The sequence below is a fragment of the Paraglaciecola aquimarina genome (assembly GCF_032464635.1).
Taxonomy (GTDB): domain Bacteria; phylum Pseudomonadota; class Gammaproteobacteria; order Enterobacterales; family Alteromonadaceae; genus Paraglaciecola; species Paraglaciecola aquimarina.
On record NZ_JAWDIO010000002.1, the window covers coordinates 2941244 to 3171929 of the forward strand.

A 230686-nucleotide genomic window follows, 5' to 3' on the forward strand; every position below is an offset into this window, starting at 1 on the left:
GTAATCTAAGTGTCATTGCTTATCTCAAATCTATGCGTATAATTGCGCCCGATTTTCACTGGCTCAGGAGAGCTCATGCATATAGAACCTGTCATTACAATCGATGGACCAAGCGGCGCAGGTAAAGGGACCGCTAGTACGTTACTCGCTAAAAAGCTCGGTTGGCATTTTTAGACAGCGGCAGTATATATCGTGTTTTAGCGATAGCCTCAATTCATCATCAAATTCCAGTTGATGATGAAGCTGGGTTAATGCCTTTAGCATCAGGCTTGGATGTAAATTTTGAAACCACAGACAGTGGCGTAAAAGTCATTTTAGAAGGTGAAGACGTCAGCGATACGATCCGTACGGAAGAAGTCGGTTCGGTTGCTTCGCAAATTGCCTCTTTACCAATGATTAGAGAAGCCTTACTAAGGCGACAAAGAGGATTTAAGCAAGCCCCCGGATTAGTTGCAGATGGTCGAGATATGGGCACTGTGGTTTTTCCAGAAGCGCAAGCTAAGATCTTTTTAACCGCCAGCGCCGAAGAACGAGCGAATAGGCGCTACAAACAGTTGAAAGATAAGGGCCATGATGTTAGTATTCGCCGCCTTTTAGCAGACATAGAAGCCCGTGACGAGCGAGATGCAAATCGAGTTGTTGCGCCTTTAATACCTGCTGAAGATGCACTGGTTCTAGATTCAACAGCCTTGAATGTAACCCAAGTGCTTGAAAAAATTGAGTTATTTATTACTGAAAAATTAAATAATATTTCGGTTAAGTAAATATCTTTATATTAAAACTACACCAAGTTATGGATGATTTGGTCATGAATAACAACCCCACGCTAACTGGATTGTAACGTGGATGTCAAAAAGAAATTTATTAAACACTATGATTGAAAATTTTGCTGATCTATTTGAAGAAAGTTTAAAAGAACTTGAAACCCGTCCTGGCTCTATTGTTAAAGGTACTATCGTTTCTATCGATAAAGATATAGTCCTTGTAGATGCTGGACTTAAATCTGAAAGTGCTATTCCGGTTGAACAATTCAGAAACGCTGACGGTGAATTAGAAGTTGCTGTTGGTGATAAAATTGATGTGGCCTTGGATGCAGTTGAAGATGGCTTCGGTGAAACAATTTTATCTCGCGAAAAAGCGAAACGTCACGAAGCTTGGGTCGAATTAGAGAAAGCTTACACTGAAAAAGAAACGATCATTGGTGTGATCAACGGTAAAGTTAAAGGTGGCTTTACGGTTGAAGTGAACACTGTTCGTGCTTTCTTACCTAGTTCATTGGTTGATGTACGTCCTGTTCGTGACACGGCTCACCTTGAAGGTAAAGAGTTAGAATTTAAAGTTATTAAACTTGACGCTAAGCGTAACAACGTTGTTGTTTCTCGTCGTGCTGTTATCGAAGCAGAAAGCAGTGCAGAGCGTGATACTTTGCTTGCTAACCTTGAAGAAGGTCATGAAGTTAAAGGTATCGTTAAGAACCTTACAGACTACGGTGCTTTCGTAGATTTAGGTGGTGTAGATGGTCTTCTACATATCACTGATATGGCTTGGAAGCGTGTTAAGCACCCAAGTGAAATTGTTAATGTTGGTGACGAAATCAACGTTAAAGTGTTGAAGTTCGATAAAGAAAAATCTCGTGTTTCTTTGGGCATGAAGCAAATGGGCAACGATCCTTGGCAAGAAATTGCAAACCGTTACCCTGAAGGCGCTAAATTAAGCGGTGCTGTAACTAACCTGACTGACTACGGTTGTTTCGTTGAAATCGAAGACGGTGTTGAAGGTCTAGTACACGTATCTGAAATGGATTGGACTAATAAAAATATTCACCCATCTAAAGTCGTTAACTTAGGTGACGTATGTGAAGTTATGGTTCTTGAAATTGACGAAGAGCGTCGTCGTATTTCTCTTGGTCTTAAGCAATGTATCCCTAACCCATGGGAAGAGTTCGCTAAAGCACAAAGTAAAGGCGATAAAGTTTCTGGTAAGATTAAATCTATCACAGACTTTGGTATCTTCATCGGTCTTGATGGCGGCATAGACGGTCTAGTTCACTTGTCTGATATCTCTTGGAACAAAACTGGCGAAGAAGCCGTTCGTGACTTTAAGAAAGGCGACGAAATCTCTGCTGTTGTTCTTCAAGTTGACCCAGAGCGTGAGCGTATCTCTCTTGGCGTTAAGCAAATTGAAGAAGACCCTTTCAATCAGTACATCACTGATACTAAGAAAGGTACAATCGTTGTTGGTACAATCACAGCTGTTGATGCTAAAGGCGTAACTGTTAAACTTGCTGATGAAGTTGAAGGTTATATCCGTGTAGCTGACTTAGCGCGTGAACGTATTGAAGATGCTAATGAAGTTGCTACAGTTGATACTGAAATCGAAGCCAAATTTATGGGTGTAGATCGTAAGAATCGCGTAGTTAACTTGTCTGTTAAAGCGAAAGATCAAGCAGACGAGAAAGAAGCGTTAGATAAAGTCAATCAACAAGAAGAAGTTGGTTTCAGTAACGCTTTTGCTGATGCATTTAAAGCAGCTAAAAACGACTAATAAAGTCTATGGCAAGCGCGTTAACTATTTTTAAAATAGGATTATTTTTGACAAATAGGCTAACGCGTTTATTATCGGTAGTAATAGCTTTTTGATTGATGGAGTATTTTAAATGACAAAGTCAGAACTTATTGAAAGACTAGCCGATAAAGCACGTCGGGTTCCTGCTAAAGATGTAGAGTCTGCGATAAAAGAAATGTTGGAGCAAATGGCGCAAACCTTACAAAAAGGTGAGCGAATCGAAATTAGAGGTTTCGGTAGTTTTTCTCTACATTATCGTGCTCCACGTGTTGGGCGTAATCCTAAAACAGGTGAAACAGTAAAATTGGAAGGTAAGTACGTTCCTCACTTTAAACCTGGAAAAGAATTGCGTGAGCGGGTTAACGAAAGCTTAGCTAATTGATTTTTATAAAAAATTTTAAAACGGCACTCCAATATGGGTGCCGTTTTTGTTAGAGTAGCATTATAATCTTTTCAATGTTTATTCGTCAGTTGAATATCCTACAGAAGTTATATTTCCATTATCGTGTAAAACTAACGTATTCACAGGAGAGCATCGTTGAAAATTAAAGGGTTATTACTGCTAATTTTTGTTTTGTTTGTATTAGTGATCGCGGGTTTTATTGGTTCACAGAATGGTCATTTTGTTGCGGTGAATTATTTAATTAATGATTTTTCCGAGCAAGTTAAAATGTCAACCCTATTAGGTGTGACATTCGTCCTAGGTTTTGGTTTTTGTTTTATTTTAATGACTGCATATGTGCTACGATTAAAATGGAAAATAACCAGTCTAGAGAGAAAGAATAAGAAACTCTCACAGGCATCGCATACTCTCTAATGTTAGAAACTCTTTTTTATTACTTCCCGTTGCAGCCTTGGTATGGCTGGATCATGGGCCGCAACAGCGTTCGTCAAGCGCAACGCAAACAGTCTAGTATTTTAGCTAAACACTATTATCGAGGACTCAACTTTTTACTGTCTGATGAGCCTGATAAAGCGGTCGATACGCTTATTAAAATGATTGATCTAGATAGTGATACGGTAGAGACTCATATCGCTATGGGGAAGTTTTTCAGACATAGAGGGAGTTAGACCGAGCAATACGGGTGCATCAAAATTTAGTCAGTAAAGATGAAATCTCAGCTACCTTGCGAGAAACGGCACTATACGAACTAGGTAGAGATTATATTTTGGCTGGATTTCTTGAAAGAGCCGAAAACGCATTTTTGCAATTAATGAATAGCCAAAAGCACTTTCTTAACGCCCAAATCCAACTGTTTAATATCTATCAGTCGACTAAAGACTGGCCCAAAGCAATAGAGTTAGCAGAGCAAATGATGGGTGCTGGCGGTGACAGCGATGAACTCTGTGCACGGGTTGCACATTTTTATTGTGAGCAAGCCTCGATTGACATCAGAAATAATCAATTTGAACAAGCTGAAAACAATCTTAATAAAGCCTGTTTAGCAGATGATAATGCCGTTCGTCCTTGGCTTATGTTAGGGCAAATGCACATGCAACTAGCGAAATACGACACAGCAATAGAGCATTTAGAACAAGTGCCCGTTCGGGATGTGAATTGGCTAAGTGAGGCAATCCCACTCATCGCCGAATGTTCAGATAAACTAGCCAATAGTGATAAATTCAATCAAATACTAGAAAAGTATTGGCAGCTTTGTGCAACCGCCTATTTAGCCAAAGTAAAGCAATTGGCTAAAACAGGTGAGAATGCTAAGGCGGCAGAGGTATTGCTGGAACAATTAAAGAAACACCCCACTATGAAAGGGTTTAAGACTTTAATGGGGTTGTATATTGATTTACAAGGGCAGGACGTACAGGGTAATGGAATCAGTCAACCAGTAGTCTTGTTTTGTTGAAAGAATTAGTAGAAGAGCAAATTAAACAAAGGCCTAAATACAGATGCCATAGTTGTGGTTTTTCTGGTGGGCAAATTCATTGGTTATGCCCATCATGTAAAAAGTGGGGAACGGTTAAACCTATTAAAGGCCTTGATGGAGAGTAAAGTGCAAGATCCAAAAGTCGTCGTTGCGTTAGATTTTGATAAACAACAAAAGGCCGAAGCGTTTATCGATCGCCTAAATCCAGAGCTATAGTCGTTTAAAGATAGGCAAAGAAATGTTCACCCATTTTGGCCCTAGCTTTGTGAAAAGGTTGGTTGCTGATAAATATGATGTGTTTTTAGACTTAAAATTTCATGATATTCCCAATACAGTTGCCAAAGCCTGTCAAGCGGCGGCTGATTTAGGTGTATGGATGGTTAACGTGCATGCATCTGGGGGGCCGAAAATGATGGAGCATGCTCAAGTAGCCCTTGAAGCTTACGGTAATGACAAACCACTACTAATCGCGGTGACTGTTTTAACTAGTATGGATCAGCAACAATTATCAGCAATTGGAATACAAGCAACCCCGAAGAACAAGTGCTTAGGCTTGCTAAATTAACCCAGCAGAGTGGTCTGGATGGGGTCGTCTGTTCAGCACAAGAAGCACTTTTGTTAAGGCAAAATCTAGGAAAAGAATTCTTATTGGTAACGCCGGGAATTCGGCCTACCGGTGCAGATATCGGTGATCAAAAACGCATTATGACACCCGAGCAAGCGATCACGGCAGGAGTAGATTATATGGTTATTGGGCGACCTATTACCCAAGCCGATGACCCGTTAGCCGCACTTATTGCGATTAATCATTCAGTTCAATTATAACTAGGTATTATTAAACGTAGTTAGTGCAGTAACAGTTTACGTCCTAATTCACTGACCTTCAGCAGACTTGGTGATTGGGACGCATGAGCGAAGTTTTTGCCTATATATAGCAAATGAAGCATTGTTAATGCTTCATTAAATTCGTCAATATGTCCATACCAGTGACCACTCCTTTTAAAATGCCTTTGTCGGTAACAAACAATCTGTGAACATGGTTTTTTTCGATTAAGTTGTAGGCCTCGTAAACACTTGTGTTTTCTGTTACTGAAAATACGCTGTGAGTCATTAATCGAATTAACCGCACAATAATCATTGGCTTTGTCTTGGATCCGCTTTATTTCAGACTTATCAATTGTTCCACCAAAAGGGCCACAAAATTGAGTGACAAGCTTTTCTATTTCACTCTCACTAGGTTCATGGCTTTCAAACCTTATGATGTCTGATTGCGTCACTACACCAACAAGTTCGTCATCAGCCGCAATTACCGGAGCGCCAGAAATGTTGTGTTTAATAAAGAACTTTGAAAGTCGCCGGATAGACCACCCTTCGTAAACGGTTAGCACACCGTCAGACATAATTTGAGAAACCGTCATTTGACGTAAATTGTGCTTGATATTCTCACTTACATTTTGCTCAGTAACCATAGGATACACCTTTATTTTTAGTCAAAATAAAACAATGTATATTGAGTGTAACCTAAAATTCATGGGTGTAAAGTGAGTGAAACATCACCAACAGTGCTCATTGGCCCGTTAAGGTTGTCGAGAAGCAATTAAATGAATTGAAGTTAGCAGCAAGGAATAATTAAGGATGGTGAATGCCACTTTCATACATGTAAAATTTATAACAGCACAAATAGGATAGGAGGCCAACGCCTCTTCTAGTCAGAATATATCAGATATTCAGCGCCTGTCTCGCATCTAAATAATCGAGGTTAAGTTGGGTGGCAACTGCTTTATAAGTGACATTGCCAGCATGCACATTTAAGCCGTTAAGTAAATGGCTGTCATCGGCCAGTGCTTGCTGAAGACCTTTGTTGGCTATATCTAAACCATGTTTTAGCGTGGCATTATTTAAAGCGATAGTGGCAGTCCGGGCTACTCCCACCAGCGGCATATTTGCCACACCGGTAATGGACAACGCCATCAATTATGTAGGTAGGGTCTTGATGTGTCGTGGCTTTAGAGGTTTCAAAGCATCCACCTTGATCTATTGCTACGTCCACAACTACCGAACCTTCTTTCATATTTGCAATGTGCTTCTTGGTTAACAATTTAGGCGCTGATGCACCTGGAATGAGTACAGCTCCCACCACTAAATCTGCCTCGGCTGAGTATTTATCAATAGCTTCAGTGGTTGAATAAACGGTTTTCAGCCGTCCGGAAAAAATGTCGTCCAGCTGTCTTAATCTGGCAAGTGATTTATCTAGAATGGTTACCTCTGCACCTAATCCCAAGGCCATTTTTGCAGAATTAGTGCCTACTACACCGGCCCCAATTATCAGTACCTTGCCTGAGTGCAACCACCATGGAACGCCTCCCAATAGTGTGCCACTACCGCCATGTGACTTTTCTAAATAGTGGGCGCCCGCCCGTACTGCCATTCTACCGGCAACTTCACTCATTGGTGCTAAAAGTGGCAAAGTGTTTTGATTGTCAGTAATTGTCTCGTAGGCAATGCAACTTGCTGCAGATTGCAACAATAAGTGGGTTTGTTTTGGATCAGGCGCTAAGTGTAAGTAAGTGTATAAAATTTGACCCTTACGTAACATTTTGCATTCACTTTCTTGTGGCTCTTTTACTTTAATTATCATCTCTGCATTGGCGAAGATGTCTTTAACATCGACCACTATTTTAGCGCCGGCATCGATATAGTCTTGGTCAGAAAACCCTATGGCACTGCCCGCATCTTTTTGTACCCACACTTGATGATGGCAACGGATAAATTCGATAACGGATGCAGGCGTTAGCCCAACGCGGTATTCATGATTCTTAATTTCTTTCCGGGACGCCTATTAACATGTGGATTTCCTAGTGAAGTGAGTGAAAATATTTGGCGAATTATAAAATAAGTTATCCGGTTAATTGTTGGTTTATTTTTGTTTATGCAGTATATAATACCGTTAAAATCAAATTTATCGGTATTTAATATGCTAATAAAAACCCCTAAACATATAGACCGTATTGATAGAAATATCCTTATTGCCTTGCAAAAAAACAGTAAAATTACGAATTCAGAATTGGCTATGCAAGTTGGGTTAAGCGCAAGTCCTTGTTTAGAAAGAGTTAAACGATTAGAAACCCAAGGCTATATTACCGGTTATCATGCTAGAGTCGATCCTGCCAAACTAGGCGCAGCCATGTTGGTGTTTGTTGAAATTACCCTAAGCAAAACATCGGTCGATATTTTTGAAAGAGTTCTCGGCGGCCATTCGTACTCATGATGATATTCAAGAGTGTCATTTGGTATCAGGTAGTTTTGATTTTTTATTGAAGGCTCGCGTGGCTGATATGTCTCAGTTATAGAAAGCTATTAGGGGACACATTATTGCGTTTACTTCGGGGTTAGCGAATCTCGAACTTACGTTGTTATGGAAGAAATCAAAGAGTCAACCCAAGTGAAAATAAGCGTAAAGTAAAAAATCTCTTCAGGATTGTTTAATTACCGAGCGATAGACAGTAGTGCGCTAGGATTTTATCCTGTCGGCTGGTATCTTATAGCTATTCAATTTTAACGGGCTTTTTAGTCTAAAAACTCAGAACGAATACTAAATTATGGCAAGACTCACAGGCATACAAAGAATTATGGAAGTAGGCATGATTATCAGTGCTGCATTTGCATTTTTCTTGCTGTCTGGCTATTGGCGTCATTTCATCCAGCAGATCCGGGTTGGAGTCAGGCTGGGCTGCAAACTAATGTCACCAACTGGGTCAGGGCCAATTGGTGCTTGGTTTGCGGATATTCTGTTTTTTACTTTAGGTACATTTGCTTATACCTTGCCATTTTGTAGCGCGTTTTTAGGTTGGTTTTTGTTCCAGCAAACCAAAAATCTACTGGAGGTCGATTATTTAAATATTGGCCTAAGAATAATCGGTGGCTTGTTGTTTATCTTAGGTGCAACTGGCTTATTGAGCCTCAACGCCAGTGACATTCACAATTATTCGCCCGGTGGGGTAGTGGGGGATATTCTGAGTTCTTCGCTAGTGCCATATTTTAGTTTAGTGGGCACAACATTGTTATTACTCAGCTTTTTTTTGCGCTGGGGTAACATTGTTAAGTGGTCTTTCTTGGCTCACTATCGTTGATAAGTTGGGAGAGTTTGCTATTTGGATTGGGATGGCACTTTACCGTGCACCGACCAAGTTAAAAGAATCATCCACTCCTTTGCTTAATCTTAAAAAGCCGAAAGAAGAGGCGCAAGCCACCGCTAAGCCTGTTGTAACTGAAGATAACTTTTGGAACAGTGAACTGCAAGATAATATGGAGGACATAGATAATAGGGATACACCTTTTATTGCAGAGCCGGTGGTCCCGCAAGAGATTTTGGACGATCCGGAAACTACTCCACCTTCAAAAAGCCCTATTTCTGTTAGTGAACTTAAGAAAAAAATTAGTCTATCTCGCAACAAGCCGAAAACTGAAACAGCGGCTAAAAAAGAGCCTGTCGTTGAGTCAACGCCAGAAACATCGATAGATGAAGATATCGAACAAGGGCCTATGCCTTCATTTGAATTATTAGAACGCCCAGATAAGATTAAGAATCCAATCACTCCTGAAGAATTGGAAATTGTCTCTCGTTTGTTAGAAGCGAAGCTAGCGGACTTCAACATCGAAGCTAAAGTGGTAGGAGTCTATCCAGGGCCCGTTATCACGCGTTTTGAAATGGATTTAGCGCCGATGCGTGAAGGTTAGTAAAATTACAACCTTATCAAAAGATCTCGCTCGCTCTATGTCGGCTATTTCAGTACGAGTAGTTGAAGTCATGCCCGGTAAATCAGTGATTGGATTAGAATTACCTAACAAAAAGCGCGACATGGTAAGGTTGAGCGAAGTCATAGTTGACGATCGCTTTCAGTCGTCAGAGTCACCGTTGACTATGGTGCTTGGCGCAGATATTTCTGGTAAACCAGTGTTTGTTGATTTGGCTAAAATGCCACATTTACTCGTGGCAGGGACCACCGGATCGGGTAAATCGGTCGGCGTAAACGTGATGATTTTAAGCTTGTTGTATAAGTCTACGCCTGAAGATGTGCGAATGATTATGATCGATCCCAAAATGCTGGAACTATCCGTTTATGAAGGGATACCGCATTTGTTGGCGGAAGTGGTCACCGACATGAAGGAGGCTGCCAATGCCTTGCGTTGGTGCGTGGGCGAAATGGAACGCCGTTACAAATTAATGTCAGCTCTGGGCGTGCGAAATCTAAAAGGCTTTAATACAAAAGTGTTAGCGGCGATAGAGGCAGGAGAGCCTATTCGTGATCCCTTGTGGAAATCGGAAGAGAGTATGGAAACCGAAGCCCCATTTTTGGAAAAATTGCCAGCTATTGTGGTTATAGTGGATGAATTTGCCGACATGATGATGATTGTTGGTAAAAAAGTAGAAGAGCTTCCATTGCCCGAATTGCGCAAAAGGCTCGAGCAGCTGGAATTCCTACTTAGTAGCTTGCCACGCAAAGGCCATCAGTAGATGTGATTACCGGGTTAATTAAGGCCAATATCCCCACTCGAATTGCATTCCAAGTTTCTTCCAAGATTGACTCAAGAACAATACTCTGATCAACAAGGTGCAGAAGCATTGTTAGGGGCAGGTGATATGCTGTACTTACCACCTGCAATCTGGAGTTCCCACCTCGTGTTCACGGTGCATTTGTTGATGATCATGAAGTTCATGCAGTGGTAGCTGATTGGAAAAAACGTGGGGCACCGCAATATATAGACGAAATTTTAAACGGCGACGCTAATGCCGAGATCTTACTTCCATGAACAGCCAGAAGGCGAAGACCAAGAATTTGATGTCTTTTATGATGAAGCGGTGGCATTTGTTACCGAGACAAGACGTGCCTCCGTGTCTAGCGTGCAGCGTAAATTCAGAATTGGTTACAATCGTGCCGCCCGTTTAGTGGAACAAATGGAGTCTAGTGGCGTCGTAAGTTCACAAGGCCACAATGGCAACTGCGAAGTGCTTGCCGCGCCAGCGCCAAGAGACTAACTATTTTATGACAGAGATATGATTTTTTATGCATAGATTTTTTTCGGTAAAGTTATCAAAAATACTGCTTATCGGCACGTTACTTGGGGTTAACGCCTATGTTGCCGCAGAGCAAAGCGAGCCAGCCATCAAGCCTTCGGCTGCTAAACTGGCGTTGCAGTCAACACTGGTGCAACTAAAAAGTTATCAAGCCGCCTTTAGTCAAAAGGTGGTTGATATAGAAAACACAGTCTTGCAAGAAGCACATGGTACTATTTCATTGTTGCAACCGAATAAGCTTTATTGGGAGCTATTGCCGCCGAATGACAATATTTTACTGGCCGATGGTCAAACTTTATGGAATATCGATTCATTTATGGAGCAGGTGGTTGCCTATAATCAAACATCTGCTATCGAGAATAATCCGTTAATATTGTTAACCGATCCCCATAGTGATAAGTGGTTAGAGTTTACTGTTACTCGTAAAAATAATGACTACACCATCAAGCCCATTGCCCAAACGGGTAACGTGGAAACATTACGTTTACGATTTGACAGCAATAATCAGTTGATCCAGTTAGAAACCACAGACGCAAAAGCAAGTGAGTACATTATCGTTTTCTGATATTTCTCAAAATCAGCCTTTGTCCGCAGATAAGTTTATTTTTACCATGCCAGAAGGTTATGAACTGGATGATCAGCGGCGCTATGACCGAGGCCTTTGATTTTAACTCTGAGTACTCAGATGGTTTAGCTGATGAATTTATTCCGCTAGCAGCTAGGAATGCGGCCAAGTGCAATTGACCAATACTTTGGACAACAGCACATAGTGGGTGAAGGTAAGCCTTTGCGAGCCGCCTTATTGCGAGGCCAATGTCATTCCATGATCCTTTGGGGACCACCAGGTACAGGTAAAACGACGTTAGCTGAGTTAGTGGCTAACCACTGCAATGCTCATATCGAGCGCCTTTCTGCGGTCAGTAGTGGCGTCAAAGATATTCGCCAAGCTATTGAAAATGCCAAAATATTCGCTCAGCAACAGCAACGAACAATTTTATTTGTTGACGAAGTACATCGATTTAACAAAAGCCAACAAGATGCTTTTTGCCTTATATTGAAGATGGCACGGTGACATTTATTGGCGCCACTACAGAAAACCCGTCATTTGAATTAAATAATGCACTCTTGTCTAGGGCCAGAGTCTATGTGCTGAAAAGTCTTGATAGCGCGGATCTATGCTTGGTTTTAAATCAAGCCCTAACGGACGAAAAGCGAGGTTTAGGAAAGTTGGGGTTAGCCATCAATTCAGATGCCAAATCTATCTTGTTAGACTTAGCGAGTGGTGATGCCAGACGATTACTCAATTATCTTGAACTTACCGCCGACTTTTTGCCCGTCGATGCCAAGGATAAAGTATTGACCGCGGACATGGTTAAGCAGGCGGTAGGCGAAAAAGTGGCACAATATGATAAAGGCGGTGATTCTATTTTATGACCTCATTTCGGCCTTTCATAAATCTGTTCGGGGGTCAGCTCCTAACGCGGCCCTGTATTGGTATGCTCGGATGTTAGTGGCCGGTTGTGATCCCTTATATGTGGCAAGGGTTTACTAGCCATTGCTACTGAAGACATTGGCACCGCAGACCCTCGGGCCATGCAAGTTTGTCTAAATGCCTGGGATATATTTCATCGAGTAGGGCCATCGGAAGGCGAGCGAGCCATAGCCCAGGCTTACGCTGTATTGTGCTAGCGCAGCCAAGAGCAATGCCGTATATGATGCCTTTAAATCGGCAGTGCGATCAGCAAAAGATACCTCTGACTTGCCCGTGCCCGAACACCTTCGTAATGCACCAACCAGTTTAATGAAAGGGTTAGGCTACGGAGAAGAGTACAGATATGCGCATAATGAGGACTATGCCTATGCCGCCGGAGAATGTTATTTTCCCGAGCAATTGATGAATACTGAATATTACCAACCTAGCGAACGAGGGTTGGAAAAAAGCTTGGCGAGAAACTGGCTTTTTGGAAGAGTTAGATAAACGTAGTCAAAACAAAAGGTATACATAAAATGCAGAGTTTGACTGTTTATCTTTTCATTGCCATAGGTGGGGCTTGTGGGGCTTGTCTGCGTTATTTTATTTCGCAACTGATGCTTCAGTGGTTTGGAAAAGGGTTTCCTTTTGGTACACTTCTGGTCAATGTGATAGGGTCCTTTTTATTAGGGTTTTTATACGCTTTATTAGAGCACGGTCAACTTGAAGCTGCATTATGGCGTACCACCGCTGGTGTAGGATTTTTAGGGGCACTTACCACGTTTTCAACATTTTCAGTTGACACAATAATGTTGTTTCAACAAGGTTTATGGATAAAAGCAGGGCTCAATATATTTTTAAACATAACCTGCTGTTTGTGCGCGGCATGGTTAGCCACTCAATTAGTTAAAGGTTAGATAAAACAAGATGTTAGATCCAAAATGTTTACGTAGCGATATTCAACAAACCGCAGAAATATTAAAAAGAAGAGGGTTTGGCCTAGACGTAAATTCCTTTACCCAACTGGAAGAAAAACGCAAGGCTTTACAGATAAAAACCCAAGAATTACAGAATGAACGCAATGTGCGCTCAAAGTCTATCGGCAAAGCTAAGGCGGCAGGAGAAGATATTCAACCTCTACTAGCCGAAGTCGGAAAATTGGGAGAAGAATTAGACGCAGGCAAAATCGCATTAGCTGAGTTACTTGAAGAGATTGCTGTGGCATCGCAAAATATTCCGAATTTACCTGATGTTTCTGTTCCAGCGGGTGAAAATGAAGATGATAACGTTGAAATATTGCGTTGGGGTACGCCTCGTCGTTTTGACTTTGAAGTAAAAGATCACGTGGATTTAGGCTTAGCGATTAGCAATGGTTTAGACTTTGAAACGGCAACAAAATTGACCGGCTCTCGCTTCGTTGTTTTACGAGGACAGATCGCTAAGTTACACAGAGCATTGGCGCAGTTCATGTTAGATTTACACACAGAAGAGCATGGTTATACAGAAATGTACGTACCTTTATTAGTAAATGAAGCAAGCATGACAGGTACAGGCCAATTTCCGAAGTTCGTCGGAGACGCTTTTCATGCTAAGCCTGCTACTGAAGAAGGCCAAGGATTGTCACTGATTCTCAACGTCGGAAGTGCCGTTAACGAATATTGCTCGTGATGAAATTTTTTCAGCCAAAGAACTGCCGATTAAAATGACAGCTCATACTCCATGTTTTAGGAGTGAAGCGGGGTCTTATGGCCGTGATACACGAGGACTAATTAGACAGCATCAATTCGATAAAGTGGAAATGGTACAGTTAGTTCATCCGGATAAGTCATTTGAAGCACTGGAAGAGCTAACCGGCCACGCAGAAAAAGTACTTCAACTGCTAGAGTTACCTTATCGTAAAGTTCTGTTGTGTACAGGTGATATGGGCTTTGGCGCATGCAAGACATATGATTTAGAAGTGTGGTTGCCAGCGCAAGATACATATCGTGAGATATCTTCATGTTCTAACATGTTAGATTTCCAAGCCCGTAGAATGCAAGCTCGATTCCCGTAGTCCTGAAACAAACAAGCCTGAACTATTACACACGCTAAATGGTTCGGGGTTAGCTGTTGGCCGTACTTTAGTTGCCATATTGGAAAACAATCAGCAGGCTGACGGCTCAATTACCATTCCTAAAGCGTTACAGGCTTATATGAACGGTCTTGAAGCAATAGGCAAATAGACTGGGTAGATAATGAGAAGCCGGTATACCTTAAGGTATACCGGCTTTTTTTATTCATAATTCAGTACTCGGCTGAAATGAACGTCCCAGCGGCTTTTGCTCGGCAATCTCTGTACTTGAAAGGGAGCGACCATTCCTGTTTTCCGTCCCCTTGTGCAAAAAACGCTGGATCGTTCTGAGCGCATAGTTAATGTTGATCTTGGATAAACCAGAATCTCTGGATAACGCTCTTTTTGTGTTTAGCTTAAACGATACTTCATATCCAGAACTAGGGTTAGTTAATGAATAGAGTTGGTATAAACCACTCGCTGAGTGGCTGTATATCAATATGAATTGCTCGACGTTTAGTCTTCAACGATAGTCACCGAGCCCTTAGTCCATTTTTCAATCAAGGCTTGCCAATAAGATACATCCCAATTGAACCTTTCTCCAAGGTCGATTGCCTGTTCAACGTAGTTAATGACGTTGCTAAAGTTTCGGCTAGGTTTGTTTTTCTCGGCAATCGCCAGTAAAAAATAATACTCAGGGTTTTCTCTTTGCGACTCTTTCAACTGTGCTAACAGTTCATTCGCTGCGTCAAAATCGTGTAGCGACGTATCACTGGCTAACATTTTGAGTTCAGCTGCTCTTAATTTAGCAGCGGGGTAGTCTTTTTCTAGTGCTGACTGATACCAAAACAGGGCTTTCTTCTCATCATTTATCACCCAAGGGCTAGACTGAAGAATACTGGCTAACCGATATTCAGCTTTAGGTAAGCCATACTTGCTGGCTTCTGAGATCCAATAAATGCCTTGTTCAATATCTGTTTGCTCTCGATACAACTTAGAGCCGTACTCAAATTGCGCCAATGGATGCCCAGCTTTAGCCACTTCTTTTAGCAATGCTATCGCTTCTCCATCTTCTTGGTTTAACCACGTAAAGGTTAATAACATCATGGCATATTGATATTTGTCTTCGCGTTTATTGCTAACCTTTAGTCGTTTCACCATTCTACGTAGTTTGTCGTACAACCTTTCGTATTCTTCTTTCATTTGAAACTTGCTATAAGTCGCAGATCCCATATAACTACGGTTGAGAAAATTCACTCGAGTACCTTTAAAGTTAGGTGCAGGGAAGGTACTCATAACAAATCGCTCTTGTAACGTACGGGAGTAACCTATTTTTTGTACTGGTGTGAGATTACGAACTGAGCCATCGGGACCGACATCATAATCGACTATTAAAAAGGGGTTCTTTGAATGAATTGTGCTGGTACTCGGACGACACCGGTTTGTGCTTCTTGCGCGTCAGAAGAGAATCCGTCGCCATCTTCATTAGGGTCGCCAAACAAACTAACATCATCATAAAAAGAGTCGTCTGCGAAACTAGTAGAAAAATCGTCAAGAATAAGATCGGCGTCCTGATAAACTATATCCAAATTTCCATCACCACCAAAGGTAACTTTCTCCTTTAGGTTCTCTTGACTGAGCTGAGGAAAATACTGTAGCTGGACACTTTCTTTACTTAATTTTTGTTTTATAGACGACAAAATTATTTCAGCGTTTTGTTGTTGTTTGCTAGATAATAGGTCAAACACCTCCTTTGCTGCTTTTTTCGAATCAGAAAAGTTGTATTCTGCGGCCAAAGACAACCAAATAAACGCGCTTATACTGTCTTGTGGTACGTCGTATCCTTTGAGATAAATGGTGCCTAATTGATAAAAAGCATGAGGACTACCTACCTGTGCTGCCTTTGAATATTCAATTTGTGCTTGTTTATATTGCTCATTTTTGTATAGACGATCGGCTTCAAATACGTCAATGGCTAAAGCCGAAAAGCTATAGAGTGAGCTGACCACTAGTGAAGTTGATAAGCCAAGTAACCACTTTTTCATTCGTTCATTCCTATATTCTTAAGCTCTCTAAAGAAATTATAGACCCGCTTTCATTTTTTAACTAAATAAAAGAATCGGCTCTACCGTTATTTTTTAAGCGAGCGTCGGTGCCGGTAATTTAATATTCTTAGCTAAGCGTGCGAGATCGTTTGCAGCCGTCTGGTCGTCTTTATTTTTAGGAAAACACTCTGCGCCAATATAGCCCTTATAGCCTAACTCTCGAAGACGAGTGAGCACTCTTCCATAGGCGACTTCACCGGTACTCGGTTGATGTCGGTCGGGAAATCAGCTAGTTGTACGTAACCAACTTGCTCAAAACCGTTTTCCAAATGGGTGATCAAGTTACCATTGGTACGCTGCATATGGAAAAAATCCCAGTTTAATTTGATACTGGAAGAATTTATTTCTTGGCAAATGGACAAACCAGAGTTCAACCCCATAGATAAAATGACCTTTGTGATCGAATGGGTTGTAAGGTTCAATTGTGGCAACCTTCTTGGCTTTTTCAAATTTAGGTGCAACCTGCTTAATCCCATGGGTGTAAGTGTCTATCATTTGTTCGACGGACTTACCTTCTATATTTTTGTGGCCGGTAAGATTAAAGTTTGGCACATCAAATAAATCTGCTAATTCTATAGCTAAATCAGCCCATTCAATGAACTTCGCTAGATTTTTAGAGTCAGCGAGCGAGGGAGCGCCAGGAGAAAAGCTGGTAATACGGATCCCTTCGTCCTTAGCCCGTTTGGCAATTAAATCCGGAGTCTTGGCCTTTTTTACCGACATTGGGTTCCAAAATTCCACTGCAGTAAAGCCCATTTTTTTGGCAGCACTAATACGATCTAAAAAGGGGAGATGTTTAAACCACATTTCTATGTTGCAAGAAAATGAGCTTAACCACTTGGTTCTTTGTGTTCTAGAAATAAGCTCTGTAGTTGAGATCTTGGACTGAGTTGTTGCGTTACATGCTGACAAACTGGCACCTGCTATACTGGCAGCTGCAGTGGTTAAAATGAATTTTCGTCTGTCCATTACAGTTTTCCTTGTTGCATTAGTTTTGCTGCATAGTCGGCTGAACGAGCGGTAATTGCCATATAAGTTAGAGACGGGTTTTGTGTCGAGCAGGAAGGCATGCAAGCTCCATCGGTAACAAACAAATTGTCTACATCATGTGATTGCGCCCACTTATTGAGAACAGCTTGCTTGGGATCGTCACCCATACAGGCTCCGCCCATTTCGTGAGTACGTGCCCCAACCATAATGTATTTGTCGGCTGGAGTTTCAGATACTCTAATATTGGTACAGCCGCCGGCCTTGAGCATTTCTTTTAGATCTTTCGCTGCTTGCACAATCATTTTGCGTTCGTTATCGCGGATCTGCGCATCGATATGTAAAAGCGGGATCCCCCATTTGTCTTTCTTAGTTGGATGTAAACTTGCGTAGTTTTCATAGTAAGGCAACATTTCACCAAACATAGCTGTAAAAAAGCGCCATGGTGCGGGTTGTTGTGCTTTTCTTTTACTTTCGCCCCTATGCCTACACGTTTAGCAGTGTTACCTGTATTAGGTCGAGTGGCGGCTCCTCCTTGAAAGCCATAACCACGCACAAAGTCAACGTCGTCAGACTTATCTTGTCTAAAATTAGGAATATATGTACCTATAGGTCTGCGGCCATATGAATATTTGTCTTCGAATCATAGGACCGTTCCTCCGCCCATCGTGCCGGTAAAATGGTCCATTATGTAGTGACCTAAGGCTCCACTAGAGTTGGCTAGTCCATTAGGGAAGGTGTTTGACTTGGAGTTAAGTAGTATTTGTACCGAGCCTAACGCTGAGGCACATAGAAATACCACCCTAGCTCGATAACTGCGTTTTTCTTTGGTATGGGCATCGACTATGGTCACGCCTGAGGCCTTACCTGTGGTCTCGTCGTAATCTACTGTTGACGCTATGGCATCTGTAACTATGGTTAAATTGCCAGTGTTTCGCGCTGCGGGTAAAGTGGCAGATAAAGCACTGAAATAGCCACCAAATGTACAGCCTCTCTCACAATAAGAACGTGCTTGGCATTTAGTTCTCCCTAAACTGGTTTGAATTTCTGTTGGTTCCGTCATATTGGCTGTTCTACCAATGATCATGCGACGGTTAGGTAGATTCTTTTTGAGATTATCAGCAATGAACTCTTCGGCACAACTCATATTCCATGGCTTTTGATACACGCCCTCTGGTTGGTCAGGTAGGCCATCTTTGTTCCCCGATATTCCAGCAAAGGTTTCTACGTAATCGTACCAAGGTGCAATGTCGTCATAGCCTATTGGCCAAGGGATTCCATGCCCATCTTTTGCGTTTGCTTCAAAATCTTTTGGCCCAAAACGTAGGGAAACCCTCGCCCAAGTTAAGGAGCGGCCACCTAAGTGATAGCCTCTTGTCCACATAAAAGGGCGATCTTCTGGGTAAGAGTAAGGGTATTCTTTTTCGTCAGCAAAAAATTGAATAGACTCCGTTTTGAGCTTACCTTTTTTTGTTTTTAACATACGATAACGGCCTTCTTCATCGTATATTTCTGATGCCATTCCTCTGTTTTCCAGTTGCCAAGGGGCCTGCATATCTTTGTATTCAGTACTGGGATGGTCTAAGTGCCGCCCTCGCTCAATTACTAGCGTTTTGAAGCCTTTTTCACAAAATTCTTTTGCCGCCCACCCACCTGTCATTCCTGAGCCAACTACTATTACGTCATAATCTTGTTTCATAGTCTGATCCCGCTATTAACTTTAGCAAGCTGCTGTTTTGTTAAGTTGCCGTAATATTCTCCTGGAATGAGTATAAAGTCGGGGTTAGCTTGTTCTGAGGTGTAAAAAATATGGAAAACCATTTCTTTAAGTCTGCGATAGTTAGATGATAATTGTGTTTTTTTATTAGCAAATGCGCTGATGTCGAGCTGCTCAATTAGCTGCTGTCTTAAGTGGAGTGGCAATGCTAAATAGCCTTGACCGTGGGTATCTTTGGCTAGAGCGCCTATTTGTTGAATACAGGTTTTAAATTGCTGCTTGGTTTTGCTGCCTGCCCAAGTCATCATTAACCCGTCTAGGACTGAGATCACTTGCGCGTCAGTAGCGCCGATTGTGTCGGTCTTGGGGATCATAATTTCAGCAATGTCTGTTAGCACAGTGAGCTCATGCGCTGAATAAAACTGACCGTCTACCTTTATTTCAGCTAACTTTGTTTGTTTGTTCAGAGTACTTGCTAATATTGGAGCGGTAACAATATACATAGCCGCACCAATAAACACTCGCCTGCTTATGGAGATATGTTGCATCTATATTTAGCTTTGTAAGTTAACAGTTAAGTGTATGTTAACAGTATACAAAATTATAGAGAAGTAATTGTTTTATATGTAAAGTAAATTTTGCGTAAATAAAACGTGTTTTTCGCAAGTCATTATAAAGTAGGTGGTATTTTTACTATAAGCACTTTGCTGGCTTCGGTAAACCTGCTATTTTTGTCGCTTGCTTAGCAGGGCCTTTAGGAAAGAGTTTGAATAGGTAACGACTATTGCCTTTTTCAGGACCAAATTCTTTAGCCATGGCTTTTACGAGTGCGCGCATGGCGGGGCTAGTATCGTACTGTAGATAAAATGCTCGAACAAATTTCACTACTTCCCAATGATTATCTGATAATTCAATGTTTTCTTGTGCGGCCAAAATTGCTGCCATTTCTACTTGCCAGTCATTTGTGTTAAGTAAATACCCAGCTTTATCGACCGGTATTTGTCTATCGGAAAACGTCAGAAAATATTCCATATTACCAACTTATCATCTGTTTGCAGGTTAGAGTGAGTTCTACAAATTCTGCATAGTCAATGGCTTTGAATTTGGGATTGTTCAATGTGATGCCACGAGCAATTAAATCGTCTGCTATACAGTAAACAGGTGAAAAATTTGCCAATCTTTCATTTAGTTCTGCATGTTGGTATGCGTATACGGCATCTTGAGTAAGTAGTATTTTGTCTGTTTTAGCCACGCGCTGTAAACAATGGTTCAGACTATGTTCTGAAAAGGGGCTAGCGGATAATTTATGTAAGATCATTAGAACACGACCACTTGATTATGAAAGGATAATAATTGCTGACATTGCTCATCAGTGACTAAGGTGACGGGGATACAAAGTTCTGCTTCAGATATGCCGCGGGATAATAAACTGTCGTGGCATACATAAATTTTATCAATGTCGTAAAACTCCAATGCGGCGAAGGTCTTAAAATAGGCTTTACGATTAAGCTGTGCTGGGTTTTGTTGGCGTAATAATTGCCACACTCCATCCTCAATGAAAAATAGACTCACTGCTTGACCAAAGTTACTCAAGGCTAATGCTAGCTCTACACTTTCTTGGCCTTTAACTGAGTCATATGAGGCCGTTTTGTTAACTATTGCTAAGCCGCTAGTTTGATTGTCAGTATTCATTAGAATTGTACCAACCTATCGCTTTGACTAATTAAGGTGGCTAATTCGCCAAGTCCAACTGACTCAAAATGTGTAGACAAACTATAATGTTGTTGATCTGATTCTTGGGCGTCTTGTTGACTAGTAATGCCTCTTTTCGACGCAGCCGTTACGCAAACCATTAGAGGCACAGCGTATTCTATGGCCAACTCAACCCAAGCTTGATGTAAGTTAAACTCTGCAGCAGATATAACTTGTAAGGCGCTACCATTTAATGTGCCGTTTCCATAAAAAAAGATCCCATTTACTTGATGTTTAGCAGCGAGTGCAGCTTTTGTAAAACGATAAGCCGTATAGGCATTTTGTTGGGAGTGTGGGGCACTAGTAACTAAAATTGTAAACAACGCCATAGTATTAAATAGGGTGATCTTAAGTGAAATTGATAAGGCAAATGTACCATAAAAAAACACCCCAGCAAGCTGAGGCGTTTTTTATTTATAAACGGACTAATTGTTACTAGTCATCACTATTAAATACACCTAATAGGTGAAGGATAGAGGTGAATAAGTTGTAAAGGTTCAAATACATAGAAACAGTTGCTCGAATATAGTTGGTTTCACCACCATTAATAATGCGGCTTGTATCATATAAAATGAAGCCAGACATAATAAATACGATAGCAGCGCTAACCGCTAAACTAAGGGCCGGAATACCTAAAAAGATATTTGCGATAGAGGCTACCACGGCTACGATTAAACCAACTAGCAAGAAACCACCCATAAATGAGAAGTCTTTCTTAGTCGTTAACACATAACCAGATAAACCAAAAAACACTAGGGCTGTGGTGCCTAATGCTTGCATGATCAGTTCGGTTCCACCAGGAAAGCCTGCGTAGTGATTGAGCATTGGTCCTAATGAACCGCCCAATAGACCGGTAAACGCAAACACAAACCAAATGCCTTTTGAGCTTTCAGCGGCTTTGTTTAAAAAGAAAATCATCACTAGTGCGGCCAAACTCATAACCAAAGCAGCGCCTTGACCTAAACCCATTGACATGGCAACGCCAGCACATACCGCACTAAAGGTTAAGGTCATAGCTAACAACATATAAGTGTTGCGCAAAACCTTGTTTGTTTGAAGTGCAGAAGCTTGACCTGCACTAGTATAGGTAGATCTTTGTTCCATTTTTTTCTCCAAAACTTAAGTTAAAATTAGTTTTATATTTATATAGTGTATTTGTATGGGGTTTGGTTCAATAATTCAAGTAATACCGTATTAAATATTTGTGAGAAAGTGTGATTTGCTGCAAATCTAAACAAAACGAATAAACAAACAGCAGTTAGCGTGTATTTTACATTTATTGCTTTACAACAATTCAAAACGCCTCTAATATGCGCATCCTCAATTAGCGGAGCTAGAAATAACTGGCTTTTATAACGGTAATTGAAAAGTTAAAAATCAAAGGATAGCTGGCAGAGCTCGGTTTAATGCACCTGACTTGAAATCAGACGTACGGTCAAACGTACCGGGGGTTCGAATCCCTCGCTATCCGCCATATACGAAGAACCCGCACCTGTTGCGGGTTTTTTATTACCTTGAATTTAGTTACTTAATTTAACTAGCGAGGGTGAGAAGCCCCGCGGTTCGACTAATCGTCTGGAACGATTAGCACAGCCGCAGGCTGCCCGCAGGGCGAGTATCAGGGATGATACGAGTGAATCCCGTCAAGTAGATGATTAAGTATCAAAGATTACAATCTTTACATTGAGTGTTTGTACTCAACGTTGTTCGTTGGGCTTTTTTTGTGCCCAGTCGCGCCTAGGTGAGAAGCCCCGCGGTTCGACTAATCGTCTGGAACGATTAGCACAGCCGCAGGCTGCCCGAAGGGCGAGTATCAGGGATGATACGAGTGAATCCCGTCAAGTAAATGATTAAGTATCAAAGATTACAATCTTTACATTGAGTGTTTGTAGTCAACGTTGTTCGTTGGGCTTTTTTTGTGCCCAGTCGCGCTAGGGTGAGAAGCCCCGCGGTTCGACTAATCGTCTGGAACGATTAGCACAGCCGCAGGCTGCCCGTAGGGCGAGTATCAGGATACTTTTGGAAATGCCATTACGACTATTTCATTCTGAACATGGTGGAATAATCTACATTCACCGCTTTTGTTTGCTATTTGCATCAAAATTCACTCGCTTCGCGGGTTAATATTGTTTACCTTGAGCCAGTGCACTTATGTGGAGTTTTATTTGCATAAATGATCCATTGCTCTATCAGCTAATAGTGTATTCCCTTCACACTAAATAAAGGTAGTGTCATATGTTTAATGTAAAGGGAGACTGAGTAAAAGTCTTTAGGTTTACTGTGGTTTTTACTAAAAATTGACCATAACATCGCGTTACTTTGGAGATGCAGACCGCTAATGAAATTGCATAATTGTGTATGTTTTCTTTTGACTTATTAGGATCCAAACAAAGGGCTCTTGGCATAATACAACATTCCGCCATAGTAAGAGTGGTGTTATTGTTAGCTGGATGGTTAGGGGTCTGGCTTATTGCGGGCTTTGTTGAATACACTCATCATGCAAGTGTTTGGTTCCCTCCTGCTGGCTTAACCTTCGCCACATTATTTGTGGTTGGAATACGGGCGGCGCCTGTTTTAATGCTAGCCGCTGTTTTGGTGACAATATTTACAGGTAATGACTATCATCTTCAGTTGCAAAACACTGAGTTGATCAAAAGCGGTGTGATGTTTGGTATTGCCCATATCACCCCTTATTATCTGGGAAGCAAAGTGTTTCGGTGGTTAACTGACGCTAAAAGCTAAGCTTGCCTACGGTGATAATTAGTTTTTTATTGATAGTGGCAACTGCTGCTTTGGCGGCCACCTTCTTAGTTATTACCTCCTTGAGCCTATCTGGAATGATGTCCTTTGCTGACGTTTCAGCCACTTGGTTACCTTTTTGGATAGGAGACATGGCCGGGATCATCATTCTTAGTCCCTTGTTTTTCTCTTGTATTCAACTCGCCTATCCGCATAAATGTTTCACAATACTCAAGCATATAGAAGGGCAGTCAAACCAACCGACCGCCCAGTTCAAATATAAAATTTTACTTTCTTCCTGTTTAATTATAGTCACTATGTTGTTGACCAAATTTACTCAGTCAATGGATAGCTCATTCGCAATTTTCTTTTTGGTCTTGCCACATATGTGGATTGCTTGTACCGAGACTGCTTTCCCTAATATTCTGAGTTTGGCATTGAGTAGTATATTCATAGTATTTTTGATTGATCTATTGGCGCTGATGGACTTTGTAATGGTTTATCAATATACAATTAATGTGGTGGCGGCCAACGCCATGTTTGCTATGGCAATACCTGCGCTAATTGCCCATAATCATCAATTGGTTACTAGGGTGTCTACAGATAGCTTGACGCAAGCGGCATCTAGAGAGCATTTGATTGAGCAAGGTAAGTTTGAGCTTCAGCAAGCAATACAACATAATCGAGATTTTAGCATATTGGTATATGACATTGATTACTTTAAAAACATTAATGACACATACGGACATGATGTTGGAGATGCAGCGTTAAAAATGTTAAGTGAAATCGCTAAAGCATTATTGCGACCGACCGATTTATTAGGGCGTTTGGGCGGCGATGAATTTGTAGTGCTGTTACCGAATACAGACAAAGCAACCGCATGCAATATCGCCAATAGATTGTTAGAGCATGTCAACGGAACTGAATTTGTCAGTGGTGAGGCTTTTTCGGCCAGTATTGGTATTACTCAAATGCGAGAAGGTGATGATTTTAACAGCATTTTTAAACGTGCTGATAACGCATTGTATGCTGCTAAAAAAGCTGGACGCAATTGTATTCGCCTAAATTAATCGTAAAAGAACTATATTAACTTGAAGGAATGAAAGTGAGAAAAATCGTTATATTTTGTGCCTTAACGCTTAGCGCATGTGCTAGCAATCAGGTCATCGACTCGCAGATAGAGAACGCAGCCCAAAAGCAAGCCAAGGAATCCACTTTAACGCCGCAGCAAATGATAACCCGGGCAAGGGCCCAATTAGCTAAGGCTTCCAAGGCCGAGTTAACTTTCTATACTCCATTACACTTTAAAGAGGCACAACAAACCCTTGAGAGGATCGAGAATTTACAAAAACAACAGGCCGTAAAAGAGCAAGCTGAACATGATTTGTTGATCATTACCGAAGCCTTCAAAGCCGAAAAAATAATTAACAAAGCTTTTTCTATTCAACAAATCATAACCTCGACTCTCGAGAATTCATTAGCTCACAAAGCGGTATTAGAAGACTTGGGAAGTGATAGAGAGTATCCATCTACCTATAATAACATCGTAGAAGACTTAGTTGATTTGTTTAAACTCATTGAACAAAACGAAGTCGAAAAGGCAAGAAATGAGCAAGCAGATGTGTTGGTTGATATGACCGCTTTGGAAGTAAAAACACTTATTAAGCGACATGTTGCGCCTGCTATTAATATTTTAGATAAAGCTGAAGACAATGATGCAGATGACTATGCTGAAATAACCTACGAGCAAGCAGAAAAAGTGATCAGACGAGCAAAGAGTTTTATAACCGATAATTACCGAGACAGACAAGGGGTCAAGGATGTGGGTATTGAAGCTGTAGTTGCGGCAAATAGAGCGCTAACAATAGGTAGCGAATCTCAGTCAATGATGGATTTAGATGAAGAAGAAGCAGAGCAGAAAGCCCTTGAATTTGAACGTTTGCTAGCGCAAGTAGCGAACAGCTTAGGGGTAAAAGAGGTCACTGGTTTATCTTTTAGAGAACAAGCCCTTGAGATGGTTGAGTTTGCTACTCAAAAAGGCATGCAATTCAATAAAACCGTGTCTGAGCAGGAGATGACACCTGCTGCAGGTCAAACAATCCCTCAATCTCGGCTTATATTTGAAACTGAAACTGAAACTGAAACTGAAACTGTACAGTTGGGTACTCCGCAAAGTGTTGAGGCTGAATAAGTTGGCTGTTATCGCTCGACTGTATATGTAACCTGCGTCCTGGATAAGCCGAACCTCTCGCTAACGCTCTTTTTGTGTCTAGCGGCGTTGGATTGTTTAACAATAACACATTATTAGGTACAACAATCCGCCTTGCTATACACGAAAAATTTCGTTACCGAGTAACATTTAGCTGAGGTTATGTAGATTAAACCATTGAATTATATTGATATTTCTTGACTTAACTAGTGTTTAGCTTAAACGATACTTCTTATCCAGAACTCAGGTTATGTAGATATGCTAAGTTATTAACCTCTATATACCCATACCACTTTGACATAACAGATACAGAGGGTAATCTGCGTCTTATTGTATGGGTCATTATGAGCTGAGCAGATTGGGCAAAGGGCAGTATTTGCTGCTTTTGAAGCTTGATTGATATACCATATGCGGTTTATACCGTAGCCTAAGCTATTCATATGTTGGTGCTAATCTAGTACTCACTTCTACATTCTTCTAAAATGATAAAAATACATGACAAACAAAACGATAGTGACCCATGACGGCAATTTCCATGCTGACGATGTTTTTAGCGTTGCCGCTGTTAAATACATATTTCCTTCTTTTGAATTAATTCGAACTCGTAACCAAGATATTATGGCCGACGCTGACATTGTGATTGACGTAGGCGGAGAATATAACCCAGAACTCGATAGGTTTGATCATCATCAGCGTGGTGGGGCAGGTGAACGCGAGAATGGTATTCCTTATTCTTCTTTTGGCTTGATATGGAAAAAATACGGATTGCAAATATGTCAGGGTAATCAACCAGTAACTGATGCAGTAGATGCTGGCTTAGTGTCAACCATTGATGCTATTGATTGCGGGTATTTGGTAGGGGTGGCAGAGGGGATTAGTCTTAGCCAAACCATTTCAATGTTTAATCCCACTTGGCAAGAAAATAGCAGTTTTGACAAATGTTTTGAGCAGGCGGTTGAATTTGCATATCACATTCTAAAACGCTTTATCGCATCGGCTAAAGGTGGAATTGATGCAACAGATATAGTGGTAAAAGCGATAGATACTGCTATAGATGAAAGGATCATAGTGTTGGAAAAATACGTGCCTTGGAAACGCACTGTTCATACGCTATCGAATACGGCTTTATATATGGTTTACCCATCTCACACAGGTGAGTGGAGAATTCAAACTGTACCGGTTGAACCTTAGTTCTTTTGAAGATCGCAAATCATTGCCACAAGCGTGGGCGGGCTTATCTGGTGAAAAATTACAGCAAACGACCGGCATTGAAGATGCCATGTTTTGTCATAATGGATTATTCATAGCGGGTGCTGAGTCTTTTGAAGGCATTAAAAAAATGGCTGATATTGCGTTAAGTGCCTAGCGCCAGCTAGCATGATTCTTGTTCTATTATGTAAAACTAGCGCTAGCAAAGTTGGCGTTTTGTCATCGTAATAATTACTGGTCTGATGAGGTGTTTTCTACTAAGATGAGCAGCTATCAATGTACAAATTGTACAAAATTTGGAGAGGTTATGAAAAAATTTCTAGCTTTATTGTTGTTATCTGGATTCATTAGCAACGCGGCTTTAGCTGCTGATATTGAGGGGCTTTGGTTTACTGAAAATCAAGCGGCTCAAGTAAAAGTATATCAATGTGAAGATCGTTTTTGTGGTGAAATTGTGTGGTTAGAAGAGCCGACTTGGGATCAAGACGACGTTGATAACAATAAAGATGCCGTTTTAGGTGCGCCTAAAATTGACTTGAAAAATGACGTTGAAAGTCTTCGCAGTCGTCCCATTTTAGGTATGCATATGTTAAATGGCCTTAAAAAGGTCGAAAACAATCAGTACGAAGACGGTAAAATTTACGACGCTGAATCTGGCAATACCTATAGCTGTGAAGCTAAGCTGGCTGACGCTGGCGACAAGCTAGAAATGACAGGATACATTGGCGTTAGCTGGTTTGGCAGAACAACCACATGGACCCGTGTTCAATAACAAACAGTCATATCGATAGGATAATATTTAACTTGGATCCTGGATAAGCCGAATTTCTGAATAACGCTCTTTTGGTGTCTAGCAACGTTGGATTGTTTAGCAATAACATGTTATGACGTACAACAATTAGTATTGCTATACACGAAAAATTTCGTTACCGAGTAACATTTAGCTGAGGTTATGTAGACAAAACATATTAAATCATTGAATGATATTGCTTAGCGTAAACTAGTGTTTGGCTTAAACGATACTTGTTATCCAGAACTAAAAAACGGCCTTTGTATAAAGGCCGTTTTTCGTTGTGCTTAATGGTTACTTAACCTGAGTTCCGCACTAAGATCCAGATTACTTATCATAACGGATTGGGATTAGCTCAGGATATTATCCCCTTTGTTTTCTTGTTGATGTATAGTCACCGGCCAGCCAGGGTATTGATTGCTGGCATTGCCATCCGCGACGTCTACTAAGAATTTATAAGCATCCATTGTGTAAGTGCGTTTTTCGGTATCAAAGGTGATAAAGCCAAAGCCGCTGCCTTTTTCATGAGCTTTTACATATCGATTACCAGACTTGCCAACCACTGGGTTGCCCACCGCATAGATATACATTTTATTGCCAAAAGTATCGTTAAACTCCCCCGTATCGGCCAAACCATGGACTGGACGATTTTGATGGGGCATATCTATTGAGTCTGGTTTCCACCATCTTGGCCATCCGGCTGAAATAGCGGGGGTGCAAAAAGCCCAGTTACTGTCTCGTTGCTTAGCGACGCCATATTGAGATAAAGATCCCAAATGTGTATCCCCACAAATATGCAAGGCCATGGAGTCACGCATGGCATCTACTGCGCGATCGCGCGCTTTTGCTGGCCAGCCACTGGAGTCAAAGTCATATTTCATAAACCTGTCTGGTGTGGGCTGGTGCGTGCAGATCCCTGCAAACACGGTTTGGCTGAGCACGGCTTTTAAGGTGTGTCCACGCCAGTCTTTGCCCCATTTCTTGAGAAAGTCCTCTTGGCGTTTGCCTAATAACTCTAAGCCATCTGGGTTAAATTTAGGATTGTAGCTAAATTTATCTTCATCTTGGCCGGTCACGCCTACTTCTATATCAATTCGTTCTGGACCACTTTTCCATTGTCTGTCTGCAATAATGGCAAAGTTCACGCCACCATAGAGCATATCGCCGTAATAAGAGCTAATGCCGTTAGTGGGGGTAGGGTCGTAGGGATCGGGGTGATGGTTAAGCGTGGTTCTGTGTACCATGTTTACCACACGAGGAGATTGAATATATCCCCCTAAAATAGCCGCAGAAGGATCTTTCTCTATATTTTGCATAGTGGCGCCACCTTCTCCCCACAAGTTGCCTTGCAGCACATCGTGATCGTCAGGTAAGCATACTGTTGGTTGATTTCGCATGACTTCTTTAAAGGACCAACCAAATTGGTAGAACTTACGTAAATAGTTAAGAATAGCTAGGTTGTCGGGAGTACGTACAATGCCGAAGCCACCGTGACTTTCATATATTTGGTCACCAGAGAAAAACACTATATCAGGGTTAAGTTTCTCGACATTTTGTGCCACTGGCTCGTAGGGAAAGCCATAATCATTTTGACAAGTAAGGGCAGCCATACGCAATTTATTGCTTGCCGGGTTGGCTTTTATAGTGCCAGCGTAAATATCCGGTGTTTCACTACCATCTGTGTGTTTTTCAACATAAATTACTCTAAATGGGGTGTCTAGTTTTTCATTCCAATTCGCAATCCTAAAAGTAGCTAGCCAACCATCATGGTTAATAGTTTGTTTGCCAAGGCTCAGCCATTGATTGTTTCGCTGAACTTGCAACTCTACTTGCTGATTATCTTGCGCGCCGATAGGTCCAGTATAGGCACTGAGCTTCATCACAAAACCTTCATCATTTCGAGAATCACTCAATGTGTACATGGTCCACAAAATAGGGCCAAACTTTTGTTCTTCGATAACTGAGAAAGCTTCACCCTGCATAGTCCAATTACTGAAGCGATACCGAGCCCCCAACTTATCTTCTGGCACTTTCTCTTGTGAGACGGAATGAATTGAAAAGTTACTGACTAAGGCAACATTACCTGATAGCTCTGATGCAGGGACTAAATGACTTAATTGACCAATCACTTTGCCTGAGCTTGCTAATTTAGCGGTTAACGCTAACGCCATAGCTCCGGATTGCGGTGCCCCCGTTAATACTAGTGTCACTTCTTGATTATCAATTTTGCTGGTTAGAGGTGCGGTGTTATTGCCAAGGATGAGTTCATTATTTTTTATACCTAAGTCATAACCCCCTTGCACAAAACAGTTACTGCGATACTCATTTAACTCGCTTTTGGCACCGAGTCTAATACCTGCACCGCCATCTCTTTGGTATTTTTCTAAACGGGCCAGTGTTACCGACATAGTAAAGCTTTGATCCAGATGGGTTAATTGATGAGTTAATGAATGGATACTGCGGTTGCCACCTCTAGTTAAACATTCCGCGCCGCCATCAACGACGCGCCAATCTTCCATTGGATTGGCCCAATATTCTCCACCTAGCCACACTCTATCATGGGTTTTATGCCATTTGTCGCGGCTAGGGTTGGTGCCCGTTTTGGCCGGAGGCGAGGCAATAACACTTGATGTACTATTACAACTTGATACACCTGTAGCGACAACACCTGCAGCGAACATTTTTAGAGCAGAACGACGAGAGATATTTTTATCCATGTTTAACCTATCTAGTATTTTGAAAATTGTTAACAATGTTGGGTGGTGGTTACTATAATCATTTTTTAGCAAAACGTCATATTTTTGTTATCAATAAGCTAAATAAACTTTATCGCTAATGACTTTGCAACTTAGTATAAAGGAACAAACAGTTTATCTATTAGCTAGCGAGGCCCACAGAGGGTAGGGGATAATGCCATTTTCTGTTTAAAAATTCAGCGGTTAGTTTACTAGATGTTGATTGGGACTTTACATCCAATAAAAACGTCTTTAGAATGCGCCCCTCAGTTCGGATAGCTGGCAGAGCTCGGTTTAATGCACCTGACTTGAAATCAGACGTACGGTCAAACGTACCGGGGGTTCGAATCCCTCGCTATCCGCCATATACGAAGAACCCGCACCTGTTGCGGGTTTTTTATTACCTTGAATTTAATTACTTAATTCAACTAGCGAGGGTGAGAAGCCCCGCGGTTCGACTAATCGTCTGGAACGATTAGCACGGCCGCAGGCTGCCCGTAGGGCGAGTATCAGGGATGATACGAGTGAATCCCGTCAAGTAAATGATTAAGTATCAAAGATTACAATCTTTACATTGAGTGTTTGTACTCAAGGTTGTTCGTTGGGCTTTTTTTGTGCCCAGTCGCGCTAGGGTGAGAAGCCCCGCGGTTCGACTAATCGTCTGGAACGATTAGCACAGCCGCAGGGCGATTATCAGCATGATTATCAATATCCGTGAGTGCGTATCCAGCCAATTAGATAGTTTCAAAATCTAATCTACCCATTAAAACTCTAACTTTAAGTCGCTCAATTGTTCATTTGGCATAGTAAAGAAATTGTAAATGGGCTAGTGATTTGGATTAATTTAAATGAATATATAAATTCATGTGTTTATATATGAAGCTTAAAGGCTGCTATGATTGGTTTGCTATTGATATAGCGAGTTAGCGTAGAGATTAAAGGCTGACCAATATCAATAGAACGTGTGAATATCTGATCTGAATAGTTACACCTTGTGCATGACTATTAACCTAATTAATTAGACCTCGACAAAAGTGATTGAATAAATGAACAAATTTACCTTAAGTTCTTTGTCTGCAGCATGCTTAGTACTGTTTGCTTGTAGTGCTAGTTCCGATAATGATAAGCAGACCGCTCCCAGCATTAATCAACAAATGACTCAAGCCTCTCAGCAGAAACCTAACGTTGTGGTCTTATACGCTGACGATATAAGTGCTAGAGAGTTAGCTATTTACGGTTCATCTAAGTGGTCGGGTTATCGTGGTAAGTCAGTTAGTGACAGGCGGAAATTAGCTGACATCCCAGTGATCGAAAAAATGGCTAACCAAGGAGCGTTTATCGAAAATGCATGGGCATCAACTGTCTGTTCGCCAAGTCGAGCCATGATGATGACAGGTCGATACGCTAGCATTCATAAATGGTGGCACAATGGTGATGTTGGAGTGGTGTTAAAACCAGGACAAAAGCAAACTTATACGCCAAAAGAGAATATTAGCAAAGAAGAGCGAACCAGCAGAGCTGTTAATGGGCCAAGAGTCACTTTGTTTGAATCGTCACCTTTACAAATTGGACATCTAGCACAAAAAGCTGGGTACGCCACGATGTGGAGTGGTAAAACACAAATGCCTAGTTGGGATAAATATGGCTTTGATGAAGGGGCATTGACTCCTGGAGAAAGACCGAGAAGCAAACAGAAAAATCCTTATACAGATTTTAATTTAATTACTAAAAAAGTGCAGGGCAAACGTGTGTTAGTGAATGAAGACACGGGTAAGGTGTTAACTCGCAAGTCTTATGCACAAAATGGCTGGTATTGGCAGCCGAGTGTGACGCTGATGAATCATCCTAGCAACAAGGAGCAATTTGAGTTTTGGCCAAACACAGCTGCAAGTAAAAAAGAATACGGCGTCAACACCTTTGGGCCTGATGTTGAGGTAGACTTTATCTTCGACTTTATGGAGCGTCAGCATGCTAAAAATAAACCTTTCTTTGTTTATCATACGAGTCATTTAGGACACGATGCCTTTGACTGGTTACACCCGGATTCAGAAGAAAAATGGCCCGGTACCCCTGTTGTTAAATGGGATGGCGAGAAATACACCAGAATTACCCCTAATATTACCGGTGATAATGGTGTTTACGATACTCATGGTACGGTGACTGAGCCAAGTATGGCAGCTCATGTTAAATATCTAGATTACCAAGTTTGGTTATATCTGCAGAAATTTAAGCAAATGGGTATTGAAAACGACACTATTTTCATTTTTGCGGCCGACAACGGTACCAGTGGTTACGGCAAAGCCAGCCATAATAAGCAAGAAGGCACTCATGTACCGCTAATTATTTATGCGCCGGGAGCAAATATGACCAAACACGGTAAACAACCGGTGTTGGCATCCATGGCGGATATCTTGCCTACCTTGGCTGATATCATGGGCGAGCCTATTCCAGCAGATTACCAAGTACATGGTGAAAGTTTGTGGCCGTTTTTAACGACTAATAAAAAAGAGCATAGAGCGTGGAATTACGCCTATAAGAATTATCGTCAATTGATACGTGGTAAATTAGTCATGAAAGATGGGGCAGACAAATGGTGGGATGTATCTGTGCAACCAGATGATCTAACCAGTTTTCCTATGATAAAAGATTGGAGCAAAGTATCCCAAGCTCATCGTGATGAACGTGACAAATTGAAAGCCGTGCTACCGCGCTTTGATAATTATGAATTAGAACATGATTTTATTGCTGAGTAATTGTATCTCAGTGATCAGCAACCGCGCTTTTATCGTAAACCCGCAAAGTGGGCGTCATTTTTAAGTAACAATCAAGGCCTGATGTCGATACGTTATCGGACCCAGGCCTGTTGATGTCAGTTTAGTTGAGGCAACAGAGAATAGTCGTTGTACCTTGACCAATGAACATGTAGGACAAGGCCGCTGGATGCGTTCGAACAAGCACTTAGTCATTTGCCTGGAGTTCCCCCATCTTTCACTCGCGATGATTGGTCTTGTTTATACTCTTGCTACGTGCACAAATACAGCCCGTTTAAAAATACGAAAGGAGGTAAAGCATATTTGTTTCACTCATTATGGCTAGTAGTCAAGGGGCTAGCGTTAGGCATATACCCTTGTAGCAGAAAAGCAAAAAATTGATGTTCAGCAACCAGATGTTATGTATTCAATGGTAGGTAGCTCCCCCTTGTTTTTTGCTCTGTTATATATCAGATAGCAATTGGTGGCCTCTATAGGTTTTTTATTGACATACGCTCCCGATGTCCAAGTAAACGAAGCTTTAGTCAGATAGAATATTGAATGGCTATTGTTTGTAGACCAAATCCAATCTGTGTCAAAACTATCACTCATAGCTTTGGATAGGCCATTAGTTCTTGAGCCGCTGGGGTAGCCATATCTTGTCTCAATATCAGTGGCGCCGTCACCATCAAGGTCAACATAGGCAAGTTCGGCGTTACTTTTTCCTTGCAATACAGACTTGGCATAGACAAGTTTACTCGCTGAAGTGATTGCTCCACCAACAGATTTTAAAACGGACACATTTGCATCGCCGCTTAAATCTATGAACTTTGGCGCTGCTGTCACAGCAAGAATTCCTAGAATCACGATGACAATTATGAGTTCAACCAGTGTAAAGCCGGATTGAAGGTTCGATTTTTCGTAGACGGGACTGTTCATTTTTATTTCTCATTTTTTAGCCCAAATATCCCTCTTTAGACAAAACACTTACAACATGGACTTTTAGTGTATTACCTTGCATGTACAAATGTTATGGGCTAGCCGATACGTAGGTATGCAAAATGATAAGCTTATTAATACGCCTCGCAAAAAGTACAAATACGTTAAGGAGCGCTTCTTGACTAAGCGCATATGAGCTATATATAGGCTACATAACCTGAATTGTAGATAAGCCGAACCTCTTGATAACGCTCTTTTGGTGTCTAGCGGCGTTGGATTGTATAGCAATAACACGCACCAAAAATTTCGCTACCGAGTAACAGTTAGCTGAGGTTATGTAGACAAAAATATATTAAATCATTGAATTAAATTGATAATGCTTAGCGTAAACTAGTGTTTAGCTTAAACGATACTTCTTATCCAGAACTCAGGTTACATAGGCTCGTTGCCAGAGTGTACTGACTTCATTTGCTTAGCATAGCTGATAATCTTTTTACAGAAAAACAGCAGTACCATTGAAAAGTGCACCGTTCTTTAAATTAAAGTATTGTATTACAAATTGATTTTTGTCATCATTATTTTACATTAATTTTACATGCCCTAGGTTATAAATAAAATGAAACGTTTACTAGTAAGTTGCACTCAAGCTTTATTACTCACGTTATTATCAAACAGTGGTATCGCTCAACAGAGCAAGGCTGTTATCGATGCCAACGTATTAATGCTAGAGGGTAGCGGCTTTTATAAGCGTGAAGGCATGATAGGTTTTAGAGTTGAAGACGGTAAAACGAGAGGTGAAGTAACGTCTACAGTGCCCATGGGGAATGGCCGATTTGATATTAGTTTACACACAGCAGGCGATAAAAATGGCCAATCTACTTACACAGTTAAAGTCGGGGACAGTGTCATAGGAAAATTCATTGCGCCTAAAACAGAGCAAAATATAGACACCTCCTCATCTTTTGTTGCCCATTTCAAAAGAGTTGAAGTGAACGAAGGTGAAAAATTCTCGGTGATAGTCGAAAACGCTAGTCATAATGGCAAAGACTTTAGCCGTGGTTTGTGGTCAAAGTTGGTATTTTCCGCTATCGACTATGATCCTAGCAAAGCTAAGTCGAACGTTTCTGCGCTTAGGTTACAAGAAGAAATTGAGGCGGGTCCTGCTTTAGTTACGCCAAGACAACAAGACGGTGACGGGGCTGTGGTTATTAGTGGCGAACAAAAGCAATGGCACGATGTGGTGTTAACAATGGATGGTCCTTTTGCTTACGAACAAGATGTGGAGCCTAACCCTTTTTTAGATTATCGCATGTCGGTGACGTTTGCTCATGAGTCTGGCGTTCCCACCTATACGGTACCCGGTTATTTTGCGACAGATGGCAATGCTGCAGAAAGCTCTGCTGAGTCTGGTATTAAGTGGCGTGCTCACCTATCACCTGACAAGGCAGGACTTTGGAGTTATCGCATCTCTTTTGTAAAAGGCGAAAATGCATCTGTGACGCCTTCGGTTGGCGAATATGTTTACCCTTATCAAGGAAAATATGGCACCTTTAAAGTGGCAAAGACAGATAAGAAAGGCAAGGATTTCAGGGCAAAAGGCCGCTTAGAATATGTGGGTGGACATTACTTACGTCATGCCGGAAGTGGCGAGTATTTCTTAAAAGCCGGTCCTGATGCCCCAGAAACCATGCTGGCATATGCAGACATTGACAATACTTTTGGAGTCAAACCTAATTTAGCGATAAAAACATGGCAACCCCATGCACAAGACGCTAAAAGTGGTGATCCAACGTGGCAAGGGGGCAAAGGCAAAAACTTGCTAGGCGCGTTTAATTATTTGGCCAGCAAGGGGTTAAATGCATTTTCATTTTTGACCTACAATGCTGCTGGAGATGGCGACAATATATGGCCTTACGTTGAACGAAATGGCAAATTCCACTTTGATACCTCTAAACTTGACCAATGGGGAAGATTGTTTAGTCATGCACAAGAACTAGGTTTGTATCTGCATTTCAAATTGCAAGAAAATGAAAGCGATGACAACCGTAAAGGAAAGGGTGTGACCCTCATTAAAGAATCGTTGGACGGCGGGTTGTTGGGTATTGAAAGAAAACTCTATTTACGCGAACTCATCGCCCGTTATGCACATCATTTGGCTCTTAACTGGAATATTGGCGAAGAAAATACGCAGAGTTATGAAGAGCAAAGAGATATGGCTGAATATATTTTGAACCTTGACCCATATGATCATCATACCGTTATTCACTCTTTTCCTAATCAACAAGAAAAAGTGTATTTATCGTTGTTAGGCCCACAATCTGTCCTAACTGGAGCGTCATTACAAAACAGTTGGAAATATGCACACCAAAAAACCTTACTTTGGGTAGAACAATCCCGAGCAGCGGGTAAACCTTGGGTAGTGGCTAACGATGAACAAAACCCAGCAGGTATGGGCGTGCCACCTGATCCTGGCTACAAAGGCTTCGATGGTTGGGCTGAAGATCGTGAAATGAAATATAACCTACATGATATTCGTAAGAAAACGTTATGGGGCAATTTAATGGCCGGTGGAGCAGGGGTTGAATACTACTTTGGTTATCGCTTGTTAGAAAATGATTTAGTCGCCGAAGACTTTAGAAGTCGCGATAAATCTTGGGATTACGCGGGCATTGCGGTGAAGTTCTTTGCTGAACATGATATTCCTTTTCATCGCATGCGCAATATGGATCAGTTAGCCAGTGTCACCGATAAAGCTAACCAACCTTATGTGTTTGCTAACGAAGGTGAAGTGTACTTAGTGTATTTACATGCGGCTCATAGCACTACCTTAGATCTGTCTCTAGACAAAGGAACATTTGGTGTAAAGTGGTTTAATCCTCGTACCGGTGGAATGATGGAAAAGGGCACTGTTGATAGCGTAACTGCTGGGGGGATGGTGGACTTGGGTCAACCAAAAACGGAACGTAAGGAAGATTGGTTAGCGGTGCTGCGCAAGGATTAATTGGTATGACAGTTTGCCCACTATAAAAAATAGTTGGCAAACGATATTTCAGTTCTTCTATTTTAAGGTAAGTTTTCTCCTGTAATTTTTTTGCTGCGTAAGGTTAACGTTTAGCTAATTTTTTGCACGTTACGCCCGTACGAAAGATTCAATTAAGGGTCGTATTACTAGTTTCATGCATTCTACCGTGCTATTTAGTCTGTTTTGTTGTACTTTACTTTTTAAGGTAAACTCATAATTTAATAATATAATTGACAGAACTAAGTAAGCGGAAAATTGAATGTCTAATTTTGCAAGCAGTAAAAATTTATCACAAAGAATGACCAGTGAATTAGGTAGGGCCATAGTTTGTGGTGAATACCCTCGAGACAAAAGTTTACCTACAGAAGCCGCTTTATGTGATAAATTTGGCGTAAGCAGAACCGCTGTGCGTGAAGCCATTAAAATGCTGACCGCCAAAGGACTCATATCTAGCAAACCTAAACAAGGTATTCGGATTTTACCTGAAGAGCATTGGAATATTCTTGATGCAGAAATGTTAAGTTGGTCTTTGCAGGCCAAGCCGTCTTTGCATGTTCTCAAAGAGTTTACCCAAATGCGTATGGCGGTTGAGCCTGAAGCTTGTGCTTTGGCGGCAAGACATGCTTCTCAGGAACGCTTAGCTGAGATTGAACATGCCTTAAAGCGTATGGAACTATCGGTTGAAAATAACGACCAAGCGGCCGAGTTGCAGGCAGACATCGACTTTCATGTGGCTATTTTATATGCCACAGAAAATCGCTTTTACATTCGTATGCGAGATTTTACCACTACCGCATTGAATGTCAGTATTCAGCACACTAATCCAGCTATTGCTAATCCAAAAGGTGTGGTGGAAGAACACGCACGTATTTTTAATGCGATTAAGACAGGCAATGCTGAACGAGCGAGAAACAGCATGTTTTTGCTTATCGATGAGGCACTAAGCATTATCGAACAAAAGTTAGACCAAGCATAATCCGCGTTACAGGGAATCCGTTATATCTTGAATTGATATAGCCCACGTCACTCTTTGTTAAAGCCAGTTAATTTATTAACCTATTTGTATCATTAGTGTTAAATGATTAGTAATTTTGTATTACAATTGGCCGGGGCATTGTTCTACTCACAATGGCCTACGGTTTGTTGAAAATAAAATGTGAAGCGTTAGCTAATAGTGAGAATAACTACATGAAATTAACATCCTTGAGTTTGATTGGCTTAAGTGTTTTGGCTTCTAGTTGTGCCAATACTGTCAACACTAGTGATACTGCTACATCATTAGTACATAGCCACCCAGTCGTGAAGCGTCAGAATTACATCGAAAAAGATGGGCTTGTGGTGATAGAAGCAGAGAACTTTGCCACACAAGTACTATCAGACAAGCGCCGCTGGTTGGTTTTTAATGATAGTGATGGGGTGAATGCTAAAGGAGTGTTTGCCGATCCCGACTTGCCTCATACTCATGGTGCAAGCGGCAATAGTTATATTGAAATATTGCCAGATAATCGTACGAATCATGATGAAGAATTGATCCATGGTGAAAACTTTTCTCCAGATGCTGGCAAGATGGCCGTGGTCACTTACCCAGTATATTTTAGTCAACCAGGGCGCTACATTATTTGGGGAAGAGCCTTTAGTACGGGGCCAGAAGATAACGGCTTTCATTTTGGTTTAGATGGCGTGTGGCAAGAGAGCTCGCAACGTTTACAGTTTTGTGACGGCAAACACATGTGGACGTGGTCTTCACAACAAAGAGTCGATAGTAATCATTGCGGCACACCGAAAACCTTATGGGTTGATGTCGTAGAAGCCGGTCAACATACCTTAATGATGTCCATGCGTGAAGATGGTGCGGAGTTAGATAAGATTATTTTGTCAAACGATCTACATTACACTCCTAGTGGCGTTGGGCCTGAAGAAACCTTATATAAAGAAGTCAAATTAGCAGAGAAGAAAGCCTATATTGATATAGATCATTATGCTTATATTTTAAATTCGAGCACTAGCTTTGATTTTGAAAGTACCTCAGCTGATCGTTATTACTATGATAAGTGGCGTGGCGTGCTAGCCATAAATGCTGGAAACCCAGCCCTAAGAAATAAATTCATCTCGGCTCAGTACACACATAACAAGGCTAAGCCAGAATCTTTCAAAATGAAGCTGGTAACACTGACCGAACTGGATGGTGAGTCGGAATATAGAGTCTTGCTTAATGGTAAATTATTAGGTGAATTTAAAAATCCTGAAACCAAAATAGACTACCAAGAAGCGGTGTTTGATGTAGGAATGGTTGAACTTAAAAAAGGTGATGTCATTACGGTTCAATCTAATGCAGTCACTAACGGTAAAATTCCAGAAGGAGACATTACTGCATTTGCCCGAGGTAGATGGCGTGGTTTAGTTTTGCAGCAAGTTAACTAACTTCATATTTTCACTTTAGACGGGTCACATAAGTTGATAAGTGTGACTCGCATTAAACGCCAAATAGAGTGGAAATTAGCCTAATTTATAGGTAGTAACCTGTTCTTTGGATCGCAATAACTGAAGCATTATATAACAATGCCGCTTGACTCATTGAAGCGCTGCTATTCGTTTGGGGCAGCTATTTGAACCTATAAGCGCGGCGATATTGTGGTTTGGGGAGTTAGAAATGGGCGCAGTTTATAAAAGGCCCAAGACTGCTTCTTAGGTAAACTTCGCAATTTTATCATTCATTTATGTAGAACAATTCCGGTTAACTATTCAAAAAATAAAAAAGAAGTTAGCCGTTAGTCGCCCTGTTTTAGGATCAGGATTAATATCACGCTCTTTCTTGTCGATATAAGCGCTGTGTAAAAGGTTACCTGGAAAGATAATAAACCGATTTTGTTTGTACTCGATTTTTTCTAGAAGCTCATAATGACCTGTTGATTCCGTAATGTATTTTTTCTCTAAGTGACCTTTGTCATCTATGAAATCTTGAGCTGATTGGAAATACTTGTCGACTACTTCTTCTGAAATCCTCTCATAGCCGGTTGGTTTATGCCGATAAAACCCTGTTCCGCCAAATTCACCGGGATTAAGGTAATGCATTGCAGCATAATAATGGCTGTATAAGTTATCGAAGTGCGGGACAGTATGTACAAATTCTAATTGGTCTTCTGGTAAGGTGACAAGCGAATAATATCCAGCGTGAGGATACAAATCGTTTGAGCGAGGCACTTTATAAACGGCTCTAATCAAATCTGCTATTGATCTTAAAACCGTATTACCGTAGTCAGACCCGATTAATGCCCTGTCTCCTGGATAACGAGCTTCATCGTCAATGTCTCTGCTATAACTACAACTCAAAGCTAAATCAATACACTCTTGATGGTGGGGAGAAAAATCATCTATAACAAGCACTGGCGTTTTTTCTATTCCTATACTCAAAAGCTTTACTTTTCCGCGTAGTTCAAAGTCTTTCATATAAGTCTCTAAAATTAACCTCATTATTGGAATATCACGTTCTCTAACGTAACCTTAATAGCCTTAAACTGTCATAAATAAAAAAACCAATCCATACTTCTACAGATTGGTTTTTAATTTAAAGGAAGTCTATTAATATTTAGAATGTTCCTCGCAGGCCTAGGCGATAAACGGTACCACTAACCCATTCACGTATAGTTCTGGACTTATTCACACTGTCTTCAAGCGCATCGCCTTCAATAACAAAATCACTATCTTTAACATTAGTGTAATACTGACGGTTTTTGCGATTATTGACGTTTACCGCGTTAAAAGTAATAGTAAAATGATCGTTCAGTTTATAAGTACCTGAAATATCTAATTGGCCGCTGCCTTCATTCCATAGTGCGCCGTTAACAAAATTACGGTTGGCTAAAGAATCACTACGGTAGTTATAGGCGAGGCGAATTAGATTGCCGTCTTTTTCCCAGAAAGTCGAAAGATTATAAGTATGTTTAGATACATTCGCCAAAGGCATGGCTTTGAAATCAGCACCCAAGGCTCCAGATTCTGCATTAGTCTTTGAATCAGAATAAGTATAATTAAATGCAGTCCCCAAACCACTCAACCAACCAGGTAAAAAATCATAGTTTTGGTTATAACCAATTTCTATGCCTCTATTAGTGGCACCAGATGCATTTCGAACTTGTTGAACATTAATAATATCGCAATCTTCTGACTCTACTAGTCCGATAGACTGCCAGCGATGGCGACGATTTTCTAAACAATCAATACCACTAGCTTCAAGTTCGTCATGTTTTAAGGACTTATCAGCTGGCTTTTCTATTAATACATCTGTAAAAGATAATTGCGAAAGCTCTTCTGTTGTCATTCCTCTTAAATCTAGCCAATGAGATTGTATCGTTACAGTCTCAGGAATGTTGCTCATTTCCTTATTGTACAAGGCAATAGACAATGCTCCCCCTTCGTTAAAGTACCACTCGTATGATAAATCTATATTTTTAGATTGTAGGTTCTTTAAATTAGGATTTTTTAATGTTGCTCTTGATATGCTTGCTCCCCAAACTGCTTCTGCATAAGAGTTTGTTGGGCGTCTGTCATCTAAATTCGGTCTAGATATGGTTTTACTTGCAGCAAAACGAATGACTGTTTCATCATTTAAACTATAGTTTAACGTCAAGCTTGGTAACCAATTTTCCTCTTCATTCGTCGCCGTGCTGGCATATTTATCAACGACAGGATATCGGTAGTCAAAGTAACGTTGGCTTAATGTCGCGTCACGACCAAAGTCATAATCTTCATGAAAACACATTTGATCAGCTAGCGGTGACCATTTACCGTTAGCATCTAAGCCTCCAGCTGGTCTTACTAAGCCATCTTCATCGTATATTTGATCGTCTGTACATGCGGGTAACGAACTGTCTTGTCCTATTCTAACTAATTCCCGATTTGTCACATTAGGTATTTGAAAATTTACACCAGAATAGCCAATGGACTCTACTGCCGATTTCACATAACGCAGACCAAAGTTACCGGTTAAATCGTCATCTAATAGAGTGAAGTTTGTTTTAACGTAGGCCGCTTTATTTTCTGGACTTATAAAACGAGAATTACCTAAGTCAGTAGCTCTTACGACATCCCTTGTTCCAAATATCGCTAATAACGCTTTATCCGGGTCAACGGTATACCAGCCATCGGTGATATTTGTTCTTGGGTAGCCAAGGTCTGCTAAGAAACTATCACCATAAGGTGTGACGCCATTTGTGACTTCATCTACACGTACACTACCGACACTAAACTCTGTTTCAATGTTAACCGGTCTATTAGCTGGAACGTCATTAAAAAAGTGACGTTGGTTGAAAATATCTTTATCTTGCTTTTGATACTTAGCCCCAAATTCTAAAAACGTAATAGGACCAAAATCTACAAACCAATCAAAATCCAGATACACAGACTGTTGCTTGTCGTACATGTTTCTGTCACGGGTATATCCCTGTGCTAACGTCATTGACTGTATATCATCTGGGTTATAGCCGGTATAAATGGTGTTATCCATATTGGGTTCATTTGATAGTTCACCATTTACGGTAGTATATCTGTGGCCCGTCTGTGTATGTGGATATTGCGCTAGGTCATCGAAACCTAGATACGGATGTCCCGCAGGGTGGTCAGCGTTATTTGTAAAGTTTTCTGTGGTTAAATCTGGTCCATATTCCACAATTCCACTACCGTTAATCACGTTACAAACACCAGTCCTACAATCATAACCTACTGGTTGAAGTTGATCGTGGGGCAACGACTCCAGTAAATCTATTGGTACATGTTGAGCGTTTCCAGTCGAAATATAAGCATAATGGTCGTCGGTAGCTTTTGTTTTAGAGTAACCATATCTAAAATCCATTTTTAAATTATCAGTGAAGTTATGAGTTAGTTCTAAATTATAAATTCTGTTCTCTGTATTAATTCCAGAGTATTCACCTATAGTTCGCCCACGAGCCATTCTATCTAATTTTTGAATAAACATTTGGCTAGTTGGATCGTAAACCAACCAAGGATTACTGGCATCGGTTAGTTTTTCGATGTCGTAATCGTAATAAGGTCCCAAATAAGGAAGTATGGATAAGGTATTATCATTGGTTTCACGATACTGATCAGACATGGTCACGTTAAAATTTAACTCAGTGTCATCTGTCACTAACCACTGTATTGACGCTGTCAAACCATCACGTTCTAAATTATTCTGGAAAAGTTTGTAGCCATTTTGCGAATTTACATAACCTTGGATAGGATCCCCAATAATATTTCCGTCACTGTCAACCGAATTAATGGGCTCACCAGTTGATGCATCAATAGCATTAGGAGCGGTAAATTTTTCTAAGTTGTTAGTGAAAAACATATCACGACGAGCAGCTTGAGTTTCACTAAAAGCTGTAATATATATTCCTAAAGTGTTATCAAGTAATTTTGTAGAGTAGGAGCCTGAGAGTTTATAGTCATTTTCTCCAACATAGTCGTCATAACGACCTTGGATTTCAAAAACTTTTCTATCTTCTGTTGAGTTAAGTGGCCTAAAAGTTTTTAGCTGGACAGTCGCACCTAAACTACCTTCATCCTGATCGGCGGAAGATGTTTTAAACACCTCTATTGAATTCAATATATCAGATGAAAAGGCACTTAAATCTACAGCTTGGTTTTCGGTATTACCGGTTAGTATTACACCATTGAGTGTTATGTTGTTTAGGTTTGGGCCCGCCCCTCGAACTGTAACTGTTGTTCCTTCGGTCGCGCCAGCACCTTCACCCCGTTGAATAGATACACCGGTTACACGCTGAAGTGCTTCACCAATATCTTGGTCCGCAGACTTACCTATGTCTTCTGCAAAGATAGAGTCGGTTATAGAGTCGGCTGTGCGTTTATTATTGAGTGATTTGAGTAGGCTGCCTTTAAACCCCGTTACTTCAATTACTTCGACTTCATCCTCATTATCGGTATTTTCTTGAGCTATGGCTAAGTTTGCACTGCTTCCCAACAGCATTGGCATCATGGCCAGCGCTATTGGTTTTAATCTAAATTTATTTTTCATAATTATTCCGTGCATTTGTTGATGAATGTGTATTTTTGTATATGCACTATCTATAGTAGTCCTTTGTAAATTAATTGTAAATATTATTTGGTCATCTGTTTTAATTTAAATGTATTATGTTGACAATTTTAATGAAGGATATTCTACTCAATAAGAATTATAAAATACCTTATCTATCTCGGTCGTTTAAGGTGTGTTTTATCAAAAATGTAAGGTGATTTGTTAGGTTAATGCAGTTTAAAGATGTCGAAATGTTTAGCTAGAGATTAAAAATTCCAATGGGAAGGTTTCACACCTGAAAACTGTATTTTAATTGTGGGGATGGAAGTGCCAAGTAGACAGCCGAGAGCGATTTGTGACATATCATTGCCATAAAATGCTAAAGAGCTGATGTTTTTCAATTTTTGGCTTTTGACATTATCCAGATGAGGGCGGCCCATTGCATGAATTTTGTAAGCTTCCTCAACCCAATCTAAATGTCTTGTATCGTTATCTTCAAGAATAGTTTGGTATTGTCCGGTGTTGGGGTTAACGCGTAATACAGTATTGCTAACAATACTGGTGACCCACAAAAAACCTTGGGTATCCATAGTTAAGCCATCGGGAAATATACCTTTGCCGTAGGTGGCCACTATTTTTCTCTTAGTTAGCTGATTGTCGTCTGTGATATTAAAGCTCAGTGTTTCTCTGGTAAAAGTCGCGTTGACATAAAGTGTTCGGCCGTCTTCAGTGACGTAGACTTCGTTGGTATAGCCGATGTTATCAGCGACAATTCTGGCTTGGCCGTTTTCAATTAATGCTATATAACCATCCTTAATATCAGAACGATAGCCCTTGGCTCTAGGCACTTGTGTGGTACTGACTGTTAACCACAATCGACCTTGGTGATCTAGGTAAATAAAATTGCAAGGGGCAGGGGCGCACCTTCTATATGTGTTACATAAGGCGAAACTTCGCCATTTAGTGTTAGTCGGTATATCCCGCCTGTTTCATCTCCTAGGTGGGCAATTAAAAAGTCGCCATTAGCTAACAAAGCAATACCATTGGGTTTGAGTTGTGGGCAACTGTCTATGGCTTGACCAATTATTAATTGTTGGCTGCCATCGGGATAGATCTTGCACACACCACCTCTAAAGTCAGCAGTATAAAAATACCCCGAGGCTGTGGCCAATACACATTCTGGACGGACTAAATCTTGGCCGAAAAAGTCAATTTTAGATAGAGATAGCATAATAGGCATCTTACTCAATTTAATTAGGTTGTTTGCGACTGAAGAGGTATTTTTCGTGCTTCAAAGGATGATTGATAGACTGCTTCTTCTAACCTAATGTTTGCTAAGTACTCTTTGCCGGTATTTTCTATCGGCTGTGCAGTTAAATAATGCTGCAGAATATGTTCGATAGTATTGAAAACGCAGTCACCACCAAAGTTTTGATCGTTCCACTGGTAGGCTAACTCAGATGCTTTGTGCTCGGTAAAACCTCTGAGCCAAATCCGCGCTTCGCCATCTAAGCTTAATTCACCCTTGGTGCCTGATATTTTCATCTCGCCCATTGTGCGCCTAGGGTTAGTTGTGGCGTGATCTAGTAATCTGTTTCCATCAAATATGGCGCGCATATTGTTGCCAAAATCAAACAAAATAATCCCCGCATCTTCGCCTTGAATATTATCGTTACAGCGTCTTAAGTCGGCATAAACAGACTTAGGCTCGCCAAATAAGTAGCGGAACGTATCAATAAAATGGATGGCGGTTTCATGCACTAAAAACTTAGGCATATGTTGAAAATAGGGTTGGCGTGACAAATAAGCTTCAGGTCCTTGTCCGTCTCCAGTACGTAGTCTAAATTCTGCATTTAGTACGTCACCTAACGACCCGCTATCTAACACTTGTTTAATTTTTCGATACCAAGGCATAAAGCGAAAGTTCTCGTGCACAATGAGTTTAATACCCGCTTCTTCAGCTATTTTGACCATTTGTTTGGCCACTTCCAAGGTTTCGCCAAATGGTTTTTGGCAAATCACATCAATACCTAATCTCGCAGCGATTTTTACCGCAGTTAAATGGGTGGCTGGAGGGGTAATAATATCTACTAGATCTGGCTTAGTGAGCATTAGTAGACTCTCTAAGTTGTCGCAACTATGGGGGATGGCGTATTTTTCGGCAAATTCATCCGCCGCTTTTTTGGTTCTATTACAGACACCAACAATATTTACATTGCTTAGCCTTGACCACGCATCGTAATGAAATTGACTAAAATAACCGGTACCTGAGCAGACTACCTTTAAAGACTGTTTACTCATTTTTTGTTCCTTTTGGGGAGTAGACGTTTACACCATGTAAATTGTGCACATATGAATAGCAGCATGACGACGACTAAAATAACCGCCACGGGACGTTCAAACATAGGAATAAAGCTCCCTTCGCTTAATAGTAGGGCTCGACGTAAACTTTCATCCGCCATACCACCAAGTACTAAACCGATAACTAAAGGAGAAATGGGAAACTTCATTTCTCCTAAAACAAAGGCAATGATGCCAATAGGCACCATTAAATATAGGCTAAACATGTTCAGATTTAAGGCATAAGCGCCCAATATACATAATACTGCCACCACTGGAATAAATAGGGCGGGGGTAACTGCAATACTTTTAACACTTGCTTAGCCATGAGTAAGCCGTTGGCCCACATAGCGAATGAAGCGAGTACCATAATAGCGGTTACTTCCAGTAAAAAATTAGGGTGATCAATTTCGATACTTGGACCTGGTGTAATGCCATGCAGGAGTAACGCGCCAAGTAACATAGCTGCAGGTGGACTGCCGGGGATGCCAAGGGTTAATAAAGGGATGAGTGCGCCACCTACACAGGCATTATTAGCCGTTTCTGAAGAGACTATGCCAATTTCTGAGCCTTTGCCAAATTCGGCTTGTTGGGTATCGGTGCTGGTTTTCTTGGCCGTTGAATAAGATACCCAACCTGCTATATCTTCTCCAACACCTAAGACCGCCCCCACACCTACGCCAATAGTGGCTGAGCGAAATATATGCTTGATATTACGTTTAATGGCACTAAATTCAGGTAGTATATTGCCTGTAAAAGCAGCAGGGGAAGATTGATCCGTCGTCGTTAACGCTCTTATTACTTGGGGAATACCAAACGCGCCAATTAATACAGGGACTATTTCTAAGCCACTGTCCAATTGGGGTTGGTCGAAGGTATAGCGAGGAAAGAACTGTAAAGCGTCCCGGCCAATAGTGGCCAAAAATAGCCCCAGTAAGCCCATGATCCAGCCTTTTATAACCAGATCAGGTGAGGTCAAACTGCCACTTAGCACTATGCCTAATAACGCCAATAAGAAAAACTCCCAAGAGGTAAATTGTAAGGCAAGACTGGCTATCAGTGGCGAAAGTGTCACTAAAAATAATAAACCAATGATGGTACCGATAAATGATGCGGTGGTAGTAAGACCTAGCGCTTTTCCAGCCTTTCCTTTTAAGGTTAATGGGTAACCATCCATTGCGGTAGCAGCTGCGGCAGGCGTGCCAAGTAATATTAATCAAAATCGCCGGATACGAGCCACCATAAATCGCGCCAACATATAAACCTAAAAGTGCTAGCAAAGCGGTATCTGCGCCCAAGCCATAAGTTAGGGCTGTTAATAATGCCACACCTAAAGTGGCAGTTAATCCCGGCATCGCGCCAAATATAATGCCTAAAAAACTTGCTACAAATAAAATAACGAGATTGGAAGGTGTACTAACCAAATTAACTAAAATACTAAAAAATTGTGAAAACTGTTCAAGCACAACTATATCCCTAATTGTTGGTAGACTAACCAGTTAAGAAAACTGATAACTGTGCCATATTCCACTGGCATAGGGACATAAAGTAAAAAGCTAAAGATCATGACCAATACTAATGGCACAAACAACACGGCTATTAAGTGGTACAAGACTTTGGTTTTTTGTTGTGCAAACCCAGTGTTTAATTGCCAAGTTAACAAAATAAATAAAGTTAGGGCCACGAAAATATCACAGTACAAAATACTATTTTCTAGATCATTGATATCCAAAAGAGAAACAGTTGAATCTTCATTTAACACTAATCGTGTGATAACTAAAACTAGCGTCAGCAACATATTCAGCGTGACTACCCATTTTCTGCTATGGGCCAGTTGTAAGTAAAATATACTGGTTAGTGACGCCACAAATACGGTCGTGGCCAAGTAAAAGTCAGTTGACGGAACTAATACATACACGAACTCAATCAACAAACCTATAATTAACCATCTGTCGAGTACCAACTGATTTGTGTGATCCCCTAACCAATGTCCTACACTAAAAAAGTGTCTTGTACCATTTTGTCTTACCGCACTAATCAGCAGTACTGTACAACACAAAAATAGAGCCGCTAGTAACAGCAAGGGGAACAGAGCAGGGGAAACATACCATTGATTTTCAACTCCGCCGTAGTTTCCTGACATGGGAAATGACAGAGTTAATGTGAGTAAATAGGCCAAAATTAATAGCAGCACCACCGCAAACTTAAAGTCGTACTGCCTATTTTTAGCTGTGTTAGCGTCGTGTTCCGTCATATTATTGATACTTGCTTAGTTGGGTTTAGCGATATTGAACTTAGCAGGCGATATTTTATTCGCCCCTAAATCATCTAATGCCCAAGTAAATATCGACTCTAAACGGCTAAACTCATGTTCAGCAGGTTTGCCCGACATACCCGACAATTGATAGTGATTTTGTTTTGCCCATAGTTGAACTTTGCTCGATTTCATCGCTTTGTCGAACGCGGCAGTTAAAGCCGAAAGAACGTCTTTAGGGGCTTTTTTGTTTACCGCAAAACCTATCGCTTGGCTTAGAGGTAACCGCTTAGCTAAAGCAGGATAGGCAATAAAAGCGCTGCTAATTTCAGCTACGCCATCTAAGGTATAATTATCAGGATGCAGCATCGCGAGGGCGCGCAACCTCTTTCCACGCAATAAGGGAGCTTGCTCTGCCATAGACGTAATGACAAAATCCACTTCTTTAGTTATTGTTGCTGTTTGGGAAGGTGCAGAACCAGGGTAAGGAATATATTTAAACTTCACTCCCGTCGCTTTTTCTAATTCTAATAAGTAAATATGATGAATACCGCCCATTCCGCCAGCGGCTGCTTTGAGAGAAGTTCCCTTCGCTGCATTGACTAAATCCTCTAAGGTTTTGAAGGGCGAATCATAAGGAACCGAAATGACGTCTGGGGAACTACCTACAATAAAGGGAGACCACACATCAAATTTCTCTGTCCATCCGCCATTTACCGCCGCCACAACATTCGAGCTAGAAATACCGACTAGGTTGTAGCCATCAGGGCGTTTTCTGAGGACGGTGTTCATACCAATTGACCCCGCCACCCCGCCAGTTTTATTTACCACATTAATGCGAACATCTAACTCTTTGGCCATTTCAGCCATTAACATACGGTTAATTGAATCGGTGCCACCACCGGCAGACCAAACGACAGTGTTTGTAATTGGACGAACGGGGTAGGGGCGTTTAGCATGGGTTTGCAATGCGATAACGCATAGTATAAAACTTAACAGGTAGGCGATTTTGTTCATTGTTGTTCCCTATTTTGAACTGAAATTTATAACTTAGCGAGTTCGGAAAATACTTTATCACTGATCACTTGAGTACCTGAATTGCCACCCAATTCGTAAGGCAACAGTTCTTTGCTTGCGTATGCATTTTCCACCGCTTGGTTGATTAAATCGCTAGCTTTGATTAAGTGTTGGTTATTGTGTTGATGGCCCAACCAATTTAGCATCATGGCGGCTGACAAAAACATTGCGGTTGGGTTGGCTTTACCTTGGCCGATGATGTCTGGGGCAGTGCCATGGCAGGGTTGAAATACGGCTTTTTCAAAACCAATATCAGCAGATGGCGCCATGCCCATCCCTCCCATCAATCCTGCGCCTAGGTCAGATAATATATCGCCGAACATATTTTCAGTTACCAACACGTCGAACTGCCAAGGTTTAGCAACGAGCTGTAACGCCGCAGCATCAACATAAATATGCTGGGCCTCTATTTCGCTATGGTTTTTGGCTGTTTCATCGAACACTTGGCGCATAAAGTAAAAAGAGCCCAACACGTTTGCTTTGTCTACACAGGTAACCTTGCCTTGATGACCTTGGGCTTTTCTCTGTTTAGCCAAATTAAAGGCAAAATCGAATACTCTTTTACAACCTTGATAGCTAATTTTCTGCGTGTCGTAGGCTGCAGCTGACTCACCTTCACCTTCAATTTTAAAGGTTTCACGACTGGCGAATAGGCCTTCTGTGCTTTCTCTTATCAACACAAAGTCAAGGTTTTGAGCCGCCTCAGAGGTTAATGGAAGTGGCAAACCTTAGCATGGTTTTTACTGGACGTACACCAGCAAATAAGTCCATTTTCTCCCGCAGTTCTAATTGTGGAGCGATTTCTCGCCCATCGGGATATCGAATACTGGGTAGTCCCATACAGGCGAGTAATGTGGCATCACTGTTAAACGCATGTTGCATGGCTTCTTCAGGTAAAGAGATGCCTGTTTCTTTATAATGAGTTGCACCGGCAGCAAAAATAGAAAAGTGTAATTCTATTTGCCCCACCTTTTTGCTCACTTCGTTTAGAAGTGTTAAGCAGATATCCGTCACCTCATGCCCAATGCCATCACTAAGGCAGAACCGTGATTGTAAAATTTGTTTTTGTCATAGTCTCTCTATTCTTTTATCTACTTTTATAGTTTAATTGTCATATAATAACTTTGATAAATGTAAATATAAAGTATAAGAATTGCTAATGCTATACCTATATTAGGAAAAGAATGAATAACAAATTGGTTTTAAAACCGTGGTTGGGTTGTATTGCAGACGACTACACCGGAGCGACTGACTTAGCCAGCTTTTTAGTCGCCAGTGGATTAAAAACAATCCAGCTCAATGGTCTACCTGATGAAAAATTGAATGTTGACTTATCTCAGTTTGATGCCGTAGTGATTGCCCTGAAGTCTCGCACCTGCTCGGTGAGTGAGGCTGTAACTAGTAGTGTAAAAAGTGCTAAGTATTTAATTGATCAAGGTTGCAGAAAGTTTCTTTTTAAATACTGCTCTACATTTGATTCAACATCAGAAGGGAATATTGGTCCTGTTATAGATGCGTTAATGCAAACGTTTCAAGTCAATAGTACCGTGGTTTGCCCAGCTTTGCCGGTAAATGGTCGCACGGTTTATAATGGTTATTTATTTGTTAACGGCCAGTTATTAAGTGAAAGCCCTATGAAAGACCATCCATTAACGCCTATGGTCGATCCGCAACTTAAACGAGTATTGGGGCGCCAAGCCAAAGGTTCAGCCAAAGTAATAAATGTCGATATTATCGAGCAGGGTAAAGAGGTTCTTCAGGTAGCATTGGCGAAAGCCGCTGAGAATAATGAGTATTTGATTTTAGATGCATTAAATACCGAACATTTACTGACTATTTGCCATAGTGTAGCTGAGTTCAAATTCATCACTGGGGGCTCGGGATTAGCCACTGATTTAGCCCATGAATATCAGAATTTAGGCGGAACGCTTAAGCAGCAAACGTTCGTAGAGGCAATAAGTGCGCAAGAGGTCGTCATATTCAGTGGCAGTTGTTCAGCCATGACTCAATCCCAGGTTGCTGAATATCAACGGCAACATCCTTCCTTGCGACTTGACCCGATAGAGATCGCGAAAGGTCAACAAAATATTGAAAGCGTTTGCCAGTGGATGTTAGCCAATCGTAATGCTTCACCGCTTATATACGCTGGCGCTGATCCGCAAAGTATTACCCATGTCCATTCGACATTAGGCAAAGAGGCGGCAGCAGAACTTATTGAACAGTTTTTCTGTCAATTAGCGGTAATAGCCAAACAACAAAATATAAGAAATATAATAGTCGCGGGGGAGAAACCTCAGGTGCTGTGGTAAACGCTCTGGGAATTGACCGCTTTGAAATTGGTGAAAGTATTGTACCTAGTGTACCTATAGTCACCACTGTCGAAGAACAGCCAATACATTTAGTGCTAAAGTCGGGTAATTTTGGCCAAGTGGATTTTTTTCAAAAAGCAAAGGAGAAGTTAACATGTTCTTGAGTGAACAATGTGCTAAGCAGCAAATAGTCATGTTTGCCAAGTCAATTTTTGAGCGTGGTTTAACGTCGGGTGCTTCTGCCAATATGAGTGTAAGAATTGAAGACGCTTGGGTGATGACACCCACGAATACATGTTTTGGTTTTTTGAAAGCTGATGAATTGTCAGTGGTAGCGTTAGATGGCTCTTTAATGTCTGGATTACCGCCCTCCAAAGAGTTCAGGTTGCACAAAGCCATGTACGACAAAAGGCCAAATGACAGGTGTATCATACATTTGCATTCTACTTATGCAACGGCGTTATCTTGCTTGCCTGCGGCCAATAATTCTAATGTTGTACCAACTTATACGCCCTATCTGACTATGCGCTTAGGGCCAATTGCAATGGTGCCTTACTTTGCGCCTTAGTGATGATGCGTTAGCGGCTGCCGTCGCAGAAGTGGCTGCGCAGCACTCAGGGATCATCATGGCAAACCATGGACCTATTGTTTCTGCCGATACGGTAGAGTCTTGTGTATATGGCATGGAAGAATTAGAGGAAAGCTGCAAATTAGCCATATTATTGAAAGATTTAGAAGCTAATAAATTAAACAAAGCGCAAATAGAATTGTTAACTAGCCGCTTTAAAAAATAATACAATATACAACTTAAATAGGAATGCTGTATGTACGTCGTCACAGTGAAATTTGATATTAAGCCTAATTTTTTAACTGATTTTACCGGTTTAGTATTGAAACAAGCCAATGATTCAATGCAACTAGAAAATAACTGCCTTCGATTTGATGTGGCTTATGCTGAGCATGATCAAAATCAAATTTATCTGTACGAGATATATCTGAGCAAACAAGATTTTGACTTGCATTTACAAAGTGAGCATTTTAGGACCTTCTCAAATAATGTCAGTCATATGCTAGTAGGCAAACAAGTAGAGTGTTTTGTATCTATGCAGATTAAATAAAGTCTACTATCAATAAGTCACTTTTTTACATTCTAAAATAGACAATCCACAAGCGCATTGCTTGTCTATGTTATCCCCATAACGCCTATTTTTTTATTGTGGCCGAGAGAAAAATATTCGCGGTTAAACGACCTTTTTCGGGGCTTAAATTAATGTTTCTTTGTGGATCTTCTATCAATGCGGTATGTAAAATGGAAGTAGGGTATATAACCAGTCTATTGGGTAGATAATCTACAACTTAAAGTTGTCATAAAATTTTGACATTTTACAGCAAGGTAGCGAGCTTTTTACTTTAAACGTGAATGTTATTTCTCAATTATAAACTTGGTATCAATCACTCAGTGGGTAATCATGGCCCTGTTGGTTGCTTGTAATTTTTCTTTTGTGGTCAAGTGCATTAATTGTCACCTTATTAAACATTTTTCATTGCTATTTTGCCTGATGCGGCTGTGCCTAGAATGTAAAAATTGACTTGAGGCATAATTGAATTCTATTAATTCGTTATGGATTTGCTTTTTTATGCCAATTTATGTTCAAAATTTATACATTTGGCAGTGTTTTGCTTTGGCTTTTTAAATTAATGATTTATGCTGACCCTATTATAGACGTTAGTGCAAAAATTCATCTATGAAACTGCTAAAACGAAAAAATAGTGAGAGAGCTAAAAAAACTCAAGTTGTATTTACACCCATTGGTTGCCGCTGTGGTGGTGAACCTAATAAACCTAAACGGATCGAAAACTGTAAGGACCGCTGGGTAATTAGTTGTAATGTTAAGCGCTGTTATGCATATAACATAGGGCAAGGATTAGCTGATACTATCCAAGGGTGGAATAGGCTTAGCCAACATTTTTACCGTTAAATATCGGGCATCGCTCCCGTACTGTTTGCTTAACTAGAATAACAATTAAAAGGCTGTATTTTGATAAAACTACTTTTAGTAGATGATCACGAGTTGGTTCGTACAGGCATAAGACGAATACTTGAAGACGTAGCAGATTTTGATGTAGTAGGAGAGGCAATTAATGGTGAAGACGCCGTTAAATTTTGTCGAAATAACGCACCAGACCTAGTACTAATGGATATGAGTATGCCGGGAATGGGAGGCATAGAAGCCACTAAACAAATCTTACGATTTTCTGAAGATACACGGGTCATTGTGCTCTCGGTGCATAAAGAAAACCCTATTCCCGCCAAAGTAATGCAAATGGGCGCTTTTGGTTACTTAACCAAAGACTCTGACCCGCAAGAAATGATCAAAGCTATTTATAAGGTTGGCTCGGGTCAAAAATATGTGTCACCAGACATTGCCCAGCAAATTGCCTTAGGCCAACTTAACTTACAAGACGGTAATCCATTTGAGAGCTTGTCAGATCGAGAGTTGGAAATCACCATGATGTTGACCAAAGGAGCTAAGGTGCCCGACATTGCAGTTAGCCTAAATATTAGTGCAAAAACTGTGAATACTTATCGATATCGGATGTTTGAAAAACTCAATGTGAGCACCGATGTCGAACTAACTCATTTAGCTTTACGACATAAATTGATTCAATCAGAACAGCTGTAATAACGTGTGGGATTATGAGTACCTCTGAACCTTTTGACCACCATGCGTTTTTAAAACATCTAACTAGTCAACCTGATGTGTACCGAATGTACAGCCAAAACAAAGATGTTATATATGTGGGCAAAGCCAAAAACTTGAAAAAGCGGGTTTCTAGCTACTTCCGCGAAAAAGTCGACAGCGCTAAAACACGCACCCTAGTCAAGCAAATAGCGGATATGGACGTAACGGTCGTCCACAGTGAGACCGAAGCTTTTATTCTCGAAAATAATTTTATAAAAAAATATAAGCCTAGATACAACGTATTGCTTAGAGACGACAAAGGCTACCCTTTTATATTTTTGTCTGAACATGCCCATCCTAGATTGAGTAACCATCGAGGACCAAAGAAATTCAAAGGTGAGTACTTTGGTCCTTACCCTAGTGCGTGGGCAGTGCGTGAAAGTTTGAATACTATGCAAAAGCTATTTCCTATTCGACAATGCGAAGATAGTTACTATCGAGCACGCACAAGACCCTGCTTGCAATATCAGTTACAACGTTGTTCAGCTCCATGTGTTAAAGGTTTAGTAAGCGACGAGGAATACAACCAGCAAGTTGAATTAGCCAGATTATTTTTAAAGGGCAAGAATAAACAAGTCATTGATTCATTGATCAGTAAAATGGAACAAGCCAGTACCGAACTAAAGTTTGAAGCGGCGGCACGCTATCGTGACCAAATTGGTGCATTGAATAAAGTACAAGAACAAACTTGGGTCAGTGGTAATCAGCAAGAAATGGATGTCTTTGGTTTTGCCTATCGAAATGGTATTGCTTGTATTCAAGGCTTGTTTATTCGCGATAACAAATTACTGGGTAGCAAGAGTTTTTATCCAAAAGTCCCTAACGATTCTAGTGCCGAAGAAGTGTTTCAATCCTTTATTTTGCAGTTCTATTTGGCTGGCAATAAAGTGATCCCCCAACAGGTGGTGATCCCTTGTACGATAGATGAACAAGACTCTATTGAAGCTCTACTTAGCGCAGAAGCTGGACGAAAAATACAGTTTTTCAAAGGGGTAAGAGATGAAAAACGCAGGTACCTAGATCTTGCAAATACCAACGCAAATACGGCCTTAGAGGCCAAACAAAACCATCAGAAATCAGTGTTTGCTCGTTACATTGAACTGGAAAAAATTCTGCAATGTGAACAGCCAATACAACGAATGGAATGTTTTGACATCAGCCATACGTCGGGTCAACAGACGGTAGCTTCTTGCGTGGTATTTAATAGGGAAGGGCCTTACAAAACCGATTATCGTAAATTCAATATTGAAGGTATTACACCGGGTGATGATTATGCCGCCATGGCACAAGCATTAGCCAGACGATATAAAGACGTAAAGGATCAAACAAAAATTCCGGATATTTTATTTATTGATGGAGGAAAGGGGCAATTAACCCAAGCAGAAGAGTATTTTGCCAATTGGAAACACCCTAAAAAACCGTTGTTAATTGGCGTAGCAAAAGGTAGTAGCAGAAAAGCGGGGCTCGAAACCCTAATTTTAGCAGGTAGTCGCGCCACCATCCCTATGCAATCAGACAACGGGGCATTGCATTTAATTCAGCATATTCGAGATGAGTCCCACAGGTTTGCCATAACGGGGCATAGACAAAGGCGGCAAAAAGAAAAAAATACCTCTAAGTTACAATCTATTCCGGGAGTTGGCGCCAAACGACGTCAAAGCCTACTAAAATATATGGGAGGTTTACATGGTGTATTGCAGGCCAGCAAAGATGAAATCGCTAAAGTGCTAAGGCATCAGTACTGATCTAGCCGAAACAATTTATGAACATATTCACAATTGAGCTTTGAAAAATGCCAAGCTTGTGGGTTAATAGTGAAAAGTTATCTTTAAAAATATAATAGAAAAATACTGAGACGTGTAGATGTGGACAATCCCTAATATTATTACCATGGTCAGAGTATTGCTGATCCCAGTGTTTGTTGTTGTGTATTTTTTAGAATGGAAATGGGCACACTAGGCCGCCGCCTTTATCTTTTGGTTCGCAGCTGTGACAGACTGGTTTGACGGCTATCTGGCTAGAAAACTTAATCAAACAACAGCCTTCGGTGCTTTTCTTGATCCAGTGGCCGATAAACTCATAGTTGCTGCCGCCTTGTTATTAATTACCCATAACTATGCAAGCCTATGGATTACCATCCCTGCGGTGCTATTAATGTTTAGAGAAATTTATATTTCTGCACTTCGAGAATGGATGGGGCAACAAGGCAAACAAAATTTAGTGAAAGTAAATTTCACTGGCAAAGCAAAAACCATGGCGCAAATGTTGGCATTGATTGGTTTATTGTCAGAACTCGAATATTTTATGGGAGTTCCCATTTATTGGGTGTCGTTAGGTTATGGATTATTATATTTTTCAGCTATTTTGTCCTTTTGGTCAATGGTCGAGTACACATTAGCCGCATGGAAAGATCAAAAGAAGGCCTAATATATTGCTCACAAAAAAATCAAATTGTCTGTTTTTAGCGCTTTCGGTTTAAAATTCAGCCAGTCAGTTAAAAAAGATACTTTTTGTTGTTGACTCTTCTGATTCTGGATGTAGAATGCCCCCACAGTTTGAGGAGAGCAAGACGAAACGCAAATAACGTTAGTCTATATCAACAAGAAAACTTAGTAAGAAGCGGGAATAGCTCAGTGGTAGAGCACAACCTTGCCAAGGTTGGGGTCGCGAGTTCGAATCTCGTTTCCCGCTCCAAATTTTGTAATTCAAAGCAATTTTGTTTTATAAATAAAGCGAAGGCGGAATGGCAGAATGGCTATGCAGCGGATTGCAAATCCGTGGATCTCGGTTCGACTCCGGGTTCCGCCTCCATAAACGCTTTAGCAATACCAGCTTGGCTGTTGCAGCAAGTATCCCCCCGATGCCCGGGTGGTGAAATTGGTAGACACAAGGGATTTAAAATCCCTCGTTCGTAAGGACGTGCCGGTTCAAGTCCGGCCCCGGGCACCATTTATACATTCAAGTCTTGAAGATCTATTCGTACCAAATATTGTATTTAATACGAGGCAACTGGCCGTACTTAAACCGACGCTGCGCGCATGGTTCAGGTGTTCACAACATCCATGTTGTTCATCAGCTTCGCAGACCAGCTAAAGCTGTCAAATATTGTTCCAGACAATATTTTCCGGCCCCGGGCACCATTTATACATTCAAGTCTTGAAGATCTATTCGTACCAAATATTGTATTTAATACGAGGCAACTGACCGTACTTAAACCGACGTTGCGCGCATGGTTCAGGTGTTCACAACATCCATGTTGTTCATCTGCTTCGCAGACCAGCTAAAGCTGTCAAATATTGTTCCAGACAATATTTTCCGGCCCCGGGCACCATTTATACATTCAAGTCTTGAAGATCTATTCGTACCAAATATTGTATTTAATACGAGGCAACTGGCCGTACTTAAACCGACGCTGCGCGCATGGCTCAGGTGTTCACAACATCCATGTTGTTCATCTGCTTCGCAGACCAGCTAAAGCTGTTAAATACTATTCAAGTATTAATCCTTAGACAAATTCAAAATTTATTTTCGATACCCCTTGTTCCATTGAAAAATGTAGTGATAATCGCCCTAGGTTTTTAGCTTGATGTTAAGTGAGTTTTTACAGTGCAGTTATTAGAAGTAGAGTGTTTAGGTAAAACGCTTAAGTTAGAAGGTTCGATGGCGGGGTGGCAGCAGCTTATTTGGGGCGAGCAGTGTGTGTCACAGATTGATGCCACAGCCAGTGTTAATAATAGTGATGGCAGTGGCAGTTTTACCCATCAATTTTTATTGCAAAGTGAACAGGGCGAAGTTGCAGTGACGTTAACTGGTGTGTTGCGGTGGCAGCCTTTTGAACTGCAATATAAGCTGTTAGTAAATAATGACTTGGTTGATGAAAACAAGCTTGTTGAAAAAGACATTGAGCAAAGGCAAGTAGAACAAAACCAACAGCAACCGATTAAATTTAGTTTGATTGGGATGGCTGGACTTGCGGTAAAGCTGTTCAAAAGTGCCAAGGTCATTAAAGTGTTGTTTGCTGCAGGTAGTTTGGCTGCGTATAGCTGGTTGTTTTCGATTGAGTTCGCTATAGCGTTAATCCTCTGTTTGGTGTTTCACGAATATGGGCATATTAAAGCAATGAAGTACTTTGGTTTAAAAACCAAAGGCATATACCTTATCCCCTTTGTGGGTGGGTTAGCGCTTAGTGATGAGAAAATTAACACACGTTGGCAAGATATTGTTATTTCCATTATGGGACCGTTTTTTGGCTTGATACTATCGGTAGCTTGTTTAGTGGGATACTGGCTTACCAATTTAGAAATACTGGCTGGTTTAGCGGTTTTCAACGCCTTGTTGAATTTATTTAATATGTTACCGGTATTACCCCTAGATGGTGGCCATGTACTAAAAAGTATCGCTTTCTCTATTAATTCTCGGGTGGGGCTCATTGCTTGTGCGTTGGGCGCCGCTCTAGGTGTGTTTATTAGTTATCAGTTTGGTTTAGCCTTGTTAGGTTTTTTGCTCGCTATAGGTAGCGTGGAAATTTTCTTTGAATACAAGCGAAGGCACTTAAGTGATTTACTGCCCCTTAATCCTTATGCACAAATTGTATCCATTATTTGGTATGTGCTAACTATTGGTGGCTTAAGCGCCATTATATGGTTGGTAGGGCAAACCGATAATGACGCCTTGTCGTTACCTTTAAAGATATTGAATAGTTAACCTGGATCCTGGATAAACCGAACGTCTTGATAACGCACTTTTTGTATCAAGCGGCGATGGATTGTTTAGCGATAACAGGTTATTACTTACAACAATCCGCCTAGCTATACACGAAAAATTTCGTAAGCGAGTAACATTTAACTCAGGTTAGTTATAGCTGGTTATGCGTTGCCTAAAGACTTGCTTAAAGGGGAAATGTTTAGTTTGGAGGGACGTAATTGTTATCAGTACACCGTTGTGTAACCGGATCATGAAAGCTGAGCATGGCGCTGGATGCTTTTTCTACTATCGTGTAATTCCATTGATTTTGGGTATATAATCCGTTGGAATTTTCATTTTACGCTTAGCAATATAAGCATAGGAATACCAAAGCATGAGAAAAAAGTTTATTACCGCGTTGATCTTAGTTTGTATTAGTTCTTCAGCCAATGCAGATTTTGAGAAAGGCCTAGTGGCTTATGCTGCAAATGATATTCCATTAGCCTTTGAAGAATTTAGTTCTGCGGCTGAAGACGGAGATCCTAATGCACAGTTTAATTTGGGCTTAATGCATGAGCAAGGTTTGGGTACCCAGAAAAATGATGAAAAGGCATTAGTCTGGTATAAAAAATCTGCAACACTAGGCAACATGTTTGCGCAGTACAATGTTGGGGTTTTTTATGAAAATGGTAAAGGTACAGAAGTGGATTTTGCGCAAGCTAACGCATGGTATCGAAAAGCCGTACTGCAAGGTGATGGCTTAGCCACAGGCAATTTGGGTATGTTGTACCTAAGAGGTGATGGGGTTGCTGAAAATAAACAAGCTGCGTTAGCGTTACTGATCATGTCTACTTCGTTAGATAGCTCAGCAGAGAATGTCGCTAAACGAAACATTTCGCTGATCAGAGGCTTAACACCTGCTATGGTCACGGCCGCGCAAACACTGTCAAACGAAATGATAGACTCTACAACGCCACTGACTGTTTTAGACAACTTTTTAGCAAAGCCCTAAGGTATTTCATGAGGGCGTAAAACCGATGGGGTGTTGATGAATAAGGTCATTTTATGTTTGGTTTCGTCAGTTGGTTTGACAGGCTTTGGCTGTTCTACGTTGAATATGCAAATGCCTAGTTATGATGAATTGCTCTTAGCCCAAACCAAACAAAGTGGCAGAGCATGTATTCGTCAACGTGATATTCGTGGTTTTGGAATGTTAGACGACAAGGTTATCAGTATTAATGGCGGCAAAAATCACTACTACATCGCGACCACTCTCTATCAATGTCACTCACTACACGCTAGTTTTTCGGTTGGTTTTGAAAGTCAATTTTCAGAATTTTGCAGTGGCAATAGTAGCCAAATCATCACTTCTGAAGAGTCTTGTCCAATAAAAAGTATTTACAAGTTTAGTTCAAGAAAAGAGGCTTTTGCCGCTTTCGAACAAGCTGAGAATAAGCGCAAAGCGCTAAAACGTAAAGCAGAGAAGGCAGCGCAGGCCGAGTACGACTAACCTTTTTACTTGGTACCTTTTACCAAGGCCTGCCTGCAACGCCCTCTTGGTGATTGGTTGAAATGCATTCTTACCGGTGTCTAACTCGGCGTCTTGGCAACTGCTAATTGGCTCCTTTCATTCGGCGGTAATGACGCCATGAGTCCCACGAAAAAATAGCCAAAGCTGCCCACACAAAAGCGAAGAGTATGACCTTTTCTTGTTGAAGTGGCTCGTTGAATACTAACACCGCAAGTACAAACATAATCGACGGGCCAATGTATTGGAAGAATCCTAGGGTAGAATATTGAATTCGTTTTGCCGCAGAGGTAAAGCATAACAGAGGAGCGGTTGTGATGATCCCTGCGCAGATCAGCAGAATATTGAGAGACATTGAGTTGCTCAGTAAGTTGCTAGTATCTCCTGCAAACACAAGCCAGTAGTACACCGCGACAGGCAGCATTAGTAGACTTTCGATAAATAAACCGGGAAATGAGCCGACCGGAACTTTTTTGCGAATGAGACCATACACACCAAAAGTAGAGGCCAATAATAAGGACACCCATGGAATATGTCCATACGAAATTACCAACATACCTACGCCAATTAGGGCCAATATCACGGCCAGCTTTTGCATTTTTCTTAACGTTTCTCCTAAGAATGCGCGGCCTAAAAATACATTGAGTAATGGGTTGATGTAATAGCCAAGGCTTGCGTCTAATAAGTGGTCGTTGTTAATTGCCCATATAAATACGTACCAGTTCGCGGCTAACAGAAAACCTGTTACTGATAATATTTTCAAAATGTTTGTATCTTGCAAGGCGCGCATTACATGTGAGCTTTGCTTTGTTAACAGAATCAAGCCAAATAGCACGATCACCGACCAGATGACCCTATGCATAAGAATTTCAGCGGCTGGCACCCCATGCAATAATTTGAAGTAAATAGGGGCAACCCCCCACATAGTGTAGGCGGCAATGGCCAGTAAAATACCGACTGCAGTTCGGTTGGATGACAATATAGCTTCCTTTTCAAATGTTAGGTTGATGGCAATGGTGGGCGTGCAAGTTGCAGGGTGACGACATTGCGTAGCAAATTTTCGTCGAGAGTTTATCATTTACTTGTGCTAACAACAGTGGTTAGCATACAAAATATGAAACAATTTACCCCAGAATTGTTGTATACAAATTGCGTTGCTTCTATATGATCTGCTTCTAACTTGTTATACAAAAGTACGCTTTGTTTTGCCTAAATCTGCTGTTGATAAATCTACCACTGAAGAGCACCCATCGGGAATCAGCCCGAACGAAAAAAATGTCATTGCTAAGTTTGCGCTGATCATTGTTTGTTTGGGCTCTATCATTGGACCGTTAGGTATGGCGTCGGTGAATGTTGCGATTCCAGACCTTGCTGCAGACTTACACGCTAACGCTAAAATGGTGTCTTGGTTGCCTACGCTGTTTATTCTAAGCAGTGTCGTGTTTATGTTACCGGCTGGTAAGTTAGCCGATAATTATGGACGCAAGAGCGTGTACGCCAGTGGCTTAGCACTAAATGCCTTTGCATCATTTATGTGTGCTTTAGGTGACAGCATTGAATGGGTACTGTTTTGGCGGTTCGTGCAGGGCGGGGCTTCATCAATGATTTTTGCTACCGGCATTGCCATTATTACCTCAGTGACACCTGCTGCCAAACGAGGAGCAGCTTTGGGTATTGCCTCGGCTTGTATTTATGTTGGACTGACTATTGCTCCCGCAGTGGGAGGTTGGTTAACGGAATTATGGGGGTGGCGAGCGGTATTTTTGTTTCAGGTGCCATTAGTGGTCGCACTACTGACGTTGATAGCACTGCGTTTAACCGGCGAATGGAAAAATCAACATAAGACTAGATTTGACTGGTGGGGGACGGGCATCTTTGCTTTGTTTGCAAGCTCGTTAGTTTATGGTTTAAGTGTGCTCCCTACTTTGCTTGGAGTGGTGATGTTGGCATTATCGGCTGGCAGTTTGAGCTTGTTTGTGCTTCATCAAAGTCGCAGTCGACGGCCGTTAATTCGGGTTCAAATGTTTCGTGATAATCGGGTTTTTTCTTTGTCACTGTGTACCTCTTTATTGATGTACGCCAGTAATTTTCCGTTGGTGTTTTTGATGAGTCTGTATTTGCAATACGTTAAAGGATTGAGTCCATTACATGCTGGGCAGGTTATTTTAGTGCAAGCTTTATCTATGGCCATTATGGCGCCTATAGCGGGTAAATTGGCCGACAAAGTACAAGCTAGGTTAATTGCTACTTTAGGCTGCGTCATTGTTGCCTGTGGGTTACTAGTACTTAGCCAAATAAGTATTCAAACGAGTATGGGTTATATTGTGACATCGTTGTTGTTGATTGGATTTGGGTTTGGTTTGTTTTCTACGCCCAACAACAATGCGATTATGGGAGCGGTGCAACAACATGAAGTGGGAGTAGCATCGGCTACGTTAAACTTGTCCCGCACCATAGGTAATTTGTTCGGTATGAGCTTAGTCAATCTAATGGTGCACTATTATTTGGGGGATGCCCAGTTTACCGCTGAGCAACCCCCAGCCCTTGTGCATACCTTTGAAATAGCATTATTAATGTCACTTACTTTTGTTGCAATCGCCTGTGTGACGTCGACACTACGTGGCAGAGCTGGAAATAAAATATGAAAAAAATACAATTTGCACATGCTAACGGATTTCCCGCTCGCTGTTACGAGTACTTTTTTAGCTTATTGGAGAATGTAGAAGTAGATTTTATTAACACCATGGGACATGCCGGCTATTCAGGCAAACAAAACTTAACGTTTTTACGAGACGAATTGATTGACTACATTGTTCAGAACAACGCTCAGCCAGTAATTGGTATGGGCCATTCAGCTGGGGCGTCCGCTACCTTGTTAGCCGCTGCCGAGCGGCCCGAGTTGTTTGAAGAAGTGATTTTAATTGACCCTGTTGCGCTTGGAAGCCACAAACGATTTATCATTAAACTCAGCCAAATGCTAGGATTATGGGAAAGGTTTAGCCCTGCTAAAAAGACCAGAAGACGACGCTACCAATTTACCGACCAGCAACAGGCATTTAGTTATTACCAGCAAAAATTGTTATTTAAGCACTTTCATAAACATAGTTATCAAAGTTACATCAATCATGGATTGAAACCTGCTGGTGACAATGTTGAGCTGACATTTTCTCGACAAGTGGAAGCGGATATCTTTCGCCATGCTGTGACTCGACTACCCAAAGACTTATCTAAGGTGAAAGGTACGATTATCTATGCTAAGCATAGCAATGTGTTTGGTCCTTCGGATGCTAAATGGTGGCAGAAAAAACACCCCCATTTCAATTTACTATGTTTTGATGGTTATCATTTGTTCCCCTTAGAACAACCCGAAAAAGCGGCGCAACAAATAAATCAATTACTCACATAAAAGGCAATACCCTCGCTAACAAAGTCGTTATATCTAAGTAACCTGAACCCTAGATAAGCTAAGGTTATTCAGACAAAGCATATCAAATCATTCAGTTATATGGATATTGTTCAGCTTAGACGATATTTATTATCCAGAACTCAGGTTAACTACTGTTTTATGTCTTTGGCGAACGTCCCATTACCGAGTGAAATGTGTGTTAACTGTGACCCTTAAATGGCCCAATAGCATTGTATTCCGGTGCAGCATGACGATTATCAAAAACATTTTTTGATTTAAGGATAAGCTCGATTTTCTCGCTAGCTAGAGGTTTTGCAAATACGTATCCTTGAAAATTAGCACAACCTAGTTTTAGCAATTTATCAACTTCGTCTAAACTCTCGGTGCCTTCAGCTAGCACGTCAATATTCAAGACTTTACACATCGCAATCATTGCTTCGACAACTTTTGATTTTCGTTCGTCAAGATGAATATCGCTAATAAATTGTCTATCAATCTTGACGCTTTTTACTGGATAAGATATCAACTTTGCTAAACCTGAATAGCCTTTGCCAAAGTCATCTAAACAAATAGTAAAGCCCCAATTCGTTAGGGTTGAGGTGGTACTTAGCGCCTTTCCTGTATCACTACTAATTGCCGACTCAGTGAGTTCTAGTTCTAGCAACTTGGGATTAAGCTTTCTTTGTAATAACGACTGCACAAGGTGTTGTTGAAAGGAATCTTGATCAAGATCAATTGCTGAAATATTTAGCGCGATAGGTACCAAATCAATATCTAGTTTTTGCCATAGTAGAATTTGCTGGCAAATATTGGTTATTAGCCACTGCGTAATTTTTGGCACTAAGCCAGAATTTTCTGCTATGGGTATAAAAATCGCAGGTGATACAAAACCTATTACTGGAGAATGCCAACGTAGTAGTGCCTCTAATCCAATCAAGCTGCCGTCTGCTTTGACTTTAGGTTGATAAACCACTTGTAGTTCGTCTGCCAAAATGGCCTCTTCCAGTAGAATATTTATTTCTTGATGTTCAATAAATTGCTTTTGGCTGGAGGTTTCGTAAAAGTTAATTTTAGCGAGCGTGGAATCTACTGCGTATAGAGCGTTATTGATTAGTTTCTCGGCTCGGCATTGGGCTGAATCAGGAAAAGAAATCCCTGCTTTAAGGTCAATAGGGATATGCTGTTCATCTATCTCGATAGTTTTAGGCAGTTGATTGATAAACGAACTGATGGTGTTTGTCACTTGCATGATAGATATCTGACAAACAACAGTTAGATTTGTGTTATCTATCGATGCTATGTAACTCTTGACGTCTCGCCTCAATTGCCAATACTTTGCTAATGCTTTGATTAAAAGTGGTAATATTTTAAAACTGTATTTTTGTGCGATAAACTGTGCATTGTTTATTTTGAAGGCTAGAACACACAATTCAGTGTTGTTTGCGTCGAGCAAGTTATCGAGCTTACCTTCTAACCAGGTCCGATTGGCCAAGCCCGTTTCTTTATTGTATTTATATTGTCGATTAATCACTGTTTGTGCGGCAAGGGTTTTGTGCAACATGACTTTTGCCGTTACATCATGGATGGTTAAAATGAAATGTTCGTCGTTGAAAAAGGTACTGCGAACTAGCTTAAAGGCTTTCATTTTTCCATTGATACTGCGATTCACCATCATTTCACCGGGACTGTCTGGAAAATCATCAAATAAATCAGATATAGACACCTTGCTGTGATGTTGTAGTGGATCGTAATGCAGCAACTTTTTTCGCCGCTAAGTTTATTTCGATAATGACATCATTCTGATCAATCACGAACTTGGCGACATTCGTTTCAACAAACAAAGCTCGATAAAAATCATTTTGAGTTTGCAGACTTTGGTTTTTATCAACTAACTCCTTATTCAAACGTCTTGCCGCTAAACTTGAACGGGCGATACCTAAGGGGGCGCATATATTGAAGAATATGAATATTAAGCTCATAACGTATAGGTTTGCATATTCAAAGGGCGGGTGAGGGGGAAAATACTGACTGAACTGAAACCCTGTTAGCAAAGCGGCGAAAGGCAAGATGTTGATTGCCATACAAATAAAGCCCACTCTTGGGCCTAAAAGAATAAAAGCACCTAAGGGTAATGAAAAAATAAATACCGGCCCAAACAAGGCTAACAAAGGGCTTTGTGCAACTAAATTGATTGAAACTGATGCGGCTACAATTGTGACTAACATGCTATACGCGCAGGCAATGTAATACTTACTTGAAAACCATAGTTGTAATGCTGCGCCAATATAAAACGCTAAAGTAAGTGGGATAATGTAATAAAGGTTAATTTCTGCGGCACTGATACTGCTATGTAGCGCAATACCAGAATAGGAGATAAAACCTGTGATTATCATTATACGTAGCGCACTAATTCGCCATTTTTCTATGCCATTTTGATTGCCGTCTAGATCAGAAAGCATGATATAAGTGACAAATTTTTCGATGAAATACCTAAGCCATGATTGAACCATTTACTTACCTATACATTGCTAGTTTCTTTGACTTGAGGGTATCTGTCACTCTTTGGTAACTTATTAATATTAAACATTATTTCTATTTCCTATACAAGATGATTCTATTTGGGGTTACATTTTGTAGCAGTTTATTTAGGTGATAGTTATCGTGGTTTTTTTGGGGGGGAGGTACCTATTGTTAAGGTGTTATAGCTTGTTCGCTACCACAATTTTAGCTACCAGTAACACCGCCAGTGGCATATAAATTTTGCTTAAAGGGTTTCACCTTAGCGAACTCATATTAGTATGAACGTTTTGCAAACTTTGTGTTTGCGCGGTATTTGTAATTCGGTATCACGTATTTAGCTAAACCAATTGTGGCAACGCGCGGCTTGTTCGTACGAAAGTTGTACAATTAGCCGTAATTTTATTCCCTGATGAGCAACATACCTCTGGTAGTGGTTATTAAATTTTAACTATCACTGGCAATAACGTAACATGCATCGCTAATTCACAGGAGAGCTCGATGCAAAGTAAAACCCTATTGCCATTACTAATTTTAATGGTGATTTTTAGCCCTTTGGCGATTGATATATTTTTACCCGCATTACCTGTTATGGCAAAAGAATTTTCTGTGTCATTAACACAAATGCAAGCCAGTATTACCGTTTTTATCTTAAGTATGGGGTTTGGACAAATTTTAAGTGGTCCGCTAGCTGATCGTTATGGTAGAAGGCCAGTGGCCATAGGCGGAATATTAATTTATGGTGTGGCTGCTATCCTCGCTGCCATGGCAACGAATGTGGAGTTATTGTTACTAAGCCGTCTAGCTCAAGGTCTAGGAGCCTGCGCCATTGTGGTTGCTGCCTTTGCCTGTGTGCGGGATAAATACAATGCGCTGCAAAGTGGTGCAATGTATAGTTATCTAAATAGTGCGATTTGTTGTATTCCAGCATTGGCTCCGTTGTTAGGCAGTCTGTTAACTGAAAAATTTGGTTGGCGAAGTAATTTTGAATTTATGGCAATTTACGCTGCAGTAGCCGGCGCTATTATTATCTTTAGTCTAAAAGAGAGCCGTCCTCAAGATACTGTTCAGCATAAGAAACTAGTAACTGTCGCTCGCTATTTTCCCATATTGAAACACCCAGTCTTTATATTTCATGCCTTACTCGTTATGTTAGCTATGGCTATTATTCTCGCTTATGTGAGTAGCTCGCCAGCTTGGTTGATGGCTCGACTTGGTTTAAGCCAAGCAGAGTTTGTGTTTTGGTTTAGTATTAATGCTGCGTTAAATATTGTGGCTTGTGTTATCGCCCCCAAATGTTTAACCAAATGGGGGGCAAGGGCGACGATTGGCGCGGGGATGCTAATGTTGATCCTGGCGGGATTGTTAATGTTAGCGCTACTTGGGGTAAATGAGCCATTGGGCTTTATGCTGCCAGTGATGATAAGTTCGTTAGGTTTCTCTCTGTTAATGGGAGCATGCTCAGGACAAGCTTTAGCCCCATTTGGCGATAAAGCAGGTACCGCATCAGCGTTGCTAGGTTTTATCCAAATGAGTGGTGCAGCAGTTATAGTAGGGTTGTTACAAATGCTGCCGATTAACGAGGCAGAGCAACTGACCGTATTGATGTTGTGTACTTTGCCCGTGTATATTTTATGGAAATTACCGGTCGTTAAAAAGCGTATTACTCTCGATGCCTATTGATGGTTACCCATTGATATAGCTTATTCATGCTAGGTATCTTGGGGGCTGGCGCTGAGGGAACAAGTCCCCTTATTTTAGCGCGAGTCCATAGTCGTAAGCGAATAATTTTACGCTATGGCGTAGTGTTTCATTAAATATTCATCTAAGCAGGTAATAATGGGAGAATTCATGTGACAAAAAGATCTATATAATTATGAATGAAATTTTAAAAGCGCGAGCGCCAACCACTGATTTGGATCTTCGAAATAGCGTTAGGCGTGAGCCGGGTTACGAGCCTAAGGACAGACTGTCACTTGAGGCCACTGAATCATCTATAGTTGATCGCTTTTGCGCTCGCAGGCATTACAGTCTGGCGTTAATTAACACACTTTCTGCAGAAGATATGCAACTGCAATCCATGCCAGATACCAGTCCCACCAAATGGCATTTAGCTCACACTACTTGGTTTTTTGAACAGTTTATTCTAGTAAGCTACATTAACAATTATCAGTCGCCACAACCGCAATTTAATTATTTGTTCAATTCATATTACGAGCAAAAAGGTCAGCGTCATCCGCGTTCACAAAGGGGCATGTTGAGTCGCCCTTCGCTAGAACAAGTATTGGCCTATCGAGAGCAAATCAACAAAGGCATATGTGATTTATTGCAGAAACCTGAATTATTGGCAAACGAGTCTCGCCTAGAATTAATGGCACTAGTTGAGCTTGGCATGCATCACGAAATGCAGCATCAAGAGTTGATGTTGACCGATATCTTACACTGCCTGTCTCAAAATCCCTTATATCCTGCAGTATTTAGTGCAAAGTCCGCTTCTGGGCAAGGCAAAGAATTAGTTGATTCGGGTTCGAATCAATTTAGTTTTCACCCAGAGTGGGCTGCAGGAGTTTGGTGTAAAACAACAATCGGGCTTTTATTTTGATTGTGAAGGGCCAAGGCACAAAGCTTACGTCAACCCTTTTGCTATGGCTAAAGGTTTAGTCACTAATGGGGACTGGCTAGCGTTTATTCTTGATGGCGGCTATAACAAGCCAACACTATGGTTATCCGATGGATGGGCTTGGGCTCAAAAACAGGATTGGCAAAGTCCACTCTATTGGCGTAAGCAAGGGCATGATTGGTATCAATTTACCTTACATGGCTTGCAACCTTTGGATATGTCTGCACCGGTTTGTCATATCAGTTTCTACGAGGCTGACGCTTATGCACAGTGGAAAGGGTGTCGTTTACCCAGCGAATATGAGTGGGAATTATTCGCTCGTGACTTAACGATTGCCGGTAACTTTTCAGAAAACCACATATTCACCCCACAGATCTCTGACAAACCTGGCGATATGCAATTGTATGGGGATGTGTGGGAATGGACTCGTAGTCCGTATACTCCTTATCCTGGCTATCAAATACCAGAGGGAGCAGTGGGCGAGTATAACGGCAAGTTTATGTCCGGACAATATGTGCTGCGTGGGGGCTCGTGCGTCACGCCTATTGAGCAAATGCGCGCCACCTATAGAACCTTTTTTTACCCTCATCAACGCTGGCAATTTATGGGTCTGCGTTTGGCTAAGGATTGTTAATATGTCAATACCACCAGCAACTCAAGCGATACAAACTATCGAAAGTGTGTTCGAACAACAATTGATATCAGAAATTACTGCTAATTTAAAAGCGGATCAAAAGAGTATTTCATCGAAGTTTTTCTATGACGCGATTGGTTCGGATTTGTTTGATCAAATTTGCCACTTGCCGGAATACTACCCCTATCGCACAGAAATGAACATGTTACCCAAGATTGCCGCGGATATGGCTGCACTAGTTAAACAACCTATAGAATTGGTTGAATTTGGCGCGGGTAGCCTAACTAAAATTCGTATTCTATTAAAAAGCATCAACATGATTCAATCTGTGGTGCCTATAGATATTGCACAAACACACTTACAAAAAGCCGCAGATGCGCTAGCGCGAGATTACCCTGAAGTCGCTGTATCACCGATATTTGCAGACTTTACCCAGCCCCTAGCTCTGCAATCACATAATACTTTACCCAAGTTGGGTTTTTTCCCAGGATCGACAATTGGAAATTTCAATCGAGAATTTGCCTTACAGTTTTTACAGCGAATTCGTCGAACCTTGGGAGACAACAGCCAGTTATTGATTGGAGTTGATACTAAAAAGTCAGCACAAGTATTGCATCGAGCCTACAATGACCAAGCGGGTATTACCGCGAAATTTAATCTCAATATTTTATCTCACCTCAATCATATTGCGAACGCCAATTTTGATTTGCAAAAATTTGAACATTACGCTTTTTACAATCCCCATTTTAGTCGAATTGAGATGCATTTAGTGAGCCAAGTTGAGCAAAGTGTTGTTATCAATAATAAGCCAATCGACTTACATTTAGGAGAAACCATTCATACTGAAAACTCCTACAAGTACCGCCCCGATGAGTTCATCCATTTGGCGCGCATGGCTGGCTGGACAATTCAACAAGAATGGTTGGCTGAAGATGATATGTTTTCGGTATTTCTGTTCGATGCCTTGTAATAAACGCTGATACTCTGAACCACAAAATTGCAATCAGTTATCCCGCTAGAACCATGTTTGATTGAGTTGTTGGCAGAACCACTTTAGGGCTTTGCCTTGTTGGCCTTTGATTGTTGCAAAATATACTGGAATAGGTGGGCGGGGAATAGCACACGCTTTAGATAGCAGTGTGCCGTCTTCGAGCTGTTTATGGATAAGGTGTAACGGTAGAAATCCTACGCCTACACCTTGTACTTGAGCTTGAATTTTACTTTGCATATTGTTCACTCTAATTGTTTGTTTACTATCAAATATACCTGATGAACGAGAAGGTAGGGTACGGGAGCTGTCGGCTACTACAATGCTTGGATATTGTTTTATGTGATGGCCATCTATGACATCAACAATGTCTGCTAGCGGGTGATCTTTAGCTACCGCAAAAACAAATTCAATTGAGCCCATAAGTTGTACATCAAATTGTCCTTTGGGCAATTCACCGGTTAAGCCGATGGCGATGTCTGCTCGTTTTGTATGTAATGCGTCCCATCCACCACCAAGTGCTTCTTCTATAATATTTATCTCTACTTGTTTGTTGAGTTGGCAGAATTTGCTTATGATGGTAAAAAATTGTTGCTCAGGAATAACCGTATCTTTGGCAATGGTCAACGATGTCTCCCAGCCTGACTCAAATTGACGGACCTTTTCTTCAAGTCTATGAGTGGCATTGAGTAACGTTCTACCTTCTTCCAACACTAATTTACCTGCTGGAGTAAGAACTGCACGTTTAGCACTGCGATCAAACAGTGCTACTCCCAATTCTGTTTCTAATTTTTGAATAGTGTAGGTAAGGGCAGAAGGCACCTTAAACAGTGCGTCAGCTGCCGCAGCAAAACTGCCTTTTTGCTGGATAGCGTCGAGTACTCTAATGGCATCTAGGGTGATAGCGTTACGCATAGTGGTTTGTATTCCTTGCTTAATTAACTTCGTCCACAGTGGGATCTGTGGCTTCGGGTAACCCTGATGCATAAGCACGAAATGTAAAAGTAAAAAACATACAAACAAAACGGCAACAAGATAACTCTGCTAATTCTATGGTAAATCAAATACCAAGGCCTCTAAAGGTTGCGGGGCATTATTTTTAAGTTGTGCCTCGGTTAAGCCTGACAATTTGATACCATCTCCAGCCGTCAATATATGCTCGTTTAGCTTTAGTTCACCTTCCACCACTTGAATATAAACTTTGCGTTTATTGTCAATTATTAAGGGCTGATCGGTGCCAGCAGCTAAATATAAATGACTAATTGTGGCATTTTGCTTAATCTTCAACGTACCATTTTCCCCTGTAGGGGTGATTACGGCAGTTAGTCCTTGAGTTTGACCGAAGTCTTTTTGTTGATAATCGGGGCTCCCCACGCTTTCAGGTTCAATCCAAATTTGCAGTAAGGTTAATTGCTCAGAGTCAGAAGCATTGTATTCGCTATGAGTAATCCCTTTGCCTGCAGACATCAGTTGGAACTCTCCCTTGGGTAATTGTTTTACATTACCCATACTGTCCTTGTGTTCAATTGTACCTTGAGTGACAAAGGTAATAATCTCCATATCTTTGTGACCATGGGTGCCAAAGCCAGCGCTAGGCTTTATTGTATCGTCATTAATCACTCTTAATACTGAAAAGCCCATATGCTGGGGATCGTAATATGAACCGAAAGAAAATGAATGCTTGCTGTCTAGCCAATCAAAACTGACTTGACCTCTGGCGTTAGACTTTCTTACTTCAATCATAATTGACTCCTAATTTTTAATTAGTCTACCCGTCTTAAGCCAATTTATTGGTTAAGTATTGGTCCACTGCCATTTTACCCGAACCTGATAGCAGCAAAGACACTGACACGGCAAATAGTGCCAAGCCGAATTCGTAGCCATTGTTTGCCATGAATAGTCCATTTTGAATATGGACCGACATAATAGCGACCAGCATAGTGATGCTTAGCACCAACGCTGTAGGGCGAGTGAGCAGGCCAATAAGTAAGAATATGCCCCCAAAAAACTCGGCACAACCAGCCAGTAATGCCATTAAGTAGTCAAGGCTCCAAACCAATAGAAGCCATCCATTGGCCTGTACTTTCTAGACCATAGCCACCAAATGCGGCAAATAGTTTTTGGGCGCCGTGTGCGATAAACGTGATCCCTACGGGTATGCGCAGCGCTAAAGGGGCTAACTCTGCACGTGACGAGAGTAGGGTATGTAGATGTTTTTTATTCATAATAGGCTCTTTAAGTTAAAAATATTAAACTAATAATAGGTGCTGATTAATTATCAAAACTTAATATATCGGCTTTGTTTAGCTAAGAATAGCGGAATATTTTGGCTTGTTAGTTCAATAAATTTGAATGATAAAGAAGCATGCGCTTGCTATGGTCAAACTGTCGGCTAGCCAGTATTGGTTTTTGTAGTTCACAGCTTAATTGAGTTAATATTATTGACTCAATTGACTAGGCATTACATTAGTTGTTGCAAATTAACAAAATAACGAAAGTAAGCAGTGGATATGAGTGACGCAGATACGGTAATAGTGCTGGATTTCGAAACGACTGGGTTGTCACCTGATTACGGCGATCGGGCTATAGAAATTGGGGCGGTGAAAATACAAAACGGTATTATTGTAGATAGGTTTCAAGCCTTAATGAATCCTGGCAAACCGATTAGCCGATTTATCGAAGACTATACGGGCATAACCAATCAAATGCTAACAATGGCGGCTCCATGCGATGAAGTGATGGAGCAATTTGCTGATTTTATAGCTGGTTTTAACTTAGTTGCGCATAATGCGTCATTTGATAAACGTTTTTTAGATGCAGAGTTAAGCAATATTTACAGGCCTTATTCGGGGCAATTTTCATGCTCAATGCTAGTGGCGCGAAGATTGTTTCAACAAGCTCCTAGCCATAAGTTAAGTAGTTTGGTTGCATTAAACAATATACAAGTGGAAGGCGAGTTTCACCGAGCTTTATTCGATGCAGAGATGACCGCTAAGTTGTGGTTAGTGATGCTGGAGCAGCTCTCTAATCGATTCGCCTTAGTAACTGTGCCGTTCCAGTTGACGCAAAAGTTGAGCAAAACTCCCAAAAAACAAGTGCATAAATTACTAAAGAGCTACCAAATCTAACCGGATCAACCTAGTGTCAGTCATACATTTTGTAGTTTTGGAGTCAAATTATATCCGACAAGCGGCTTAGTAGAATCAGCAGACGGTCGAAGAGTCAGGTTACTTATTCTATTTATCTAGACACCCACGATAAGCACCCACTAGACATATTTATCTAGACACCCACGATAAGCAAATAAAACATTGAGTTTTTAGATTGTCGGACTAAGCTTAATTTACGTTGTTTGAAGGGAGTAAATCATGCCTAGGTCTCGTTCATCTCAAGTTTCTTTAATTGATACGCCTTATTATCATTGTGTTTCACGTTGTGTTCGTCGCTGTTTTTTGTGCAATCATATTTAACTAGACACCCACGATAAGCAAATAAAACATTGAGTTTTTAGATTGTCGGACTAAGCTTGATTTACGTTGTTTGAAGGGAGTCAATCATGCCTAGGTCTCGTTCATCTCAAGTTTCTTTAATCGATACGCCTTATTATCATTGTGTTTCACGTTGTGTTCGTCGCTGTTTTTTGTGCGGTGTAGATGATTATTCAGGTCAAAGTTACGAACATAGGCGGGGGTGGGTAGAAGAGCGATTATTGCTTTTGGCGTCTGTATTCGCGATAGATATCAGTGCTTATGCGGTCATGAGTAATCATGTGCATGTGGTGCTATTTGTTGATAAAGCGACAGCGGATAATTGGAGCCTAAAACAGGTACTTGAACATTGGCATCAATTACACAAAGGTACATTACTCAGTCAAAAGTACTTACGAGAAGAGGCGCTCACACATAGTGAGATGTTGACCCTAACCGAGACCGCAGAAATCTATCGCCAACGCTTATACGACATCAGTTGGTTTATGGGAAATCTCAATGAATACGTCGCCCGTGAAGCCAACAAAGAAGATGGTTGTACCGGTCGCTTCTGGGAAGGACGGTTTACATCTCAAGCGTTACTTGATGAATCAGCGGTACTCGCCTGCATGGCTTATGTCGACTTAAACCCTGTGCGAGCGAAAATAGCAAGTACGCCAGAAACGTCCAAACACACCAGTATTCAAAAGCGCGTGAAAGCCATGCAAAAGAGGACAGCCCAGCCTCATCAACTCCTGCCCTTTATTGGCAATTATCAACAAAGCATGGGTAAAGGCATTGCCTACAGCCTAAAGGACTATTGTGAATTGGTAGATTGCACAGGTCGCTGTATTCGTGAAGATAAAGCAGGACAGATAGACCATAAACATAACCCGATACTTGAAAGATTAGGGTTATCAGACGCACAATGGCTTACCCTCACCACAGAGTTCGAACAACATTTTTGCTACGCCGCTGGCGCTGAGCAAATGATGCATCAATTCAAAGCTCACACCGGCCACCAGCGAATGCGCGGCATGAGCAAGTCAAAAACCTTACTCAAACGCGCTTAAGGTAAACACCATCACCAAGGACAAACACAGTCATCGCAAGGTGAGGTAACCATGTATTTACAAAACCAATAAAACCGCAAATATTTGCGACTTCTATCACAAACATCGAGTTCTGTAACACTCCCCAAAGCAAAGCTAAATAACTTGCAGTTTGAATGGTTATATTTGTATTGAAATTTATGATGGGTGTCTATATAACCGAAATAACTTGCAGTTTGAATGGTTATATTTGCATTGAAATTTATGATGGGTGTCTAGGTAAAAAGGGGGAAGTTTATCAAGTTAATGGGAGAAAACACGGATGTGATTTACTGAATATTAGTTTGCTAAGGCCCAGTGATTTTGCAGGTTGAATTTTGATCTATTGCTTTGGTTTGCCCTGTACTTGTCGCCCAGCGCTACGCTGGGCGTTTGTTTATTCAGCCTACCAACTTAGTTTGAAAACGGTGGTTTCTTGATAACTTTCATTAGGCTTAAGTATGCTTCTTGGGGAGTTCGGAATATTAGGGCCATTTTGATATTTAGAGGTTTCAATGCAGAATGCTTTAAATTGACCATATTGTGTGCCATCTTCACGTTGCAAATTATCTGAAGTGTAACGGCCAGTATATAAAAGTGTGCTTGGCTCTGTTGTTAGTACTTCTAATGTGCGGCCACTGCTTTGCTCAGTGATTAGCGCAATTGATTGTAGTGTTTTTTGCGGGTTATCAAATACATAAAAATGTTCGAAACCCATAGGTAGTTCGTTAAAAGCATCACCAATTCGTTTCGCTTGTATAAAGTCGGCAGCTGTTCCTTTGACAGGCGCTAAGGTTCCATCAGCCAAACCAGAAGCATCTGGTTTTAAATAGTGTTGACTATTAAGTTGTAACTGATGGTCGAGAATGTCACTACTAAAACCATTTAAATTAAAGTATGTATGGTTTGTCAACGAGAAAGGCGTAGCTTGATCGGTATTGGCAGTGTAATGGATGCTTAGTTCGTTGTCGTTGTTAAGTTGATACTCAACCGATACCTTGACCGTTCCGGGATAACCTTGGTCGCCATCTGGGCTGGTTAAGCTCAATTTTAGTGCTACATAGTCTTGGGTTTGAGATGTTTGGGCCTCCCACATTTGACGATCAAATCCTACCGCACCACCATGTAAGTGATGGTTCCCCATATTTTTGTCTAAATGATAAGTTTTGTTATTCAAGGTAAAAGTAGCATTTTTCATTACAGACGCATAACGACCAATCGTTCCGCCGAAGTAGGGGGAGTTGTTTATATATTCCTCACTAAAATAGCTATCAAACTGATCAAAACCTGCGGTAATTGAACCTAGTTTTCCGTTTTTATCTGGAATAATTATATTGGTGACAGTCGCGCCGTAGTCGGTGATCTTAACCGTCATATTATGATTATTTTTCAGGGTGAAAAGTGACACGCTTTTGCCTTGGTGCTCACCAAATGTAGATTGTGTAATTGATAAGTCTGTGGACTCTTTCGTTCCACAATTTGTCAGCATGAGAATACAAAATCCGCTGGTTAAAACTTTTGTAACAAATTTGAACATCATTAACTTTCCGTTGTAATTGTGTTCTTTATGTTAAAGGCTATTATTAAATTCGTAAAGGTATATTGTTTGTTGTATTTAGTTGACAATGATAAGTGCCTTTATATAGCGAGTCACTGTCATCGACATGGCATCCGTTGATGCTGGACACCTGTAATAACACTAAGTCGTCATCTTTTAGGTATGAATACGATATATAAATGATGTATTTTATAGATAAAATTATGTGTAATTAAATTGACTTGATAGGGTTATTTACACATAAATTAAATTTAATTGTTAACAATTAAATTTAATTTATGTATTATTTGTTACGTGACACTCACATTCCAATAACGTTCTATTAAAAGACAAAAACGCCTTAAGGCAACGAGGAAGTAGATGGTTAATCATAATTTCAAACTTAATTCGATACTTATATCTATGATGTTAGCTGTGGGCAGTAATGCTCAAGCGCAAGAAACGAGTGACGAGACAGAAGTCATCAATGTCACAGGTATTAGAGGTTCATTAGCTAGTGCCGCCAATATAAAGCGTGAATCATCGGGTGTGGTAGATGCCATTACCGCTGAAGACATTGGTAAATTTCCAGATACAAACTTAGCCGAATCTTTGCAACGTATTACCGGCGTATCCATCGATCGAACGAATAACGAAGGTAACCAAGTAACTGTCCGTGGTTTCGGCCCTAGCTTTAATTTGGTAACGTTAAACGGTCGTCAAATGCCTAATTCATCGGCATTAGCATCTGCTGGTATTTCTCGTAGCTTTAACTTCCGTGAAATTGGCGCTGAAACGGTTTCAGCCGTTGAGGTTCATAAAACAGGCCGTGCTGATATCAACTCGGGTGGCATCGGTGCCACTATCGATATTCAAACCGCCAAACCTTTAGATTATGATGGATTTAAAGCCGCTGGTAGCGCTAAAGCCGTGGTAGATACCAGTGTTGATACGGGGAGTTCTGTTACGCCTGAAGTTTCAGCCATGGTGAGCAATACTTTTGCCGACGATACCTTTGGTGTGTTATTGGCTATTTCTCATGCAGAGCGTGATAGTCACACAGACCGAATCGGTACTCAAGGTGGGTGGGCGACGGGTTATCCCGGGCAATCCAATCCGGACACCAGTGCAATTGATACGTCTAGAAATCCAGATCTAAACACATGGCGTGTACCGACTGTTGATTTAGATGCGCAGAATACTGAGCGTGAAAGACAGAATGCCCAATTGGTTCTGCAATGGGCACCAAATGAAGATATTACCGCGACTTTTGATTACGTTTTATCTCGACTAGATGAAAAAGTACCATGAACCGCACAAGCTTTTGGTTTGACAATGTTCAGACTGGTAAAGCTGACGTAAACGGTACCATTATTAATCCAGCTCGAGAAAATGACGAACTTAACTTTTGGGCTTGGGAGTATGCATTTGAAACTGAAAATGACTCGCTAGGCTTAAATCTAGAGTGGCAAGCTTCAGAAAGTCTAGGTTTCAATTTTGATGTTCATCGTTCTACTTCACATGCAAACCCAGGTGGTTTACCTGCGGAAGTGGTGACCAATTTAAAAAATCCATTTGGTGACGCTGCGCCAGTTACCATCATGGCTGATTTTTCAAATGATATGCCTTCGGTCAGTTATGATGACTCGGCATTACCGGGCGGGGCATTTAATCAAGCCAACATAGTAGGGGATTTGTACCAAGAGCGGGGATACGAAATCGAGAATACGATCACGCAATTGCAAATAGATGGTCGTTGGGAAAACTTAGGTGATGGCGCACTAGTAGCAATTAACTTTGGTTTATCAAATACCCTATACGAAGTGGACACCGATAATATTTACAGCGCGAACTTTGCCTTAGGCAATGGTAATGTAGCAGAAGATCTAGATATCTCAGATTTAGATATTACCTTCTCAGCCTGATGCGATAGGCTTTGATCAACGCTCTACTTTTAGTGCCGCACAATTTATGGACTTGGTCCGAGATCAAGGGTTATATAACCCAGCGAGCCATAGCAGAAATGGTATCGAAGAAGATACAACAGCATTGTATGTGTCTTTTGATTTTGATACTGACTTCAATGGTATGCCATTTACGGCAAATATTGGTTTACGTCGTGAGAGTACCGATGTCACGTCTTACTCTTTGCTTAAGCCAACAGTAGGCTTTAATTGGATAACACCATTACAAATGTCAGCAATTTTAGCTGATGACGAAGTAACCACTAATTTGGATGGGAAATATAGCCATTATTTACCAAGTATGAATTTTAGCTTGGAATTGATGGATGACTTAGTTGCGCGTATTTCATATAGCAATACCATAGCCCGCAGTAATATTAGCTCTTTGTTCCCTGCTACTAGTTTAAACCTACATCGTTCGGGTGGACCATTTAAGGCATCAGAGGGTAATCCAAACTTACTACCTTATGAGGCGAAAAACCTCGACCTTTCAGTAGAATGGTACTATGACGAAGGTAGTTATATTTCTCTAGGTCACTTTAGAAAAGAAGTCGATAATTTTATCGCAGTACGAGAGGAAGAGCGTACGATAGAAGGCCCTAACGGTCTATTGACTGATCCATCTGTTAATCCTCGTGGCAACTGCCCAGAAGGAACTGTGGCTGAGCCAGTAGCCGCTTGTGTATCGCAACCGACCGATCCTGTGATTGTGTGGGAGTTCTCAGTCCCGCAAAATATTGACTCAACAGAAGTAAATGGTTGGGAGTTTAATGTACAACATATGTTTGGTGAGTCAGGTTTTGGGGCGATTGCTAACTATACCTTAGTGAATGAAACGGACGTATATAATCCATATAGTTTAGTGAATGATTTTGCGTTAACTGGTTTGAGTGATTCTGCCAACTTAGTGGGCTTTTACGAAAAAGAAGCATTTTCGATTCGAGTGGCCTACAACTGGCGTGATGAGTTCTTGTTAAAAGGAGGTACATCACCCACATTTACCGAAGCCTATTCGCAAATCGATATTTCGGCTAGCTATGATATAAATGATACGGTGTCTGTATTTATTGATGGGATCAATATTACCGATGAAGCAACCCGCCGACATAGTCGATTCTCCAATCAAATAGTCGATTATGAAGAGTACGGCCCGCGTTATAACATTGGTGTGCGTGCTACGTTTTAATGATTAGTTATTAGTAGTAAAAAAGGTAGGGTAGCCATTATTTGGCTACCCTTTTTTGCTTTATGCAAAAGGTGGAATGTTGAGGTAAATACATGTCTAAACCGATTAAGTCAATTGTTATTGTTGGTGGTGGCACCGCTGGTTGGCTAACCGCTGGCACTATTGCGGCAAAGTTAAAACAGCAGAACAAGCAAGGCTGTAGCATAACGTTAATTGAATCTCCAAACGTACCCATAATTGGCGTTGGTGAAGGCACTTGGCCCACCATGCGTCGTACCTTAAAAAAAATGGGAATACGCGAAACAGATTTTATTCGTCAGTGCAATGTGACCTTTAAACAAGGTGCAAAGTTTGCCAAATGGGTAACAGGCACAGAAGATGATTTTTATTATCACCCTTTAGTGTTACCGCAAGATTTCGACAATTTTAATATGGCGGAGTATTTTAATAACCAAGGTGCTCAGCAAGCATTTTCACCATTAGTTTGTCCTCAAGATGCCTTATGTGAAGTAGGTAAAGCCCCAAAACTGATTACTACGGCAGAATACGCTGGTGTAGCAAACTATGCTTATCACCTTGATGCCGGTTCATTTTCGACATTTTTACAACAGCACTGCGTTAAAAATTTAATGGTTAATCATGTACTTGATCATGTGGTTAAGGTTAATAATGCAGAAAATGGTGATATTTGTTCGTTAACTACTCAACAACATGGTGAGCTAAAAGCGGATTTATTTGTTGATTGCACGGGATTTAAATCCTTGTTGTTAGGTGAAAACCAACAAGTGCCGTTTAAGTCCTGCGCTGATGTTTTATTTGTTGATAAAGCCCTAGCGTTGCATGTCCCTTACCCAGAAAAACAAAGCCCAATCGCTTCACATACTATTTCTACTGCGCAAAGTAACGGTTGGATATGGGATATTGGTTTACAAACTCGTCGGGGTGTCGGCCATGTTTACTCAAGTCGTCATACGAGTTCAGATAACGCACATCAGGAGTTATTGGATTACGTTGGTCAAAGTGTGTCGTCTCCTGAAAAATTATCAGTACGAGAAATTGATATTGAAGCTGGTCATCGAGAGGTGTTTTGGAAAAGAAACTGTGTTGCTGTTGGCCTTTCTGCAGGTTTCTTAGAGCCACTTGAGGCGTCAGCATTGGTTTTGGTAGAAACATCTGCCGAAATGATAGCAGAGCAATTACCCGTTAATCGGCAAACTATGGATATAGTGGCAAAACGTTTTAATAATACGTTTTTGTACCGATGGCAACGTATAATCGATTTCCTTAAATTGCACTATATGTTGAGTCAACGCACCGACAGTCAATTTTGGCTCGATCATCGTGATCCTGCAACCATTCCTGATAGTTTAAAAGAACTATTAACTTTGTGGCGTTATCATGTGCCTTGGCATGATGATTTTGAGCATGTCAAAGAGGTGTTTCCAGCAGCAAGCTATCAATACGTGCTATATGGAATGGGATTTAAAACAGAGTCGAGTCATTTAGGCGTGTCTAATAGTTATCAGGAAATGGCCGAATCTCTCGTTGAAATGAATCTCCAGCAAACCCAAAAGTTACTAGACATTTTGCCAAGTAATAGAGAACTATTAAACAAGATCCATCGTTACGGGTTACAACCCATTTAACATTACTACATTAGAATCAGGAGTACACATTGGCTGGTTATACGATTTTAGACCCAAAGCAACATCAAGACTTGAAAATTATCACTACGAAGAGTGCTGAGCTTGGTGATAGTCACCATATCATTCCAGTATTGGCTGAGGAACTTAGAGCCCTCGTCGCTGAGTATCCCATTTGTTTCATAAAAGACAATCAAACAGGACAGTTTGGTCTTAATGTCTTGACCGGATTTGAGCTAGGCGAAAACTTGTTCTTACAAGCACAAGCGTGGAATGCGAGCTATGTACCTTTACATATTAGACGACAACCTTTTATGGTGGGTATTAAGGGCGAGGAAGGAGATACGCCGACTCCTGACAATACGATAGTGACGATCAATTTAGACAGTCCAAAAGTAAATAAAGAGCAAGGTGAAGCATTATTCGACGAAGACGCTAAGCCAACAGAATTGTTAAGTCAAGTGAATAGAATGTTAGTTAACCTAGTACAAGGTATACCTCGCACTGAAGCCTTTGTGAAAAGTTTACTAGAGCACGACTTGTTGATGCCAGTTAAGTTAGACCTAGCTTTAGCAAGTGGTGAAAAGAAAAGCTTTACTGGCTTGTACAATATTAACGAAGAGAAACTTGCCACTTTGAGCGGTGATACATTGCAGACTTTTCACCAAAAGGGCTATTTACAGGCCTGCCATTTAATCATGGCCTCGTTCGGACAAGTACAAAAACTCATTGCTTGGAAGAATAAAGCTTAAACAATAACTAGAACCTTTGGCTGTTTATCAATGTTTGGAGCAACGTTTTGCTAAGCGTTGTTTCCAAGCTTTAGTAACTGATAGACGCCAAAGATAGTTCAGCCCAAAATAGCCTAAAAAACTAAAGGTAACAGAACAGATAATACAGCCTAGTAACAAAGTAGGCCCAATCGTTTCCATACTTTGCACTACCCAATGCCAACTCAATTCAAACGCAAACTCTTGTGGGGAGACCCCATTACTGCCGCGCCGACTAAATAGGCACCGTAAAAAACGGGTGGCATAGTAAACGGATTGGTTAACCATACGGTTGCGATAGACATGGGTAAATTTACCCTAAAAGGTATGGCAAAACCTGCTGCTAACCACATCTGAAATGGCACTGGCCAGAATGCAAAAAATAACCCTAAAGCAAAGGCTCCCGTAGCTGAGCGCCTATTCAAATGCCACAAATTTGGGTCGTGCAACAAGGTACCAAAAATAGAAAGAAACTTTTGCTCCTTCACTTTTTGGTGGCTTGGTAGAAATCGGTTAATAAACTTTTTCAGAATAATTCTCTATACTTAATTTCTATTGAAGAAATGGAATTCAATATGTCTACTATGACGTTCAAACTTTTCATTTTTATTGCAGGATCAATTTCTTGCCTATTTTGGTCAAATCTTCCATCCAGTTATAGTATTTTTTATTTTAACCTTAATTCTGATTTGTGCCTATGCAAAAAAGTATGCAAATATTTCTAGTTGTTTATTAGGCATTGTATGGATGGCGAGTGTAGGACATTGGCAATGCACTTTGCAACCGTCTTCACAGGAAATATCACAGCCGATTTTACTCACGGGGCAAATTGTAAGTTTAATCGATACCCCCAATAACACTAGATTTAACTTAGACGTTAGTCATATGGCAAACAGCAAGTTACTGATCAAACGTCGGTTTCGAATAAGCTGGAAAGTGCCGCCATGGCGTTTAACGCAAGGTCAAGTCATCCAAGTACAAGTCAAGCTCAAGCCTGCGTATGGCTTAGCGAATGAGGGGGGCTTTAACTATCAACAATGGTTGTTTAGTGAAGGAATACAAGCCACAGGCTATGTCAAAGACAGCGAATTTAACCAGTTAGTTAAAAACAAAGTCTCGACTCGTCAGTGGGTTTTAGATCGCATTCAAACACTACAACTGTCGGAGCAAAGGTGGATCATAGCCTTAACCATTGGCTTTAGGGGGTTACTCGAACCACAAGATTGGATGTTAGTGCAACGTACAGGAATTGCTCATTTAATTGCGATATCGGGGTTACATCTGGCTCTGGTCGCGAGCATGAGTTACTTTTTCATGGCCTGCTTGGCGGGCATTATCGTTAGCCGAGTTTTTCACTGGCACAAATTTAATGTCCATAAATTTTCAGTCATAGGCACTATTTTCACTACCTATTGCTATGCTGGTTTGGCAGGATTTGGCTTGCCGACACTACGCGCCTGGATCATGTTGTTGTTATTTACTGGAATATTGATAATCAATAGAAACATGTCCTCTTTAAAGGTGCTGCTACTTGGCATCAGTAGCTTTATTTTATTATTTCCACTTAGTTTATTCGGTGCCAGTTTTTGGTTAAGTTTTTCTGCGGTAATCATTATTTGGTTTATATTCTGGCGGTGGCCAGTTCGCTCTGCTGGTTTCTCAATAAAAGCCGTTGTGGCTAGTATGTTACGTATTCAATTGGGCTTGAGCTTATTAATGTTACCCATTGTAGCTTGGCAGTTTTCTTATATTTCCTTTGTGTCTCCTGTTGTAAACATAGTGGCTGTGCCATTCGTCACGTTTATCTTGGTACCATTATGTTTGTTGGCGGTAATATGCTTATTTTTAAACGAAACGTGGGCCGAATGGTTATTTCAAGTTTGCAACACGCTACTAGCTAAGACCCTACCTGTTATAGAGTGGCTTAGTCATCAGCAATGGACAGTGCTAGATTTGGCTGCTGTGCCCTTGTTAGTCTGGGCAATGGCGTTAACCGCCGTAAGTTTATTGTTTTTTCCATTGAGTAAGTCGTTGAAAAAAGCGTGTATATTTTGATCATTCCATTATTGAGTTATGTATTACCAAGTCGTTCAGATGAGTGGCAGGTAAATATCTTAGATGTGGGGCAGGGCGTTTCGGTACTGGTGATCAAAAATAACCGAGCCTTGGTTTATGATGTTGGGGCTAAGTATCCAAGTGGCTTCAATATGGCGGATGCGGTGATATTGCCCATCTTAAAAGCGAAAGGAATTGGCCATATTGATTGGTTGTTCATTAGTCATGGAGACAACGATCATGCGGGTAGTTTGCCTTTTTTGACTCAAGGAATTGCAGTTAATAACCTGGTGACTAATACAGATAGGTGCCAACTCGGATTTAGCGCTGATTGGCAAGAATTAAACCTTGCTGTGCTATGGCCACAAAACCCAATAAATTATAGTGATAACAATGGCTCATGTGTCATGAAAATTTCTGATGGCATACATAGTGTTTTATTACCAGGTGATATTGATAAGTCGATCGAGCAAAATTTAGTGGAGTTATATGGGGCACAACTCAAGTCGACTTTATTACTGGCTCCACATCATGGCAGCAATACTTCTTCGACCACGCCGTTTATTCAGACAGTGGATCCTGAGTATGTGGTGTTTAGCCAAGGGTTTAAGAATCGTTGGGGATTTCCTAAAGCTGATGTGGTTACGCGTTACCTAAACTCGGGGGTTCGTCACGCTAATTTGTATTCTATATCGCAAACTGGGCAAGTACGTTTTGTGTTTGCTGGGCAGTATTCAGCCAAAGTCGATATCTTAACTTACAGGTTTGATTTGTACCCCTACTGGTATGCAAATATGCACAATTGCTGTGCGAATAGATGGTAATTGAGTTAAATAATTGATTGATAGTTGGGGAATGTCGTTGCAACAGTTACACTATGGGAAGTTTATTTATAAATTGCAGATAATAATTACTTAATGAGCACAACTACCTCCTTGAATAATCAGCAGACCGACAAAATCTTCAAGCGTTTTAGCGTATACCTTAAAGACTTCAAGCTAGCATTTTTTATTGCCATAGTCGGCATGATTGGATACTCGCTGATAGATGTATATGTATTGCAACAATTACAACCTATAGTCGACGATAGTTTAGGCAAAGGTGATTATGAATACATAAGATTAGCCGCCTATTTTGTTGTGCCCATTTTTATCTTACGAGGGTTATTTAACTTTTTAGGTGCTTACACAGTGTCATGGATCGGTAATCACGTTGTGTTGCGCATGCGCCAAGAATTGTTCAATCGCTACATCCACTTTCCGGTGGAATTTCATGATAACAATAGTACCGGTCAACTAATATCTAAAGTCATTTACGACACCGAACAGGTAGCCAATGCTTCGAGTAGGGCTTTGATTATTCTAGTCAGAGAAGGGGCGCTTGTGCTGGGATTGTTTGTCGCTATGTTTATGGCGTCGTGGCAGTTGTCGCTTATTTTTATTCTTATTGGGCCGTTGGTAGCGCTCATAGTATCAGTCGTCAGTAAACGTTTTAGAAAGGTCAGTAAGAGTATTCAAGAAGCAATGGGTGGGCTTACCTCGTCTGTTGAACAGGTGTTAAAAGGCCATAAAGTGGTGCTGATGTTTGGAGGTCAAACGTTAGAAGATAAAGCGTTCTATCAAAAGAATAACGAAAACCGCCAACAAAATATGAAGTTAGTTGTAGCGAGAATATTAAGCGTATCCTCTATTCAAGTTATCGCCTCTATTGCTTTAGCTGTTGTGTTGTATATTGCCAGTATCCCTGATTTCGTGGTGTCATTAACACCAGGCGTTTTTGTAAGTGTGGTGGTGTTTATGACTATGTTACTAAAACCACTTAAACAGCTGACGACAGTTAATAGTGAATTTCAAAAAGGAATGGCCGCCTGTAGTAGTATTTTTGCCGTACTTGACCAACAAATTGAAGAAGATAAAGGGACGCATTCTCTCCAACGTGCAGTCGGTAAAATTGAATTCAAAAATGTCAGTTTTACTTACCCGAGTAAACAACAGCCTACCCTAAAAAATGTCTCATTTGCAATTAACAAAGGACAAACCCTTGCTTTGGTCGGGCGCTCTGGAAGCGGAAAATCAACAATTTCTAGTTTGTTAACTCGTTTTTATAATAATCAGCAGGGTGAAATTTCACTGGATGGTATTTTATTAAAAGATATTCCGTTAACCGACTTGCGTCGCCAATTTGCCTTGGTGTCACAACATGTGGTGTTGTTTAACGATACCATCGCCAACAATATTGCTTATGGTTCTGCTGAAAACGTGAGCCGTGAACAAATCAAGCAAGCGGCAAAAACCGCTCATGTATTAGAATTTATTGACCAATTACCTGACGGTTTAGACACAATAGTGGGTGAGAATGGCTTTATGTTGTCTGGTGGGCAACGTCAACGATTAGCGATTGCGCGGGCATTGTTGATTGATGCACCAATTTTGATCTTAGACGAGGCAACCTCTGCTTTAGATACTGAATCAGAAAAATTGATCCAAGATGCACTCGAAACATTGCAACAAAACCGTACAAGTATAGTGGTAGCCCATAGGTTATCTACCATAGAGTCAGCTGATACCATTTTGGTGATTGAAGATGGGCAAATTGTTGAACAAGGCAATCATGTTGATTTGCTGGCTCAGAAAGGGGCGTACGCTCAATTGCATAATTTGCAGTTTGGTGAGGAGTAAGTTAATTGAATTGGCTAAATAGAGTGTGGTACTCGCCACGTTGGTTCGATTGGTTTATTTTTATGTTACTGCTTCCTTTAACGGCTATTTTTTGGGGATTGTCGGCCTTTAGACGCTGGCTTTTCAGTAATGGCTTTAAAGCCTCTACGCGTATTCCAGTGCCAGTCATAGTGGTAGGTAATATTAGTGTGGGTGGAAACGGAAAAACCCCACTAGTGGTTTATCTTGCCAATCGCTTGAAGCAAGAAGGTTATCATCCGGGTGTGTTAAGTCGTGGATATGGGGGAAAACGTAAGAATTATCCATTTTCTGTAGAAGTGAATAGTTCTGCCGACTCAGTGGGGGATGAGCCTATTTTAATGAAGCAGCACATCAACTGTCCATTAGTCGTTGACCCAGTGAGAGCGAGGGGAGCTAAAGCCTTAGTCAGTAAACATAATTGCAACGTGATTATTTGTGATGATGGCCTACAACATTATGCTCTGCAAAGAGACATTGAGATAGCCGTAGTGGATGGACAAAGACGGACTGGAAATAATATGCTGATGCCAGCGGGCCCCTTACGGGAGGGCGTTTGGCGTTTAGATACAGTGGACTTTGTAGTATTAAATAGTGGCACAGTAAAAAACAATGAGTATTCGATGTCGTTAGAATCAGGGCGATTGGTGAATATTAAACAAAAAAACTTAAGTCGGTCTATTGCCGATTTAAAAGGGCCTATTGTTGCGGCGGCAGGGATAGGCAATCCGCAACGGTTTTTTGATTTTTTAGCGCTCAAACAGGTCAGTATGAAGCAGTGTTTAGCGTTTGATGATCATTACCGTTTTGAAGAGAAAGATCTACCGAAAGAGTGTGTTGTGATGACCGAGAAAGATGCAGTAAAATGCGTTGATTTCGCACATGAAGACTGGTGGTATTTACCTGTTAGGGCTAAGTTGCCTCAACAATTTGATTCTGAACTTTTGGTTAAGTTAAAGGCTGTAGCAACAGCAAAAAATGGTGAGAAAAAATAATATGGCGTTTGATAAAAAGCTTTTGGATATAGTGGCCTGTCCTGTTTGTAAAGGTAAATTGGTATACAAGTCTGAAGAAGCGGTATTGATCTGTAAGTTTGATCGCTTGGTTTATCCCATTCGTGAGAATATCCCTGTGCTACTTGAATCTGAAGCTCAACACCTTGGTAGTGAAGAGATTGAATTATTATTGGCTAACCATTAAAAGATTGAGATGTATAAACTATGCAATTTAGTGTCATTATTCCAGCAAGGTACGCTTCTACAAGGTTTCCAGGTAAGCCCTTAGTACAAATTAAAGGTAAACCAATGGTGCAGCATGTCTACGAAAGAGCAATAGAGTCCGGTGCTCATAATGTTATCGTGGCGACAGATGATGCTCGAATTGCAAAAGCTGTGCGTGACTTCGGTGGCAAGTATTGCATGACAGGCTCTCACCATGAGTCGGGGACAGAACGTTTAGCTGAAGTGGTGGAAATGGAAAATATGTTGGCCCATGAGTTGGTGGTGAATGTGCAGGGGGATGAGCCGTTTATTCCTGCCGAAAATATTCGCCAGGTTGCGGCTAATTTACATCGCCATCATGAAGCTGAAATGGCCACCCTAGCGGTTGAAATAACCGATGTCGAGGAAGCGTTTAACCCCAATTCAGTGAAAGTGGTGATGGATAAATTAGGTTTTGCCATGTATTTCTCTCGGGCAACTATCCCCTATGATCGATCGCGATTTTTAGACTCTGACGACATTGATGAAATAGGTGACTTCTATTTACGTCATGTGGGGATCTATGCTTATCGCGCTGGGTTTATTAACCAATACATTAATATGTCACCTTCTGGTTTAGAACAAATTGAATCCTTGGAACAACTTCGGGTGTTATGGCACGGTCATAAAATTCATGTAGAAGTGGCGCAAACTAGCCCACCCCCGGGTATTGATACGCCAGAAGATTTAGAACGCCTTTTGGCCGCAGACAATCTTTAATTTAAAATTAGGGGTTAATAAATAACGTACACCAGTATTGGTGAATTGTGCGAAATCTGCTATTTTTTAGCAAAAAATGGTGAGGCACAGCCATGGTAAGTGAGGTTTTATGATGACTAAAAACAAGATTGTGACTGTGATAATCTGTTCAGTGTTATTCAGTTGCAAAGTAATGGCCGACTGGCAAACCCTTAACCCAAGTGGTGAGGCGACTGCTCGGCATGAGAACGGCGTAGTAGCCCATGACAATAAAGTTTTTGTGATAGGTGGTCGCGGCATTAAAGCTGTTGAAGTGTATGATCCCATTAGTAATTCATGGCGTAAGAACAACCCCACACCTATTGAATTTCATCATGTCACGCCAGTGTCATTCGACGGTAAAATCTTATTGGTGACGGGCTTGACAGGTCGCTATCCAAAAGAGCCCCCATTAAGCCATGTATGGGAATATGATCCTAGAACTGACAAATGGCGGACGATCTTCGAAATACCTAAAGAGCGCAGAAGAGGTGGTGCGGGTGTGACGGTTTATCAAGGCAAAATCTATATCGTTGGCGGTATTAAGCTCGGGCATACCAGTGGTACGTCAAATATGGTTGATGTTTACGATCCTAAAGCCAAATCATGGACTATCTTAACTGACGCACCACATATTCGCGACCATGCCAATGCCGCGATATTGGATGGAAAACTTATCGCTTTTGGAGGCCGTAATAGTAGCTATCATGAGCCTGAAGAGTTTGGCGCATTTATGCGACAGGTGAATGATAAGATCGATGTATACGATATACAAAGCGGTATTTGGAAAACCCTAAAAATTAGATTGCCTATACCTACCGCGGGAGCGGGGGCGGTGGTTTATAACAACCGTTTGTATTATACCGGTGGAGAGCATGCGCCTACGCCCGCCAATAATCGAACCGTATCCTTTGAGCTTACATCTAAGACATGGCAAGAAGAAGGTAAACTAAATCGCGGTAGACATGGGACTAACGCCGTATTAATTGGTAATCAAATGTATATTGCTATGGGCAGTGGAAATAAAGGTGGTGGCCCTGAGTTAAATTCTATTGAGGTATTAACCTTAAAATAGTTGAGGGGCGCTGAGGTGTCATCCATTTAACGAACCGTTATTTTGACCCACAGCCATCCTTGAGTGACCGAAAAAAGCACCGCGAGGTGCTTTATCGTTTTCAGAGATAGCTGTGTTTTTCCTAACGTTAGCTAAGCACATAATGTCAAGGCTGCTCGATGGTGTTGGCGTTGTAATTCTTGGATATCAACGGCCAACATTTTACCTTCTTGTACTAGCCATTTTCCTTTGCACATTACGGCATCTGCTTGATGGGCACCACAAAGCACTAGTGCAGCTAAGGGATCATGACTGCCGGAAAATCGTAATTCGTCTAGTTTAAAAAGGGCAATGTCGGCTTGTTTGCCCACGGCTAATTCGCCAATATCATCCCGACCGATTACCTTAGCCGAGCCTTTTGTGGCCCAATATAAGGCGTCTAGATGAGTAACGTGATCAGCCGAGTACCGTAAGCGGTTAATCAACAAGGCTTGTCGCACTTCTTGCATCATATTTGAACCATCGTTAGATGCTGAGCCATCCACTCCAAGGCCTACTTTGACGCCTGCTTGCTCAAGCTCTTTAGTACGACAAATGCCCGACGCTAGTATCATATTCGAAGAAGGACAGTGGCAAACTCCTACTTTAGCCTTACCCAAACGTTGGATTTCTTCATCATTAAAAAATATGCCATGGGCAAGCCATACATCACTGGCTAACCAGTTGACCGATTCTAAATAATCGAGCGGACGTAAGCCAAATTTAGCTAAACAAAAACTGTTTTCGTCTTCTGTCTCAGCCAAATGAGTATGTAACATCACTTGATGTTGGCGCGCCAGCTTGGCGGTTTCAATCATTAATTCTGTGGTCACCGAAAAGGGTGAGCAGGGCGCTAGGGCTATTTGCACCATAGCGGCTTCTTTAGGATCATGGTAACGTTTTATCAGCCGTGATGAGTCTTGCAATATTTGTTGATCAGTTTGCACGGTTTGTTGTGGCGGTAGACCACCGTCTTTTTCGCCAAGACTCATAGAGCCACGAGTGAGGGTTACCCGACAGCCTATCTTTTCACTTGCATTAACTTGAATATCGATGGCTTGGTGCAGGGCGTCTGGAAATAAGTAATGATGGTCGGCCACTGTTGTACAGCCAGACAATACCAGTTCTGTTAACCCGAGCTGAGTGGCATAAGACAGCATTTCAGGTTGTAATTTAGCCCAAATTGGATAAAGCGTTTTAAGCCAAGGAAATAGAGGTTTGTTTATGGCAGCAGGTAAAGCACGGGTTAATGTTTGATATAAATGATGATGGGTATTAACCAGTACCTGGTAACAACACATGTTGGCTAGCGTCAAAGCTATGATCAATAAATGATTGAGGCGTTTGACCAGCGGCTACTAGTTCGATTATGGTGCCGGTATTTTGATTAATTACAATGCCATTTGTCGCATCTTGTTGATTGGCAGTGAAATGACTAAGTGGCTGTTTTATCCATAAATGGTTGGTTGAATTTGGCAAAACACGTTTCCTATTGATTAACGTTAATTTAAGGAGTTGTTTGCTGGCTCTGTGGCTTTTATGTCCTACAACACTGACTTAGCAATGTAGAAAACACGCAAACGACTCAACTTGTTATTCATACTTAGCTTGCTGTAAGTTTAAATGAAGCTTTGCATAAATAGTGCGATAGAAAGCAGTGACTTGCGTGTTAATCTGCTAGGGGTAGTGTAAGTTAAATAAACATAATCGCAATCCTGTATTACATTATTTCCGCTATTTTTAACCATTAAAGCGGATGGGGATTAGGCCTAATTATGTAAAGGCTGTTGACTAACTATCAGGCCATTCACGTCAGCATAAAGCCAATCGTTTGGTTTAACGGTAATGGACAACAACTCGACATTTTGAGCCGTGTCGCCAACACCTCTTTTAACTGTGCTTCGAGGTACGCAACCTAACGCCATAACACCAAGTTGCATATCTTTAAGTATTTCAATATCACGTACACAGCCGTTTATCACTACCCCTTGCCAATTATTTTTTATGGCATTGTCGGCCATAATGTCACCAACAAAAGCGTACTTTTTGCTAGCGAAACCATTAATGACCAGTATCTTGCCTGTTCCGTCAGTTTTTAAGGCCTCTACAGCTTTAGAATTGTCTTCAGGGCAAGTTACAGTCACTGCTTGGCCATAAAAGCTAGTCTTAGCGCCATAATGATGCAGGCCACTTTCAGCAACGTCTACTGAACCTCTGTGGTCATCAAATAAGTCAGGTGTGGTAAATTCAAAAGCAAAGTGATGGTTTGTCATAATGATACTGTGTCTTATGGTTGTTTATTGATGGTCTTCTACATTTTTTGGCATGGCTAAACCAATGCCTTTTAAAATGATGCTAGTGATTGAATGGGTTATTTGCGTAACGTCATTTTCTTCGTATTCAAGTTTGTTTTGTACCAACAATACTTCTGCTTGGTAATCGGCGTAATATTGAGTAGTTGACCAAATTAGAAATAACAAATGATGCGGATCAACCTTGTCCATTTTATTGGCATCGATCCAGTCTTGAAATAATTGGCACTTAGCCCTTACCCAAGGGCGAGTATTTTTTCTTAGATAATCAGCTAAATAAGGCGCTCCTCGGATTATTTCAGAGGCAAATAATCGAGACTGTAGCGGTTTATTGATGGCCAGTTTGACTTTATTTTTAATATACTTGTGCAAAACTTTGGCTGGTTCATCATCTACAGTTACATCATCTAGCCCTAAGTTCCAATTGCTGATGATCCGCTGCAATACCGCCTCATATAGGTTATCTTTATTTTTAAAATAGTAGTGTACGTTGGCTTTGGGCAAGTCAGCTTTTTGCGCGATCATGCTGATACTGGCACCGTCGTAGCCTAATTTAGAAAACAACTCTTCAGCCGCATTGAGAATATTGAGTTTATTTAATTCGCGAACGAGTTCTTTTTTATTTTGCTTTGTTGTTATGCTCATATTATTAATTTTATTATTCCTTTTTTACACGACAATATGGCTAAGCTCTTATTCAGCGGGGGAAAGTTTGCGTGCCAGTGCTTAGCTATATCTATTCTACGGGCAAACCACACATCTTGATGTGACTTGGCGTATTCGATAAATCTTTCTAGGGCTCTTAGCCTACCTGTAGTCGACCGATGATCCGGCAATGTAAACCAATCGACATCATTTTAGGGCTATTGTCTGTGCTTGGATCGCCTTCGTTATACAACACATCAAAAGCATCTTTTAGGTAATTAAAAAATTGGTCACCAGCGTTAAAACCTTGCACAGCGGCAAAGCGCATATCATTGGTATCTAGTGTGTAAGGTACAACGAGTTGGCTTTTGTCGCCGACTTTTTTGAAAAAGGGAGGTCGTCGCTGTAATCGTCAGCGTCATATAAAAATCCACCTTCTTCAGCAACTAACTGTGCCGTATTTGGACTCGTGCGACCGGTATACCAGCCTAGAGGCCTTTGCCCTGTGATCTCTTGGATAATAGCGATGGCCTGGTGCATGTGTTCGCGCTCAGTATCAATGTCGATGTGCTGATAGTTGATCCATCGTAATCCGTGGCTACAGATTTCGTGATCTGCTTGGGTAAACGCTGTGGCTATTTCTGGGTAACGCTTTAAGGCCATGGCCACTGCAAAAACGGTGATTTTAATGTCGTGTTTTGCAAACAATTTAAGAATACGCCATACCCCAGCTCGGCTGCCATATTCGTAGATTGACTCCATACTAATATGACGATCTTCTACCTGAGGTGCAGTGATTATTTCTGATAAAAACGTCTCTGCTTGCTGGTCGCCATGTAACACACAGTTTTCGCCACCTTCTTCGTAATTCAACACAAACTGCAGGGCTATTCTTGCTTTGTTTGGCCATTTAGGGTGGGGGGATTCGCGCCATAACCCACTAAATCACGTGGGTAGTTTTTGTAGGTGTCTTGCCCTAAGGAAGGATTATTTTTTGGGGTAGTCATGGTTCAATCTTCCTTATTAACTTGATTTAGCCAACGACCTAAGATGACACGTTGTTCGTCCGTCATTTGGGTTAGGTTGCCTAGTGGCATGTCTTTATTGATCACTGCTCGGGTCATGATTTTATCTAGATGTTGTTTTACTTGCTGCATGTTGTCGAGCATCATGCCTGCAGGTGCTATGGAGAACATTGTTGAAGTGGGCGCTTGGCTATGACAAGAAGTACAGTGTGCAATGATAATATTCGAGCTTGGGCATCGGTCACTACTGGCGCTTGCTCGGTACTGGCGCTGTCTTCGGGTTTGTCTGCTACTAGATGCCAAGGAGCAATAGTTAACATCATCACTAAAAATGCAGCTATTCCACTGATTAATACAGAAGGCTTATTGATACCTACATGTTTTAGGTTGAAGTAGTGCCTGATCCACATTCCTATGGCGAACAGCGCCACTAAAATTAACCAACCAAAATCATGACTATAGGTATAAGCAAAATGATTACTTAGCATGATAAAGATAATAGGCAAGGTAGCGTAGTTATTGTGAATGGAGCAAAGCTTGGCTTTTAAGCCTGGGGCAGAATCGGGAATACGTCCAGCTTCTACTTCGGCTACCATATACCTTTGGCTTGGCATGATCACATGATAAACATTACCGGCCATACAGGTACCGATCAACGCACCAACATGAATGTATACTGCTCTATCTGCAAACAGTTGATCTAATCCCCAAGCATACAGGCCTATGAGGCCTATACAAACTGCGATAAATAATCGCCCGTTATCAACAATTGGGCTATTACAAAGTAGCCGATAAACCAGATAGCCAACTGCGATACTAGCAAAAGAGCCAATGATGGCTGTTACGCTATCCAGACTGGTTTTATTGGCGTCCAGTAAATAAGCATCGGCTCCAACGTAGTACAGTAAAGTGAATAGTAAAATACCGGTTAGCCATGTGGTGTAAGCTTCCCACTTAAACCAGTGTAGATTTTTTGGCATTTTTTCAGGACCGACTTGGTATTTGGCTACTTCATAAAAACCACCACCATGGATTGCCCAAAGGTCGCCCTTAATGCCTTTATCTTGTTTCCATTTAGGTGGTGTTTCAAGGTTATTGTCTAACCAAGCAAAATAGAATGAAGCACCTATCCAAGCGATACCTGCGATGACATGAAAATAACGTAAAATCAAATGGACTAGTTCATATAAATAGGCTTCCATCAGCAGCACTCCTCAACTTGGTTTGAGTCACAAGGTAGATCTCTTTGATAAACACTTTGACCTAAAATGAAGGTCTCTTTTATACAACGGTCATCACCTAACATCATCAGGGTAAATAGCTTCTCGTGTAAGGTTTTGGTGTGAGACAGTCTAAAATTTAAAAATGGCGTAGCATTATTGTCGATAACAATAAAATCAGCTTCACAGCCTTGGTTAAAATTACCAATTGTGCCTTCTAAATCTAAGGCTCTAGCCCCGCCTAAGGTGGCAAGATACAAGCCCTTAAATGCAGAGAATTTTTCATCTCTAAGTTGCTGTATCTTATAGGCTTCGCTGGCTGTTTGCAGCAGTGAAAAACTGGTGCCTGCGCCAACATCAGTACCCATACCTACATTTACTTTATGCTGTTCGCAGGCTTTTAAATTAAACAACCCAGAACCTAAAAATAGATTTGAGGTAGGGCAGTGGGAAATAGCCCCTTGATGGTGAGCTAGACAATCGAGTTCTCTTTCTGACAAATGAATTCCGTGGGCAAAAACCGAACGTTTTCTGACTAACCCAGAGTTTTCATACACACCTAGATAATCAGTCGCTTCAGGATAAAGACTTTTTACCCATTCACATTCGTTGTGATTCTCCGCAAGGTGGGTATGCAAGTAGACGTCTGGGTATTCTTCTAGTAGTTTTTGACACTGCACTAATTGTTCAGGGCTAGAAGTGGGGGCAAACCTAGGTGTAACGGCGTAGTGCAGGCGGTCAGTATTATGCCATTTTTCGATCAGGAGCTTAGAATCTTGGTAGCTTGAAGAGGGGGTATCAGAAAGTTCATCAGGGCAGTTAGTATCCATCATCACCTTACCGGCAATCATGCGCAGGTGACGTTGTTGCGCTGCTGTGAAAAAAGCATTCACAGACTGAGGATGCACAGTACAAAATACTAACGCTGTGGTGGTACCATTTTTTAGTAGCTCGTCTAAAAAGATATTTGAAATACCACTTGCGTATTCCTCGTCAGAAAACTTCTCTTCGGTTGGGAAAGCATACTCAGTTAACCAAGTTAACAGTTGTTCACCATAGGCACCGATCATTTCTATTTGTGGCAAATGAATGTGTGTGTCGATCATTCCAGGCATAATAATTTGGTTGTCGTAACGCCTAACGTGGTATTGCGCTAACGTATCTTGGCTAGACAGTTCTGCCATAATGTCTTTTTCGTAACCTAGCTTAGCTACGCGGCCATTTTCAACTACCAAGGCGCCTTGTTTAAAATAGCGATGGGCCTTGTCTCCCGCTACAGCAGGATCATCAATAAAGTCCAGAATATCTGCACAAAAAATAGTGTTAACTGATTTCAACTTTAGCTGCCTCTGTAGGTTGAATAACCGTGTTGGGATAAAAGTAGGGGAATATGGTGATGACGGTCATCACTTAAGCAAAAGGTAATTTCTGCTGATGGATAGAAGACTTTTAAGTCTTGTTTTTCAAAATACTGAGCTAAATTAAATACTAATTTATAGGTGCCATGCTCGATATCAATCTTTCGATCATTGATTGCTTGCCACTCTGTTACTCGACCATCGTTATTAGTAGTGCCTGTGCCAATTTCTAGCCAAGCTCCGCCGATAAATTTAGATAGAGTGATAGCGATATCTTTGGCGGGTATACCGCTAGATGTGTCTAACACATGGGTAGTAATAGGTGATCGACTCATAATAATTTCTCTAATCGTATTTGGGTGATTTTAGCTTGTTCTTGGGCGGCGACTTGTAGCTCAACCTCTGGTGGATTGTTTATACGGCTTTGAATGAGCTCTAGCATTTGTTCAGCACTTTTGCCTGAGGCACAAACGATAAATATAAAGCCAAAACGTGACAAATATTCTTTATTCAAGTCAGCCATTTGTTGCAATACGTCTTGCTTAGCCACAGACATACCGGCTTGTTCGTGGCCTGCGGTATCACTGGTAGAAGCATATTTCTTTTGTAATGTGGATAAGTCACCAATTTGCGGGTGCCCTTCAAATGCCGCTAAAAAGTCGCTGTCTTGTAAACTATCCCAAACGGTTTGCGCTTGGTTAAACAGACTTTGCGCATCACTGAATGGGCGACTTTGCACCATTTGCTTGACCCAATTTGGCGCACAACAGCAACTTTCGAACAATAAATAGGCCTGATCTGGCTCAGCATTATTTAACTTTGATAAGGTCATTCAGTGGTTTCCATATTAGGTGTTGTTGCAGATAACTCAGCTTTTTCCACTGGGTTATGATCTGATTTTTGTTGTTTGCTCCAAGATTGATAAAGGCTAATCAATTGCCCAGCAATAGACACTGCTACTTCCATAGGTAATTTACCTTGTATTTGTGGCAAGCCTACAGGACAAATCATTTGCTTAATTTGCTCGGGACTAAAATCTCGATGAGACAATTTATAAGCAAATCGTTTGGCCTTGGTTTCGGAGCCAATCACACCCAGCCACAACGCATCGTTGCGTGTTAAAATAGTTTGCACCAGAGCAAAATCTAGCTGGTGATTATGGGTCAAAATTAATGATGCTGTGTTGGCGTCGGCCAACTTCGCTTGCTCAGTGGGATCTTCATCCACCACCACAGTAATTCTGGGGTCAACCTTAGCAGGAAACACTTCTTTACGGCTATCAATCCAGCGAATTTGCACGGGTAGGTGCTGAATAATTGGCATTAACGCTTGGGCTACATGGCCTGCGCCATAAACATCTAGCTTTAGGCTATGACTGTGCATCACTTCAAATAACACGGTTGCTTGACCGCCACAGCACTGACCTAAATTTGCGCCAAGTTTGAATTGTTCAATAAAAGGTTCGCTATTTGTTTGACCTAGCAATTCACGGGCTTTTTTGATGGCTTTATACTCAAGGTGGCCACCACCAATAGTGTCGTATATATCGGTTAAACTCACCAACATTTTGGTACCTGAAGCGCGGGGCACAGAGCCTAGCGTTTTGATAACAGTGACTATGACGTAATCTATTTGTTGGCTGTCTAAGTGTGCAGCGGCTTGTGCCCAACTTAATTGATGAAAACCTGTAGTAGACTGATTAAGCATTTTTTTCACCGCTTGGTGTCAGTGGTTGCTGTTGCCAACATTTTGCTTCATTTACCGCATTCAACACACGTTCGGGGGTAGCGGGCGTGTTTAGGTTAGGGCAAAATTGTTCGTCGTTGATACTGGCGATGGCGTTTCTTAGGGCGCACCACACACTTATGCCATGCATAAAAGGTGGCTCGCCAACTGCTTTAGATCTAAATACAGTGGTCTCTGGATTTTCAGAGTTAAACAGCTCTACATTTAACGTCGAGGGAGTGTCGCCAATCGCTGGGATCTTATAGGTTGCCGGGCCAAAACTGGTTAGTTTACCTTGTTCGTTCCATTGCAAATCTTCAGTGGTTAACCAACCCATACCTTGAATAAATGCCCCTTCGATTTGACCAATATCTAAGGCTGGATTAATGGAGTTACCTACATCATGTAATATATCCGTTCTGATGACGGCATTTTCGCCGGTAAGAGTATCAATCTCTACTTCACTGATTGCTACACCATTTGCATAGTAGAAAAACGGATGGCCTTGGGCTGTATCACGGTTGTAATGGATCTTGGGGGTGGCGTAATAACCAGTAGTCGATAAAGATATTCGATTTAAATAAGCTAGCCCGACTAAGTCGGCAAAGCTTAACGAACCTTTTTCGTGAGTCACTAAGTCATTTTCAAACTGAATCGAGTCGGCGGCCACAGAAAAATGACTAGCGGCAAAGTCGATTAAGCGTTGCTTGATCGTCTTGACTGCGTTTAATGCCGCCATGCCGTTTAAGTCAGTACCGCTAGATGCCGCGGTAGGCGAAGTGTTGGGTACTTTATCGGTTCTGGTGGCTGTTATCCCTACATGTTTTACATCTATCCCCATTCCTTGTGCGACAATTTGTGCAATTTTGGTGTTTAATCCCTGACCCATTTCGGTACCGCCATGGTTAATATGCAAAGATCCGTCAGAGTAAATATTCAGTAATGCTCCGGCTTGATTAAGATGTTGCACAGTAAATGAAATACCGAATTTAACCGTGGAAACTCCCAGTCCTTTTTTGATAATAGGAGACTGTTGGTTAAAGGCTTTAATGGCTGCTTTTCGTTGATGGTAATCGGCTGAGCGTTCAATTTTTTCAATCATCTCAAGCAACACGTGCTGCTCAACTTTTTGGTGATAAGGTGTGATATCTCGTCCAGGTTTGTATAAATTAAGCTTTCTTATTTCAAGGGGATCTTTACCTAAGTGGTAGGCAATGTTATCCATCATCAATTCAGCCATAATCAAACCTTGGGGTCCACCGAACCCCCTAAAGGCAGTATGACTGACAGTGTTGGTTTTACAGCGATTTCCGGTAATTTTTGCATGGGGATAAAAATATGCATTGTCAGCATGAAACATGGCGCGATCGACAATGGCATCAGACAAATCTGGTGAGTAACCACAGTTACCATTAATTTTCATGTTAACCCCTTTAACCTGTCCAAGTTCATTAAAGCCCACTTGGTAAGTATTAAAGAAAGGATGGCGTTTGCCAGTTAATGTAAAGTCATCGCTACGAGACAATCTAATTTTAACTGCTTTGTTTGTGTGGTAACAGGCTAGGGCCGCTAGACAGGCCCAAGGTGCTGCTTGAGTTTCTTTGCCACCGAAAGCACCGCCCATACGACGGGTTTCGACCGTGGCATAGTTAAATGGTTGATTGAGTACCTTTGCCACCAAGTGTTGTACTTCGGTAGGGTGCTGGGTAGAGGTTTGCACCCACATGCCACCGTCTTGGTTGGGCTGGGCTAAAGCCACTTGCCCTTCTAGGTAGAAATGTTCTTGGCCACCAATGTGCAATTCTCCGTCAAGAGTATGAGCAGAATTTGCCAAGGCTGTATCTGTATCACCTTTGTTTAAAGAATGCGGAGGTCTAACCCAAGATTTGTTTTCTATCGCTTGGTGAATATCTAATACAGGGGTGGTTTCGCTGTAACTAATTTCAATTAAGCTGGCTGCTTTTCTGGCTAATTCATAGCTTGTGGCGACCACCAATAAAATAGGCTGACTATGATATTCGATTTGGTCGATGGCTAATAAGGTATCTCCCGGGAATACTGGCCCAATATCCTTTTTACCTGGAATATCTTGATGGCTTAAAATTCGAATTATGCCGGGCAATTGTTGTGCTGCGGACACGTCAATATCTGTTATAGAGCCAGACGCTATGCTCGACACAACAGGGTAGCCGTATAAACAATTAGTTGGAACGGGGTTGTCATCTAAATAATTAGCGTTGCCGCATACATGCTTTATGGCGCTTTCATGATGAATAGATTGACCTATTGCGCCAGTTTTTTCGCTATTATCAGAGCCACTTTTAGTTTTTGTTTGGTCTAGTTCAAAGTGCCGCATGATAGATCCTTACCGGTACGGTGTCATCAGATGGTGTTGAAAACTCGGTGCCAATGCGTGTGACAAGGTTTTTAGCCGAATCGAGTCGATACTCAGCCGATGCTCTTACATCTGTCATCGGGGTGAAATCAGTTTCAATAGTATTAGCCGCTTCAATAAAGCTTTGTGTTACGCAAAATTTACCTATAAGAGCTTGCTCTAATGCCGTGGCTCGCGCTGGAATAGCGGCCATGCCTCCAAGGGCGCAGCGGGCGCTGATTATTCTGTTTTCTTTAAGGGTGACATTCACAGCTAAACAAACAGCAGAAATATCGTCTTCAATTCTTTTAGATATTTTGTGACACGCCAGTTTTTGCTGTTCGCTCCGTTTAGGCACAATAATTTTGGTTATCACTTCGTTGGGCTGCAATACAGTTTTTTTATAGCTGACAAAGAAGTCTTGTAAATCTATTACTCTGTGCTCATTTAAATTGGCAATTTCAATTTTCGCATTCAAGGCAATAAGCAAAGGGGCAGGGTCGCCTATAGGAGAAGCATTGCCGATACTGCCACCCAAAGTACCAGTATTTCGAATTTGGCATGAGCCTAAGCGTTCGAACAACTCCTTGCTTTCTGGATACTCAGCACAAAAACGTTGGATAAAATTATCGTAAGCGACTGCTGCACCTATTTCAAATGTCTGTTCCGTTTCAATCAACTGACTAAGTTCGGGAACTTGCAGTACCGATATAATCTGCTCAGGGTGTAAAAATTGTTGACCAATTTCGATAGACAAGTCAGTACTGCCGGCCACTAGTTTTGCTGTAGGGTAGGTATTTTTAAGGTTTAGTAAATCTTCGAGGTTTTGCGGTACAAAAAAAGATTCGTCGTTCTGTCGTAAACTAGGAATGGCATCTATTGATGTCAGTACCTTTTCAAACTGTAGTGCCATTTCTGACCAAGGCTCTTCGACTCTTGGGTAGTCAAAGCATTTTTCAGCTGCATTCAAAATAGGTTGATAACCTGTGCAGCGGCATAAATTTCCACCAAGAGCATGGATGACTGCTTTCTTACCTGGGTAGCTATCATTATTGATATAAAGCGCCAGTAAACTCATCACAAATCCTGGGGTACAGAATCCACATTGTGAACCGTGACATTCTACTAAGGCTCGTTGCACAGGGTGTAAGTCTGACAGTTCAGGGTGTTTAGTTTGAGTTAAGAACTCCACCGTAATAATGTGTTTGCCGTGGGCGTTACCTAGCAGCATTAAACAACTATTCATTGTTTTATAATGCCATTGCCCTTGCTTTACTTCTCCTACTAATAAGGTACAAGCGCCACAGTCACCCGTCCCGCAGCCTTCTTTAGTACCGGTTAGCGACTCTTGGTTTCGTAACCATTGTAAAACATTTAGTTGTGGGGAGACTGTTTCCAGTTTAACCGTTGTGTCATTTAACAAAAACGTGATCACCTTGCACCTCTTTGTTGCGTTATTTGTTGGGTTAACAGTTGTTGTAAAATACTAGTTGTTTTGTTCATTTGCACTTTGCCACTTTATATATGCCAGCAATTATTGATCCTATCCAAGCAAACAACAAGCCATAACTTGTCCATTTGGTCAGGTTTTTGTGGTTGGAGCTAAATTGGATGCGTATATTGCCAGTTTACTACTTTAGTCTTGCTCATGCGACGGGTTGCAACACGGGTCGAGTAAGCGGTTCTGCTAAGATGTGCTTTGTTCACTTAGTCTTTTTAGCGCAGGAAAAGTAGTGGTAAATTTTGCTTTGAATTGCTGTATAACTAACATAACCCTGAAAACGGTTAGGGTCGAAATATTAGTGTTGTTGCACACTTATGGTGCCAATGACAAAGTATGTATTCTAATGGTGCGCTTGGTGATGTAGCCAATAGCTAAACAAATTCATGTATTATGATCTAAACATTTGCTTGCTCAAAAATAAATTTAGCAACAAGTCTATTAGAAAATTAGGCGTCATTGGGGTGATACCTTTCTATTACTTTATGTCATCAGCAGATATACAAAACTACTATCTAAAAATTACTTGACCGATCGGTTTGCATTATTCATGTTGTCAAGTACGCCTCTATTTAGCCGCTGGATATTGATTAATAGTCGCCATTATGTAAACAGACGAAGCGCATAAAGGTTATCCTGATGAAAAATTTGTCCTTATTCCAAATTCTCATCAATTGAACGTGAGCACATCATTCTTTGCCACTACTTAGTAGTTACATTCTAATCATGAAGCCTTCTCAATTACCACTCTCAGACACCGTTTAGTAGAGCGTCTGTAATTTGCTGAAAGTTTTTGACCACGGTGTTTAAGGCTAGCCTTGTGGTTTGGCTATTTTAATTTACCTATTAGTTGCCTGTTGACTTTTTCCGTAATTTATAGAGAGACCGTTAAAATATAGGGATCTTTTGGTGCAAAGTGCTCAAAATGGTGCGTAAGATGTAGGTTGGCTAAGCAAGGGTCTTTACTAAAAAATAATGGTGTAATAAAAAAACTATATATAACAAAGGGATAAATTTTTTTATAAACTTGACCAGTCAGTCAGTTACTTGGCATTCATTCTGCAATAGTGTTGTGAACATAACATTTAAAACAACTATATCGTTAGTTGTTTGTATTAAATATTGATGACTCAGGAGACACTAAACATGACACAAAGAACATTCAAAACACATCCGCTTACCTTGGCCGTTGCCTTAGGTTTAGCGATATCTATTCCTAGTCAGGCAATAGCACAAGAATCGGAAACAAAAGATGTAGAGCGTATTGAAGTTACTGGATCTTTAGGTAGTTTGCCTTGGACAAGATGTCGAGGCGGTATTTGGTTTTGGTAAGTCCATTTTAGAGACGCCACGCTCGGCATCGACTATAAGTGACGAACAATTAGAGCGTTTTAGTGTTACTGATATTGATGAGTTGGTAGCGTTTTCACCTTGGTGTTTTTACTCAATCATTCTTTGGTGTGGCGGGCTCTTTGGATGTACGTGGTACACCATGGTGAAACATACTTTAGAGGGGTGAAACGCTTAGATAATCCAGGAAACTACCCGACACCCATCGGCGCATCGAGCCGTATTGATATTGTGCGTGGTCCTGCATCACCTATTTATGGTCCCGCAAAAATTGGCGGTTACTTGAACTTTAATCCTAAATCTGCTCGCGCCAGTGGCGGTCAATATTTAGATAAAAATGAAGGTGCTATTTCATACACTACAGGTAGTTGGGACAAAAGCGTGCTGACCGCCGAGTTAGGGGGCCCCGGTAAAATTGGCGATAAAGAAATGGGTTTCTACCTATATGGAGAAGTAGAGAATTCTGGCAGTTACTATGAAAATACTGGGACTGATCAAACCGTTCTACAAGCTTCATTCAATGTGGATATTACAGATGACTTACGGATTGAATTTGGTGGTATGTATCACGATTATGATGGTAACCAAGTCGCTGGTTGGAACCGTTTAACGCAAGATTTAGTGGATAATGGCACATACATCACAGGTACAGCACAGCCATTAGATACAAGCGGTGATGGTTTAATATCTCATCAGGAGTACTTCGCGGTAAATATCAATCCATTTATTTGGCAAGTGCCTATGCGGGAAACCACGGCAGATCTTATTCCTGAGAAAATGGCACTAGAAAATGTCGGCACAACTACCTTGCGTACAAGTCAGGTTACTGTGGCTCCAGAAGATCAATTATTGAACACTGTTGAAACCTTTTACTTTGATGTTTTTTATTACACCGACAGCGGTTGGGAAATTAAAAACCAAATGTTCTATGAAGCATACGAGAATTTGAATGAAAATGCTTACGGGTTTTCCCAGTATCACGACAGTTGGGTATTTGAAGATAAAATTGTGTTTTCTACAGAATATGAAGTTGATAGTCTGTTAGCTCAAGTACAAATCTCTCCTTCGTTACGTTATGTTGATTTCGAGCATGGTGAAGATTGGGCCAACGAATATTTTGACCGTCGTGATTTGACCATGCCTTCAAGTGCGTTGGATAAACGCTTGTTGGCTACCTCTATTGATGATGATTACACTGAATGGTATGCAGGTAACTACTTAGATCTAGGTTTTGGTGCCATGGTTGATTTAACCTGGGATTGGGGGTTAAACATTGTATTAGGTGCACGATACGATTCATTTGATATGGAAAGTAATACGGATCCAGAGAAACTGCTGTTAGGTAATTTTGGCTCGGGCGTGGTTAGCGTATCAGATGACGGACTTTATATCCTTGATGGCGATGGCAATATTAGTATGCCAATCAGTGCTGAAGATGAAGTGAACGGTGTTTCTTGGAATACGAGTATTTCATACAAGTTTGAATCTGGCTTAATTCCGTATATTACAGCCGCTGAGCAGTCTACTATTATTGCTGGTCAAGGTGCTGAACTAAAAGCAGGTTCGGTGTTTAACGGTAATGTTTTCGACAAATCTACCTTGTTTGAATACGGTGTGAAGGGCTCCTTTATCGATGACACTTTGTATTTTGCGATTGCCAATTATGAACAAGAGCGAACCGATACCAAAGCCCAATCAACGACACTTAATAATGTTACAGAAACTACAGGTACTGAGCTTGAGTTACGCTGGGTAGTAAACGATGCTCTGGTTGTGACTGCTGGCTACACTAATGTCAAAGTGAAAAATTTAACAGCTATAGAAGATGGGGCACAGTTTGGTTTCTTCGGTGCCGAAGATATGCCTTTGGTCGATCCATCACTTGTGTTTGGTGGTGTAGTGATAGGTAACGCTACAGCGACTAATAATCCTGAAGGGCTGAAAGCAGGTATACCTGAGAATATTTACACGTTAACTGGTACCTACAATTTTCAAAATGGCATTATCGCCAGCGCTAGTATCATTGACGTAGACTCGACTTATTCTGGTTATTCGCAATCGGTATTGCTTCCAGCATATACATTAGTTAACGCGGGTCTTAGATATGAAGCCGATACGTGGTCGGCAAGTTTGAATGTTAAAAACTTAACTGACGAAACATATTTCCGATCTAACTTCCCAGACTTATTTGGTAGCTCGGTAGTATTACCTGAATTACCACGTCATTACCAAGCGACTATAAACTATAAGTTCTAAGTTTCTGCGGTCAGTAACCGACAAAACGAGGTATGGGATTCATACCTCGTTTTTTTATTCTACAATTATTCATTATTTTTAGATAAGGCACAAAAATGTTGAGATTAGTACGAGTGTTAATGTTAGGTGTTGCCATAAGCATAATAATCGGTTGTTCTGCCGAAAAAGAAGTAAACAGCAGTGATGTTGTGGCTTCTACTCAACTTGGCAAACCAATTGAAGTGAAAGTGGTGGTGGTCACCATGTTTGAAATTGGGGAAGATGAAGGTGATGCGCCATAGGCGAATTCCAAATGTGGAAAGCTGGGCAAAAACTAGACACTAAATTTGATTTGGTGCATGGCCATCATGATTTGTATTTTAATCCTGAAACGGGTGTGCTTGGTGTTGTGACGGGGATGGGGATTGCTCGTGCAACAGCCGCGACTATGGCTTTAGGATTAGATCCTAGGTTTGACTTAACTCATGCTTATTGGTTAGTCGCTGGTATTGCTGGTATTGATCCTGCCAATGGTTCTATCGGTTCTGCTGTATGGGCTACTTGGCTGGTAGATGGAGATTTATCTCATGAGATTGATGCCCGTGAAATTCCAACAGATTGGGAGACCGGCTATTTTCCGCTATTTTCTACCAGACCAGACTTTACTACCCCAGCCGGGCCGGTAGCTGAAAATATCAATGGAGAAGTCTATAAAATTAATCCAGACTTAGCAGATTGGGCTTATGATTTAACTAAAGACCTAACCTTAACTGATTACCCAGAGATGAAAGCGTTTAGGCAACAATACGTCAATTACCCCAACGCGCAAAAAGCCCCTTTTGTGTTAAAGGGGGAGCACTTAGCCGCATCTACTTATTGGCATGGTAAACTTTTAACTAATTGGGCTAACGATTGGGTGTCTTATTGGACGAATGGCAAGGGGGATTTTGTCACTTCGGGCATGGAAGATACTGGTACATATCAGGCTTTACAATATTTACACGCTGCTGGAAAAGTAGATAAGAATCGTTACATGGTGGTACGAACCGCTAGTAATTATAGTCATCCTCAGGATGCCTTAACAGCCGCAGAAAATATAAAAGTACAAAAGCAAGGCTATGTGGGAATGCAATCTGCACTAGAATCTGCGTACACTGTAGGCAGTAAAGTGGTTGATACCATAGTGGCCAATTGGCAGACCATGAAAACTACTATGCCCTATGATGTTGATTCTACTCGTCTGGCCAACAAGCAGGTATCTAGTGACTCAGTTGAGAAAGTTGCTAGAACGGTAAATGCTAGAAAGCTCACTACGCAAGAGTTGGTCGACGCGTTAAAGCTAGAAGGGCATGTAGAAGGTGGGTATTACCGCCAAACCTTTAAAGCAGACCATAGGCCTAAAATTGTCACTGAAATTGGTCAGCGAGCCACTATGACTTCTATCTATTATTTGCTTAGTGCCGAATCACCAATTGGCCATTTTCATATGAATCAAAGCGACATCATGCACTACTTTCATGCAGGTGACCCTATAACGTATTACCTAATACAGCCCGATGGACGTTTACAAACCGTCGTTATGGGCTCCGATCCCACTAAAGGTCAAGTTATGCAAATGGCAGTAAAAGGTGGGACATGGAAAGCGTCAAAAATTCCGACTAATGGCGACTATGGTTATGGTCTGATTGGTGAAGCTGTGGCTCCTAGCTTTGAATACTCAGATATGCAATTAGGCGAAACTAGCCAACTCATCGCTCAGTTTCCACAGCACGGTGAACTGATTAAAATACTGAGTCGATAAAATATGGGGGCATTAATAGGCACTGTGCTTTATGGCTGCGCGATACAGTATTTGCACAGTTACGCCCCCTGCAGTTCTTAGCTCATATCCAACAGAGCCAGTTCCTTAAACACTCTCAACCTTGCAACTGTACCTCCTTCCAATCAAGACACCCATAATTAACTCGAACTTTAAACCATTTCAGCTCCCGCTTTTCTAATCCATTCGGTTTAAATTATGCGCTAGACAACCCAATTGACGATGTTAACGGGTATGATGACGTGATTTTGTGGGGTGTGGTGAATGCTAGGCGTGCTAATTCTCAACAGTGATGTTGATGAGGTTTGTTACTTTGGAAAAAAGGCTAAGCGTGTTTAAGTAGGGCTTTGGCTTTACCTATGCCTCGTATTTTTTGATGTTGGGTATGTAGGCTGAAGTTTCGCATTAAATGTTCACTGCCTACAGCATAACAAAAGTGCTTTTCGAATTCTGTGGTTAAGGTCAGCCATTGTTCGTTGTTTAGGCCCAGCCTTTGTAGAATGGGCTGTTGCTGTGTATCGATTAATCCTGACTTATCATCTCTGATAACACGACCTGTGGTGTCGATGAGGTCGCAGTAATCTTTTAGTGAAAAAGCGATGCCTCTCGGCATGTTTTGCTCATAGGGTTGCCAACAAATGGCATTAAACCTTTGGGTTGCTGGTGGTGTCTCAAAGCTTGTATCCGAGTTTGAATACTGGTGTGGTCAGAGTCCTCAGGTGTGTTGGCCATATTGGCGCGAATGGGGTTTAAGTCCACGTAAGCCATGCAGGCCAGTAGGGCTGATTTATCGAGTAGTGCTTGAGACTTAAACCGTCCTTCCCAGAATCTGCCAGTGCAGGCATCTTCTTTGTTGGCTTCTCGGGCTATGTACTCATTAAGATTACGCATCAACCAACTGATGTCATACAAACGCATCCGGTAAATTTCAACGGTTTCTAGAAGGGTATGCCGCTCACTCTTGCTCAACGTGTCATCTCGCATAAACCGCTGCGACAACAAGGTGCCTTTATGCAGTTGATGCCAGCGAACGAGCACTTGTTTCACCGTCCAGCGCTCAGCCAAGGGTTTGTTCACGCACAGCACCACATGAGTGTGATTGCTCATCACCGCATAGGCGCAAATGTCGATAGCAAAGATGCGGCTTAAATGAAGCAAGCGTGTTTCAACCCAAGCCCGCCTATGTTCATAGCTCTGGCCTGTCAACGTATCTTCACCACACAAAAATGAACGGCGAACACAGCGCGAAACACAATGATAATAAGGGGTGTCGACTAAACTGATTTGGCTTTTACGAGACTGAGGCATCATGGCCATCCTTGGTTGAATCACTACCATTAGTCTAGTTCAAATTGCGGATTCGTCGAATTTAATCATGGGTGTCTTGATTGGGGATATATGACGGCTTAATAATGGTGTTACAATGATGGAAATTTCGTCCCTACATACATAATAATTAGTTAGTTGCAGAATATGCCAATCGATTTCAAATATAGCCCTAGACAATGCCCCCATAATGAGAATATTAATTGTGATAACTGCAAACTTAATACAATTTGTATGCCTGTTAGTTTGCATATTGACGACATTGAGTTACTAAATGAAATTATCCAGCGGGGGAAACCATTACAGAAAGGAGAGTACTTGTTTCGCGAGAGCACTCCTTTTAGTTCTGTTTATGCTGTGCGTTCTGGTTCCCTAAAAACTCAATTTATTAGCGAGAATGGAGAAGAGCAAATTACGGGGTTTTATCTACCTTGGTGAAGTCTTAGGCATGGATGGTTTGGCGAATGACGTTCATACTAATTCAGTCGTTGCTCTAGAAACTTCATCGGTTTGTAAGATTCCATTTAATCGTTTAGAAGAACTAAGTACTAAATTACCTAGCTTACAGCGGCATTTTTTACAGTTGATGAGTCGCGAAATCACACAAGAGCAACAAATGACGTTTTTGTTGAATAAGAGAAACGCTGAGTCTCGCCTTGCCTCAACGTTGCTCAGTATTTCAAGTCGAAATGGTAGACGAGGCTTGTCCTTTAATACCTTTATGCTACCCATGACTCGAAAAGATCTAGGTAACTTTCTTGGTCTTACTATGGAAACCGTGAGTCGAATCTTTTCACGCTTACAAAGTAACGGTTATATTGAAGTTGATAATAGAGAGATTACTGTATTAGACATTGCAGCATTACAAAAGCTAGCTAAGGGCCCAGAGTAAATTTGGGCTCTTTAGTTGGCCATTATTAAATAATGGCCTAAGTTGTTTGTAAATTAAGACAACTAAAAATTGGGAACGCTTCACCCTTCGTTTCATGATTAGTTGAATCGATAGCCAATTGATAAAGTATAAACAAATGGATCAATATCTACATCAACGCTACCACTAGCATTATTTAACTTGAAATCTGCTGTTGTGTTGATATTTATCCATCGCAATGAAGCATTGATTTGCCAATTGTCATTCAGAATATAATCAATACCAGCTTGTGCGGATAGACCTATAGAGTCATCTAGGGATAAGTCAGAAAAGCCGGCTTGACTGTTTTCAGTGGTAAACTCCTCATCAAAAAACACTGTGTAATTTATCCCAGCTCCTACGTAGGGTTGCAGTACCGCAGTAGATTCTGCAAAGTAAAAGTTAATACTTACGGTTGGGGGTAAGTGTTTAGTTGTGCCTAAAGCGCCAACGGTATTTAAGTCGATATCATGTTTAAATGGCGTAGCAAGTAATATTTCTATGGCAATTTTGGGGCTCAAGAAATAGTTTATATTGATACCTAACTGACTGTTATTGTCTACGCTCACACCCATACCTAAATCATTGCCATCCACCAAAACATTATCGCTGGCAGCGTCAGGTCTAACAGCGGTAAGGCCAGTTCTAATGAGCAAATTACCTGTTTCGTACGCTTGCACGGATAAGCTTGAAGTTAGGCCAGTAATTATTAAAGCTAAAGAACATAGTTTGTTTTTCATTTTATACACTCGTTAATTGATTGGGGGTAGTCTAAATGAGTGCGTGAGCTTGGATATTGATCTAGCTCAATATTACTGTGATTAAATGAATGGTCTTAGGATGTTGCTAAGTCTGTTTCTAATAATGAAGGGCATACTTGTATAGCCATAACTTAGGCTTAGCGTTTATCATCGACTCATTAGATGATTTATTGGCAAAGATGTTGATTTAGATCAAGGTTTAACGAAAACAGCCTATCTATAATTTCTATGAACTTCATTTACAGAGATTATAGTATGAAACAAAACGTAGGTATTTTAGACACAGCAATCCGGTCAGTTATTGCCGTCATCTGCTTAGCTATTGCAGCGGAGGGGCTATTGCCGGAAGCGGGCAGTATTTTACTGGCTGTTATTGGTGGCTTAATGTGGATTACTTCAAGCGTAGGTGTGTGCCTTATTTATAAAGTGTTGGGTATCGATACTTATCCGGGGGCTGGACATGGATTAACTCAATATTACCCTGATATTTGAGTTGCGCTCCATTAACCTGAGTATCAGGTAGCGTAATTGATCTTCATGCCTTTGATATGTCAATGGTGTTGTTGAATTAAAGTAAGGGAGTTGTGACAAATTAAGCAAATAAAATCTGTTAACAAACCAATTGAGACACCCATGATTAAATTGAGTATATAAGTCATCTTAACTTATGGGCGTTAAGAATTTGAAATGGTTAGGATTATATTTCAAGCTAGAAAATTTAAGGCTCCGCGTGTTTAGAGCTATTTTTATTGGTTTCTATATTTGTTGTCGTTATCGGGTTCACCGAAACTAAGATAATTTTCGGTTGCGAACACAGTGCAAATTGCTAACATGGGTAAATATACGCTCATTTAAATTACAACATGGCAAAGGTGCATAAATGTCTCAAGAAAAATTTCGGCTGATAACACGCAGTGACTTCGACGGTTTAGTTTGTGCTGTTCTATTGAAGAAACTAGATTTAATAGAAGATATTAAGTTTGTTCATCCTAAGGACATGCAAGACGGAAAAATCGATATTACCGCTAATGACATCGTTACAAACTTGCCTTATGTGGCTGATGCGCATTTAGTCTTTGACCATCACCATTCTGAAACAATACGTAATACTGGTGAGAAGAAGAATCATGTAATCGATCCAGAAGCCCCTTCGGCCGCTAGAGTTGTATGGGATCATTATGGTGGCTTTGAAGCTTTTCCAAGTGATTGGGCTGATATGATGGAAGCGGTTGATAAAGGGGATTCAGCGCAGTTTAATTTGAGTGAAGTGCTGGAAGCCCAGGGCTGGAATTTATTAAATTTCTTGATGGATGCCCGAACGGGATTGGGCCGTTTCCGAGAGTTCCGAATTTCTAATTATCAGTTAATGATGGATTTGATTGATGCATGTAAAGATCATTCTATAACAGAAATTTTAGAGATGGATGATATCAAGGAGCGTATCGACTTGTATCGCGAGCATGAAATCAAGTTTAAAGATCAGGTAACCCGTTGTGCGACTATATATGACAATTTAGTCCTACTCGACCTGACCAACGAAGACGTGATTTACGCAGGTAACCGCTTTATCATTTACGCTTTGTTTCCACTATGTAATATTTCTATACATAAAATGTGGGGATTTCAAAAGCAAAATATAGTGTTTGCAACAGGTAAATCTATTTTTGATCGCAGTTCAAAAACAAATGTTGGTGAGTTAATGCTTAAATATGGTGGGGGGGACACCATGCAGCGGGTACTTGTCAAATAGATAAAGATAAAGCTGCTGATGTGGAAAAAGAACTGATCAAACAAATTAATTTGGACGGTTAAGTAACTTAAGTAACCGGCTTCACTACTAAACGTAGCTTGGAGGATCGTAAAATTAATGCCAAGTAGCGAAGCATTAGCGTTAACGGCTATGTAACAAGCCCCTTGATAAGTATTAATCCGATAAGTCATGTTTATCGGATTTTTTATGCTTGTCTAAAAGATAATTCTTCAACTTCGAGAAATTTCATTTGATAGAAACACTTGCTGATTTACCTCAATGCGAATGTAAAAGTGCTATTTCACGATGCATTCAGCGGTTTTGACCAAGGCGTCGGTGTGAAGGAATGGTTGTATCTCTTTCACATACCAAGCACAAGGTGCATAAGCCCATGAGGTGTTCCTTTTGAGGTAAGTTTTAAGTAGGCTTGATCAGTGTTGCTTGAACTCCCAAAATTGTTCATAACGGATTATTTAACCAGGATCCTGGATAAGCCGCACCTCTCGATAAGGCTCTTTTTGTATCTAGCGGCGTTGGATTGTTTAGCAATAACACGTTATTACGTATAACAATTCGCCTTGCTTTGCACGAAAAATTTCGTTACCGAGTAACATTTAGCTGAAGTTATTTAGACAAAGATATATTTAGTCATTGAATTAAATTAATATTCATTAGCTTAAACGATACTTCTTATCCAGAAATCAGGTTATTTATTCAAACAGCATAACTTGACAAGGCGCTATACATCACTTTTAACGCTTGCGTGACATCATCTTTCATCACCGACTCGCTGGGGTGGTGACTTACTCCTCCGGGACTACGAATAAATAACATACCAATCGGACAAATCTTGGCGACAGCCATACCATCATGGCCAGCCCCTGACGCTAAGTGAAAGACTGGCAGGTTATTCTCTTCACATGCCGTGGCCAAAAGGTCTTGAATATTTTGATCACATTGCACGGCTTCTGCTTGATGAGTCCATTTCCAAGTCAGTAACAGCTCTCTTTTCTCGGCGATCAGCTTTGCCTTGTCCACTATTTTATTGAGTAATACCTCGAGATCTTGATCATTTTGCGCCCGTGCGTCTAGGGTCATTTCACTGTACCCAGCAATGACATTTGTCGCTCCAGGCTTTGCACTAATTTTACCGACAGTGGCAACTTCTTGATGAGTACAATTTAAAGCAATGGTTTCAATGGCTAAGGTTAACTCCGCTATCGCCGCTAACGAATCCTTACGCAAATTCATTGGCGAGGTACCGGCGTGGCCTGTTATACCGGTATAGGAAATAACAGCACGTTTAGCTCCGGCAATAGCAGTGACCACACCCACTTGTAAATCCTTAGCTTCAAGTACAGGGCCTTGCTCAATATGAACTTCCCAATAGGCTAGGACTTTTTCAGGATCTAACGTGGCATTAATTACTTCACTTGGCTCTAAGCCAAATTGTTGCATCGCGTCGGCCATAGTGACGCCGTCTCTATCTTTTACTTCTAACCATTGGCTATTAAAACTTCCTGCGATAGCAGATGAGCCGATTAAGGTAGTGGCAAACCGAGTTCCTTCTTCATCAACAAAGCCAACGAGATCTAAGTGAAAGGGAAGGGCTAATTGGTTGGCTTTAGCAATTTTCATCAACTCTAGGCCTAACATTACGCCTAAAATACCATCGTAAGCACCAGCGTTAGGTACGGTATCTAAATGTGAACCGAGGATTAAACTTGGTGCATCAGGGTCTTTGCAAGGTAAACGCCCCCATTGATTGCCCGCTTGATCTTGCCAAGTTTTAAGCCCTTCTTGTTGCATCCACTTTTCGACCAATTGATTGCCGGCTTTGTGCTTGCTAGTCAAATACTGTCTTAAAATCCCTTCTTCTAACTCACTCACTTGCGCTAACTCATCACAATGGTCTAAAGCAGTTTGACTATATTTCTGTGCTACTGAGTCTTCAAGTATGTGCATCATTGTTCTTTCAGCCTATGCTTTACTAGCGTAAAAATGTAGGGCTGCCGCACTGGCTTCGCCCTGCGGTCCTTTGTAATGATTGGCATGTAAACAGGCGTCTAAGCACGCGAGAGTTTGTAAAACCGCCGATTTACGGGCGTTGTAACCCATAGTGCCAATACGCCAAATTTTGCCATGTAATGGGCCAAAAGAGGTGCCAATTTCAATGCCAAAATCGCTTAGCATTTGGCCTCGAACTCTGTCACCATTTACTTCATCAGGAATATACACGCCTACAACGTTATTCATTTTGTGGTTCAAGTCACCAAATACTTTTAAGCCTAGTGCTTGAACGCCTACTAACATGGCTTGGCCGTGTAATTCATGGCGAGCGACGACGTTGTCTATGCCTTCGCTAATAGCAATACGCGCACACTCTGCTGCGCAATACAACATACTGGTGGCTTCGGTATGGTGATTAAGGCGCTCTTCCCCCCAATAATCCATAATCATAGGTAAATCAAAATAGTTAGAACGGATCATGGGCTCTATGCCATCTTTATGGGCTGATGTGCGAATACCTGCTTCTACTTTTTGCGGGTGCGCACCCAGTCTACAAATTTCTCACTGAAGGTAACCGGCGCAGATCCAGATGGGCCGCCTAAGCATTTTTGTAAGCCTACAGAAACCGCGTCTAAACCCCACTCGTCGGTATGAAGTGTATTCCCTAGAATTGATGCCGTGGCGTCACAATAAAACAATACGTCGTGTTGCTGACAAATCTCACCAATGTGTTCTAGGGGTTGATTCATAGTGGTAGATGTATCACCTTGTACCATAGCCAACATTCTAGGTTTAACTTGTTTTATGGCAGTTGCTATTTGTTCTGGTGTAAACACTTCACCCCATGGTACCTCTATCGTATGCACCTCGGCTTGGGCTCGCTCTGCAATTTCAGCCAATAGATGGCCAAAGCGGCCCATTATAGGGACTAGCACTTTATCACCGGGTCGTAGTGCTGAAATGAGCACGGCTTCGATACCGGCACGGGATGTACCGTCGATCAAAAATGTCCATTGATTTTGGGTGTTAAACACTTTGCGATAGCGCGCCATTGTCTCGTTCATAAAACCAGTCATTGCGGGGTCATACTGACCAATTAATTGAGCAGACATGGCGCGTAAAACTCTAGGATCAGCGTTAATTGGGCTAGGACCCATTAATAGACGTTGTGGGGGATTAAGGGTTTCGATAAATGAGTCAGACATCTTAATTTATGCTCCTATAGCTTTAAGTAACATACGTGAACTGGTGATTAACAATACAATAGCGAAAGCTCGCTTTAATTGTTTAGGGTCAAGTTTGGCACCTAGTGCGGCGCCAATGGGGGCAAAAAATATAGTTAATGGAATAATGATAAAAAAGGCCGGAAGGTTAATTAACCCCCATGTACCAAAGGGGGCATCTATAGGTGTTTCACCAATTGCCATAAGTGTTAGCACGCCGGGTAGGGCAATTAAAAAGCCAAAAACAGCCGCTGTACCTACCGCTAAATGAGCGCGCACATTAAAAGCTGTTAATAGGGGGACGCCTATGGTGCCACCACCTATGCCGATCATTACCGACAAGCCACCTACTACGGCAGCCAATATACCCTGACCAATTTTTCCTAGCAATTGAGTAAACAACGCTGGTGCGCCTGCTCTAAATAACATGTTCAAACTGACGGCCAAGGCTATGCAGCCAAACATGAGGGTGAGAGCATTACCTTTTATTTCATGGGCTAGTAGGCTGCCTAAAACCGAAAATACTAAGATAAAACCCGCCCAATACTTAAGCATAGGCACATCAACGTTGCCTTTATTATAATGGGCTTTTATAGATGAAATTGCCGTAGGTACTATGGTGGCCAACGAGGTGGCAGTCGCGATCATCATGGCTGACTCGGCGCTGACGCCAAAGTTTTGTAAAAGAAAATACAACACGGGAACGATGACTATGCCACCACCCACGCCAAACAGTCCAGCTAGTAGACCTGCAAAAATTCCGGTCCCAATTAAGGTCAATATGATGGGCCAAGATTGAATTATGTTATCCACGTAACGTTATCCTTTGATTAAATTTTGTTTGCTAGTTAAATCGTTGCCTAGTGTATTTTTGCTACGCCGTCAGAACGAGGATCACTCGCGGCTTCGATTGTATTTTGATGCTCTGAAAAGACTATACCGCCAGCATGTCCCATCATTTCGTTGTTACTCGGTACACTTAACCAGTCATGACCTTTGGTGCTCAATATATCGCCAACTTCACCGGCTAGACGTTGTTCCACTTTAAGATTTGAGGTGGTATCTCCCCACGTTCGGCCCAACAACCATCGTTCACTGCTAATGGCATTTTGTAAAGACAGTTTCCGCCATGCATAATTGCTAAATATTGCTGCTTGAGTTTGGGGTTGTCCTTCTCCGCCCATTGTGCCGTACACCATTCTGCGGCCGTCGTTAAATTTGGCAAAGGCTGGGTTTAAGGTATGTGCTGGTTTTTTGTTGGCTTGTAAATAGTTAAGTTGGGTATTGTCCAAACTGAAACTCACCCCTCGATTGTTCCAAACAAAGCCACCATCAGCCATAGCAACACCGCTACCGAATTCCCAATAAATACTTTGAATAAAGCTCACCATTTGGCCATTTTTGTCTTTTGCCCCCATCCAAACAGTATCGCCAGGGGCTGCATCGAATGGCCAAGGTTTAGCTTTGTGTAAGTTTATTTGTGTGGCTAATTGATTAATAGTGGTCGGCGACAGCGCTTGTATATATTGATTATCCAAAACTGCAGGGTCTGCCCAAATGTCCTTCCGTTGAGCAAAGCTCTGCTTGGTGGCTTCAACAATCAAATGTAACCATTCTGCTTGACTACAAACGCTAGATTTGATTTTGTCGACTATTGCCAATATCTGTAAAGAATGAACACCTTGGGTGGGGGCTGGTAGGTTAAATAGCTTGGCATTGCTCAGTTGTATCGATAAAGGATTAACTATGTCAGCTTGAGTGTTGGCCAAGTCTACTGCAGATAAAGGGCTCCCAGCTTGCAGTAAGTCATTGGCAAAACTCTGTGCTAATTCACCTTGATAAAATGCAGAAAGCCCGTGACTTGCTAAGTGACGAAAAACACCCGCTAGCTTACGGTTATAAAATTGAGTTTTTGCTTTTAGTATTGGGCCATTAGTTTCATATAGATCTTTAAACTGCGCGTTTCTTTGTGTTACGCCAGCTAGTTTTTGGGAGGCGTCCTGTAGGCTATTTGTCACCTCAAAACCAGCTTCTGCATGATAGATAGCCCGTTCAAATATTTTTGATAAGGGTAGTATCGCACTACTGTCTTGCTCTAAAGCAACTTGCCACCCTTTTACTGTTCCAGCTTGAGTCAAGGCGCTTAATCCACCTCGTGCTGGGATCTGCTGCATGGTTTGATAAGCACTAATATCAGCTGCGCTTCTGCCGCAGCCATCTATTGCCACGGGGTTGGCTGTTCCTTGATTATCAATAATCCAAAAGCCGTCCCCACCAATTGAATTCATATGGGGGTATACCACTGATATCACTGCCGCAGCTGCGACCATTGCTTCAACTGCACTGCCACCACATTCTAGTATATCGATACCAGCTTCAGTTGCTGCATAGTGGGGAGCAGTAAAGGCAATGGAGGGTTTGATAGATTGCTCTGACATTAGATATGTTTCCATGCTGAATGTTGACTTAACCTGTTAACTAATGCCAATAGACTTTTATCTTGACCTGAGCGCATCATTAATGAAAATCCATAAGGCACTGGTTGTTTATTGATCTCTACAGGCATGACCGTTAGTGGCAAATGCACTTGAGCTGAGCCCGTTAATCCTGCCACTGCAGACAAGTTAATAAGCTGCATGCGAAGGGCGCTGATATCTTCACCAATTTTAGGCGCTGAGGTGGGGGTTGTAGGTAAAAACAAGCAACTTGTGTCTGATAAATGAGTACTGATTAGCTGTTGTAATTGAGCCTGCACTAGTCTGGCTTCTTGCTCTTCTTGCTCGGTAAGAGCAAAAGCCATAGTAAATCTTTGTTGAATAGCGCTAGAAAATGTAGGCGAAGCCTGTATCTACCCAAGCTTTATGCTCTTTGGCAATTCCTCTACCTTGCAATATTCTAAAAGCGTCAGGTAATTCAGCTAACAGGTTTGAATCAATATTGAGAGTCTTGTGCGATTCAAAATTTGCCGCAACATGAGACAAGTTAGCATCAAGTGCGGGCCTATAATTCGGCTCTACTAAATCAAATAATGCTTCGCAGCTAAGCAGGGTGTCCACTTTTTTGATCGTTTGAGGCAATAGGAGCGAGTCACCAACCTGAGCTAATAAGTCAGCGTGATGAGTAAACCAGCCGATTGTATCAAACTCAGGCGCCAGACCCGTCAGCCCTTTAGTCGACACTTGGCCTTGACTCGGCCTAATACCAAATAGTCCGCAATAACTCGCTGGTATTCGAATCGAGCCACCGGTATCTGTACCTAGGCCTATATCGGCCATATTTGCAGCTACCGCAGCTGCTGATCCCATAGAAGAGCCGCCACACATATGGCCAGCGAGCTTTGGATTTTCGGCTATGCCGAAATGAACGTTATTTCCTTCTAGACTATAGGCAATCTCATCGGTATGGGTAAAGCCAACAAAAGTACAGCCGTCGTCCATCAACGTTTGGACACTAGCTGCCGTTGTGCTCGCCACATCATGCGTAGCTAACCAGTCCGGATTACCAGCCGAATTCTTAAATCCTTTTACTGCAAATAGATCTTTAACCGCGAGCCGCTTGGTTAATAACGGGCAAGGGAGAGGAGGTTGTTGTTCAGAGTACATAGACCAATTTTTTGGACCATGATCACAAAATATACCAGTTGTATTTATATTTGATTGAGTCATAAAAAGATTCTATAGGCTAGTTAGGGTGTAACCGAGTCTAAAATAAGCTCAGTTACTTTGAATAAACAAGTTTCTTGGTATTAACAGAATTCTTAGAATAAACCTATTTCTTAGAATAATGGTGCTTCTTTGAATAAAGAACTACGCAATAATGGTGCCAGTATACAGGTATTGATAAAACCTGTCCATACGGTCAGGTTTTGTTTTGTAATGAGTTCACCAAGGACATATTTGGTGCAGTGGCCCCTAAATGGGGCAGTAGATTGATCGTGGGGATGAGATTTTATTTCTCAGCGGTAACAGTATCTAAGGGCGGGTATTAGGCGAATCGACTATTCAAATACTTAATAATTTCTGATGATTCATACAACCATTCGACTTTGTCTTCTTTTTCAATACGAAGACAAGGGGTTTGAATTTTTCCACCTTCAACTAATAACTCGTCTCGATAGGGTGAACCTTGCGAGGCATTACGTTTTTCTATAGGCAAGTTTAACTTGTATATGGCACGTCTTGTTTTGATACAAAAAGGGCAAGCAAAAAACTGATAGAGTGATAATCGGGAGACTTCTGTTTCGATTCGTTGTTGTACCGCAGGCTCTCTCTTCTGCTTACTCCCTCGAGTGATTAAGTCTATTAATGCGATTAGTCCACCTAGTAGATTGCGGATAAGATTGATAAAAAATTTCATAGTGATTTAGCTCGAGTAACGGCGAATATGGCCGCGTATTATAAAGGTAAAATTAACAAAAATTAAAGGGAGTAAACATCAGTTTTCTGCGACTTCCTCGTCTGGTGCTTCTGGCCATTCAGAACGGTTAATTGTCACTACCATGCCAAACATGGGGTGATCAAAATAGTGTACTTGTTTACTAATAACACGCCTTAATTGATTAAAGTTAACACTTTGCAAGGCGCTCGTAATCGGTGGGCGGACTTGTTGGGCATCAAGTGCGGTTGTAGATGCAATTGACGGTGTCTCGATGTCAACAGGGTGGCGATAATTCAAATTACTATTGATATGCAAATAGGGCACTCGACCCATATTTTGTAAGTAAACTTTAATATATCCGTCAACTTCCCAAAGTTCCTGTAGCGTAGGGATATTGTCGGTGTCCGCCGTTTTGCTTTTTATCAATGGGCTATTGTCGATAGCGGCTTGATTGAGCGCATGCTCAATTTTACTAAACAAATCTACTGTGGGGGAGCTAGTCTCATTTACCGCAGTCGTGTTTTTAGTTAACAATGCTTGTCGCTCATCGGCTGATAACAAGGCCAATTCTTCACTAGGGATATATAACGCTTCTTCAGTTACTTGATCTTTGGACGCTACTATATTGTCTTGCTCTGCAATAGGTTGACCACTCGCATCAAAGCGCTGTGCAAAATTTCGTCCTGCAAAGAGTCTAATGCCTATCGCTTTATCTGCGCCAAATGTTACTTCTTGTCGCCAAGCTAAATGCACTAAAGGTTGGATACCTCTTTGTTTCTGTAAACTTAAATAAAGATCTTCCATGACTAAGGTGTCCTTTGGTAATAAATAGGGAGCATAGGATTTGTCGTCCCATGCAACACCGTTTATTTCAAGGGGCACATGGCTAATGTGCTGTAAAGAATGTGGATTGTCTCTACCTTCGGCGTCGTCTTTTCTGGATGTGAATTCGCCAAAGGCTAATCCATTTGGGGTGCGTTCGGTACGGCCTGAGGCAGTTGTCGCCGTTTTTTTCTTCAAACTAGGAGCAATTAAAAACTCTGGGGTAGGAGCAACCTGTTCAACATACGCACAAGGAAATTGCCTTGGGAGCTGCCACTCAATCCAATCAACTTTAATTGGAAAGTCATAAATAGATTGTCCAAGCTGCATTGTGCCTAAAGTTTCAGGGCCAGATATATCTGCTGAAGCCGAAGCTTGTGTCGGTTGGGCTGGGTTTTCCGCAAATATATCACTGCTAACGACCTGGTAATCAAAATTATCTTCGGTGGCGTGATTCGTCTCAGTTGCGTCTAGTGGGCTTTGATCTGTCAACTGCTCATTTTCAGTGTCATCAGTTACTTGGTTATCGATTTCATGGCCCGCTTGCTCGATGGGCGCTGGAAAAGCAAAATCTTGCTGCTGTTTGCGTTCTTCTGCTAGTAAGCTTGACTCACGACAATAGGCTAGGCCGGCGCGTACAAAAGTTAGATCGGGCATCAAATAAGGGCTAATTATATCGGTATATTCGGATGATGCTGGTAGCAGTGATGATTGTTGAAAGGTCTCAGCAGTGGGCGAACTTGTTAAATCTCTTGCAAAAGGATCACTTCCACATCGAACCACCACTCTTTTTGCTTTGCTTGAACTGTCGCGGACAAAGTCGCAATAGACAGGCAAGCAAAGCCCACTGCAGTGAATATTTTTTTCAGACTGGTTGGTAAAACACTATGCATATTACTTAACTTTCTCTTTAGGCTGCGCGTAACTGTTGGCTAAATTGATCAAGAATATCTTTAAACATACTTAGTCTATCTGCCGCCGATTCAGTAGGCACGTTAAATTTCAATTTTTGTGGTCCATCTAATTTGTATATTTTCGGTTGAGATTGAATCAGTTTAATTATAAAGCCCGGATCAATCTGAGTTGTCTGCGAAAATTCGATAAAGCCACCTTTATTGGTGCCTTCTGCTTTGCTGATACCGATAGTTTTGGCCTTTAGTTTTAACATGGCGATGTCTAATAGGTTTTTCGCACTTTGGGGGAGCAGGCCAAATCTATCTATCATTTCTATCTGTAATTCGTTGATAGCCCGTTCATCTTTGCAACCAGCGAGACTTTTATATAAAGATAATCGAGTGTTGACGTCGTGAATGTAGTCATCTGGTAGTAAGGCTGGAATACGTAAGTCTATGTCTGTTTGCTCAGACAAAGCTTTATCTAGACTGGGTTCTTTGCCAGCTTTTAGGGCTTCTACCGCTTGCTCTAACATGTCCATGTATAAAGTAAAGCCAATGCTGGATATTTGTCCTGATTGACCATCACCTAATAACTCACCGGCGCCGCGTATCTCTAAATCGTGAGTGGCTAACGCAAAACCAGCACCTAGTTCTTCAAGAGAAGATATTGCCTCTAAACGTTTAGCCGCATCTTTAGTTAGGCGTCTAGGGTGGGGAGTTAACAAATATGCATAAGCTTGATGATGTGAGCGACCAACACGACCGCGCAATTGGTGTAATTGCGCTAAGCCTAGGTGATCCGCTCTGTCCATCACAATGGTATTGGCCGAAGGCACATCAATACCAGTTTCAATAATTGTGGTGCACAACAGAACATTGGCCCTTTGGTGATAAAAGTCGGTCATGACTTTTTCTAACTCTCGCTCTCGCATTTGCCCGTGACCAATAGCAATTCTCGCTTCTGGAACGATTTCTTTTATTTCTTCTGCGGTTTTCTCGATGGTATCGACTTCATTATGTAAAAAGTACACCTGACCACCACGCAGTATTTCTCGCATGATTGCTTCGCGGATCAACTCTTTGTTTCGTTGTTGGACAAAGGTCTTTATGGGTAATCGTTTAGCCGGAGGCGTAGCAATGATCGACAAATCGCGCATGCCACTCAGCGCCATATTTAGGGTACGCGGAATAGGTGTGGCGGTCAGTGTGAGAATATCGACGTCAGAACGTAAGGCTTTAAATTTTTCTTTTTGACGAACACCAAACCTGTGCTCTTCATCAATAATGACTAAACCTAGATCATTAAATTTCATTTTTTCTTGCAGTAGGGTGTGGGTACCTACCACGATATCGACTTTACCGTCTTCTACGTTATTGATGATCTGCTTTGAATCTTTAGCACTAACAAAGCGAGACAACACTTCAATTCTAAACGGACAGTTAACAAAGCGCTCTTTGAAATTTTCAAAATGTTGTTGGGCAAGGAGGGTAGTGGGCACCAATATAGCGACTTGTTTACCTTGATTTGCAGCAATAAAAGCCGCTCGCATGGCTACTTCAGTCTTACCAAACCCTACGTCCCCACAGACTAACCTATCCATAGCATTGGCCGAACCCATGTCTTGGATCACTGCATTAATCGCTTTTTGCTGATCTAGGGTTTCTTCAAAAGGAAAACTATCACTAAAGGCTTGGTATTCATCCCAAGCAATCTTGAAGGCAAAACCAGGTTTAGCGGCGCGTCTGGCGTACACATCTAGTAATTGTGCTGCAACATCACGAACTTTTTCTGCTGCCTTGCTTTTTGCTTTACTCCAAGTGTCGTTCCCCAAATGGTGTAAAGGAGCGTGCTCAATATCACCGCCACTATAACGACTGATCAAATGTAATGATGCCACAGGAACATAAAGCTTAGCCTTTTTGGCGTACTCGATGGTTAAATACTCAGTAGCAATTCCCCCCGCATCTAGGGTTTGTAGCCCAAGGTAACGGCCTACACCATGATCAAAATGTACCACTGGCTGATTGAGTTGTAGCTCTGCTAAATTGCGAATAATCGCATTTTCGTCAGTGCCTTTACGTGTATCTCGTTTGCGTCTGTGACTTATTTTATGGCCGAGCAATTCTGTTTCGGTAATAAACGCAATATGTATTTCAGGGTCAATGAGTAAGAAGCTAAACTCCGCAGGACCGACCGTAATACCTACTGTATCGTCACCTAGAATAAAATCACTTAGGTGATCAACATGTTTAGGCTTAATGTCGGCTTTACTTAAAATTTCTAACAGACCTTCACGCCGACCGGCTGATTCTGCGCTGAACAACACTTTTACTTTTTCGGCTTGCCAACTTGCTACTTGTTGTTTGAGCGAGGACCAAGGCAACTTATTTTGTGGCTTCAAGGCAACGTTAGTCACCGTGTCTGTCGCAAAATTGTAATGTCCAGTTTTTTTATCTAAAGCATGGGGTTGAATTTGCACCCTTGGCCAGATTTTTAAAGCGGCAAACAACTCTTCTTCCCTCATATAGATGTCACTGGGGTGCAGTAAGGGTCGAGCTAAATTGTATCTAAGTTGTTCATATCTGTGATTGACATCTTGCCAATGGGCGCTGTGTGCTTTTTGTAAATCACCATGCATTAATATCGTAGTGTCTTTGTTTAAATAGTCAAAAAGCGTTGCTGTTTGTTCGAAAAATAGGGGTAAGAAATACTCTATACCGCCAGGCATCAGGCCCTTACCGACCTGATGAAACACTGATTCTTTACTGTTATTGGCATCAAATTTACTGAGATATTGCTGGCGAAATAGACTTGTTGCCTCTTTGTCTGTTGGGAACTCTCTAGCGGGTAATAGTTTTATTTCGTTAATCTTATCCCCTGAACGCTGGGTTTCTGGATCAAAATGTCGAATGGTGTCGATTTCATCATCAAATAGATCAATACGATAAGGATGCTGACTGCCCATTGGAAACAAATCAATAATGCTGCCTCTGATCGAAAACTCACTATGACTCATGACTTGATTGACGTGTAAATAACCGGCTCGTTCTAAACCAGACCTGAAATTATCTATGTCTAGTTTTTGATTTATTCTTAATATAAGTAAATATTTGCCAATGTAATCTACAGGAGCCATACGCATCATCAGGGTATTGATGGGGACGATAAAAACCTGTTTGTCACCTTGTGTCAGTTGATAAAGCGCTTCTAAGCGTTGCGAAACTATATCTTGATGAGGCGAAAAATTGTCATAAGGTAGAGTTTCCCAATCTGGAAATAACTGTACATTGAGAGTTGGATCTTCTATGAAGTAATCAAGCTCTTTTTCCAGTTTTATGGCACTAGGAGTATCTGCCGTTAGCAACAAAAGGGGGCCTTCAGCTTGGCTGGCGGCATTAGCTATGACTAATGCGGTACTGCTACCTTGCAAAGCGCCCCAATGGCGAATATCGTTTTTGGATTTTTGAGTATTTTTAGGTAACGGTGGTGAAAATATACTAAGAGTCATTAATTTTAATCGTTTTCTTTTTGCTTGTTTCGCTTACGTAATAAGGCCGCTTGTAAGTGGAGACTGGCCTTAACCAATAGGTCTTGATCTTCTTCGCGAATGCGAGTGTAAATAAGTGATGTATGGTACGTATCTTGTTCTTGCTTACAAGTAATTACTTCGGCAAAACAAAATATGGCAGAGGCTTCTTCTCGTAAAAATAGCTTTAGTTCGACTTGGCTGCCAATTGCCAGTGGTTTGTTAGTATTAATTGTTACGCCGCCACCGCCAAACTGAACAGTATGAAACCTTTCTTCCGGGGTGGATTGCTGCTGCAAAATGAGTGACATCATTAGATCTATTTTACGGGATTGAAGATTCAGAAATTCAACTAATTCGACAGCATGTTCACCAAGGTTACGTAAAGGGCGCAGTGCTTTTGTTTCAATTGTAGCTAACTCACTGGCGACTTGAAAAGAATAGGGCATGTAATTGTGTAGCTCTTCAGCATTCGGTAAACGAAAGTCGCTCTCTAGCTCACGAATGTTGACCGGCAAGTCATGCTTGATCATGAAAAATTCATTGAACTGTTCATGTTTTTGTTGAAGGTTTACATTATCCATTCATGCTCCGAGTTAAGGCCCATTTTGCGACGCCTATTGTTATCTGTGTTCCATGCTGTTGAGCACTAGCAACAGTTGGCCAAAATAATGAAATTTTGACTTTGCTTGTGACATGGTGGTCAAGCACGTATTATTCAACAACATTTACTACTATACCAACAGTTAAACACTTATTTTTAAACTGTTTACTTAGCAAAGAGTCCCATCTTACATGTTTTATCCGTTACCTGCTTTCATTGGTTTACGTTATGCAAAGGCTACTAAAGGTAGCAATTTTATTGCCTTCATAAATTTATTTTCGGTGGCCGGAATTGCTTTAGGTTTAATGTCGCTGATTACTGTGTTGTCTGTAATGAATGGCTTTGAGGGGGAATTGAAACAAAGAAACCTAGGTATAACCCCTCACATTTTAGTTCAGGCTCAAAATAATAAAGGTGCTGCTATTAACTTTAGCCAAGAAGTGCCGGGAGTACTGGCTAGTAGCCAATACATCGAAGGAGAAGGATTGGTTCAATCGGTACAAGGATTGAAAGGCGTACAATTTCAAGGGATTGAGCCAGAAGTTATGCAACAGTCATCAGTGATTGCAGAAAATATGCTAATCGGAGAACTAACAGATTTGGAGCAAGGCCATTATAAAATGATCATCGGCCGAGCTTTGTCTATTCAACTGCAATTACGGGTGGGCGATAAAGCCCGGCTAATCGCTTCTGGTAATAGTTATTTTGGCCCTTTTGGCCGCATCTATAGCCAACGAGTATTTAAAGTGGTGGGCATTTACGATGTGGGCTCAGTACTTGATGACAAAGTCATACTGATTAACTTAAACGATGCCGCTAAATTATTGCGTACTAAGACGCAAGATGTTGCACAAACCCGTTTGTTTCTAGAGGATGCATTTGAATACAAAGCGGTTACCGATTTACTAGACGCCAAAGGGGTAGCATCAACCAATTGGCGTACTCAGCAAGGTGCTTTGTTTGATGCAGTGAAAATGGAAAAAAACATGATGTCGTTAATGTTGTTATTAATTATTGCGGTGGCGGCATTCAATATAGTATCAGCCTTAGTTATGGTTGTGACCGAGAAACAAGGTGATATTGCTATATTACTAACGCAAGGCATGACCCGAAAGAGCATTATGGCAATATTTTTGTTTAATGGCGCCTATAACGGCATAAAAGGCACAATCATTGGTGTGAGTTTAGGCTTGTTACTTGTTTATCAAATAAATAATATTTTATCACTGCTTAATGTGCCAATTCATTTAGGACCAAATGGTCTAGGTTTGCCAGTTGATTTACAATGGCAACAAGTTGGGGTTTTGGTCTTTACATCCTTGATACTTTGTTTTATTGCTAGTTTATATCCGGCTATACAAGCACTTAGAGTCAGTCCAGCTAATGCACTAAAATATGAATAAATTACTCTGAACTCTGCAATTATTCGCGTTTTCGGTATACAATGGCTGATTGAATTTGAATTGTTGTCAATGCGTGCAACTTGTCTCTCTGAATGAAAAATAGAGAGAGTCGTTAGGTTTTATAAGGTTAATATTAATGGAAAAAACATTTATCACCGCTCAGCAGCTGTTAGAGGATTCTTTTAGAGTCGCTGCTCAAGTTTATGAAAGTGGCTTTCGCCCTCAGTTTATTATCGGTATTTGGCGAGGTGGTGCTCCTATTGGTATTGCGGTTCAAGAATATTTTGATTTTAAGAAAGTAGAAACCGATCATATCGCGGTTCGAACTTCATCTTATTACGGGATTAATCAACAAGCTAAAACCATTAAAGTGCACGGACTACATTATATTATTGAGAACGCCAATGCCGATGATGGCTTGCTGATTGTGGACGATGTGTTTGACTCAGGTCGTAGCGTTGATGCATTAATTAAGCAGCTAAACAAATTATCTAGAGCCAACATGCCAAAAGATGTACGTGTTGCTTGCCCTTATTACAAACCGAAAAACAACAAGACAGACTTTGTACCTGATTACTTTGTACATGAATCTGATGAATGGTTGGTATTTCCTCATGAAATTGCTGGCTTAACGCCAGATGAAATTATAAATGGCAAAACTGATTTAGTGAATGTTCAGCACCTATTAAAGTAAGCGAGTATATAGTGCCATGCTAAATTAAGGCCTTTAGTTACATAAACTAAAGGCCTTTTTTGTTGGCTAGGTAGTAATATGCCAAGCTCATATTTTGCTGCGCTAGTGCCCAGAGGTGGTGTAAAAACGCATGGGTATACGCTTTTCTAGGCAAACCGTTATGATAGAATCATCAGTGGCATCAGTAATAGGCATCGCCTTAAGCGCATATTATGGATTACACCCAAGTTCAACAGTATTTGTTAAGTAAACCTTTTACCGTACAGCAATACCCTTTTGGTGAAGGTGTTGCGGTGTTTAAAGTGAAAGACAAAATGTTTGCTACGTTAGCGGTAGGAAAAATGGGCAAGGGCGATGATGGCAAACAAGATTGGTGGATGAATCTAAAGTGCGACCCACACGAAGCCATCATGCTCAGAGATATATTTGCCGCGGTCATTCCTAGTTATCACATGAATAAAGTTCATTGGAATACGGTGATTTTAAATGGCTCAGTGCCGCAAGGTGAAATTGCACGAATGATTGATAATTCGTTCAATTTGGTGGTGAGTAAGATGACCAAGAAAGATCAACAATCCATAGTAGTGCATTTATAACAGATAATTTACCACTCAATTGTCTTGCCTTGCCAATCAACAAAATTAGGTATTTGGTCTGCATTAGATTGCTCCATAATGTTAAGTAACTGCTGGGCAACAAAAGTGGGCGTAAAGAGTCTATGCTTTGGCACATTGTGTTGGAATGGTTTAGACAAAGGGGTGGCAGTGGTGCTACGGATGAAAGGCCATAATGTTTACATTTTTAGCCCGTCTAGCCAGTTCAATCGCAGCGGTTTTAATTAGCATATTTAAAGCGGCTTTGGATGCGCGATAGCTATACCAGCCCCTAACGTATTGTCACTAATGCTGCCTACTCGAGCACTGAACACTACCAACTTACATGTACTATCTCCACTTATAATGGGTACGAGGTGCTGTAGCCACAACATTGGAGTAATCGTATTTGCCTGAAGTACTTTATGGAAATTTTCTAATCTAAAGTCTTCAATTTTTTTCTCGGGTTTTAGCTCGCCGTTTTGTAAAATACCGTTACATATAAACACCTTAGTCACGGGATCTGACAATGATGATTTGAGTTCGCTGATAGCGAGTTTAATTGACTGTTCAGAATAATCATTGACTTGGATAAACTGTATTATTTTTCTATCAAGCTTAGTTGTAGGCATACTGCGGCTTATTAACACAAGTTTTGATAGGTTTTTAGCAATGAGCTGCTGTGCTAGAGCTTTGCCAATTTCGCTACTGGCGCCGATTATTATGTTTGTCATAACAGCTTCCTGATGAACATTGCGTGATATTTAATCCAAATGCACGGCTAAGAAAACGTGAAATCGGATGGCGATATTTGGCTATACCAAGATAAATCCAATGACTTACAGATTTAAGAACGGGCCAATTTAGTGGCGCAACCCAAAACCCTTTACCTACTAGAGTCCAGGCTCTGTGAGTGACTGCTAATCCTAACAGCAATTCACCTTGGTAGATGCCATGGAGGATCTTGGTTGCTTGTTGATAATCTATGTCCGGATAATTGACGATAAAGTCTTGCTGCTGAATATCAACCAAAACGATTTTTTTATTACTGTCTGCGGCTTTTAAATGTCTCATTTCTGCTGAACATAGAGGACAGAGGCCGTCATAAAAGATGGTAAGCATTATTTGTGTGGCTAATCTATTACTAAATAATTTGCTAAACAATAGAGTGTGATACGAGTGAATTACAAAGAAAGATCACTAATTAACGGTTGAAATGCCCTCATCTGACAATAATTGGGCAGAGGTGAACGCGCTACAATGTAAGCTAAATACTTGTTATTTGGTTATTTGCCCTAATATATAGGCGCTTGTTGGTTGGTTTACACTACAGCGTTAAATACTCAATGTTTTTAATTGGTTATGTGCTTTGATGTAACTTGCCTTGACTTAAGCAAATGTAGAATTGGAACCTTGATGATAGATTTTGTTGCGGTATTCATTACCCTTTTCGCAGTTATTGATCCTATTGGTACTGTCCCAGTTTTTATTGCGGTCACAGATAGTTACGACCAAAAAACTAAAGCTAGAGTGGCATTATTGGCGACGGTTGTGTCTGCCTTAGTTTTATTATTTTTTATGGTCATGGGCGAATTCATTCTAACTTACTTATCCATTCCTCTGCCTGCTTTTCAAATATCAGGGGGCATAGTCTTGTTTTTGTTCGCGTTGAATATGATATTTGGTGAGAGTAAACCTGAAGAAGAAATAAAGTTACTTAAAAAGTCCCATAAAGAAACGGCAATTTTCCCTTTAGCTGTCCCCTCAATCGCCGGCCCTGGGGCGATGTTGGCGGCGGTATTATTAACTAAGAACTCCGTGTATAGCCTGTGGGAGCAAGCACAAACTGCTTTAGTGATGATAGGGGTGTTATTTATTGTCTATATCTTAATGTTGATGTCTGGCTTTATTAGCCGATTTATCGGCAGTAGCGGTGCTAGCATTATTAGTCGCGTCATGGGGTTAATTTTGTCGGCTATTGCTACCACCAATATACTGGTCGGGTTTAGTGAGTATTTTAATCTTAGTTAACGTGAGTTCAGTTTCGTTCTTGCACTGTATTTTCCAGCGTCATGTCTCGTTATTTCCGTTTGCTATGTATTGAATGGTTTCCAATTGACCTTACCGTTAGTGAACAAGGTTGTTTTTTCTCTCGTTTAAATTTTTGTAGTTATCAGTAAAATTAAATGAACCCATAATTACATCAACTCGTCTTAGTCATATCTATTGTTTAGACAACGTTTATTCAGCACATAGGAGCGCAGTTGCAAAATCAAGCAGAAGAAGATTTGTTAGTCATGGCTGCGCAAAAGGCAGTCAAAGTGCTTTTAGGTTACTTTTTCAGAGGCACCAACCAGCACTGCTTCGCTTTGCCTTTAAACTTTCAAATGACAAAGAAATGGCGAAAGATGCTTGCCAAGATGTTTGGCTAAAAAGTGCTAAAACGTTGTACAAGTTAAGGGATCCCCGAGCATTTAAAAGCTGGATGTATCGTACTGTGCGCTGGCGTACTCTGGACTTATTGAGGCGACACAAGACGCAGAAGACTTCACTGGATAACGAGGTTAGCCAAGATGAACTAGAAAATTTTAGCATTCATACAGACTTTGCTGCTGATATTAATAATGGTAATAGTATTTTAAATCATGGGATTAGCGCTTTACCTCCATTAGAGAGGCAAGTGATCCATTTATTTTATCTAGATGATATGTCAGTGGTAGAGGTAAGCCTTATTTTAGAAATACCTACAGGAACGGTGAAGTCGCGGCTCAACCGAGCTAGGCAGCTACTTAAACAAAAATTGGAGAATAACGACTATGAACATTGATGAAAAAATTAAAAGAGAATTAGAACAGCAGTCTACAGAAATTGATAAAATTTTAGCCGAAGAGCAGGGCATAGGCGATTTTGTTTTGGGGTCAATTCGTAACAGTTTGAAAGGCTGGTTTATCTTAATTAATCTAATCGTGATAGTGGTAACTGCTGTTATGTTTTGGACGGGATACCAGTTTGTTCAGGCACAAGTTGTTGAACAACAAATATTTTGGGCTGTATGGTTTTTAGCCTCATTGATAGTGCAGGTCGCGTTAAAACAATGGATCTGGGCAGAAATGAGTCGTTCATCGTTGATCCGTGAAATCAAACGTGTTGAGCTGACTATGGAGCGTAGCGTTAAAAGCTTAACCAATTAATCTAAATCCTAGGTAAGTCGAACCTCTCGAAAACGCTCTTTTTGCGTGTAGCGGCGTTGGATTGTTCAGCTTAAACGATACTTCTTATCTAGAACTTTGCTTAATTAAAAAGGTATATCACCTTGTGACGTATTGATAAGCGCCCATTTAAAAATGGAGCTTACGGTTTTTAAAACAGGTATTAGTAGATGTCATGCAAATAAGCACAGAGCGTCAGCAAAGCCGCTAAGGTTTTCCTTGCTGGCAAGTTATCAATACGGATAAAAGCTGTTAGCGCGTTTACTGCCTCTTGTTTAAATTTTCGTTGATAAGAGGGGTAGAACTAATAATAAAATTGTCAAAGTAGGCGCTACTGTTAGTTTTAGGACCCCATTCTGCGGAGTTGCCGCCATGGAAAGTTGAGAAATAAAATGAATCAATAAGGGCGGTTGGTTGTCCTCTAAATCGAATGTTGTTTCGATCTAATCGTTTTTTGCCATCGATCCATACCTTGAGTACTCCGTTGGACTCATTCATATCGTTGACTCGTATATGTTGTGTGAGCGTATGCCACTGCTCCGTTTTAAAGTGAAACTCACCTAAGGCTAAATCTTCTCCCCATTTACCAAGGCATATCCATGTAGTACAAATAGATGATCCCTTCACCGTTTTGGCGCCACATATATCGAGCACTCCAACCCTCACCTTTAGTGGGAATATGTCCTCCTGTATATTTGCTCCCACCACTGCTTAAGCCAGGTAATTTCCCGCCGAGTCTAAAGTCAAAATTATGTGCAAATTTAACGTGGTAAGATAACCACAATTCTTCTGTTGCAGGAAGTGACATCAAAAACTGCCCACCGCCTTCTTGGGGGCCAACCGCTCCTTTAGGGAAGTCGACCTTAAGCACCTTTTTATGCTCATTGTCTGTCGAGCTTACTATTTGTGCTCTGCCTAACAAGCTTTGCCATTGCAAGTTGGGCCAGTCTTTCTCGACCGTTTTACTTTGATAGTGGCCAAGTGGGGTATGGTCAAAATCTACCTCTAACCTTGTTGCTGCATTGACGTTTACGCAGTGAGTAAAAATTAATGATAGTGCAATAAAACTCTTTTTATTCATATATTAATCAATAGCAATTAGGTGTTGTGGTTATTTAAGTCTATCTTTAAACATGCCGATATAAAAATATAAATCATCTTTGCAGCAACGAGGATTAATCGATGGAATCTTTACAAGTGAGTGAACATATGAATTTACGGCCTGTGACATTTACCCAAGCTATGCCCGTAGCAGAAGCGGTAGAACGGCTTTTACAATCCAAACAAACAGGTGGACCTGTGGTAAATGATAAAAACAAGGTAATTGGCTTTTTGTCAGAACAAGATTGCATTGTGCAAATGATTGAATCTAGCTATTACCGAGAACAAGTGGCACAAGTTAAGGATATTATGGTAACTGAGGTTAAGACGGTTAAGCCTTATATGTCTGTTATTGAGTTGACACAGAAAATGATGGTAGAGAAACCCAAAGTTTATCCTGTTATTGATGACGATGGATACTTACTGGGCACGATAAATCGTTCTTCGTTGCTTAATGCCATAGATTTGCAATTAAGGGACGGTTACAAGAGAGCAAGCTAGGCTGAGCAAACTTGGCTGTTTCATTTATTCATCTAGATTGATAGTAAAAAGAAACAGCCTTATAATTTTACTGGTATTTGTGCCCCTCATCTTCTAGGATCCTTGCTCGTTAATAATAGAGTTTAAAAGAGCATTTACCCTTGTCGTCAGAGCCGTTATCCCCAAACTTCAGCCTTAAACAACTAACCGATCACATTTCTAGCTGTATGTCGAAAGACAAGTTTAGGTTTATGGGGCGAATCCGCCGCTTTTCTAGCATCGAGAAAGGTAAGCAACATGGTTATTTACAAAAACTTAGTGCTGACATAGAAAACTCCGTCTTGTTAGTAGAGCAAAGACGCAGGCAAATCCCAGAAATTGAATACCCAGACTTACCCGTTAGCGAGAAAAAGGATGAAATCGCAGAGGCGATAGCAGCAAATCAAGTCGTGATTATTGCCGGTGAAACAGGCTCGGGGAAAACCACGCAAATTCCGAAGATATGTCTTGAGTTGGGGCGGGGATCAGCGGTTTGATTGGTCACACTCAGCCTAGACGTTTAGCCGCACGGACAGTATCCAATCGAATAGCTGAAGAATTGAAAGGGCCTATAGGTCAGCAAGTTGGCTTTAAAATTCGTTTTTCTGATCAGGTGTCAGACAATACCTATATCAAATTGATGACAGATGGGATTTTATTGGCCGAAATTCAGCAGGATAAATTTCTTAATCAATACGACACTATTATTATTGATGAAGCTCACGAACGAAGCTTGAACATCGATTTTATATTGGGCTATTTAAAACAATTATTACCTAAACGCCCAGACTTAAAGCTGATTATTACCTCTGCAACTATAGATCCTGAAAAATTCTCTAAGCACTTTAATGATGCACCTATTATTGAAGTCAGTGGTCGAACTTATCCAGTAGAAATGCGCTACAGGGAGAGTGATAGCGGTGAATACGACCAAATTCAAGCCATTATAGAAGCCGTAGATGAATTACTAGCGGAACCACGGGGTGATATTTTAGTCTTTTTAAGCGGTGAACGAGAAATTCGAGATACGGCCGACGCATTAAATAAGCAGCAGTATCGCAATACTGAGGTGCTTCCCTTGTACGCCAGACTTAGTAATAGCGAACAAAATAAAGTGTTTGCTAGTCATACAGGGCGCAGAATTGTACTGGCCACTAACGTGGCGGAAACATCGCTAACGGTCCCCGGCATTAAATATGTAATTGATCCAGGAACTGCACGTATTTCTCGCTACAGCGTACGCAGTAAAGTGCAACGTTTACCTATTGAAGCGATTTCTCAGGCTTCAGCAAATCAAAGAGCAGGGCGCTGTGGGCGTGTATCAAATGGTATCTGCATTCGCTTGTATTCTGAAGAAGATTATCTAGCAAGAGATTTATTTACCGATCCTGAAATACTACGTACAAATTTAGCCTCGGTTATTTTGCAAATGATGTCTTTGGGTTTAGGAAAAATTGATCAGTTCCCCTTTGTCCAACCCCCTGATTCCAGAGCGATTAATGACGGATTCAAATTACTTGAAGAATTGGGAGCGATTGACTTAGAGCGAGGACGCCAGAAATTATCCCAGTTAGGGCGACAGTTATCTCGACTGCCCGTTGATCCAAGGTATGCTCGTATGGTTGTCGAAGCTGACAAACAAAACAGCTTAAACGAAGTGCTAATCATAGCGGCAGGCCTAAGTATCCAAGATCCTAGAGAGCGACCACAAGATAAAAAACAACAAGCTGACCAAGCACATGAGGACTTTTTCAATAAAGAGTCTGACTTTTTGGGGTTCTTTCAACTTTGGCAAGTCTTTAAAGAGCAGCAACAAGCCTTGTCCTCAAATCAATTACGCAATTGGTGTAAAAAACACTTTATTAATTTTATGCGTATGCGCGAGTGGCAGGATATTGTTAGCCAGCTAAAAAAATCGGTTGCTGAATTAGGCTTTGGCATTTCATCACAACCGGCAGATTACCAAGCAATACACCAAGCAATAGCTTCTGGTTTGTTATCCCATATAGGTAACAAAGATAAAGACCGCGAGTATTTGGGTGCCAGAAATAGCCGTTTTATGATTTTTCCTGGTTCGGGATTAGCTAAATCGCAACCAAAATGGACAATGGTCGCCGAGTTAGTTGAGACGGCTCATTTATTTGGTCGTGTTGCGGCCAAAATTGAGCCTGAATGGCTTGAACCTATCGCAGCTCACTTAACCAAGTCTGAGTTTTCAGAGCCCCATTGGTCAAAAAAGCAAGGCGTAGTGCAAGCGTTCGAAAAAGTTAGTTTGTATGGTCTGGTGCTAGTTAGCCAAAGACGACGTCACTATAGCCAGATTGATCCGGTTGTGAGTCGAGAGATTTTCATTCGCGAAGCATTAGTAAATATGGACACTAAGCTTAACTTTACATTTTTGGCTCATAATCAACAGATAATTGCCAATATTGAAGCGCTTGAAGATAAAAGTCGTCGACGTGATCTGTTGGTCGATGAAGAAAATTTGGTCGAGTTTTATAGTGAAAAACTGCCTTCTCATGTTTGTTCAGAAGCCAGTTTTAAGAAATGGTGGAAAAAACAAGCGACAGAAAACGCTAAAATATTGGACTTTGATCCCGCCGCTTTATTGAAGAAAAATACTGCGCATATTGATGATTATTCTTTTCCAGAGACGTTAAAACAAGGAAATTTAACCCTTGGCTTGAGCTACCATTTTGATCCTAAAGATGAGGATGATGGGGTTAGCTTGATGGTGCCTTTGGCGTTACTCAATCAAGTGACAACACAAGGTTTAGATTGGTTGATCCCTGGCTTACGTCATGAATTAATCGTATCTTTGATAAAGGCGCTGCCAAAATCTATCAGACGTAATTTTGTGCCAGCACCTAATTATGCTGAAGCGTGTTTGGCTGACATTCTGCCACAGGACAAAAAGGGCAATGCTGTTGAGTTTTTACCGGCTCTTTCTTTAAAGTTAAAGCGCATGACTGGTCGAGAAGTAGAGATATCTGAATGGCCTTTAGAAAAACTACCCAAACACCTAATATTCAATATTAAAGTCTTAGATAACAAAGGTGACGTTATCGCCCAAGGCCGAGACTTAATCGTATTACAGCAAAAGCTGCAAGGTAAAATAAAGCAGAGTCTACAAAAGGTTGCTACCCCAGAGTTAGAAAAGACTGGCTTAGTCGACTGGAGTATTGACGCGCTTCCCGTAGAATTTATCAATAAAACAGGGGGCTATGAAGTTAAAGCCTATCCGGCTTTGATTAGTGAGGGCAAAACCGTATCGGTCAAGTTATTCGACCAACCTCATATCGCCGCAGAGGCCCATAAACTGGGCTTAAGAAAACTCATTATTCTTGCTATTCCTTCACCGGTTAAATATTTACAAGACAAGTTACCAAATAAGGCCAAATTAGGATTGTATTTTAATCCTTTTGGGCAAATTAAAGCGCTTATTGACGATTGCATAGATGCGGCAGTCGATCAGCTAATTGTTCAGTATTGTGAAGAGAAACAAGCTGACATTCGTGACAACCTGCATTTTAAACAATGCAGTGAATTTGTTAGACAAGAAATTAATGATTATGTTTTGGCAGTAGCTAAAAAAGTTGAAGTAGGTTTAACTATCGCCCATGAGATTAAGAAAAAAATGAAAGGCAGTGTGCCGCTCAATCTAATTTATGCTCATGGGCATATTCAAGGTCAATTAGATTCATTGGTTTATCGAGGTTTTGTTGCAGATATCGGTGTTGGGCGTCTTAGTGATTGGCAGCGATATATCAAAGCTATTGCTAAACGTTTAGAGAAACTACCCATTGATCCTACTAAAGATAAATTACATCAGCTTAATTTGGAAAAAGCACAGCAAGCATACTTAGCAAAATGTAAACAAATACCAGCTAACGTTCCTCAACCAGCGGAATTAAAGGAAGTTAGGTGGTTATTGCAAGAATTACAAGTCTCATTTTTTGCTCAACAATTAGGCACTTCAGCGCCTATTTCCGTTAAAAGAATCTTGAATCATTTAGACTCAATTTAAATTGCTATGCATCAACCGTTGACTTTACTTTACCAGCACCCTATAAACACATGGTAAGCACTAAACACAAAGAGGTATTGAATGTTAGGTTACGATGATAAACGCAACTTTTTTCGTATGATGGTGAATTCTGTTTGTGAGTTAAAAATTACGGAAGATGAATCAGTACGGTCTACTCAAGCTGTATGTAAAGATATAAGTGCTTCAGGCATGTCATTCGAATTGGCTGAAAGCGCTATAGAATTAGGCACGTTAGTTAATGTTTATATAGAGTCAACCAATTCTCAAATTCCTTCGCTGACAGCCGATACAAAAGTTGTGCGTTGCGACATTATTGACGAAAACAGTTGCGCTGTTGGTGTAGAAATTATTGAAATGAAGTAAGCATCAAAAACGAGGTGAAACCGTCGTTTTGATGCTCAATGGCTAGGAAGCTACAGTACTCTGCAGACAAAGCCTTTTAGGTAAAATCCTTCTGGGTAGTTACTGCCCACTGGATGGTCGGCAGCTTGTCCTAGCCGTTCAATTATTTGAACTGTTCTACCCGCATCTAATGCAGCGTCAGCCACCACTTTTTGAAATAAATCAAAATTTAATAGCCCTGAGCAACTAAAGGTGCATAAAATGCCACCGGGTTTTAGAATTTGCATGGCGAGCATATTGATGTCTTTATAGCCTCGACATGCTCTGTTAAGTGACGATTTTGAGTCTACGAATTTAGGAGGATCGAGAATTATCTGTTCAAATTCTCTCCCTTGTTGTTTAAAGTCCCTAAGGGCTTGAAATACATCTAATTTTAAAAATTCAGCTTTACTAACATCTAACTCGTTTACCTGCATATTGCGCAGAGCAGTAGCAAGTGCCAAATCTGACACATCTAAATTGGTGACAGATTTGGCGCCATTAGCAATAGCATAACTGCCAAATGTGCCGGTATAGCTGAAACAATTTAAGACTTGTTTATTTTTCGCATATTTCGCGGCAATGGCGCGGTTGTCTCGCTGGTCTAAGTAGAATCCTGTTTTGTGGCCTTCTTTAACATTAACGATTATTTTGACACCATTCTCTTCAATAATGACTTCATCTGGAACCTCACCATGTAAGGTTTGAGTGATTTCTTCTAGGCCCTCTTTTTTGCGTACGCTGACGTCGCTACGCTCATAAATGGAGCAATCTGGAAACTGCTTGTGCAATGCCCAAACAATTTTTTCTCTGTGCTTCTCTGCGCCTGCGGATAACAGCTGGCAAACTAACACATTTGCATATTTGTCTATCGTTACCCCTGGCAGACCATCTGATTCTGCTGCAACTAATCGATAGCCGGTTAAACCATGTTGTGCAATTAATTCTTCTCGAGACGCTTGAGCGGTCGCTATACGACGCTGAAAAAAGCCATTATCAATACTTTCGTTTTGCTCAAAGGTCCATATTCGCACTTGGATCTGAGATTCAGGAGACCATGCGCCTCGGCCCAACCAAGTGCCTTCGTGGCCATAGACATCAACTGTATCTCCTGAGTTGGTTCTGCCTACGGTTTTCTCAATGCCTCTGGAAAATATCCATGGGTGTCGGCGTTGTAGAGACTTTTCGCGGCCGGGTTGTAATATTACGCTAGATGCCATAACTATTCTTTGTTTAAAGTTTGCTGCAATTGTACATGAGGTAACAAAAATTTACTGGCGATTATGCTTAGATAAAATGAACTATATTAGAAAAGTTTGTTAGCATAGCGGCCTTTTTCGTCTTTGGTCAATTGAGCCTAAAACAGTAACTTTGATATTGATGAAATATTGACTCATTTGCGATTTGTACTACCCAGGATAAGAGGTTGTGTTGGTGTTTAACCATTTTGAACAATATTGGCTAGAGTTTTTGACTATAGCTAGCGTGCATTTATTGGCTGTGATGAGTCCAGGCCCTGACTTTGCCATCGTACTGAAACATAGTATTCAATATGGCCGAAGGGCGGCAATGATCACCAGTATAGGGGTGGGTGTGGGAATTTTAGTGCATGTAGCGTACTCGTTACTTGGTATTGGCATTCTAATTAAAACGACTCCTGGCCTATTTGAAGTTATCAGTTACGTTGCGGCAGCGTACTTATTTTATATAGGCTGGAAGGCAATTCGCAGTTCGGCTGCAGCGGCAAGTATGGATGCTACATCTGCGAGTAGTAATAAGAATCTATCTGATAAAAGGGCGTTTAGTGTTGGCTTTTTAACTAATGGATTAAACCCTAAGGCGACGATGTTTTTTCTGTCGATATTCGCTGTTGTTATTTCGACTGATACACCAAATGAAATAAAAGCACTGTATGGTATTTATTTGGCGTTGGCCACGACAGTGTGGTTTTGTGCATTATCGTATTTCTTAAGCTCACGGAAAGTAAGGGTTTTTATTGGTGCTAAAGGATATTGGTTTGATCGCTTTATGGGGCTAGTGTTGATTCTGTTAGCAATAAGACTAGTGATACCTGTATAATTTAAAAAACACAGTTTGAAGGTGAAAAGTGGAAGAACAAAAGTTTGAGGTGATTGGTGGCAGTCTTGAAAAATCTCTAAATGGAGAAACGAGACTCGACCTTAAAGCGTTAGCTAAAGAAGCTTGGGACTTAACAAAAGATCGCAAATATGAAGTCATGCAAGGCGTTATATTTATCTTTTTTATTGGTATTTTGCTATCCATTGTCATTCAATCCTTTTTCGGTGTTACTGATATTCAAACTGCATCACCTGAAGTATCCATGATGGTTAAAATTATAGGCATTGTTATTACCGCTCCTATCATCGCGACTATGTTACTTCTTGGCATTTCTCATAGTGTTGGCAGTAAGCCCCCATTCTTGGTTTTATTCAAAAAAATACTTGGCTCAGTGTTAGTTATTTTGCTAACCCTTGCCATTGCTGTTTTAACTGATTTAAGTTCGGCATTAGCATCTAGCGTAAGTGTCTTAATTGGCTATATTGTGTTGGTATATCTTGGTATGGCGACAGGGTTCTCGATGATGCTGTTAGTTGAAAAGAACTTAGCTCCGAGTCAAACCATTATTCAGTCTTTTAAAGTATACAATCGATTCATCCTGCCTTTGAGCTTCTTTTATTTCGCTTCTGTTGTGTTATTCGTATTAGGGGTGTTTACCTTAGGTATCGCGTATATTTGGTTAATTCCTTTTTATATTAATTTAAAAGGAATTTTATATAGGGAGCTATTTGGCGTTAAGGTAGCTAAAGTTGACAATAACACTCAAAACAATGGTTCGGTATTTCATGCATAGTCATTTTAAACGTGGTGCATTAGTTGCCATAGGCGTCTTACTTGTAGTGGTTTTCATTGTTGTATTACAGCACAAACCTCGTAGCGATGATGAATTTACCATTGATAATGTTGAGCAAATAAAGTTAGAGAACTTATATGTCAGGCCTTTGCCAAGTAATAAAGATCCTGTTCCCGATTTTTCTAAATATGCGAACGTAACAGAAAAGAAAAAAGCATTTTTCGCTTATTTGTTGCCAGAAATCCGTCGACAAAACTTTATTGTTTTAAAAGAACGTAAAATGGTGTTGGCTCTTTACGAACTGGTAAGTGACAAGCAAACTCTGACGGCTAACCAAAAGAAAGTACTAAGCCATTTGATTAAGAAATATAAGTTGGCCAAAAAGAAGGATATGACCAATGAGTACTTATTGTCTCAGTTAATTAAACGAGTGGATGAAATTCCAGCTGCATTGATTTTGGTTCAAGCGGCCAATGAGTCAGGGTGGGGCACTTCTAGATTTGCTCGCGATGGTTATAACTTTTTTGGTTTATGGTGTTTTAAAAAGGGCTGTGGTTTCGTCCCAAGTAGACGAGAAGAAGGCTCGGGACATGAGGTCGCAAAGTTCAAAGATTTATCACATGCGGTAATGACATACATACGTAATTTGAATCGCCTCTACGCTTACCACGAGCTAAGAGAGATACGTGTGAATTTACGTCGACAAGGCAAGCTGGTTACGTCAGAGGCTTTGGCACAAGGCTTGTCTAAATATTCGGAAAGAGGTCAAGAGTATATTGATGAGCTATTGAATATGATCCGCGTGAATAGAAAATATATGGGATTAGCTAAATGATAAAGTATGGAGTTTTGTTACTGTTATGCTGTATTTCATGGTCTGCACGTTCAAAAGTGTTAGATGTTGACTATGCGAGTTTTTATTCCCATGTAAGTAAAATCAATAAAGAAGAAACCAATAAACTAAGGTTTGCTTTTGGCTTTAAACATATTGCTCAGGATCGTTTATGTAATCTTGTCGAGGCTAATATTGTTACCCAAAAACAAACCATACCTTTGACGATTGAAAATGGCGTTCGATTTACGGTTCCTACAGATAAAGTACTAAAAATGGCGAAAGCTGTTGTGGCTATTGAATTTGCTGATAACGTAAATCAGTGTGATATGTCGGTACAATTAGAAACGAAGCCCAATATTTTACAACAAGAGTACACCTATAAAGAGTTGCGCTCGTTGCTTAGTCAATACAAAGCCTTCTTTGCAAATATGGGAAGTTTTATGTCGTTCATGATGCCTTCGGCGACTGGTTTAGTGATGCATTTTTCCGAGCAAGTCAATTTGTCAGAGGCTAATGCTACGTTGCTAGACAAAGAAGGTAATCTAACATTAGACCAAGCGTGGTTTGAGCAAGAGCAAGGATTAAGCCTACCTATCATGCCGTTACGCATAACTGCACTAGTGGAAAAATAAAGCGTGCTTACCCATCTTTCAGATTGAGTTGATATTTAATTTGTTTAGCTATTCTATCGACGCTGTTTTTGCCCTCGGTAATAAGTTCAGTTGCGCGATAAAACTCCATCATACCGAAATCTCTTAACTGAGGTTCAATAAGGATGTCTGGTGGATCGCCAGCCAAACGTGAACGGGTGACTCTTGCTGTTAGAATATCTAGAGAACCAGTCATGGCGTTAATTATTGAAGGAGCAGGGGGGACGTTGACGTTTGCCTGTTGAAGCCCAGAGTTGTCAATACTGACTGGATCTAATACTTCTAAGCATTCATCGTTTAGTACGTTGTCTTGACTATTCTCTTTGAGAATTTGTTCTGCTACTTCCTGATTACCACTTTTGCTAAACCATTGCTTGATTTGACCTTTACTGCGTTTGAAAAAGTCTGACGTTTTTTTCTGATTTAAGCCATGGTCAATTTGATTGTCGGCTAATGATTGCGGTCTAAAGTCAGCACTTAGGTTTACGGCAATAACAATATCTGCACCCAGCAATCTACACATGTTAACTGGTACAGGATTTACCACTGCGCCATCGACTAACCAACGATTTTGATGCAACACTGGGGGAAACAAACCAGGAATGGCACAAGAGGCTTTGACCGCTTCTACAATAGATCCTGTCGTAAAGTTAACTTCTTTACCGCTATACAAGTCGGTGGCAACCGCTGCAAATGGCTTGCTTAATTCTGCAAAGCTCTTGGCCGCAAAGGTGTCTTCTAGGGCGGTAAATACTTTTTGCCCGCTGACCAATCCACCTCTTTGAAAACCTACACCCATCAAGGAAAACACTTGCCATTCGGTTAAGCTTTGAACCCAGTCAGATAATTCAGGGAGTTTGTTAGAAGCATAGGCAGAACCAACATATGCACCGATTGAACAGCCCGCTACCACGTCTATTTTTATATTAAGCGCTTCTAAGGCCTGTATTACGCCAATATGAGCCCATCCTCTGGCCGCGCCACTTCCAAGGGCTAGTCCAATTTTCATCCGTCCTGAGCCTGTTATAAGTTGTTGATAGTAATGACATCGGCTGCATTTTTATCGATACTACTAGCCACTAATTCTGGCGGATCGAAGCCTATATCGCCATTTGCAAAAGGTACATTTTGGGTTTTGAGATGTTTAAAGTCATAGTTTTGGTTATCGGCTAAATGAGATGGCACTACATTTTTAAGGGCTTTAGCCATGGACTCAATACGGCCAGTGAAAGCGCACTTGCCAATCTTGTAACATGCCTTTAATCACTTTACGTTGCAGGTTCTCTTGAGAGCCACATAGATTACACGGGATAATAGGGTATTGTACTAAGTTTGCGTATTCCGCTATATCTTTTTCAGAGCAATAAGCTAAAGGTCGAATAACTATTTGTTTTCCGTCATCGCTGATGAGTTTAGGAGGCATAGATTTTAATTGCCCGCCATAAAACATGTTTAAAAATAATGTTTCTAACATATCGTCTCGATGATGACCTAGTGCGATTTTAGTCGCCCCTAGCCGTGAAGCTGTCTTGTACAATATTCCGCGACGTAAGCGTGAACATAATGAACACGTAGTTTTACCTTCTGGGATTATATCTGTAACGATGGAATAGGTGTCTTCTTCTACAATTTCAAAATCGATGGCTAAGTTGCGTAAATATTCAGGTAAAACATGTTCTGGAAAGCCAGGTTGTTTTTGATCTAAATTCACAGCCACTATACTGAAGTCAATAGGGGCAACTTTCTGCATATGGATAAGTTGGTCAAGCATGGTATAGCTGTCTTTACCGCCCGATAGACACACCATGACTTTATCGCCTTGTTCTATCATATTAAAATCGGCTATTGCCTTACCGGTATTCTTCCGTAAGCGTTTTTGTAGTTTAGTAAAATGGTATTTGTCAGATTTTTCTGGATTGGCTGTTTGGCTCATTGATGCGGCTTTTTTTGGTTTATTAAGTTGTGGTGATCAAGCCTAATTATTTAGGTTAAGCTAAGTTTTGATAATTATACCCATAATCAATGGAAATGCACGGTAGTTGAATGAAGAGGTAACGGCTTGAGCGCATCAACGATTATAGGCTGTAAAGTATACAGTACGCTTTTACCGCATCGACTACTAAAACTTGCGCTGATCAACAAGTCATCTCTCACGATATCCTTTATGGCGATTAGTTATTTTGTCAGTGGGCACTGAAATCCTTCAGGCTTGATAGCCAGCACATCACAATTTAGTTTATCTATGACATGTTCCGCGGTATTTCCAATTAATGCCGCCGAGATGCCAACTCGCCCTACAGTACCGAGTACAACTAGTTCCGCGTCTAATTGTTTGGCATACTTGGGAATGATGTCTTCGGGCAACCCTTGCTCTACATGGCAAAACGCTTCTTCAATGTTATGTGTAGAGGCATGCTCGCGCATATATTCTTGGTGGTGATTTTTGGCCATGTCATCATAGTGAGAGGGATTAAACTCTGGGATTTCGATCACTATGTTAGCTGGCGTACCAGAAAAAGAATTAACTAGATGTAAATTGGCATCGAGTAAATTGGCAAAATATTTAGCTTGTCTGGTAATTTCATTGTTTAATGATTGGTGCTCAATGACATCTACACCCACATTCACGGCCGCTAATACATGTCCGTTTTGAGGCCAATCATGGTCTTTAACCAATAATACAGGTACCGGGGCTTTGCGCATAATATGCCAATCTGTGGGGGTGAAAATAACAGATTGGAAGGTATCATGTTGTTGGGTGCCTTTTACAATCAGATCATAGCTCTGCTCGATAACTTCGTAAATAATGCTTTCGTAAGGTCGATTATGCCAAATAATTTTAACATCGATTGTGATTGCTGCGTCTTTGTAGTGTTCATCGACTAATTTTACCAACCAGTCTGTGCGCTCATTTATCACCGCATTTCGTATATTTTCCCGCTCGTCAGTACTTAACATACTGGTCATTTCGTAAGAAAAATCATATATAGTTAATAAGGCGGTAACCGTACCCTTAGTGATAGCGGCAATGTCGACGGCTCTAGACAGTGATTTTTGTTGTTCGAGTTCGGGCTCAATAACAGCCAGTATTTTTTGATAATTCATAGTCGCTACCTTAATTGAGGGTTAATGATCTCCTATTAAGCTTATGAAATTATACGAGTAACTGCCAGTGAGAATTTATCCCTAAACCGATGACGTGATAAGATTTAGAATCTGTAAGGAAGCAAAAATTAGCAATAAGAGACCAATTGCAAGTTTTACATTTGGGTGTTGTGCTAGGCTTTTAACTTTATCAAACCCTAGGGCCATTAAAATCATTATAGGTAAAGTACCTAAGCCAAAGCCGAACATGAGTAAAGCGCCATTTATAGCTGAGCCACTTGCCAAAGACCAAGTGAGGCTTGAATATATAAGACCGCAAGGTAACCATCCCCAAATCATCCCATAAGGTAAGGCATGCAAAGGGGTTTTGAAGGGTAGCAGTTTAGTCGACCAAGGGCGGATCCACTTCCATAAATTGCTGCCTATCTTCTCTAGTTTTACTAAACCTCGCCACCAACCCGTCACATAAAAGGCTAACAAGACTAAGAATACACTGCCAATAAATTGCAAAATAAGCACGCCCTGATGTATTTGGTTTGAGAATATTTGTCCCAACCAACCCGTTAGCCCACCTGCAAGGGTATAGCTCAATATCCTACCGAAATTATAGGTGAGTGAATAAGCAAGCAGACTCGCATTTTTGGGTAAGGCATAACTGAAAGCGCCAACAATGCCACCACACATTCCAGCACAATGCACTCCACCGGCGAGGCCAATTAGCATGGCGGAGAAAAAACTAAGCTCATACATCTTTGACGTTAGTTTTCTTTTCTTTGGGCGACGTCTTGTTCAAATCATCATCAAATAAAATACTGCTACCGTGTCTCTCCAAGTCTTCAAACTGATTAGACTTGACCGCCCAGAAGAATACCCCAATTGCCACGCATACCAGTAAAATGGCTAATGGGATTAGTACGTAAATTATATTCAATTCAATACCTGCTATTTAAGAAGTTTGATGGAGTTTACAACTACCACTAAAGAACTAAGTGACATACCTAATACTGCCATCCAAGGGCTAAGGTAGCCAGTAAAGGCAAGAGGTAGTACTAAAATATTATAGCCAATTGCCCAGCTAAAATTTTGAATTATTTTGGCTCGTGTACGCTGCGCAATGCGAAACACTAAATTAAGCTTATCAAGCTGATTGTCTAACAAAATAATATCTGCAGATGACTTAGCTAAATCAGAACCTGCACCAAGCGCAATTGACACATCGGCTTGGGCCAATACGGGTCCATCATTGATGCCATCTCCTACCATCAGCACCACTTTGCCATCCTTTTGAGCTTGCCTAATAATATCCAATTTCCCCTGTGGGGTTTGTTCAGCGTACCATTCATCTATTGCAAGTTGGGTCGCTACTTGGCTAACAATAGATGGGCTATCACCACTGATTAGAGCGAAATGTTTGCCTTTGCTCTGGTTGATAAATTCTTCACTAGATACTCTAATTTTATCGGTCAATAACATCCCGGCTATTAACTGCTGCTCAGACTGCAGGAATACATTGCAGTCTTTTAGCTGCTCAGGAATAGAAAAATCCATATAGGCGAGGGCACCCATTTTGTATCGTTTACCGCCGATGAAGCCGCTAATTCCTAAGCCTACATCTATTGTAAAATTGGATACCTCTAGCGTAACCTTATGCTCAAAGGCATGAGCAATAGGGTGAGAAGAATATTGCTCTAAACTAGAGGCTAAACACATTACTTGGTCGTCTGTTAAACTAGACATATTAATACACCGCTGTACGGTGAATTTTCCTTCCGTCAAGGTACCTGTTTTATCTAGACCTACCCAATTAATCTTATTTATTTTTTCTATGGCGTCTGTGCGTTTTAGCAGTATCCCATTCTTATTTAAATTGGCGACGGCACAAGATAGAGCGGATGGTGTAGCCAGACCTAAAGCACATGGACAAGTAGCAATCAACACAGATATCATAATCCACAACGCTTTTGATTCGTCAATACTTAACCATACGAAGTAGGTGAGGGCAGCAATAACTAACACCCCGGCTACAAAATACTGTGAAAACGTATCGGCTAAACTTGCGATCCTTGGCTTATCTGTCATCGCTTGAGTTTGTAATTTACTTATTTGCTGCAGCATAGAATGTTTCAGGGTATTGGTCACTTCAACGATTAAGGTGCCAAGTTGATTTACGGTGCCCGCATACACTTGATCACCCTGTCGCTTATAAACTAAATCAAATTCGCCAGTTAGCATAGCTTCGTTTAATTCGCCTTCACCATCTATGATTTTACCATCTACAGGAACAAGCTCTCCGGCTTTAATCAACACCTTTTGCTTCACTTTAAGAGATTTAGCTAAAACAGGGACGTGTGCTGGATCGTCAATTAATGTGGCAATTGTGGGCATATATTCAAGTAAGTTTGCTGAAACCTGAGAAGCTTTATATCGTGCTCCATGCTCTAAATAACGACTAATCAATAACAGGAATACAAACATACAAAGAGATTCAAAATAGGTTTGCCCACTTTGTTGGACTGTGGCCAATATGCTGGTTGCATATATAACACTTAGTGCAATACAAATTGGTACATCCATATTCACTGTCTTGGCAGCTACGGCTCTAGCAGCACTAGAGAAAAACTCTGCTGCAGAATATAAAATAACAGGGGTGGTTAACAGTAAACTAACCCAGTTAAAATACTGTTTCGTTTCTACTTCTATATGCCCAAACAAATCAAAAAAAACGCCAAGATTGAGCATCATCACTTGCATGGTCATTAAACCAGCCAATCCTAATCGTTTTAAGAACGCCTTATTTTCACTGCGATATGTTGCTTCATGTTGCTCTGGTTGAAACGGTTTGGCGTGATAGCCGATTTGTTCTATTCGGCTCAAGATTTGGCTTAGTTTGAGTTGATTTTTGTTCCATTTTACTGTGGCTCGGCGAGCCGATACATTTACCCCAATTTGTATGATCCCAGTCAACTTGGATAGCTGTTTTTCTATCAGCCAACCACATGCAGCACAATTTATCCCACTAATGGTTAGCTGGATTTCGCTTACCTCGTGCTTAGTGTCGACAAACTCGTCTAATATCGCGTTATCGTCAAAAATACCTAATGTTTGCAATGCATCATTGGGATCTTGATCGGCTTTGTCTGCAAATTCATTTCGATAATGGTAGTAGTCTTCTAAACCATTTTGGCTTATTGCTTCTGCAACGGCCAGACACCCTGGACAACAAAAGTTTCGGCACTCGCCTAATATTTCAGCTGAATAGCTTAGGTGCGGACTATTTTCTAGTCCACAATGAAAGCAAAGTGAGGTCATAAATGTTAAGGCTTAAACTCGAATGAGCCTTCTCTAGGCAAAGAAATATCGTGCTGAATCTTCCAACTAGTTGTGAAAGGGCGCAAGGTAACTTTCCACTTTCCAGATATATCGATGGCTAGGGGCGCACGATATATTCCATTTGCATCTTTGAACAGGTTCACTGAAAAATCTTTAAAATCCTGAGGTTGAGTGATGAAAGTCCAATATAAGCGCTTCACCATTCTCTGGTTTGCCACTTAAAAAGTTGACTTCTACGTCATGCTGAGAAATAGACATTTGGGTAACAATACCCAATTCTTTAGCTTTTTGTATTGCCTGTAACTTGACATTAATACCTTTACCTTCTTTATAGTAATCGTCAATGACCATACTATCGTCGGTATTAAATGCTAAATGCATCATGGTAAAACTGAGTATCATCGATGTAAGCGGGACTATTATTAAAAACCAAGGCCAAAACTGTTTGTACCAAGCTAGCGATTTTGTGGGTTGCATGTATATGAAACACTCTTTTGAAGTCAATAAAACATTGAAAGCTAAAAATAAAAAAGCCCCGAACTAGCGGGGCTGTTAGTATAACATTGATGCTATTTATTTTGCGATAAACTATAAATATAAGATGCTACTAAATGTATCTTCTTCTCACCTAAAGTGTTTTTGAAAGAAGGCATCACTCCGTTACGACCATGAGTTAAGGTTTCGGTAATCGCTTTTTCAGTCCCGCCATATAACCATATTTGGTCCGTTAGGTTTGGTGCACCGAAAGCGTGGTTACCTTTGCCATCTGCACCGTGGCATGCAACACAATTAGCAAACTTTTCTTTACCAGCAGCGACTAGCTTAGGATCAAGGTCTGGTCTGTTGCTTAGGCTTAAGGCATAACTAACAACTTCTTTTATACCTTGCTCACCTAATACGTCAATCCATGCTGGCATTAATGCCTGTCTACCATTGAGTAATGTTTCTTTAATTTTCTCTGGTGAACCACCGTATAACCAATCATTATCTGTTAGGTTAGGGAAGCCTCGTTGACCACCTGCATCTGAACCATGACACTGAGAACAGTTTTGGCTAAACAATCGTTGACCCACTTTTAATGCTTCTGGGTCGCGGGCTAGTTCTGTAATTGGTTTTTTGAAATACGCGTCAAAAATGGGTGCGTATTGAGCGTCTGCTGATGCTATTTCGCGGTCATACTGACTAATCATACCATTCGTTTTCAGGGCTTCTACTGCGGCTTTAGACTCAGCTAGTGAGCGAATATTCTGATTCGAGCTCTGCCAATTCAAAAGACCTTTAAAGTTACCTAATCCAGAGTATAAAACTAAATAAACTACACCCCAAATGATACAAACGTAAAATAACATCGTCCACCATTTAGGCAGTTGGTTATTTATCTCGATGATACCATCAAACTCGTGATGCATATCTTCGCCTTCTTTTACACCCGTCTTGTTAGATAGACACCAGCGAAGTATTAAAAAACAACCTAAAATTGATCCCAATGTAATAACTGAAATCCATATGCTCCAAAAACTACTCATCTACCTTAGACTCCCGCTTGCTATGCTGAGGTTCATCGTCAAAAATAAGCTTTTCTGCTTCATCAAAGTTTGCTTTTGATTTATTACTGAAAGCCCACCAAACAATGCCAATAAAACTGATAAAAACTACTACTGTATAAATGCTACCGCTTGTTGCGTAATCCATATTATTTCAACGCCGTGCCAAGTGATTGAAGATAAGCAATTAAAGCTTCCATTTCAGTTTTACCTTTTACCGCAGCTTTTGCACTTGCAATGTCTTCGTCAGTATAAGGAACACCAAAGTCTCTAAAGACTGATAGTTTCTTAGCAGTTAGTTCCCCATCTAATGTATTTTCCATTAACCAAGGAAAGTCCTGGCATATTAGATTCTGGAACAACATCTCGAGGATTAATTAAGTGTACTCGATGCCAATCATCACTGTAACGACCGCCTACTCGAGCTAAGTCCGGCCCTGTTCGTTTAGAACCCCACAAAAAAGGATGCTCCCAAACAGATTCACCCGCAACAGAATAATGACCATATCGTTCAGTTTCTGCTCTAAAAGGACGTATCATCTGACTATGACAACCTACACAGCCCTCACGAATAAAAATGTCACGGCCTTCCATTTGCAAAGCCGTATAGGGCTTTAACCCATCTACAGGTGACATGGTTTGTTGCTGGAACATTAGTGGCGTGATTTGCGCCATACCGCCTAAACTGATGGCGACTAATATAAGAACAGTCAACAGACCAACATTTTTTTCAATTAACTCATGTGCATTTTTCACTAAATGGCCCCTTAAGCTGCTTGAGTTTCAGGCTCAAAAGCCGGTTCTTTTAAACTATCGCCTTTGATAGTTCTATAACAATTGTATGCCATGATAAACATGCCGGATACCACAAACACACCGCCTATAAATCTAACTAAATAGAAGGGTTTAGATGCTTCAAGAGACTCAACGAAACTATAGGTAAGTGTTCCATCAGCGTTAATCGCGCTCCACATGAGTCCTTGCAAAACACCTGATATCCACATAGCAACTATGTATAAAACCACGCCGATAGTGGCTAGCCAAAAATGCACATTGATAAGCTTAATGCTGTACATCTTAGTTCTATCAAATAGTACAGGAATTAAATGATATATCGCTCCAATTGATACCATCGCAACCCAACCTAAAGCACCAGAATGAACGTGGCCTACAGTCCAATCAGTATAATGAGATAATGCGTTTACTGTTTTGATTGCCATCATCGGGCCTTCAAAGGTAGACATACCGTAAAACGATAAAGAAACTACTAAGAAACGTAAGATTGGGTCAGTACGTAGTTTATGCCATGCACCAGATAGGGTCATAATGCCGTTGATCATGCCTCCCCAAGATGGAACAAAAAGTATAATTGACATCGCCATTCCTAAAGACTGAGTCCAGTCTGGCAGAGCGGTATAGTGTAAGTGGTGAGGACCAGCCCAGATATACAATGAAATTAGAGCCCAAAAATGTACAACTGATAAGCGATATGAAAATACTGGACGTCCCGCTTGTTTGGGTACGAAGTAATACATCATTCCTAAGAAGCCGGCTGTTAAGAAAAATCCGACCGCATTATGTCCATACCACCACTGGATCATAGCGTCTACAGCGCCAGAATAGATAGAATAGGATTTGAACAAAGAGACGGGCACGACCATGCTATTGGCAATATGAAGCACCGCAACGGTAATCATGAATGCCCCAAAAACCAGTTAGCAACATAAATATGTGAAACTTTGCGAATAACCATGGTGCCAAAGAAGTTAATGATATAAGCAATCCAAACAATTGTAATCAAGATATCTATTGGCCATTCAAGCTCGGCATATTCTTTCGTACTTGTTAAACCCATGGGCAATGTGACTACCGCCGAGAGTATGACCAGCTGCCAACCCCAGAACAAAAACGAGGCTAACTTGTCACTAAATAACCGCACTTGACATGTACGCTGCACAACATATAACGATGTTGCCATAAGTGCACAGCCACCAAAGGCAAAAATAACCGCATTGGTATGCAATGGCCTCAATCTCGAGAAGGTTAACCATGGTGTGTCAAAGTTTAAGGCTGGCCAATATAATTGAGCCGCAATCAACACGCCTATAGCCATGCCGATAATTCCCCATACTACGGTCATGACCGCAAACTGCCGAACAACTTTATAGTTATATTCGGGGTGTACTTGAATAGCTTCACTCATTTAATGAATCTTCCGCTTTATTAACAATTGTATTACTGCTTTATTGCATGTATTTAACTCGGTTAACGTTTTTATTTCAAATCCTGTCTAAGCAATTGAAATTACATCTTTTTCGTTTAATAACCGCATATATATTAAGGTTATATTAAGTAAAAAGAAAGCGAATAACTCACTTGTTACTTATGTTTATTTAAATCACACTTAACATTCCGTTAGTTTACCTGTTGTGTAATTTTGAATCCTACTTTTTTTTCTAGAATATTGATTATATTGTTCGTTTTGTCATCTGTTGTCGGAGTTTTTTTGTATTTAGATAACAGCGTGGATATAAATTCATCAAACCAGTGTCTCGTCGATGGAACAAAGGAGTGCAGTCTGCAGAAAAATGGGATAAATGTTTCAGTACAATTTGAGCAAAAAATTGAATTGGAAGAGGCTCTAAATTTTGTTGTAAAAATACCTGATTCGACGGTTCTTGATAACATGTGGGTACAGGGTGTCAATATGTACATGGGGAAAACCGCTGTCATCATTGACTCGAGTAAAACTATTGGTTCTTATCATCACCACCTTAGTCAACTATTTCTAGGGGCGTGCAGTGAGCCGAATATGAAATGGCAGTTAGTGGTACAAATAGTAGATAGTGAGCAAAATATTCAATCATATTTTTTTAACTTTGAGACTCACTATTAACTATTGTCAAAATTCGTTCAGCCTCGTGACTTACAGTTGAGATTGTAAATAGTTGGCTAGACCAACTCTTTTAATCAATCCTAATTGCTGCTCTAACCAATAAGCGTGGTCAACTTCAGTGTCGTCCAATAGCGCTAGTAACATATCACGAGTTACATAGTCTTGTTCTACTTCACACAAGGCCATGGTTTCCCTTAACGCTTGGGCCACTGCATACTCTACCCGTAAGTCACTTTCTAGCATTGACGGCACATCTGTGCCAATTTGTAGGCCATCACGGGTTACCATGTCTGGTGTCCCTTCTAAAAACAGCATACGCTCAATTAGTTTAGTGGCATGGCCTTTTTCATCTTCAAATTCATGAGATATACGCTCATATAGCTTATTTAGTCCCCAATCCTTATACATTTCAGAATGTAGAAAGTACTGATCCATTGCGGCTAACTCAAAGGCGAGTAGAGCATTAAGCTTATCTATAATGACTTGTTTACCTTTCATACCTAGTCCCCTTCAACTTGTGACTGTAAATAGTTTTCAATGCCCATATTGGCAATTTGATATTGTTGAGTTTCAATCCAGTCGATATGATCTTCTTCAAAGCTCAAAATAGATTCGAGTAAATCTCTTGAAACAAAATCTAGTTTTTCTTCACACAGACTGATGGCTTTTCTAAGTAAAGGAATTTGGTTATTTTGAAAAGTCATATCACAGTTCAACATTTCAACTGTATCTTCGCCAATCATTAATTTACCTAACATTTGTAAATTGGGCAGGCCCTCTAGAAACAAAATTCGTTCTATTAATTCATCAGCTTGCTTCATATCCTTAATAGACTTTTTGTAAGATATGCTATTTAGATTACTCAATCCCCAGTTTTTATACATGCGAGCATGTAAAAAGAATTGATTGATTGAAGTTAACTCATAAGTTAATACTTCATTTAATGTGGCAACGACCTGCTTATCACCTTTCATGGTTAACGCCTCAAACTAATTAAATTTTCGAGCATGAGTATAGCTCACTAAATTAAATTTTTCTACGCAATAATAAAAAATATCCATATAAATCAATTGGATATGCAATGATAATGATTCTTGTTTTTATGTCATTTTGAATTTAAATTAAGCTTCCTTGGTAATAAGTTGTAAGCTTTCTTCAGCAAAGCCAGTGCCCGCTTCGGTAAAAAAGTTAAATACTTTGTCAGAGCCTGCCGCTAACAGCGGTTCAATTTCATCTTCATAGCGGGCAATTGAGGCTATCTTTCCTTGATATTTGGCATGATTCAATTGTTCTGTGATATTGCAAATATCTTCAATAGAGGGCAGGGCAAGTAACACTAGTTTGACGCCCGTTAGATCCATGTTTTGCCAAAGCTCGACATCTTCACCGTCGCCGGTCATAACCTGAGTAGCCCAATTTTTCTAGTTTATTAATTCGAATTGGGTCAGCGTCCATGCCCCAGACTTTGTTGCCTACCATTGAGTGCAGTGGACGCATAGGCCCCTTTACCAACTCGACCTAGACCAATAACTATAATCTCTGCTTGAGTAGGCTGGCGGTAAGTATCTTCGGCTAATACATCTGGGTGCTCATAGTACTTAAGACGCTGTTTAAGGGAGTGGTATTGATTGTGCGATGTTTTATAAGCGAAACTTGTGATAACAAATGAGAATGATAGTGCCATAGCCATTATTACCAACCAATCTGCTGTTAGCCAACCTAAGCTCACCAGAAGGGCTATCACTATTAAGCCAAACTCACTGTAATTTGACAGCACCAAGCTGGCTAAGTAGCTGGTGCGAGCGCGTAGTTTTAGTAGCGTAAAAAGTCTGAAGAACAACACAAATTTTAGGGGAATAAGCAAGCATAATAATAAGGCCATTACCGTTAATTCAATAGTAGGTAATTGACTCAACCCTATGGTTAGAAAAAAGCCGATTAGAAACAAATCTTTAAACGTCATAAGCGACTTGGATAATTCGGCAGATTTGTGGTGACTCGCGACAAACATGCCAATTACCAAGGCACCTAAATCCCCTTTAATGCCCACTAATTCAAATAATTCATAGCCACCAAAGGCTAATATAAAACCAGATAAAATCAATAATTCACCATGACCAACTGTATCCAGTACTTTTGCCCATAAAGGCTTAATAAAAACAACGAAATTAGTGCTAGCGCCCAAATCGAAGGTATTTTTCCAGTGGCAATGACTAAAAATAGAAACGGCAAAGATATCTTGCATAACTAAAATTCCGATAGCCAGTTTACCGTGACGGGTTTTAATCTCACCGCTTTCTTCTAATATTTTGACAATGCACACTGTACTACTAAAGCTTAGAGAAAAAGCCAGTAAGGCTTGAGTTGGCCAGAGTCAAGGTCGTAAATAGATTTAGTCCGAGCCATGAAAAAGCAATCAGACAGCAGTTAACGAGTGTCACCCAAAAGACTGTAATGAGAAACACTGCCTACCCATACCTCTTTTTTATATAGATCTCGTACATTTAGTTTTAGACCAATAGTAAACAGCATCAAGGTGATGCCAAGATTAGCGATATTTTGTAAGTTATCGCTTGTACTAAAACCGAAATGCTGAGCAGCAAACCCAGCCAATAGGTAGCCAATAAGTGTGGGCAACTTAAGTAGCTTGAGACCTAAACCAAAAATAAAAGCGAGGAGAATAAATGCGAATTCCATATAAACAAATTTGTAAGCGAGGCGTAGTGATATGGTAATGTTTTTACGATAGAAAGCTATAGGCTTCAAGCGTTCTAATGAATTTTTGTCGCACTATTTCGTATCTCAATTGATAAAGTTCATGACAATTTGTTAAAGATATATGTATCATTTGTACCAAATTTTAGATAACTGGAATATACATGAGAATTATTAAGAATACAGTGTACTTATTGGCTGCTGTTGTTATCACGGGTTGTACTGCAACATCATCTGAAAGTGACATCTTAAAAGTGCTGATCGTAGATGGGCAAAATAACCATACCGTTTGGCCTAAATCAACGCAGATGATGAAACAAACCTTAGAGCAGTCTGGGCGTTTTAAAGTGGACGTATATCGCACACTTGTGACTTGGAAGGAGGAAAGTTACTAAAAAGAGTTTCCTCTTCAAGATGGAAAAGTTTACCAAGACTTACCCCAACCAAAAACTGACCCTGAGTTCAAACCCAATTTCTCAAATTATGATGTAGTGATATCTAACTTCGGCTGGAAAGCGGCGCCTTAGCCTGAAACCACCAAAAAAGCGTTTGAGGATTATATGGCGACAGGGGAGGGTTTGTGACTGTACATGCGGCAAACAACTCTTTCCCTGAGTGGAAAGCATACAATGAAATGATCGGCTTAGGAGGCTGGGGTAATAGAAATGAATCTGATGGCCCTTATGTTTACTTTGATGATGCTGGAAATAAAATCGTCGATCATGCAAAAGGTGGTGCAGGGGGGCATGGCAAACAACATGAGTTCGAAGTGGTTACCCGAGATAAGGAGCACCCGATTACTGAAAATATGCCAGACACTTGGTTACAAAGTAAAGATGAACTCTACAACCGTTTACGTGGACCCGCTAAGAATATGACGGTACTAGCGACCGCTTTTGATGATAAGAAATACAATGGTTTTGGACGTCACGAACCTGTATTAATGGCGATTACTTATAAAAAGGTCGGGTTTTTCATACCACGCTAGGCCATGCTGAACCAGCTTTCAAAAGTTCTGGATTTGCGGCGAGCTTGTTAAAAGGTACTGAGTGGGCTGCTACTGGTAAGGTTACCCAATAGTAACGTCAAAGCGCGCTGTTTATGGTTAATTCGCGTGTGGAACAGCAACAGGGATGTTGCGTGATATCAATTCGTGTTGCGCAGGTATCTCTGTATCCTGTTTACAATGCAAAATGCATGCGTTTAATTGGCAACTATATCTGCTAAAAACGTACTCTAAAACTAAAGCGTTGATGTGGCCAATTTGCCACAAAACTAGCAATTAAAAAATGCCTTTTAAAGGCGTTTTTTTACACTTTTAGATTTTTGTATTTGATATACAGTTGCTGTATATGATGCAGTGAAGCAGGTGACATGCTTTGCATGAGTGTCACTAATGGTAGCAACATTGCAGTCGCACCGGAAACTGAACGCTTTGGCCACTAAAATGGGAATAAAACCGCTTCGTTTTGTATATAAATAGTCGACAAAATAAACTTAATGTCTACAATGTGGTCTTATAAATTCTCGTAAGTTAGGCTAGTAATTTTTTAGCTTTTACACAATCAAAAATAAAAGAGAGTCATGATGGACGCTAAACCTCAAAAAAGTATTCCGCACCAGCCTTAGAAAAAGGTCTTGATATTCTAGAGTTACTCTCTAAGGACTCTACGCCATTGGGCACAACCACTATTGCTGAACGGTTGGGCCGTTCTAATGCCGAAATTTATCGTATGATCCTAGTGCTAGAAGAACGTGGATATATCGAGAAAGAAGAAGATAGCGAAGGGTATTTAGTTACTCGTAAATTATTGCAGTTAGGGACAGAGCATGAGCCTGTAAAAGATATCCTTGAATATGCTCATCCCGTCATGCGTAAATTGGCAGATCAAACCTCTATGTCTTGTCATATTGCGGTTGAGTCTCAAGATCAAATAGTGGTCATTGCTAGAGCTGAATCGCCGAATTTAATGTCTTATTCTGTACGTGTTGGTTATCGCCGTCCAATTATTTACTCTGCTTCAGGGCAAATTTTGTTTGTACACCAAGAAGCAGAAAAAAGAGTCAATGCTTAAAATGTTAAGCAAGTATCATTCAGATGCTGAACTTAATGAATTCATGACTAAATGTAAAAAAGTGGCAAAACAAGGCATACTCCGAGCGCCAAGTTTATATGTAACCGGAGTGGTGGATTTAGCCTATCCTATTATGGACGGTGACATGGCGGTTGCTTCGTTGACAGTTCCTTATATCGAACGAATTCCAGCAGAGAAATCGATTGAAGAAGTTATTGAATCACTAAAAGCTGCAGCTGACGAATTATCTAAAGCCCTGACTTATGGGATAGTCCGAAAGTCTTAAATTTTAAGTCATTTACTTTGCTGTTCTAGCTTATGCTATAAGCTTAATGCTTGAACGGCAACTTAGTTAACCTGAGTCCTGGATAAGCCGAATCTCTCGATAACGCGCTTTTTGTGTCTAGCGGCGTTGGATTGTTTAGCGTAAGCAATACTTCTTATCCAGAACTCAGGTTAGTTATTATTCCTTACATCCCTTATTGCCTTGTGGCAATCCTACCAATTGTACATTTCTTAACTGGATCTCAAGTTTTCCTTCAGTTGCCAAGGCTGAATATAGTGGTTACTTGTTTGAAATTAAAATTTCCCTCTTTGTTAAAGCAGTTGAGTGGAATGGGTAATTGTTGCCACTTATCATTCTCAATATTTTTTAAAATATTCTTGATGGGAAAGTCACCTTTGCATTTATTCGAGTTTTCGCATTGCATCGAAAGGGTAACATTATCTGTAGGATTTCTGAGGATCTTAATGTCAAATGCTATGGCCGCCGCATCTTCTACTGACGAGAGATCTATATTGTGCCTACCGATGCCAAAGAAACTATCACCTAAAGTGTTGCCTCCCCATTGATTTTTTACGTGCTTTCCTGTCCATTTAAGATTGAGGGTTTTTGCTTCGTTGCTTTTTTTCAGTGTAGTGACAATTAAGCTCTTTCTTTCTGTTTTAGCTATGCCATTTTTAACTGGTATAAACCAATTCATTGAATTTCCTACATAGCTAACCCATTTAGGTACGATGTTGCCGTCAACTATGTATTGGCTAACTGGATCTGCTGCCTGCGTTAGCTGACAAAATAACAGCAAAGCGAAAGTAGCGGAATATTTGATAGGTTTTGTGATGGTGGCAAGTTTGATCTTCATTTTTTGTCCTCATTTTTATCTCTTAATTTACATTTAAAAATTGCAATGTACTTATTCAAATCTAATATTTTTTCTATATCCCTATTTTTTCTATATAAAACATTAAATTTATATTAGAGTATTTAAAATGTTGCTTATTTGTAAACGTATATTTATTTTAGTTTGTATAAGAATAACAATTTAGTTTTAATTAAATGTTAAATATGAATGTCGTGGTTCATATTCAAAATAAAAACTGGAAATATTTGGTGTTGCCGTTTAGACTGACGTAAATAGATATAAATTCATTCTTAAAATATGGAGAAATTGCACATATGAAAGCCGTAGTGTGTGTTGAGCCTTGGGGTTCTAGAATATAAACAGCTTGACAAACCGACACCTAAAGCGGGTGAAGTACTGGTTAAAATTAAGTCAATAGGCGTATGTGGGACCGATATTCACGCTTATGGTGGCAACCAGCCATTTTTCGAATATCCCCGCGTGTTGGGACACGAGTTATCTGGAGTAGTTGAAGAAGTAGGCAGTGGAGTTGCTATTGAAAAAGGCAAAGCCGTTTATGTTATTCCATATATCAGTTGTGGTAACTGTGTTGCGTGTCGAAATGATAAAGGAAACTGTTGTACTAATATCGAAGTACTAGGTGTCCACCGAGATGGCGGCATGTGCGAATACATCAGTATCCCAGAAAAGTACGTGGTACAGACTGATGGGTTAAGTTTCAATGATTTAGCCGTAGTTGAGTGTTTTTCTATTGGTGCTCATGCCGTACGAAGAGCAGACATAAAAGCCGACGATACTGTATTAGTGATGGGATCGGGTCCGATTGGAATAGGGGCTATTCAATTTTCTAAAATGTCAGGGGCTAAAGTGTTAGTGTCTGATGTGGCTAAAGAAAAGCTTGATTTTTGTCGAGACAACTATGCGGTAGATGGATTGGTAGATGCTTTAGGTGATGTGACACAACAATTAAGTGAATTAACCAACGGTGATTTTCCTACCGTGATTATTGATTGTACCGGTAACGTAAAAGCTATGGAGTCTGCGGTGACGAATCTAGCTCATGGCGGCAAGATTGTATATGTTAGCGTGGTAAAAGCTAATATCACCTTTAGTGATCCAGAGTTCCATAAACGGGAAACTACTTTGCTTGGTAGCAGAAATGCGACCCGTGAAGATTTTGAGAATGTCGTCAACGGCCTTAAAAATGGCACCTTAAAAAGCGAAGGGTTCATTACCCACTCGAGCAAGTTTAGTTCCATGGTTGAAAGCTTTAAGAATTGGACTCAACCCGGCTCTGGTGTAATCAAAGCGGTGATAGAGATGGACAATGCTTAAGATAGATTCACACCAGCATTTTTGGCATTTTACTGAAAAAGATTATGGGTGGATTGGTGATGATGAAAAGGCAATTAAACAAGACTTTTTACCTAATCATTTATCTTCATTGTTGGCGGAAAATAATATAGATGGGTGTGTCGCGGTCCAAGCGAGACAGTCACTTGAAGAAACTAATTGGTTAATTGAATTAGCTGAAAGTCACAACTTTATTAAAGGTGTGGTTGGCTGGATTGATTTAAAATCTGCAGATTTAGCGCAGCAATTGGATGGTTATCGCTTAAAAAAATGTTTGAAAGGGTTTCGTCATGTGCTGCAAGGCGAGCCTGATCCGAATTTTATGTTAGATCCAACCTTTGTTAGAGGTTTAAATACACTCGCAGGGTTAGGTTATCGATACGACTTATTAATATTTTCCCATCAGTTACCACAAGCCCTAGAACTGGTTAAACAGGTACCTACTTTACAGATAGTGGTTGACCATATCGCCAAACCAAAGATTAAAGAAGGGCTTGAGTTTAACCAGTGGAAAGATTTGATGTTAGCGCTCGGAAAATATCAAAACATTTCTTGTAAGGTGTCTGGAATGGTAACCGAAGCTGATCCGAATGACTGGAATAAGCGTGACTTTATCCCGTATTTAGATACTGTTTTTCAAGCATTTGGTGAAGACAGGATCATGTTTGGCTCCGACTGGCCGGTCTGTTTATTAGGTGGAACATACTCGGATATTAAACAAATAGTCGCAGAATATGTTGAGTCAACATGTCCTCAAGCCTTTGATAAAATTTTTGGTATGAACGCAATAAAGTTTTACCAACTTTAAGGATATTACTGTGGAATATAACGATTTAGGTAAAACAGGCCTTAAACTTTCAAAATTGAGTTATGGCGCCTCACCGCTAGGCGGTGTGTTTAGAAATATAAGTGAACAAGACGGGATAAAAACAGTTCATACAGCGTTAGACTTAGGAATTAACCATATCGATGTTTCTCCATATTACGGATTAACTGTTGCCGAAACGGTTCTTGGGAAAGCGTTAAAAACTGTGCCTAGAGATAAATATGTTCTATCAACTAAAGCGGGACGTTACGGTTCAGATTTTGCTGACTTTGATTTTTCTGCCGCACGAATTAGAACGAGCTTGGAAGAAAGTTTAGCAAGACTGCAAGTGGATGGCGTGGATATTCTATATTTACACGATATTGAATTTGGTAATTTGCAGCAAGTATTTGATGAAGCGATCCCTTGTTTAATGGATTTAAAAAAGGAAGGTAAAATACGCTATGTTGGGGTAACAGGTTACCCTATTAAAATATTCGCAGAAACCATTGAACGTTTTGATATTGATTGTATTCTAACGTATTGCCGTTACGCGTTGCATGACACATCTTTAGAGCGACTTATTCCAGAATTAGATGAGAAAGGGGTAGGGATTGTTAATGCTTCACCTACAGCTATGGGGGTGTTAACCAGCAGAGGCGCGCCAGATTGGCATCCTGCACATAAAGATATGTTAGCTGCAGGTGCTAAAGCGGTAGATTACTGCAAGCAAAAGGGCATTGATATTACCCAGGTGGCACTACAATTTGCCATAGACCACCCATCTATTACTTCTACGTTAGTTGGAACGGCTAACCCGGCTAATATTGAAAAAAACGTTAAGTGGGCAGAGAATAAAGCGGACCCGGAACTCGTAGCGACCTTACGTAGTTTCTTTGATGGTGTGCCAAACACCTGGCCATCTGGGCATCCTGAATATCAAGATTAATAGAAGTGTTCCAGACATAAAAAAGCGATCTTAGGATCGCTTTTTTGTGTTTACTGAAGAGCAGACGAGTTAGCTAGAGCGCTCTTTAATACCTATAAAAGTGCGCCTTAACTTTAAATTATAAGGTTACGCCATTCTTCCAAATAGCGACTTCACGGTTATCATTTATCTCATTATTAGTTAGTTTTCCAGAAGCGACCTCTAAAATATAGTCGAACAGTTTATCTGCGCACTCGTCTACATCAAGCCCACTATCTAGAATCTGTCCTGCGTTAAAATCGATCCAATGGGCCTTACGAGCAGCTAAGTCAGAGTTGGAAGATATTTTTACTGTAGGCACAGGGAAACCAAGTGGTGTGCCGCGCCCCGTAGTAAACAACACGATATTAGCCCCAGCTGCGGCTAGAGCGGTTGACGATACGGCGTCATTTCATAGGCTTTGTAATAAAGTTAAATCAGGGTTAACTGATGCTTTCATGCCATAACCAATTACTTCGTTGATAATTGCTTTGCCACCTTTTTGAATAGCGCCCAAAGATTTTTCTTCTAAGGTGGTGAGTCCGCCTGCTTTATTGCTAAGGAGATGGATTTTCATAAATGGGCTGATTATTGTCGATGAAATACTGTTTAAATTCATTTACCAGCTCAACTATTTGCTCGAATATTGGTTTTGTTTGTGCGCGATCCATAAGCACTTGTTCGGCACCGAACATTTCCGGTGTCTCGGTTAAAATGACACGGCCCCCATAACCCGTTAGTTTGTCGGTGATACGCCCAACAATTGAGTTGGCGGTGAGACCACTAAAGCCGTCAGAGCCGCCACATTTCATGCCTAAAGAAAGCTTTGATACCGGTTGGGCACTGCGTTGGTCAGAGGCCATTTCCGCTAAGAGTTGTTCGATGCATTTCATGCCTTCGTCAATTTCGTTGGAGACCTCTTGAGAATTAAAATAACGAATACGCTCTTTATCCAGTCCCGTGGTAGAGGCAATGAGACTTGAAAGTTGGTTATTCTCACAACCTAAGCCAATAATAAGGACCCCACCAGCGTTGGCATGCTGAATAAGGCTACCGATAAGATTTCGAGTATTTGATAAATCATCGCCTAATTGTGAACAACCGTATGGATGAGTGATCGCTATAAAGTCGTCGGCCTGACCCGCGAACTTCTGACGGCACAAATCGGTGATACGTTTTGCTGCTTGGTTAACGCAACCTACCGTATTGATTACCCATATTTCATTTCGAATGCCTACTTGTCCATTCTTGCGAAGATAGCCATCAAAGGTCGGACAATCTTTGTTAACAGCTGGTACATTGGGCTGCTTTAGGTATGTGAAAGATTCACTTCCATCTAACTTAGTGGCTAAATTATGGCTGTGCACATGTTGTCCAGGCATTATGTCTTTTGTGGCCTTTCCAATGCTGTACCCATATTTAACAACTGCGTCATCTTGCTGAATAGGCAGTAACGCTATTTTGTGTCCGGGCGTAATATCTTCCAATAATTCCACTTCCTTATTGGCTACATACACTTTGGTTCCTTTGGTGAGCGCCTTAATCGCAACTATTACGTTATCATCGGGATGAACTTGAATGATTAGTCTCTCATTTTTGTTCTTTGTATCTATTGTATTTGTTGTTAAGTCTTGCACAGGATCTCCAGATATAGCCAAATTGCCAAGCTAATATATCATTTATATTTAAATGTGTTAATTTATAAATGATTAATTATTTCTTAACTTTTGTTAACAAATAGTGCATAGTATTTTAATAATTATAAAACCTATCACTGGAGTAATACATGAGTGAAAGTTCTACCGAAAATAATCAAGGTGTGGCGGATCAAAATACGAAGCCTAAAATATTAGAAGCTAAGTATATTATCCCCTTTATTTTAGTGGCGAGTTTATTTCCACTTTGGGGGTTTGCTAATGATGTGACTAACCCTCTTGTTAAAGCCTTTAAGGATATTTTCTTAATTTCTAATGCTCAAAGTAGTTTAGTGCAGTTTGCTTTCTATTTGGGTTACGGCATCATGGCGATCCCAGCGGCTATTTTTATTCGTCGTTTCTCTTATAAATCAGGAATATTATTGGGTTTGGGGTTGTATGCCATTGGCGCGTCACTGTTTATTCCTGCTTCAATGTATATGGAGTTTTCCTTCTTCTTGGCGGCCCTTTGGATTTTAACCTGTGGTTTAGCTTTATTAGAAACCACGGCTAACCCTTATGTACTTTCGATGGGGCACCCAGATACTTCTACCCAACGATTAAACCTAGCTCAAGCGTTTAATCCAATTGGCTCTTTAACGGGGATGACAGTCGCTTCAACATTTATACTAAATGAATTACAAGTTGAGGAATTTAGAGCAGCTGAAAAAGCCGCTAACCCTGAATATGCCAATATGCTGCCAGCTGAAGTAGACGGTAAACTCACACAGGCGTTGCAAGACTTTGCGGTGTCTAATCCGGTTGATCATCAAGCTATGCAGGCTGCAGATTTATTAACGGTTCGCGGTCCTTACGTGGCTATCGCGGTTGTGGTCGCGATTTTGTTTTTGTATTCTTATTCAGTAAATTACCTAAAACGATGTCTCATGATTCGCCTTTAACTAAAAGAGAGTTAAAAGACACGTTTACTAGATTGATGGCTAACAAATGCTATTTAGAAGGTGTGTTCGCCCAAGCGTTTTACGTCGGCGCACAAATCATGTGTTGGACCTTTATTATTCACTACGGGGTAACATCAGTGGGTATAAGCGCCTCCCAAGCCCAAGATTATAATCGCGTTGCAATGTTAATATTTCTAACCAGTCGTTTCGTTTGTACGTTCTTGCTTGGCTTTATGAAACCTATGGCCAATTGCTGATGATATTGGCAGCTGGCGGTTTGTTACTTTCTATCCCTGTTATCTTTGTTGGTGGGTACATCGGCTTGTATTGTTTGGTTGGAATTTCTGCTTGTATGTCGTTAATGTTCCCCACTATTTATGGAATCGCCCTTAAAGGAATGGGTAATGATGCCAGTTTAGCCTCTGCCGGATTAGTCATGGCCATAGTAGGTGGTGCGCTTATGCCACCTTTACAAGGCTCGATGATTGATGGTGCACCTTTAATTGAAGGGATTGCCTCAGTACAGACATCATTCATTTTACCAGCTATCTGTTTTGTGGTGATTTGTCTCTTTGGTTACCGAGCACATGTTAAATATAAAATATAGTTAATTGTATACAACAGCCCTCCATATTGTTTAAATATGGAGGGCTTTTTTTGGAGTGAATTTTGAATATTAAACTAAATAAGATTTCTGTTGCTTTAATGACAATTAGTATCAGTTTGCAAGGCTGTATTGTGCATGTCGATTCGGATAAAATGAAAAGCCATGTAAAAACAAAAGCACCAGAAACACTAATCTACTCAGAGCAAGATTTGGACTTTTTAGCCATAGCTAATCCAAATAAAATGAGCGCAGCATCTAAACGGGCACTGGCCCGTGGTTATCATAAAAATGAGGAGTGGTTTGGCCGCTTTTCTACTCAGACACTCAAGGGAGATTTTGCCTACGAGCCCGGAGTGGTGCGTCGCGATCCCAGTAAGGTGTTGTTGATAGATGGTCTGTATTATCTGCTGGTACTCAAAATCCGTTGGCGACAGTTATGGTTTTGGCACCGGTGACCCCGATGCTAAAGTATTTCCTTGGGACAAAACCCAAATATGGTTTGCAACTTCTGAAGACGGTATAACCTGGAAAGAGCAAGGAATGGCGGTTGGTCAGGGTGAAGAGGGGGCTTATGATGATAGATCTCTATTTACGCCTGAGGTGTTAAGTCACCAAGGTAAATATTACCTTGTTTACCAAACCATCAAAGCTCCTTATACCAATCGGGTAAAAAACCAAGTAGGCATGGCGGTGGCAAACAGCCCCACAGGCCCATGGAGAAAACTAGAAAAGCCAATATTGTCAGCTGCCAATAATGGAATTTGGGATGGTGACGAAGACAATCGCTTTTTAGTTAAAAAGCAAGGCGACTTTGATAGTCATAAAGTACACGATCCTACATTGATGTATTACCGTAACAAGTTTTACCTTTACTACAAAGGTGAACGTATGGGTGAGCGGACTACCGCAGGTGGTAGAGAAATCCGTTGGGGAGTTGCGATCGCAGATAAGCCCGAAGGACCCTATATTAAATCCGAATATAATCCAATTACTCAAAGTGGCCATGAATTGGCGATTTGGCATTATCAAGATGGTATCGCCATGATTTCATGTAAAGATGGCCCAGAGCAGGGCACTATGCAGTTTTCCAAAGACGGAATTAACTTTGAAATCATGTCTTATATCAGAGATGTCCCAGATGCGATAGGTACGGTGCCTTCTTTAGATGGTGATCAATATCCAGGTGCAGCGCTGCAGTGGGGGTTATCTCACGAATACCACATTCCAGAAGGAAAACAGTGGTTCGAAGGGTTTAACTACATTACTCGATTTACTTTTAAAGCCAATAGAGGACCGCAACAGAGCGAATCAGTTATGGGAAAAAAGAAGGACTAGTGCAAGCATTGTCATGTTTACAGCCTCATCAAGTTAGCTAAGTAATTTCTATGACTGGGGAGGCTGTTAACCTGTTGCAGAATGGACTGGTTGACTGACTGGAAAAACAGCGAGGCCTGCTGCGCAGAGCATCGCGCCTTGTCTAAGCGGGTTAGGGTAGTGGGAAAGACTTGCTGCCCGGTCAATACTTGTAGCCAACTTTGGTAAGGAAATATTGGATTTTCACCGAGTGTAATCTTGCCCGTGAGGTCGTACTCCGATAATTTAGCGCTGAGCGATGCGGGTATTGGCATATTTTGGCAGTATTGCCAAAATTGACTGTCTTGGCGTTTGGTCGTGCAATAGTGCATCAGCAAGAAATCTCGGATTTCTTCAGCATCTTGGTTAAATGAGTGATTAAATTCTAATTGTTTTTGTTGAATTTGTTGGTTGTTGCTTAGCAGCGCATCTTTTAAAGCAAACACATGTTTTTGAATTAAGTGGATACTGGTAGATTCTAAAGGTTCAAAAAATCCACTAGATAAGCCGATTGCCACACAATTTCTATACCAAGGGGTAGTAAGATGGCCCGTCTCAAATTCTAACAGCCTTGCCTCGGTTATTATTGTGTCATTCAGTAGTGCCTGCTCTAGTTCATCTAAGGCCTGCTGATATTTACAAAACTGACTAGCAAACACATATCCATTGCCCCGCCTATTTTGCAACGGTATTTGCCATCTCCATCCATTTTTCATCGCAATAGCTCGGGTAAATGGTGTGGCATCAACTGTTGACTTTGTCTGGATGGCGATAGCAGAATCGCAAGGCAACTGACGCTGATACGAAGTAAAAGGTAACTGATAAACTTGTTTACTTAGTAAGCCTTTAAAGCCTGAACAATCAATAAATATCTCGCCTTCTATTGAGCGACCGCTTTGTAATGTTAACGAGGCAATATGCTGTTGTTGGTTCAGCTTAACGTCGTCGACTGTATCTTTGATATGGTGAACACCATTCTTTAGGGCAATGTTTGTTAAATAATTTGCCAGTGACTGTGAGTCAAAGTGGTAGGCATAAAATAACGTCGACAAAGGATAATAGTCGTTCGGATTGGCATTGGGCGGCAAAGTGTGGGGAGGATTAAAAGCATGTTTGCTAGCCGCAATGGCTGTTGCTGAAAAATCGTTTAATGGTGACAAGTTTAGAGATTGTCGATAATGTAACCAAAGATCGCTAAAAGGCGTTTGCTCATAGGGGAAGCCAAGATCGCCAAAAGCATGCATATATGAGGTATTGAGCTCTGACCAATCTTCAAACTGGATACCGTACTTAAACGTAGCTTGTAAACTTTGCACGAAATCTATCGGATCGATATTCAAAAACTGTAATAGATTAACAATAGGCGGAATGGTTGCTTCACCCACACCTACGGAGCGTATATTGGGACTTTCTATAAGGGTAATTTTGAATCTTTCTTTCGGTAATCCATGACTTAATACTGCTGCTGTGATCCAGCCTGCTGTGCCGCCACCGACAATCGTGATGTTGGTCATAAACTATGCTCCTTGGTCGTTCGTCACTGCTAATTCAAGTCAGTGATTTAATAACACTCCCGTCAACCTATCGTTTCAAAATAGTGGGTTAGTATAAATGCCCGTTGCTAAGGTCAATGAATAAACTGTTATTGCTGATGGTACTTATAAGCCTACTTTTAGCAAAAAAAGCCCTACAAAGTAGGGCTATTGTTAGGTTTGATGAGTAGAATCTTACTTACTCGATAGGCACTAATCTAAAATTATCTAAATAGTGTGTGCCACCTTGACCTTCGATTTGGTCAATATTAAAGATTATATGGAACTTACCATCATTGCCAATCAGGTAATTTTCGATTTTTACGGTAGCAGTGCCTTGATCACCAGCTGGTTTACTTTGTCCCCAATTGGGCCAAGGTCTCCAGTTACCGCCATTTGGGGCCATTGCCACATTCAACACCCCTGAAAGTACTTTGTAATCAAACATAAGATTGTAATCACCAGGTTTGACCCCTGATTGAGATGTGGCATTAGCGAGTATCGTCATACGAGCTGCGCCAGCGGTGTTATCAATAAACAGACTTTTGCCGTCTATGGTGTCGTCACCTTCTCTTACTTCTATGGTTTCTGCAGCATTTTGTTGACTGCCGTATATAGCTGGATCTCTAATGTTGAACTTAGTTTGGTCTAGTCCATCATCAAAGCTTGGATTACCTGAAGCAAATAAATCGGCGCTCAGGCACAATCTCTACTTCAACGCTAAAATTCAAAGATGGGTTGTCTTCAACCGCAACCATAACCTCAGTGACGTTTACCATGGAAGCGTCGTCTTCCCGATCAAAATCATTGTTATACGCTACAGGCATTAGCAAGCCATCTCCGTCAACCATCACTTTTGATTCATCCATGGAAGACCAAGTTACTGTCGCGTCGGGGAAATCTACTTCAGCTGGCAAAAAGGTGTGATCTATATCCAGCGTACCATCTAAAGCTACTTGATATCGATCAAATATCTGCTGTTGTGGGACTTCATTGTCCGCGACTATTACCACCCCTACAGGCTCAGTCAGTGGCACTACCTCGCCTGTGACTATGGTTTCTACTAAGCCATCCTGTGATGTTAGTTTAATTTCAAAAGTGCCGAATTCAACGCCTGTTACTAGACCCAATTCATTTACAGTCGCTATTTCAGGATTTAAGCTGGTATAAATTACGTTGGCAAACGTTGCGCCTGCTCCGTAAAAAGCAGAGGGTTCCACCGTGGCAACTATATTAACGCCGTACCCCTTAGGTACTTCAATATTACTATCAGTGACTAAGTTAATACTTTCAGCATCAACTGTATCAGCGTTTACTTTCAAAATGATATTACGTTCGACCGGGTCCGCAGAGCCATTATCAATAATATAGGTATAGCGATATACACCTTGTAAATAGCGATCAAAGTCGTTGTTTTCTTCGTTATCCACGCCATCTGGTTGGCCAACGACTACAGGGTTAGGATAGGTGTCTAAGGTGTGCTGCGGAACTAAGAAAGGTCTAAGTTCAGAGACGTCAATAGTAATTGAATTGCTGGTTTGAACAACGGTTCCACTGGGTAAGGTGGGTCCTTCCCAAAGCGGTACTTCTTGTCCTGTGCCGGCTGCTACTACGTTACCCTCAGCGTCAACATTTACCGGTAGCCCGTCTTCGTCTAATTCCACTCTTAGATAGGTCAGTTTACGGGCAAATAGTGCAGAATCTTCTGGGTTATTTACATCACCGAGTAAATCTATGGTTAAAGGTTCTTGATTTTCACTGATTTCTATAACCATGTCACCACTGAAAGTGGGTGCAGCTAACCCTTCTGGATATAGTTGTTGGTTACCGTCACTTTCCCCGCAAGATGCTAGAGCAAGTGTTATTGCGCCAAGTGCAAAGGCCTTGTTAAGTAAAATATGTTTCATCTTACTATTTCTCCAATTTATCATTGGCTTGAGCATTCAATATGATGCTCAAGCACTGTGTTTAATTTTATTGTTAGAAGCGTACACGAGCACTCAAACGATATTGACGACCTGTTTTACTCAAGCCAATGGTACGGCTTTTATTAATGTCGTCAGTTAAGGCGTTACCTTCGTCTAATATAATTTTGTTACCCTCAGTATCAACGCCTAACTCATTGCTTACGGATGTGTAGTAAGTACGAGATACTTCATCGGTTAAATTAAGCGCATGGAAAGTAAAGGTGACGTGCTCGTTATATTTATAGGTTGCACTAAAGTCCATTTTGCTCGTCGCTTCCATCCAAGAGGCTCCATTAAACAAACTACGGTTAACCAATTGGTCTGAATTATACCTATGGGTTAAGCGCATTTGATGACCGTGCTGTTCCCAGTACAAGGTGGTATTAGCGCTATGTCTTGGGGTATAGGCTTGAGGTAACGCTTTTAACTCTAATTGTAAGTCATCGTCAAATTCAGCTTCTGACTCTGAATTGGCGAAAGTGTAGTTAAAGTTAGTACCTAACCCTCCCCAAATTCCCGGCAAGAAATCATATGACTGGTTATAAGAGAACTCGACACCTTCAGTCAGCGTTTCGGCACCGTTACGCGTCACAGAAGCCGTAAATTCTCGGCATGACACATTTTTAGGATTGTTTATGCCGCCTTGTACTTCGCGCACAGGCAAACAATTTATGTTAGTGGGGTTCACTGTGTTAATCGTGGTCGATTCGCCAGACGGGTGGGTGACTTCAACTTCATCACCCACAAGAATGACATAGTCTTCCCAGTTTAAAGATTCTAAACCGTAGTCTAAGCGGGTATCTTTCACATAGACTGGCGCCTTAACCTGCTCTTCAAAGTTAGACATGTCTTTTCTAAAGTAGGCCAATGAAATTAAGCCTGATTTATTAAAGTACCACTCTAAAGATAAATCTATGTTGTTAGACTCAAGTGGCTGCAATTCAGGGTTAGTCTTAGATATTCTGTTTCCCCCTTCAGACCAAACACTTTCGTTCATCGAGAAACCAGGACGTAGTGAATCAAATCTTGGTCTGGCCATCGTTTTCGAGACCGCAAAGCGACCAATTAAGTCTTCCGTGATGATGTAGTTTAAATTTAAGCTAGGCAGTAAAATACTTGAACTACCTTGTCCGGTGCCTGCATATTGACGGATCCAGTAGTCTTTCTGCTCTTCAATTATACCAGCGGTAACTGCGTCATCAGCGTACTGTTTAGCAGTAGACCAATCAAGATGACGCCAGTTTCCCCACCAACTTATATCACCTTGACCATTACTGGTGTATAAACCATGGTGACTCTATAGGCACGCCATTGGCATCATAAGTGGTGGCGAATGAACCATCGTTTGTCCAGTTATCTGGATTTGCACCTCCACCCCCAGCACCGTTACCCCAATCGTATCTTAGATTAGGATCGTAACAGGCAATGGGAGCTTCCCAAGGTTCATACAATAAAGCGTCATTTGTTCCGACATTGGTATGTGGTGCACATGCCGTGGCATTTTCATTCCATAACTGCTTCTTATAAATTAAATCATAGGGGACCGAAATACCGTGAGTATTCGAGTAATTTACCGAAGAATAGCCAAAAGAGCTGTTCTCAGTTTTTACGTAACGTAAACCGACATTACCCGTTAAACGTGAATCAAAATATTCAAAGTTAAATTTCAAGTAAGCAGACACGTTGTCTTGTTCAAGATCACGGTCGCCATTGTTATTGTGTTGGGCTTCAATATTGGGAATAGCAAACATTTCGGCAATGGCCTTGTCTGGATCCAGAATTCCCCAGCCATTAAAATAATCCGTATTGTATTCAGAATCTTTCGGGACTAAGCCGCCCATGAAGTCATTAACTGGAATACCTTGCCCGGCCAATACATCAACTAAGTTGATATCTGAAGCTCCAACACCGTTGATCGTATTACCCCGTTCATCGAATACTATATCTTCAGCACTAGAGAAGCTTTGGTAATCGGTATATACCACCTTACGACGATTAGATACCTTACCGCCAAATTCTATTTTTGTAATACCGGCAAAATCAACCGCATAGTCAAAATCTAAAAATAACGATTTATTGGTATCGTCAGATGTTTCATTGTACTGAGCGATGTAGCCTAAGTGATGACCGTGAATGTCATATGGACTAAATCCAGTAGTGCCGATATTGTCATTACCATTTGCATTGCCCTGAGGTACAAAACTTAAGTTGCTATCTCCGGTCACTAAAATACATTCACCGGTAGTACAATCCCATCCAACGGGTTGTAGTTCACTGGCGGGAACATCAAGCAAATTGTTATTACTATTTGTTGATTTCCAGTTGGCGGTACCGATGCTAGCATTAGGCGTGGTGACGTAGTCGGTTTTAGAGTAGCCCGCGGTCAACTCCATACTTAAATCGTCTGTGATAGCATGGTTAATTTTTAGAGTAAGTACTTTATTTTCTGTTTCATTTCCGCCAACACCACGAAATAAACTACCACTTCCAAAACGATTTAACGTTTTGGTAAGAGTGTGTGACTCCTCATCAACTGTCCACCAGTCTGACTGAGGGTCATCGATTAAGTTACCTTTGGTATCTAAATTTGGCTTGCTAACGCTAATTCGATGAGTATCACTTTCGTAGCTCGCCTTTGAGTAACTTAAGTCCAACTGGACATCTGTGTCGTCACCAGCTAGCCATTGAATGCCAACCGTTCCTGTTGTTCTCTCTCGATAATTTAACCCTGTACTATAACTTCGACCATCGGCCATTAAGGCTTTTTGCGACTCTGTCGTTGGCAATCCCGTTTGTTGAGATGTGGCACCACCAGCTGGAATATCAACAACTTGATAGGGCGCTAACCAACTGCCACCTAAACTATCGGTACGTGAGTGCGAGGTTTCTTTTGACACTGTGGTAATAATACCAACCGTTTCATCTAAGAATTTCTGTGAGAATGAACCGGCAATTTTGCTATCGTTCTTTTCTGCGTAATCGTTATAGCGACCTTGAATTTCTAGAGAGCGAATATCTTCATTCACATTTAAAGGTTTGACGGTACGTAAAATTACGTTTGCGCCGAGAGAGCCCTCATCATGATCAGCTGCAGCGGTTTTTATGACATTAATTGATGATAAAATATCGGACGAAAATGAACTTAAATCTACCGATTGGTCAGATTGGCCACTACCACCGCCGCCACCGTTGAGGCTAGAAGTTAGGGCTACGCCGTTCAGTGATATTTGATTCAAACTAGAGTTGGCCCCGCGGACTGATATGCGTGTTCCTTCACCATCTGACTCTTGCACCGTGACGCCTGTGATACGTGAAAGTGCATCTGCTATATTTTGGTCGGTTGACTTTCCTATATCTTCCGCAAATATAGAGTCTTGTACGCCATCAGAGAGCCTTTTGGCGTTAATAGAACGCATTACGCTGCCTCTATAACCCTTTACTTGAATGACTTCGAGTTCAGCATCTTCTTTGTTTTTGTTCGCTTCATCTTCTTTATCTTGAGCAAGTGCAAAATTTGCACTACCAGCAAAAAGGATCGGCATCATAGTTAGCACGATTGGCTTTAATTTAAACCTTGCTGACATACTGTGTTCTCCTAGCATTAACTAATATGATGGTTAATGTCTGTTAAGTTCTTAATTAACACTAATTAACTTATCGTTGGGTGTGTTTGTTAATTTGGTGTCGCCCTTATAAATTATATATAAAATGTTATTTTTATATGCTGGCAATACTAGGCTTAGGTTAACAATATGTAAAGAGTCTATATTTGTGTAAATATGATTTTATTTAAGGGTTTGTCATTCATTTTATTTAGCTTAGGGATTGAATGGATGGTTGGGGTTACGTAACTTGTTGTTATTATTTATTTTAATTTATATTTCTTGGCTTGATTGTGTTTTGTTTACATTTAACCGTATTCACAAATATGATAAAAAAATACTATCAGAAGTCTGTGTTGAGTGTTTTTTACAAATATTAAATATGAAATAGGCCGAATCTAAAAAGTTTAAACATGTTTATTAACGTTAATTTTAATTAATTAACATTTTGCCGTGCATTCTCTGTATGCATTTATGCTGAGTATCGATATACTTTGCACCTCTGTTAAATAACTGCATATAAACTTATGGATTTACATATTAAAAATATAGCTATTTTAGGCTTGTCATCCCTATTCGTATTGTCTTGCCAATCTACGACTGAAACTAGTAGTAACTTAACCAATGAATGGACTGTTTTATTAGATAAAAACCTCAGTCAGTGGGAGTTATGGATGGGCATTCCACATGAGTCTGTAAAAAACTTACCTAATGGTACGGTGACTAAGAAAAACTTAAATGTGCACGGGGATCCTAGTAATGCGATGGGGTTAAACAACGACGTCAAAAATGTGTTTAGTGTGATTGAACAAAATGGGCAGCCAGTTTTGCATATTAGCGGTGAAATTTATGGTGGATTAACAACGTTAAAAGAGTTTGAAAATTATCACTTAAGCATGCAAGTTAAGTGGGGCGAGAAAAAATGGGCTCCGCGATTAAATGCTAAACGCGACTCTGGTGTACTATTTCATTGTAAAGGCGACCACGGCGCTTTCTGGAAAGTGTGGAAAGCGTGTCAAGAAATGCAAATCCAAGAAAAAGATTTTGGTGACTATATACCATTAGCAGGGCCAAGTGGCGTGATTCGAACAGCTACCCAAGGCGGAAAACAAACTTACGATCCACAGGGACAATATTTATCTAAAGTGACTGGTTATAGTCATGCTTCCCATGAACCTGATTATCCTAATGGTCAGTGGAATCAAGTAGACTTGTATGCCGTAGGCGATAAAGCTGTTTTTTCAATAAATAGTGAAGTGGTAATGGTGATTGAACAGTCGAAAGATAAGAACGGCTTACCACTTACTTCTGGTCAATTACAAATTCAGTCAGAAGGTGCGGAAATTTTCTACCGCGATATAAAAATTAAAGCACTTAGCAGCCTACCAGTACTTTGACCACTACTACCACAGGCTGAATAATCACAGCCTGTGGTTTTGAGTCTGAACCTTATTCTATTGTTATCGCAAGGGTTGAACTTATTTTGCCATTCAAAGACGCGCTAATCTGAGCTTGTCCAAGCAGATCTTTACTTTGTACAATTAATAAAGCTCGCCCTTGAACCGTGGTGATAGTATTCGTTTGATGTTTCTGAATATTATCAGATGCACCATTATCCACTCCTAAACGTGTGAGGGCACCATTAATAGTAAATTCAATACTTTTGTTGTGATGATAAACAGGGTTACCATTTTTATCTATAAGTTGTGCAGTCACGTGAGCCACGTCGTACCTGTTCGCAGATAAGCTGTTTTTATCTACATTTAATTGAATACTGACAGGCTCACCTGCTGTATCTAAGCTAGTGGTTATTTGTGAATCCAACGCTTTGGCAGTAAGGGTACCAGCAGAATAGGGCACAGACCATTTGAGAATATGGTCGGGGTTGTCTTGCAAATACTGTACACCCAGAGAGCTGTCATTTAAAAACAGTTCTACTCCTTGTTGGTTCGTATACACCTCGACCACAATATTTTGCTTAGGTGGGTAGTTCCAATGTTTGTTTATGGGTCGCCAACCCCATTTGGCCCGTTTCCAATTCCCAGTCTCTTTCTCTACAACTTGTCCCTCGAGTACGGTATAGACTGATTCTGCCAGAGGTTGGGTGGAGATATAGATATGCGGCTCTTCACTCCAAATGGTTTTCATCATGTGATAGCTGGGCTTGGTAAAGCCTGCTAAATCCAACATCCCTGAATCACTGCCTTTAGTAGGCCAATCACCATTTGATTCGCCAAGATAGTTAATGCCAGTCCAGACGAATATGCCAAGGAATATAGGGTTTATCTAAGATCGATTGCCATTCATGCCACTGTACCCAGTTTTCAGTGCCAAGGATCATTTTTTCTGGGTAGTGGTTGTGACCTAACTCGTAAATAGATTGGCGGTAGCTATAACCAATGATATCTAGCACATCTGCATAGCCTGAAATGTGACTAACGGAAGGTGTAACTAAATTAGCGGTGACCGGGCGAGTCGTATCAACTTCTCGGGTCCACTTGGCTAAATTCGCAGCTGTTTTGGCTAATTCCGCTCCTTTTACGGCAGAGTCATTAAAACGTTTTTCGATTTCTTCTTGAGAGTAGGGGGCACATCCCAGTAATAATTATGTTTGCCTGAATTACGTTTATCCCAATAACCAGTCGCTTGGGTATATCTTGGATAGGTCCATTCAACTTCGTTACCAATACTCCATTGAAAGATAGACGGATGGTTACGATCGCGCAGCAACATAGCTTTGATGTCGCGCTCAGCCCACTGACCGAAATATTGACTGTAACTTTCGGTAATGTAGTCTACTTCGCCACTTTGATTAAAATTTTTGCGCTTGTCTTTAGGGTTATCCCATTCGTCAAATGCTTCAGCTTGAACTAAAAATCCCATTTCATCGCATAAGTCTAAAAACTCAGTCGATGCTGGGTTGTGCGCAGTGCGAATGGCATTCACGCCGGCGTCTTTCAAGGTTTGTAGTCTACGTTTCCAAACACCTTTAGGTACGGCAGAGCCAACTAAACCCCCGTCATGATGAATGTTAACTCCCTTTATTTTGGTAGGTTTGCCGTTTATGAAAAAACCTTTTTGAGGATCGTTATTAAAGTAGCGCAAACCGGTGGTGACGGTATTGCTGTCTATTCGTTTATTGTTCTCAATTAGACTGGTGACAACCGAATATAGAATAGGTGAGTCTGGACTCCATAGTTGCGGATGGTTAATGTTCAGTGTTTGACTGACTTTTGTATGAGTAGTGGTGGGTACAGTGATTGTTTTTTCAGTTTTTGCTATGGTCTTGCCAGTATTATCTTTTAGCTCAGTTAAAACCACTAATTCCTTATCACCAAATGAATCATTTTGAACGGTTGTTGCAATTAACACTGTGGCTTGTGATGTGTCTACTTTGGGGGTTGTAACATAACTTCCCCAAATAGGAATGTGGGTTTTGTGGGTGCTAATTAACTTAACATTTCGATAAATACCAGAGCCTGTATACCAACGAGAGTCTACATATCGAGAGTGATCAACATACACGGCAATAAGGTTTTCTTGACCATTAGTATGTAAGTAAGGAGTGAGATCATAGTGAAAAGCGCTATACCCATAGGGCCTTTCACCTAACAAATGACCATTTATCCAAACCTTTGAATGGTTATAAACACCATCAAATAATATCTGGGTCTTTCTTTGGCTGACGGAGACTTCATCGCCGGTATGAGAAACTGGAGTATTGAACCTTTTACGATACCACCCCTTACCGTCAGGCAAGTACCCAGTAGCACCAGCAGTGTTAATTTGGCTATACTCTGCTTCTATGCTCCAATCATGTGGCAGTCGAATATCCCGCCATTGACTATCGTCAAAATCCTCACTGTAGACTAACGCTTCTTTTTCGAGACTCTCTGCTAATGAAAATTTCCAACCAAAATTGAAATCAATTTCTTGTCGTTGAGTCATTTCAGTGGTGTTTCCATTGCGGCTAGTTGGCTCTTGATCGGTATTGGTGCAACTCATACCGATCAAGGTCGTTACCACTAACAAACCTTTGGTAAAATTAAGCAATTTTTAATCCTATATTTACGATAAAATATCTTTTACGACATGGCCATGTACGTCTGTTAATCTGAAGCGTCTGCCTTGGTACTTATAAGTCAACTGTTCATGATTAATACCCATTAGATGCAGCAGGGTGGCTTGGAAATCATGCACGTGTACCGGATCTTTTATGATGTTGTAGCCAAATTCATCAGTTTCACCGTAAACACTGGTTTGACGCCAGCCCCCGCCATCCACATGGTAAAACAATAAGGATGATGGTCTCGGCCATAGCCTTTTTCCGTCAGTTTGCCTTGTGAGTAGTTGGTGCGACCAAATTCGCCTCCCCAAACCACTAGGGTGTCGTCTAACAAGCCCCTTTGTTTTAGATCTTGGACTAAAGCAGCAGATGCCTGATCGGTGTTTTTACACTGTTTTTTGATCCCCTCAGGTAAGCTATCGTGTTGATCCCAGCGCTGGTGATACAACTGTGTAAATTTCACATTTCGTTCAGCTAAGCGTCTGGCTAATAAGCAGTTTGCTGCGTAGGTGCCAGGGATCCTAGAATCGGGCCCATACATGTCAAACACCCAGTCGGGTTCGTCCGACATATCAGTGGCGTCGGGTATAGATGCTTGCATACGTTCAGCCATATCATATTGCGCAACCCGAGATTGGATCTCTTGGTCTTGCCATTGTTGATATTGCAAGTCTTGTAGATTTTTAAAGTGTTTAAATAACTCTCTCCTAGACGCGGTAGAAACCCCCTGAGGGTTATTTAAATACAGCACTGGCTCAGCACCGCCTCTAAACTGCACACCTTGGTGAATTGAGGGTAAAAAGCCATTGCCCCACAATCTTGCGTATAAAGGTTGGCCACCTCCATTGCTGGATACCATTACGATGAAAGGGGGTAGGTTGGGATTGTCTGAGCCTAAGGCGTAGTTTACCCAAGCCCCAATGCTTGGCCGACCAGCAATAGGAAAACCTGTTTGTAAAAAAGTAATCGCTGGGTCGTGGTTAATTGCATCTGTATGCATAGAGCGAACAATACACAAATCGTCAACTATTTTAGCTGTGTGGGGCAATAACTCACTGACCCACGCTCCAGACTCTCCATATTGTTTAAAGTCATATACACTTCGCGCCAAGGGGAAAGAGCTTTGTTGCGCACTCATACCAGTTAAGACCTGTTCACCGCGCACTTCTGCAGGTAACTCTTGGCCGTGTCTTTTGTCTAGGGTGGGTTTATAGTCAAAGGTCTCAAGCTGAGACGGTCCGCCACTTTGAAACAAATATATAACTCGTTTAGCCTTTGCTTGAATGTGCGGACTGCCGAGCAGTCCACTTAAATCTTTCGCTTGTTGTGCCATGGCTAGATTAGGCATGCCGGTAGCCAAAGCGCCGGCGCCTAATAAACTGTGACGTAAAAAGTTTCTGCGATCCATAATTTATCCTCTACCTTTTTAATCACGGCTGCGTCGTGGTTCATTAAAATGTTAGTAACCGATGTTAATGCTGCAAGTTCTGCCGTGTTTTGCTGGGCACTTACTTTAGTGTCTCCTATATCTAATAGCTCAGCGACTTGCTGAGGGCTATCAGTAAAATCGGTCAACGTCTGCTGATACATCTGTTCAATAATGGTTAATTCTGCATCTGAAGGAATTCGGCTAGTTATCTTCCGATAAGCTTGGCTTAAAATTTCTGTTGGTGAATCAAATTGACGCATTAGTTTTGCCGAAAGTACCTTCGATGCCTCTATAATTTGAGGGTCATTTAACAGCGCTAATGCTTGTAAAGGGGTGCTTGTCTCTTGCCTTGTACCCACACTATAACTTCTAGATGGTGCGTCAAATGCCATCAAGTTGGGGGGCGGTGCACTACGCTTATAAATGGTGTACATACTGCGACGATATAGGTCTTCACCATCACCACGTTCATATGTTTTGTTGTTCATTTTCCAAATGTCTTTTGGTTGATAAGGTCTAACACTTTCACCGCCAATTTTATCCACTAACAAATCACTAGCGGCTAATGCGTTATCACGGATCATCTCGGCGGTTAAGCGACCACTTGGTCCACGAGCATACAATCGATTTTCAGGATCACTTTCGTTTAACTGTTCAGTTGTTTTTGACGATTGTTGGTAGGTAGCAGAAGACACCATTAGTTTAATAATGTGTTTTACATCCCAACCAGACTCAACAAACTCAACTGCTAACCAATCTAATAGTAAGGGGTGGGTGGGTAGCTCTCCCTGATTTCCAAAATCTTCCGGCGTCCTAACCAAACCAGTCCCAAATACTAGTTGCCAATACCGGTTAACTATGACTCTTGAAACTAGAGGATGTTTTGGAGCCGTTAGCCATTTTGCTAGGCCGATTCTATTTTTTGGCCAATCAGGATCGAAGGGGTAAAAGCGCTCTGGCACGCCCGGTGATACCTTTTCACCATGGTTTGCATAGCCACCTCTTTCTAGCACATAGGCTTGCCTTGGCTGTTCCATTTCTTGCATAACCATGATTTCTTGAAACTGTTCAATCATCTGATTCTGTTGATGACGCAATGTTTGCAATTGATTGCTGGTGTTGATGTAGTCCTTATTGACCGTTTTATTAAATACAGCTAATAGGGCTTCCATAGATGCAGTAACGGGTTGCTCAGATTGGGCATTATGCATTTCGATTGCGGTTAAATCTCGATCGTATACCTTAAAGTTATCAACTAACACGTTTGGCAAGCCTTTGCTGCGCCATCTGGCGCCAATTTTGATGCCCATTTCTTCTTTTACTGACGTTCTGGTGTGTTCAATATCTTTGTACAAATTATCTCTTTCGACATCCGTTTGGGCTAATTCGCCATTGATATATAATTTCAGGCCGGCGGCTGTAGATGAGCCGTCATAGGTGATCGCGACATTGGTCCATTGCTCTCGAGCAACAGGCTCTCGAGCGTCGATTTTTATGGCATTATAGGGGTAGCTATGGGCAAAACGTACCATCCAATGACCGTCTTCTATGCCTAAATCAAAGCCCTTAAAGTTATATAAGATCCCAGCTTTGTTATAGTGAACCAACACACCATCTTCTGTATCAGTTGGAATTTTCACATCTATGCTTAAACTGAATGGTTTAGCTCGGTGATAACCATTTAACGTTGGGAAAAATAATATGTCATCACCGTTAAGCTTTATCGCGCTTCTATTGCTATCTTGAATATGTACGAGTTTCGGGCCAGTTTTCTTTTTCGGTTTACCACCAAACATAACTTTGCCTGAAGATTTCTTGTCGACCTTATTATGAAGCGTTTTTGTGCTGTCCTTTGAGCTGAAATCAAAGTGCGCGATCAAAGCATCTTTGCCCTTGTTGGTTACTTTGCCTTCATTTTTGTCAAGCCATTGCTTAAATTCAGCGTTAACGGTTTTGAATGAGCGTAAGCTATTTTCTAGCTCGGCGACTTGAGCAGTAAGCTGTTCAGTTGTTTGTTTTTGTTCTGCCGTGGGTAACATTAATGTGGGGACAGGCATATCGTTAGGATCGTATGATATTTGACCCGACTCATCCAAGTTATTGAAAAAAGCAAAAGTAGAATAGTAGTCTTTAGCGCTGATAGGGTCGTACTTATGGTCATGACATTGGGCGCAATGCATGGTCATACCTAATAGGCCTGTACCTATGGTTTGTACCCGGTCTTTTACATATTCAACTCTGAACTCTTCATTGACTATGCCACCTTCACCATTTTGTGCATGGACACGATTAAAGGCCGTGGCTAAAATTTGTTGTTCAGTAGCATTAGGCAATAAGTCTCCTGCTACTTGCCACGTGATGAATTCATCAAAAGGACGATTTTGGTTAAATGATTCAATTACCCAATCTCTATAGGGAGACATATCACGATAATAATCTGTACTGTAACCATGGGTATCAGCATAACGAGCCACGTCTAACCATTCGGTGGCCAGTCTTTCACCAAAGGCAGGTGAGGCCATTAACTCATCAATCAGCTTAGGCGTTGCGTCTTTGCTGTTGTTACTGAGATAATTATCTAGCTGCTCTGTGCTAGGCGGAAGGCCAGTCAAATCAAAACTTAGGCGTCTTATCAGACTTTCTTTATCTGCTTGACTATTAGGTTGAAGATTTTTGTCTTCAATCTTCTTACCAATAAAATGGTCTATTTCATTGTTTGCCCATTCGACTGCTTTCAGAGTAGGTGGCGTTACTTTTACTGGCGAGATTAACGCCCAATGTTTTTTATATTCAGCCCCTTGATCAATCCACTTTTTAATAATGGCTTTATCCCTTGCAGACAAGGTCAAGTGAGCATTAGGTGGCGGCATGATTATATTTTCATCATCAGACATGATGCGCTGAAAAGCTTCACTGCCTTCTGCATTGCCAGGGATTAATGCGGCCACACCATTATCGGTAATATGTGTAGTGGCGTCATCAAAGTTAGATAAGGTTAAACCCGCTTTAGCATTTGATTTATCGGGACCATGACACAGATAACAGGTGTCAGATAATATTGGTTTAACATGGTAGTTAAAATCTACGACTTCAGGTAGCGGCTCTGCAAAGTTTTGCTCTTGTTCTTGACCACAAGCGGTTAACAGTACAGTTGCAGAAATTAGGCTCAATAGATAACGGGGTTTCATTACACTCGCTCCAGTTTTATTGGGTAACACTGGTTAGCATTCCATTGACCCACATACAGATTTTCATCGTCATCTACACACACAGCATGACAATGATTAAACACATCGTAAGTGGATTGCATGGGCTGTAATTGCCCATTTTTATATACAGGCGGTGTACCACCAGGATTAGACACGACTTTATTATTTTTATCTAAAATGGTGATAAATCCTGAATTTGGCGTCATTTTATTATCGATATGTGACCAGCAAACAGGGGCGTAAAAGTTATCGCCTTTAAATATCGGGCCGCCTACGTATGCGCCTTGGCAAGTCGATGGCACCGAGTAATTGTCCCTCTAGGCTGTACTTTTTGATTTGACGCTCAGCTCGAGAACTGACTAATAAATGATGATTATTAGGATCTCGAGTATCTACGCCAATACCGTGAGTATTCTTAAGATTCAAGTTTTTGTCTTGGTTGCTATGGCCCCCCCAATGGCGAATATATTTTCCATTGTGGTCGTAATGAATAACAAAATCAGAACCATAGCCATCTGTAACATATAAGTCACCATTCGGTGCAATGCATATATCGGTAGGCTGATAACGCATTTCTGGGCGATAGATACCTAAGGTGACAGGGTGACCAATGGTATAAACGAGTTTGCCATCTAGAGTCAGTTTAGCTATGAAGCCACTTTGTCTGTACCATTTATTTTTCCATTGGTTGTCGGGGCGATTTCTATCAAGTACCCATCCACAATCGACAATGTAAATAAAATCTTCGCCATTTTCTCTAGACAATTTAACGGAATGCGCGCCAGGATATTGGGTGCCCCAAGCATCAATCAATTTGCCGTCTTGGTTGTAAATAATAAAGTTATTCACGTCGCTATCCGTCACCATTACTACGCGGCCTTTTGAATCAAAATCTAAACCATGGCAGTTTTCTACTGGTACTTTGCTTGGATCTAAGTTGCCCCACAGCATATTCACCTTGTATCTAAAGTCGCCATGACCAACAATTTTACCGTGGGCTTCTCGGCCTGCTTTGGGTAATGGCTTTTTTCGGGTTCGTGGGCTTTGGACGAACTTGCCATACCTGCCATCAATAGCGTGGCACCTAAACTGCTAGATTTTTGCAAAAAACTACGTTTGCTTTGATTGATTTGTTCCATCATTTAGGCCTTTTTTTCTTTGGTGTTAGTGGGGATGGGAGCAATTCCTTGAATGTGTATTGGCGACACTTTGGAAAATTCCTTGATTTTTTCAGCGGTGATTTTAGTTTCACCTACGTATACTTTCTCAAGCGAGTTAAAAGTCGCCAGTATATCCAGAGTGGAGTTATCTATATTGGTTTTGTATAGGTTTAAATAATTCAGTTTAGGCAAAGAAGACAAATGCCGTAACCCGTTACTGCTGATGCTGTTGTGTTCGAGTCTTAACTTTATTAGGTTGTGCAGCTTGGCAATCTCGACTAACTGTTGGTCGGTTACCTGTAGGTGCTACGTAAATTCAACGATACAACATGCTGTTTTACATTCAATAAAGCCTCAATAGCTTGTGCCGTTAGAGGCTGTCGTTTAACAGACAAATCTAAATCAAGATAATGGTTAGTTTGCGATAACGACTTTATAATAAAACCGCTACTAACCAAGGCCTGCTCTTGAGCGAGTGAAATAGGCGCAATGCTCGGCAGGTCAAAACTATTGCTGCTAAGGCCAAATAATTGAGCCAGTACCTGCTTGTCTTTTTTGCTAAGGGTAAACTCAGTGACTTTGCCAGTTGTGGGAGCACCAGCCTGGATCCACCAGTGCTATGGCTTTAGTTTGCTCATCGCTTAAAGGTGTTTTACCTTCTGCGGGCATAAACCCTTTTTGCTCATGAGCCATTGTAATGCGCTGATACAGTTCACTTTGGTTTAAGTTGTTGGCGACAATGGCTTTGCCTGATTTTCCACCTTTGACTAAGCCTTCAATGCTGCTTAAATTGAGTTTTCCCTTTTGCTTACTATCATTGTGACAACTCACGCAGCGACGTTCTAACATAGGCTGGATGACATCTAAATATACATCGGCTTGTTCTAAGGACGTGATTTTAGCGCGGGGGCTTTGTGTGCTTCAAAGCCTAGTGTGGTGCGCACTATGTTAGGCGCATGATCCACTAGATAGGTTTCACCATGGGTCATGTTGGCTCCGTAATGGCCTGTACTAAACAATAAGAATAGTTGACCAATAGACAGCACCCAGATCACTATTCTAATCTGTTGTTTAACAAAGGTGAAATAAACGAAGGCAATGCTTGCGGTTACTGCAGTGAGTATGCCAAATGTGCGATGAATAAATACCGCATCAGCCGTATAGCCTTCACCTTGAGATAACAGCCATCCTAAAATGCATGCCGCAACAGCAGATACCGCTCCCCAAAACCAAATGACGTTCAGTAGTGGGTTACGGGGTGTTTTTTTGCTAGCAGTATAGATTTCGAGTAAAGCTGAAAGCATTAATATTCCAACAGGAAGATGCAGTACTAAAACATGAAAGCGACCAAAAAATTGAATAATGTCCATAACAACTTACTTTAATTTATGATTGTTAAATATGTTAAAGACTATTTAACAATTAAGGTATAGTGAAATTTGATTATGTTTTGTGTATTATTGATTTTTATCCACTAAGTGATTATAAAATTATGAATCCAGATAAATATGAAACAGGCTCCGGTGGTTTTGTTTGGGAAAACTTAATGCCGGATGAAGTCTTTAGCCATACCCAATTTCATGTCTATGCGGCATTTAGTATGCAGATGGGGGAAGAATGGGCCGGTAGTGAATTTATAAATCACTATAATCGCTTGTACTACGTAAGATCTGGCGAAGGCGTTTTACAATTTAAAGATAAAAAAATAACCCTAAAAGCTGGGCATATGTATTTAATTCCGGCTTATCAATTGGTATCCCATTATTGTATAGGTAAAATTGATTTTACTTGGGTTCATTTTCAAGCACGTATCGATGCCGGATTAGATCTTTTTATGTTATATGGCGAGGCGCTGAGTTTAGATTGTAATCTATTACCACATATTGAAAACGACTTTTTAGCGTTAGTTGAATTATGCAAATCAGACAGTCCTCGTTCAACGTTTTCTCGAACTAAGTTACTGTTGTCACTATTAGATCCAGCCATGGAAGCCTTTGAAAAATCTAATGAAGGATTACATTCGTTTCGTCATCAGTCGTTGTTACCCGCCTTAACGATGATTAATGAAAACGTAGTAAATGCGCCAGACGTAAAAGAAATGGCAGAAGCGGCAAATTTCACCCCTGAACATTTTTCTCGAAAGTTTAAAGCAGCTTTTAACATTTCTCCTAAGCGGTACATCTTGCAAAAAAGAATCGCTTTGGCAAAACAGAAACTGTTGTTGGCCAACGTCAACGTAGAACAAATTGCCGAGCAATGTGGGTTTTGCGATATCTTTTATTTTTCTAGAGTGTTTAAGCAAGAAATTGGCTTATCACCAAGTGCTTTTCGAAAAGAGTATTTGTTAGCAAACAAGTAAAGCTAGGTAACCTGGATTCTGGATAAGAAGTATCGTTTGAGCTAAGCACTCGTTTACGCTAAGTAATATTCATATCATTCGATGGCTTAATTAATTTTCGTCTTGATAACCAGCGTTTTTAGCGCTGTATTCTCGGTATTTGAAAGGGAATAATCATTGCTTCATATCGACGCCCTGTTCTAAAACCGCTGGACAGGTTCAAAGAGGCCACTTATCAATGTGGACTGGTTTTATTTAATGAAATGAGTATTCATCCCAATCAACGATAGTTAATAATCGGTATCAACTAAAAACGCCAGCAAGTAGCTGGCGTTTGAATTAGTGGAGCAGGGGGCACTAACGTTTGTTTCTATTAACTATGGTATCAATAATCTTTCTATGTTTGGCCACCATGTCAGGATTGTTAGCGGCTAAGTTATGTTGCTCTGCTATATCATTGGGTAAATAATATAATTGATCTGTATTTTGAAAGCCGCCTTCAATATTCTTGTTGTCTCTTATCCAGTCATTAGTGCCTTTTGCAGGGGTGATGTACTTCCAATCACCTACGCGAACAGAAAGAGTATACGACTCTTCGACTAACTGTTTACGGCCGACGTTGGTTTCGCCGAACCATGCTGAAGTGTGAATTTCACTGTCGATAGCTTCGTCGTCGGCCATGGGAATATCGAGCATATTTGCGATTGAAGCGTACACATCAATTTGGCTTATTAGTGCGTCACTGACACCTGGTTTTACTCTATTCGGGTAGTGAACAATAGTGGGCATGCGTGTACCTGCCTCATAAGCGCTATATTTTCCACCTCTAAATGGTCCTGCTGGTTTGTGGTCGCCCAATAATTGCATTGCCTCATCATCGTATCCATCGGTTAGCACTGGACCATTGTCACTGGTAAAAATAATCAAAGTGTTTTCAAATATACCTTGAGACTTTAGTTCCTCTATCACCTGACCTGTAATCCAATCCATTTGTGCAATCGCATCACCGCGTACACCCATGCTGCTTTTACCTATAAAACGTTCATTAGGAAGTCTGGGTACATGAATGTCGTGAAATGAAAAGAACAAGAAGAATGGATTGTTTTTGTTCTCAGCAATAAAATGGTTCGCTTTGTTGGTAAAAACTTTATAGAACTCTTCGTCTTTCCATTCAGCTGACTGACCACCTTGCATGTAACCAATACGGCTGATGCCATTAATGATGGTATCTGCGTGTTGGTTGTCGGCTTGTTGCCTTAATAATGTTGGGTTTTCTCGGCCGACTGGTCGACTACCTATTTTTTTTACATAGCTGACCCGTAAAGGATCATCTGCCGATAAGTTTTGCACCCTATGGTTCTCTAAGTAAACTGTGGGTACACGATCGCCTGTGGCCGGTAGTAAATAGCTATAGTCAAAACCAATTTCCAAAGGACCATAGCTTAACATCTTTATTCCAATCGATAGGTTTACTACCGTCACCAAGACCCAAATGCCACTTACCAACAACAGCCGTTTTATAGCCTACTTTTTTAACTAATGACGCCAACGTTGGTTGGCCTGGATCAATCAGCATTTTTGCGTCGCCTTCAAGCACTTTAGCTTTTTTACGAAATGCATGTTCGCCGGTTAATAACGAATACCTAGAAGGCGTACATGTGGCGGCTGAACTGTGAGCATCGGTAAAGCGAATGCCGTTTTCTGCTAATGCGTCTACGTTTGGTGTATTAACACCTTTACCGCCATATACACCTAAATCTCCGTAGCCTAAATCATCTACATAAAATATAACGATATTAGGTTTGTCTAAATGTTGGTTGTGCGAAGCCGTTTCGCTTGCAGTGTTATTGCAGGCGGTCAAAATAGCACTGGTAATGAGTGCTAGTAACGGTGCTTTGATTAAATTATTCATTGGTATCCCTTAACGTTTTTCTACATACACATAGAATGCAGCTTTTTCTTTCGATTGTCCTGTTTCATCGTCGGTAAACCAGGCCGTCAGTTTTTGTTTACCCGCGGATAGCGGCAGGTCTATTTTACAATGCGACGAGCGTAACCAGACTCTTTCAATGTAGCGTTTTCCATTCGCGTCTACGACACAATATTTTTTCTGCACAGGGGTGCCAGCTGGAATATCGTGATAGTAGGGGCGGACTTGATACTCACCACTGACTTCTACATCAACATACCAAGGCAAAGCCTGAAAGTCTTCCTCTCGAGTTAACCAATGGGGGTAGTCTCTTTCGTCCGCCGTTCCTTGATGACCGATAAACCAAGGCACGCCTTGTTCGTTTTTTATTTCCATCCAATCCATCGCGTTTAAGCGAACTGGGTTTTCAGCAGGATTACCAATAGCAATATACGAATCGAGGAAACCATCTTTACTGGCATCATCCCACCATGCTTGCCTTTGTTTTCTTAACTCAGCAGCAATATCCCGGTGTTGGGATATCACATTCTGCATTTGGCTTGGGTCAGTGCTTAAATTGTACAGCTGCTCTTTACCGTTTTGTGATAACAGACGCCATTCGTTTTTCGCCACTACCACTGGGCGTTCCGGGCTGGGGATAGAGACCCGCTGATTAGTAATCACAATACTTCTGTCAGCCAAACTGCTATCACTTCCTTCAGTGATTAGGGTTCTAAGACTTTTGCCATCTATGTCATCTGGAAACTCAGACACACCAGCAAAATCTAGTAGTGTAGGCATCACGTCGTAGTGGGCAGTTAAAGTAGAATAATCACCCTTTTTAAGATTGCCGTTTGGATAAGAAATATAGAAAGGGACTCTGTGTCCCCCTTCAAATGTACTGGCTTTGTAGCCTCGTAAACCGCCATTGGGTAGCCAATTGGGATGATCCTGCTTTAACTGCTGGTGTAACTTTGTAATGTTATTGTTGTTGTCGGTAGGATGATAAGAACTGCCATTGTCGGTCATGAAAATAAAGATGGTGTTATCTTCTTCACCTGTTGTACGAATGGCCTGACGCAATTTTTTTACTTGTCCATCAATGTGGGTGATCATGCCATAAAAACTTGCCATGCCACGATTTAAGCCTTTGGCTAAATACGGCTTAATGAACGCTTCTGGTGCTCGGTAGGGACCATGTGGTGCATTCAATGCTATATACGCGAAATACGGTTTATCTTTGGGTTGAGTGATATATTTAATCGCTTCATCAAACCAAATAGTGGTGGCATAACCGTCGAATTTCTCAGGCTCGCCATTACGATAATACGTGTCATTAAACTGGGTATTGCCCCAGTAGTCTGGAGTTTGACCCACCCCTCCACCACCGTGAATTAGGACATGATTAAAGCCTTGCTCCTGCGGACGGTAAGGGTAGTTATCGCCTAAATGCCACTTACCAAATATAGCCGTGTCGTAACCATCTTGTTGAAGTTTTTCTGCTAAAGTTTCATGTTTGGGACTTAGTAAATACCGCACCATAACGGTATGCCATACACCAGCTTTAAGTGAATTTTTACCCGTTAGTAGTGCAGCCCTAGTGGGTGAACAAGTAGGGTCAACATGAAAATTTGATAGACGAACGCTTTGCTCTGCCAGTGCATCAATTGTTGGGGTTTGTATAATTGGATTGTGGTTTATACCTAAATCGCCAAACCCTTGGTCGTCAGTCATGACGATGACGATGTTTGGCTTTTTGCTTACAAGGTCGCTTGTTTGTGCTTGGTCAGGTAAGGCACACGCCGTTAATAAATTGACAATGGTCAGAGCAAGCAGTGTTGGTAAACTAATCTTTATCATAAGTTTTGCTACCTGCCTAAGTTGAAGCAGGTAATCCTAGTTTGAGTCATATTAATTGGATGAGGGTTATTTTACCGAAAGTGTAAAGCTATATTGGTAATTACCCGCTGGTACTTTGTATTTATCAATAGGGGCCGCTTTGGGGCTCCAACTGTCAATACCACCAATTCCCGCTTGAATTAAATCGATATTAACGGTGTTAAAGTTATTTTCGATTAAGTCATAAGTGTGGGCACTGCTGTCAACGTTTTCTGCCGTCCAAGGCCACACTGACATGCTTAAGGCTTGTTTGCCATCTACTTTAAAGGCGACACCTTGAGGATTGCTTAACGACAACCAATCTATATCGGTGCGGTTAGCACTTTCTTGCGGGCGCACATATTGATAGGCAAAGCTATCAACCGTGCCAGAATATAGTCCTAAGTCGGCGCCTTGGTTTCTGTCACTATAGTTTTCAAACGGACCACGACCATAGAAAGACATATCTGCAAAATTAGCGTCGATACCAGTTGTCATGCCAACTCTAAGTAGCGAAGGCAATGATTTATCCGCATCTAGGGCCATACTGACTTCAACATCACCATTTGCCTGAATGGTGTAATGGGTCGTGACTTTTACTTTACTTGTATGGCTGTGCACCGTTTTAATCGTTACGGGCTTTGATCCATTGTCAATTTCAAAATTGACAAGTTTCATAGACTCAGATGCTGCTTTCCAAATAGCCATGTTGCTATCGGTTTTCCAACCTCAGGCGGTCATTATCTGTTTGTGGACGATAGAAATTAGCTTTCAGAGGTTGCGTAATGACCGCTTGGTTACTGTAATGGTAAGTCGTCAAATAGCCAGTTTTGTTGTCAAAGCGGGTCTCAAAATTATCACCACTTACAATAACCTCATTACCTTTTGTCGATACTGCTACTTTACCGCTAATGTTATTGGCGATAGCGGGTTTCGCGAAAGGTAATATAAATTGCTGTTTAGCAATTTCGTGTCCAGCCACCGCCCAAAGTTCATCTTTGATCGTCTGTAATTTCACATTCAGTAGGTATTGTGCGCCAGGTTTTGTATTAGGTTTAGAGAAAGGAACCTCGATAGACTGTGTTTGATTGGGCGCGATATCGATATTCGTTAACTCCCCACTTTCGATAACATGGCCATTTTCGGTAACCGACCAATGCAATGAGTAGTGATCTAAATTGGTGAAATCATGTCTATTTTTGACTGTTATTTTACCTGCTTTTAAATCAATCGCTTTGAATTCAGCCGGTTGAAAAACATATTTAGCTTCCCACATTTGTGGTTTAGGCTGACGATAAGAATCCACAATGCCATTTAAACAGAAATTTGAGTCGTTAGGTGTGTCACCAAAATCGCCGCCATAGGCCAAATAGGTTTGACCTTTATCGTTTTGGGTTTCGATACCCTGATCAATCCAGTCCCAAATATAGCCACCTATAACATTGTCACGGTCGCGAACAATATCCCAATACTCAGCCAAATTTCCTAGAGAATTCCCCATAGCATGAGCATACTCGCACATTAAGATAGGGCGATTGATGTAAGGACTGTCGCTTAACCCTAGCAAATCTTCTAAATTAGGGTACATACGACTTATCACGTCCACAAATTTAGGATCGGTCGGGTTGGCCAATGGCGTATGGTAAAGCTTTGCTTCTTCTTTGGTTGTCCAACGGGTAGACAAACCTACGTATTTTGGATGATTAGGATCGCCTTGCGCGCCTTCGTAATGAATAAAACGAGTAGGGTCGTAGTCTTTCATCCAACCAGCCGCAGCAGCAAAGTTAGGGCCTGTGCCAGACTCATTACCCATAGACCAAGAAATAATAGAAGCATGGTTTTTGTCACGTTCAACCATGCGCTGAATACGATTAGTCATAGCGTGATTCGACTCCGGTAAATTAGCTAACAAGCCACCTACACCATGGGATTCAATATTCGCCTCATCCATCACGTAAATACCGTACTCGTCAGCAAGGTCATAGAAATATGGATCGTTAGGGTAGTGGGATGTGCGCACGGAATTAAAATTAAACTGCTTCATTAAGATGATGTCATCTCGTAAGTTTTCACGAGATAAGGCTTTGCCTTTTTTGGCATCGTGGTCGTGACGGTTCACGCCAATAATTTCGATACTTTCACCATTAATTAATAACTCGCCAGCGTCATTAATTTTGACGTCTCGAAAGCCCACTCGATTACTTCTTGTTTCGACCACTTTACCTGTGTCGTCGGTTAACGATAATACCAAGGTATACAGATAAGGGCTTTCAGCCGACCATAATTTCGGTTGTTTTATCTCGGTAGACAATAATCCAAACTTATAGTTGTCACGTTGTGGGTAAATCACTCTAGCTGGCAAACTTGCATCTACAGACATTTTACTGTTGTGTACCGGTTTAAGATCCGCATCAAATAGTTCAGCTTCGATTTTCCAACCTTTGACACTCTTTCGTTCAATGTTTGACAGCTTAGGATTAATCTCGAGCACAGCGGCGTCATAACTATCGTTAAGTTTGGTTTTTACAAAGAAATCATTAATGGCAATTTTGGGTTGCGCCATTAGCATGACTTCACGATGAATCCCGCTAATTCGCCAGTGATCTTGGTCTTCTAAGTAGCTACCGTCACTCCAGCGCATGACTTGTACTGCAAGCTTATTGTTACCGCTTTTTACGTATTCAGTTATGTCAAATTCAGACGGCAAGCGACTACCTTGGGCATAGCCTACTTTTTTACCGTTTACCCACACATAATAAGCTGAGGTAACGCCTCCAAAGTGAAGAATAATCTGTTGATCGTGCCATTCTTTAGGGATAGAAAATTCTTTTATATATGAACCAACAGGATTCGCTCGGGTAACTAGAGGTGGTACTATCTCATTGACGTTTTCAAACATTGGATAGGTAGAATTGGTGTAAATAGGCGTACCGTAGCCCTCTAGCTCCCAGTTAGATGGAACACCAATATCGTGCCACTGTGAATCGTCAAAATCAGTTTTATAAAAATGGCTAGGTCTGTCTTTGCTGTCGGCTACAAAGTTGAATTTCCAAGTGCCGTTAAGTGACTGTATGCTCGATTGTTCTCTATTTCGTTGTAGCGCTTGATTGAGCGTATCAAACGAATATGATGTGACCCTAGCTGGCATTCTATTTATTTGAATTACTTCAGGGTTTTGCCAATCGTCAGCGGCCTTTGCAATAGGACTTGATAAGCCAGCACAAATAGTCGTTAACGCAATGACTAGCGAAGTTTTTTTGAATTTAGGTTTTGTTGACTGCATTATTTCTCTACTTTACCGACATACTAGAACCATAAATGATATATTATTATTCATTTATGGTTAAAAGCTTGGTTTTATATTTGATTTAGATTATAACAAACAGATAAAAACAACAATGCATTTTAGTAACAATTAAGGAATTAGTGAATGACAAAAATTAACAGATATTGTTTAGCCTTAGACTTACAAGACGATCCAAAACTCATTTCTGAATACATTGAATATCATAAGCCTGAACATGCGTGGCCCCAAATAACCACAAATATGAAAGAGCTTGGAATATTGGATATGGAGATTTATCACTTGGGTGATCGTTTAGTGATGATAATGGAAACAACTGATGAGTTTGATCCCAATGAGCCACCCCGCACTGAGCAAGGCCGCAAAGAAAGTGAAGAGTGGGAAGAACTTATGTGGAAATATCAAAAACCTTTAAAGTGGGCTAAAAACGGTGAAAAATGGGTAAGGATGGAAAAAATTTATGATCTTAAAGAAGCGCTAGACTGATACTCAATGTTGTATGTTTTGTAGAGTTATCATGTTTACACAAATATGTATCAATAAAGGTTATTGTTATTATAGTGTTAAATGTAGTTAACTATATGCATCTAATTCAATGTAGTTACTTTGAAAACTGTGCAAAGGTGTAACATGTTCAAAACCACGACTCTTTTACTTGTCACTGCGACCTTGTCCCTAGGTTGCAGTCACTCAAGCGATAACGATTTACGCTTATCTACGTCTAAAACCACAAACACACCATACGAAGCTAATTGGGATTCAGTTAAGACCCATGAAACACCTGATTGGTTTACCGATGCAAAATTCGGTATATATTTTCACTGGGGACCTTACACAGTGCCAGCCCATAAAACCGAATGGTATTCCATGTGGATGTATAGAGAAGGACACCCAATTCGCCAGTATCATGAACAGACCTATGGTCCTGTAGATGAGTTTGGCTATAAAGATTTCATTCCTATGTTTACTGCAGAAAAATTTGACCCGACCGAATGGGCCAAATTGTTTAAAGATGCAGGTGCTCAATTTGCCGGTCCAGTAACTGAACATGCCGATGGGTTTGCTATGTGGGACAGTGCTCTCACAAAGTGGAATGCCGCAAATATGGGGCCCAAGCGCGATATAGTGGGTGAAATGGCAAAAGCGATACGCGCCCAAGATATGAAGTTCATCGCAACCTTTCATCATCAATGGAAGTATTCGTGGTTTCCAACATGGGACGAAAACACCGATGCGTTTGATCCCGCGCTAGAGGATTTATACGGCCCTAAGGTCCCCAAGGGGACGTTTAATTTAAAGAATATGACCCAAGCAGATCCCTTACCTGATCAAAAGTTCAATGATGAGTGGTTAGCGAAAATTGTTGAAGTGGTAGATAAATACAATCCAGATTTGGTCTATTTCGACAATAAGATGGACATTATTCAAGAGCAAAAACGTTTGGAATTTTTAAGTTACTACTACAATCATGGCGCAAAAAGAAAGCAAGATGTGGTGGTCACTTATAAATTCCATGATCTACAAGAGGGCAGTGCGGTATTAGATTTAGAACGCTCTAGAATGAGTGAGAAAAAAGCATTTCCATGGTTAACCGATGATTCAATCGATTGGAACTCTTGGACCCATGTGGCTAATCCTAACTATAAGTCTGCTAATCGTTTAATCGACTTTTTAGTGGATGTAGTGAGTAAAAATGGCGGTGTGCTATTGAATATAACGCCTACCGCTCAAGGGGAAATACCACAACCGGTTCGCGATAGATTACTTGCAATAGGCAAGTGGTTAAAGACGAACGGCGAAGCTATATATGGTACTAAGCCTTGGACTGTATACGGCGAAGGCCCAGCTGAGGTAATAGAAGGTCACCTAAGTGAACATAAGAATAAAGACAATAGCGAAAAAGATGTTCGTTTCACCAGTAAAGGTAACACGCTATACGCTACAGTATTAGATTGGCCGACAGAAACAATAAAAATTCGTGCTTTAGCCACAGGTCAATTTAACGTTAACAGCGTGCGTTTATTGGGAACTGAGGAAAAACTTCAGTGGCAACAAACCCCTAATGCATTAATAATACAGGCGCCTAAAACTCAAGTCGGCGAACATGCATTCGTGTTTAAAATAAGTTAATAGTAACTAGGGCGTAAATAGGCAACGTAATGAAAATACAGCGACTATGCTAGCCAATACTTTACGCCCTTCGCCGGCGTTAGTGGGCTTGATTTTGAGCACCATATGTTTGTTTATGCTAACGCAAGTTAAAGCCAAACAGGTTAGCCACCAAGTCGTGGCTATTTCAACAGAAAGTCCCCCTAGTCCTATGATTGAGTTTGCTCAGGAGCTTTTGCACAGGCAGTTACGCCAATTGCACCATCACTCCAATATACACTCAATTATGCTTACACAGGATAGTGCAGTAGCAAAACAAGGATTCATAATACAACCCCAAGGCCAGCAGTTAACGGTTCGAGCTTCTGATGATCACGGTTTTATGTATGCCTTATTAGAAATAAAAGAGCAAATTAGCTTTGGAACGTCCTTAGCGAATGTCACAGCCAACCAGCAACCGCATTTTAGAAAGCGGGGACTTAAATTTAATATTCCTCTCGATGCTCGTAATCCTTCTTATGATGATACAGGCAGTTCGGCCCAGCAAAACATTGAAGCAGTATGGGACTTTGATTTTTGGCGGCATTATTTAGATAAGATGGCACTGAACCGCTACAACCAACTCACCTTGTGGAATCCTCAACCTTTTACCTCTATGTTGGCCCTAGACAAATATCCGGGGCTGGCCTTAGACGACGTTTATAAAAGTACTGCCCCTTTAGATTCACGTATTGGCGCGTGGGGGGAAGCTGGCGGTGTATCACCGCTGGTATTGAAAAGCCTGCAAAAAGTAATCACTTTTCCAATTCAAGATAAAATTAAGTTTTGGCGCAAGGTCATGGCCTATGCTAAGTCTCGGGGCATAGATATCTATTTGATCACTTGGTCAATCTATACCAACGGTATAGGAGGACAATATGGTATTGACGAGTCAATAGATAACCCTAAAACAGTGGCTTTTTTTCGCGAAGCAGTAAAAGAGTTGATTATTACTTACCCTGATTTGAAAGGCATTGGCATAACAGCAGGCGAGCGGATGCCTGCCGACGGCGAAGTAGAAAACTGGAGCCGTGAAAAATGGCTTTGGCAAACATACGGTTTAGGCTTAGCCGACGCTAAAGTCATCAAGCCAAATCGTGAGGTGAGTTTTATTCATCGGTTTTGGTATTCTGGTTACAAAGAAATTGCTGATTATTGGGGCGATTACCCTGATGATTTTAGTTTTAGTTTTAAATATATAATGGCGCGTCTATATTCCTCTTCATCTCCTTCACATATCGCTGAAAAAGTGATCCCTACCATCCAAGCATCCGCTAGAAAGACATGGTGGAACCTACGTAACGACGACATATTTGTCTATAGGTGGGGCGATCCGGAGTACGCCAGAAATTTCTATACTAATATCCCGACTGATATTACTGAAGGTATTCACATGGGATCCGATGGGTATGTGTGGGGCAAAACCAATGCCGAAAAATTCATAGATGGCAGCAATCGTTATGAAATAGATAAGCATTGGTATCGTTTTATGATTTGGGGCCGGCTTGCCTATAACCTTGAGCTAAGTAAGCGCTTTTTTGTTAATCAGTTAAAATTACAGTTTGTTGATGCAGATGCTGAAAAGTTATATTTGGCTTGGCAGGCGGCCTCCAGAATAATTCCTACTGTGAATCAATACCAATTTGAACCAGGAGATAGGAATTTTGCTGCTGAGAGCGTGTCATCTCGCGAGACCTTTAGATACGTAAACGACTTTCAAGTTGCTAAAAGTATGCCCAAAAGTGGTGTACTTAATGCTAGAAATTATGTCAAGAAATCCCTTGCTAAACATGATCTTCGTGCTTTTGTTAGCCCTTTTAAAACGGCAAAAAGATTAAATAGAAATGCCAAGCTGGCCTTATCTTTAGCTCAACAGTTAGACACCAAAAACGCAAATAATGTATTGCAACGCACGCTAGATGATATTCGTGCATTTGCCTATTTGGGGCAATATTACAGCGCTAAAATTAGTACAGCGGTTTGGTTAGAATTTTATCAGCAAGATAAACAAAGAGCTAAATATGCGGTTAATGCAAAACGGCAAATTGCTAGTGCTTTAAAAGCTTGGCAACAATATCGTCATACATCTGAAAAGCACTATCATCCTCAAATGTTAGCCAGAGTAGGGCTGCTAGATTGGCAAGCTTTAGAACAAGAAGTGATGTTTGAAGTGACCATGGTGGATAAGATTTTAAACAATCCTTTTTTGATCCCCAGCACAAATGATCCACAAAACCAATTAAGTTTAGATTATGACAAGACCCTAAATGGTGAATCACGTCACCAGAGGTTGCAAATTTTTACGCCTGATGCTGGCAAATATCGTGTAGACGTATATCAAGAGAACGGTGTGTGGATCAATAGCTACCAAAATAAAGAAAATGGCCCTGCAAGGTGGGAGTGGTTTCAAGATCAGCAACAAGGTGTGTATTATTTGAACTTACAATGGCGTGATCTTAATCGCGTTATCAAGGTGGATTGGAGCAAAAAATGACTAAATGGATAATATTAGTACAGCGAACTTTGGTTATTTTACTGTTGGGTTTAACCGCATGTAGCCACCATAAAACGCCAAATTTTCAAGGGCCAAGCCATAGCATTAGTAACAACACAAAAGGACTGACTAAAGAGACTGAACGTATTGTCTTTATCGGTGACAGCATCACTTATTCTGGTGAATTTGTGGCGTATATAGAGGCGTATCTCAGGGTTGCTTATCCTGAGCGAGACTATCAATTTATTAATATTGGGTTACCAAGTGAAACGGTTTCAGGTTTATCTGAAGTAGGGCATGCAGGTGGCGCATTTCCGCGTCCAGATGCAAAAGAACGATTGCAACGCAGTTTAGATGAACTTAAGCCAGATTTAGTGTTTTCTTGCTACGGCATCAATGACGGCATTTATTTACCTTTTGCCCAGTCTAGATTTGCTGCCTACCAAAATGGTCAACAAAATTTGCACAATACTGTGTTGGCTACAGGGGCTAGCCTTATCCATCTTACCCCTCCTGATTATGACAAAAAGCACGAACAACAATACTCTCAAGTCATGGACACCTATTCAAATTGGTTGATTTCACAAACTAATCAACAAGGTTGGCAAGTGATAGATTTGCATTTTCCTATGCAACAGCAACTCACACGCGAACGTAAGGTGAATCCCAACTTTTATTATGCCAAAGACGGTATTCATCCGAATAGTGCGGGTCATTGGCAAATGGCCAAGGCTGTTCTAGCGGGGCTTGGTGAGCCAATGGCAAGAACATTCTCTGAAACCATTGATAGGTTAGAGCCCAAAGTAGATGCCGAAACGCTATATAAATTGGTCAAACAGCAACAAAGCATTTTAAAAGATACTTACTTAACTGAAATTGGCCATACCCGACCGCGAATGAAAGTAGGGCTGCCCCTTAAACAGGCGCATGAAAAGGTGAAGCAAATAGAGCGAGAGATCCAAGCTGTTCTCCAACCTTAAGCCGCACTTTCATCATAAATCCATCGCAAATGAGTCTGTGCAATGCTTAAATAACCTGAACTCGGGAAAATGCGTATCGTTTCAAATTTGATTTTAAGACTAAAGCCCTGTTGGCCATAAAAAAGAGCGACTTATGATTTTTGACTTTGCACAAATGAGCGCTAATCGCGTTTATCACACCATGATCCAAACATTGACGCCGCGGCCCGTGGCTTGGGTATTAACCGAGAACGAAAATACCAGTCTCAACTTAGCGCCGTTTTCCTATTTTAATGCCGTGTCGAGTGATCCCCCTTTATTGATGTTATCTATTGGAAAAAAATCTGACGGCTGTGAGAAAGATACGCGATTCAATATTATTCAGCGAAGCCATTTTGTGGTGCATATTGCTCATCGAGAATTGGCGACAGTCGTGACTAGCAGCGCGGCTGAGTTACCAGAAGGCGAGTCTGAATTAGAATTATTAGGCTTGGCTACGACTGATTTTGAAGATTTTGCCTTACCTCGGTTGTCTGCATGTCGTGTGGCTTATGCCTGTGAAAAATACCGAGTAGAGGATATTACTAGCAAACAAGCCATGATCTTAGGCCTGATTAAAAAAGTGTACATTGACGATGAAATTGTATTGCCTGCAACAAACTCTCGGTTAAAGGTTGATCCTGTAAAGCTAGACGCCTTAGGTCGTTTGGGTGGAGATGACTATGGTTATTTAGGCCATGGTGCAAGAAATCACGCGACCTAAATAACAGCGATTGAGACAATACCTGACTAATAACTGTTGCCACCACAAGGAAACAGGTAATGGCAGATATCGTCTCTAGTTAACCTGATATTATACTGAGCAGCGAGGCATTGACGGCAACCCATCTATTTTTTTGTCATCTGCGCCTTTAGCAAAGTTTGTGACTTTGTAGCTGTTAGTTTTTTTCCAGTCTATTTCAACACGACCGTCACCTAACATTATGTCAGCTAATTTTTTACGAAAATAGGCGGTAATCTTATGGTAACTTTTATCGTAGGCGATGTTGTTTTGCTCATTCGGGTCACAGCGTAAATCATATAGGGCCATTTCTACTTTATCTGGGCTTGCGGTATAGGCCCACTTGATATCTTCTCCTGGGGCAAACCCTTGACCGGGTTTACCGTTTTTTGGCCGAGTACGCATAGAGAATGCAAAGTTATCGGAGCGAATGAACGCTCTAGGGCCAACCACATGGTTGATCTCACCCAACACATAGTCTCTACTTTTACCTTTGTCTGCCAATACTTCGGCTAGATCATAGCCGTCAAGGGGAGTATCTATCTTAGACTTTTCAATCTTGGCTGCACCATAAATAGTAGGGGCAATGTCGACGTACTCAACAAATCCACTATGCACTGTATTGCGCAAAAAGGCTTTGGGTGACGATTCTGCCACTATCATTACGCCTTGGTTTGAAGTGTTCCAAGGACTAAACTTAGCTTCAATGCCTTGTTCACCCAACTGCCATCCATGGTCGCCAACGGTAAGCACTATGACGTATTCCTGATTATTTTGTTTGCTGTATTGTTTGAATGATTCAATGGCTTCACCAATCAAAGCGTCACCATACGCACAAAAAGCATAATAATCTGCAATAGCTTGTTGTTTGTCTTTGTCACTCAATCCACTCATGTCCATCACTTCTGATAATTTTTGCAATTGTGGAGGTAGCTTGTTGCGTTCTTCTAGAGAAAAGTCAGGCACTTGATAATGTTTGTTTTTAAACTGATCTCTAAATGATTTGGGCGGTAATACCGGGGTATGAGGTAAGTGAAAGCCCAAATTAACCATTAAAGGTTTAGTATTGTCCGGACCTTGTATTGTGCGTTTAAAATTGGTTTTGTAACGACTATTCGGGTTGGCGAGATATTGCTGGAACGTTTTAACGATATGGCCATCCAATGTTTCGCCTGCTGGTTTAGGTGATTGCCCGCCTAAAATCATTTCGGTATTTTTGCGACTATAGGCACGCAATATATGCAGTTCTTTATCTAGGGTAGGGTCTGGTGCGATGGTTTCGTTGTTTTTTACTAACCAGGTTTCGTGTACGCGCTTGTCAGGAAAGTAATATAGTTCACGAATATTAGTAATACCTTTGGCTTTTTTAGTTTCTTTATAGAAATCCGTTAAGCCATTTTTATTTAAGTCATTCTTGTAATTGACTTCTAAGTCATAAAAATTCAAGGAGTTCCATGTGGGTTTGTTTTGCCACTCGTAAACTCGATATCCTGATTTACCGATATTGACAGTTTGATAGCCGTTTTCTTTTAATACTTGCGGAATAGGTTTAGTCGCTAAATCATGTTCGTTGTGGGTCTGTTCAAATCCATAGCGACCACTATGGTGTGGGTATAGGCCCATTAACATAGAATCTCGAGAAGGGGCACATGCTGGCGAATTATTGTATGCATGAGTAAACATCACGCCATCTTTTGCCAAAGCGTCTATGTGTGGTGAAGCGACATAACCAAGGGCACTTTCTGCTTTACCAGTTGTCGCTTGATTAAATGCAGCAATACTGTCGGCTCGTTGATCGTCTGTTACTATCCATAATATATTTGGTTGATGGGCTTCGCTTTTGGCTAAAATGTTATGGCTAAAGGAGCAAGTTAAAATAACACTGAGTAAAGTTAGTTTACGTTTCATATGGTCTTTTTAATCCAAGTAAGATTTTATAAATAAGATTATTGGTTTTTATATATAATTTTCGTGTTTCATGTGGGTAGTTTGAATGATAGTGTGAATAGGCATTAAATACTGCATCTTCAAATGTAATTGTTATGTAAATATTTGTAAGTGTTAAGCGAATTAGCTTACTATTACTGGTAGTTAAATTAGGAGGGACAATTGTAGCGTTTGCTATAAGTGTTTATATTTTCTCTTGTGATTATCATATATAAATATTAGTTTTTCTTTTTGAGGTTTAGGTTCTATGAGTTGTAAGTTTTTAATCGCGTCAGCAATTGGTTTAGCTTTACTTGGGTGTAGCGATCACCAAGCCAGCACTGAGGTAACTAATGCTAAACTAGAAGGCGCTCACTTAGATACGTCTAAAGCAGTACAAGTTACCGAACACAAGCAAACTACATTCAGTGGGCACGACAAAACGAATATCGTTTTTATATTGATAGATGACCTCAGCCACTATGGCGTGACCGCTTATGGTGCTAATCGACTACATAGCTATGACGGCGAATTCACTAACAAAGCGTTTAGCACGCCTAATATAGATGCACTAGCAAAGAGTGGGTTAAGAGTCGATAATGCATTTGCTTATCCTATTTGTGAAAACACCCGTATTGCCTTAATGAGTGGCAAAAATAACGATAGAAACTACCTAAAACCTAAATCTCAACATGCTTCAGACATAACTTTTGGTGATGCCTTCCAAAAAGCCGGGTATACCACTGGCTTGTTTGGCAAGTGGAAGCAAACTCGCGGTACTAAAGAAATCCCCGCAGAAAAATACATCAGTGAATTTGGTTGGGATGATTATGCTGCTTTTGATGTCATCACCGAAGGTCAACGTTTTATTAACCCTAATTTAGTGATAAACGGTGTAGAGCAAAATTATAACGGGCGTACTGATGTGGATCCACAAACGGGTCGTCGTTGGTATGGACCAGATATAGTGAACCGCCATGCGCTGCGCTTCATCGAAGAGAATAGAGACAAACCATTTTTCTTATATTACCCAATGATGTTGGTGCATGACGATCATAAACCTACACCAGACACTCAGCCCAACAGTATTTTTGATGAGTTTCCCGAAACTGCTCAGTACAACAATGAAGGGGGAGATGATCGACAGTATTTTCCCGACATGATCGAATACATGGATAAGCTGATTGGAAAAGTCGTTGATAAAATCGAACAACAAGGCTTACGGGAAAACACCTTAATCGTTGTGATGGGCGACAATGGTACGAAAGAAACCTTTGGCCATGTGTTGGCTGATGGCTCAATTTACCCTGGACGTAAAGGGGGAAATGCAGATAACGGCTTACACGTCCCTCTTGTTTTAAATATGCCTAAGGTGATTCCTGCCAATCAAGACGGTACTTATCGCAGCTATGACGGACTGGTAAATTTAACCGATATTTATCCGACTATTGCCGAAGCGGCTGATATCGAGATGCCTATGGCTGAGCAAGTTGATGGCATCAGCTTTTGGCCTCAAGCAAAAGGCGCGAGTGGCGAACCACGACAACATATTTATACCTGGTTTATTGGCAATAATACCTACAAAGACGCAGATGATGTGGGTATTGTTTATGCCTTTAATAAGAACTTTAAACGCTACGCGCCAAGTAAAGAATTCCCACAAGGGCGATTTTTTGATTTACGTAGCGACTTATTAGAGCGCGAGGGCGATAAGGTTGTGAATGCTAAATGGGGAATTAAAAGATTTAGTGGTTTACCTTTAGATACTTTAACCGCAGAACAACGAGCAGGATACGAGTTACTAGGAAAAGTGCTTGATGACAACCGCTTGGTGCCTGTTACTTCCCTTACTATCATCTCAGATAGTGACAAGCTAGAAGTAGGACAAGTTACTCAGCTAAGCAGTCAAGTATTGCCAACTAAAGCCAAGCGCTAGGGGGTGGTTTGGCAGTCTAGTAACCCAAGTGTACTCAGCATAAATAAATTTGGTGAGGTGAAAGCACTAAAACCGGGCACCGCGACTATTTCGGTTTATTCGTGGGATGATGCCTATCCGTTAGCTGCAAATAGAGAACAAACATTCTATCGAAATGGACTAACTGCAGACAAAACGTTTACTGTTCGTTAGTCAAAAATAGCCGGAAGAGGCGGAGTAACTAGCTTTGAAAATAATGTCTTTAAGGGGATTCGCCGCGCTTTTTGTCAGTTTCTGCTTTGCTGCTACTGGTGATGTAAAAGGGGCTAATCAAACTAGCACAGTGCCTAAGTTTACGACAAAAGATAGGGTTGTTTTTATTGGCGATTCTATTACCCATGGTGGGTCATATCATAAAGACATATTTTTATTTAGTGCCACCCGCTATCCGCATCAGCCTTTTAAGTATTATAACGCCGGTATTTCGGGCGATACAGCCAAGGGAACAATGGCTCGTTTTGACCAAGACATTGCACTTCATCGCCCCACTAAAGCCACCATTATGCTAGGCATGAACGATGTGGGGAGTCGCTTGTATCAATCGCTACCTAAGACAGCAAAAGCACAACAACAGCGAAAAACTCAACAGGCCGCCATACGTAAGGAATATCTAGCCAATATGCGGGCTATTGCAGACGCATTAAGCCAAGTCAATAGTGAAATTATCTTTATTACTCCGTCTATTTATGATCAAACCTTGGTGGCGGACACGTTCAATAATGTAGGTAGAAATGATGAACTGGCTGTTTATGCTAAAGAGCTGACTAACTTAGCCCGGCAATACCAAGCCCCTGTGGTTGATTTTCAAACGCCCATGTTAAAAATAAATAAGAAATGGCAACGACAAGACCCAAGCCGAACAATTGTCAGTCATGACCGAGTTCATCCACAAGAGCTAGGGCATTTCTTAATGGCTTATAGTTTTCTTAAAGCCCAACATGGTTCATCATTTGTGGCAGACATACAAATTGACGCCAATCGACAAGCTATTACGCGCTTGCACAACGCTAAGTTAACCCAAGCTTTAGTGTCGTCAGCAAATCAACTTGCTTTTGCTTGCAAACTGCTAGCGCTACCTTTTCCGCTTACTAGTAAACAACAATCTTTGCTAAATGATATTCCATTCCAACAAGACCTCAATCAACAAAGGTTAACGGTGACAGGTTTGGCTGCCGGAGACTATCAACTCAGTATTGCAGGTAAAAAGGTAGGGGTTTATAGCCAGCCTGAGTTGGCAACGGGTATTAATTTGGCCTCCAATCAAAATACGCCCATGTACCAACAGGCTCTAGCAGTGAAAGCTTTGAATGACGAGCGAGCCAAAGCGTCAGGTGTTTTGCGTAATATTAAACACGTAGAGTTTACTATGTTAAGCCAATATCTTGGGACTGATTTAACGGACATTAATCAAGTTAGGGATATACTCGCAGCCCATCTAGAATTGTCAGCAGGCAAGCCATGGCATGATTATTTAACACGGGTGATTGACAGCTATCTCGAATACTCTGCGGATGAACAAATGTTACGCAACAAGATTGAAGATTTATTCGTACAAATTTATCAAGTAAACCAAACCAAAAGTCATGTTTGGCAATTAACAAAAAATCTAGCCGGTTTTATCGAACATGTTATCTAAATTTACTCTGTCACAAGGAAATATACAAAGGTTATGAAAATACCAAGCGTACTCAAACTTACAGGCGTGTTGTTAGCGGGATTATGTTGTTTTAATACCGCCTTAGCCGCTACGCAAGAACCAAATATAGTATTGATTTTAACAGATGATCAACCCTACGGTTATTTGGGCGCGACAGGCAATAAAATTGTCGAAACGCCTAACATAGATAAGTTGGCAGAGCAGGGGGTATTATTCACTAATGCTCATGTATCTAGCGCAATTTGTACACCTAGCCGTATTTCACTACTACTTGGCCAATATGAGCGCCGACATGGCGTGAATTTTAATTCGGCAACCGCTGTGTCTGCAGAAGCTTGGAGTAATTCTTATCCAGTAAAAATGAGAGAAGCCGGTTATTATACTGGGTGGGTAGGAAAGAACCATTCCCCCGTCGGCGAACAGGGATACGGTACCGGCCTAATGGAAAAGAGTTTTGATTATTGGTATGCAGGCAATGGTCATATTTACTTTTATCCAAAAGAAAAACATCCTATTTTCTCCGAAGCAGAGTCGGATACACAGGTAGAGATTGTGGAAGAAGGCATGATGGACTTTCTTAACTCAAACGAACACAAGTTTGACAAAGCCCTCAAATTTTTAGATCGACGCCCTCAAGACAAACCTTTTATGTTGTCAATTAACTTCAACTTACCTCACGGTGCGGGCACCAGTAATATGAAAATGCGCCCCACAGACGATGAGATCTATCGCACTAAATATCGGGACATTGATTTACCTTTGCCAGAAAATTATATTGCCAAAGCAGATATTAAAAAACCAAAGTTGCCCGCTGATTTACTAAGAGCCGAAGACCGTCAAGCTGGCTACAACTACTCCGATACGCCAGCAGCATTAAAAGAGCGTTATACTCGCCAACTACAGGCTATGACAGGGATTGACCGTTTAGTTGGGCATCTAAAAGAAGAGCTTGAAAAGCAAGGTATTGCTGACAATACGGTGATTATTTTCACATCAGACCATGGCTTGTTTATGGGAGAACAAGGGTTGGGTGGAAAAGCGCTATGCTATGAAAAGACCACTCATGTACCATTAATTGTTTACGATCCTAGAGTAGAAAAGCAAGGCACGACAAGCCAAGCGTTGGTACAAAGTATTGATATTGCTCCCACAATGTTAAAACTAGCCGGCATACAAGTTCCAAATACAATGCAAGGAGAAGATATTCGAGAGGTTATTTATCAAGGTAAAGATGCCAAACGAGAATATGTCTTTACAGAAAACTTATGGTCGACCCACTTTGGCAACCCAAGGTGTGAAGCAATACAAGACCATAAATGGAAGTACATTCGCTATTATGAAAATAATAATATGTCGGCTACGCAAAAAATTGCAATTGCTAAAGAAATGGGAATACCCGTGAATAAGATTTTGTATGGCATGCACGACAACGACATAGTGGTATACAGAAATTACCTCGGTGCAGGTTTGAAAGGTGAGCCAGCGGTATACGAAGAATTATACGACTTAACCAACGATCCAAACGAATTGCACAATTTGGTCAATGAATCTAGCCATAGCAATAAATTGGCGCAAATGCGTAAGGACTGGTATCCAATACTCAAAGAGGCTAGGGGAACAGGCTCGCCAAAAGTTGTGCGCTATACCGTTGACTCACAAGTAGAAACAGGTAAAGAAGCAAAAACCTATTAAGTCATAGCGACCGGACAACCAAAGCAAAACTGCATTTTGTTTAAGCCGATAGTTGAAACACACTATCGGCTTTTTAATGTTTGGAAAACCGCTTGCATCGAGATAAAGTCTGTAAGGGTTTATATGCAGGCTCGATACTATGATCCAGTTATCGGGCGTTTCTACTCGAATGATCCAGTTGGTACTGTGGGACATTTGGCTGGGGGGAATGTCCAAGGATTCAACAGATATATGCTTATGCAAACAATAATCCATACAAATACACAGATCCAAATGGCGAAAATCCAGTTTGCCTTACACCTTGGACTGCGTTGGCATCTGCCGGAGTGGCTGCGGTAGGTTATGGCGTATATAAATTTACCGACAAAACAAATGATTTGGGAAATTCAAAGTTGAGCGAAATGGAAGCTGATAGACGTCGTCAAGAAGCATATATTAATTGCGTAAGGTCAGGAGGTCTGAACTGTGGTGATATCGGTCAATCGGAAAGAGAGCTGGCAGAACGCAGAAGAGATACATTAGAGGGACGCCGCGGAAGCTGCTGAAGCTGGTTGTATAGTTGGTACTACATGTGGAGGTAGTATGCCAAGTAGTACCGAGGAAAATGCCGTTAACGGATTGGGAGCATTATGGAACTAGATTACAGGTGGTGATGAGAATGAGGATGAAGAACCACCAGAGCCTCAAAAACAGGAAGAAAACGGAAACCAATAAAGATGACTAAGAAAAAACTTGTTTTAATCAACCTTATTATCTGGCCTATTGCTTTGATACTCATTTTTTTCAATAACTATGCTGTACGTAGTTATTACCAGTTAATAAATGGAAGCTCTTTCTCGCTTAATAATATTGAATATAATGTAAGTGGTTCTGCATTCATTATTGGCCCTACAGATTCAGGGAGCATCGGATTGGGGTATGTACTAAACAATGAGATGACTAGTTTGTATTTAAAAAATGGTCTATCAAGCGAAATCGATGAGCTTGAAAATATGTTTCCGAGTGACCTGAAAGCCATCAATAAAAATGGCTGTAAGTTCCTATTAAACAATAGTAATCCAAATCTTCCTTATCTATCATGGGCAAAAGATAAATTAAGTATTTATTTTACAATTACTGATAATCCTGAATTTGCTATGGACCTTGGGAAGTTGTGCAATGTTGTAGTAAAGCATTTTTGAATCCAAAGCCTCGCCCTAGCGGGGCTTTTTGTTGTTTTCAATGCTATCAGCAAGGGGCTTTACTTTTGGCTGCTCTTGAAGCCAAAAAGGTAAACGAGTAAACACTTTCGTTTACTAGCGGTAAAGTGTTCTCCAGTCAGAATGTATCTGTACTTCAAGTAAAGGAACAAATAAGACACCCATATAGGAACAAATTAGACACCCATATCATAAATAAGTAATTAAGCCTTCTCAATTAAACGGCTCTAACAAACTAATTAGGCTAAAACTGCTCATTGGAATAGCAAATTGATGATGTTGACAGGTGTAGTGACATGATTTCTTGATGTGTTTTGAAATATCAGGCGTGTCGATTCTTATCAGCGATGATCAAAGTATGTAAGGGATGTTGAGTAGAGACTAAGCGCTTTTAAGTAGGAGCTTTGCCTTGCCTAAACCACGTATTTTTTGATGTTGTGTGTGTAGGCTGAAGTTTCGCATTAAATGTTCACTGCCAACGGCATAACAAAAGTGTTGTTCGAACTCTGTGGTAAGGGTGAGCCATTGTGCATCTGATAGCCCCAATCTTTGTAATATTGCTGGTTGGGTGGTGGCGATATGACCTTGTTTATCTTCGCGAATGACACGGCCTGTTATATCCACTAGTTCGCAGTAATCTTTTAATGAGAATGAAATGCCTTTGGGCATGTTTTGCCTAGGATTACCCACAAATGGCAACAGCGTGTGGGGTGGGTGTTGGTTAGTTTTCAACGCGTGAATGCGTTTTTGAATGCTGGTGTGATGGGAGTTTTCAGGGGTTGTCGCTATTTTTGTGCGAATGGGATTTAAATCCACATAGGCCATGCAGGCTAGTAGAGCTCTGTTATCTAACAGAGCTTGTGATTTAAACCGCCCTTCCCAGAACCTGCCAGTGCACTCGTCCTCTTTGTTGGCTTCTCGGGCGATGTGCTCGTTGAGATTGCGCATGAGCCAACTGATATCGTGCAAACGCTGGCGATAAACCGCAATGGTGTCTGCAAGAGTATGCATTTCACTTTTTGTTAGCTCATCATCTCGCATAAACCTCTGGGTCAACAACGTCCCCTTATAGAGCGTATGCCACAGCGCTAATACCTGTTTATTCGACCAATTTAGCGCCTTATCTACATTTACATGCAACACCACATGTACGTGATTGCTCATCACCGCATAAGCACAAATATCAATGGCAAACACCGAAGACAAAAATAACAAGCGCTCCTCTACCCAAGCCCGCCTGTGCTCATAATTTTGCCCTGAATAATGGTCAACGCCACACAAGAATGAACGGCGCACACAACGAGAAACACAATGATAAAATGGGGTGTCTGATAAACTGATTTGGCTTTTTCGTGACTGAGGCATCATGATCATCCTTGGTTAAATCCTTAGTCAACAGTCTAGTTCAAATTGCTAATTCGTCGAACTTAATTATGGGTGTCTAATTAGGGAAATGTTAGGGGAGATTGATGGGTGTCTTATTAGGGGAGATTGAACGAAGGTCTATAAATTATAAAAAAACCGCCAAATGTGGCGGTTTTTGTCATTTAGAAGTGCCCTAAAATTTAGTGGGTAATTTTAAGAACTTGTGCGTATTGTGAAGGAGAGCTAGCGGGCAAGGTAACCTTTAAGCCTTCATCTGTTTGTTCAAACGCTAAATCTCCCTCGTGTCCTAACATAGTGATTTTGGCAATCTTATTAGGATAAAATTTAGGTTTAATTGATTTAATGGTGATTTCTTTGTTATCACCTGGCCAAGCTAGCATAGTGGCATAAACTGTTTCGCCGTTTTTGGTAAAACGAATGTCGCTGGCATTGAAGTCTTTTCGATTTTTTTCTGCGTCATTTGAGTTTTTGCCATCGGGCACATAAGTCTCACCTTCGCCATATACTTCCCATGGACGGGTGTTATAAATTGCTTCACCGTTTAGTTCTAGCCAGTTGCCAATCTCACTCAATAGTTTAATTTCAGCTTCTGGGATTGTGCCATCAGGCTTAGGGCCAATATTTAGTAATAGAGAGCCATTCTTACTAACGATATCAATCATGTCATCAACGAGAGAGTTAGCATTGCGATATTTGTGGTTGGTCACATATCCCCACGACGAGGTTGAAACCGAGGTATCTGTTTGCCAAAAATGAGGATAAATATCTGTCATGCCTCCTCGTTCAATATCTAGCACGGCTGAACCTGGGATAAATGAACGCATTTCCGCATGATCTTTATAATTCAGAGCAGGCATATTTTCCCAATTCACGCCTTTGTTATAGTAATAAGCAGTAAATTCTTCAACATGTTTATGGAAAGGCTCTGATGCCATCCACCAATCAAACCAAATTAACTCAGGCTCATATTTATCGACTATTTCAACTGTTCGAAGTAACCAATCATCCATAAATTCTTGGGTTGGCGGGGTTAAGCCGTTTTCAGATTCTTCTCGATCTGCTGCTGGACCATATAAGTCACGATATTCTTCATTTTGTACGTCGGACGGGAACTTGCGACCACCACCAAAGAACCACCAGTTTTCAGCTCTATGGCTCGATAATCCAAAGTGAATATCTGTTTTATCTGTGGCTTTCTTTAACTCCCCAATAATATCGCGTTTTGGTCCCATTTCAACTGAGTCCCAACGTGTATAGGAGTTATCGTACATTGAAAATCCATCATGGTGTTCAGCTACAGGCACAATGTATTTAGCACCAGAATCTTTGATAATCTTTAACCACTCATCTGCGTTAAAGTTTTCTGCTTTAAATTGAGGAATGAAATCTTTGTAACCAAATTCAGCCTAGTCGCCAAACTTGTTTTTGTGATAAGTGTATTCTTCTTCATTCTGCAAATACATTTTACGTGGATACCATTCACCATTATGTGCAGGAACGGAATATGCTCCCCAGTGAATGAAAATGCCAAATTTAGCATCTTGATACCAATCTGGAATTTGGTACTGAGTAAAAGACTTAAAATTTGCTTTATACGGACCTTGATTCGCTACCTTCTTAATTTCAGCTAATTTAGCGCTTGTGTCCATTTTACTGATGCTGGTTTTCGTTTCTTCCTTAGAAGGTGCGCTACTACCGCCACATCCGGCTAACGATACTGCTATTGAAATTGCTATTGCGGATTTTACAGTTTTTAGTATTAGTTGTTTCATAATCGCTTCTTACTTATAAGTTAACCTAGTTTTAACATATCAACTATACGTTCAAAAGCCCCATTTTTGCAATTAAAATTTACATATGAAGTTCTATTTTTTTATTTGATTGGTGGGTGGTTGTAGAATAAGGTCTATTAATCGCTACTCACTTACATTTTTTAAAGGGGTAGATTCGAGCTTGATTTTTGCGGGGCGACACGTAAATTCATTAGGTTAGAACAGCTGGCAGCCAATAATAGGATTACAGAGGGCCTTGTATTGTTGTAGATTTTTCCTTCGAAATAAAAAAATTCTAAAAGCAACTAACAAAAAGCAATTATTTATATCACCGTAGCGGGGTAAAGCTGATGCTATTTATCCCTGCTATAAAGTAAAATACAGTCAAATTTAAAACAAGGACAATGAACGTGAAGCAACTGAACCAAGATTCGTTAAATAGTTTACAAGATAATGGTGTGTCAGTGCCTGAATATCGTTTGAATGGGCATAACCCTGAAATTGGTATTGTACATATTGGACCGGGTGCTTTCTTTCGGGGTCATCAGTCTTGGTATACTCATACTGCCATGCAATTAGCGGGTGGGGATTGGGGGATTTCTTGTGTTTCTATGCGCTCAGCCGGAGTAAGCGAAGCCCTAAACCCACAAGATGGTTTATATACAGTCGCGGTGTTAGACGCTGATACTTCTTATGAAGTGGTAGGGTCAATACAAGAGGTACTAATAGCTAAGGAGCAATATCAAGCATTACAAGCTAGATTGAGTTCAGAAAAAACGAAATTTGTCACGATGACGATTACTGAAAAAGGCTATTGTTTAAATAGTGAAGGTAATTTAGATCTAAATAATCCCGATATCAAACAAGACTTATCAGGTGAACAGCAAGCGTGCTCTGCAATTGGGGTCTTGGTTGAAGCTTTGGCGACACGTCAAAAAGCGGGTATTGCACCTTTCTGTGCCATGAGCTGTGACAATTTAACTGACAATGGTAAAAAGCTTAGAAACGCTTTGATTCAATATGCACAGCAAGTAGACGCTAATTTAGCCATATGGTTAGAAGACAACTTAATTTGTCCTTGCTCTATGGTTGACTCTATAACGCCTGCAACTGATGACGCGTTAAGACAACAAGTATCTGAGCAGTTATCTATAACAGACAATTGGCCTATCAAACGTGAATCATTTGTTCAATGGGTTGTAGAAGATTGCTTACCTGCTGATAAACCAGCTTGGAAAGAGGCGGGCGTGACTTTTACTTCAGACGTTGCTGGTTTTGAAAACGCAAAACTTCGTTTACTCAATTGCCCACATTCGAGTATGGCATATTTAGGGGTGTTGGCCGAAATCGAAACCGTTAATGACGCAATGCAACAAGCGGGTTTGGTGAAGTTTATACAAAAAATGATAGAAAGCGAGATAGTGCCTTCGTTTACTGCACCTAAAGAGCTCGATGTGGTTGCTTACAGTGCTGATATTCTGAAGCGGTTCCGAAATCCTGCTATACGTCATTTATTAAGTCAAATTGCGTGGGACGGCTCTCAAAAGCTGCCTATGCGTATATTACCAATAATTGAGCAAAATATTGCTGACGGTAATCCAATCGAGTCACTAAGCGTTGCGATTGCGGCCTGGTGCTTGTTTATTCGTAAACGTTATATTGAACAAGAGCAGTTAGTCGATCCTTTGGCTGATAAGTTATTAGCCATAGCTGCAGCCTGTACCGACGACGCAGAGCAGGACATTGCGCAATTTTTGAGTGTAAAAGAAGTGTTTGGCAATAAGTTGTCAGCCGATAAAACGTTTAAAACTTCATTAACTCAGGCTTATAATAAGTTGCTTTCTGTATTACAGTCTAAAGAAATACCATGGGAGAGTTTAGTTTAGTGATGCAAAGTTTGTTAGTGATTGGCGAGTGTATGATGGAATTAAGCAGTGCTGAAAATGGTGATTTGCAGCGCTCTTTTGCCGGAGATACATACAATAGTGCTATTTATGCGAAACGTTGTTTAACAAATAGTAAGGTTAGTTTTTTGTCGGCGATAGGAGTGGATGCATATAGCCAAAAAATGAAGGCAACTTGGCAAGCTGAAGGTATAGATACCAGTTTGCTTGTTGAAACAGATCAAGCCGAGATTGGTATTTATGCAATCCATACGGACGATTCTGGTGAGCGGAGTTTTTCGTATTGGCGTAAAGGGTCTGCAGCCAGCAAAATGATGCAGTACTTGGATGTAGATAAATTATTGGCAGCTGCCAAAGAATATCAAATGGTTTACTTTAGTGGTATCAGCTTGGCTATTTTGTCAGATGAAGACAAAGGTAAATTTATTGATTGTATCGAAGCCATGTCTAAGCAAGGCTGTAAAATTGCATTTGACCCTAATTATCGACCCAGATTATGGGACTCTCTTGATCATGCTTTATTGTGGTTAGAAAAAGCTTATAGTTTGTCTGATTTAATCTTACCAGGTCTTGAAGATCATGAAGTGATGTTTGGTCACGAAGATCACCAACAAATGGCGAAGTACTTTGAGCAATATGCAACAAACGAACTAGTGATTAAGTGTGGCTCACAAGGTACGTTTGTTTATGTAGAGAATGAACTGGTAGTTCATCAGCCCTTTAAACCTGCGCCAATCCAAGTTGATTCGACAGCCGCTGGAGATTCATTTGCTGGTACATATATTGGTAAACGAATTGAAGGCAGCACTCCTGAACAAGCGTTAACACTCGCGGCGCATGTCGCTGGGCAAGTAGTGCAACACAAAGGTGCAATATTAGATGCAGAGCTTTATAAAAAGCTGTGTCTGTTGTAACCCAATAAGTTCGTTTTTCTTATATTAAGTTATATAAAGAACCCATATTTTTATGGGTTCTTTAGCTTGCTCGCGAGTTTGCGTCTGCTAGTTTTGGTTACGCGTAATCCTTGCTAGGCTAGGTAAAATAACAGTCTTAATAAAAAATATAAATTTCTCAAATATTATTCATAATTCTTGCATGAGCCTATGTTAAGTTTGAACAATAGCTATAACATCACAGTTAAAAGTGTTTTAGCGTAATTTAATAAGTTGCATAAATAATGAAATCGAAAGAACAAAATATAGCTAAACTAAATAGGCAAAAAATACTTAGTGCCGCAGAAAAGGAATTTGCATTACATGGATTTAAAGGCGCAAGGGTTCAAAAGATCGCCGACAGAGTAGGGTTACCTAAGACCAACGTTCTTTATTATTTCAAAACCAAGGAAATTTTATATTTAGCCTTACTCGAAGATATTTTGAGTTTATGGAATGGTGATTTTGACAATGCGACTAGTGACGACGACCCAGCGTTGGTATTGGCTAAGTATATTGCTGATAAAATGGAAATATCTCGCACTAGGCCAGAAGCGTCTAAAATTTTTGCCTTAGAAATTATCAATAATGCCCCTAACTTAAGTCAATTTTTTAGAGTACAACATAAAGAGTGGATGCAAGGCAGAGTCGCTGTAATACAACAATGGATAGATAAGGGTAAATTGCCGCCTACGGACCCGTTTGCCTTATTGTTTCATATTTGGGCTACGACTCAGCATTACTCTGATTTTTCTGCACAAATCACCGAATTAAGAGGGCAAGTGATGTATAAGGCTGATTATAAGGTCGCCACCAAAAATTTAGTGACATTTATTCTTACTGGCTGTGGTTTATCCGTGCCGCCTGAGTATAAAATCTAAACCCATGTATTCGACATACATTGCAACCTAGCAATAGGTCTATTGATTGCCATGTATGAAGGATACTAGATCTTGTTCATACATGGCATATGTCGTTTGCTGAGTTATTTTAAATCCAATACATATCGAAGAATAAACACCGCTGCCATTAAATATGTAATAACCGTTACCTTCTTGTATTTACCTGTCCCCACCATAACACCAACATAAGTAATAAAGCCTAGTGCGATGCCTTCACTAATACTAAAGGTGAGTGGCATCGCTAACAGTGCAACAGTGGCTGTTGCTAGCGAGGCTAGATCATCAAAGTCTAACTGCCTAAAAGACTCCATCATTAAAATCCCCACCATAATCAATGCAGGCGTGGTAGCCATCAAAGGGATCACTTTCATGACAGGCGTTAAAAAGAGTGCAGCGACAAAACAAAGCGCGACAAATAGCGAAGTTAGGCCGGTACGTCCACCTGCAGATACGCCCGCAGCAGACTCTACGTAAGATGTGACTGGTGATGTACCTATTGCAGCTCCCACCAAGCTTGCTGTAGCGTCAGCAGTCATGGCTTTACCCATTTTAGGTAATTTGCCATTGGCATCTAAAAGATTCGCTCTTCGAGACACACCTATTAATGTTCCTATAGTATCGAACATATTGACAAACAGTAGGGCAAAAATGAGATCCCATGTTTCTGCAATGTTATTGATTGGATACATAATATCCATAGCTAAAAATGTTGTACTGATGCTATCTGGCATACCAAAAAATTGGTCGGTGTGTTGCGTTAAGAACCCGTCTTCTGTTGGTATCAAGGTGCCTACAACCGTTAAGACAATAACAGATATTAAGATTGCGCCACTGACTTTTTTAATAACAAGCACAATGGTTAATAAGACCCCCACTAAAGCCAACATGGTTGCAGGATCTGAGAGGTCACCTATGGTGACGAATGTAGCAGGGTGATCGACTACAAGTCCTGCATTTTTAAGCCCGATAAACGCAATAAATAGTCCTATACCGCACTGCACACCAATTTTTAATGCAGCGGGTATAGCATCAGCAATTTTTGTTCTAATACCCGTTACTGACAACAGCAAGAAAATAACACCATTCCAAAAAACGATACCTAGTGCGGCGTCCCATGGTATTTCTCGGGTTAAGCAAATAGTAAATGCAAAGAATGCATTTAGTCCCATACCCGGGGCCATCGCCACCGGATAATTGGTCATTAGGGCCATGATTAACGTGCCTAGACAAGCAGCAATGGCGGTGACTGTAATCAAACCTTCAATCGGAATGCCTCCCGCACTTAAAATACTGGGGTTTACAACGAGTACGTAAGACATTGCGGCAAAAGTCGTTAAGCCAGCGATAAACTCAGTTTTTAGGTTTGTTCCATGTGCTTTTAATTTAAAGATTTGTTCTAAAAGATCAGACATTTTTTGTACTCTTTTATTGTGCTTAAGGTGTTTCTGCAAGTTCCTGACCAATTGGTCAATGATTGGTGTGATTTATGCTGTATTAGCTTAATATTGATAGTAACGGGTCATTAATAACACTGAAGGTAGCAAATATACCAATTTATTTTCAGCAACCCTTATTTAATGTGCACCAATATAGCGTTGATTGATTTATATTGGTGCATGATATAAACATAAAATAGCGAATTAAGCAGGACAAGATGACAAAATTACAAATGATGCAATGGCTGGATTGCCAACCAAAAGTTGAGTTGCATTTACATATTGAAGGGACGTTAGAGCCTGAGTTTATGATGTCCCTAGCAAAAAAGCATCAGGTGAATTTACCTTGCACAACAATGCAAGAAGTTAAAGAGGCGTATAACTTTAATAATCTACAGAGCTTTTTAGACTTATATTATTTAGGTGCGTCGGTGTTAAGAGATGAAGAAGACTTTTATCAACTAATGTGGCGTTATTTATTAAAATGTAAAGAGCAGAACATTGTGCATTGTGAGCTAATGTTTGATCCTCAAACCCATACCGAGCGAGGCGTTGAATTTGCTGTGTTTATGACTGGGTTTAAACGTGCAATAGCGCAGGCTAAAAAAGAGTGGGGGCAATCTTGCTATTTGATCATGTCGTTTTTACGCCACTTAAGTGAAGACAGTGCGATTCAAACTTTACAGCAAGCGCAGCCTTTTTATGATGACTTTATTGCAGTTGGTTTAGATAGTGGCGAACTGGGCAACCCACCAGAGAAGTTTCAAAGAGTATTTCAGCAAGCTAAAGAGCTTGGCTTCAAACGGGTGGCTCATGCGGGAGAAGAAGGTCCTCCAGAGTATATTTGGTCCGCTATTAAAACATTGGACGTGGCGCGAGTTGATCATGGTGTCAGAAGTATTGAGGATGAAAAACTGATCGATTTTCTAATTGAGTCACAATTACCACTTACAGTTTGCCCTTTGTCCAATATAAAACTTAAAGTGTTTTCAGATATGCAACAGCATAATATTCTACAATTATTGGAAAGGGGGCTATTGGTAACAGTTAATGCTGATGACCCAAGTTATTTTGGCGGCTACTTAAACGAAAATTTCTATAGTTTAATTGACAGCTTATCGATCCAACAAACACACTTAAGGCAATTGGTTCGTAACGGCTTCATCGCAAGTTTCCTACCTCAAGAAATAAAAGAATACTGGTTGCGTCAGTTAGATTAGGGCCAGTGTGAGCCTGCTCAATAGCCAGGCTCACTATATCGTAAACACCAGCTATTTATTGCTTGATGCCTTGGCTAACACAATTTTCAACGCATCCTCTTCACTAAATCCATTGTTGATTAACGCTTGATGTAGTTTACGATAGTATTCTGCCTGCGCGTTGATTAATTCTGGCGTGCTGATCGCTAGTAACTCATTTAATTTTTGTGTCGCTAATTGCTGATTGACGAAGTCTAACTTGTTAGGTTCTTGTGACGTATTTTGAGCTGCGTTGTTAGTAGAACTAACTAAACATAAGGCAAAGATGATAGATGTTGCTTTCATTATTTTTCTACCGAAACGTGGATGTAGAGAAATAATGGCGTAAAGGCCGTTAACTAGCAATAACTCCTTTCAATGAATGCCTTGATTTACAACTTTTCAAGTGGGGTCGAAGTTAGTTAATCAGATAAAAAAATACCAAACGTCAACGTTTGGTATTTTTGGGGAATGATTAGGCTATTGCTCAATATCGACTTCGGTCGCCAATTCTTCTGCGCTTAAGTACCCATCGCCGTCCACATCTAATAATGGAAAGTTCTTGCTTAAAAAAGCATCTTTTTGCGCTTCTTCAATACTGATCAGTCCATCTTTGTCTTCATCTAACGGATGGAATTTGTTTTCTGGCTCTTGAGCGGTAATAGCCAGAGAAAATAAGGTAGTGGTTAGTACTAGTACAAATTTAGTCATTTTCGATTCTCCATAAATTGAATTGATGGATATAGCCTTTAAATCCGTCACTTCGATTCAAAAACTATAACCTAGCGGTTAGTCTAATTTGATTAACAAATAAGTTGAGCTTTAGCCTGTAACTTACGCTTAAGCCAACTTATAGACTAGGTATATCAAGAGCCGTGCCACAAGATTATTATCCTTTATAATCAATGAATTAAGGATTTTCTTTAGTGTGAAGTGATGATTTGGGTAAGTAATTTACTAAAAAACGTTACTAACTGACTACATTATTTCGCTCTATTATGATTTTTAAATAACAATCATATACTTACGATGAGGTTGCTGAGAGACAGTGACCACAAACGACCAACCTTCAGTGCACAATAAAATTGAGCCTGAAAGGTTGGCTGATTGATCTCACATTTTTGGATTAACACCTATGGGTTGGTCCATTTAACTACATAGCTAGTTAACAACGTTCGATATCCACATACTTTGATAGGGTTGTAATTCATACTCAAGGTCATCCAGATCCAAAGTTTGCTTGGTTATCAAATCGGTCCAATTATCGGTTCCGATAAGATTTAAGTCACTGTAACGCATAGTTTGTGGCTCTGTTGACATATTATGGATACAAAAAATACTTTGCCTACGGTTCAAACTCTGACGCCAAAAGCCAAACAGTTGCTCCCCAAGTTGCAATGTGAACTGTGTTGCATTTGGATGGAATGCAGCCTGTGACTTACGAATGTTCAGTAACTCCCGCATTCTGCTAAGCACTTTTGCATGCTGACTTTCTGGTGTATCTAACGCTTTTTTCAGTACGTCATAATCCCACTTATGACGATTGATGGAAGCGGTTTTGACTGGTATTTTTGACCTTTTCATAATCGTTGCCCGTTCCAAGTAAACTATGAATATATAATCCTGGTATGCCTTCTAAGCCAAACATCACTGCGTGGGCACATATGAAGCGCTCTAATCCCCATTTATCTGGGCCTTTTACTGTCCCTTGTAAAGCATCATATAGGGCAATGTTAATTTCATAGGCTTTCTGTTCACCTGTTTCTGCTTGACGCCAAGAGATCCTACCTCCGAAATTTTGCATAGTGTTGACCAAAGTAGTGAGCTCTTTGTCTGCTAACAATCCCTCAGCTGGCCTTAGCCCTATGCCATCATGTGATGCTATGAAGTTGAAGAAAAATGTACCATTCTGAGCGGGGGGCATACTGCATAGCCAAGCTTTCAAATGTTTACATGATCCAGTAACCAGTGAGTTGACTAACAGTGGAGGTAGGGAAAAATTGTATATACCGTGGGCTTCATTAGCATTTCCAAAATAGGTTAAATTCTGCCTATTAGGAATGTTTGTCTCGGTAATGATTACCGCATCATTTACAGCATGTTCAATCAAGGTGCGCAATAATCGCACGGCTTCGTGGGTTTGCTCTAAGTTGATACAACTAGTACCTAACTCTTTCCATAAAAATGCGACGGCATCTAATCGAAATATGCGTATACCAGCATCTAAATACTGACGAATGATAGAAACAAAGGTGTCTAGAACATTAGGATTGGTAAAATCAAAATCAACTTGGTCGTGACTAAAGGTGCACCAAACGTATTGTTCACCATTGGCGGTGACGGTTAGGCGCAGTAAATCGGATGTTCGTGGTCGCACAACCTTACTAACATCCGTATCCGGCGTGGCCGTGTAGAAAAAATCGTGCCCTTGGCCTTCGCCTTTTATAAAGTTAGAAAACCAAGCGCTACGAGATGAGCAATGGTTAATCACCACATCTGACATCAGTCTATAGTCTTTGGTAATAGCTTCAATATCTTGCCAATTTCCTAACGATTCATTGACACTAGAGTAGTCAATTACTGAAAACCCGTCGTCTGAACTATAAGGAAAAAACGGTAAGATATGCACACTGTTGATGGCATCCTGACAATATTCATTGAGGAATGTGTGCAAAGTATGCAGCGGTTTCTCCTCTGCTTTTTCTATACTGTCACCATAGGTAATCAACAAAACGTCTTGTTGATCCCAATTGTTATGGTGGGGTTTGGGTTCGAGTATGTGTTCTGGCTTATGAATTCTCATACTTGCCAGCAACTGCTCTGACAACGCTTTAATTGAGATATTTAAATCTACCCCTTGATAGATTACATCTAAGTGATGCTCAACTTTAACGCTTAGTTGTTCAAAAATGGAAGACATACTTTAACCCTTATTGTTTAACGTTTACTTATTCTTGTTTAAATTCTTCGTAGTCTTGCTCTACTGCATCTTTAAGTTGTTCCAGTATATCTGGAATGGCACTTACCACTCGATTCCAGCTTGGAATAAATGGGGTTTCCATTGGGTGGTCTAAGAAGCTTTCACCGGCTTTCATGATATTTTCAGCAAAGAGTTCTACGGCTTTCTCTTCGCTATGAATGTCGACCTTGAGGCCATTCATCATTGCATCGTTGTTGTAGGTTTCAACAAAGTCTAATGCTATACGATAGTAGGTTGCTTTAAGTGAACGGAAGGATTCGGTAGAAAAGGTTTCGCCTTGCGTCGCCAGTTTTCGAATCAGGGCCTTGGTTATATCGATAGACATTTTAGATAAGCCACCTTGATCATTGTCAGCAGATAAATCTTGATGTTTATGATCGTAATTCTTGGCAATATCAGCCTTAGCATAATCGATTATTAGAGTAGTTTCGTTGCATCTCTGATAACACACCAATTTCTAATCCCCAGTCACTTGGAATACGAATGTCATTTAATACGTCTCGTCTAAATGAAAACTCGCCAGCTAGAGGGTATCTGAAGCTGTCCATGTACTCTAAGTAATCGTTATGTCCGACTACTTTTTGCAATGCTCTAATAAGTGGGGTAACCAGTAGACGGGAAACTCGACCATTAATCTTTCCATCTGCAACGCGCGCATAATATCCTTTACAAAATTCATAATTAAACTGTGGGTTAGCTACAGGGTAAATCAGTCGGGCTAATAGACCTCTATCGTAAGTTAAAATGTCGCAATCATGTAATGCTACTGACTCAGCCTTACCAGTCGCCAATACATAACCCATGCAATACCAGACGTTGCGTCCTTTACCTAACTCTTTAGGGGCTAGGCCCAATGCTTCCAATTTTGCATCTAATGCCTGTAATCTAGGCCCTTCATTCCATAGGATCCTGTGATCTTGAGGTAATTTTCCGAAAAATTTTAGCGCATGTTGATATTGGGCTTGATCTGCTCTGTCTAGACCTATCACTATTTGAGATAGGTAGGGGACACCACTAATATGCTCGATAATATTGGGTAAAGCTTCCCCCTCTAACTCAGAGAATAATGAGGGGAGTATTAACGCCATTGGTCGTTTTTTTGAGAAGGATAAAAGTTCCTGCTCTAGTTCCTCGGTAGGACGCTCAGATAAATTGTGTAATGTTGTGACTATGCCATTTTGGTAAAAATCAGCCATGTTGTCTCCATTGATAAATCTAAAATTAGTAATAACCTAAGTTACTGCTTGAATAAAATTGCTTCGATACATTCAGCCCATCCAGTCGGTCCAAAGTTATGACTGGTAATGACCTTGTTGGTGCGTTTTAACTCCGGTGGCGGTGTCGTTGGTGATAATATGCGTATAGCTAAACTTGCCACTTCTAGCATAGCTACATCATTTTGTCCGTCGCCTAAGGCAATAGAGTCGCATTGTTTATCGGGATGTTGCTTTTGGTATTCATTTAGTAGCCATGTTAGGGCTTGTCCTTTATCGCTATAACCTGACACATGTAAAAAGCGACCACCTTGCAACGGTGTGGCGCCTGCCTCTTCAAGGGCATGAATAAATAACGTTTTAGACGCTTGATCGCCAAGCCAATTAACTGGCTCACCATATTCTCTAGTGGCGGCTAATTCTGCGTCGTGTTCGGACAAGCCAGTGACTTCACTAATTCGTTTTACGCTCATTCTAGAAAAGTGCTCAAACTCTTCAGAGAATGCAGCTTGTAAAGTATCCAGTACGCCAACCCAATGTTCAACTCGAGGTGAAAATTCTTTAAGCCAGTACCCGGATTTTTCTATTGTGCCAATCGGTTGTTGCGGGAAAAAATGGGTGGGAATATAAATAGCCGCTCCGTTTTCAACAATAAAAGGGGTCGTCAGCTTTAACGCTCCTCTAATTTCCACCAGTTCAGCAAAGGTTTTACTGGTATTAGGAATAACAGGAATTCCTTCTTGTTGCAATTTATCAAGAATCGATACCACTGGTGCAAAACTATATGAATGGTGGTCAAGTAAGGTGCCATCTAAATCCGTAAAAATGATATGTTGTTTTTTCATTGTTGACCTTTTCTTTGGTAGCTAATTATTGCTCTAGAAGAGTCTAAGGTGAATAAGTGGTCGCATGTATTTGGTAACGTTTTAAAGCTATGTTCCGTTAAACGTTGGTAATACTGTATAAAGTCCTTAATTTCAGCTGGGCTCATTACGCCACTTGTTACTTTTCCGGCTAATTTTTCTACTAGTTTTTGCTCTTGCTCTAAACGCCAAGCATAAACATCGGCAAAAGACGGGGCTTCAAACATAACCCACAAATTCATATACTCATACAAAGGTTGGTAGTCACGTTTTAAAATTGAGTTCACATACCTACGCCAAACTAGTTGCTTATCTTGAATGGCTTCCAGTTCATTCACTGGCATGGTCAATTCACTCTCGTCTTGCCCATTAACTCCCCAACACCACCCTTCAAATATCACCACGTCTACTTGTCTATCTATTACTGTCCACTCCTCCGTCGGGAATGGGTTATCCGTTGCTTTATTAAAACGAGGTATCGTAACTGACTGGGTTTGTTGTTGTAACTTCTGTAATGCTTGTTTAATAAGGTAGGTATCATGCGTACCGGGCACGCCTCTAGTTTTAAATAGCGGGTGTATGTCTGTCGCTAACGTTTCTCTGTCGGCTTGACTAAAATAGAAGTCATCTAGTGACATAACAACGACAGATAAGTTATGTTCAGATTGTAAATATACTTGTAAGAACTCAGATAATGTCGACTTTCCCGACCCCTGACAACCATTGATGCCTACAAAGTAGGGGATGCTTGCACTTTTTTGGTGCGAAAATATTTTATTCGCCAAAGGGATATAAAAATCATTGGCTATCGTTGCGAAGGCCTTTGGCAGCTTATGATCACGGATAAAAGTTTCTGTTAACATATGTTTAATTTCCTATTTTAGTCCTTTGTATTAGCCTGCTTTTTGGCCAAAAATTCCTTAAGGTACCTATAATGGTTCAACTTATATGCCAAGAATAATTAATTTACCTTAATACAAAGTGTTTTAGGTTACAACGAGGTAAAAAAGCCGTCTTGTCGAAGCGGTTTTTTGTGAGACTGTGCTGCTAAAGCGTTAAACATCCATAGGGTTTTACATTACTCCTTAGCAATTATGTGATACAAATATATACCAAGGCCATTCAATTGTTTTGTATGGTTATTTAAAACTCCGAGCCAATTGACCTAATTCACATAGAGATGGTGTTTTGGCCGTAAACTTATTGCTTATTAAGTTTACCTGGGTTGTAAGAGAAATCGAGCAGCCTCCCGTAAACACCGAATGGTTGGTGTTTAAATTTGGAAAGGTGTTAAACACAGTATGTTAGAAGATAAATTTGGACGCCGTTTCCACTATTTAAGGCTGTCTATCACAGACGTGTGCAATTTTCGATGCGACTATTGCCTGCCAGACGGTTATGCATGTGATACTGATAGAAATTTTCTGTCAGTGAAAGAAATAAAAACCTTAGTAAATGGGTTTGCGGCCTTAGGCACCAGCAAAGTCAGAATTACAGGCGGTGAACCTTCGCTGCGCAAAGATCTTACTGAAATCATAGCAAACTGTGCTAATACGCCTTAGTATTGAGCATGTGGCTATGACGACCAATGGTTACAAGTTAGAAACTGATATTGACCGTTGGGTCGCAGCAGGCCTTAACTCACTAAATGTGAGTATCGACAGTTTAGATCCTCGTATGTTTCAATCAATTACTGGTTATGACGCGTTAAACTCTATTTTAGTTGGCATTAACAAGGCGCTTGCTTTAGGCGTAACCGTTAAAGTGAACGTAGTTTTAATGAAACAATACAATGGCTCCGAGTTTAATCAGTTCTTAGCTTGGGTTAAATCTACCCCTATTAGTTTGCGGTTTATCGAGTTGATGCAAACTGGAGACAACCTTAATTTCTTCAAACAAAATCACATTTCTGGATTACCTCTCAAAGAACAATTACTCGAAAATGGCTGGAGTCAACTTATAAGAAGCAGAACTGCTGGTCCAGCCCAAGAGTTTTATCACCCCGATTCTGAGGGAAGAATTGGTTTGATCATGCCTTACAGTAATGATTTTTGCGTAACGTGTAATCGACTTAGGGTATCTGCCGTAGGCAAATTGCATCTGTGCTTATTTGCAGATAAAGGTTTAGATATTAGGCAGACATTAGAGTCAGCAGATAGCAGAGCATTGCAGCAACAACTCACTCATTTACTTTCAAATAAAGAAGCCACCCATTGGTTGCAAGATGGTTATACCGGTGGCACCAAACATTTGGCTATGTTAGGCGGTTAAGGGTGAATTTATGTTAGCTGGGGTGGTACTGGCTGGAGGTCAGTCTAGCAGGATGGGGCAAGACAAGAGTTTACTTGCTTTACCCAACTCTGCACTAACCTTACTTAACAATTGCCAACTACTTTTAAGTCATTTAGAGCAAGTTGAAGTATGGGTAAGTGGTGTGCAACATCAAAATGGGATAAGAGATATCTATCCTAATTGTGGACCTTTATCAGGTATCCACGCGGTGCTTAATTATTTGCATAAGGCTAGACCCGACATAAACGAAATGTTGTTCGTACCGGTAGATATGCCTGCGCTTACGGTTGACGAGCTAGAGTGTTTAATTATTGAAGGTCGAGAAAAGAGCGTCATCTGTAGCTTTGAACATCATCAATTTCCCATCTATATACCCAAAAATGAAGAATTGTTAAGTTATTTAGATGGCCATTTATCTACCAACTATAGAGCGAATAGTACCATTAAAAATAAACAACTATCGATGAGACATATCTTGACGCTTTTTTCTGCCAATCAAATACCAGTAAAAAATTTTTCTACACTTATTAATATTAATACTCCTCAACAATGGCAAGCCCATTATGAGTCTCTAACCATTAAAGGTAAATAAATGGCCTCACAAATTTCTACGGATAAACAAATACTTAAAGTAGCTGTGCTGACTGTGTCAGATACACGGACGGAAGAAAATGATACCTCTGGGCAGTATTTGGCTGCTGCAGCCACCGAAGATGGCCACCAAGTACAGGCAAGAGAAATTGTAATTGACGATAAATTTAAAATTAGAGCACAGCTTTCGAATTGGATTGCATCTGATGACATTCAAGTTGTGCTAGTCACCGGCGGCACTGGTTTTACAGCGAGAGACACCACTCCAGAAGCAGTAAAGCCATTATTTGATAAGAGTATTGAAGGATTTGGAGAGTTATTTCGACACATTTCTTACTTAGAGATTGGCACCTCAACTGTGCAGTCTAGAGCTTTAGCAGGAATGGCAAATGGTACCGCTATATTTTGTATGCCTAGGGTCTACTGGCGCGTGTAAGACTGCTTGGCAGGGAATTTTACAGCAGCAATTAGACTCAACCCATAGACCATGTAACTTTGTTGTTCACCTAAAAATGTAAGCACTTGTTGTGCAAGTAGAGGATAAATAAATGAGTCAAAATGTTAAGTTCTCGCATATCAATGACCAAGGTAAAGCGAATATGGTGGACGTAACCGAGAAAAATGTCACACAACGCCAAGCAGTAGCCGAAGGTTTTATCAAAATGTCTAAGCAAGCTTTTTCTATGTTAAGAGATAACCAACACGCTAAAGGTGATGTGCTGTCTGTGGCACAAATTGCAGGGATCCAAGGTGCGAAAAAATGTAGTGAATTGATACCTCTTTGTCACCCTTTAATGCTGTCTAAAGTCCAAATAGAGTTTGAAATTTTAGACAGTACGCAGCAAGTAAGAATTCAAGCATTGTGCAAGTTGGCAGGACAAACGGGTGTTGAAATGGAGGCGCTAACGGCAGTCAGTGTAGCTGCTCTAACCTTGTTTGACATGTGTAAAGCAGTTGATCCCTTAATGGAAATTGACGGAATACGTGTCTTAAAAAAACAAGGTGGAAAAAGTGGTGATTGGCAAGTAGAGGGGATGCAATGCTAAAAGTATTATTTTTTGGTCAACTAAAAGAACGTTTGAAGCTTGACTATAGGTGACTATTGAAACATCTCAATTTAGGCATGAACACATGACCGTAGCCGATCTCCGGAGTCATTTACAGGAACATCACTCTGAATGGGCAGAATTTTTGCAACATGGACGGGCTTTAGTGGCGGTAAACCAAGAGATGGCTAGCGAAGAATGTAAAATTAGGGATAACGACGAGGTGGCGTTTTTCCCGCCAGTAACAGGTGGCTAGTTTGCATAGTAACGATAAAATTAGTATTCAGAGCCAAGACTTCGATTTTAATTGTGAATACCAACGTTTGCGAAAGAATAATTCTACAGATGGTGCTGTAGTTACATTTATCGGCTTGGTGCGAGATTTTAACCAGAAGGGCCATGTAACTGGGTTATTCTTGGAACATTATCCTGCAATGACAGAAAAATCACTGAGCAACATTCTCATTAAAGCGCGACAGAAGTGGTCTCTGGGGCGTATTACTATTATACATCGAGTAGGGCAGTTAAATCCGAATGAGCAAATTGTTATGGTAGGTGTAACCAGTCAACATCGACAATCAGCGTTTCAAGCGAGTGAGTATATTATGGATTTTCTCAAGACTCAGGCTCCGTTCTGGAAAAAAGAGACCAGTGAGAATGGAGACAACTGGGTAGAAGCAAAGCAATCTGACACAGACAAAGCGGATAGTTGGTAACGAAATTGAGGCTAAAAAAACCGCTAAGACAGCGGTTTAGTTTCGAATGTATAGTTTATTTAATCGTCGCAATTTTCTTTACAATGCCCATAAAGATACAAACTATGATGGGTCAAAGTCATATTGTGGCGTTGAGCTACTTCTTCTTGGCGTTTTTCAATGATTTCATCTTCAAACTCAATTACTTTCCCGCAATTTAGGCACACTAAATGATCATGGTGTTTCTTATGACTAATTTCGAAAACTGATTTGCCACCTTCAAAATGATGGCGGTTCAAAATACCCGCATCATCAAATTGATTCAGTACCCGATAAACAGTGGCTAAACCAATATCTTCATCTTGATCTATTAGTTTTTTATAAACATCTTCAGCACTGATATGTTGATTCTCAGGTAATTGAAGTATTTCTAAGATTTTTAAGCGAGGTAGAGTTACTTTAAGTCCCGCTTTTTTTAATTCTTTATTTTGTTCCATTGACTTACTTTCAAATAATTTATGCTGACATTATAGGGTAGTTAGCGTCTAATGAAAGGGCTGATTCAACAATTTTAACAACTATTTCAAAATTCTAAGAGAATACAATCCCCTTAGAATTTCATTTAAATATTAATTAGTTAACTTAGTTCGGCCAAACACATTTCTTCTTGTATTTGTTTACACCAGGCTTTAACTCTTTCATCCGTTAACTCAGGTTGTCTGTCTTCATCAATGCCTAAACCAACAAAGTGATCGTCATCCGCCATGCCTTTTGACGCTTCAAAGTCATAACCTTCGGTTGGCCATTGACCGACTAAAATTGCGCCTTTAGCCTCAACTATATCCCTTACCATACCCATGGCATCTAAGAAATACTCGGCATAATCTTCTTGGTCACCACAACCAAAAATAGCGACGAGTTTATCTTCAAAATCAATCTGTTCCAATTCAGGAAAGAAGTCATCCCAATCACATTGGGCTTCACCGTAATACCATGTTGGAATGCCAAACAACAATAAATCAAACTCAGCAATTTGCTCTTTACTGCTTTTCGCAATATCTCGAACTTCAATTAAGTTCTTGCCCAATTCTTTTTGGATCATTTTAGCAATATGTTCTGTATTGCCAGTATCACTGCCGAAAAATAACCCCACACTTGCCATTAGCTTTTTTTCCTCACTTATTAATTACTTTAACAATTTTACTTTAGTAAGCTTATTCACCTACAAACAATTGCATAATACCTTTAAAAATAAATCCTGCAGCACCCAAAAATAAGACAAAATATACCACTATTTTACCCAACAACGGGACATTGTTCTTCTTAAGAATATCGTACACTGCATATGTCATCAAAATGAACAATCCAGCTAAACATAGGTTTAAACCTATCGTTTCAATTAATTCATAATGTTCACTTAACATGGATTAGATCTACTCTAAAATAAAAATCGCGGCATATTAACATAGTGTCCTTCACATGAAAATTGTTAGGGACGTAAACTCATCAGTTTAATCTTGAATGTTCGCTAATTCATGTCGATGAATTGAGCTTGTAATCTCACCGTTTGCTTGCATTAGCTTGATAGAGTTATCAATTGCTCGTTTAAAATGATGCAAATCGCGCCTAAAAAAGATTGCCATTTTGGTGCTGTCTATTGGGGTAGGAGAGCGGTATATTTTGACGGATTTAAATGATGCCGAAGACAAAATTACGTTGGCGTTGTGATTATTCATTATCGCTTGGTCGCACCTTTTTTGCTTTAACATATTCATCATGTTTAGTTGCGTAGCAGAATCCATTCTTTGTACTTCTTTATTGCGGATTGCAATATTTAAAGCCGGATAGGCATAGCCCACTCGAGTACAGATGATGGGTTTAAGTAGTGGTTGTTTAGTGTTTTCAAATGGCGTTAGTTGATAAATGTAACTTTTATGGGTGATTATTGGTTCAGAAGAGAGCAAGTTTTGGGTGTTATCTAACCAATCTGCACTTGATAGAAAAGCATCCACATCCCCTTGTTGTATTAAATGTTCAATTCTATTTCTATTTGAATCAATAAACGTCACCTCGATTGGGTAAGATGAGGACATATGTTTGACGATATCAACTATTACCCCTTCATATTTTTTAGAAGCTTGATCTAGATATAGGTAAGGGGCTGTTCCTGGACTGATTACGGCAAACCTATAGGCTGCTTGCGCACGCGCCCCAACGCTACCTAGCAACGCTAAAAGACAACTAGCTGCAATACAAAAGCGTAATAATCCCTTGTTTGAATAGGGGCGAATTTTAGAGCGTTTATAAGAGATTGTTACTAACCTTTAAGAAAGAATACGCAAATTTATAACATAAGGTAGGGTTTTGTGCATGTAACCAATGTCCTGCGTTTGGTATGACTTTTGATTGACTGTTAGGGAATAGTGCTATTATTGCTGACCTATGTTCGAGTAGTAAGTAATCTGATTTCCCACCTTTAATAAACAGAACAGGTTTATCAAAAGTGGAGCTCGCCTTAATGCCTTCTGATAGTAAGTGATATTCTCGTTGCAACAGGTCAAGATTAAAACGCCATTTCCAGCGCTCATTGTCTTTATACAAACTTTTTAACAAAAATTGACGAGTAGACGATTCACTAATATGCGTTGCCAGCAGCAAGTCGGCCTCTTTACGACTGCTCAGTGTATCTAGATTGATGCTATTTAATCCGTCAAACACTAATTGATGACGCGGGGCATAATGCACCGGTGCAATATCCAATACCACTAGACTGCTAACTAAATTGGGGAAGGACAGGGCCATGCTCATAGCCACTTTTCCACCTAATGAGTGTCCTAGCACATCCACCTTGTGAATATCTAAATGGGCTAATAGCGCGACGACTTTTTCGGCATATGAGGTAAAACTAAAGCCAGTAGTGAATGCTGATTTTCCATGGTCAGGCAAATCTATCGACAGCACTTGATGACTGCCAGTGAATAATTTACGTAAACCCGATAAATTATCGGCGCTACCAAATAAGCCG

The 230686-nt window shown here is 40.8% G+C and carries 177 protein-coding genes, 5 tRNA genes, 42 pseudogenes and 1 riboswitch (1 of these 225 only partly in view); of the genes and pseudogenes, 109 read left to right on the top strand and 115 right to left on the bottom strand.

From position 1 onward, the window contains the following. The first annotated feature begins 75 nt into the window (after positions 1-75). The 6 genes and pseudogenes from cmk to pyrF all read left to right on the top strand — a co-directional run bounded on the left by cmk (position 76) and on the right by pyrF (position 5267). Positions 76-764 (top strand): annotated as a pseudogene (gene cmk / locus RS130_RS14620) ((d)CMP kinase). A gap of 109 nt (positions 765-873) precedes the next feature. Beyond that, entirely contained in the window at positions 874-2544 is a 1671-nt protein-coding gene (gene rpsA, locus RS130_RS14625; RefSeq protein WP_316028070.1) for a 30S ribosomal protein S1, read from the top strand. A gap of 112 nt (positions 2545-2656) precedes the next feature. Then, positions 2657-2947 carry an integration host factor subunit beta gene (gene ihfB / locus RS130_RS14630; RefSeq protein ID WP_316026539.1) on the top strand — a complete coding sequence of 97 codons (291 nt, stop codon included), beginning with the start codon at positions 2657-2659 and terminating at the stop codon, positions 2945-2947. A 156-nt stretch (positions 2948-3103) separates the two neighbouring features. Beyond that, complete coding sequence (locus RS130_RS14635; RefSeq protein WP_316026540.1) at positions 3104-3382, top strand: lipopolysaccharide assembly protein LapA domain-containing protein; 279 nt, start codon at positions 3104-3106, stop codon at positions 3380-3382. Continuing rightward, positions 3382-4567: pseudogene (gene lapB / locus RS130_RS14640) on the top strand (lipopolysaccharide assembly protein LapB). Before RS130_RS14635 ends, lapB begins: the two are co-directional and overlap by 1 nt. Further along, positions 4557-5267, top strand: a pseudogene (pyrF, locus tag RS130_RS14645) (orotidine-5'-phosphate decarboxylase). Before lapB ends, pyrF begins: the two co-directional pseudogenes overlap by 11 nt. Before the next feature lie 20 nt (positions 5268-5287). Here the strand turns inward: pyrF and RS130_RS14650 are convergent. Further along, complete coding sequence (locus RS130_RS14650) at positions 5288-5911, bottom strand: CBS domain-containing protein (RefSeq protein ID WP_316026541.1); 624 nt, start codon at positions 5909-5911, stop codon at positions 5288-5290. Positions 5912-6161: 250 nt separating this feature from the next. Beyond that, a pseudogene (ald, locus tag RS130_RS14655) lies at positions 6162-7288 on the bottom strand (alanine dehydrogenase). Between the two features lie 128 nt (positions 7289-7416). On the opposite strand from ald, the pseudogene lrp reads away from it, so the two are divergent. The 6 genes and pseudogenes from lrp (at position 7417) to serS (ending at position 14211) form a co-directional block, all read left to right on the top strand. Further along, a pseudogene (gene lrp / locus RS130_RS14660) lies at positions 7417-7905 on the top strand (leucine-responsive transcriptional regulator Lrp). Positions 7906-8041: 136 nt separating this feature from the next. Next, a pseudogene (locus RS130_RS14665) lies at positions 8042-10479 on the top strand (DNA translocase FtsK). 28 nt (positions 10480-10507) lie between these two features. Next, on the top strand, positions 10508-11083 hold the full coding sequence (gene lolA / locus RS130_RS14670; RefSeq protein WP_316026542.1) for an outer membrane lipoprotein periplasmic chaperone LolA: 576 nt from the start codon (positions 10508-10510) through the stop codon (positions 11081-11083). A gap of 83 nt (positions 11084-11166) precedes the next feature. Next, a pseudogene (locus RS130_RS14675) lies at positions 11167-12524 on the top strand (replication-associated recombination protein A). Position 12525: 1 nt separating this feature from the next. After that, positions 12526-12906 (top strand): fluoride efflux transporter CrcB, encoded by a 381-nt coding sequence (gene crcB / locus RS130_RS14680; RefSeq protein ID WP_316026543.1) that lies wholly within the window; start codon positions 12526-12528, stop codon positions 12904-12906. A gap of 10 nt (positions 12907-12916) precedes the next feature. Continuing rightward, a pseudogene (serS, locus tag RS130_RS14685) lies at positions 12917-14211 on the top strand (serine--tRNA ligase). Positions 14212-14555: 344 nt separating this feature from the next. Here serS and RS130_RS14690 read toward each other — a convergent pair. The 12 genes from RS130_RS14690 to RS130_RS14745 form a co-directional block, all read right to left on the bottom strand. Beyond that, positions 14556-15335, bottom strand: a complete 780-nt coding sequence (locus tag RS130_RS14690; RefSeq protein ID WP_316026544.1) for a tetratricopeptide repeat protein — start codon at positions 15333-15335, stop codon at positions 14556-14558. 95 nt (positions 15336-15430) lie between these two features. After that, on the bottom strand, positions 15431-16084 hold the full coding sequence (locus RS130_RS14695) for an SEL1-like repeat protein (RefSeq protein ID WP_316026545.1): 654 nt from the start codon (positions 16082-16084) through the stop codon (positions 15431-15433). A gap of 212 nt (positions 16085-16296) precedes the next feature. Then, complete coding sequence (locus RS130_RS14700; RefSeq protein WP_316026546.1) at positions 16297-16446, bottom strand: hypothetical protein; 150 nt, start codon at positions 16444-16446, stop codon at positions 16297-16299. Next, positions 16427-17113 carry a TIM barrel protein gene (locus RS130_RS14705; RefSeq protein WP_316026547.1) on the bottom strand — a complete coding sequence of 229 codons (687 nt, stop codon included), beginning with the start codon at positions 17111-17113 and terminating at the stop codon, positions 16427-16429. The genes RS130_RS14700 and RS130_RS14705 overlap by 20 nt, the downstream gene beginning before the upstream one ends. Continuing rightward, a complete protein-coding gene (locus RS130_RS14710) occupies positions 17113-17544 on the bottom strand; it encodes a GMC family oxidoreductase (protein WP_316026548.1) in 432 nt (143 codons plus the stop codon). Before RS130_RS14710 ends, RS130_RS14705 begins: the two co-directional genes overlap by 1 nt. A gap of 230 nt (positions 17545-17774) precedes the next feature. Further along, complete coding sequence (locus RS130_RS14715) at positions 17775-18830, bottom strand: GMC family oxidoreductase N-terminal domain-containing protein (protein ID WP_316026549.1); 1056 nt, start codon at positions 18828-18830, stop codon at positions 17775-17777. Then, positions 18827-19396: a gluconate 2-dehydrogenase subunit 3 family protein gene (locus tag RS130_RS14720; RefSeq protein WP_316026550.1), complete on the bottom strand. Its 570-nt coding sequence runs from the start codon at positions 19394-19396 to the stop codon at positions 18827-18829. Before RS130_RS14720 ends, RS130_RS14715 begins: the two co-directional genes overlap by 4 nt. Positions 19397-19541: 145 nt before the next feature. Beyond that, positions 19542-19880: a TusE/DsrC/DsvC family sulfur relay protein gene (locus tag RS130_RS14725; RefSeq protein ID WP_316026551.1), complete on the bottom strand. Its 339-nt coding sequence runs from the start codon at positions 19878-19880 to the stop codon at positions 19542-19544. A gap of 1 nt (position 19881) precedes the next feature. Further along, positions 19882-20166: a sulfurtransferase complex subunit TusB gene (tusB, locus tag RS130_RS14730; RefSeq protein ID WP_316026552.1), complete on the bottom strand. Its 285-nt coding sequence runs from the start codon at positions 20164-20166 to the stop codon at positions 19882-19884. Further along, positions 20166-20540 (bottom strand): sulfurtransferase complex subunit TusC, encoded by a 375-nt coding sequence (gene tusC, locus RS130_RS14735; protein WP_316026553.1) that lies wholly within the window; start codon positions 20538-20540, stop codon positions 20166-20168. The genes tusB and tusC overlap by 1 nt, the downstream gene beginning before the upstream one ends. Next, complete coding sequence (gene tusD, locus RS130_RS14740) at positions 20540-20989, bottom strand: sulfurtransferase complex subunit TusD (protein WP_316026554.1); 450 nt, start codon at positions 20987-20989, stop codon at positions 20540-20542. The genes tusC and tusD overlap by 1 nt, the downstream gene beginning before the upstream one ends. 46 nt (positions 20990-21035) lie before the next feature. Then, entirely contained in the window at positions 21036-21704 is a 669-nt protein-coding gene (locus RS130_RS14745; protein WP_316026555.1) for a Bax inhibitor-1/YccA family protein, read from the bottom strand. A gap of 278 nt (positions 21705-21982) precedes the next feature. Between RS130_RS14745 and RS130_RS14750 the strand changes: the two genes are divergently transcribed. The 6 genes and pseudogenes from RS130_RS14750 (at position 21983) to RS130_RS14775 (ending at position 27529) form a co-directional block, all read left to right on the top strand. Continuing rightward, a tRNA-Ser gene (locus RS130_RS14750) sits at positions 21983-22074 on the top strand. An 884-nt stretch (positions 22075-22958) separates the two neighbouring features. Further along, positions 22959-23342 (top strand): hypothetical protein, encoded by a 384-nt coding sequence (locus RS130_RS14755; protein ID WP_316026556.1) that lies wholly within the window; start codon positions 22959-22961, stop codon positions 23340-23342. A gap of 11 nt (positions 23343-23353) precedes the next feature. Beyond that, positions 23354-24409 carry a sensor domain-containing diguanylate cyclase gene (locus tag RS130_RS14760; protein WP_316028071.1) on the top strand — a complete coding sequence of 352 codons (1056 nt, stop codon included), beginning with the start codon at positions 23354-23356 and terminating at the stop codon, positions 24407-24409. A 35-nt stretch (positions 24410-24444) separates the two neighbouring features. Next, complete coding sequence (locus RS130_RS14765; RefSeq protein WP_316026557.1) at positions 24445-25530, top strand: hypothetical protein; 1086 nt, start codon at positions 24445-24447, stop codon at positions 25528-25530. 513 nt (positions 25531-26043) lie between these two features. Then, a pseudogene (locus RS130_RS14770) lies at positions 26044-26914 on the top strand (MYG1 family protein). A gap of 150 nt (positions 26915-27064) precedes the next feature. Next, positions 27065-27529 (top strand): DUF2147 domain-containing protein, encoded by a 465-nt coding sequence (locus RS130_RS14775; protein WP_316026558.1) that lies wholly within the window; start codon positions 27065-27067, stop codon positions 27527-27529. Between the two features lie 368 nt (positions 27530-27897). Here RS130_RS14775 and RS130_RS14780 read toward each other — a convergent pair whose 3' ends face one another. Then, positions 27898-30264 carry an alkaline phosphatase D family protein gene (locus RS130_RS14780; protein WP_316026559.1) on the bottom strand — a complete coding sequence of 789 codons (2367 nt, stop codon included), beginning with the start codon at positions 30262-30264 and terminating at the stop codon, positions 27898-27900. A 291-nt stretch (positions 30265-30555) separates the two neighbouring features. On the opposite strand from RS130_RS14780, the gene RS130_RS14785 reads away from it, so the two are divergent. Next, positions 30556-30647, top strand: a tRNA-Ser gene (locus RS130_RS14785). 681 nt (positions 30648-31328) lie between these two features. Beyond that, a complete protein-coding gene (locus RS130_RS14790) occupies positions 31329-33035 on the top strand; it encodes a sulfatase-like hydrolase/transferase (RefSeq protein ID WP_316026560.1) in 1707 nt (568 codons plus the stop codon). A gap of 402 nt (positions 33036-33437) precedes the next feature. Here the strand turns inward: RS130_RS14790 and RS130_RS14795 are convergent, their stop codons facing one another. Then, positions 33438-33971, bottom strand: a complete 534-nt coding sequence (locus tag RS130_RS14795; protein WP_316026561.1) for a prepilin-type N-terminal cleavage/methylation domain-containing protein — start codon at positions 33969-33971, stop codon at positions 33438-33440. A 616-nt stretch (positions 33972-34587) separates the two neighbouring features. Here RS130_RS14795 and RS130_RS14800 point away from each other — a divergent pair. From RS130_RS14800 to RS130_RS14810, 3 genes are all read left to right on the top strand, one after another. Continuing rightward, positions 34588-36972 (top strand): DUF5060 domain-containing protein, encoded by a 2385-nt coding sequence (locus tag RS130_RS14800; protein ID WP_316026562.1) that lies wholly within the window; start codon positions 34588-34590, stop codon positions 36970-36972. Between the two features lie 280 nt (positions 36973-37252). Continuing rightward, complete coding sequence (locus RS130_RS14805) at positions 37253-37969, top strand: FadR/GntR family transcriptional regulator (protein WP_316026563.1); 717 nt, start codon at positions 37253-37255, stop codon at positions 37967-37969. Between the two features lie 212 nt (positions 37970-38181). Further along, positions 38182-39414: a hypothetical protein gene (locus RS130_RS14810; RefSeq protein ID WP_316026564.1), complete on the top strand. Its 1233-nt coding sequence runs from the start codon at positions 38182-38184 to the stop codon at positions 39412-39414. A gap of 321 nt (positions 39415-39735) precedes the next feature. Here the strand turns inward: RS130_RS14810 and RS130_RS14815 are convergent, their stop codons facing one another. From RS130_RS14815 to RS130_RS14870, 11 genes and pseudogenes are all read right to left on the bottom strand, one after another. Beyond that, positions 39736-40440, bottom strand: a complete 705-nt coding sequence (locus RS130_RS14815; protein ID WP_316026565.1) for a DUF6445 family protein — start codon at positions 40438-40440, stop codon at positions 39736-39738. A gap of 139 nt (positions 40441-40579) precedes the next feature. Further along, positions 40580-44023: a TonB-dependent receptor gene (locus RS130_RS14820; RefSeq protein WP_316026566.1), complete on the bottom strand. Its 3444-nt coding sequence runs from the start codon at positions 44021-44023 to the stop codon at positions 40580-40582. A gap of 266 nt (positions 44024-44289) precedes the next feature. Further along, positions 44290-44898 carry an SMP-30/gluconolactonase/LRE family protein gene (locus RS130_RS14825; protein WP_316026567.1) on the bottom strand — a complete coding sequence of 203 codons (609 nt, stop codon included), beginning with the start codon at positions 44896-44898 and terminating at the stop codon, positions 44290-44292. Between the two features lie 14 nt (positions 44899-44912). Then, on the bottom strand, positions 44913-45254 hold the full coding sequence (locus RS130_RS14830; RefSeq protein ID WP_316026568.1) for an SMP-30/gluconolactonase/LRE family protein: 342 nt from the start codon (positions 45252-45254) through the stop codon (positions 44913-44915). Positions 45255-45277: 23 nt separating this feature from the next. After that, the gene (locus RS130_RS14835) at positions 45278-46324 is read right to left on the bottom strand and encodes a Gfo/Idh/MocA family protein (protein ID WP_316026569.1); all 1047 of its coding nucleotides are present in this window, start codon (positions 46322-46324) and stop codon (positions 45278-45280) included. After that, positions 46321-47540, bottom strand: a pseudogene (locus RS130_RS14845) (tripartite tricarboxylate transporter permease). The gene RS130_RS14835 and the pseudogene RS130_RS14845 overlap by 4 nt, the downstream one beginning before the upstream one ends. 43 nt (positions 47541-47583) lie before the next feature. Beyond that, positions 47584-47829: pseudogene (locus tag RS130_RS14850) on the bottom strand (tripartite tricarboxylate transporter permease); the annotation flags it as partial. Positions 47830-47831: 2 nt separating this feature from the next. Further along, positions 47832-48617: a hypothetical protein gene (locus RS130_RS14855; RefSeq protein WP_316026572.1), complete on the bottom strand. Its 786-nt coding sequence runs from the start codon at positions 48615-48617 to the stop codon at positions 47832-47834. 15 nt (positions 48618-48632) lie between these two features. Then, positions 48633-49634 (bottom strand): tripartite tricarboxylate transporter substrate binding protein, encoded by a 1002-nt coding sequence (locus RS130_RS14860; RefSeq protein WP_316026573.1) that lies wholly within the window; start codon positions 49632-49634, stop codon positions 48633-48635. Between the two features lie 26 nt (positions 49635-49660). Beyond that, complete coding sequence (locus RS130_RS14865; protein ID WP_316026574.1) at positions 49661-50419, bottom strand: isocitrate/isopropylmalate family dehydrogenase; 759 nt, start codon at positions 50417-50419, stop codon at positions 49661-49663. Then, on the bottom strand, positions 50397-50708 hold the full coding sequence (locus tag RS130_RS14870; protein ID WP_316026575.1) for an isocitrate/isopropylmalate family dehydrogenase: 312 nt from the start codon (positions 50706-50708) through the stop codon (positions 50397-50399). The genes RS130_RS14865 and RS130_RS14870 overlap by 23 nt, the downstream gene beginning before the upstream one ends. A gap of 170 nt (positions 50709-50878) precedes the next feature. On the opposite strand from RS130_RS14870, the pseudogene otnK reads away from it, so the two are divergent. The 4 genes and pseudogenes from otnK (at position 50879) to RS130_RS14890 (ending at position 53121) form a co-directional block, all read left to right on the top strand. Then, positions 50879-52167 (top strand): annotated as a pseudogene (gene otnK / locus RS130_RS14875) (3-oxo-tetronate kinase). After that, on the top strand, positions 52158-52571 hold the full coding sequence (locus tag RS130_RS14880; RefSeq protein WP_316026576.1) for a class II aldolase/adducin family protein: 414 nt from the start codon (positions 52158-52160) through the stop codon (positions 52569-52571). Before otnK ends, RS130_RS14880 begins: the two are co-directional and overlap by 10 nt. Further along, positions 52561-52797, top strand: a complete 237-nt coding sequence (locus RS130_RS14885) for a class II aldolase/adducin family protein (protein WP_316026577.1) — start codon at positions 52561-52563, stop codon at positions 52795-52797. The genes RS130_RS14880 and RS130_RS14885 overlap by 11 nt, the downstream gene beginning before the upstream one ends. A 30-nt stretch (positions 52798-52827) precedes the next feature. Next, on the top strand, positions 52828-53121 hold the full coding sequence (locus RS130_RS14890; RefSeq protein WP_316026578.1) for a putative quinol monooxygenase: 294 nt from the start codon (positions 52828-52830) through the stop codon (positions 53119-53121). An 85-nt stretch (positions 53122-53206) separates the two neighbouring features. On the opposite strand, the pseudogene RS130_RS14895 reads toward RS130_RS14890, so the two are convergent. Beyond that, positions 53207-53344, bottom strand: a pseudogene (locus RS130_RS14895) (DUF6445 family protein); the annotation flags it as partial. A 698-nt stretch (positions 53345-54042) separates the two neighbouring features. On the opposite strand from RS130_RS14895, the gene uvrY reads away from it, so the two are divergent. From uvrY to RS130_RS14940, 9 genes and pseudogenes are all read left to right on the top strand, one after another. After that, positions 54043-54687: a UvrY/SirA/GacA family response regulator transcription factor gene (gene uvrY / locus RS130_RS14900; protein WP_316026579.1), complete on the top strand. Its 645-nt coding sequence runs from the start codon at positions 54043-54045 to the stop codon at positions 54685-54687. A gap of 14 nt (positions 54688-54701) precedes the next feature. Beyond that, a pseudogene (uvrC, locus tag RS130_RS14905) lies at positions 54702-56529 on the top strand (excinuclease ABC subunit UvrC). Positions 56530-56610: 81 nt separating this feature from the next. Continuing rightward, a pseudogene (pgsA, locus tag RS130_RS14910) lies at positions 56611-57174 on the top strand (CDP-diacylglycerol--glycerol-3-phosphate 3-phosphatidyltransferase). Positions 57175-57366: 192 nt separating this feature from the next. Further along, positions 57367-57441 (top strand) — tRNA-Gly (locus RS130_RS14915). A 43-nt stretch (positions 57442-57484) separates the two neighbouring features. Continuing rightward, positions 57485-57558: transfer RNA gene (locus RS130_RS14920), tRNA-Cys, on the top strand. Between the two features lie 51 nt (positions 57559-57609). Then, a tRNA-Leu gene (locus RS130_RS14925) sits at positions 57610-57696 on the top strand. Between the two features lie 657 nt (positions 57697-58353). Then, positions 58354-59451, top strand: a complete 1098-nt coding sequence (locus RS130_RS14930) for a metalloprotease (protein ID WP_316026580.1) — start codon at positions 58354-58356, stop codon at positions 59449-59451. Positions 59452-59824: 373 nt separating this feature from the next. Further along, positions 59825-60442, top strand: coding sequence for a tetratricopeptide repeat protein (locus tag RS130_RS14935; RefSeq protein WP_316026581.1), 618 nt, complete (start codon positions 59825-59827; stop codon positions 60440-60442). A gap of 36 nt (positions 60443-60478) precedes the next feature. Beyond that, a complete protein-coding gene (locus RS130_RS14940; protein ID WP_316026582.1) occupies positions 60479-60940 on the top strand; it encodes a DUF6491 family protein in 462 nt (153 codons plus the stop codon). 103 nt (positions 60941-61043) lie between these two features. Here RS130_RS14940 and rarD read toward each other — a convergent pair whose 3' ends face one another. After that, positions 61044-61937: an EamA family transporter RarD gene (gene rarD / locus RS130_RS14945; protein ID WP_316026583.1), complete on the bottom strand. Its 894-nt coding sequence runs from the start codon at positions 61935-61937 to the stop codon at positions 61044-61046. A 277-nt stretch (positions 61938-62214) separates the two neighbouring features. Between rarD and RS130_RS14950 the strand changes: the two genes are divergently transcribed. Together RS130_RS14950 and RS130_RS14955 are read left to right on the top strand one after the other, a co-directional pair. Continuing rightward, the gene (locus tag RS130_RS14950) at positions 62215-63603 is read left to right on the top strand and encodes an MFS transporter (RefSeq protein ID WP_487369328.1); all 1389 of its coding nucleotides are present in this window, start codon (positions 62215-62217) and stop codon (positions 63601-63603) included. Then, entirely contained in the window at positions 63600-64364 is a 765-nt protein-coding gene (locus RS130_RS14955) for an alpha/beta fold hydrolase (protein WP_316026584.1), read from the top strand. Before RS130_RS14950 ends, RS130_RS14955 begins: the two co-directional genes overlap by 4 nt. A gap of 199 nt (positions 64365-64563) precedes the next feature. On the opposite strand, the gene RS130_RS14960 is transcribed toward RS130_RS14955, so the two are convergent. Together RS130_RS14960 and RS130_RS14965 are read right to left on the bottom strand one after the other, a co-directional pair. After that, positions 64564-66123, bottom strand: coding sequence for an EAL domain-containing protein (locus tag RS130_RS14960; protein ID WP_316026585.1), 1560 nt, complete (start codon positions 66121-66123; stop codon positions 64564-64566). Beyond that, positions 66074-66874 carry a hypothetical protein gene (locus RS130_RS14965; RefSeq protein ID WP_316026586.1) on the bottom strand — a complete coding sequence of 267 codons (801 nt, stop codon included), beginning with the start codon at positions 66872-66874 and terminating at the stop codon, positions 66074-66076. Before RS130_RS14965 ends, RS130_RS14960 begins: the two co-directional genes overlap by 50 nt. Positions 66875-67382: 508 nt before the next feature. Here RS130_RS14965 and RS130_RS14970 point away from each other — a divergent pair. The 4 genes from RS130_RS14970 (at position 67383) to egtD (ending at position 71105) form a co-directional block, all read left to right on the top strand. After that, positions 67383-68564: a multidrug effflux MFS transporter gene (locus tag RS130_RS14970; protein ID WP_316026587.1), complete on the top strand. Its 1182-nt coding sequence runs from the start codon at positions 67383-67385 to the stop codon at positions 68562-68564. A 193-nt stretch (positions 68565-68757) separates the two neighbouring features. After that, complete coding sequence (locus RS130_RS14975) at positions 68758-69483, top strand: DinB family protein (RefSeq protein ID WP_316026588.1); 726 nt, start codon at positions 68758-68760, stop codon at positions 69481-69483. Next, the gene (locus tag RS130_RS14980; protein ID WP_316026589.1) at positions 69398-70135 is read left to right on the top strand and encodes an SUMF1/EgtB/PvdO family nonheme iron enzyme; all 738 of its coding nucleotides are present in this window, start codon (positions 69398-69400) and stop codon (positions 70133-70135) included. Before RS130_RS14975 ends, RS130_RS14980 begins: the two co-directional genes overlap by 86 nt. 1 nt (position 70136) lies before the next feature. Further along, the gene (gene egtD, locus RS130_RS14985) at positions 70137-71105 is read left to right on the top strand and encodes an L-histidine N(alpha)-methyltransferase (RefSeq protein WP_316026590.1); all 969 of its coding nucleotides are present in this window, start codon (positions 70137-70139) and stop codon (positions 71103-71105) included. A 45-nt stretch (positions 71106-71150) separates the two neighbouring features. Here the strand turns inward: egtD and RS130_RS14990 are convergent, their stop codons facing one another. From RS130_RS14990 to RS130_RS15000, 3 genes and pseudogenes are all read right to left on the bottom strand, one after another. Further along, positions 71151-72038 (bottom strand): LysR family transcriptional regulator, encoded by an 888-nt coding sequence (locus RS130_RS14990; RefSeq protein WP_316026591.1) that lies wholly within the window; start codon positions 72036-72038, stop codon positions 71151-71153. 135 nt (positions 72039-72173) lie between these two features. Beyond that, positions 72174-72866 carry a pirin family protein gene (locus RS130_RS14995; RefSeq protein ID WP_316026592.1) on the bottom strand — a complete coding sequence of 231 codons (693 nt, stop codon included), beginning with the start codon at positions 72864-72866 and terminating at the stop codon, positions 72174-72176. 34 nt (positions 72867-72900) lie between these two features. Beyond that, positions 72901-73348, bottom strand: a pseudogene (locus RS130_RS15000) (DoxX family protein). A 285-nt stretch (positions 73349-73633) separates the two neighbouring features. Here RS130_RS15000 and RS130_RS15005 point away from each other — a divergent pair. The 3 genes and pseudogenes from RS130_RS15005 (at position 73634) to RS130_RS15010 (ending at position 75663) form a co-directional block, all read left to right on the top strand. Then, on the top strand, positions 73634-74251 hold the full coding sequence (locus RS130_RS15005) for a 3'-5' exonuclease (RefSeq protein ID WP_316026593.1): 618 nt from the start codon (positions 73634-73636) through the stop codon (positions 74249-74251). Positions 74252-74491: 240 nt separating this feature from the next. Continuing rightward, a pseudogene (locus tag RS130_RS23865) lies at positions 74492-74581 on the top strand (Type I secretion system protein TolC); the annotation flags it as partial. 98 nt (positions 74582-74679) lie between these two features. Further along, entirely contained in the window at positions 74680-75663 is a 984-nt protein-coding gene (locus tag RS130_RS15010; protein ID WP_316026594.1) for a transposase, read from the top strand. A gap of 424 nt (positions 75664-76087) precedes the next feature. Here RS130_RS15010 and RS130_RS15015 read toward each other — a convergent pair whose 3' ends face one another. After that, entirely contained in the window at positions 76088-77221 is a 1134-nt protein-coding gene (locus RS130_RS15015; RefSeq protein WP_316026595.1) for an aldose epimerase family protein, read from the bottom strand. 378 nt (positions 77222-77599) lie between these two features. On the opposite strand from RS130_RS15015, the pseudogene RS130_RS15020 reads away from it, so the two are divergent. The 3 genes and pseudogenes from RS130_RS15020 to RS130_RS15030 all read left to right on the top strand — a co-directional run bounded on the left by RS130_RS15020 (position 77600) and on the right by RS130_RS15030 (position 82763). Further along, positions 77600-80368, top strand: a pseudogene (locus RS130_RS15020) (TonB-dependent receptor). A 92-nt stretch (positions 80369-80460) separates the two neighbouring features. Further along, positions 80461-82014 carry a tryptophan halogenase family protein gene (locus RS130_RS15025; RefSeq protein WP_316026596.1) on the top strand — a complete coding sequence of 518 codons (1554 nt, stop codon included), beginning with the start codon at positions 80461-80463 and terminating at the stop codon, positions 82012-82014. 29 nt (positions 82015-82043) lie between these two features. Next, on the top strand, positions 82044-82763 hold the full coding sequence (locus RS130_RS15030; protein WP_316026597.1) for a SapC family protein: 720 nt from the start codon (positions 82044-82046) through the stop codon (positions 82761-82763). Between the two features lie 27 nt (positions 82764-82790). Here the strand turns inward: RS130_RS15030 and RS130_RS15035 are convergent. Then, positions 82791-83314: pseudogene (locus RS130_RS15035) on the bottom strand (DUF2062 domain-containing protein). Positions 83315-83390: 76 nt separating this feature from the next. Here RS130_RS15035 and RS130_RS15040 point away from each other — a divergent pair. The 7 genes from RS130_RS15040 to RS130_RS15070 all read left to right on the top strand — a co-directional run bounded on the left by RS130_RS15040 (position 83391) and on the right by RS130_RS15070 (position 90604). Continuing rightward, positions 83391-84836 (top strand): ComEC/Rec2 family competence protein, encoded by a 1446-nt coding sequence (locus RS130_RS15040; protein ID WP_316026598.1) that lies wholly within the window; start codon positions 83391-83393, stop codon positions 84834-84836. Then, positions 84824-85660, top strand: coding sequence for a ComEC/Rec2 family competence protein (locus tag RS130_RS15045; protein WP_316026599.1), 837 nt, complete (start codon positions 84824-84826; stop codon positions 85658-85660). Before RS130_RS15040 ends, RS130_RS15045 begins: the two co-directional genes overlap by 13 nt. 93 nt (positions 85661-85753) lie before the next feature. Beyond that, on the top strand, positions 85754-87514 hold the full coding sequence (msbA, locus tag RS130_RS15050) for a lipid A export permease/ATP-binding protein MsbA (protein ID WP_316026600.1): 1761 nt from the start codon (positions 85754-85756) through the stop codon (positions 87512-87514). 62 nt (positions 87515-87576) lie between these two features. Beyond that, the gene (gene lpxK, locus RS130_RS15055; protein WP_316028073.1) at positions 87577-88527 is read left to right on the top strand and encodes a tetraacyldisaccharide 4'-kinase; all 951 of its coding nucleotides are present in this window, start codon (positions 87577-87579) and stop codon (positions 88525-88527) included. A 1-nt stretch (position 88528) separates the two neighbouring features. Beyond that, positions 88529-88732 carry a Trm112 family protein gene (locus RS130_RS15060; RefSeq protein ID WP_316028074.1) on the top strand — a complete coding sequence of 68 codons (204 nt, stop codon included), beginning with the start codon at positions 88529-88531 and terminating at the stop codon, positions 88730-88732. A gap of 20 nt (positions 88733-88752) precedes the next feature. Further along, positions 88753-89511 (top strand): 3-deoxy-manno-octulosonate cytidylyltransferase, encoded by a 759-nt coding sequence (gene kdsB / locus RS130_RS15065; RefSeq protein WP_316026601.1) that lies wholly within the window; start codon positions 88753-88755, stop codon positions 89509-89511. Between the two features lie 109 nt (positions 89512-89620). After that, on the top strand, positions 89621-90604 hold the full coding sequence (locus RS130_RS15070; protein ID WP_316026602.1) for a Kelch repeat-containing protein: 984 nt from the start codon (positions 89621-89623) through the stop codon (positions 90602-90604). Between the two features lie 131 nt (positions 90605-90735). Here the strand turns inward: RS130_RS15070 and RS130_RS15075 are convergent. The 11 genes and pseudogenes from RS130_RS15075 to xdhA form a co-directional block, all read right to left on the bottom strand. Continuing rightward, a pseudogene (locus RS130_RS15075) lies at positions 90736-92101 on the bottom strand (8-oxoguanine deaminase). Positions 92102-92391: 290 nt separating this feature from the next. Continuing rightward, a complete protein-coding gene (locus tag RS130_RS15080; RefSeq protein ID WP_316026603.1) occupies positions 92392-92895 on the bottom strand; it encodes a putative 4-hydroxy-4-methyl-2-oxoglutarate aldolase in 504 nt (167 codons plus the stop codon). A 24-nt stretch (positions 92896-92919) separates the two neighbouring features. Next, positions 92920-93579, bottom strand: a complete 660-nt coding sequence (locus RS130_RS15085) for a TetR/AcrR family transcriptional regulator (protein ID WP_316026604.1) — start codon at positions 93577-93579, stop codon at positions 92920-92922. Then, positions 93576-94586, bottom strand: a pseudogene (gene puuE / locus RS130_RS15090) (allantoinase PuuE). Before puuE ends, RS130_RS15085 begins: the two are co-directional and overlap by 4 nt. A 3-nt stretch (positions 94587-94589) precedes the next feature. Next, positions 94590-95806: pseudogene (locus tag RS130_RS15095) on the bottom strand (urate hydroxylase PuuD). Next, positions 95806-97161 carry a guanine deaminase gene (gene guaD / locus RS130_RS15100; RefSeq protein ID WP_316026605.1) on the bottom strand — a complete coding sequence of 452 codons (1356 nt, stop codon included), beginning with the start codon at positions 97159-97161 and terminating at the stop codon, positions 95806-95808. The pseudogene RS130_RS15095 and the gene guaD overlap by 1 nt, the downstream one beginning before the upstream one ends. Before the next feature lie 2 nt (positions 97162-97163). Next, positions 97164-97517: a hydroxyisourate hydrolase gene (gene uraH / locus RS130_RS15105; RefSeq protein ID WP_316026606.1), complete on the bottom strand. Its 354-nt coding sequence runs from the start codon at positions 97515-97517 to the stop codon at positions 97164-97166. After that, the gene (gene uraD, locus RS130_RS15110) at positions 97514-98014 is read right to left on the bottom strand and encodes a 2-oxo-4-hydroxy-4-carboxy-5-ureidoimidazoline decarboxylase (RefSeq protein WP_316026607.1); all 501 of its coding nucleotides are present in this window, start codon (positions 98012-98014) and stop codon (positions 97514-97516) included. Before uraD ends, uraH begins: the two co-directional genes overlap by 4 nt. After that, on the bottom strand, positions 98011-98889 hold the full coding sequence (xdhC, locus tag RS130_RS15115; RefSeq protein WP_316026608.1) for a xanthine dehydrogenase accessory protein XdhC: 879 nt from the start codon (positions 98887-98889) through the stop codon (positions 98011-98013). The genes uraD and xdhC overlap by 4 nt, the downstream gene beginning before the upstream one ends. Next, complete coding sequence (gene xdhB / locus RS130_RS15120; protein ID WP_316026609.1) at positions 98882-101263, bottom strand: xanthine dehydrogenase molybdopterin binding subunit; 2382 nt, start codon at positions 101261-101263, stop codon at positions 98882-98884. Before xdhB ends, xdhC begins: the two co-directional genes overlap by 8 nt. Next, the gene (xdhA, locus tag RS130_RS15125; RefSeq protein WP_316026610.1) at positions 101250-102704 is read right to left on the bottom strand and encodes a xanthine dehydrogenase small subunit; all 1455 of its coding nucleotides are present in this window, start codon (positions 102702-102704) and stop codon (positions 101250-101252) included. Before xdhA ends, xdhB begins: the two co-directional genes overlap by 14 nt. A 1224-nt stretch (positions 102705-103928) precedes the next feature. On the opposite strand from xdhA, the pseudogene RS130_RS15130 reads away from it, so the two are divergent. The 3 genes and pseudogenes from RS130_RS15130 (at position 103929) to RS130_RS15140 (ending at position 108168) form a co-directional block, all read left to right on the top strand. Next, positions 103929-106388: pseudogene (locus RS130_RS15130) on the top strand (TonB-dependent siderophore receptor). A 95-nt stretch (positions 106389-106483) separates the two neighbouring features. Further along, the gene (locus tag RS130_RS15135; protein WP_316026611.1) at positions 106484-106669 is read left to right on the top strand and encodes a hypothetical protein; all 186 of its coding nucleotides are present in this window, start codon (positions 106484-106486) and stop codon (positions 106667-106669) included. Positions 106670-106680: 11 nt separating this feature from the next. Then, complete coding sequence (locus RS130_RS15140) at positions 106681-108168, top strand: cupin domain-containing protein (RefSeq protein WP_316026612.1); 1488 nt, start codon at positions 106681-106683, stop codon at positions 108166-108168. Positions 108169-108511: 343 nt separating this feature from the next. Here RS130_RS15140 and RS130_RS15145 read toward each other — a convergent pair. Continuing rightward, a pseudogene (locus RS130_RS15145) lies at positions 108512-109494 on the bottom strand (transposase). Between the two features lie 252 nt (positions 109495-109746). Between RS130_RS15145 and RS130_RS23870 the strand changes: the two are divergent. After that, positions 109747-109950 (top strand): cyclic nucleotide-binding domain-containing protein, encoded by a 204-nt coding sequence (locus RS130_RS23870; protein ID WP_316026613.1) that lies wholly within the window; start codon positions 109747-109749, stop codon positions 109948-109950. Further along, positions 109910-110404 (top strand): helix-turn-helix domain-containing protein, encoded by a 495-nt coding sequence (locus RS130_RS15155; protein WP_316026614.1) that lies wholly within the window; start codon positions 109910-109912, stop codon positions 110402-110404. Before RS130_RS23870 ends, RS130_RS15155 begins: the two co-directional genes overlap by 41 nt. A gap of 98 nt (positions 110405-110502) precedes the next feature. On the opposite strand, the gene RS130_RS15160 is transcribed toward RS130_RS15155, so the two are convergent. Continuing rightward, on the bottom strand, positions 110503-111162 hold the full coding sequence (locus RS130_RS15160) for an OmpW family outer membrane protein (protein WP_316026615.1): 660 nt from the start codon (positions 111160-111162) through the stop codon (positions 110503-110505). Positions 111163-111438: 276 nt separating this feature from the next. Between RS130_RS15160 and RS130_RS15165 the strand changes: the two genes are divergently transcribed. Next, complete coding sequence (locus RS130_RS15165) at positions 111439-111675, top strand: YgaP family membrane protein (protein ID WP_316026616.1); 237 nt, start codon at positions 111439-111441, stop codon at positions 111673-111675. A 388-nt stretch (positions 111676-112063) separates the two neighbouring features. Next, positions 112064-112995, top strand: a pseudogene (locus tag RS130_RS15170) (exopolyphosphatase). 652 nt (positions 112996-113647) lie between these two features. Here the strand turns inward: RS130_RS15170 and RS130_RS15175 are convergent. The 10 genes and pseudogenes from RS130_RS15175 to RS130_RS15220 all read right to left on the bottom strand — a co-directional run bounded on the left by RS130_RS15175 (position 113648) and on the right by RS130_RS15220 (position 126372). After that, entirely contained in the window at positions 113648-114901 is a 1254-nt protein-coding gene (locus tag RS130_RS15175) for an allantoate amidohydrolase (RefSeq protein WP_316026617.1), read from the bottom strand. Positions 114902-114913: 12 nt separating this feature from the next. After that, positions 114914-116148, bottom strand: a pseudogene (locus RS130_RS15180) (pyridoxal-phosphate-dependent aminotransferase family protein). A 6-nt stretch (positions 116149-116154) separates the two neighbouring features. Continuing rightward, complete coding sequence (locus RS130_RS15185; RefSeq protein ID WP_316026618.1) at positions 116155-116979, bottom strand: sulfite exporter TauE/SafE family protein; 825 nt, start codon at positions 116977-116979, stop codon at positions 116155-116157. Positions 116980-117026: 47 nt separating this feature from the next. Then, positions 117027-118604: a gamma-glutamyltransferase family protein gene (locus RS130_RS15190; RefSeq protein WP_316026619.1), complete on the bottom strand. Its 1578-nt coding sequence runs from the start codon at positions 118602-118604 to the stop codon at positions 117027-117029. Then, positions 118604-118966, bottom strand: a complete 363-nt coding sequence (locus tag RS130_RS15195; protein ID WP_316026620.1) for a hypothetical protein — start codon at positions 118964-118966, stop codon at positions 118604-118606. The genes RS130_RS15190 and RS130_RS15195 overlap by 1 nt, the downstream gene beginning before the upstream one ends. Before the next feature lie 22 nt (positions 118967-118988). Beyond that, positions 118989-119831, bottom strand: coding sequence for an amidase family protein (locus RS130_RS15200; protein WP_316026621.1), 843 nt, complete (start codon positions 119829-119831; stop codon positions 118989-118991). A 319-nt stretch (positions 119832-120150) separates the two neighbouring features. After that, positions 120151-120522: a glutathione S-transferase N-terminal domain-containing protein gene (locus tag RS130_RS15205; protein ID WP_316026622.1), complete on the bottom strand. Its 372-nt coding sequence runs from the start codon at positions 120520-120522 to the stop codon at positions 120151-120153. A gap of 78 nt (positions 120523-120600) precedes the next feature. Further along, positions 120601-122151, bottom strand: coding sequence for a CsiV family protein (locus RS130_RS15210; RefSeq protein ID WP_316026623.1), 1551 nt, complete (start codon positions 122149-122151; stop codon positions 120601-120603). Positions 122152-122275: 124 nt separating this feature from the next. Beyond that, positions 122276-125770, bottom strand: coding sequence for a transcription-repair coupling factor (gene mfd / locus RS130_RS15215; protein ID WP_316026624.1), 3495 nt, complete (start codon positions 125768-125770; stop codon positions 122276-122278). Positions 125771-125775: 5 nt separating this feature from the next. After that, complete coding sequence (locus tag RS130_RS15220; protein ID WP_316026625.1) at positions 125776-126372, bottom strand: PilZ domain-containing protein; 597 nt, start codon at positions 126370-126372, stop codon at positions 125776-125778. A 211-nt stretch (positions 126373-126583) separates the two neighbouring features. On the opposite strand from RS130_RS15220, the gene RS130_RS15225 reads away from it, so the two are divergent. The 3 genes from RS130_RS15225 to RS130_RS15235 all read left to right on the top strand — a co-directional run bounded on the left by RS130_RS15225 (position 126584) and on the right by RS130_RS15235 (position 129085). Continuing rightward, positions 126584-127795 (top strand): lipoprotein-releasing ABC transporter permease subunit, encoded by a 1212-nt coding sequence (locus tag RS130_RS15225; protein WP_316026626.1) that lies wholly within the window; start codon positions 126584-126586, stop codon positions 127793-127795. A gap of 136 nt (positions 127796-127931) precedes the next feature. Next, complete coding sequence (locus tag RS130_RS15230) at positions 127932-128489, top strand: phosphoribosyltransferase (protein WP_316026627.1); 558 nt, start codon at positions 127932-127934, stop codon at positions 128487-128489. Between the two features lie 212 nt (positions 128490-128701). After that, complete coding sequence (locus tag RS130_RS15235) at positions 128702-129085, top strand: MmcQ/YjbR family DNA-binding protein (RefSeq protein WP_316026628.1); 384 nt, start codon at positions 128702-128704, stop codon at positions 129083-129085. Positions 129086-129336: 251 nt separating this feature from the next. Here the strand turns inward: RS130_RS15235 and RS130_RS15240 are convergent, their stop codons facing one another. Both RS130_RS15240 and RS130_RS15245 read right to left on the bottom strand, forming a co-directional pair. Further along, on the bottom strand, positions 129337-129816 hold the full coding sequence (locus RS130_RS15240; RefSeq protein WP_316026629.1) for an SDR family NAD(P)-dependent oxidoreductase: 480 nt from the start codon (positions 129814-129816) through the stop codon (positions 129337-129339). Then, on the bottom strand, positions 129788-130204 hold the full coding sequence (locus RS130_RS15245) for a thiol-disulfide oxidoreductase DCC family protein (RefSeq protein ID WP_316026630.1): 417 nt from the start codon (positions 130202-130204) through the stop codon (positions 129788-129790). Before RS130_RS15245 ends, RS130_RS15240 begins: the two co-directional genes overlap by 29 nt. 294 nt (positions 130205-130498) lie before the next feature. On the opposite strand from RS130_RS15245, the gene RS130_RS15250 reads away from it, so the two are divergent. From RS130_RS15250 to RS130_RS15265, 4 genes are all read left to right on the top strand, one after another. Next, complete coding sequence (locus RS130_RS15250; RefSeq protein WP_316026631.1) at positions 130499-131113, top strand: MarC family protein; 615 nt, start codon at positions 130499-130501, stop codon at positions 131111-131113. A 233-nt stretch (positions 131114-131346) separates the two neighbouring features. Continuing rightward, positions 131347-131514 carry a hypothetical protein gene (locus RS130_RS15255; RefSeq protein WP_316026632.1) on the top strand — a complete coding sequence of 56 codons (168 nt, stop codon included), beginning with the start codon at positions 131347-131349 and terminating at the stop codon, positions 131512-131514. Next, positions 131442-131909 (top strand): RNA polymerase sigma factor, encoded by a 468-nt coding sequence (locus RS130_RS15260; protein ID WP_316028075.1) that lies wholly within the window; start codon positions 131442-131444, stop codon positions 131907-131909. Before RS130_RS15255 ends, RS130_RS15260 begins: the two co-directional genes overlap by 73 nt. Next, positions 131899-132273 carry a DUF6768 family protein gene (locus RS130_RS15265; RefSeq protein WP_316026633.1) on the top strand — a complete coding sequence of 125 codons (375 nt, stop codon included), beginning with the start codon at positions 131899-131901 and terminating at the stop codon, positions 132271-132273. The genes RS130_RS15260 and RS130_RS15265 overlap by 11 nt, the downstream gene beginning before the upstream one ends. A gap of 279 nt (positions 132274-132552) precedes the next feature. Here the strand turns inward: RS130_RS15265 and RS130_RS23875 are convergent. Next, positions 132553-133372 (bottom strand): annotated as a pseudogene (locus RS130_RS23875) (polysaccharide lyase). Positions 133373-133473: 101 nt separating this feature from the next. Between RS130_RS23875 and RS130_RS15280 the strand changes: the two are divergent. From RS130_RS15280 to RS130_RS15290, 3 genes and pseudogenes are all read left to right on the top strand, one after another. Beyond that, complete coding sequence (locus RS130_RS15280; RefSeq protein ID WP_316026636.1) at positions 133474-133893, top strand: CBS domain-containing protein; 420 nt, start codon at positions 133474-133476, stop codon at positions 133891-133893. Between the two features lie 206 nt (positions 133894-134099). Further along, positions 134100-137938 (top strand): annotated as a pseudogene (gene hrpA, locus RS130_RS15285) (ATP-dependent RNA helicase HrpA). Positions 137939-138019: 81 nt separating this feature from the next. Then, positions 138020-138322: a PilZ domain-containing protein gene (locus RS130_RS15290; RefSeq protein WP_316026637.1), complete on the top strand. Its 303-nt coding sequence runs from the start codon at positions 138020-138022 to the stop codon at positions 138320-138322. A 50-nt stretch (positions 138323-138372) separates the two neighbouring features. On the opposite strand, the gene RS130_RS15295 is transcribed toward RS130_RS15290, so the two are convergent. After that, positions 138373-139560, bottom strand: a complete 1188-nt coding sequence (locus RS130_RS15295) for a class I SAM-dependent rRNA methyltransferase (RefSeq protein ID WP_316026638.1) — start codon at positions 139558-139560, stop codon at positions 138373-138375. 283 nt (positions 139561-139843) lie between these two features. Between RS130_RS15295 and RS130_RS15300 the strand changes: the two genes are divergently transcribed. The 4 genes from RS130_RS15300 to RS130_RS15315 are packed head-to-tail and all read left to right on the top strand — an operon-like array spanning position 139844 to position 142679. Then, the gene (locus tag RS130_RS15300) at positions 139844-140419 is read left to right on the top strand and encodes a LysE family translocator (protein ID WP_428982863.1); all 576 of its coding nucleotides are present in this window, start codon (positions 139844-139846) and stop codon (positions 140417-140419) included. Positions 140420-140447: 28 nt separating this feature from the next. Then, complete coding sequence (locus RS130_RS15305) at positions 140448-141212, top strand: hypothetical protein (protein WP_316026639.1); 765 nt, start codon at positions 140448-140450, stop codon at positions 141210-141212. Beyond that, entirely contained in the window at positions 141205-142047 is an 843-nt protein-coding gene (locus RS130_RS15310) for a glucosaminidase domain-containing protein (RefSeq protein ID WP_316026640.1), read from the top strand. Before RS130_RS15305 ends, RS130_RS15310 begins: the two co-directional genes overlap by 8 nt. Next, positions 142044-142679 (top strand): DUF2987 domain-containing protein, encoded by a 636-nt coding sequence (locus tag RS130_RS15315; RefSeq protein ID WP_316026641.1) that lies wholly within the window; start codon positions 142044-142046, stop codon positions 142677-142679. Before RS130_RS15310 ends, RS130_RS15315 begins: the two co-directional genes overlap by 4 nt. Positions 142680-142686: 7 nt before the next feature. On the opposite strand, the gene RS130_RS15320 is transcribed toward RS130_RS15315, so the two are convergent. The 12 genes and pseudogenes from RS130_RS15320 to ccoN all read right to left on the bottom strand — a co-directional run bounded on the left by RS130_RS15320 (position 142687) and on the right by ccoN (position 152879). Continuing rightward, the gene (locus RS130_RS15320) at positions 142687-143706 is read right to left on the bottom strand and encodes a patatin-like phospholipase family protein (RefSeq protein ID WP_316026642.1); all 1020 of its coding nucleotides are present in this window, start codon (positions 143704-143706) and stop codon (positions 142687-142689) included. A gap of 14 nt (positions 143707-143720) precedes the next feature. Beyond that, positions 143721-144630, bottom strand: a pseudogene (ttcA, locus tag RS130_RS15325) (tRNA 2-thiocytidine(32) synthetase TtcA). A gap of 242 nt (positions 144631-144872) precedes the next feature. Next, positions 144873-145802, bottom strand: a complete 930-nt coding sequence (gene uspE / locus RS130_RS15330) for a universal stress protein UspE (protein ID WP_316026643.1) — start codon at positions 145800-145802, stop codon at positions 144873-144875. 81 nt (positions 145803-145883) lie between these two features. Beyond that, on the bottom strand, positions 145884-146552 hold the full coding sequence (locus RS130_RS15335; protein ID WP_316026644.1) for a sulfite exporter TauE/SafE family protein: 669 nt from the start codon (positions 146550-146552) through the stop codon (positions 145884-145886). After that, on the bottom strand, positions 146545-146733 hold the full coding sequence (gene ccoS / locus RS130_RS15340; protein ID WP_316026645.1) for a cbb3-type cytochrome oxidase assembly protein CcoS: 189 nt from the start codon (positions 146731-146733) through the stop codon (positions 146545-146547). Before ccoS ends, RS130_RS15335 begins: the two co-directional genes overlap by 8 nt. A gap of 11 nt (positions 146734-146744) precedes the next feature. Continuing rightward, on the bottom strand, positions 146745-149111 hold the full coding sequence (locus tag RS130_RS15345) for a heavy metal translocating P-type ATPase (protein WP_316026646.1): 2367 nt from the start codon (positions 149109-149111) through the stop codon (positions 146745-146747). Between the two features lie 5 nt (positions 149112-149116). Further along, on the bottom strand, positions 149117-149335 hold the full coding sequence (locus RS130_RS15350) for a FixH family protein (RefSeq protein ID WP_316026647.1): 219 nt from the start codon (positions 149333-149335) through the stop codon (positions 149117-149119). After that, on the bottom strand, positions 149286-149609 hold the full coding sequence (locus RS130_RS15355; protein WP_316026648.1) for a FixH family protein: 324 nt from the start codon (positions 149607-149609) through the stop codon (positions 149286-149288). Before RS130_RS15355 ends, RS130_RS15350 begins: the two co-directional genes overlap by 50 nt. 92 nt (positions 149610-149701) lie before the next feature. Next, the gene (gene ccoP / locus RS130_RS15360) at positions 149702-150658 is read right to left on the bottom strand and encodes a cytochrome-c oxidase, cbb3-type subunit III (protein ID WP_316026649.1); all 957 of its coding nucleotides are present in this window, start codon (positions 150656-150658) and stop codon (positions 149702-149704) included. Next, positions 150651-150824 (bottom strand): cbb3-type cytochrome oxidase subunit 3, encoded by a 174-nt coding sequence (locus tag RS130_RS15365; RefSeq protein WP_316026650.1) that lies wholly within the window; start codon positions 150822-150824, stop codon positions 150651-150653. Before RS130_RS15365 ends, ccoP begins: the two co-directional genes overlap by 8 nt. Before the next feature lies 1 nt (position 150825). Then, positions 150826-151432: pseudogene (gene ccoO, locus RS130_RS15370) on the bottom strand (cytochrome-c oxidase, cbb3-type subunit II). An 11-nt stretch (positions 151433-151443) separates the two neighbouring features. Then, positions 151444-152879 (bottom strand): annotated as a pseudogene (gene ccoN / locus RS130_RS15375) (cytochrome-c oxidase, cbb3-type subunit I). A 510-nt stretch (positions 152880-153389) separates the two neighbouring features. On the opposite strand from ccoN, the gene RS130_RS15380 reads away from it, so the two are divergent. Then, the gene (locus RS130_RS15380; protein WP_316026651.1) at positions 153390-153572 is read left to right on the top strand and encodes a hypothetical protein; all 183 of its coding nucleotides are present in this window, start codon (positions 153390-153392) and stop codon (positions 153570-153572) included. Positions 153573-153602: 30 nt separating this feature from the next. On the opposite strand, the gene bfr (RS130_RS15385) is transcribed toward RS130_RS15380, so the two are convergent. The 5 genes from bfr (RS130_RS15385) to RS130_RS15405 form a co-directional block, all read right to left on the bottom strand. After that, on the bottom strand, positions 153603-154070 hold the full coding sequence (gene bfr / locus RS130_RS15385; protein ID WP_316026652.1) for a bacterioferritin: 468 nt from the start codon (positions 154068-154070) through the stop codon (positions 153603-153605). Between the two features lie 2 nt (positions 154071-154072). Continuing rightward, positions 154073-154546: a bacterioferritin gene (gene bfr / locus RS130_RS15390; protein WP_316026653.1), complete on the bottom strand. Its 474-nt coding sequence runs from the start codon at positions 154544-154546 to the stop codon at positions 154073-154075. A gap of 147 nt (positions 154547-154693) precedes the next feature. After that, on the bottom strand, positions 154694-154972 hold the full coding sequence (locus RS130_RS15395; protein WP_316026654.1) for a hypothetical protein: 279 nt from the start codon (positions 154970-154972) through the stop codon (positions 154694-154696). 44 nt (positions 154973-155016) lie between these two features. Next, the gene (locus RS130_RS15400) at positions 155017-155895 is read right to left on the bottom strand and encodes a cation:proton antiporter domain-containing protein (RefSeq protein ID WP_316026655.1); all 879 of its coding nucleotides are present in this window, start codon (positions 155893-155895) and stop codon (positions 155017-155019) included. A gap of 104 nt (positions 155896-155999) precedes the next feature. Then, a complete protein-coding gene (locus RS130_RS15405; protein ID WP_316026656.1) occupies positions 156000-156338 on the bottom strand; it encodes a cation:proton antiporter domain-containing protein in 339 nt (112 codons plus the stop codon). A 113-nt stretch (positions 156339-156451) separates the two neighbouring features. Here RS130_RS15405 and RS130_RS15410 point away from each other — a divergent pair, with 113 nt between their 5' ends. From RS130_RS15410 to RS130_RS15425, 4 genes are all read left to right on the top strand, one after another. Then, positions 156452-156682 (top strand): hypothetical protein, encoded by a 231-nt coding sequence (locus tag RS130_RS15410; RefSeq protein ID WP_316026657.1) that lies wholly within the window; start codon positions 156452-156454, stop codon positions 156680-156682. A 185-nt stretch (positions 156683-156867) separates the two neighbouring features. Further along, positions 156868-157275, top strand: coding sequence for a ThuA domain-containing protein (locus RS130_RS15415; RefSeq protein WP_316026658.1), 408 nt, complete (start codon positions 156868-156870; stop codon positions 157273-157275). Positions 157276-157963: 688 nt separating this feature from the next. Then, positions 157964-158362: an IclR family transcriptional regulator gene (locus RS130_RS15420; protein ID WP_316026659.1), complete on the top strand. Its 399-nt coding sequence runs from the start codon at positions 157964-157966 to the stop codon at positions 158360-158362. After that, a complete protein-coding gene (locus RS130_RS15425; protein WP_316026660.1) occupies positions 158355-158648 on the top strand; it encodes a hypothetical protein in 294 nt (97 codons plus the stop codon). Before RS130_RS15420 ends, RS130_RS15425 begins: the two co-directional genes overlap by 8 nt. 253 nt (positions 158649-158901) lie before the next feature. On the opposite strand, the gene RS130_RS15430 is transcribed toward RS130_RS15425, so the two are convergent. Beyond that, positions 158902-159504, bottom strand: coding sequence for a putative glycoside hydrolase (locus RS130_RS15430; protein ID WP_316026661.1), 603 nt, complete (start codon positions 159502-159504; stop codon positions 158902-158904). A gap of 330 nt (positions 159505-159834) precedes the next feature. Between RS130_RS15430 and RS130_RS15435 the strand changes: the two genes are divergently transcribed. The 3 genes from RS130_RS15435 to RS130_RS15445 are packed head-to-tail and all read left to right on the top strand — an operon-like array spanning position 159835 to position 162611. Continuing rightward, on the top strand, positions 159835-160839 hold the full coding sequence (locus tag RS130_RS15435) for a zinc-binding alcohol dehydrogenase family protein (protein ID WP_316026662.1): 1005 nt from the start codon (positions 159835-159837) through the stop codon (positions 160837-160839). Next, the gene (locus RS130_RS15440; RefSeq protein ID WP_316026663.1) at positions 160832-161665 is read left to right on the top strand and encodes an amidohydrolase family protein; all 834 of its coding nucleotides are present in this window, start codon (positions 160832-160834) and stop codon (positions 161663-161665) included. Before RS130_RS15435 ends, RS130_RS15440 begins: the two co-directional genes overlap by 8 nt. Before the next feature lie 10 nt (positions 161666-161675). Beyond that, positions 161676-162611, top strand: a complete 936-nt coding sequence (locus RS130_RS15445; protein ID WP_316026664.1) for an aldo/keto reductase — start codon at positions 161676-161678, stop codon at positions 162609-162611. 118 nt (positions 162612-162729) lie between these two features. Here RS130_RS15445 and RS130_RS15450 read toward each other — a convergent pair. Beyond that, positions 162730-164242 (bottom strand): annotated as a pseudogene (locus RS130_RS15450) (UxaA family hydrolase). Positions 164243-164415: 173 nt separating this feature from the next. Here RS130_RS15450 and fucP point away from each other — a divergent pair. Together fucP and RS130_RS15465 are read left to right on the top strand one after the other, a co-directional pair. Further along, a pseudogene (gene fucP / locus RS130_RS15455) lies at positions 164416-165832 on the top strand (L-fucose:H+ symporter permease). 242 nt (positions 165833-166074) lie between these two features. Continuing rightward, positions 166075-167167, top strand: a pseudogene (locus RS130_RS15465) (glycoside hydrolase family 117 protein). Positions 167168-167184: 17 nt separating this feature from the next. Here RS130_RS15465 and RS130_RS15470 read toward each other — a convergent pair. From RS130_RS15470 to RS130_RS15490, 5 genes are all read right to left on the bottom strand, one after another. Beyond that, a complete protein-coding gene (locus RS130_RS15470) occupies positions 167185-168699 on the bottom strand; it encodes a tryptophan halogenase family protein (protein WP_316026667.1) in 1515 nt (504 codons plus the stop codon). Between the two features lie 217 nt (positions 168700-168916). Next, positions 168917-169423: a hypothetical protein gene (locus RS130_RS15475; RefSeq protein WP_316026668.1), complete on the bottom strand. Its 507-nt coding sequence runs from the start codon at positions 169421-169423 to the stop codon at positions 168917-168919. Continuing rightward, positions 169389-170624: an Ig-like domain-containing protein gene (locus RS130_RS15480; protein WP_316026669.1), complete on the bottom strand. Its 1236-nt coding sequence runs from the start codon at positions 170622-170624 to the stop codon at positions 169389-169391. Before RS130_RS15480 ends, RS130_RS15475 begins: the two co-directional genes overlap by 35 nt. Before the next feature lie 73 nt (positions 170625-170697). After that, positions 170698-171942, bottom strand: coding sequence for a TonB-dependent receptor domain-containing protein (locus RS130_RS15485; RefSeq protein WP_316028077.1), 1245 nt, complete (start codon positions 171940-171942; stop codon positions 170698-170700). 13 nt (positions 171943-171955) lie between these two features. Beyond that, the gene (locus RS130_RS15490) at positions 171956-174268 is read right to left on the bottom strand and encodes a TonB-dependent receptor plug domain-containing protein (protein ID WP_316026670.1); all 2313 of its coding nucleotides are present in this window, start codon (positions 174266-174268) and stop codon (positions 171956-171958) included. 545 nt (positions 174269-174813) lie between these two features. Between RS130_RS15490 and RS130_RS15495 the strand changes: the two genes are divergently transcribed. Further along, a complete protein-coding gene (locus tag RS130_RS15495) occupies positions 174814-175683 on the top strand; it encodes a 3-keto-disaccharide hydrolase (RefSeq protein ID WP_316026671.1) in 870 nt (289 codons plus the stop codon). A 52-nt stretch (positions 175684-175735) separates the two neighbouring features. On the opposite strand, the gene RS130_RS15500 is transcribed toward RS130_RS15495, so the two are convergent. The 8 genes and pseudogenes from RS130_RS15500 to RS130_RS15540 all read right to left on the bottom strand — a co-directional run bounded on the left by RS130_RS15500 (position 175736) and on the right by RS130_RS15540 (position 185520). Further along, positions 175736-176476 (bottom strand): DUF4982 domain-containing protein, encoded by a 741-nt coding sequence (locus RS130_RS15500; RefSeq protein WP_316026672.1) that lies wholly within the window; start codon positions 176474-176476, stop codon positions 175736-175738. Positions 176477-176528: 52 nt separating this feature from the next. Continuing rightward, positions 176529-176699 carry a hypothetical protein gene (locus RS130_RS15505; RefSeq protein ID WP_316026673.1) on the bottom strand — a complete coding sequence of 57 codons (171 nt, stop codon included), beginning with the start codon at positions 176697-176699 and terminating at the stop codon, positions 176529-176531. 125 nt (positions 176700-176824) lie between these two features. Then, complete coding sequence (locus RS130_RS15510) at positions 176825-178339, bottom strand: glycoside hydrolase family 2 TIM barrel-domain containing protein (protein ID WP_316026674.1); 1515 nt, start codon at positions 178337-178339, stop codon at positions 176825-176827. Positions 178340-178354: 15 nt separating this feature from the next. Continuing rightward, positions 178355-179760: pseudogene (locus RS130_RS15520) on the bottom strand (DUF1501 domain-containing protein). Further along, positions 179724-182969, bottom strand: coding sequence for a DUF1553 domain-containing protein (locus tag RS130_RS15525; RefSeq protein WP_316026677.1), 3246 nt, complete (start codon positions 182967-182969; stop codon positions 179724-179726). The pseudogene RS130_RS15520 and the gene RS130_RS15525 overlap by 37 nt, the downstream one beginning before the upstream one ends. Then, positions 182969-184060, bottom strand: a pseudogene (locus RS130_RS15530) (NHL repeat-containing protein). The gene RS130_RS15525 and the pseudogene RS130_RS15530 overlap by 1 nt, the downstream one beginning before the upstream one ends. A 660-nt stretch (positions 184061-184720) precedes the next feature. After that, complete coding sequence (locus RS130_RS15535) at positions 184721-184999, bottom strand: c-type cytochrome domain-containing protein (protein ID WP_316026678.1); 279 nt, start codon at positions 184997-184999, stop codon at positions 184721-184723. Between the two features lie 35 nt (positions 185000-185034). Beyond that, positions 185035-185520 (bottom strand): DUF2231 domain-containing protein, encoded by a 486-nt coding sequence (locus tag RS130_RS15540; protein WP_316026679.1) that lies wholly within the window; start codon positions 185518-185520, stop codon positions 185035-185037. A gap of 62 nt (positions 185521-185582) precedes the next feature. On the opposite strand from RS130_RS15540, the gene RS130_RS15545 reads away from it, so the two are divergent. After that, complete coding sequence (locus tag RS130_RS15545) at positions 185583-186509, top strand: AraC family transcriptional regulator (protein WP_316026680.1); 927 nt, start codon at positions 185583-185585, stop codon at positions 186507-186509. A gap of 336 nt (positions 186510-186845) precedes the next feature. On the opposite strand, the pseudogene RS130_RS15550 reads toward RS130_RS15545, so the two are convergent. From RS130_RS15550 to RS130_RS15565, 4 genes and pseudogenes are all read right to left on the bottom strand, one after another. Then, a pseudogene (locus tag RS130_RS15550) lies at positions 186846-188400 on the bottom strand (sulfatase family protein). 9 nt (positions 188401-188409) lie between these two features. After that, a complete protein-coding gene (locus RS130_RS15555) occupies positions 188410-190257 on the bottom strand; it encodes an arylsulfatase (protein ID WP_316026681.1) in 1848 nt (615 codons plus the stop codon). Between the two features lie 66 nt (positions 190258-190323). Then, positions 190324-190953, bottom strand: a complete 630-nt coding sequence (locus tag RS130_RS15560) for a beta-galactosidase small subunit (protein WP_316026682.1) — start codon at positions 190951-190953, stop codon at positions 190324-190326. Positions 190954-190987: 34 nt separating this feature from the next. Then, positions 190988-193558 carry a glycoside hydrolase family 2 TIM barrel-domain containing protein gene (locus RS130_RS15565; protein ID WP_316026683.1) on the bottom strand — a complete coding sequence of 857 codons (2571 nt, stop codon included), beginning with the start codon at positions 193556-193558 and terminating at the stop codon, positions 190988-190990. Positions 193559-193705: 147 nt separating this feature from the next. On the opposite strand from RS130_RS15565, the gene RS130_RS15570 reads away from it, so the two are divergent. The 5 genes from RS130_RS15570 (at position 193706) to RS130_RS15590 (ending at position 199943) form a co-directional block, all read left to right on the top strand. After that, a complete protein-coding gene (locus tag RS130_RS15570) occupies positions 193706-194065 on the top strand; it encodes an L-rhamnose mutarotase (protein WP_316026684.1) in 360 nt (119 codons plus the stop codon). A gap of 144 nt (positions 194066-194209) precedes the next feature. After that, positions 194210-195709, top strand: coding sequence for an alpha-L-fucosidase (locus RS130_RS15575; RefSeq protein ID WP_316026685.1), 1500 nt, complete (start codon positions 194210-194212; stop codon positions 195707-195709). Positions 195710-195755: 46 nt separating this feature from the next. Continuing rightward, positions 195756-198221, top strand: a complete 2466-nt coding sequence (locus RS130_RS15580) for a hypothetical protein (protein ID WP_316026686.1) — start codon at positions 195756-195758, stop codon at positions 198219-198221. After that, entirely contained in the window at positions 198218-199201 is a 984-nt protein-coding gene (locus RS130_RS15585) for an SGNH/GDSL hydrolase family protein (RefSeq protein WP_316026687.1), read from the top strand. Before RS130_RS15580 ends, RS130_RS15585 begins: the two co-directional genes overlap by 4 nt. A 133-nt stretch (positions 199202-199334) precedes the next feature. Beyond that, entirely contained in the window at positions 199335-199943 is a 609-nt protein-coding gene (locus tag RS130_RS15590; protein WP_316026688.1) for a flavin reductase family protein, read from the top strand. Between the two features lie 90 nt (positions 199944-200033). Here the strand turns inward: RS130_RS15590 and RS130_RS15595 are convergent, their stop codons facing one another. Then, the gene (locus RS130_RS15595) at positions 200034-201869 is read right to left on the bottom strand and encodes a sulfatase-like hydrolase/transferase (protein WP_316026689.1); all 1836 of its coding nucleotides are present in this window, start codon (positions 201867-201869) and stop codon (positions 200034-200036) included. 286 nt (positions 201870-202155) lie between these two features. Between RS130_RS15595 and RS130_RS15600 the strand changes: the two genes are divergently transcribed. From RS130_RS15600 to RS130_RS15625, 6 genes are all read left to right on the top strand, one after another. Further along, positions 202156-203823, top strand: coding sequence for a sulfatase family protein (locus RS130_RS15600; protein ID WP_316026690.1), 1668 nt, complete (start codon positions 202156-202158; stop codon positions 203821-203823). Between the two features lie 3 nt (positions 203824-203826). Beyond that, positions 203827-204015, top strand: coding sequence for an Ig-like domain-containing protein (locus RS130_RS15605; protein ID WP_316026691.1), 189 nt, complete (start codon positions 203827-203829; stop codon positions 204013-204015). A 43-nt stretch (positions 204016-204058) separates the two neighbouring features. Then, positions 204059-205498 carry an SGNH/GDSL hydrolase family protein gene (locus tag RS130_RS15610; RefSeq protein WP_316028078.1) on the top strand — a complete coding sequence of 480 codons (1440 nt, stop codon included), beginning with the start codon at positions 204059-204061 and terminating at the stop codon, positions 205496-205498. 33 nt (positions 205499-205531) lie between these two features. Beyond that, on the top strand, positions 205532-207211 hold the full coding sequence (locus RS130_RS15615) for a sulfatase-like hydrolase/transferase (RefSeq protein ID WP_316026692.1): 1680 nt from the start codon (positions 205532-205534) through the stop codon (positions 207209-207211). A 123-nt stretch (positions 207212-207334) separates the two neighbouring features. Further along, complete coding sequence (locus tag RS130_RS15620; protein WP_316028079.1) at positions 207335-207550, top strand: RHS repeat-associated core domain-containing protein; 216 nt, start codon at positions 207335-207337, stop codon at positions 207548-207550. A gap of 377 nt (positions 207551-207927) precedes the next feature. Beyond that, positions 207928-208392, top strand: coding sequence for a hypothetical protein (locus tag RS130_RS15625; protein WP_316026693.1), 465 nt, complete (start codon positions 207928-207930; stop codon positions 208390-208392). Positions 208393-208791: 399 nt separating this feature from the next. Here RS130_RS15625 and RS130_RS15630 read toward each other — a convergent pair whose 3' ends face one another. From RS130_RS15630 to RS130_RS15640, 3 genes and pseudogenes are all read right to left on the bottom strand, one after another. Then, entirely contained in the window at positions 208792-209775 is a 984-nt protein-coding gene (locus RS130_RS15630) for a transposase (protein WP_316028080.1), read from the bottom strand. Positions 209776-209975: 200 nt separating this feature from the next. After that, positions 209976-210278 carry an alpha-L-fucosidase C-terminal domain-containing protein gene (locus RS130_RS15635; protein WP_316028081.1) on the bottom strand — a complete coding sequence of 101 codons (303 nt, stop codon included), beginning with the start codon at positions 210276-210278 and terminating at the stop codon, positions 209976-209978. 63 nt (positions 210279-210341) lie between these two features. Beyond that, positions 210342-211568, bottom strand: a pseudogene (locus tag RS130_RS15640) (alpha-L-fucosidase); the annotation flags it as partial. A gap of 410 nt (positions 211569-211978) precedes the next feature. On the opposite strand from RS130_RS15640, the gene RS130_RS15645 reads away from it, so the two are divergent. From RS130_RS15645 to RS130_RS15655, 3 genes are all read left to right on the top strand, one after another. After that, positions 211979-213454 carry a mannitol dehydrogenase family protein gene (locus RS130_RS15645; protein WP_316026694.1) on the top strand — a complete coding sequence of 492 codons (1476 nt, stop codon included), beginning with the start codon at positions 211979-211981 and terminating at the stop codon, positions 213452-213454. After that, the gene (locus RS130_RS15650; protein ID WP_316026695.1) at positions 213436-214386 is read left to right on the top strand and encodes a sugar kinase; all 951 of its coding nucleotides are present in this window, start codon (positions 213436-213438) and stop codon (positions 214384-214386) included. The genes RS130_RS15645 and RS130_RS15650 overlap by 19 nt, the downstream gene beginning before the upstream one ends. Before the next feature lie 263 nt (positions 214387-214649). Beyond that, complete coding sequence (locus tag RS130_RS15655) at positions 214650-215285, top strand: TetR/AcrR family transcriptional regulator (protein ID WP_316026696.1); 636 nt, start codon at positions 214650-214652, stop codon at positions 215283-215285. A 104-nt stretch (positions 215286-215389) separates the two neighbouring features. Here the strand turns inward: RS130_RS15655 and RS130_RS15660 are convergent, their stop codons facing one another. Further along, positions 215390-216718: an NCS2 family permease gene (locus tag RS130_RS15660; RefSeq protein WP_316026697.1), complete on the bottom strand. Its 1329-nt coding sequence runs from the start codon at positions 216716-216718 to the stop codon at positions 215390-215392. Positions 216719-216960: 242 nt separating this feature from the next. Between RS130_RS15660 and RS130_RS15665 the strand changes: the two genes are divergently transcribed. Next, on the top strand, positions 216961-217962 hold the full coding sequence (locus RS130_RS15665) for an adenosine deaminase (RefSeq protein WP_316026698.1): 1002 nt from the start codon (positions 216961-216963) through the stop codon (positions 217960-217962). Positions 217963-218013: 51 nt separating this feature from the next. Here RS130_RS15665 and RS130_RS15670 read toward each other — a convergent pair whose 3' ends face one another. The 6 genes and pseudogenes from RS130_RS15670 to RS130_RS15695 all read right to left on the bottom strand — a co-directional run bounded on the left by RS130_RS15670 (position 218014) and on the right by RS130_RS15695 (position 223900). Beyond that, positions 218014-218286: a hypothetical protein gene (locus tag RS130_RS15670; RefSeq protein WP_316026699.1), complete on the bottom strand. Its 273-nt coding sequence runs from the start codon at positions 218284-218286 to the stop codon at positions 218014-218016. Between the two features lie 174 nt (positions 218287-218460). Continuing rightward, on the bottom strand, positions 218461-218691 hold the full coding sequence (locus RS130_RS15675) for a hypothetical protein (protein ID WP_316026700.1): 231 nt from the start codon (positions 218689-218691) through the stop codon (positions 218461-218463). A 450-nt stretch (positions 218692-219141) separates the two neighbouring features. After that, positions 219142-220900 (bottom strand): annotated as a pseudogene (locus RS130_RS15680) (sugar phosphorylase). A 28-nt stretch (positions 220901-220928) separates the two neighbouring features. Continuing rightward, a pseudogene (locus tag RS130_RS15685) lies at positions 220929-222156 on the bottom strand (glycosyltransferase family protein). 41 nt (positions 222157-222197) lie between these two features. Further along, a complete protein-coding gene (locus RS130_RS15690) occupies positions 222198-223019 on the bottom strand; it encodes an HAD-IIB family hydrolase (protein ID WP_316026701.1) in 822 nt (273 codons plus the stop codon). Further along, positions 223016-223900 carry a kinase gene (locus tag RS130_RS15695; protein ID WP_316026702.1) on the bottom strand — a complete coding sequence of 295 codons (885 nt, stop codon included), beginning with the start codon at positions 223898-223900 and terminating at the stop codon, positions 223016-223018. Before RS130_RS15695 ends, RS130_RS15690 begins: the two co-directional genes overlap by 4 nt. A gap of 274 nt (positions 223901-224174) precedes the next feature. Further along, positions 224175-224343, top strand: a riboswitch (molybdenum cofactor riboswitch). On the opposite strand from RS130_RS15695, the pseudogene moaA reads away from it, so the two are divergent. The 6 genes and pseudogenes from moaA to moaE all read left to right on the top strand — a co-directional run bounded on the left by moaA (position 224339) and on the right by moaE (position 227682). Further along, a pseudogene (gene moaA, locus RS130_RS15700) lies at positions 224339-225308 on the top strand (GTP 3',8-cyclase MoaA). Its footprint overlaps the riboswitch before it by 5 nt. 10 nt (positions 225309-225318) lie before the next feature. Further along, positions 225319-225921, top strand: coding sequence for a molybdenum cofactor guanylyltransferase (gene mobA, locus RS130_RS15705; RefSeq protein ID WP_316026703.1), 603 nt, complete (start codon positions 225319-225321; stop codon positions 225919-225921). Next, positions 225922-226438: pseudogene (moaB, locus tag RS130_RS15710) on the top strand (molybdenum cofactor biosynthesis protein B). Between the two features lie 30 nt (positions 226439-226468). Continuing rightward, entirely contained in the window at positions 226469-226966 is a 498-nt protein-coding gene (gene moaC, locus RS130_RS15715; protein ID WP_316026704.1) for a cyclic pyranopterin monophosphate synthase MoaC, read from the top strand. 85 nt (positions 226967-227051) lie between these two features. Beyond that, entirely contained in the window at positions 227052-227222 is a 171-nt protein-coding gene (locus RS130_RS15720) for a MoaD/ThiS family protein (RefSeq protein ID WP_316026705.1), read from the top strand. A gap of 1 nt (position 227223) precedes the next feature. Beyond that, entirely contained in the window at positions 227224-227682 is a 459-nt protein-coding gene (gene moaE / locus RS130_RS15725; RefSeq protein ID WP_316026706.1) for a molybdopterin synthase catalytic subunit MoaE, read from the top strand. 59 nt (positions 227683-227741) lie between these two features. Here moaE and fur read toward each other — a convergent pair whose 3' ends face one another. From fur to RS130_RS15750, 5 genes are all read right to left on the bottom strand, one after another. After that, on the bottom strand, positions 227742-228158 hold the full coding sequence (fur, locus tag RS130_RS15730; protein WP_316026707.1) for a ferric iron uptake transcriptional regulator: 417 nt from the start codon (positions 228156-228158) through the stop codon (positions 227742-227744). Positions 228159-228298: 140 nt separating this feature from the next. Then, positions 228299-228823: a flavodoxin FldA gene (fldA, locus tag RS130_RS15735; protein ID WP_316026708.1), complete on the bottom strand. Its 525-nt coding sequence runs from the start codon at positions 228821-228823 to the stop codon at positions 228299-228301. Between the two features lie 52 nt (positions 228824-228875). Beyond that, positions 228876-229085: a DUF2788 domain-containing protein gene (locus RS130_RS15740; RefSeq protein ID WP_316026709.1), complete on the bottom strand. Its 210-nt coding sequence runs from the start codon at positions 229083-229085 to the stop codon at positions 228876-228878. A gap of 87 nt (positions 229086-229172) precedes the next feature. Next, positions 229173-229889: a substrate-binding periplasmic protein gene (locus tag RS130_RS15745; protein WP_316026710.1), complete on the bottom strand. Its 717-nt coding sequence runs from the start codon at positions 229887-229889 to the stop codon at positions 229173-229175. 73 nt (positions 229890-229962) lie between these two features. Continuing rightward, positions 229963-230686 carry the 3' portion of an alpha/beta fold hydrolase gene (locus tag RS130_RS15750; protein ID WP_316026711.1) on the bottom strand. 65 nt of this gene lie beyond the right edge of the window, so 724 of the gene's 789 nt are visible here — the last part of the coding sequence; its start codon lies off the right edge, out of view; the stop codon is at positions 229963-229965.

Bases quoted from the DNA above. Each gene is read 5' to 3' on its own strand.
- RS130_RS15395 (WP_316026654.1), bottom strand. From the start codon at position 154,972: ATGACCGGCGACGGTGAAGATGTCGAGCTTTGGCAAAACATGGATCTA.
- RS130_RS14940 (WP_316026582.1), top strand. From the start codon at position 60,479: ATGAATAAGGTCATTTTATGTTTGGTTTCGTCAGTTGGTTTGACAGGC.
- RS130_RS15295 (WP_316026638.1), bottom strand. From the start codon at position 139,560: ATGGCATCTAGCGTAATATTACAACCCGGCCGCGAAAAGTCTCTACAA.
- RS130_RS15470 (WP_316026667.1), bottom strand. From the start codon at position 168,699: ATGACCAACATCACGATTGTCGGTGGCGGCACAGCAGGCTGGATCACA.
- RS130_RS15310 (WP_316026640.1), top strand. From the start codon at position 141,205: ATGCATAGTCATTTTAAACGTGGTGCATTAGTTGCCATAGGCGTCTTA.
- RS130_RS14725 (WP_316026551.1), bottom strand. From the start codon at position 19,880: ATGGAATATTTTCTGACGTTTTCCGATAGACAAATACCGGTCGATAAA.
- RS130_RS15060 (WP_316028074.1), top strand. From the start codon at position 88,529: ATGGCGTTTGATAAAAAGCTTTTGGATATAGTGGCCTGTCCTGTTTGT.
- RS130_RS14990 (WP_316026591.1), bottom strand. From the start codon at position 72,038: ATGCGTAACGCTATCACCCTAGATGCCATTAGAGTACTCGACGCTATC.
- RS130_RS15290 (WP_316026637.1), top strand. From the start codon at position 138,020: ATGTTAGGTTACGATGATAAACGCAACTTTTTTCGTATGATGGTGAAT.
- RS130_RS14810 (WP_316026564.1), top strand. From the start codon at position 38,182: ATGAAATTAACATCCTTGAGTTTGATTGGCTTAAGTGTTTTGGCTTCT.
- RS130_RS15070 (WP_316026602.1), top strand. From the start codon at position 89,621: ATGATGACTAAAAACAAGATTGTGACTGTGATAATCTGTTCAGTGTTA.
- RS130_RS15010 (WP_316026594.1), top strand. From the start codon at position 74,680: ATGCCTAGGTCTCGTTCATCTCAAGTTTCTTTAATCGATACGCCTTAT.
- RS130_RS14835 (WP_316026569.1), bottom strand. From the start codon at position 46,324: ATGAGTAAACAGTCTTTAAAGGTAGTCTGCTCAGGTACCGGTTATTTT.
- RS130_RS15720 (WP_316026705.1), top strand. From the start codon at position 227,052: ATGACCGTAGCCGATCTCCGGAGTCATTTACAGGAACATCACTCTGAA.
- RS130_RS15570 (WP_316026684.1), top strand. From the start codon at position 193,706: ATGACAAAAATTAACAGATATTGTTTAGCCTTAGACTTACAAGACGAT.
- fldA (WP_316026708.1), bottom strand. From the start codon at position 228,823: ATGGCAAGTGTGGGGTTATTTTTCGGCAGTGATACTGGCAATACAGAA.
- RS130_RS15175 (WP_316026617.1), bottom strand. From the start codon at position 114,901: ATGATGCACATACTTGAAGACTCAGTAGCACAGAAATATAGTCAAACT.
- RS130_RS14815 (WP_316026565.1), bottom strand. From the start codon at position 40,440: ATGAAAGACTTTGAACTACGCGGAAAAGTAAAGCTTTTGAGTATAGGA.
- RS130_RS15665 (WP_316026698.1), top strand. From the start codon at position 216,961: ATGACAAAATTACAAATGATGCAATGGCTGGATTGCCAACCAAAAGTT.
- egtD (WP_316026590.1), top strand. From the start codon at position 70,137: ATGTCAATACCACCAGCAACTCAAGCGATACAAACTATCGAAAGTGTG.
- RS130_RS15220 (WP_316026625.1), bottom strand. From the start codon at position 126,372: ATGGATAATGTAAACCTTCAACAAAAACATGAACAGTTCAATGAATTT.
- RS130_RS15190 (WP_316026619.1), bottom strand. From the start codon at position 118,604: ATGTCAGAGCAATCTATCAAACCCTCCATTGCCTTTACTGCTCCCCAC.
- lolA (WP_316026542.1), top strand. From the start codon at position 10,508: ATGCATAGATTTTTTTCGGTAAAGTTATCAAAAATACTGCTTATCGGC.
- xdhC (WP_316026608.1), bottom strand. From the start codon at position 98,889: ATGCTTAATCAGTCTACTACAGGTTTTCATCAATTAAGTTGGGCACAA.
- mobA (WP_316026703.1), top strand. From the start codon at position 225,319: ATGTTAGCTGGGGTGGTACTGGCTGGAGGTCAGTCTAGCAGGATGGGG.
- RS130_RS15225 (WP_316026626.1), top strand. From the start codon at position 126,584: ATGTTTTATCCGTTACCTGCTTTCATTGGTTTACGTTATGCAAAGGCT.
- RS130_RS15690 (WP_316026701.1), bottom strand. From the start codon at position 223,019: ATGAAAAAACAACATATCATTTTTACGGATTTAGATGGCACCTTACTT.
- RS130_RS15590 (WP_316026688.1), top strand. From the start codon at position 199,335: ATGATTTTTGACTTTGCACAAATGAGCGCTAATCGCGTTTATCACACC.
- RS130_RS15500 (WP_316026672.1), bottom strand. From the start codon at position 176,476: ATGTTGGATTTAGCAGGCTTTACCAAGCCCAGCTATCACATGATGAAA.
- RS130_RS15675 (WP_316026700.1), bottom strand. From the start codon at position 218,691: ATGACTAAATTTGTACTAGTACTAACCACTACCTTATTTTCTCTGGCT.
- RS130_RS15345 (WP_316026646.1), bottom strand. From the start codon at position 149,111: ATGACCTCACTTTGCTTTCATTGTGGACTAGAAAATAGTCCGCACCTA.
- RS130_RS14805 (WP_316026563.1), top strand. From the start codon at position 37,253: ATGTCTAATTTTGCAAGCAGTAAAAATTTATCACAAAGAATGACCAGT.
- RS130_RS15660 (WP_316026697.1), bottom strand. From the start codon at position 216,718: ATGTCTGATCTTTTAGAACAAATCTTTAAATTAAAAGCACATGGAACA.
- RS130_RS15335 (WP_316026644.1), bottom strand. From the start codon at position 146,552: ATGTATGAGCTTAGTTTTTTCTCCGCCATGCTAATTGGCCTCGCCGGT.
- ihfB (WP_316026539.1), top strand. From the start codon at position 2,657: ATGACAAAGTCAGAACTTATTGAAAGACTAGCCGATAAAGCACGTCGG.
- RS130_RS15240 (WP_316026629.1), bottom strand. From the start codon at position 129,816: ATGACAAACATAATAATCGGCGCCAGTAGCGAAATTGGCAAAGCTCTA.
- bfr (WP_316026653.1), bottom strand. From the start codon at position 154,546: ATGAAAGGTGATAAGCAGGTCGTTGCCACATTAAATGAAGTATTAACT.
- RS130_RS15165 (WP_316026616.1), top strand. From the start codon at position 111,439: ATGAAACAAAACGTAGGTATTTTAGACACAGCAATCCGGTCAGTTATT.
- bfr (WP_316026652.1), bottom strand. From the start codon at position 154,070: ATGAAAGGTAAACAAGTCATTATAGATAAGCTTAATGCTCTACTCGCC.
- RS130_RS15235 (WP_316026628.1), top strand. From the start codon at position 128,702: ATGGATTACACCCAAGTTCAACAGTATTTGTTAAGTAAACCTTTTACC.
- RS130_RS14795 (WP_316026561.1), bottom strand. From the start codon at position 33,971: ATGAACAGTCCCGTCTACGAAAAATCGAACCTTCAATCCGGCTTTACA.
- RS130_RS15540 (WP_316026679.1), bottom strand. From the start codon at position 185,520: ATGGACATTATTCAATTTTTTGGTCGCTTTCATGTTTTAGTACTGCAT.
- RS130_RS15200 (WP_316026621.1), bottom strand. From the start codon at position 119,831: ATGACTCAATCAAATATAAATACAACTGGTATATTTTGTGATCATGGT.
- ccoP (WP_316026649.1), bottom strand. From the start codon at position 150,658: ATGAGTAGTTTTTGGAGCATATGGATTTCAGTTATTACATTGGGATCA.
- RS130_RS14755 (WP_316026556.1), top strand. From the start codon at position 22,959: ATGTTTTCTTTTGACTTATTAGGATCCAAACAAAGGGCTCTTGGCATA.
- RS130_RS15740 (WP_316026709.1), bottom strand. From the start codon at position 229,085: ATGTTAAGTGAACATTATGAATTAATTGAAACGATAGGTTTAAACCTA.
- RS130_RS15015 (WP_316026595.1), bottom strand. From the start codon at position 77,221: ATGATGTTCAAATTTGTTACAAAAGTTTTAACCAGCGGATTTTGTATT.
- RS130_RS14830 (WP_316026568.1), bottom strand. From the start codon at position 45,254: ATGCTATCTCTATCTAAAATTGACTTTTTCGGCCAAGATTTAGTCCGT.
- RS130_RS15575 (WP_316026685.1), top strand. From the start codon at position 194,210: ATGTTCAAAACCACGACTCTTTTACTTGTCACTGCGACCTTGTCCCTA.
- RS130_RS14690 (WP_316026544.1), bottom strand. From the start codon at position 15,335: ATGAGTACCTTCCCTGCACCTAACTTTAAAGGTACTCGAGTGAATTTT.
- msbA (WP_316026600.1), top strand. From the start codon at position 85,754: ATGAGCACAACTACCTCCTTGAATAATCAGCAGACCGACAAAATCTTC.
- uspE (WP_316026643.1), bottom strand. From the start codon at position 145,802: ATGAATTATCAAAAAATACTGGCTGTTATTGAGCCCGAACTCGAACAA.
- RS130_RS15655 (WP_316026696.1), top strand. From the start codon at position 214,650: ATGAAATCGAAAGAACAAAATATAGCTAAACTAAATAGGCAAAAAATA.
- RS130_RS15140 (WP_316026612.1), top strand. From the start codon at position 106,681: ATGTGGAAAGCTGGGCAAAAACTAGACACTAAATTTGATTTGGTGCAT.
- RS130_RS15610 (WP_316028078.1), top strand. From the start codon at position 204,059: ATGTCTTTAAGGGGATTCGCCGCGCTTTTTGTCAGTTTCTGCTTTGCT.
- RS130_RS14775 (WP_316026558.1), top strand. From the start codon at position 27,065: ATGAAAAAATTTCTAGCTTTATTGTTGTTATCTGGATTCATTAGCAAC.
- crcB (WP_316026543.1), top strand. From the start codon at position 12,526: ATGCAGAGTTTGACTGTTTATCTTTTCATTGCCATAGGTGGGGCTTGT.
- RS130_RS14820 (WP_316026566.1), bottom strand. From the start codon at position 44,023: ATGAAAAATAAATTTAGATTAAAACCAATAGCGCTGGCCATGATGCCA.
- lpxK (WP_316028073.1), top strand. From the start codon at position 87,577: ATGTTACTGCTTCCTTTAACGGCTATTTTTTGGGGATTGTCGGCCTTT.
- RS130_RS15525 (WP_316026677.1), bottom strand. From the start codon at position 182,969: ATGAAACCCCGTTATCTATTGAGCCTAATTTCTGCAACTGTACTGTTA.
- RS130_RS15615 (WP_316026692.1), top strand. From the start codon at position 205,532: ATGAAAATACCAAGCGTACTCAAACTTACAGGCGTGTTGTTAGCGGGA.
- tusB (WP_316026552.1), bottom strand. From the start codon at position 20,166: ATGATCTTACATAAATTATCCGCTAGCCCCTTTTCAGAACATAGTCTG.
- RS130_RS14790 (WP_316026560.1), top strand. From the start codon at position 31,329: ATGAACAAATTTACCTTAAGTTCTTTGTCTGCAGCATGCTTAGTACTG.
- RS130_RS15695 (WP_316026702.1), bottom strand. From the start codon at position 223,900: ATGTTAACAGAAACTTTTATCCGTGATCATAAGCTGCCAAAGGCCTTC.
- RS130_RS15555 (WP_316026681.1), bottom strand. From the start codon at position 190,257: ATGATAAAGATTAGTTTACCAACACTGCTTGCTCTGACCATTGTCAAT.
- RS130_RS15410 (WP_316026657.1), top strand. From the start codon at position 156,452: ATGAGAATTATTAAGAATACAGTGTACTTATTGGCTGCTGTTGTTATC.
- uraH (WP_316026606.1), bottom strand. From the start codon at position 97,517: ATGAGTCGATCACCTATTACTACCCATGTGTTAGACACATCTAGCGGT.
- RS130_RS15250 (WP_316026631.1), top strand. From the start codon at position 130,499: ATGATAGATTTTGTTGCGGTATTCATTACCCTTTTCGCAGTTATTGAT.
- RS130_RS14705 (WP_316026547.1), bottom strand. From the start codon at position 17,113: ATGGACAGACGAAAATTCATTTTAACCACTGCAGCTGCCAGTATAGCA.
- RS130_RS15160 (WP_316026615.1), bottom strand. From the start codon at position 111,162: ATGAAAAACAAACTATGTTCTTTAGCTTTAATAATTACTGGCCTAACT.
- RS130_RS15155 (WP_316026614.1), top strand. From the start codon at position 109,910: ATGGAGAAGAGCAAATTACGGGGTTTTATCTACCTTGGTGAAGTCTTA.
- RS130_RS14700 (WP_316026546.1), bottom strand. From the start codon at position 16,446: ATGCAGCGTACCAATGGTAACTTGATCACCCATTTGGAAAACGGTTTT.
- RS130_RS14650 (WP_316026541.1), bottom strand. From the start codon at position 5,911: ATGGTTACTGAGCAAAATGTAAGTGAGAATATCAAGCACAATTTACGT.
- RS130_RS15380 (WP_316026651.1), top strand. From the start codon at position 153,390: ATGGGGAAAACCGCTGTCATCATTGACTCGAGTAAAACTATTGGTTCT.
- RS130_RS23870 (WP_316026613.1), top strand. From the start codon at position 109,747: ATGCCTGTTAGTTTGCATATTGACGACATTGAGTTACTAAATGAAATT.
- RS130_RS15670 (WP_316026699.1), bottom strand. From the start codon at position 218,286: ATGAAAGCAACATCTATCATCTTTGCCTTATGTTTAGTTAGTTCTACT.
- RS130_RS15600 (WP_316026690.1), top strand. From the start codon at position 202,156: ATGAGTTGTAAGTTTTTAATCGCGTCAGCAATTGGTTTAGCTTTACTT.
- RS130_RS15560 (WP_316026682.1), bottom strand. From the start codon at position 190,953: ATGAAACTTGTCAATTTTGAAATTGACAATGGATCAAAGCCCGTAACG.
- RS130_RS14965 (WP_316026586.1), bottom strand. From the start codon at position 66,874: ATGGTTCAATCATGGCTTAGGTATTTCATCGAAAAATTTGTCACTTAT.
- RS130_RS15535 (WP_316026678.1), bottom strand. From the start codon at position 184,999: ATGTTAGAACGTCGCTGCGTGAGTTGTCACAATGATAGTAAGCAAAAG.
- RS130_RS15315 (WP_316026641.1), top strand. From the start codon at position 142,044: ATGATAAAGTATGGAGTTTTGTTACTGTTATGCTGTATTTCATGGTCT.
- RS130_RS15320 (WP_316026642.1), bottom strand. From the start codon at position 143,706: ATGAAAATTGGACTAGCCCTTGGAAGTGGCGCGGCCAGAGGATGGGCT.
- RS130_RS15365 (WP_316026650.1), bottom strand. From the start codon at position 150,824: ATGGATTACGCAACAAGCGGTAGCATTTATACAGTAGTAGTTTTTATC.
- RS130_RS15480 (WP_316026669.1), bottom strand. From the start codon at position 170,624: ATGAAACATATTTTACTTAACAAGGCCTTTGCACTTGGCGCAATAACA.
- mfd (WP_316026624.1), bottom strand. From the start codon at position 125,770: ATGACTCTTAGTATATTTTCACCACCGTTACCTAAAAATACTCAAAAA.
- RS130_RS14955 (WP_316026584.1), top strand. From the start codon at position 63,600: ATGAAAAAAATACAATTTGCACATGCTAACGGATTTCCCGCTCGCTGT.
- RS130_RS15300 (WP_428982863.1), top strand. From the start codon at position 139,844: ATGAGTCCAGGCCCTGACTTTGCCATCGTACTGAAACATAGTATTCAA.
- RS130_RS15585 (WP_316026687.1), top strand. From the start codon at position 198,218: ATGACTAAATGGATAATATTAGTACAGCGAACTTTGGTTATTTTACTG.
- RS130_RS15205 (WP_316026622.1), bottom strand. From the start codon at position 120,522: ATGAAATTTTTTATCAATCTTATCCGCAATCTACTAGGTGGACTAATC.
- RS130_RS15625 (WP_316026693.1), top strand. From the start codon at position 207,928: ATGACTAAGAAAAAACTTGTTTTAATCAACCTTATTATCTGGCCTATT.
- RS130_RS14710 (WP_316026548.1), bottom strand. From the start codon at position 17,544: ATGTTGCCTTACTATGAAAACTACGCAAGTTTACATCCAACTAAGAAA.
- RS130_RS15490 (WP_316026670.1), bottom strand. From the start codon at position 174,268: ATGTCAGCAAGGTTTAAATTAAAGCCAATCGTGCTAACTATGATGCCG.
- uraD (WP_316026607.1), bottom strand. From the start codon at position 98,014: ATGACCTTATCAAAGTTAAATAATGCTGAGCCAGATCAGGCCTATTTA.
- RS130_RS15630 (WP_316028080.1), bottom strand. From the start codon at position 209,775: ATGCCTCAGTCACGAAAAAGCCAAATCAGTTTATCAGACACCCCATTT.
- RS130_RS15495 (WP_316026671.1), top strand. From the start codon at position 174,814: ATGGATTTACATATTAAAAATATAGCTATTTTAGGCTTGTCATCCCTA.
- RS130_RS15195 (WP_316026620.1), bottom strand. From the start codon at position 118,966: ATGGCTTTTGCTCTTACCGAGCAAGAAGAGCAAGAAGCCAGACTAGTG.
- RS130_RS14975 (WP_316026588.1), top strand. From the start codon at position 68,758: ATGAATGAAATTTTAAAAGCGCGAGCGCCAACCACTGATTTGGATCTT.
- RS130_RS14935 (WP_316026581.1), top strand. From the start codon at position 59,825: ATGAGAAAAAAGTTTATTACCGCGTTGATCTTAGTTTGTATTAGTTCT.
- RS130_RS15565 (WP_316026683.1), bottom strand. From the start codon at position 193,558: ATGCAGTCAACAAAACCTAAATTCAAAAAAACTTCGCTAGTCATTGCG.
- RS130_RS15025 (WP_316026596.1), top strand. From the start codon at position 80,461: ATGTCTAAACCGATTAAGTCAATTGTTATTGTTGGTGGTGGCACCGCT.
- fur (WP_316026707.1), bottom strand. From the start codon at position 228,158: ATGGAACAAAATAAAGAATTAAAAAAAGCGGGACTTAAAGTAACTCTA.
- tusC (WP_316026553.1), bottom strand. From the start codon at position 20,540: ATGAATACTGACAATCAAACTAGCGGCTTAGCAATAGTTAACAAAACG.
- moaC (WP_316026704.1), top strand. From the start codon at position 226,469: ATGAGTCAAAATGTTAAGTTCTCGCATATCAATGACCAAGGTAAAGCG.
- kdsB (WP_316026601.1), top strand. From the start codon at position 88,753: ATGCAATTTAGTGTCATTATTCCAGCAAGGTACGCTTCTACAAGGTTT.
- RS130_RS15080 (WP_316026603.1), bottom strand. From the start codon at position 92,895: ATGACAAACCATCACTTTGCTTTTGAATTTACCACACCTGACTTATTT.
- xdhB (WP_316026609.1), bottom strand. From the start codon at position 101,263: ATGCGGCACTTTGAACTAGACCAAACAAAAACTAAAAGTGGCTCTGAT.
- RS130_RS14695 (WP_316026545.1), bottom strand. From the start codon at position 16,084: ATGAAAAAGTGGTTACTTGGCTTATCAACTTCACTAGTGGTCAGCTCA.
- RS130_RS15440 (WP_316026663.1), top strand. From the start codon at position 160,832: ATGCTTAAGATAGATTCACACCAGCATTTTTGGCATTTTACTGAAAAA.
- RS130_RS15580 (WP_316026686.1), top strand. From the start codon at position 195,756: ATGCTAGCCAATACTTTACGCCCTTCGCCGGCGTTAGTGGGCTTGATT.
- RS130_RS15350 (WP_316026647.1), bottom strand. From the start codon at position 149,335: ATGGTGAAGCGCTTATATTGGACTTTCATCACTCAACCTCAGGATTTT.
- RS130_RS15620 (WP_316028079.1), top strand. From the start codon at position 207,335: ATGCAGGCTCGATACTATGATCCAGTTATCGGGCGTTTCTACTCGAAT.
- RS130_RS14720 (WP_316026550.1), bottom strand. From the start codon at position 19,396: ATGCAACATATCTCCATAAGCAGGCGAGTGTTTATTGGTGCGGCTATG.
- RS130_RS15430 (WP_316026661.1), bottom strand. From the start codon at position 159,504: ATGAAGATCAAACTTGCCACCATCACAAAACCTATCAAATATTCCGCT.
- RS130_RS14995 (WP_316026592.1), bottom strand. From the start codon at position 72,866: ATGATTGAAGTAAGAAAGTCTAACGCCAGAGGTCAAGTCAGTTTTGAT.
- RS130_RS15355 (WP_316026648.1), bottom strand. From the start codon at position 149,609: ATGCAACCCACAAAATCGCTAGCTTGGTACAAACAGTTTTGGCCTTGG.
- RS130_RS15595 (WP_316026689.1), bottom strand. From the start codon at position 201,869: ATGAAACGTAAACTAACTTTACTCAGTGTTATTTTAACTTGCTCCTTT.
- RS130_RS14970 (WP_316026587.1), top strand. From the start codon at position 67,383: ATGCAAAGTAAAACCCTATTGCCATTACTAATTTTAATGGTGATTTTT.
- RS130_RS15085 (WP_316026604.1), bottom strand. From the start codon at position 93,579: ATGAGCATAACAACAAAGCAAAATAAAAAAGAACTCGTTCGCGAATTA.
- RS130_RS14890 (WP_316026578.1), top strand. From the start codon at position 52,828: ATGTACGTCGTCACAGTGAAATTTGATATTAAGCCTAATTTTTTAACT.
- RS130_RS14880 (WP_316026576.1), top strand. From the start codon at position 52,158: ATGTTCTTGAGTGAACAATGTGCTAAGCAGCAAATAGTCATGTTTGCC.
- RS130_RS15280 (WP_316026636.1), top strand. From the start codon at position 133,474: ATGGAATCTTTACAAGTGAGTGAACATATGAATTTACGGCCTGTGACA.
- RS130_RS14855 (WP_316026572.1), bottom strand. From the start codon at position 48,617: ATGACGGAACACGACGCTAACACAGCTAAAAATAGGCAGTACGACTTT.
- RS130_RS15005 (WP_316026593.1), top strand. From the start codon at position 73,634: ATGAGTGACGCAGATACGGTAATAGTGCTGGATTTCGAAACGACTGGG.
- RS130_RS14715 (WP_316026549.1), bottom strand. From the start codon at position 18,830: ATGAAACAAGATTATGACGTAATAGTAGTTGGCTCAGGAATGACAGGT.
- RS130_RS15265 (WP_316026633.1), top strand. From the start codon at position 131,899: ATGAACATTGATGAAAAAATTAAAAGAGAATTAGAACAGCAGTCTACA.
- RS130_RS14780 (WP_316026559.1), bottom strand. From the start codon at position 30,264: ATGGATAAAAATATCTCTCGTCGTTCTGCTCTAAAAATGTTCGCTGCA.
- RS130_RS15245 (WP_316026630.1), bottom strand. From the start codon at position 130,204: ATGCTTACCATCTTTTATGACGGCCTCTGTCCTCTATGTTCAGCAGAA.
- RS130_RS14860 (WP_316026573.1), bottom strand. From the start codon at position 49,634: ATGAACAAAATCGCCTACCTGTTAAGTTTTATACTATGCGTTATCGCA.
- rpsA (WP_316028070.1), top strand. From the start codon at position 874: ATGATTGAAAATTTTGCTGATCTATTTGAAGAAAGTTTAAAAGAACTT.
- RS130_RS14800 (WP_316026562.1), top strand. From the start codon at position 34,588: ATGAAACGTTTACTAGTAAGTTGCACTCAAGCTTTATTACTCACGTTA.
- RS130_RS15230 (WP_316026627.1), top strand. From the start codon at position 127,932: ATGGAAAAAACATTTATCACCGCTCAGCAGCTGTTAGAGGATTCTTTT.
- RS130_RS14745 (WP_316026555.1), bottom strand. From the start codon at position 21,704: ATGGAACAAAGATCTACCTATACTAGTGCAGGTCAAGCTTCTGCACTT.
- RS130_RS15135 (WP_316026611.1), top strand. From the start codon at position 106,484: ATGTTGAGATTAGTACGAGTGTTAATGTTAGGTGTTGCCATAAGCATA.
- RS130_RS15650 (WP_316026695.1), top strand. From the start codon at position 213,436: ATGGGAGAGTTTAGTTTAGTGATGCAAAGTTTGTTAGTGATTGGCGAG.
- RS130_RS15425 (WP_316026660.1), top strand. From the start codon at position 158,355: ATGCTTAAAATGTTAAGCAAGTATCATTCAGATGCTGAACTTAATGAA.